The organism is Pseudomonas sp. Pse79 (assembly GCF_024519615.1).
GTDB classification, from domain to species: Bacteria; Pseudomonadota; Gammaproteobacteria; order Pseudomonadales; family Pseudomonadaceae; genus Aquipseudomonas; species Aquipseudomonas veronii.
The window spans coordinates 1-225,321 of record NZ_JALJRR010000003.1; the positions used below are offsets into that span (position 1 = coordinate 1).

Genomic DNA, 225,321 nt, shown 5'->3' on the forward strand with positions numbered 1-225,321 from the left:
CTCCGGTTTCAAACGTAAAGGATGTCTCCGGTCTGTACCGGGGCAAGCCCCCTCCTACAGGGGATTCCGGTGATCTTCAGTGGTCACTCCCATTCAACCACTCTTGGTTCATCGTCTCGCTATCCCCCAGGTAGTCCAGCAACCAACTCATCGCCGGGGACAGTTTGTTCTGTGCCCAGGCCACGCATGACGGGCTGGCCGGGAACGGCCGGCGCAGTTGCAGCGCGACCAGCTCACCGCGTTCGATCCACGGCAACACCTGATGCGCCGGCGCCATGCCGACGCACAGGCCGTCGCGCAGGCAGTCAATGGCCGAGGCCCAGTTCGGTACCACCAGCCGGCGCTGGTTATCCAGGGTCCAAGTATCGCGCTTGGGCAGGTTGCGCGAGGTATCGGTCATGCACAGGGACGCGAACGGGCGCAGTTGATCGTCACTGAGCAAACCATCCTGCGCCGCCAGCGGATGTTTCGCGCTGACCACGCACAACCAGTTCAACAGGCCCATATCGCGAAATGTGAAGTGACTCGTCACCGGCACCGCGCTGGTGGCGCCGATCACGATGTCGGTGCGCTCATCGGCGAGGGCGTCCCACACGCCGTTGTACACCTCGTACTCCAGCAGCAATTCCACGTCAGGGAACTGCCGATAGAAATCCAGCACCAACTGCCGGCAGCGCTGGGGTTTGACGATGGAGTCCACCGCGACCTTCAACTGGCCGCTCCAGCCATTGGCCACTTGCTGGCACAGGCGCCGTGTACCGAGCATGGTTTTCATCACGCCGCGGGCTTCGTCTATAAATAGACGGCCGGCCGCGGTGAGCTCGACGTCGCGATGGCGCCGCACGAACAAGGGCACGGCCAGCCACTCTTCCAACTGACGCACCGTGTAGCTGATGGCCGACGGCACGCGGTGCAATTCCTGGGCGGCGGCGCTGAAGCTGCCATGGCGTGCGACGGCATCGACCACATCCAGGGAGTATTCGGACCACATGGCGGTTGCCTTCAAATTAATTGATAGAAGTGTCCAATTATTATCGCTTCACAGAGAGGCTGCCAGCTTCATAATGGGCAGCAGTCAGCAAATAGTTTGATGGCAGGTTCAACAAGGCTTCAATGAAAAATTCTTTTGGTTTCACCTGGTACCTGGCGGGGCTGAGCATGCTCGGTTATCTCGCCATGGACATGTACTTGCCGGCGTTCGGCGCCATGGGCGAGCAATTACACATCGGCGCGGGCGCGGTGGGCGCCAGCTTGAGTATTTTCCTCGCGGGCTTTGCCGTGGGGCAGTTGTTGTGGGGGCCGTTGTCTGACCGACTGGGGCGCAAACCGATCCTGCTCACGGGCCTGAGCCTGTTCGTGCTGGGTTGCGTCGGCATGTTCTGGGTCGAGACCGCCACGCAACTGCTGGCACTGCGTTTTATCCAGGCGATTGGCGTGTGTTCCGCCGCCGTGAGCTGGCAGGCACTGGTGATTGACCGCTACCCGGCCGACAAGGCTCACCGCGTGTTCGCCAGCATCATGCCGCTGATGTCGTTGTCGCCGGCCCTGGCGCCGCTGTTGGGGGCCATGGTGCTGAATCACTTTGGCTGGCAGGCGATTTTCGCGGTGTTGCTGGGCGTGTCGCTGCTGTTGCTGCTGCCGACTCTGTTCCTGCGCACGGCGCCGAAACGGCTGGCGGAGGAAGGCGAACCGACGCGCCTCGGTTATGGACAACTGCTCGGCTCGCGCGTGTTCACCGGCAACGTCATGATCTTTGCTGCCTGCTCCGCCAGTTTCTTCGCCTGGTTGACCGCCTCGCCGTTCATCCTCGGCGATATGGGCTACAGCCCGAATGACATCGGCCTGAGTTATGTGCTGCCGACCCTCGCGTTCCTGATCGGAGGCTACAGCTGCCGCAGCGCGTTGCAGCGATTCCAGGGCAAGACGCTGTTGCCCTGGCTGCTGGTGGCCTACTGCATCAGCATGCTGGCGTTGTACCTGGTCGCCACCTTGAGCGTGCCGACCCTGACCACCTTGCTGATCCCGTTCTGCCTGATGGCGCTGGTCAACGGCGCCAGTTATCCCATCGTGGTGGCGAATGCGCTGATGCCGTTTGCGGAAAATTCCGGCAAGGCAGCGGCGCTGCAAAACACCCTGCAACTGGGCCTGTGTTTTCTCAGCAGCCTGTTGGTGTCGTCGATGCTCGAGCAGCCGCTGCTGATCACCGTGATCGTGATGCTGGCGACCGCGCCGCTGGCGGTGCTGGGTTACTGGTTGGCGCGGCCGAAAACCGATGATTCGCAATTGGCGAATGCTTGATCTGACAGGTGGGTGCTGGATTGCCTGCGCTGCATCAGGTTTACCGAGCCGATGCGATCGCAGGCAAGCCAACCCCCACACTTGATTGCGGCTTTTTCAGTGTCTTGAGCGGTAGATCCTAGAACGTCACTTCCATATTCAGCGTGGGTGTCGACGTGCGACTGCCCCGACCGCCGTCCACGCCGAACTTGTTATGCCAGTACTCGTAGCCCACTCCGAGGTACAGGTTCGGCGTTACGCGCTTGCCGGGTCGCACCGCGACCATCAGCGCGCTACGCATCAGCGTTTCCGCTGCGGTATCGCGGCCGTGGAAGTCCTCGCCCTTGTTGCCGACATGGTTGATAAACCCCTGGAACTTGGCCGCGTGGCTGCCGATCTCGAACGGACGCATCCACGTCAGGTTGAGCATGTAGGTGTCGTCGAAGGTATGGTCCGACTCTTTCGCGCCGGGAATCCCGCTGTGATTGCGTTCTTTGTAATACATCAGGCTCAGGTCCAATACGCCGACGGTGTTGAACTTCAAGGTCGGGCCGAGCACCAGCGCGCGTTTTTTCGCCGAGGCAAAGTTGTTGTTGCGGTTGGCATCGAAGCCCAGGGTCAGGGCGTAGTCCTTGATCAACCCGGTGCCCAGCGGCGTATCGAAAACGCGAGAGGCATACAACTGGTGTCGGTATACCGCATACACCTCACTGCCGCCGTGGTCGGTGCCCTTGCGCGGGTCGCGGCTGTCGGACAAAAACACATCGAGGTTCAGAAAGTTGCTGCCGTACTGGTAGCCACTGGCGTGGGTGACGCTGTAGATGCGCTTGCTGAATGCGTCGGGGTTGTTCGGGTTGGTGAATTGCTGGCCGTAGCGAAATCCTACGCTGTTGTTCATCCATTCCAGCGCGACAGCCTCCCCGCCGCCGAGGAGGGTCAATGCAACGGTTGCGCCCTGTAATGCCTTTTTCATTGTTTTAGGTCCTATGGCGTTCTGGCTCATGACGGCCGGATTGTTTTTGTAACGCCGGTGGAGGGTATCTTGTTCGAATGATTGTATACAACTCTATGGACATCTAGTCTCGGTATTGCATACAGTGGCGCCACAACAAAAACAGAGAACCCCTCACCATGACTATCCCGAAGGCGTCATCGCAACGACCCGAAGATGAGAATCTCGGCGTCGCCGCCAACATGGCTTACGGCCTGCAGCATGTGCTCACCATGTACGGCGGCATCGTTGCCGTACCGTTGATCGTCGGCCAGGCGGCCGGGTTGTCGCCGGCGGATATCGGCCTGTTGATCGCCGCGTCGCTATTTGCCGGCGGCCTGGCCACGTTGTTGCAAACCCTTGGCCTGCCGTTCTTTGGTTGTCAGTTGCCGCTGGTGCAGGGCGTGTCGTTTGCCGGCGTGGCGACGATGGTGGCGATTGTCGGCAGTGATGGCGCCGGTGGGGTGCCGGCGATTCTCGGGGCGGTGATGGCTGCGTCGTTTATCGGGCTGCTGATCACGCCGGTGTTCTCGCGGATCACCCAGTTTTTCCCGCCGTTGGTGACCGGCATTGTGATCACCACCATCGGCCTGACGCTGATGCCGGTGGCCGCACGCTGGGCCATGGGCGGCAACAGCCGCGCGGCGGATTTCGGCAGCATGGCGAACGTCGGCCTGGCCGCGTTGACCCTGTTGCTGGTGTTGTTGCTGAGCAAGATCGGCAGCGCGACGATCTCGCGGTTATCGATCCTGCTGGCGATGGTGATCGGCACCGTGATTGCGGTGTTCCTGGGCATGGCGGACTTTTCCGGCGTGACCCAGGGGCCGATGTTCGGCTTCCCCACACCGTTCCATTTCGGCATGCCGACCTTCCATGTGGCCGCGATCATTTCCATGTGCATTGTGGTGATGGTGACGCTGGTGGAGACTTCGGCGGACATCCTGGCCGTGGGCGAGATCATCGACACCAAAGTCGACTCCAAACGCCTGGGCAATGGCTTGCGTGCCGACATGCTGTCGAGCCTGTTCGCGCCGATCTTTGGTTCGTTTACCCAGAGCGCGTTCGCCCAGAACGTCGGCCTGGTGGCGGTCACCGGGGTGAAAAGTCGTTTTGTGGTCGCGACGGGCGGGTTGTTCCTGGTCGTCCTCGGCCTGCTGCCGTTCATGGGGCGGGTGATTGCGGCAGTGCCGACCTCGGTGTTGGGCGGTGCCGGGATCGTGTTGTTCGGCACCGTGGCGGCCAGCGGTATTCGCACACTGTCCAAGGTGGATTACCGCAACAACATGAACCTGATCATCGTGGCCACGTCCATCGGTTTCGGCATGATCCCGATTGCCGCGCCGAGCTTCTACGATCATTTTCCCAGCTGGTTCGCGACCATTTTCCATTCGGGCATCAGTTCGTCGGCGATCATGGCGATCTTGCTGAACCTGGCGTTCAACCACTTCACCGCCGGCAATTCGGACCAGCAGTCGGTGTTTGTGGCCGGGACTGAGCGCAGCCTGTGTTTCCAGGATGTGGCCGTCTTGCGCGAAGGCGATTACTTCAGGGGCGGCAAGCTGTTCGATGCCGAAGGCAAGGAGATTCCACTGGTGGCCGAAGTGCCGAGAAAAACCGCGAAGGCCGAGACCAGCGAGGTTTAAAACGGTGGCAGCGGGTTTGCTCGCGATGGCGGTCAGGCGCTGACTGAACCACCGCCATCATGAGCAGGCCCGCTGCCACATTGCTCGTCAGCTTGCTTTGAGGGCCTTGTGCGGCACTGAACAGGCCTCATCCAAAAACTTCACCACTGTCCCCATGCACGCCTGGCGCTCTTCGACATGGGGCATGTGGCTGGAGTCTTCAAACAGCGCCCAGCGCACATCCGCGATTTCATCCAGGAACGGCTTGACCACCAGCGGCGTGGCTTCGTCATGCCGGCCGGAAATCACCAGGGTCGGCACCCTGATTGCCGACAGACGGCCAATCACGTTCCAGTCCTTCAAACTGCCGATCACATGGAACTCGGTCGGGCCGCTCATGGCGTGGTACACGGTCGGGTCTGCATCGACCTGGGCGAACGTGCGCGCAACCTCGTCCGGCCATGGGTTGACCCGGCAGACGTGCTGGTCGTAGAAAATCCGCGAGGCGGCGAGGTATTCCGGGTCCTGGTAGGTGCCGGCGGCTTCATGCTTGAGCAAGGTTTCATGCACGCCTTCGGGCAGCAACTGACGCAGGCGGTTGGCTTCGCTGACCCAGGTACGCATGCAGGTGGGCGAGTTGGCCGGGATAAACGCACGCAGGCCCTTGGGTTGCAGAATCGCGTGTTCGCTGCCGAGCATGCCGCCCCAGGATTGCCCGAGAATCGCGTAGTCCTGGCTGATTTGCAGGTGGTCCAGCAGGTTGTTCAGTTCGTCGAGGAACAGGCTGACAGTCCAGAAGGACGGGGCTTTGTCGGGCAAGTGCGTGGAGCGGCCGTTGCCCAGTTGGTCGTAGTGGATGACGGCGTGACCACTGGCGGCGACGTCCTTGAAGGCATCGACGTAATCATGGGTGCAGCCGGGACCGCCGTGGATGATCACCAGCGGTGTACGGCCCGAGGCCAGGTCGCCGGTGACGCGATACCAGGTCTGATAGGGGCCGAAGGGCGCAAACCCTTCGCGGACTTTTTCGATGAATTCCATTTCGTATCCTGCTTTGAAAAAAAAGTATCAGGGACACGATAATCGGCACGCGACGTTTAGGTAACTAGCAAAACAGCTAGGTTTTGCCGAAGGGTCAATCTTCCAGCAAGCGGTAATGAGTGGCGCGCACCACGGCCTGTACGCGATTTTTCGCCCCCAGTTTGTGCATTGCCGAGGCAAGATGCAGGGTGACGACCGCCAGCGAGCGGCTCAGCTGCGTGGCGATTTCGGCGGCGGTCAGGCCGTCGGCGGCCCATTTCAGGCACTCGCGCTCGCGTTTGGTCAGACGGATATGCGGGTAGGTGCGTAGTTCATTGCTGAACAGTGGGTAGGCCGCTTCCTGCAGGGCATGGGAAATCAGGCCGAAATCCGACAAGCTCTGTTGCGCGTCCTCCAGCACCGTATGCGCCTTGCCGGTGCGCAAGCCGGTCAACGATGCGAAGCCGCCCCGGGGCAGATGAATCGGCACGCTGACGCCGCAGGTCAGTTGCTGGTCATGCAGGTAAGACGAAACGGGGGCGTGGCACGGGTCGATGATCTTCTGCAGCGCCGTCTGCGCCTTGGCCTCGTAGGACCAGACAAACGGCGACACCGTATTCAAGGCCAGGTGCTGCACCGGATCGATCTGGTAGAACCCTTCGCCGCACCACAAGGCATGCCAATCGGAAGGCGTGTTGCGCAGTTGTAGCACCGAAGGTGTGATCAACGTGCCGTTGAGGTCGATGGGCACTGGCGAGTAGTCATACACCAGCGCATCGAAACCCAACTGTTGGGCTAGGATAAACGCGTTGTCCATCTGCTCGTCCAGGCTCCTGCCCGGCATGAGACGGTGATTGAAGGCAGTTAGCTTGGCCAGCATCCGTTCTGCTCCCGAATTCATATGAATCTCGACTTGCTGCAAGTAGAATGCCACGCCCCGGCGAAGGACTGCCAGGCCAAACCTATAAGAAATACTAGGTTATGGATGCACGGCATCCTCGGTAGCTTATGGCCTCATAAGCGGCCGCAACCCGCCAGGCCGATACCACACAAGGAACGTATGCATGTGGCGTGAAATAGCCCCCGACCAGCAGTACACCGTGCAAGTCGATGGCCATGACCTCGCGGTCTACAGCTTTGGCGAAGGCGATGAGGTGCTGTTGTGCCTCAACGGCGGGCCAGGGCTACCGTGTGACTATTTGCGCGACGCCCATGGCTGGCTCAAAGAGCATGACCTGCGAGTGGTTGCATTCGACCAGCTTGGCACCGGTGCTTCAGCCAGACCGACCGATGTTTCCCTGTGGGAAATCGGCCGTTATGTCGAAGAAGTCGAAACCGTGCGCCAAACCCTGGGCCTGGGCCGTGTGCATTTGCTCGGGCATTCCTGGGGCGGCTGGCTGGGCATCGAATACGCCATCCATTACCCCGATGCGCTGAAAAGCCTGATCCTGGAAAACACCGTCGGCGACATTCCGCACCTCTCCCAGGAACTCGAACGCCTGCGCGGCGCCCTCGGCAGCGAAACTGTGGCGATGATGCAGCGCCATGAAGCCATGGGGACGCTGGATCATCCGCAGTACCAGGCCGCGATCACCTTGCTCAATTATCGCCATGTGTGCCGCCTGGACGAATGGCCGGCGCCGCTCCGGCGCTCCCTCGACGACTGGAACATGGGCCCCTACGCAACCATGCAGGGCCCCAACGAATTTCTGTATATCGGCAACCTCAAGGACTGGAACCGCATCGCCGAGATGGCCGATTTCAACATGCCGATGCTGATCACCACCGGCCAGCACGACGAGCTCACCCCGGCCTGCGCCCTGCGCATGAAACTGGCCGCCCGGCACGCCGAATTGCATGTGTTCCGCAACAGCAGCCATATGCCATTTTACGAAGAGCCCCAGGCGTACTTCCCGGTACTGCTGGACTTCCTCGCTCGTCACCGAGGCTGACGGATGAACCTGGCGCGCTACCGCTTCGTGCTGACCCGGCCGCTGCAATTGCTGCCGGTGCTGTTCGGCATCAGCCTGATCACCTTCGTGCTGGTGCGCTCGATTCCCGGTGACCCGGCGCGCGCGCTGCTCGGCTCGCGCAGCACGCCGGATGCGTTGCTGAAGATCCGCGCACAGTTCGGGCTCGACCAGCCGCTGTGGCTGCAATATTTTTACTTCTTGAAAAACCTGCTCAAGGGCGACCTCGGCCAATCGCTGTTGTACAAGGTCGATGCGTTGAAGCTGATCGTCACCCGTATCGAGCCGACCCTGGTGCTGGTGCTCGGCAGTGTGCTGCTGGCGCTGCTGATCGCAGTGCCGCTGGCCACCGTCGCGGCGCGGCGCAAAGGCGGCTGGGCGGACAACCTGATCCGCGTGTTCACCACCGTCGGCCTGGGCATGCCGGCATTTTGGCTGGGGTTGATGCTGATCCTGCTGCTTAGCGTGCAATGGGGCCTGTTTCCGGTGTCCGGCTACGGTCGCACCTGGCTGGACAAGGCGCACCATATGGTCCTGCCGTGCCTGACCATCGCCCTGGCCCTGTCGGCGGTGCTGGTGCGCAACCTGCGGGCGAGCATGTTGATGGAGTTGCAGGCGGACCATGTCACCGCTGCCCGGGCGCGCGGGTTGTCGGAAGCGGCGGTGTTTCGCCGGCATGTACTGCCCAATTCCCTGGTGCCGACGGTCAACCTGCTGGCGGTGAATATCGGTTGGCTGATCAGCGGCACGGTGGTTATCGAAAGCCTGTTCGCCATTCCCGGCATCGGCCAGTTACTGGTGCGCGGCATCTTTACCCGCGACTACATGGTGGTGCAGGGCGTGGCCATGGTGCTGGCCTGTGCGACGGTGGTGGTCAACTTCGTCGCGGATGTGGTGACCGTCGCCCTCGACCCACGGGTGAAGATGCAATGAGCACTCGTCCACTGATCGCGCCATGGCGCCTGCGCCTGCGCTTTGGCTTGCGCGACGGGCGGCTGACCGCCGCGTGGGGCTTGCTGATTCTGTTGACGTGGCTGGGCCTGGCGTTGTTTGCGCCGTGGCTCGCGCCGTTCGACCCGATCGCGCAGAACACCGATCTCAGCTTGCTCGGGCCGAGCCTGGGCCATCCCTTCGGTACGGATAATTATGGCCGCGATATTCTCTCGCGGGTGATCTGGGGCGCACGCATCGACCTGCAATTGGCGATTGTCGGGGTGATCTTCCCGTTCATGATCGGTACCTTTATCGGCGCGGTCTCCGGCTATATCGGCGGACGTTTCGACAGCGTCTGCATGCGCGTCATCGACGTGATCCTGGCGTTCCCGTTCCTGGTGTTGATGCTGGCAATCATGGCCATCCTTGGTCCGGGCTTGAAGAGTTTCTATATCGCCATGGCGTTGGTGGGCTGGGTGTCGTATGCGCGGTTGATCCGCTCGCAGATCCTGGTGCTCAAGGAAAGTGACTTCGCCCTGGCGGCCAAAAGCCTCGGCTTTGGCCATGGGCGCATTCTGTTCCGGCACTTGCTGCCGAATGCGATGTTTGGCTCGATTGTGTTTTCCATGTCTGACGCGGTGCTGGTGCTGCTCAACGGCGCAGCGGTGAGTTACCTGGGCCTGGGCGTGCAACCGCCGACCGCCGAGTGGGGAACGATGGTCGCCGAAGGGCAGGCCTTCATTACCACCGCCTGGTGGATCTGTACTTTTCCGGGGCTGGCCATTGTGACCCTGGCCATGGGCTTCAGCCTGCTGGCCGATGGCGTGGCGCAAGTGTTGGGAGAGCGCCCATGAGCCTGCTGCAAGTGCGCGACCTGAGCGTGATCGCCAACAATGCCGGGCGCGACGTGACCCTGGTCGACCGCATCTCCTTCGACCTGGCCGAAGGCGAGATCCTCGGCCTGGTGGGCGAAAGCGGCTCGGGCAAGACCATGGCCTGTCGCGGGCTGATCCGCCTGTTGCCGTCGCCCAACCTGCGCGTGCAGGGCGGCGCGGTGCGCCTGGCCGGCCAGGACTTGCTGCCACTGGACGACGCAGGCATGCGCGCAATCCGTGGCGGGCAATTGGGCATGATCTTCCAGAACCCCAGCAGCCACCTCGACCCGCTGATGCGTATCGGCGAACAGATCGCCGAGGGCATCCGCCTGCATCAAGGCGCGTCGAAAAAAGACGCGCGCCGGCAAGCCATCGAGGTGTTGCGCCAAGTGGGCATTCCCGATCCCCAGGCGCGGGTCGACAACTACCCCCACGAGTTTTCCGGCGGCATGCGCCAGCGCGCCATGATCGCCGTGGCATTGGGCTGCAACCCGACAGTGCTGATTGCCGACGAACCCACCACGGCCCTCGATGTGACCGTGCAGGCGCAAATCCTGCGGCTGTTGCTGGAGCTGCGCGACCAGCGTGGCTTGTCGATCATCATGATCACCCACGACCTCGGCGTGGTGGCGCAAACCTGCGACTCCATCGCGGTGATGTACGCCGGGCGCCTGTGCGAGCACGCCAGTAAATACGAGTTGCTCGCCCATCCCCGACACCCTTACACCGCGGGGCTGATCGATTGCCAGCCGGCCCACAGCAGCGGCCACGCCTTGCTGCGCACCATTGCTGGCCAGCCGCCGTTGCTCGATGCGTTGCCCGTCGGGTGCCGCTTCCACCCGCGTTGCCCGCAAGTCGGCAGCCTGTGTCGCGAACGCTTGCCGGAAGGTGCGCGGGTGGCCTGTCACTATCCGTTGGGAGATCGCCCATGAGCCTGTTGCAGATCAAGGACCTGGAGGTGCGGTTTGCCGCGTCCGGCAGCGGGATGTTCGGCCTGCACAAACAGTGGGTGAGGGCGGTCAACGGTGTGTCGCTGAACCTGGCGGCGGGCGAGACCCTGGGGCTGGTGGGCGAATCCGGCAGCGGCAAAAGTACCCTCGGCCGGGCGATTCTGCACCTCAACCCGATCAGCGCCGGGCAGGTGCTGTTTGACGGCATCGACATGGCCCACGGCAGCGCCGTCGACATCGCCCGCCTGCGCCATGAAACCGCGATGATCTTCCAAGACCCGTATGCCGCGCTGAACCCACGCCACACCATCGGCGAAACCCTTGCCGAAGTGTTGCGGGTGCAGCACAAAGTCGCGCCGCAGCAGATCGCGCGGCGTGTCGACGAATTACTCGAGCTGGTCGGCCTGCGCCCTGAATTGGCCGCTCGCAAGCCCGGCTCCCTCAGCGGCGGCCAGTGCCAGCGAGTCGGCATCGCCCGGGCGCTGGCGGTGGAGCCGCGCTTGATCGTTGCCGATGAATGCGTGGCGGCACTGGATGTCTCGATCCAGGGGCAAATCATCAACCTGTTGCTGGAGCTGCAACAGCGCATGAACCTGGCGATCCTGTTCATCGCCCATGATCTGGCCATCGTGCGCCGCCTGTGCGACCGCGTGGCGGTGATGTACCTGGGCCAGATCGTCGAGGAGGGGCCGGTGGAAGCGGTCTTCACTTCACCGCGTCACCCGTATACGGCGGCGTTGATCCAGGCGATTCCCGAGATCGATCCGCATCGGCCGTTGCCCACAGAGCCCTTGCCCGGCGAGCCGCCGAGCCCGCTGAATTTGCCTACAGGCTGTGCTTTTCACCCGCGTTGCCGGTATGCCCAGGCCATGTGTTCCGTGGTGTTGCCGCCGACCCATTTCCTGCACGAGCATCGGTACAGTTGCGTGCTTGAAGAACCTTTGCTTTGACCCCTGCCATTCTTGAACAACCGCCGTTATAAACAAGGAGTTATGACATGCAATCGCGCCACTTGAAGTTGCTCGCCGCCGCCACATTGACCGCCTGGTCGCTGACCGCCGGTCTTGCCCAGGCTGCCGGTGTTCTCACCATCGGTTGCCGGGAAGACAGCACCACGTTCGATCCGATCAAAAGCGCGCAAAACCGCGACACCTGGGTCTTTGCCAACGTCTACGACACCCTGGTGCGCGTGGACAACCTGGGCACCAAGATGGAGCCGGGGCTGGCTGAAAGCTGGGAGATTTCCAAGGACGGCCTGACGTACACCTTCAAGCTGCGTGCGGCGAAGTTCTCGGATGGCTCGCCGATCACCGCAGAAGATGCGGCGTTCAGCCTGTTGCGCATCCGCGACAACAAGGCCTCGCTGTGGAGCGACCCGTTCAGCCTGATCGACACGGCCAAGGCCGCCGACCCGCAAACCCTGGTGGTAACGCTGAAGACCCCGGCGGTTGCCTTCCTCTCGCAACTGGCGTCGCCGACGGTGTCGATCCTGTCGGAAAAGGCCATGAGCAAAATGGGCGAAGACGCCTACGCGGAAAACCCGGTGACCTCCGGCGCGTTTACCGTGGGCGAATGGCGCAAGGGCGATCGGGTGATCCTGAAGAAAAACCCGAACTTCTGGCAGGCCGGGAACGTCAGCCTGGATGGCGTGGAGTGGGTCTCGGTGACCGACGACAACACGCGCATGCGTATGGTGCAGAACAACGAGCTGGACACGGCGATCTTCGTACCGTTCTCCCGGGTTGAAGAACTGAAGAAAGACAAAAACGTGGTGATCCATTCCGACCCGTCCACCCGCGAAGATCACCTGCTGATCAACCACGAGCATGGCCTGCTGGCCAAGCCGGAAGTACGCCAGGCGCTGGACATGGCCATCGACAAACAATCGCTGGTGAAGACGGCCACTTACGGTCAAGGCACCGTGGCTTATTCCTACATCCCCAAAGGTTCGTTGTACCACTACGCCAACAACCCGCAGCGCCCGTATGACCCGACCGCGGCGAAGAAACTGCTGGCCGACGCCGGCGCCAAGGACTTGAAGCTGAACTATGTGGTCAACGCCGGCAACGAAGCCGACGAGCAGATCGCGGTGATCATCAAGGACCAGTTGGCCAAGGTCGGCGTGACGGCCAACCTGCAGAAAGTCGACCCGACCCAAAGCTGGCAGATGCTGGTGGACGGTGAGTACGATATTTCGGTGATGTACTGGACCAACGACATCCTCGATCCGGACCAGAAGACCACCTTCGTGCTGGGCCACGACACCAACCAGAACTACATGACCCGTTACAGGAACGACAAGGTCAAGGAACTGGTCGCCGCCGCACGCATCGAGGCCGACCCGGCCAAGCGTGAGCAGATGTATGTCGACCTGCAGAAACTGGCGAAACAGGATGTGAACTGGATCGACCTGTATTACAGCCCGTACATCAACATCTCACGCAAGAATGTGAGCAACTTCCTGCAAAACCCACTGGGTCGCTTCACCCTCGAGGAAGTCGTGAAAAACTAAAGAACACCGCTAAATAAATGTGGGAGGGGGCTTGCCCCCGATAGCAGGGTGTCAGTCACTGCATCTGTGACTGACCCACCGCTATCGGGGGCAAGCCCCCTCCCACAGGTGTCGGCCGTTACTGCGCGTCGAACGCCTGTCCATTGATCCCGGTACTGTCCGGCCCCATCAGGTACAGGTACACCGGCATGATGTCTTCCGGCGCCGGGTTGTCGGCCGGGTTTTCCCCCGGGTACGCCTGGGCCCGCATGCTGGTGCGCGTGGCGCCGGGGTTGATGCTGTTGGCCCGTACTGGCGCAACGGTGTCGAGCTCGTCGGCCAGGGTTTGCATCAGGCCTTCGGTGGCGAATTTCGATACGCCATAGGCGCCCCAATACGCCCGGCCCTTGCGCCCGACGCTGCTGGAGGTGAACACCACCGAGGCGTCCTGGGACAGCTTGAGCAGCGGCAACAGCGTGCTGGTCAGCATGAACATCGCGTTGACGTTGATGTGCATCACCCGCATGAAGTTCTCACCGGACAACTGCTCGATCGGCGTGCGTGGGCCGATGATCGAGGCGTTGTGCAACAGGCCGTCGAGGTGGCCGAATTCCTTTTCGATCATCGCCGCCAGCTCATCGTATTGATGGGGCAGGGCGGTCTCCAGGTTGAACGGGATCACCACCGGTTGCGGGTGGCCGGCGGCTTCGATCTCGTCGTACACCTGGGCCAGGTTGGCTTCGGTCTTGCCCAGCAACAGCACGGTCGCGCCATGGGCGGCATAGGTTTTCGCCGCCGCCGCGCCAATCCCGCGACCGGCACCGGTCACCAGGATGACGCGGCCTTTGAGCAGTTCGGGACGTGCAGAGTAATCAAACATAAATAGCCTCGACAAAATTCACTAGGTGACCAACACCGAGCTGGAAAACACTGAAGATCCAATGTGGGAGGGGGCTTGCCCCCGATTGCAGTGTGTCATTCAACACATTCATTGACTGAACCACCGCAATCGGGAGCAAGCTCCCTCCCACATTGGGGCTTCATAGGTCAGCAAGACCGGTCAAGCATCAGCAACTGCACAGCGCGTTATCCAGCACCTTGCGCAATTCCAGCGGGTGATCCACCACCACATCCGCGCCCCAGTGACGTGGGTTGTCGTCCGGGTGGATGTAGCCATAGGTGACCGCCGCCGTGCGGGTGCCGGCGTCGCGGCCGGACTCGATGTCGCGCAGGTCATCGCCGACGAACAGCACGCTGGCCGGGTCCAGGTTGAGCATCTGGCACGCCAGGATCAGCGGCTCCGGGTGCGGCTTGCTGTTCGTCACGTGGTCTGGGCAGATCAGCAGCGCCGAGCGCTCGGCCAGGCCCAGCTGCTGCATGATCGGCTCGGCAAACCGCAGCGGTTTGTTGGTGACCACGCCCCAGATCAGCTTGGATTTTTCGATGTCTGCCAGCAGCTCGGCCATCCCGTCGAATAACGCGCTGTGGATCGCGCAGCCCTTGAGGTAGCGTTCGAGGAACTCCAGGCGCAGTTCTTCAAAGCCCGGGGATTCCGGGTCCATCGAGAAGGTCACGGCGACCATCGCCCGCGCGCCGCCGGAGATTTCATCGCGGATATGCTGATCGTTGATCGGCGCCAGGTCACGGTCGGCGCGCATCGCCTGGCAGATGGCGATAAAGTCCGGCGCGGTGTCCAGCAGGGTACCGTCCATATCGAAGAGAACCGCTCGCAACTTCACAGGCTTACTCCTCGCGCAGGGTCTGGATCATGTAGTTGACGTCGACGTCGCTGGCCAGCTTGTAGTGCTTGGTCAGCGGGTTGTAGGTCAGGCCGATGATGTCCTTGACGCTCAGCCCGGCCTGACGGCTCCAGGCGCCCAGCTCGGAAGGGCGGATGAATTTCTTGAAGTCGTGGGTGCCGCGCGGCAGCAGCTTCATGATGTATTCGGCGCCGATGATCGCGAACAGGTAGGCCTTGGGGTTGCGGTTGATCGTGGAGAAGAACACCTGGCCGCCGGGCTTGACCATGCGGAAGCAGGCGCGGATCACCGAGGAGGGGTCCGGCACGTGTTCGAGCATTTCCAGGCAGGTGATCACGTCGAACTGCTCGGGCATTTCCTCGGCCAGGGCTTCGGCGGTGATCTGGCGGTATTCGACGTTCACCCCGGATTCCAGCTGATGCAACTGGGCCACGGCCAACGGCGCTTCGCCCATGTCGATCCCCAGCACGGTGGCGCCGCGCTGGGCCATGGCTTCGCTGAGGATGCCGCCGCCGCAACCGACGTCCAGCACCTTCTTGCCGGCCAGGTTGATGCGTTCGTCAATCCAGTTGACCCGCAGCGGGTTGATGTCGTGCAGGGGTTTGAACTCGCTTTCGCGGTCCCACCAGCGGTGGGCCAGGGCTTCGAATTTGGCGATTTCGGCGTGGTCGACGTTGCTCATGGTGGTTCCTCTAAATCGGATAAATCGGTTTGTCGGCCCTGAACACGGGTTCAGGGCCGGCGTTATTCGCGGTGCCCGCTGATGCGCTGGCCCCAGGCAATGGCCATGGCGGTCAACTGTGGTTCATCCATGCGGGTCAATTGCCGGTTGTCGAGCAACTGCTTGCCGGCGACCCAAAGGTGTTTCACGCTATCGCGTCCGGTGGCATATATAAGCTGTGAGACCGGATCGTAGATCGGTTGTTGCGCCAGCCCCGAAAGATCAAAGGCGACGATATCCGCCGCCTTGCCGACCTCCAACGAGCCAATCTCGCCCTCCAGGCCCATGGCGCGGGCGCCGTTGAGGGTCGCCATGCGCAAGGCGCGATGGGCATCCAGGGCGGTCACCGAACCGGAGACGGCCTTGGCCAGCATCGCGGCGGTACGGGTTTCGCCCAGCAGGTCGAGGTCATTGTTGCTGGCGGCGCCATCGGTACCGATGGCCACATTGACGCCAGCCTGCCACAGACGCTCCACCGGGCAGAAGCCGCTGGCCAGTTTCAGGTTCGATTCCGGGCAATGGATGACGCTGGTGTTGCTTTCTACCAGCAAAGCCAGGTCGTCCTCGCTGATTTGGGTCATGTGAACGGCCTGAAAGCGCGGGCCCAGCAGGCCAAGCCGGCCGAGGCGCGCCAATGGGCGTTCGCCGGTCTGCTCGACAGACTGTTGTACCTCGAACGCGCTCTCGTGCACATGCATATGGATCGCCGCGTCCAGCTCCTCGGCGATCACCCGGATCTTTTCCAGGTTGGCATCGCTCACGGTGTAGGGCGCGTGGGGGCCGAAGGTGATCTTGATGCGCGGGTGATGCTTGAGGTCGCCGAACAACTCGATGCCCTGGCGAATCGCCTCGTCGGCGCTGCTGGCGCCGGGAATCGGGAAGTCGAGGATCGGAATCGCGATCTGCGCGCGCATCCCGCTGTTGTGGACGCAATCACTGGCGACCTTGGGAAAGAAATACATGTCCGAGAAGCAAGTAATGCCACCCTTGAGCTGTTCGGCGATGGCCAGGTCGGTGCCGTCGCGCACGAAGGCTTCATCGACCCACTTGGTCTCGGCGGGCCAGATGTGTTTTTCCAGCCAGGTCATCAGCGGCAGGTCATCGGCCAGGCCGCGAAACAGGGTCATCGCCGCGTGGCCGTGGGCGTTGATCAGGCCGGGGCTGAGCAGCATGCCCGGCAGCTCGCGCACTTCACTGGCGGAAAGTTTCAGCGCCGCGGCCCGCGGGCCGATAAAGGCAATGCGCCCATCGCGGATGCCCAGGCCATGCTCCTTGAGCACCACGCCGGCGGGTTCGACAGGTACCAGCCACGTCGGCAGTAGCAATAAGTCGAGCGGGGCGGCAGTGGAGGTCATCGCAGGCTTCTTCCCGGGCAGCAATAAAAGAAGGGCGAAGTATACCCGAGCGTCCTGGCTGGCGGATCGCTATAATCGGCGGCTTTTGTTCATGAGTGCGGGGTGAGGGATGCGCGATCGACTGTTGGCTGCGGAGAAAGTGAAGGCCATCGATTGGCGCGATGGCGCACTGCACCTGCTCGACCAGCGTGTTTTGCCGTCCCGGGAAAGCTGGGTGACCTGCTCCACGGTCGATGAAGTGGCCGCGGCCATACGCTCAATGGTCGTGCGCGGCGCAGCGGCCATCGGCATCAGTGCCGCCTACGGCCTGGTACTCGCCGCCCGCGAACGGATCGCCGAGGGCGATGACTGGCAGGCTGGATGGGAAGAAGACTACGCACTTTTGGCCGATACCCGCCCGACCGGCGCAAACCTGCTCTGGGCCCTCAAACGCATGCGCGACCGCCTGGACCGTCTCAAACAGCACGCCGACCCGCTGGCGGTGCTGGAGGCCGAGGCCATCGCGATCCATGAGAGCGACCGCGAAGCCAACGTCGTCATGGCCCAGTTGGGCGTCGAGCGGATTCGCAAGCACCAGGGCAACGCCCAGGCGATCCTGACCCATGGCAACGCAGGCGCCCTGGCCACAGGAGGCGTCGGCACGGCCCTCGGCGTGATCCGCGCGGCCTTCCTGGAGGGGCTGGTCGAGCAGGTATATGTCAACGAAACCCGGCCATGGTTGCAAGGTTCGCGGCTGACGGCGTGGGAATTGGCTGGCGAGGGGCTGCCCGTCACGGTCAATGCCGACTCGGCGGGCGCGCATATCCTCAAGACCAAAGGCGTGACCTGGGTGATCGTCGGCGCCGACTGCATTGCGGCCAACGGTGATGTGATCGGCAAGATCGGCACTTATCAATTGGCGGTGTGCGCGATGCACCATGGCGTGCGTTTCATGGTGGTGGCGCCGAGTTCGACCCTGGACCTGATGATGGCCTCCGGCGATGACGTGGCCCTGGAAGAGCGCGCTGCGGGCGAGTTGCTGGACGTCGCCGGGCAGCGCTTCGCTGCGGATGTGAATGCCTTCAATCCGGTGTTTGATGTGACCCCGGCCGACTTGATCGACGTAATCGTGACCGAAAAGGGTATTGTCGAACGGCCCGACACGGCCAAGCTCGCCAAGTTGATGTGCCGTAAACGCCTGCATTGAGGGCTTTGGTGGTTGTTAGATTGCCATCGGGAGCAAGCTCCCTCCCACATTTGACGGTGTTCACAATTTGAGTGTGGCAGGGGGCTTGCTCCCGATTGGCCTTGAAAGGCTATGGTTTCTTCGGATCTGCCGCGCAAAAACAGCACCACCCCGGCTCTAAGCCCCTCTCGTCGTCCTCAAGCCTGTCATCCGTCAACTTACTATGCTCCATGCCCATCAGGGGGATAGGTGCGTGGCGGCGATTGTGATAACATCCGGCGGTTTCCAGGGTCGCCCCGAGGGGCTGCCTTTAACGTGCAGATCCGTGTCATAACTCGTTGATTTGTCGTAAGTCGTTGCCAGGCACCATGCCGGCAGCGGCGAGCTTCGTTCGTCCCATATGGATGTGACGAGGTTTCACCCGAAAAAGGAATCAGGCTTCTCATGGGCGAACTGGCCAAAGAAATCCTCCCGGTCAATATCGAAGACGAGCTGAAACAGTCCTACCTCGACTACGCGATGAGCGTAATTGTCGGTCGGGCACTGCCTGATGCGCGCGATGGCTTGAAGCCCGTGCACCGGCGTGTGCTGTTCGCGATGAGCGAGCTGGGTAACGACTGGAACAAGCCGTACAAGAAATCTGCCCGTGTTGTCGGTGACGTGATCGGTAAGTATCACCCTCACGGCGACACTGCGGTGTACGACACCATCGTTCGGATGGCCCAGCCGTTTTCCCTGCGCTACCTGCTGGTAGACGGCCAGGGCAACTTCGGTTCGGTCGACGGCGACAACGCCGCGGCCATGCGATACACCGAAGTCCGCATGACCAAGCTGGCGCACGAGCTGCTGGCCGACCTGCACAAAGAAACCGTGGACTGGGTGCCGAACTACGACGGCACCGAAATGATCCCGGCGGTCATGCCAACCCGTATTCCCAACCTGCTGGTCAACGGCTCCAGCGGTATCGCCGTGGGCATGGCCACCAACATCCCGCCGCACAACCTCGGTGAAGTCATCGACGGTTGCCTGGCCCTCATCGACAACCCCGAGCTGACCGTCGATGAGCTGATGCAATACATCCCGGGCCCGGACTTCCCGACCGCCGCGATCATCAACGGTCGCGCCGGCATCATCGAAGCCTATCGCACCGGCCGTGGCCGCATTTACATGCGCGCCCGCTCGATCATCGAAGACATCGACAAGGTCGGTGGCCGCCAGCAGATCGTCATCACCGAGCTGCCTTACCAGTTGAACAAGGCGCGTCTGATCGAGAAGATCGCCGAGCTGGTCAAGGAGAAGAAGCTCGAAGGCATCACCGAGCTGCGCGACGAGTCCGACAAGGACGGTATGCGCGTCGTGATCGAGCTGCGTCGTGGCGAAGTGCCTGAGGTGATCCTCAACAACCTCTACGCCCAGACCCAGCTGCAAAGCGTGTTCGGTATCAACGTCGTGGCCCTGATCGACGGTCGCCCGCGCATCCTGAACCTCAAGGATCTGCTGGAAGCCTTCGTCCGTCACCGTCGCGAAGTCGTGACCCGCCGCACCGTGTTCGAACTGCGCAAGGCCCGCGAGCGCGGCCACATCCTGGAAGGCCAGGCGGTTGCGCTGTCGAACATCGACCCGGTCATCGCCCTGATCAAGGCTTCGCCGACCCCGTCGGAAGCCAAGGAAGCGCTGATCAAGATGCCGTGGGAATCCAGCGCCGTGGTGGCGATGGTTGAACGCGCCGGCGCCGATTCCTGCCGTCCCGAGACCCTTGACCCGCAATACGGTCTGCGCGACGGCAAGTACTTCCTGTCGCCGGAACAGGCCCAGGCCATCCTCGAACTGCGCCTGCACCGCCTGACCGGTCTGGAGCACGAGAAGCTGCTGGCCGAGTACCAGGAGATCCTCAACCAGATCGGCGAGCTGATCCGCATCCTCAACAGCGCCGTGCGCCTGATGGAAGTGATCCGCGAAGAACTGGAAGTGATTCGCGCCGAATACGGCGACGTGCGCCGCACCGAAATCCTCGATGCGCGTCTCGACCTGACCCTGGGTGACATGATCCCGGAAGAAGAGCGCGTCGTGACCATCTCCCACGGTGGCTATGCCAAGACCCAGCCATTGGCTGCGTACCAGGCCCAGCGTCGTGGCGGTAAAGGCAAATCGGCTACCGGCGTCAAGGATGAGGACTACATCGCTCACCTGCTGGTCGCCAACAGCCACACCACGCTGCTGCTGTTCTCCAGCAAGGGCAAGGTGTACTGGCTGAAAACCTACGAAATCCCGGAAGCCTCCCGTGCCGCCCGTGGGCGTCCGCTGGTCAACCTGCTGCCGCTGGACAGTGATGAGTACATCACCACCATGCTGCCGGTCGATGAATACACCGAAGGTCACTTCATCTTCATGGCCACCGCCAAGGGCACCGTGAAGAAGACCCCGCTGGAATCCTTCAGCCGTCAACGCAGCGTGGGCCTGATCGCCCTGGAGCTGGATGAAGGCGACGTGTTGATCTCCGCAGCCATCACCGATGGCGAGCGTGAAGTCATGCTGTTCTCCGATGGCGGCAAAGTGACGCGCTTCAAAGAATCCGACGTGCGTGCCATGGGTCGTACCGCCCGCGGTGTGCGCGGGATGCGCCTGCCGGAAGGGCAGAAGCTGATTTCCATGTTGATCCCGGAAGAAGGCAGCCAGATCCTCACCGCTTCGGCGCGTGGTTATGGCAAGCGCACCGCCATCAGCGAGTTCCCGGAGTACAAGCGTGGCGGCCAGGGCGTTATCGCCATGGTCAGCAACGACCGCAACGGCCGTCTGGTTGGCGCGGTACAGGTACTCGATGGCGAGGAGATCATGTTGATTTCCGACCAGGGCACCCTGGTGCGTACCCGTGTCGCTGAGGTATCGAGCCTGGGCCGTAACACCCAGGGCGTGACGCTGATCAAGCTGGCCAACGACGAAACGCTGGTTGGCTTGGAACGCGTCCAGGAACCGTCGGAAGTCGAAGGCGAAGAGCTGGAAGGCGAGGCATTTGACGGCGAGGTGATCGCAACCGGCGATGACAGCGTCGACGAGCCGACCCTCGACGCTGCCGCAGACGAAGAAGAACCGCAGGAATAAGCGGACAAACAGGGGGGGCGGATGAAGATTCGCCCCTTGTTGTTTGTCACCTTTGAAATATCAATGCTCCCCCTGTAGGAGCGGGCTTGCCCGCGAAAAACGCAAGATCACCGCGTTTATCCAGGATGCACGCGTTATCGTTGACGTTTTTCGCGGGCAAGCCCGCTCCTACAGGCAGCGTTAGCAGTTAATATTCGATTTATTGCACCACCCCCACCAGATCAGAGTGAGATTGGATGTGAGCAAGAGAGCCTATAACTTCTGTGCCGGTCCCGCGGCGCTTCCTGAAGCAGTCCTGCAGCGCGCGCAGGGTGAACTCCTCGATTGGCATGGAAAAGGCCTCTCTGTGATGGAAATGAGCCATCGCAGTGATGAGTTCGTGTCCATCGCCACCAAGGCCGAGCAGGACCTGCGCGACTTGCTGGACATTCCCTCCGACTACAAGGTGCTGTTCCTGCAGGGCGGCGCGAGCCAGCAGTTCGCCCAGGTGCCGCTGAACCTGCTGCCCGAAGACGGCACGGCCGATTACATCGATACCGGTATCTGGTCGCAGAAAGCCATCGAAGAAGCTGCGCGCTACGGCAACGTCAACGTCGCCGGTACCTCCAAGCCTTACGATTACTTCGCGATTCCAGGTCAGAACGAGTGGAAGCTGTCGAAGGACGCGGCCTACGTACACTACGTGGCCAACGAAACCATCGGCGGTCTGGAATTCGACTGGGTGCCGCAAGTGGGTGACGTGCCGCTGGTGTGCGACATGTCTTCGGACATTCTCTCGCGGCCGATCGATGTGTCCAAGTACGGCATGATCTACGCCGGCGCGCAGAAGAACATCGGCCCGAGCGGCATCCTGGTCAACATCGTCCGTGAAGACCTGCTCGGTCGCGCCCGCTCGCTGTGCCCGACCATGCTCAACTACAAGGTCGCGGCCGACAACGGCTCGATGTACAACACGCCGCCGGCGTTTGCCTGGTACCTCTCGGGCCTGGTGTTCGAGTGGCTCAAAGAGCAGGGCGGTGTTGCCGCCATGGGCAAGCTCAACGAAGTGAAGAAGCGCACCCTGTACGACTTCATCGACGCCAGCGGTTTGTACAGCAACCCGATCAACCTGACCGACCGCTCGTGGATGAACGTTCCGTTCCGCCTGGCCGACGACCGTCTGGACAAGCCGTTCCTGGCCGGTGCCGAGGCGCGCGGCCTGCTGAACCTCAAGGGTCACCGTTCGGTGGGCGGCATGCGCGCCTCCATCTACAACGCTGTCGATATCAATGCCATCAACGCGTTGGTGGCCTACATGGCAGAGTTCGAAAAGGAACACGGCTAATGTCTGAGCAAGAACTCAAGGCCCTGCGTGTACGCATTGACAGCCTGGACGAGAAAGTCCTGGAGCTGATCAGCGAGCGCGCGCGCTGTGCCCAGGAAGTGGCGCGGGTGAAGATGGCGTCCCTGGCGGAAGGCGAAGTGCCGGTGTTCTACCGCCCGGAGCGTGAAGCCCAGGTGCTCAAGCGCGTGATGGAGCGCAACAAGGGGCCGTTGGGTAACGAAGAGATGGCGCGGTTGTTCCGTGAAATCATGTCTTCCTGCCTGGCGCTCGAGCAGCCGCTGAAAGTGGCTTACCTCGGCCCGGAAGGCACCTTCACCCAGGCGGCAGCGATGAAGCACTTCGGTCACGCGGTGATCAGCAAGCCTATGGCAGCGATCGACGAAGTGTTCCGTGAAGTGGCGGCCGGCGCGGTGAATTTTGGCGTGGTGCCGGTGGAAAACTCCACCGAAGGCGCGGTCAACCACACCCTGGACAGCTTCCTTGAGCACGACATGGTGATCTGCGGCGAAGTCGAGCTGCGCATCCACCACCATTTGCTGGTGGGTGAAAACACCAAGACCGACAGCATCAGCCGTATCTACTCCCACGCCCAGTCCCTGGCCCAGTGCCGCAAGTGGCTGGATGCCCATTACCCGAATGTCGAGCGCGTGGCGGTGTCCAGCAACGCCGAAGCGGCCAAGCGGGTCAAGGGCGAGTGGAACTCGGCGGCGATTGCCGGCGATATGGCGGCGGGCCTGTACGGCCTGACGCGCCTGGCCGAAAAAATCGAAGACCGCCCGGACAACTCCACGCGCTTCTTGATGATCGGCAGCCAGGAAGTGCCGCCGACTGGCGACGACAAGACCTCGATCATCGTCTCCATGAGCAACAAGCCCGGCGCGCTGCATGAACTGCTGGTGCCGTTCCATGACAACGGGATTGACCTGACGCGCATCGAGACTCGTCCTTCGCGCAGCGGTAAATGGACCTACGTGTTTTTTATCGACTTCATCGGCCATCACCGTGATCCGCTGGTCAAAAGCGTGCTCGAGAAAATCAGTCAGGAAGCCGTGGCACTCAAGGTGCTGGGCTCTTACCCGAAAGCGGTTTTGTGAGGCGTTAACATGAGTGGCAACTTCCTCGCCCTGGCGCAGCCGGGCGTGCAACAACTGTCGCCTTACGTTCCAGGCAAGCCTGTGGACGAGCTGGCGCGTGAGTTGAACCTGGACCCGGCGAAGATCGTCAAGCTGGCCAGTAACGAGAACCCTCTGGGTCCAAGCCCCAAGGTGCTGGCGGCGATTCGTGAAGAGCTGGCCGAGCTGACCCGTTATCCGGATGGCAACGGTTTTGCCCTCAAGTCCCTGCTGGCGCAGAAGTGCGGGGTCGAGCTGAATCAGGTGACCCTGGGCAACGGCTCCAACGACATTCTTGAACTGGTCGGTCGTGCCTATCTGGCGCCCGGCCTGAACGCCGTGTTCAGCGAGCATGCGTTTGCGGTCTACCCGATCGTCACCCAGGCCGTCGGTGCCGATGCGCGGGTGATTCCGGCCAAGGACTGGGGTCACGACCTGCCGGCCATGCTGGCGGCGATCGATGCACAGACCCGCGTCGTGTTTATCGCCAACCCGAACAACCCGACCGGCACCTGGTTCGATGCACAGGCACTGAACGACTTCCTACAGGATGTGCCGGAACATGTGCTGGTGGTGCTGGACGAGGCCTACATCGAGTACGCCGAAGGCAGCGACCTGCCCGACGGCCTGGATTTCCTCGCGGCCTACCCGAACCTGCTGGTCTCGCGCACGTTCTCCAAGGCTTATGGCCTGGCGTCGCTGCGCGTCGGCTACGGCCTGTCGACGGCGGTGGTGGCTGATGTGCTCAACCGTGTGCGTCAGCCGTTCAACGTCAACAGCCTTGCCCTGGCGGCGGCCTGCGCAGCGTTGCAGGATGCCGAGTACCTGGAAGAAGGGCGTCGCATCAACGAAAGCGGCATGCTGCAGTTGCAGGCAGGCTTTCGTGAGCTGGGCCTGGGCTGGATTCCGTCCAAGGGCAACTTCATCTGCGTCGATCTCGGCCAAGTGGCGGCCCCGGTGTTCCAGGGCTTGCTGCGCGAAGGCGTGATCGTGCGTCCGGTGGCCAACTACGGCATGCCGAACCACCTGCGCATCACCGTCGGTCTGCCGGCTGAGAACAGCCGCTTCCTGGAGGCGCTGGCCAAGGTTCTGGCCCGTGGTTGATGTCACTGCATTGCAACCTGCTGTGCCTATGATCGGTCGCCTGGTGGTGGTCGGTCTGGGGTTGATCGGTGGTTCCTTCGCCAAGGGCCTGCGCGAGAGCGGGTTGTGTGGCGAAGTGGTCGGCGTGGACCTGGACCCGCAATCGTGCAAGTTGGCGGTTGAGCTGGGTGTCGTCGATCGCTGTGAAACCGACCTGGCGCGCGCATGCCAGGGCGCCGATGTGATCCAGCTCGCCGTGCCGATCCTGGCCATGGAGAAGTTGCTGGCGGTGCTGGCCGGCATGGACCTCGGCCAGGCGATCCTCACCGACGTCGGCAGTGCCAAGGGCAATGTGGTGCGGGCGGCGCAGCAGGCGTTTGGCGAGATGCCCGCGCGTTTTGTGCCGGGCCATCCGATTGCCGGTTCCGAGCAGAGCGGGGTGGAAGCGTCCAATGCGCAGTTGTTCCGTCGGCATAAAGTGATTCTGACGCCGCTGGCACAAACCGACCCGGCGGCCTTGGCCGTGGTCGACCGTCTGTGGCGCGAGCTGGGCGCAGATGTCGAGCATATGCAGGTCGAGCGCCACGACGAAGTGCTGGCGGCGACCAGTCATCTGCCCCATCTGCTGGCGTTCGGATTGGTGGATTCGTTGGCCAAACGCAACGAAAACCTCGAGATTTTCCGCTATGCCGCCGGTGGCTTTCGCGATTTCACGCGGATCGCCGGCAGCGACCCGGTGATGTGGCACGACATCTTCCTCGCCAACCGCGAGGCCGTGTTGCGCACCCTGGACACCTTCCGCAGCGACCTTGACGCCTTGCGCGACGCGGTCGATGCCGGGGATGGCCACCAATTATTGGGCGTGTTTACCCGTGCGCGGGTGGCGCGTGAACATTTCAGCAAGATCCTGGCACGCCGGGCCTACATGGAAACCGCAGTGAACGCCGACGACCTGACTTTCCTCGCCAACCCGGGCGGCCGCTTGAGCGGGCGTATCCGGGTGCCGGGCGACAAGTCGATCTCCCATCGGTCGATCATGCTCGGTTCGTTGGCCGAGGGCGTGACCGAAGTCGAAGGTTTCCTTGAGGGTGAAGATGCCCTGGCGACCTTGCAGGCGTTTCGCGACATGGGCGTGGTGATCGAGGGGCCGCACCACGGGCGCGTGACCATTCATGGTGTCGGGCTTCATGGTTTGAAGCCGGCGCCGGGGCCGATTTATCTCGGTAACTCCGGCACCTCCATGCGCCTGTTGTCCGGCTTGCTCGCCGCGCAGGCCTTCGACAGCGTGCTGACCGGTGATGCTTCGTTGTCCAAGCGCCCGATGAACCGCGTGGCCGAGCCGCTGCGGAAGATGGGCGCGGTGATCGAAACCGGGCCGGAAGGGCGCCCACCGCTGACCATCCGTGGTGGCCAGAAGTTGAAAGGCCTGACGTATGTGCTGCCGATGGCCAGTGCGCAGGTCAAATCCTGTCTGCTGCTGGCGGGCCTGTATGCCGAGGGCAAGACGTCCGTCACCGAGCCGGCACCGACCCGCGACCATACCGAGCGCATGCTGCGCGGTTTCGGTTATCCGGTAGAGGTCGTGGGTGCAACGGCGACGGTCGAGTCGGGCCATGCGCTGGTCGCCACCCATATCGAAGTGCCGGGGGATATTTCCTCGTCGGCATTTTTCCTGGTGGCGGCGTCAATCGCGGAAGGTTCCGAGCTGTTGCTGGAACATGTCGGCATCAATCCGACGCGCACCGGGGTGATCGATATCCTGCGGCTGATGGGCGCGGATATCAGCCTGGAAAACCCGCGCGAAGTGGGCGGCGAACCGGTGGCCGACCTGCGGGTGCGGGCGGCCGCGTTGAAAGGGATCGAGATCCCCGAAGCGCTGGTGCCGTTGGCAATCGATGAATTTCCTGTGCTGTTTGTGGCTGCTGCCTGCGCTGAAGGGCGAACCGTCCTGCGTGGTGCTCAAGAATTGCGGGTCAAGGAGTCCGACCGTATCCAGGTCATGGCCGACGGTCTGCTCGCCCTTGGCGTGAAGTGTGAACCCACCCCCGATGGGATTATCATTGACGGTGGCCTGATGGGCGGTGGCGAAGTGCATGCCCATGGCGATCACCGGATCGCCATGGCGTTCAGCGTGGCTTCGCTGCGGGCAACGGCGCCGATTCGTATCCGTGACTGCGCCAATGTTGCTACGTCTTTTCCGAACTTTCTTACACTGTGTGCCCAAGTCGGCATCCGTGTTGCCCAAGAGGCTCAATTGTGAATATCAAAGCACCGGTGATTACCATCGACGGGCCAAGCGGCTCGGGCAAAGGCACGATCGCCGGCATCCTGGCCAAGCGCCTGGGCTGGTGCCTGCTGGATTCCGGCGCGCTGTACCGCCTGCTGGCATTTGCCGCCCGCAACCACGGCGTCGACCTCACCAACGAAGAATCCCTGAAGCTGCTGGCGGCGCACCTTGATGTGCAGTTCGTCGCTGCGACGGAAGGTCATCCCCAGCGCATCATCCTGGAAGGGGACGATGTGACCGATGACCTGCGTAACGAACAAGTCGGTTCCTGGGCCTCCCAGGTTGCCGCGTTGCCGGCCGTGCGTGATGCGCTGCTGCAGCGCCAGCGGGCGTTTCAGGAACCGCCGGGCCTGGTAGCCGATGGCCGCGACATGGGCACGGTGGTATTTCCCGAGGCGCCGCTGAAGATTTTCCTGACCGCCAGCGCCGAGGAGCGGGCGCGTCGCCGCTACTTGCAGTTGAAGGGCAAAGTGGATGGTGTTAGTCTGTCGAGTCTGCTAGATGAGATCCGTGCACGCGACGAGCGTGATACCCTGCGCGCAGTAGCCCCGCTCAAGCCGGCGGCTGATGCCATACAGCTGGATTCCACGGAGTTGTCCATCGAGCAGGTGTTGGAACGCATCTTGAGTGAAATCGCTATTCGCGATATCGCCGGGTGACCAAGAAGTCTGCAGGGGACCAGTCATAGTCCTGCGGTGCTTCTTTTAATTGAAACTAACCCACACCGTCTGGGGCGTGGAGATGGGCGTATTCTTCGCCCTTATCAACAGGAATTAAAATGAGCGAAAGCTTTGCGGAACTCTTTGAAGAAAGCCTAAAAACCCTGAACCTTCAGGCAGGCTCCATCATCACCGGTGTTATCGTTGATATCGATTACCAAGCTCGCTGGGTAACCGTTCACGCTGGTCTGAAGTCTGAAGCACTCATCCCGCTTGAGCAGTTCTACAACGACGCTGGCGATCTGACTATCAATGTCGGTGACGAAGTTCACGTTGCTCTGGACTCGGTTGAAGACGGTTTCGGTGAAACCAAGCTGTCCCGTGAAAAAGCCAAGCGCGCTGAATGCTGGATTGTTCTCGAAGCAGCCTTCGCAGCTGAAGAAGTGGTCAAGGGCGTTATCAACGGTAAGGTTAAAGGCGGCTTCACTGTCGACGTTAACGGCATCCGTGCGTTCCTGCCAGGTTCTTTGGTCGACGTCCGTCCAGTGCGCGACACCACGCACCTGGAAGGCAAGGAACTCGAATTCAAGGTCATCAAGCTCGATCAGAAACGCAACAACGTTGTCGTTTCCCGTCGCAGCGTCCTGGAAGCAGAGAACTCCGCCGAGCGTGAAGCTCTGCTGGAATCCCTGCAGGAAGGCCAACAAGTCAAAGGTATCGTCAAGAACCTCACCGATTACGGCGCATTCGTCGATCTGGGTGGCGTCGATGGCCTGCTGCACATTACCGACATGGCTTGGAAGCGTATCAAGCATCCTTCCGAAATCGTCAACGTTGGCGACGAGATCGATGTCAAGGTTCTGAAATACGATCGCGAACGCAACCGTGTTTCCCTGGGCCTGAAGCAACTGGGTGAAGATCCATGGGTCGCTATCAAAGCCCGTTACCCAGAAAGCACCCGCGTGACCGCGCGTGTTACCAACCTGACTGACTACGGCTGCTTCGCTGAGCTGGAAGAAGGCGTTGAAGGCCTGGTACACGTTTCCGAAATGGACTGGACCAACAAAAACATCCACCCTTCGAAAGTCGTACAAGTCGGCGACGAAGTGGAAGTTATGGTTCTGGACATCGACGAAGAGCGTCGTCGTATCTCCCTGGGCATCAAGCAGTGCAAATCTAACCCATGGGAAGATTTCTCTGGCCAGTTCAACAAGGGCGATAAAATCTCCGGCACCATCAAGTCGATCACCGATTTCGGTATCTTCATTGGTCTGGACGGCGGCATCGACGGCCTGGTTCACCTGTCCGACATCTCCTGGAACGAAGTGGGCGAAGAAGCTGTTCGTCGCTTCAAGAAGGGCGACGAGCTGGACACCGTTATCCTGTCGGTTGACCCAGAGCGCGAGCGCATCTCCCTGGGCATCAAGCAACTGGAAAGCGATCCGTTCTCCGAGTACGTTCAAGAGAACGACAAAGGCGCAATCGTTAAAGGCATCGTGAAAGAAGTTGACGCTAAAGGCGCCATCATCACCCTGGCCGACGATATCGAAGCGACTCTGAAAGCCTCCGAAATCAGCCGTGACCGCGTTGAAGACGCGCGCAACGTTCTGAAAGAAGGCGAAGAAGTAGAAGCCAAGATCATCAGCGTTGACCGCAAGAGCCGCGTAATCCAGCTCTCCATCAAGTCGAAAGACGATGCTGAAGAGAAAGAAGCCATCCAGAGCCTGCGCGACAAGCCAGCTACCTCTGAGCCTTCTGCTGGTCCTACCACTCTGGGCGACCTGCTGCGTGCACAAATGGAAAAACAGAACTGAGTTCTGTCAGACCATAGAAAAAGGGCGACTTCGGTCGCCCTTTTTTGTGCCTGAAATTTGTTGAATCAACAACTTAGAATCACGTAGAGCTGATCGGTGTCAGAACTGATTATAGTCTTTGGATAAGCTATTCCCGTGTTGCTGATTCAGTAAGGATTTTCAATGAACAGGCTCATCTTAGTGTTCGCAATGGCCATGCTTGCAGGTTGCGCCGCCACCAATGCCAAGACTCACGCACGGCATGGCGTCAGTGGCATCGAGATCGACTGCTCAGGCTTGGGCTCCAACTGGGAGAAGTGCGAGAAGCGCGCGGCTCGAGAGTGCAAGATGCAGGGGTACAAGGTCGTCACAAGGTCCAGTGACGCCAAGGACGAGGAAGGGGGTTACTTGTTCGGCTGGAACCCGGCAGGCGCCGTTACCCGCACGATGCTGGTGATCTGCAATTGAGCGCGTAAGCGCTTGATAGTGAAGTCGATCTGGCGTGTAGATAAGTTATTGGATGGGCTGTTCAAATTCATCAAGTCATGCTAAAACCTTTGAAGCGCTTTTCCTAGCTGCTTGAAAAAGAAGGGAAAAATATGACGAAGTCGGAGTTGATCGAACGAATTGTCACCCATCAAGGGCTGCTTTCATCCAAGGATGTAGAGCTGGCCATCAAGACCATGCTTGAACAAATGTCCCAATGCCTGGCTACGGGCGATCGTATTGAGATCCGAGGGTTTGGCAGCTTCTCGCTACACTACCGCGCCCCGCGCGTAGGCCGTAACCCTAAGACCGGGCAATCCGTCAGCCTGGACGGCAAGTTCGTGCCTCACTTCAAGCCGGGCAAGGAATTGCGTGATCGAGTGAACGAAGACGAAGAAGAAAACGTCTGAGTGTCTTTAGGGTAGGAGAAGATTATGCGTGGAATTAAGCGCGCCGTGGTGTTGCTGACAGTGCTGGTGGTCGCACTGGTGGTTATAGCGTTTGTGCTCGAAAACCAGCAGGGCGTGTCTCTCTCGTTCCTTGGCCTGGCGACCGGGCAGATGCCGGTGTCGGTGTTCGTGACCGTGGCGTTGATTGTCGGCATGCTGATAGGGCCGTTGTTAGGCATATTGGTGCGCAGTCGGCGTCATAAGTCGACCCCTGCAGGGCGTGCCTAGGGAGCTCTCTCCCGTTCCACAAAAATCGCATACATGCTGAGACAACCGCTCGTCAGAAAACTGCCCTAAAATAGCCCGTCAATTTCAGCGCCGCCTTGTAATGATGCGGCCGCCCTCAAGTAAAAAATCCGCGGATTCATTGGGTTTCAGCTCGTAGATTCGGAAAATCCTTTCTGTTTTCACTCTCCTTGGACGTGCTGCATCAGGGCTACCCCTATACCTGTAGGAAAAGCCTACCGCTCATGTCAAGACTTGTAATATGTCAGAGAGATGGCAAAATGAAATCTGTTCTCGATAACAGGCATTTTGTGCGCTCGAAATTTGGCAGAGACGCTGGGTTTTGACGGTCATCTAATTAGAATAAAAAAGACACAATTTTGTCTGCATAACGAGCCCGCAGTTTCTTTTTGAAGGCAGGTTTTTGTTGTGAGTAGTAGTTTTCGCGCGCCCCCCGTCCAATCATCCAATGAAATTGATTTTTTCGCGTTTGCTCAGGCGGTATGGGCTCAAAGAGCTTTTGTCGCACTGGTGGCGTTGTCGATAGGTGTGTTGGCGGCAATCTATGCCTTTACCGTTGTTCCTGAATATAGGGTGTCCAGTGTTCTGCGCCCTGCTGCCATCAACGAGCTTGATGCTCTAAACCGCTCCGAGATTTATGCGCTTCTGCCGACGAGTGCGCTGACTAAGGTGGGGGCTTCTTTGGAGTCCTACGAGACTCGTCTCGGGTTTTTTCGCGCCAATCAGAAATTATTTAAAGCGTTCGAGCGGCCTGGAAGAACACTTGAACAAAGTTTTGAAGATTTCAATCGAAACTCTTTCACGCTGACTTTGCCGGACTCAAAAAAAACCGATATTTTGAGTAATTATATAAAAGTAGAAATGAGCTATCCAAAGGGGATAGATGGCGTTGCGATTCTGAATGGGTTTGTAAATTATGCCATTTCAGTTGAGCGTCAACAAATTACCGCTGATCTACGCGTAATTGTCAGAAACCGTCTTGCAGAACTTGATGGGAAGTTGGCAGCGGCGCGCTCAAGTTACACGACAAAAAAAGAAGCCGAGATTGCTGTCTTGACCGAGAGGGACTCGGTGCGAAAGGCTCAGCTTGAAGATGAGCTTAAAGCACTCAGGGCTGAGCTCAAGACACGACGAAATGATCGGATAGCACAACTTGGCGAAGCCATTGGTATTGCACGCTCCTTGGGTATCATAAAGCCCGCGACTCCTTCTTCACTGAGTGAGCCCAGTCGTGTTGGGGCTTCCAGCGTCATGCGCACTGAAATCAATAACCAGCAGATTCCTTTGTATTTCATGGGGGTTGATGCCCTGGAAGCAGAGCGATCAGCATTAATGCGGCGTAAGTCTGATGACTTCAGCGAAGGGCGCATTGCCCAAATCGCTAAAGAGCTCCAGCTGCTTCAATCCAATCGTCAAGTTGAATTGCTGAATCGGCGTCAGAATGAAGATGTGTTTCTCGAGGGGGTGGAGCCCATCCGTGCGGAAGCAGTTCGTCTTCGGAACCTTGACGTCGATATGGGCCTTATCAAATTGGTTGTTGTAGATAAGGAGGCTCTGGAGCCCTTGAATCCAATCGCTCCCAGAAAGGGGCTCATTATTGCCTTGGGGCTGGGTCTTGGATTTACCTTGGGTTTGCTTGTCGCTTTTGTTGGGTCTTTTGTTCTGAAGCGTCGTGAGGGGAGTGCCGAGGATTTTTTGCGTGCCGCTCCTGCTCCGGTCATTGCTGTTCAGAATGCGCCTCGAAACCTCCAAAGAAACCATTGATTTTCAGCAATTCCCAATGTGCCCTGTCTCGGGAAGGTGTGCCTGCCATACCTTTTCGCAGGGGAATCGGGTGCGCTAGCATGATCAATACCATGTCAGAATTACGTTTCGTAAATATTTTCGTTGCCTGCTGCTTCTATGCAAGCAGCGAGGGCGGTCTTTGGCTTGATGGCTGTACGCTAGTACGGAAAGATCTGAGTGCAGAAGCTAGTGTTGTCAGGGCAAAGACTGTAAATTGCTGGAAGAAAATTCGATGGGGTTTGGCATTAAGCAACTGATGCGTATTCAGATATAGATACGGCTCGAAGCTGCTCTCTCGGTGCTGATGAATTGAATTAAGGTTGGATTCAAGGTTAAGGTGAAGTAATGAAAACAGTTTTGGTGACCGGGGCAGATGGATTTATTGGGTCGCACCTGACCGAGCTTTTGGTGCGCGAAGGGTACAGCGTAAAAGCACTGTCTCAATATAACTCTTTCAATTACTGGGGGTGGTTGGAAGATGTAAGTTGCCTCAAGGATATTGAGGTGTTGAATGGAGATGTCCGTGATCCGCACTATTGCAAACATATAACAAAAGGCGTCGATGCCGTATTTCATCTGGCGGCGTTGATTGCGATTCCGTACTCGTATGTCGCACCTGATAGTTATGTTGATACCAACGTCAAAGGCACCTTGAATATTTGTCAGGCGGCTATTGATAATGGCGTACAGCGTGTTATTCATACCTCTACCAGTGAGGTTTATGGCACTGCTCAATATGTTCCGATTGACGAAAACCACCCACTTCAGCCGCAGTCGCCCTACAGCGCTTCAAAAATGGGCGCGGACGCCATGGCGATGAGTTTCTTCAATGCCTTTGATCTTCCATTAACAATCGCTCGCCCATTCAATACTTACGGGCCTCGTCAATCAGCTCGAGCGGTGATTCCCACCATCATTACGCAAATTGCCAGTGGTAAAAAACAGATCAAGCTAGGCGATGTTTCGCCAACGCGGGACTTCAACTACGTTGCTGATACCTGCCGTGGTTTTCTGGATCTATTGCGTTGCGACAAGGCTGTTGGTGAAGTCGTCAATATCGGTTCCAATTTCGAAATTACCGTAGGTGATACACTCAATCTCATTCGCGAGTTGATGGGCAGCGATGTTGAGTTTCTGACGGATGATCAGCGTTTACGCCCAGAGAAGTCGGAAGTGTTCCGGTTGTGGTGTGACAACTCAAAAATTCGAGGCCTGAGTGGTTTTGAACCGCAATACTCAATCCGTCAAGGGCTTCAGGAAACCATCGACTGGTTCACCCGGCCCGAGAATTTGGCTAAATATAAAGCCGATCTCTACAACGTCTGAGGCGCCGTCATGCTCGACTCACTTGTGAAGTTTGTGCGAGAGCAATATCGCACCAATGAATTCATACCTTTGCATGCTCCTGTCTTTGGCGGGAACGAAAAGCGCTACGTAATTGAAACAGTGGAGTCTACGTTTGTTTCCAGTGTCGGCGCATTTGTTGATCGTTTTGAGCGTGATATGGAGGCCTACACCGGTAGCCCTCGTGCCGTTGCGACAGTTAATGGGACCGCCGCGCTGCATGTCGCCCTGATGCTGGCCGGCGTCAAGCCAGGTGACCTTGTCCTCACTCAACCGCTTACCTTTGTTGCGACGTGTAATGCGATTGCTTACTGCGGTGCTGAGCCAGTGTTTATCGATGTCGACAAACACACGTTAGGCCTTTCTCCTGTAGCGCTTGATCATTGGTTGCAGGTGCACGCGTACAGGCGGGACGACGGAGTTTGCATGTTAAAAGACGATAATCGCGTACTTAGGGCGTGTTTGCCGATGCATACATTTGGTCACCCGGTTGAGCTGGATAAGTTGATCGAAGTTTGTGGTCGGTGGGGGCTGGCACTGGTCGAGGATGCTGCTGAATCATTGGGCAGCCTTTATAAAGGGCGTCACACCGGGACGTTGGGCTGTGTGGGTACCCTGAGTTTCAACGGTAATAAAACCATTACCACGGGTGGTGGTGGCATGGTGCTGACTAATGAATCGTTGGGTGCGCGAGCGAAGCACTTGACCACGACTGCGAAAATACCTCACGCCTACGAATATGTTCATGATGAAGTGGGTTACAACTACCGGTTGCCGAATCTGAATGCGGCCCTGGGGTGCGCCCAGCTTGAACAGTTGGACTCCTTTGTTGCAGCCAAGCGTGTTTTAGCGGAGCGTTACCAGGCCTTCTTCGAAGGTAGTCAGTTCCAATTCGTTTTGGAACCCGCGGGTTGCCGTTCCAACTACTGGCTCAATGCCGTGATCTGTGAAAACCTCGCGCAGCGTGATGAGTTGCTCGCGTTCAGCAATCAGGCTGGCGTAATGACTCGACCAATCTGGAAGTTGATGAGTCACCTGCCTGCCTATTCCTCAAGCCTTAAAGGGGATCTGACCAACGCACTGTGGTTGGAAGAGCGGGTAGTCAATTTGCCGAGCAGCGTTGTTCCGGAGTTGCAGGTTTGAAACGTAACGTTGCAGTGTTCACTGGAACGCGCGCCGAGTACGGCTTGCTCTACTGGTTGATGAAAGATATCCAGGCAAGTGAGCATTTGGCACTGCAGACGATAGTGAGCGGCATGCATCTCTCACCTGAGTTTGGAGAGACCTGGAAAGGCATTGAGGCGGATGGTTTCGCCATTGATGCCAAGGTGGAAATGCTCCTGTCTTCAGATAGCGATGTGGGTGTCGTAAAGTCAATGGGGCTGGGTACGCTGGGTTTCGCCGATGTTTTGGACCGCTTGCGGCCAGACATGCTGGTGGTGCTCGGAGATCGTTTCGAGGCATTGGCAATCGTGCAGGCTGCTCTGATTATGAAAATTCCTGTGGCGCATTTGCATGGTGGCGAGATAACCGAGGGTGCTTACGACGACGCTATTCGCCACGCGATCACTAAAATGGCCTATTTTCATTTTGTCGCTACTCAACCCTATCGTCAGCGTGTTATCCAGATGGGGGAGTCACCCGATAGAGTGTTCAATGTCGGTGCCGTAGGTCTTGATCATTTGCTTCGCAGCCCGCGAATGACGCGAGAGGAGTTGTCTGAAAGCCTTGAGTTTGCTTTGGACGCGCCTTTTCTCCTCGTGACTTACCATCCGGTGACGATGCTCGAGGAAGATCCAAAGGAAAGTTTCCACGCGTTGTTGACCGCGCTAGACCAGTTTTCCCGGCACAAGATAATACTCACGTACCCCAATGCCGATAACGGCGGGCGTGCGATTATTCCGTTGCTGGAGGAATATGCCCAGGGTAACCCTGAGCGAGTCAAAGCTATTCCTTCCCTGGGTTTCAGGCGTTACTTGAGTGCGGTTGCGCTGGCTGATGCGGTAGTAGGTAATTCCTCCAGCGGTATCATTGAAGTGCCGGCTTTTCATGTTCCTACCATCAATATTGGAGCTCGACAGGCGGGTCGTCTCGCCGCCGGCTCAGTAATCAATTGTGCGCCCGATGCACGCTCGATCGAAGATGCAATTCGTCACGCGCTCTCTGTCGACTTTGCCAATGTTTGTAAAGTGGCTGTCAATCCTTACGGCGCTGGTAATGCATCACAAAGCATTGTGGATATTCTTGAGCGTCACGACGTGGTCCACAACAAGTCATTTCACGATTTGAGTTAAACCATGAAAGCACCTAACGAAGACTCGGTATACATCATTGCTGAAGCGGGCGTTAACCATAATGGGGAGCGCGATCTTGCGTTCGCACTGGTTGATGCTGCAGCGGCAGCCGGCGCTGATGCGGTGAAGTTCCAGACGTTTGATGCCAAGCGACTGGCTTCAAAGGCAGCCCCGAAAGCCTCGTATCAATTGCAGAGTACCGAAGCGTCGGAAAGCCAGCTGGCAATGCTTAAAAAGCTTGAGCTGCCCAAGGAATGGCATGCGGATTTGCAGGCCCACGCACGGCGCAGTGGTATCGAATTTTTGTCCACCGCATTTGATACCGACAGTCTTCGGTTTTTGTGTGAGATGAATTTGCCGTTCTTCAAGGTGCCCTCGGGCGAGCTGACGAATGGCCCATTGTTGTGGCAATTTGCGCGTATGGGTAAACCGCTGGTGCTTTCAACCGGCATGGCGACACTCAGCGAAGTTGAGCAGGGTCTGGCTATCGTGGCGCACGCGGTGGCCTTTGATCGAGAGCCTGCCAATATGGAAGAGGTTTGGCGTAACTGGAGCCGTCCTGAGGCTCGTAAGCAGCTGTATGGGCATGTTACGTTGCTGCATTGCACCTCCCAGTACCCGACGCCTTGGGCGGAGGTGAACTTACGGGCAATGGACACACTCACAGCATTCGGGCTCGCGGTGGGGTATTCGGATCACACCGAAGGCAGCTTGATTTCGATCGCTGCTGTTGCTCGTGGTGCCAAGGTCATCGAGAAACATTTTACGCTGGACCGCTCCATGTCAGGGCCTGATCACAAGGCATCACTGGAGCCCGATGAGTTGAAGTCCATGATCACCCAGATTCGCGAGCTTGAACTGGCGTTGGGTGATGCATGCAAGACACCTCAGCCCAGTGAATGGGACACTCGCAAGGCTGCGCGCCAGCAGGTGGTTGCAGCAAGGGATATAGAGGCAGGGTCGATCATTTCTCGTGAAGACCTGACAACCGCTCGCAGTGGGTTTGGTTTACCTCCCACCGCTTTGTGGGGGTTGGTGGGTACTCGTAGTCAACGTTCCGTCCAGATTGGTGAGATTATTGAGCGATGAACGCCGCGCCAAGTGGGCCCCAGACATTCATAATGCTGGGGGCGGGTGGTCACGCGAAGGTATTGCTATCGCTTGCCATCGCCTGTGGGCTGCAAGTTCAAGGTGTCTGCGATCCAGGGCTTAAGCGTTCGGGTGTTGTAACGTGGCGCGGAATCAGGGTTCTGGGTGGTGATGAGGCGCTGGAGCAACTCGATTGTACCGACGTTGGTTTGATCAACGGCGTTGGGCAGGTCGTTGGAGGTAGTCTTCGCCAAGCGATATATGAGCGAGCCGTCGGGATGGGTTTCCGATTTCCCGTGCTTGTGCATCCGGGGGCTATCGTTGATGCTTCTGCGGTGTTGGCTGACGGTGTCCAGGTGATGGCCGGTGTGATCATTCAGCCGGATGTGAGCGTGGGGGCCAATACGATAGTCAACACCAGTGCAAGCGTTGATCACGATTGCAGCGTGGGCGCTCATGTTCACATAGCACCAGGCGCGACGCTTTGCGGAAACATTCAGGTGGCTGACTGCTCATTTATCGGCGCAGGCGCAACAGTGATTCAGGGATTGGCGATCGGTGAGTATGCCGTTGTCGGTGCCGGGGCGGTGATGGTTCGTAACTTGCCAGCCCGGAGCATTTTATTAGGACAAGCGGCGCGTTCTAGAACTGTGTCGGACGAGTAAACATAGAGAAGGTATTCAATGATGCAGTGGGAGTTAACACTCGTCGGTCCAGAGTGCTCAATGGAGGAGGCCATCGCTACGCTTGATCGTGTTGCGGTTCGTATTGTCATGGTTGTTGATCTTGAGCGTCGCCTCTTGGGCACCCTTACCGATGGCGACGTTCGGCGGGCCCTGCTGAAGCAGCGGCCCTTGACGACGCCTATCAATCAGATCATGTGTGCTACTCCTCGCACTGCGGGGCTCGGGTGGAGCAGGGATCGTATCTTGGCGATAATGGAAACCTATCAGTTGCTGCAACTTCCGGTTGTGAGCCCTGAGGGGAAAGTCATAGGCCTGGAAACATTGCACGACCTGGTGCATAAGCCTCGTCGGGACAATCCGGTGTTTCTGATGGCGGGTGGGTTTGGAACTCGTTTGCGCCCGTTGACGCAAAACTGCCCAAAGCCGCTGCTCAAGGTTGGAGACAAACCTATTCTGGAATTGATCCTTGAGCGGTTTATCAGTTCGGGTTTCCGTCGCTTTTTCATCTCTACCCATTACATGCCAGAAATGATTCGTGACTATTTTGGTGACGGTAGTAAGTGGGGAGTCTCAATCCGTTACATTCACGAGGACGCCCCTCTGGGCACTGGAGGGGCTCTGGGGCTGTTACCTCATGACGAGATAGACCTGCCTCTATTCATGATGAATGGCGACTTGCTTACTACCCTTAGGTTCGAGAGCCTTCTGGGGTTCCATGAAGAGCATGTTGGCTCCGCTACCATGTGCGTGCGTGAATATGAGCATTGTGTACCTTATGGCGTTGTTCAAAACGATGGGCACCGTATTCAGTCGATGGTAGAAAAGCCAATCCAGCGCTTCTTTATCAATGCCGGTATATACCTGTTGTCTCCTGAGCTGGTGAAGAGTGTTGCGCCAGGAACGCGCGTGGACATGCCTACGCTATTGGAGCGCGAAATTGCCGAAGGCCGCGACGTCAATATGTTCCCGGTTCACGAGTATTGGCTTGATATCGGTAGGATGGAAGATTTTCAAAGGGCTCAGCAAGAGTTCGCCGGGTTATGAGTGTGCAACCCGCCTATTTGGTTATCGGCAGCGGCAGCATCGCCAAGCGTCATATCGGAAACCTCAAGAAGCTTTTCGCATCGGCGCGTGTCGGCTGTATTTCTGCGTCGGGCAGAACGTTGTCCGCCGAGGATGTGGGCGAGAATACGCAAATATATCGTTCCATGAACGAAGCACTGGCGGATAACCCGGTGCTTGCCATAGTTGCATCACCTGCGCCTTTGCACTTGGCCTATGCGGTGCAGTTGCTCGATCGGAAGGTGCCAGTTTTGATCGAAAAACCCCTCTGCGATTCGTTGGAGCGATTCTCCCCCCATCGCGATGTATTGTTCGAACACAAATCTCGAATCGAGATCGCTTACAACTTGCGCTTTATGTCGTCGGCGCTGAAGTTCAAGGCGTTACTGGAAGCGTGCAGCGTGGGCGCAATACGCAGCGTCAGTGTCGATGTTGGGCAGTACCTTCCCGATTGGCGCCCTGCCAGTGATTACCGCAAAAACGTGTCGGCCCGGCGGGATCTGGGCGGTGGCGTATTGCTTGAACTCAGCCATGAGCTTGATTATTTAAGATGGCTGTTTGGCGAGTTCGACACGGTTTATTGCGTTGCACGTAACACGGCTGCACTTGAAATTGATGTTGAAGACACGGTCGATGCGCTATTGGTTCGTTCAGACCGGCTGGCTGTCAATGTCCATATGGACTTTCTCCAACGGGCTGCAGTGCGTACCTGCAAAGTTATAGGGCAGGAAGGCACTCTGATTTGGGATATTCTCAACAACGGTATTACCTTGCACACGGGACGTGATCAGCAGCATGTGCTGTTTGAGGATCCTGGCTATGACCGTAACAACATGTACCTTGATCAATTGCGACACTTTGTCCAAGTGGCGCAAGGTACCGCGTCACCGGTAATTGATCTTGAAGATGGACTACAGACGCTTCGACTGATTGAGGCGATGAAAAAATCTTCTGCCACAGGCCAAGTCATCAACATTGGGGATCTTCAAGCGTGAGCGTGTACGCCTTCATTTTTGCACGAGGTAACTCTAAAGGGTTGCCGGGAAAGAACATCAAATTATTAGGTGATCATCCGTTGATTGCCCACTCAATAAGAGTGGCGCAGCAGGTGCCTGGCATAGACAAGATTTTTGTGTCGACCGATTCCGATGAGATCGCGGCTGTTGCCGAGGCCTATAAGGCTATCGTGATCAAAAGGCCCGATGAACTGGCAACCGATACGGCGCCTGAATGGCATGCGTGGCGGCATGCTATCTATCATCTGCAAGCCCAAGGGCATAAGTTCGACGTATTTATCAGTCTGCCGGCGACCAGTCCGCTGCGCGGGGTTGAGGATGTGGAGCAGTGCCTCGCCAGTCTGGACTCGGGCACGGATATCGTTGTCACTGTAACCCCCGCATCTCGCAGTCCTTACTTTAATATGGTCGTTCGTGACACACAGGGCGTCAGCCAGTTGGTATGTACGGGCGACAACGCACATCGTCGCCAGGATGCTCCGACCGTATATGATATGACGACGGTAGCTTACGTTGCACATCCCGACTTCATTTTGACCAATGAACGCATCTTTTCCGGGCGAGTGAAGTCGGTTGTAGTGCCCCGTGAGCGAGCAGTCGACATCGACGACATCTATGACTTTAAAATGGCCGAAATGCTTCTGGCTGACAAAGAGAAAGCTCATGCTGGCGAATAAGAAATTTTTGGTTGCAGGCGCGGGCGGGTTGCTCGGAAGTAAGTTAAGCGCTGCACTCCTGGCTGACGGTGCACATGTCATTGCCGCGGATATCGATCCCACGTTGATGGCCGAGCGCTTGGCGCAGCAGGGTGTAGACTTGGGCAGTCAATCATTAACCTGCACTGCGCTTGACTTGAATGATGCGACGTTGGTGGAGTCATTCTTCTCGACGCTCAGCGCTGTCGATGGTGCTGTCAATTGCTCGTACCCGCGAAACACGCGCTACGGCGCAAAATTCTTTGACGTCACGCTAGCGGATTTCAATGAGAACGTGTCCCTGCACCTGGGGTCGTCTTTTTTGTTCATGCAGCAGTGCGGCGCTTATTTTCAGCGTGAAAAAACTCCATTTTCCCTGGTTAACATCTCTTCGATCTATGGTGTGGTTGCGCCGAAATTTGACGTCTATGACGGCACACCCATGACGATGCCCGTTGAGTACGCAGCCATAAAGTCAGCGCTACTTCACCTAAGCAAGTACCTGACCACTTACATTGCTGACAGCGGCTTCCGGTCTAACAGTGTAAGCCCCGGCGGGATTTTTGATCATCAGCCAGAGCAGTTTCTTCAGCAGTACAAGAAGCAAACGCTGGGCAAAGGCATGCTTGATATTAGTGATGTGCTCGGTTCTATAAAATTTCTACTTTCCGATCACTCTCGTTACGTTAACGGCCAGAATATCATCGTCGATGACGGTTTTAGCCTGTAATTCACGCTCACGAAAGAACAGTTAAAATATGTTGAATTTTTTACTGATAGGCGCAGGGCAACTAGGCAGTCGTCATCTGCAGGCACTGGCACTTTCGGACTTTGCTGATATTTCCATTCAGGTAGTAGAACCATCATCAGAGGCTCGCCTGGTCGCTCAAGAGCGTTGGGAGCAGGTAGCTAAATCCGAAAAAATCAAAGCTATTGAGTTTCTGGAAGATATCTCCAGCGTTAACCGGAGTATCGATTTCTGTATTGTCGCCACCAATGCCAACTGTCGTTTACAGGTACTTAGAGAGCTGCTTGCCTCTGTCAGTGTCCGGCAACTAGTTCTTGAGAAGGTCCTTTTCCAATCAGTTGAGCAAGTTGAGGAAGCGGGCAGTCTGCTGTCGTCCCAGGGAACGCAGGTATGGGTGAACTGCCCGCGCCGTATGTTTTCCATCTATATAGAGCTAAAAAAACGACTTGCCCACGAGCACACCTTGAACCTGCAAGTGCATGGGAATAACTGGGGTTTGGCGTGCAATGCGATTCATTTTATCGATCTATGGGCGATGCTTGGGGGCGAACACTGCTATACGCTTGATACGTCGGGGCTTGATGCCGCCGTCGTTGAGAGCAAGCGTCTTGGCTACAAAGAGGTTTCGGGTACATTGTCGGGTGTTGCCGATAAGCATCGCTTTTCGTTGACGTCAGACGCTAGCACCGAAGTGGCACCACTGAGCATCAATATTGAAACTGAACAATTCAGCATCGAAGTAAACGAGTCGAAAGGGCAGTGCATTATTCAGACAAAGGAAACTGGGCATCAGGAAGTGCTCGAATTTTCGGTCCTTTACCAAAGTCAGTTATCTCATGAAGTCGCAAGGCAGTTACTCGCAAGCGCCGATGGTCAGTGCGAGTTAACCCCGTTCGACGAATCAGCTTCGTTGCATGTGCCCTTCCTTCAAGGATTGCTTGAGTTTTTCAACAGGCAAGGGGATTGCAACCACACCCTGTGCCCAATTACCTGACAGAGGCTCGTTATGATCTTATTAGTCGGTGCCGGCCCAATGGCCGTGCAATACGCAAAAGTACTGCAAGGCATGGAAAAGCAATTTGTTGTAGTTGGACGTAGCCAACAATCGGCAGACGCCTTCAACAGCAGCGTTGGCGTACAACCGCTTACCGGCGGGGTCGAGGCGTTTTTCCCCTCAACCCAATCCATTACTCATGCAATCGTTGCTGTCAGTGTCGAGCAATTGGAATATACCAGTAGTTTTCTCTTGCAAAATGGGGTGAATAACCTGTTGGTAGAAAAACCGGGTGGTATGACTCTGGAGGCCATCGGAAGACTTCAGGCGTTGGCTACAACTCACGGAGCTTCAGTTTATATCGCTTACAACCGCCGTTTCCTTGCATCTGTTTTATCTGCTCGGAAGTTAATTGATGAAGATGGTGGAGTGACCAGCTTCAATTTTGAAATCACAGAATGGTCTGATGCCATTCAAAAAATCCACAAGGCCGAGGGGGTCAAAGAGAACTGGTTTTTCGCTAATACAAGTCATGTCACCGATCTCGCGTTTTACCTGTGTGGCAAGCCGCGTCAAATAGCTACGTTCACCGCTGGTTCATTACCGTGGCATAGCAGGGCTGCTAGGTTTTCCGGGGCAGGCGAGACAGAAAGTGGTGCTTTATTCTCCTACACCGGGGATTGGCAGGCGCCAGGTCGTTGGGGCTTAGAAGTATCTACCCGCAAGCGGAGATTTATTTTCAAACCAATGGAAAAGTTGCAGGTCCAACTCATCAATAGCGTCGCCGTAGAAACCTTGGACATCGATATAACCTTGGATGTTGAGTACAAACCAGGGTTGTACCTGCAGCTTTTGAATTTTCTGATGTCTGATAATTCGAATTTATGTTCTCTGGAAGAGCATTTCGAAAATAGCAAGCTGTATGCACGTATTGCTGCTTATGTTTGACGTCAATGAATGGCCGCGCCGGGTATTGGGGTTATGAGGCAAAAGGCGCGCGCGGGCGCTATAAAATATGTGTTGGCGACCTATAGCGAGTTCTCGCTTGTCGCGTTGCTGACACTTTTCTTTACGAATATGGTGAGCCAGCAGGCGTTGGCGGATTCCAGTATCGCTTTTATTGCAATTTCCTATAGCACCTTTCTGGCGTTGGGATTTCACAATGGCGCGATCCGCGATGGGGCGATCAGTGCGAGTGTCGAGGAGCGCGAAGACATTCTGCGGCTGGAACTGTATTTTTCCGCTTTTGTTGCTTTTGTCCTGATGACCGCAGCGGTGGCAGCTCATGAAAGCTTCTATTTGATGGCAGGGCTTTTCATTGGGGGCGTGAATCATCTTAAGACAGCCTGTCAGACAGTATTCAGGCTGCAAGGCATGGACGCGCTGCTCAATACGTTGAATGTGGCATGGGCCTCGGTATTTTTTATATCGTTCTCGCTGCTGGCTTGGTTAAGTCAGCAGGTTGCTCTGGAGGTCAGGTTCTTCGGGGCTTGGGGGGCATCTGCTGCATTTGTCATATGTTCTTTTTTTGCTTTCTGCTTGATTTCTCTGCAAGCCTTTCGACCTTCCATGACGGCAAGCAGGGCGCTGTTTTTCAAGGTTCTGAGTTCTTCAAAGCATATGTTTTTGATGGCCAGTGGCTTGGTGGTGTTGTTGACGTCTGACCGGGTAGTGCTAAATGTACTGGGCGCCGCCGAGAAAGTGCGAGCTGATTTTCAGTACGTTGATGTACTGACTAATATCTATTTTCTCGGCATGACCTCAGTATTGTATTACTTTACTCCAGGGCTATTGAAGCGTTTTAGTGGTGTCGACTCTGCTCATCAAGGTGCGTTCGCTGCAATGATGACGAAATATGCAGCCTATTTGCTGGGTGTTGTCATATTTTTTGCATTCGCTATTTTTGTTTTTTTGCTAGTGATCGGCCGGTTCAGCTGGGAGTTGGTGGGTGTCTTTGTATCGATGTTAACCCTGAAGACTCAGCTGATATGCCTGGGATTTGTGTGTAACTTCTATTTGGCGCAGCGTTTGGAAAGAGTGTTGGCCATTGCCTACCTTGGTTTGATGGTTGCAGGGCTCTCGCTGTCGTTCGGTTATGGTTATTTGTTTGTTGGGACAACTTGGTTGGTGTTTTTGCCGTTACTTAATGCACTGCTCGTTAGTGTTCTCGTTATATACCTGATCAAAAGAATAAGCGCTCAAGACAAGCATGAAAAAAGTACTTGTATTAACTGATTCCCTGGGGTTGCCCAGGTTGAAGCCAGCGCTCATTAATGACGAGCAGTGCTGGACATACCGTGTTGCAGATCGTTACGCAGGAGCGTTTCGTTTTCGCGTAGTTAGTGTGCCGGGTATGGATACCACTCAACTGATGTCTTTGGTTGATGACTATTACCAGGCGATAGAAGCCGACGTAGTTGTGGTCCAGGTCGGGATTGTTGATTGCTATCCCCGAGCGATCAAGAAAATCGAATTGTCGCTATTGTTAAGAATGCCCGGTATTTTCAATCGTTATATCCATCGATGGGTAAAGCGTAACTATACCCAGCTCATTACCAAGCGAGGTATTCGCTACGTTCAACCCGGTGAGTTCAAAGCCAATCTACGGCGTCTCCGTGAGCGGTTTCCTAGCTCGAAAGTAGTGATTGTGCCTATTGCACCTCCGTCTGCAGCGTACGTCCTGAAAAATCCTTGTATCGAGGCGTCAGTCAGGGAGTACAACTCTATGCTGGCGGAGAGCTTCCCCGATGGTTTTTTGGCGGAGTGTTACCCTGACGAGGCTTGTGAAATTTTCTTGAGCGATAATCACCATTTGAATGCATTGGGAAATGAATATGTATTTGAGGCAGTGAGTGCGGCTTTATTTGTTCGTTGAGAGCCCTGAATATAGGAAGTGGTCTGGCTTATGATTTTCCTAGTTGTGGTGTTCATGCTCACAGTGTTCCTTATGTTCAGGAATAAAGAGGTTTTGTGTCCCTCCAATATCGTTTTTGGTAGCTATTTTCTTTATTTTGTATTTCCGAGCATTCTGTTCTATTTGTTGGAGTGGGTAGGATGGGTATACGTTCTGCCGTGGGGGAAGACGAACGACTGGTCTAAACTTTCTGATGAGGCTGTATTGTCGTTCGCCTATGTATTTACTTTGTTTTTTTTCTTTACACGTTTTTTTGAAGTGCTGATGACCCAGATATCTGCACAGAATTTGTTTCGGCGATATCGAGTAAGTCCATTCATGCTGTTTGTGATGAGTGCTTTTATATTACTAGGGGCTGTTTGCTTTTTTCAAGTGACGGGCGGCGTTGAGGCGTGGTTTGGTAATTATAGCGATACTTACCTTGGAAATAAGAAAGGTTATGGGTTGCTAAATTTTTTGTTGATCATGAGCTCTAACTTTCTTGCCTACGCGCTTGGTTATTACTGGCGAACGCAGCGTCGCGTGAGTTGGATGCTAGTCATATTTGTCCTGCTGGTTTTAACCTTATGTGCTTACATTCAAGGTGTGAAAAGTCGCATATTTTACTTTGCTATCTTCTTCAGCATTCCTTGGCTAAGTGTCATGAGACTAACGCTGGTGAAAGGCGCCGTGATTTTTCTCGGATTTACATTGGCATTCAGCTTTGCCATGTACTTCCGCTCCAATGGATTTTACAGCACGCCGGAAATGCTGCTTGAGTATTTTCTGAGTTATTTCAATACAATATTTTTACACGACATGATTCTACGGGATATGCCGCCGGACTTGTTTTTAACGATGAGTTATCCCATCAAGAAATGGTTGACTTTTGTTGGTGTGCCTTCAGAGGAGTATCTGCACGATATCAGCCGGTGGTTGACATCGATTTATTATCCTAAGCAGTGGTTTGAAGGATCCGCAACTCAACAGTGGCCTATTGAGACTGAGTTGTATCTGAACTACGGCTACTACGTTTTTTGGGTGGTTCCTATTTTTGTTCACTCACTGTTTATCTGCGGTTTATATGCGCTTCGTTATCGCTTTGGGCCGGTATTCTTATTTATTTTCGTTTGTGAGTTGCTGTTCTTCCTGAGTATGTTTCGCGGGAGTATGCTGCAATGGATTGCGTTATTTAACGCGGCTTTTTACGCGCTTCTGCTATTGAGCAGTCGGCTGCTATTTATTCGAGTAAATAATGATGAGTAGTAAAAGTGTTAGCGCGTTATCCATCCTGATTTTTCAGGCTTACGTGAATGAGGCGTGCCTGGACCGGTCATTGAAGGCGAAATTCCTGGCAGCGGAACCTCTGTCCGAAGCATTGCCTCTCTACAAGATCATGCCTCTCCTGTCGCTGCGTAAACGGTATGGAAAGCCGATGCTTTGGGCACTGACGGTGTTGAAATACTCGATACTGCCTGCATTGTTGCTGGCCGCATTGGGCAACCTGTTTTTGGCGCTGGTGTTTGCGCCAATGCTGTTGCGTCGGGATGCAGTGACATTGCCCGACACTGTCTGTCTGCCCGTTACTGCGCATTTGAAGCTGTTCCACTACTTGTATGATGATTTTGATCAACGTATTCGGTTTGAGTGCCGGCGACCTTGGGCTGTGTTGCGGTATCTGGACGCAAAGGACTATCTGCGCGCACTGCTTATCGTTTGGCGGGTGGTGTGGTTCATTCTGAGGCATGCGCCGAAGCAGGAGGTGCGGCGCCAGGATCTCATTTTCCACGCGCTGGATTTGCTGCCGCTGGTTTGGTTCTCATTATTCGTATGCAAATTGTCTAGCAATGGCAAGCACATGATTACTGACTGCAATTTGCAGCGCTGGGACTATATAGCGACGCACGTAACAGGTCATTGTTCAATTATTCAGCATGCCTACATACATCCGGATTTGGAGTTTTCCTACCCCTTTGGCCAGGTTGAGTGTTTGTATGTTTTTGATCCTGAGTTCGAGGAAATTTTCTCACGGTATTATCGGTTTGGAAGAACTGGTACTATCACTCCAAAGCTGCAACTCGATGACATGGGTAGCGACAAAGAGGTGCTTTTCCTGGCTTCTTCTGCGCCTTACCTGGATGCAGAGATCAGTTTTATTGAGCGTATCAAGCGTGAATTTGATTTTTTCGTAGTGGTCAAGCTGCATCCGCGCCACGTTTATGATGACTCGGTTTCACGCCTGATTTCGTTGGCTGACTACATCGCGGCGCCCACTGTATTTCCGGACTGTCACTATCAGGTCTCTTATGATTCGTTCCTGGGGTACGAGTACAGGGCGATAGGGAAAAAAGTTTTGTTTCTAAAGGATGAGTGTTCCATAGAGAAATTCATGGAACGCCGTAAAGCCAATGGCGAGTCTTGATTGGGGGGCATCATGATCTACCAGATATGCAACACATGCATCATGGACACATCCGACCCTCACATCAGCTTCGATGAGCAGGGTCGTTGCGAGTATTGCAGCAACTTCCGCACCAACATCCAACCCAATTGGCATGTGGATGCACGGGGCGAGGCTGAGTTGATGAAAATTGCCGAGCGGATCAAAGCCGACGGCAAAGGGCGCGATTTTGATTGCATCATCGGCTTGAGTGGTGGGCTGGACAGCTCCTACCTTGCGTACGTTGCAAAAGAAAAAATGGGGCTGCGGCCGCTGCTTTTCCATGTTGATGCAGGTTGGAATACCGATCAGGCGGTTGGCAACATTGAAAAGCTGGTTGACGGCCTTGGGCTGGATCTCTACACCGAAGTCATCAACTGGGAGGAGATGAAAAGCCTGCAATTGGCTTTTTTCAAAGCACAGGTAGCCGATCAGGATATTCCGCAAGACACGGCTTTTTTTTCGGGGCTATACAAGTTTGCGAAGGCGCACAAGATCAAATATGTGTTGACCGGCGGGAACTTCTCGACTGAATGCTGCCGTGAACCGGAGGAATGGGGGGCTTATCCTGGTATCGACAAGACGCTGATAAATGATATTCATGGTCAATTCGGCTCGCGTGAATTGAAAAGCTTCCCGATCGTCGATGTCTTGGTCTATAAGATCTATTACCGGTATGTCCTCGGTATGCAAGTGGTGCGTCCGTTGAACTTACTGCCTTATGTGAAGCACGATGCCGAGGCGACGCTTGAGCGGCTCTTTGGTTGGAAAAAGTTTCAGCATAAACATCATGAATCGCGGTTTACGCGTTTTTACGAAGATTATTGGATGCCCCGTAAGTTTGGCTATGAGAAGCGCCGGGCTCATTTTTCAAGTCTGATCATGACAGGCCAGATGACCCGAGAGGCTGCCCTGGATCGTATTTCCAGGCCAGAGCTGGATGAGCAATTTCTGAAGTCAGAATTCGAGTATGTCGCGAATAAGCTGGATTTGAGTGTCGAGGAGCTGCAGGCGCTGTTTGACGGCAAGAACAAAACATTCCACGACTACAAGAGCAAACGTTTCATAATTGGTCTGGGTGCTCGTGTACTCGGTGCACTCGGACTGGAAAGAAGATTGTTCAGATGATCACCATAATTGACTACGGCCTGGGTAATATTCAGGCCTTTGTGAACGTTTATAAGCGCCTGCATATACCAGTGGTTGTGGCCCGCTCTGCGCAGGAGCTACAAGGTGCATCCAAGTTGATCTTGCCTGGTGTCGGCGCGTTTGATCATGCCATGGAGCGTTTGAATGCTTCCGGGATGCGCGAAACACTTGATGAGCTCGTCTTGGTCAAAAAAGTACCGGTTGTCGGTATTTGTGTGGGGATGCAAATTCTCGCTGATGGCAGCGATGAGGGAGAGCTGCCGGGGCTAGGCTGGGTGTCGGGTCGTGTGCGACATTTCCGTTCGGTGCCAGGTTTGGAGCGCCTCTCGCTTCCTCATATGGGTTGGAATGACGTTGAACCGATGAGCTCGAATCCATTATTCAAGGGGTTCGAGGAAGAAGCGCGTTTCTACTTTCTCCATTCGTTTTATTTCGAGTGCGCTCAACCTTCACATGCGGCGGCCCGAGCCTCATACGGCCTTGACTTCAGTTGCGCGGTAGCTGTGGATAATGTCTATGGTGTCCAGTTCCATCCGGAGAAGAGCCACCATTTTGGGGTGGGACTTCTTAAAAACTTCGCGGAACTATGAGATGTTAAGACCTAGAATAATCCCATGCTTGTTGATCCAAGATAGCGGCTTGGTGAAAACCGTGCGCTTTAAGGATTCCAAGTATGTAGGGGATCCAATAAATGCTGTAAGGATTTTCAATGAAAAAGAAGCTGACGAGCTGATCGTACTTGATATCGATGCAACGGTTAATGGGAAAGAGCCCAATTATAAGCAGATTGCGAATCTGGCCGCCGAATGTCGGATGCCGTTATGTTATGGCGGTGGCATCAGCACTTCGGAACAGGCCCGTCGTATTATTGCGTTGGGCGTGGAGAAAGTCGCGATCAGCGCCGCAGCATTGGAAAACCCGCAACTGATCACTCGCATTGCTGACGAAATTGGTCGGCAGAGTGTCGTCGTTGTGCTTGATCACAAGAAGCGTCTGCTCAGCAAGCGGCAGGATGTCTGGACGCACAACGGCACTCGCAACACCAAGCGTAACGTGCTCGATGTTGCTGCCGAGATGGAAAAACTTGGGGCTGGCGAGATTGTCCTCAACGCTATCGACAATGATGGCCGTATGAAAGGATACGACGTCGATCTGGCCTCAGAGTTGCGTAAGGTCGTGAGCATCCCTGTTACCATTCTGGGAGGCGGCGGTTCGCTGGAGCACATGGGCGAGGTGATTTCTGCCTGTGGTGTGGTGGGCGTCGCAGCGGGCAGTTTTTTTGTATTCAAAGGCCCGTACCGCGCCGTTTTGATCAGCTATCCAAGTACCGCACAAAAGGATGCATTGATAGTTTCAGCGTTGAAATCGCGCTGATTTGTGAGCGCATTTCGGTTTTTGGAGCGCACTGCCGGATGAGATCCGCGTGAGGTTTGCATTCCACGTGCACTTGCTCAAAAGTGCAAGGGGTCAGGTGTTATGATCTGCGCCTGCGTTTCGCTTCGGCCTCTAAAGGCGGTAATTGGAAATGCGGCATGGAAAAACGGTAACGATTAAAACTTGAGCGGTTTTCAAGGGGCTTTAATCGCCGGTGGCGTATATTTTTTGTTGTGAGTTGTGTTCTGACTGATTTGGATTTCATATAAAGGTTTAGGTGAATTATGTTTAATGGAAAAAAACTTCTCATATCAGGCGGGACCGGCTCTTTCGGCAATGCAGTCCTGAAAAAATTCTTGGCTACGGACATTGCGGAAATCCGCATTTTCAGCCGTGATGAAAAAAAACAGGACGATATGCGCAAGCATTACAATAGTCCGAAGCTGAAGTTCTATATTGGTGATGTGCGTGATTACCAAAGTGTTTTGAATGCTACCCGTGGTGTTGATTATATTTTTCATGCGGCGGCACTCAAACAGGTTCCGTCCTGTGAGTTTCATCCGATGGAAGCTGTCAAAACCAACGTTATTGGTACTGACAATGTGCTGGAAGCGGCCATTCAGAACGAAATCAAGCGCGTTGTGTGCCTGAGTACCGACAAGGCGGTCTACCCGATTAATGCAATGGGTATTTCGAAAGCCATGATGGAAAAGGTCATGGTGGCCAAGTCTCGTAATGTCGACGATACCAAAACGGTCATTTGTGGGACTCGCTATGGCAATGTCATGGCATCCCGTGGTTCTGTCATCCCCCTGTTCATTGATCAGATTCGAGCAGGTAAGGCGCTGTCGATCACTGACCCCAATATGACTCGTTTTATGATGACATTGGCAGACGCCGTTGACTTGGTACTATACGCCTTTGAGCATGGAAAAAATGGCGACCTTTTTGTTCAGAAAGCACCTGCGGCAACTGTTGAAGTTTTGGCGCGTGCGCTGACCTCCATGATGGGACAGCCGGAGCATCCAATTAATATCATTGGTACCCGACACGGCGAGAAGCTTTACGAAGCGCTCCTGAGTCGTGAGGAAATGGCCTGTGCCGAGGACCGTGGAGAGTATTTCCGTGTGCCACCAGATTTGCGCGATCTGAACTACGGGAAATTCGTGGAGCAGGGCGAGGAAAGGATTTCCAGTATGGAGGACTACAACTCTCATAACACAGAGCGACTGGACGTCGAAGGAATGCAACAGTTGTTGTTGAAGCTTGAGTTCATGCGTGCAATCCAGCGTGGCGAGTCTGTCACTCCGGAGGAGTAAGTTATGAAGGTATTGATCACAGGCGCCCAGGGGTTCGTAGCCAAGAACCTCATCGTGCACCTGCGGGAGCGCCAGGATGTCGAGGTCTTGCAGTTTTCGCGTGAGGACAGCATTTCTACGTTGAAAGAAATGCTCTTGCAGGCCGATTTTGTATTTCATCTGGCAGGTGTCAATCGTCCGCAGAATCCTGAAGAATTCAAAACCGGCAATACGGATCTCACTCGTGCAGTGTGTGACGGTATCGTCGCAAGTGGTAGAAATATCCCGGTGCTTTATACGTCTACCAGTCAGGTAGCGCTGGATAATGTTTACGGCCTGAGTAAGCTGGGTGCTGAACAAGCGTTGAATAAGTTGGCAGGAGAGCGCGATATCCCCGTGCATATTTTTCGGTTGCCAAATGTGTTTGGTAAGTGGGCTCGTCCTAATTATAATTCAGCGGTAGCGACATTCTGTAATAATATCGCCCGCCGCCAGCCAATCCTGATTAATAATCCAGACGCTGCCATCACACTGGTTTACATCGATGATGTCATTGCCCATTTCATTGCGGTGATGGATGGCAAGCTGTCTGGAGATCCTTTCGTTGCGGTTGAACCTGCTTATGAAATAACTGTAGGTGCACTTGCCGCACAACTAACAGCATTTCGGGATAGCCGTGAGACGCTGATTACAGAAGCGGTTGGCACCGGGCTCGTTCGCGCTCTCTATTCTACTTATCTCAGTTATGTGCCGCCCGAGCTTTTCACCTATGAGGTTCCCAAGTATGGGGACCCGCGCGGCGTCTTTGTGGAAATGCTCAAGACCCCAGACGCTGGTCAGTTTTCCTATTTTACTGCACACCCGGGAATTACGCGGGGAGGTCATTATCATCACTCGAAAACCGAAAAGTTTTTGGTGATCAAGGGTAAAGCGTGTTTCCGATTCCGGCATATCGTATCGAGTGAGTTTTACGAGTTGTTCACTACGGGGGAAAAGCCTGAAGTCGTGGAAACCGTGCCGGGCTGGACTCACGATATTACCAACGTTGGGGATGACGAAATGATTGTCATGCTGTGGGCTAACGAGATTTTTGATCGTGAGCACCCTGACACCTACGCGCTGCCCGTGGGCACTGAAGCCTAAACACACGCTCTAGTCGAGACAGTCATGAAAAAAATGAAAGTTGTAACGGTAGTGGGCACTCGGCCCGAGATTATTCGTCTGTCGCGAGTCATTGATTCGCTCGACAGGCATTGTGATCATGTCTTGGTCCATACCGGGCAGAATTATGACTATGAGCTCAACGAAATTTTTTTTCAGGATTTGGGCATCCGTAAACCCGATTACTTTCTTAACGCTGCGGGGGCAAGCGGTGCGCAAACTATCGGCAATGTAATTATTGCTGTTGATGAAGTATTGGCAGAAGTCCAGCCGGAAGCGTTGCTTGTGCTGGGTGACACAAACAGTTGCATGGCAGTCATCCCGGCCAAGCGCCGCAAGATCCCTACGTTCCATATGGAAGCGGGTAATCGCTGCTTTGATATGCGAGTACCTGAAGAGATCAATCGTCGTATCGTTGACCATACTGCCGATATCAATCTCACCTACAGTACCATCGCGCGCGATTACCTGTTGCGGGAAGGATTATCTCCAGACATGGTGATCAAAACGGGGAGCCCGATGTTTGAGGTGCTTAATCACTACCGTTTAGGCATCGATGGTTCGGATGTCCTAGAGCGACTGAGTTTGCAACACGGCAAATTTTTTGTTTGCAGTGCACACCGCGAAGAAAATATTGATTCAGACAAGAATTTCCTCAAGCTTGTGGAGGTGCTCAACACTGTTTCTGCTCATTACGGCCTTCCCGTCATTGTATCGACCCACCCCAGAACGCAAAAACGTGTGGATGCGATGGGCGTTTTGTTCCATAAGAATGTACAACTGCTCAAGCCGCTCGGATTCAAGGATTACAACAAGTTGCAACTTTCGGCCAAGGCGGTGTTGTCGGACAGCGGGACTATCAATGAAGAGTCTTCTATCTTGAACTTCCCGGCCTTGAATATTCGTGAAGCGCATGAGCGGCCGGAGGGCATGGAAGAAGCAGCTGTCATGATGGTCGGGCTGGAGGTCGAGCGCGTCCTTCAGGGGCTCAATATCCTGGAAAATCAGGGGGCTGGAGACAATCGAACCTTACGCCTTGTGGGGGATTACAGCATGCCGAATGTGTCGGAGAAAGTTGCCAGGATTATCCATAGCTACACGGATTACGTGAACCGGATTGTCTGGAAACGCTACTGACAGGGTTATTTCAATGCCTGATAAAAAGCTGAACATTCTGGTAGTGACGCAGTATTTTTGGCCAGAAAACATGCGCATCAATGATCTTGTTAGAGACTTGTCCGAGAAAGGGCACGTTGTCACTGTCTTGACTGGATTACCCAATTATCCGGAAGGCAGTGTCTACGAGCGTTACCGCGCGCAGCCAGATAGCTTTATGGAGTATTCAGGTGCGAAAGTTGTTCGTGTCCCGTTGATCCCCCGTGGCAAACGGAGCATCAGCTTGATATTGAACTATCTGTCTTTTTTTACCGCAGCCTCAACCGTGGGTGCATGGAAGTTGCGGGGTAAAAACTTCGATGCAGTTTTTGTCTACGCGGTGTCTCCCATCATGGCGGCGATACCGGCCCTGGTGATTGGACGATTGAAAAAAGCGCCAGTGTTTATTTGGGTTCTGGATTTATGGCCTGAAACTCTTCGGGCTGTTGGTGTGTTGCGTCATCCTGGGCTGTTGGCAGTTGTAGGGAAAATGGTTTCCTGGATTTACAACCGCGCGGATTATCTTCTGCTGCAATCCCACGGTTTTGTCGAAAACGTGAAGGGTTATTGCACCAAGGCTATTGCTCCCGAGCGCCTGGTTTATTTCCCGAGTTGGGCCGAGGATGATTTTTCTGGAGTAGGGCCGCCGCCTTCATCTTTGCTTGCGCGTGATGACACGGTGTTCACCGTCTTGTTTGCCGGCAACCTGGGCGAGGCTCAGGACTTTCCGGCGGTTATCGAGGCGGCGCAAGCATTAGCCGGTAAAGTCGCTGTACGTTGGGTGATTGTGGGTGATGGTCGCATGAGCGATTGGCTTGCAGGCCAGGTGAAATCTCATCAATTGGACAATGTCCTGTTGCTCGGGCGCCACCCTCTGGAAGAAATGCCCGCCTTGTTCGCGTGTGCCGATGCATTGCTGGTTTCTCTGAAGACGAACGACGTATTCGAGAAAACCATTCCCGGGAAAGTCCAGGCCTATTTGGCTTCTGGTAAGCCGATACTGGGCATGATCAATGGTGAGGCTGCACGTGTTATTGACGAGTCCGGTGCCGGCTTTTCGTGCCCATCGGGCGACGCCACTGCACTCGCACGCATAACGCTTGAATTGTCGACCACGAGCGCCGAGCAACGCACGCGCATGGGCAATTCCGGCCGTGAGTACTATCTGGAAAACTATTCGAAGCCGACATTGTTGGCTCGTTTGGAACGGCTGTTTGGCGATGCAACGTTACGTAAAGGATGCTTGTAATGCCGCAAACTGTTTTTTTGACCGGCGCAACCGGTTTCGTCGGCAGCGCCGTGATGCGTCGTTTGGTCGCTGAGGGGGTCAGTGTAAAAGCGGCTGTTCGCAGTGAATCTGATCGAGTTGAGGACGGCGTGCACGTCGTTCGTTTTGACTCTTTTGAAGCGGCTGACTGGCGTGAGCATCTAGTGGGTGTCGATTCAGTGGTGCATTGCGCCGCTCGTGTGCACGTAATGAACGATACTGAAACCGATCCGTTGACGGCGTTTCGCAAGATCAATGTCGAGGGTACGCTGCACCTTGCCAGGCAAGCGGCGGAAGCAGGCGTTCGGCGTTTTGTTTTCATCAGTTCCATCAAGGTAAACGGTGAGGGCACCCAGCCAGGTAAGCCATACACGGCAGATGACCTCCCTGAACCACGCGACCCGTATGGTGTTTCCAAGATGGAGGCAGAGCAGGGGTTGAGAGAGCTGGCCAACCATACGCCAATGGAGGTCGTTATTATTCGTCCGGTATTGATTTACGGTCCGGGCGTGAAAGCCAACTTTCTGAATATGATGCGCTGGTTGGACAAAGGCATCCCTCTGCCCTTTGGCGCTATACACAACGGCCGCAGCCTGGTTGCGCTGGACAACCTGGTTGACTTGATCGTCACTTCGCGTGTTCATCCTAAGGCGGCTAACCAGACATTTTTGGTGAGCGACGGTGAAGATCTATCGACTACTCAACTGTTACGCCGTATGGCCAAGGCGCTGGATAAATCGGCGCGGCTTTTGCCAATCCCCAGTTGGATACTTAGCTCTGCTGCCAATGTGTTAGGTAAACGTTCATTGTCGCAGCGGCTGTGTGGTTCGCTGGCCGTGGATATTGGTAAAACCCGGTCCTTATTGCAATGGACTCCACCTGTATCCGTGGATAGCGCTCTGGAACTGGCTGCAAAACATTATATGGAACATAAAAAACAATGAGTTATTGGTGGTTGATCATTGTCGTGGCTCTGCTTTCTTTTGCATTGACTGCGGGATTACGACGTTATGCATTGGCGCGCAGCATTATCGATATTCCAAACGCCCGTAGCTCTCACTCGGTGCCCACTCCACGGGGGGGCGGCATTGCCATTGTGCTGGCGTTCTTGTTGACGTTACCGTTTCTGGGTTGGGTGCACGTTGTTTCTTCTGATGTGTTGATCGCAGTCGGCGGTGCTGGGGCGCTGATTGCGATCATCGGTTTCATGGACGATCACAGCCATATCGCCGCACGCTGGCGTTTGCTGGGGCATTTTGTAGCTTCCGCCTGGGCATTGTTCTGGTTGGGGGGGCTGCCGTCCATCTTGGTTTTCGGCATGACCGTTAATCTCGGTTTGGCGGGCGGTGTATTTGCCGCTTTTTATCTGGTATGGATGCTCAACCTATACAACTTCATGGACGGCATTGATGGCATTGCCAGTGTGGAGGCGATCTGCGTGAGCCTTGGTGCATGCCTGATTTATTGGTTGAGCGGCTTCGAGAACCTGGTCTGGCTACCGCTCATATTGACAATGGCGGCCGCAGGGTTTCTTTTCTGGAACTTCCCTCCTGCTCGCATCTTCATGGGCGATGCGGGCAGCGGCTTTCTGGGAATGGTACTGGGGGTGATCTCTATCCAGGCTGCTTGGGTATCTGCGCAGTTGTTGTGGGTTTGGTTGATCCTGCTCGGCGTATTCATCGTGGACGCGACGTTCACCTTGATTCGCAGGCTGGTGCGCGGTGATAAGGTGTATGAGGCGCATCGCAACCATGCTTATCAGTTTGCATCCCGACAGTTCGGCAAGCACTTGCCGGTGACGCTAGCGGTAGCGATGCTCAACCTGCTTTGGTTGCTTCCTGTGGCGTTATGCGTGATGTTGCTTGGATTGGACGGGCTCATGGGACTGATTGTTGCCTATGTACCGCTGGTCATCCTGGCGTTTAAGTTTCATGCGGGCGCTTTGGAAAGAGTAGACGCAGCGAATTCCGGCAAAAGCTGACGATCAGTAGTGCGGTGTGTGTTTCGAAGCATGTAGTGAAAAAATTGGAGTAGTCTGAGGTGGACGAAGGGGTTATGGAAAAGTTAAGGGCTTTCTTGGTGGGATTGCCTCGCCGCAAAAAACGACTGATTCAGGTTGCCACAGATGTATTATTAGTCTGGGCCGCGCTTTGGCTCGCATTCATCGTACGTCTTGGCATTGATGAAATGGTTAATCCGTTTTTGGATCATTTATGGTTGTTTTTGGCCGCTCCAATCGTCGCGATTCCTCTCTTTGTTCGTTTTGGCATGTACCGCGCTGTCATGCGATATTTTGGTAACGACGCACTTATTGCGATTATCAAGGCTGTCAGCCTTTCGTCCTTGATTCTTGGTGTCGTGGTTTACTGGTACAGTAATCACCAGAATGTCGTCCCGCGCTCAATCATCTTCAACTATTGGTGGCTCAGCCTGATAATGGTTGGCGGTCTACGCTTGGCCATGCGTCAGTACTTTTTGGGTGACTGGTTTTCTGCAGCGCAGCATGTGCCCTTCACCAGTCGAGAGGATGGCTTGCCCCGCGTAGCTATCTATGGCGCCGGTGCTGCCGGCAATCAGTTGGTTGCGGCACTGCGCATGGGCAGGCTTATGCGGCCGGTGGCGTTTATTGATGATGACGCGAGTATTACCGACCTCGTTATCTCAGGCTTGCAGGTCTACAAAGCCAAACATATTCAACGCATGATCGATGTCACTGGCGCCCAAGAGATTCTGCTGGCTATTCCTTCGTCCAATCGGGGTCGCCGCCGTGAAATCCTTGGTTTCCTTGAAGGATTTCCGCTACACGTACGCAGCGTTCCCGGCTTTATGGACCTTGCCAGTGGACGGGTCAAGGTAGACGATATTCAAGAAGTTGATATCGCCGACTTGTTGGGCCGTGATGCAGTGCCTGCTCAAGGTGAACTTCTTGAGCGCTGTATCATGGGGCAGAGCGTCTTGGTGACAGGGGCGGGTGGTTCCATTGGCTCTGAGCTTTGTCGACAAATTCTATCGTTGCGTCCAACGGCGATTTTGTTGTTTGAACACAGCGAATTTAATCTTTACAGCATTCTTTCGGAGCTGGAACAGCGCGTCACTCGAGAATCGCTGCCGGTGAAGTTGTTACCTATTTTGGGCTCGGTACGCAATCAGTCTAAGTTACTGGATGTGATGAAAACGTGGCGCGTAGATACCGTCTATCACGCTGCGGCTTATAAACATGTTCCAATGGTTGAACATAATATCGCCGAGGGCGTTTTAAATAATGTTATTGGAACATTGAACACTGCCCAGGCAGCGCTTCAGGCAGGTGTGTGCAATTTCGTGTTGATTTCCACCGACAAGGCTGTACGCCCCACTAATGTGATGGGCAGTACCAAGCGTCTAGCGGAGCTGACACTCCAGGCGCTCAGCCACGAATTGGCGCCTGTTTTGTTTGGCGATAAATCCAATGTGTCACACGTCAACAAGACCCGTTTCACCATGGTGCGTTTCGGGAATGTGCTTGGCTCTTCCGGCTCGGTGATTCCGCTGTTTCACAAGCAGATCAAATCGGGAGGACCGTTAACGGTTACTCATCCGAAGATCACTCGATACTTTATGACCATACCCGAAGCAGCGCAGTTGGTTATTCAGGCCGGGTCCATGGGGCAGGGCGGCGACGTATTAGTGCTGGACATGGGAGAACCTGTAAAAATCGTTGAACTGGCCGAGAAGATGATTCACCTGTCCGGCCTGAGCGTTCGATCAGAAAAGAATCCCCATGGCGATATCTCCATCGAATTCACCGGCCTACGTCCCGGCGAAAAACTTTACGAAGAGTTACTGATTGGCGATAACGTAGTTGCTACCCAACACCCAATGATCATGAGCGCAAACGAAGATCATCTGTCTTGGGATGCCCTGAAAATTAAGCTGACCGAGCTACTTGCAGCAGTGGATCAGGATAATTACACCCACGTCCGCCAGCTCTTGCGCGAAACCGTAAGCGGCTACGCTCCCGACGGCGAAATCGTCGACTGGATCTACCAGCAACGTCGCCTGGAACCATGAGTTAACACTCTGTAACCCACCCACTTTTGACACCCTCCAACCATCGCCTAAGTTAGAAAAGCAGCTTCGGAAAAGCTGCTTTTTCTACCTCACCGATGTCATGGAGCCTCACCAATGCAAAACACCTACCTTACCTCCCTAATCTTCGCCTTCCTCACCACACTCTCCGCCGCCACTACCGCCGCCCCATCGATCAAACCCGAGCCCCCAACCCCAACCCCGATCGCCGTCCAGATAGTGCAGGCTGAGCAATCCTCCAAGGTCAACCTCAACGCCGCCGACGCCGAAACCCTGCGTCGTGACCTTTTTGGCATCGGTGCCGCCAAGGCCAATGCAATCATCGCCTATCGCGAGAGCAACGGTCCGTTCATGGCGGTGGATGAGTTGTTGGAAGTAAAGGGCATCGGCAAGGCGTTGCTGGAGAAGAATCGTGGCAGGTTAGAGATCAAGTAAGCATCGAGGGGCCGGTCAGTGACCGGCCTTTTTTCATCCGGGATCTGCGCTTACAAACCGTCACGCACGATTTTGACGGTGCGTGTTTACCACGCTGAATCTTTTTACATCGCGCAGGCGTTGGCATGAAAAGTGATTACTCACACAGGGAGGATTGTTCAACAATCGTGAGGTAACGATGACACTCAGCTTGTCCTTAGCCGACCAGATCGCCCTGGAGCTGCGTGCCGACATCATCGGTGGCCGACTGTTGCCGGGAATGGCATTGGTCGAAGCCGAGCTGGTCCAGGCCTATAACGCGTCGCGCAATACTATTCGTGAGGCGTTGCACCGTTTGGAGCGGGAAGGGTTGACGCGCTATGTGCGCAACAAGGGCGTGGTGGTTCGTCGGTTGGAGCGCGAAGAGGTGCATGATTTATTTGTCGTCCGCCGCACGCTCGAATTGCAGGCCATTGCCCAGAGCGGTGCGTTCACCCAGGATCAATCCGAGCGTATGCAAAACGCCATCGAGGCCACCGCCCTTGCCCGGGAGCGTGAGGACTGGCGTGCGGTTGCGACCCACAGCCTGTTGGTGCATCAGCAGATTGTCGGGCTGATGCGCAGCCCGTTGTTCGACGAGTTTTTCGCCCAGGTGATTGCGCAGTTGCGTCTGGTGTTCTGCGCCGCGCCCGATGAGCAGCGTTTCCAGTCGCCCTGGCTGGAACGGGACCTTGAGATCCACACGTTATTAGCCAATAACAACAAGCTGGCGGCCGGGGAGGCGATGAGCGTGTACCTGGATGATTCAGAACGGCAGTCGTTGGCCCTGTTTACTTTCCCTTGATCGAGGAACCGCACCATGTACAAAGACTATCCAGCCGCTTACCAGGTCAGCAAAGGTTCGGCGTTGCAGGTCGACACCGCGTTTTACGAGCGTATCCGTGAGCGCAAGGATCAACGCACCTTGGTCGAACAGTTCGAGGTGCCGATTCGCACGGGCAGGGCGTGGAAGGTGCCGGCCGGGCATGTGTTCCGTGTGACTACGCCGGTGGGGCCGCAGGTGGGCGACTTCAATGTGTGGAACGCCAACGACCCGCGCGAACGCCTGTGGGCCGCGCGCACGCGTCAGTTGCAGGGCGCGCATGTCAGCACCCATGACCGGTTGTGGTCGAACCTGCCGTTCCTGCGGCCGCTGGTGACCATCACCGATGACAGCCTGGCCAGCTACGGCATTGATGAGCACGGCGGGCGCCTGCATGATTTGCTCGGTACGCGCTGCGATCCGTATGTGAACCGCATGCTCACTGGTGAAGATTTCCATCATCACTGTCACTCGAACCTGACCCGTGCGGTGTTGCCTCACGGTCTGACGGAATTCGACGTGCATGACGTGCTGAACATCTTCCAATGCACCGGCCTCAATCACGACGACATGTATTTCATGAAAGCCTGTCCGGCGCAGAAGGGCGATTACCTGGAGTTTTTTGCCGAGATTGATTTGTTGTGTGCGCTGTCGACCTGCCCGGGCGGGGATCTGTCGCTGCCGATGTGGGGCCCGGATGCACAGGACCCGCTGACGGTGTGTCGTCCGCTGGGGGTTGAGATTTATCGATTGGAAGCCGAGTTGCTGAACGGTTGGAGTCAGCCGGAGCGTGCTGCTTATAAAGGGCAGCACGGTTTGCAGATTGCCAAGGCGGAATGGGAGTAGGGCAGAAGAGGGGCTGCATTGCAGCCCGACGGGAGCACGCGCCCTCGCCACATGGGATCAGCGGTCCTGCCCATCCTTGGCATCCGCCTGCGCATTGCGCTCGGCCACGCGTTTGCGTTGTTCGTCGGTGAGTTCCACTTTGTTGGCGCTGTCACGCAGCATCAGCAGCCCGCCGACGATCGACCCGATCGCAACCACCATAATCAACCATGCATACCACGGCATAACGCTCTCCTTGAGGCAGATTGCCGTGAGAGGTTTTTCCCACGGTAATAACTGCTTTGAGTTACAGGCTTTCTGAGTAGTTCAGTGTAGGCCTGTTCTGCCTCAAAACCTTAGAGCCCGGTCAACATTGCATCTGCCGGTGCAGCGGCGCGGTCGTGCGCGGTCATCTGGAAGTAGATGAAGCCGACCACCATGAAGCCGAGGAAGATCATGCCGATCAGCGCGTTGAACCAGGCCATGGCCACCAGGCACACCACCGCCAGCACCAGCGCGATGCCCGGCACGATCGGGTAGCCCGGAGCGCGGAAGGTGCGTTCCAGCAGCGGTTCGGTCTTACGCAGTTTGAACAGGCTGAGCATGCTCATGATGTACATCACGATGGCGCCGAATACGGCCATGGTGATCATTGCTGCAGTCAGGGTCATGCCGCCCAGGTTGATCAAACCGTCGCTGTAGATGGCGGCAATACCGACCACGCCGCCAGCGATGATTGCCCGGTGCGGTGTATGAAAACGCGACAGCTTGGCCAGGAACGACGGCAGGTAGCCGGCCCGAGCCAGGGCGAAGAATTGGCGCGAGTAGCCAAGGATGATGCCGTGGAAGCTCGCCACCAAACCGAACAGGCCGATCCACACCAGCATGTGCAGCCAGCCGGAGCTTTCGCCTACTACGGTTTTCATCGCCTGGGGCAGCGGGTCGTTGATGTTCGACAGGGTGCGCCAGTCGCCCACGCCGCCGGCGAAGAACATCACGCCCATGGCCAGGATCACCAGGGTCAGGATGCCGCTGATGTAGGCTTTGGGAATGGTGCGCTTGGGATCTTTCGCTTCCTCGGCCGCCATGGCCGCGCCTTCGATGGCGAGGAAGAACCAGATCGCGAAGGGGATCGCCGCGAACATTCCGGCAATCGCCGGGGCCCCGAAGGTGTCGGAGCCGGCCCAGCCATTAAGGGCGAAGTTGCTGAAGCTGAACGCGGGGGCGACCACGCCCATGAACACCAGCAGTTCGGCGACGGCGAGTACGCACACCACCAGTTCGAAGGTGGCGGCGAGTTTCACGCCGAGGATGTTCAGGCCCATGAACACGATGTAGGCGCCGACGGCGGCGTGTTTCGGATCGAGTGCGGGAAACTGCACATTCAGATACGCACCGATGGCCAAGGCGATGGCGGGTGGGGCGAACACGAATTCGATCAGGGTCGCCAGGCCGGCAATCAGGCCGCCTTTTTCCCCAAACGCGCGGCGGCTGTAGGCAAAGGGCCCACCTGCGTGGGGAATGGCGGTGGTCAGTTCGGTGAAACTGAAGATAAAGCAGGTGTACATCGCGGCGACCATCAACGAGGTCACCAGGAAGCCCAAGGTCCCGGCCACGCCCCAGCCATAGCTCCAGCCGAAGTATTCCCCGGAAATCACCAGCCCGACCGCGATGCCCCACAAATGCAGGGTGCCCAAGGTGGGTTTGAGTTGTGTGTTCATCGTATTGCGCTCCCTGAACCGGTTGGAATGATTCAAGGTGTTGCAGCGGCCATGCCAGCCTGAGAATCATTGTCGTAAAGCTGCGCTACTGTCGTTTGGGGGATGGTTTGGCGTTTGAAATTTCCTGTTGCTGCACCAGATAAGTGCGGCGGTGACTGTGCCGGTGCTATCGGGAGCAAGCTCCCTCCCACACTTGACCGAGTTGTCACGCCGAGCGCCGATCAACCTGTGGGAGGGGGCTTGCTCCCGATAGCGCCCGCCCAGGCGCCGAAACCCCCGGTGTAAACCCCGCATAAACCCACTCTTTACGCCATCTTTACGCCTCACCCAGCCCCTCGCTCTCGTTCCTTTACACCACTCCTGCCGACAATTGCCCCACACGCGGCACTCGCCGCTAAACGGAGAGACTTCCATGAGCGTTCTGGACGGGGTGTCACTGCTATTGGCCGTGGCGCTGTTCATTTATCTGCTGGTTGCGCTGTTACGCGCGGATCGGAACTAGGAGCAGGCTATGCACAGTTATGACTATTGGCTGATCATCGCCTTCTTCGCCGTGGTATTGGTGCCGGCCCCGTTCCTGGGGCGGTTCTATTACAACGTGATGGAAGGCCGGCGCACTTGGCTCACGCCGCTGCTCGGGCCCGTGGAGCGCGCGTGCTATCGCCTCTCGGGCGTGGACGCGCAACAGGAACAGAGCTGGCAGAAATACATGTTGGCGTTGCTGGCGTTCAACCTCGCCGGGTTTGTGTTGCTGTTCTCGATCCTGTTGTTCCAGGACTACCTCCCACTGAACCCGCAGAAATTGCCGGGCCAGGAATGGACCCTGGCCTTCAACACCGCGGTCAGCTTCATGACCAACACCAACTGGCAGTCCTACAGCGGTGAAGCGTCCCTCAGCTACCTCAGCCAGATGGCCGGCCTCACCGTGCAGAACTTCGTCAGTGCGGCCACCGGTCTGGCAGTCCTGGTCGCGCTGTGCCGTGGGATCGGTCGCAAATCCACCCAGACCCTGGGCAACTTCTGGGTCGACATGACCCGCGCCACGCTCTACGGCCTGTTGCCGTTGTGCCTGGTGATGGCGTTGTTCCTGGTGTGGCAGGGCGTGCCGCAAACCTTCGCGCATTATGTTGATGCCGTGACCCTGCAGGGTGTCGACCAGGTGATCCCTTTGGGCCCGGCGGCCAGCCAGATTGCGATCAAGCAACTGGGCACCAACGGCGGTGGTTTCTTTGGCGTGAACTCGGCGCATCCGTTTGAAAACCCGACGGCCTGGGCCAACCTGTTCGAGTTGTCGGCGATCATCCTGATCCCGGTGGCGCTGGTGTTTACCTTCGGCCATTACGTGAAGGATCTGCGTCAGAGCCGGGCGATCCTCGCTTGCATGCTGGCCCTGTTCCTGATCGGCGGTGCAACCTCGCTGTGGGCCGAGTACCAGCCCAATCCGACCTTGAACAACCCGGCGGTTGAGCAGACCGCGCCGCTGGAAGGTAAAGAAGCGCGCTTCGGCACCACTGGCACCGTGTTGTGGTCGGTGACCACCACCGCGGCGTCCAACGGTTCGGTCAACGGCATGCACGACAGCCTCAGCCCCCTCAGCGGGATGGTGGCACTGGTCAACATGATGGTCGGCGAAGTGATCTTCGGCGGCGTCGGCGCCGGTATGTACGGCATGTTGCTCAACGTGTTGATCGCGGTGTTCCTCGCCGGCCTGATGATCGGCCGCACTCCGGAATACCTGGGCAAGAAGCTGCAGGCCAAGGAAGTGCAATTGCTGGTCGTGACCCTGATGGTGATGCCGATCGGCGTGCTGGTGCTCGGTGCCCTCGCTTCCAGCCTGCCCGGCCCGGCCGGTGCGATCAGCAACCCTGGCCCCCACGGGTTCAGCCAGTTGCTCTATGCCTACACCTCGGCCAGTGCCAACAACGGTTCGGCGTTCGGCGGCTTCAGTGCCAACACGCCGTTCCACAACTTGATGCTGGGCCTGGGCATGTTGATCGGTCGCTTCGGCTACATCCTCCCGGTACTGGCCCTGGCCGGCAGCCTGGCGATGAAGAAGACCGCACCGATTGGCCAGAACAGCTTCCCCACCCATGGTCCGCTGTTCGTGACCCTGTTGACCGTGACCATTTTGCTGGTGGGCGGCCTGACCTTCCTGCCGACACTGGCACTGGGCCCTATTGCTGAACACCTGAGCATGGCTGCTTTTAAATGAAGAGCCGAGGGATATGAAAATGAACATGCCAGCAAAAAACGCGAGCCCGGTCAAAACCCACGAGCCCGCCAAAACCGCGATCTCCGCGCTGTGGCGTCCGGCGCTGGTCCAGGCGTTCGTCAAGCTCGACCCACGGCAACTGCAACGCTCGCCGGTGATGCTGGTGGTCGAACTGACCGCCATCCTCACCACCGTGCTGTGCCTGGTGCCCGACACCGCCGTGCCGACCTTCGTCGCCGCGCAAATCGCCGTGTGGCTGTGGTTCACCGTGCTGTTCGCCAACTTCGCCGAAGCCTTGGCCGAAGGGCGTGGCAAGGCCCGCGCCGACAGCCTCAAGGCCGGCAGCGAAGGCCTCAGCGCTCGGCGCAAGGAGGCCGATGGCAGCTTCAAGGTCGTGCCCGCCACCAGCCTGCGCAAAGGTGATGTGGTGCGCGTCGCCGCCGGGGAAATGATCCCCGGCGACGGCGAGGTCATCGAAGGCATCGCCGCGGTCAACGAAGCGGCGATCACCGGCGAATCCGCGCCCGTGATTCGCGAATCCGGCGGCGATCGCTCGGCCGTCACCGGCAACACGCGCCTGGTCTCGGACTGGCTGCTGATCCGCATCACCGCCAACCCCGGCGAGTCCACGCTGGACCGCATGATCGCCCTGGTCGAGGGCGCCAAACGCCAGAAAACCCCCAACGAAGTGGCGCTGGATATCCTGCTGATCGGCCTGACCCTGATCTTCCTGCTGGTGGTCGTGACCCTGCAGCCGTTCGCCCACTTCGCCAATGGCAGCTTGCCCCTGGTGTTCCTGGTCGCCCTGCTGGTGACGCTGATTCCGACCACCATCGGCGGCTTGCTCTCGGCCATCGGTATCGCCGGCATGGACCGCCTGGTGCGCCTCAACGTGATCGCCAAGTCCGGTCGCGCCGTGGAAGCGGCGGGGGACGTGCATGTGTTGTTGCTGGACAAGACCGGCACCATCACCTTTGGCAACCGTCGCTGCGCGGCAGTGGTGGCGGCGCCGGGCGTGAGCGGCCGGGAACTGGCCGAGGGCGCGCTGCTGGCGTCCCTGGCGGATGACACGGCAGAAGGTAAATCCATCGTTGAATACCTGCGGGCCCTGCACCCACAGGCCGAGCCGTCCCTGGCGGAACTGACCGCCGTGCCGTTCACCGCCGAAACCCGTTTGTCCGGCGTCGACTATCAGGGCCGCGTATTCCGCAAAGGCGCCGTGGACTCGCTGCTGGCGTTTATCGGTCAGCCTCGCGGCGACCTGCAACCGGCCCTGTCGCGGGAAGTCGACAAGATCGCCCAGAGCGGCGGCACGCCGTTGCTGGTGTGCGCCGATGGCAAGTTGCTCGGTGCGATTCATCTGAAGGACGTGGTCAAGCCCGGCATCCGCGAACGGTTTGCCGAGCTGCGCAAGCTGGGGATCCGCACCGTGATGGTCACCGGCGACAACCCGCTGACAGCGGCCGCGATTGCTGCGGAAGCCGGCGTGGACGACGTGTTGGCCGAAGCCACCCCGGAGAAAAAACTCGCACGGATTCGCCACGAACAGAACGACGGTCGACTGGTGGCGATGTGCGGCGACGGCGCCAACGACGCCCCGGCGCTGGCCCAGGCGGACGTCGGCATGGCGATGAACGACGGGACCCAGGCTGCCCGCGAAGCGGCCAACATGGTCGACCTCGACAGCGACCCGACCAAGCTGCTGGACGTGGTGCAGATCGGCAAGGAATTGCTGGTGACCCGCGGCGCGCTGACCACCTTTTCCATCGCCAACGACGTGGCCAAGTACTTCGCGATCCTGCCGGCGCTGTTCGCCTCGATCTACCCGCAACTGGGCGTGCTCAACGTGATGCACCTGCAGAGCCCGCAGAGCGCGATCCTCTCGGCCATCGTGTTCAACGCGCTGATCATCGTCGTGCTGATTCCCCTGGCGCTGCGCGGTGTGCGGGTGCAGGCGGCGAGTGCGGCGGCGTTGCTGCGGCGCAACCTGTTGATCTACGGCCTGGGCGGGATTGTGGTGCCGTTCGTGGGCATCAAGGCGATCGACATGTTGCTGACCGCGCTGCACCTGGTTTGACCCGATGCCTGTGGGCACCGGCAAAGCGGTGGCCACAGGTTGCACTGACCGAATCGAGGAATTTGAAATGTCCAATATCATCCGCCCGGCCCTGAGCCTGCTGGTCCTCATGACCCTGATCACCGGCGTCGCCTACCCGTTGGTGGTGACCGGCGTCGCCCAGGTTGCCTTCCCGGACCAGGCCAACGGCAGCCTGGTGCGCGACGCCAGCGGCAAGGTGCGCGGCTCCAGCCTGATCGCTCAGGACTTTACCGGCGACAGCTGGTTCCACCCGCGTCCTTCGGCAGGCGCGTTCGCGACCGTGTCCAGCAGCGCGAGCAACCTGGGGCCAAGCAACCCGGCACTGGCCACGCGCGTGTTCGATGACGCGAATAAACAGTTCGTGCCCGCGCAAGGGCCGGTGCCGTTAGCCTCGCTGACTACCTCCGGCAGCGGTCTTGATCCACACTTGCCTCCGCAGGCGATTGCCTATCAACTGGCGCGGGTAGCCGCCGCGCGGAATGTGCCGGTGGCCACCCTGCAACGCTTGCTGGATGAACACATCGAAAGCCCACTGGTGGGCCCGCCGGTGGTGAATGTGCTGGCGCTGAACATGGCCCTGGAAAAATTGTAAACAGGAGCGCCGCTATCGCGGGCAATGCATTCCAAATGTGAGAGAGGGCTTGCCCGCGATAACGCCCTGAAAGACACCCTATAAACCCCTGAAGGAACCCCCGCGCATGAGCGACTCCGGCCGCGCCGATGCCCTGTTAGCCGATCTGCCCCGGGACGGCCGTGGCCGGCTCAAAGTCTTCCTTGGCGCCGCGCCGGGTGTGGGCAAGACCTACGCCATGCTCCAGGCCGCTCACACGCAGTTGCGCCAGGGCGTCAGGTTGCTTGCTGGCGTGGTCGAAACCCACGGCCGCGCCGAGACCGAAGCGTTGCTCAGCGGCCTGCCGCAGCAACCGTTGCTGCGCAGTGAATACCGGGGCGTGATGCTCGAGGAAATGGACCTGGACGGTCTGCTCGCCGCCAAGCCGCAACTGGTGCTGGTGGACGAACTGGCCCACAGCAACGCGCCCGGCAGCCGCCATGAAAAGCGCTGGCAGGATATTCAGGAACTGCTCGCCGCCGGCATCAACGTGTTCACCACGGTCAACGTCCAGCACCTGGAAAGCCTCAACGATCAGGTGCGTGGCATTACCGGCGTGCAGGTGCGCGAAACCCTGCCCGATTGGGTCTTGCAGGAGGCCGATGAGCTGCTGCTGATCGACCTGCCGTCCCGCGAGTTACTGGAGCGCCTGCGCGACGGCAAGGTGTATGTGCCAGAACAGGCCCGTGCGGCCATCGACGCGTTTTTCACCCAGACCAACCTGATGGCCCTGCGCGAGCTGGCGATGCAAACCGCCGCCGCTCACGTCGACGACGACCTGGCCCAGGGTTACCGCCAACTCGGCCAGGCCGCGCCGGCCGTGCGTGGGCGCTTGCTGGTCGGCGTCGACGGCGATGCGCAAGCCGAACGCCTGGTGCGCCATGCCAGCCGCGTGGCCCAGCGTCGCCATCTGCCTTGGACCCTGGTGCATATCGATAACGGCCGCGCACGCGATGAACAAGCACGCCTGCGTCTGCAAAATGCCCAGCAACTGGCCGAACGCCTCGGCGGTGACGTGGTGCTGCTGCGTGCGGGGGAGGTGACCAAGACGTTGATCCAGCATGCCGCCGAGCGCCGCGCCAGCCTGGTGCTGGTCGGGCAGTCGCGGATGAACTGGCGACGTCGGCTGTTCGGCGGTGGCGTGGCCGAGCGCCTGATGCGCAATGCACGCGGTCTGGAAATCAATATCCTCGACAGCGACGACGTACCTGCACCGCCGCGTCTGCCGGATGTGCGCGGGCTGGTGTGGTTCGACTATGCGCTGGCGGTGGTCGCGACGGTGATCGCGGCGGCCCTGGCCTGGGCGGTCGCCAGCGTGTTGCCGTTGCCGAATATCTCGCTGGTGTTTCTCGCGGCGGTATTGCTGGTGGCGGTGCGCAGCAGCCTGGGGCCGTCCCTGATGTGCGCGGCGCTGTCGTTCCTGACGTATGACTTCCTGTTTATTCCGCCAAAATTCTCCTTCGCCATCCAGCGTGAAGAAGACGTGCTGACTCTGTTGTTCTTCCTGCTGATGGCGGCGCTGACCGGCAACCTCGCGGCGCGCCAGCGCCGGCAGTTGCAGGCGTTGCGCGATACCCAGGAAGAAACCAGCGAGCTGCTCGACCTGTCGCGCAAACTCACCGCCGCCACCGACCGCCAGGCGGTGATCAGCGCGGCGGCGCATCACCTGGAAGGCTGGAGCGACCTGGATCTGTGCCTGGTCAACCGCGACGGCCAGGGCGCCTGGAAAGTCGAGACCGGCGGGCCGCTGACCTTCACCGAAGCCGAACGCGCCGCCGCCGACTGGGCCTGGCAGCATGATCAGCCGGCGGGCAAGGGCACCGGCACGTTGCCGTTCGGGGGCTGGTGGTGGTGGCCGCTGTCGAGCGAAGAGGGCCCGCTGGGGTTGCTCGGTGTCAGTGCAAAACCCGGTATGGAACTGAGCGGCCAGCGCCGTCGCTTGCTGATCGCCTTGAGCCAGCCGCTGGCCCAGGCGTTGGCCCGCGCGCAATTGGCGCAGGAGCTGGAATCCGCGCGCCTGCACGGCGAGACCGAGCAACTGCGCAGTGCCTTGCTCGCCTCGGTGTCCCACGATTTGCGCACGCCGTTGACGTCCATGCGTGGCAGTATCGACAGCCTGCTGGCACTCGGCGAAGCCATCCCGCTGGAGGATCGCCGCGAGTTGCTCGAAGGCACCCGCGATGAAGCCGAGCGCCTCGACCGCTATATCCAGAACCTGTTGGACATGACCCGCCTGGGCCACGGCGCGTTGAAGCTGGCGCGCGATTGGGTCTCGCCCGGTGATATCGTCGGCAGCGCCCTCGGCCGTTTGCGCGCGGTGCTGGCGCCGTTGCAGGTGAGGATCGATGTGCCGTCTGAACTGCCATTGCTGTATGTGCATGCCGCGTTGATCGAGCAGGCGCTGGTCAACGTGCTGGAAAACGCCGCTCGATTCTCGCCGGCCCAGGGCCATTTGCACGTCAGCGCCGGGGTGTCGGATAACCAGCTATTCTTCGCCGTGGCGGACGAGGGCCCCGGGATTCCCGAAGACGAGCGCGCGAAGATTTTCGATATGTTCTACACCGCTGCCCGTGGTGATCGCGGCGGCCAGGGCACCGGGCTGGGCCTGGCGATCTGCCAGGGCATGGTCGGCGCCCATGGCGGGCATATCAGCGTCGCCGATGGGATTGGCGGGCGGGGCACTTGCATCACGCTGTTCCTGCCTTTACCCGCACAGCCTGGCCTGGAACGCGAGGCGTGAGCTACTCTCTTTTTTCGATGGATTTTGATTGGACACCATGAGCCAGACCGCGACGATTTTGGTCATTGACGACGAACCGCAGATCCGCAAATTCCTGCGCATCAGCCTGGCCTCCCAGGGCTACAAAGTGATCGAGGCCGGCACTGGCAACGAAGGCCTGGCCCAGGCCGCCTTGAGCAAGCCGGATTTGCTGGTACTCGACCTCGGCTTGCCGGACATGGACGGCCAGCAGGTGCTGCGCGAGTTTCGTGAGTGGTCGACGGTGCCGGTGCTGGTGTTGTCGGTGCGCGCCAGCGAAGTGCAAAAGGTCGAGGCGCTGGATGGGGGCGCGAACGATTACGTCACCAAACCCTTTGGCATCCAGGAATTTCTGGCCCGCGTGCGCGCCTTGTTGCGCCAGGCCCCAGCGGGTGAAGCCCAGGAAGCGGCGTTGTGTTTTGGCCCGCTGACGGTGGATCTGGCCTTCCGCCGCGTATTGCTGGACGGTGCCGAAGTGGCGCTGACCCGCAAGGAATACGCGGTGCTGGCGCAACTGGCGCGGCATCCGGGGCGGGTGATTACCCAGCAACAACTGCTCAAGGACATCTGGGGGCCGACCCATACCGAGGACAGCCACTACCTGCGCATCGTGGTGGGCCACCTGCGCCAGAAGCTGGCGGATGATCCGACTCAGCCGCGGTTTATCGTGACCGAGGCGGGGGTGGGGTATCGGTTGTTGGGGGCTTAGATCTGGTGGATTTTCGTTGGCTGTCAGGGCCCTATCGGGGGCAAGCCCCCTCCCACATTTTGAAATGTGTTCACAAATCAAACTGTGGGAGGGGGCTTGCCCCCGATGAGGCCCCCAGCCACACCGCCAATCTCAGTGCTGCTCACTCTCATACCGATCCAACGTATCACTGGCGATCTCGCGCCCCAGGGCGATCAGTTCCGGCGCCTTGTAGAACTCGAAAAACCGGCACACCCGCTTCGGCACGTTGATCAGCACATCCGGCGGGTAGCCGGCGATCTTGTATTGCGCCAGCGATGTCTGCATCACCTCGAAGCTCTGGTTGATCAGGTCCAGCAATGATGCCGGGCCGACGTTATCGATGATGAACGAACCGGTCGCCGACTTCGGCGCCCCGGCTTTTTCCGGGGCGGCGGCGGGCTGCTGGGATTCCGGTTCGGCCGACTCCAGCCACGGGTTGATCTCGGCCGCTTGGGCCTGCAAGGCTTCCTGTTCGAGCTTCATCAACTGCTCGGCCTGCTTGCGGCGAAACGGCAAGTGCGAACCCAGCGACTTCGCCAGGCTGTTGAAGCGGCTCTTGAATGCCGGCGGCCGCTGGATCACCGGCAAGTGGTAGTGTTTCTGGTTGGTCGCGTTGAGGTTGACGGCAATGATCAAGTCGCAATGGCTCGACACCACCGGTACGATCGGCAGCGGGTTGAGCAGGCCGCCGTCCACCAGCATGCGGTTGCCCTGCATCACCGGGGTGAACAGGCTCGGAATCGCCGCCGATGCGCGCATGGCCTGATGCAGGCAGCCTTCCTGGAACCAGATTTCCTGCTGGTTGGTGAGGTCGGTGGCCACGGCGGTGTAGGGGATGCGCAGCTCTTCGATATTGATCTCGCCGACGATCTTGCGGATCTGCCCGAAGACCTTCTCGCCGCGAATCGCTCCCAGGCGGAAGCTCACATCGACCAGGCGCAGTACGTCGAGGTAATCCAGACTTTCGATCCAGTTGCGATACTCGTCGAGTTTGCCGGCAGCATAGATTCCGCCCACCACCGCGCCCATGGAGCAGCCGGCGATACAGGCGATGTCGTAGCCGCGCCGTTCGATTTCCTCGATCACACCGATATGGGCATAGCCCCTGGCCCCACCGGAGCCCAGCACCAAGGCAACACGCTTCTTCATGGTCGATGTCCTTCGTTAAGCAGGCGCCCACAATGCACCCAATACGGGGGCGGCTTCAATCTTCGCGCCACCGCGCAATATTTTTCCAGAATAGCGGCTAGGCTCGGGTATGCTCTGGCAATCGGCGCTTTTGATTTCGGGTGGCGGACAAGGCACTTTTCTTTGTAGGCAACGTCTACACGGTACGACCGTTTTTCTTTATTTTGAGGTGTCATCGATGAAAGCCTGGATGTGTGTGCCTGTGATCATGTTGGCCCTGGCCGGTTGCGCCGGGAAAACTGCCTATCGCGACAGCTGCGGCAGCCAATTGGACGCCGCGTGGAAAGAGCTGGACCTGGCCAAGGCCGAAGGCTTTGCCGGTACCGTGAGTTACTCCAAGGCCTTGTCCCTGTTGACCGGCGCCAAGACCCAGCAGCAATTCGAAGCGTTCGAAGGCTGCGCCAACAAGGCCGAGAAGGCGCGTTTCTATATTCGTGAGTCGCGCGCCGGCCGCTGATTCGTCGCAGCTGTCGAGTGCAACCAGGCTGCGTCAGCGGTTTGAGTGATGCAGGGATTATTCGTCGTCAGTGGAGGAAAACATGTCAGCCTTGGTAGATCAGTTAGTCGCTCAGGTCATCGGCCTGGAAGTAGGGTTACTGAGCTGCCAGGCTCGGCTCGCCGCCGTCACCGACGATGAAGCCCTGCATGATTTGCGCACCACCGTGCGGCGCCTGCGTAGCCTGTTGCGACCCTTGCGCGGCTTGCCGGGGGTCGAACAACTCGAACTGGCCGCCAGTACCGTCGGCCAATTGACCACCCCGTTGCGCGATCGTGAAGTGCTGGCCGCGCATCTGCACCAGCACGGTCACCATGCCGCCGCCGACCGTCGTCTGCGCCTGCAACCCGAGGCCTATCGCCACGTCGCCGAGGGCCCGGAGCTGGCGCACCTGCTGCAGATCCTCGATGCATTCCCGCGGTTTATCCGTGCCTCGCAACACCAGAAACTGCTCAGGGGCCTGCGCACGCGTATCGAGAAACGCCTGGCCAAGCAATGGCACAACCTCGATGACGCCCTGCAGGACCCCAGCCACGATCGCCACCGTCTGCGCTTGTTGATCAAGCGCGTGCGCTACGCCGCCGAAGCCTACCCCGAGCTGGACAAGCTGCCGGTCAAGGCAATGTCGCGCCTCAAGCAAGCCCAAGGCGCCCTGGGCGATTGGCATGATTGCTGGCAGTGGCTGCTCCAGGCTGAGCATCAAGCCGATCTGCAGCCCTGTGTGACGATTTGGCGTCGCACCATGGCCCAGGCCGAAGGCGAGGCGGATCGGGTGCTGGACAAACTCTGCGCGGATTGTTTCTGAGCCGGTCCGGTTTTTGGCCGGAATAGGCGCTGTACCTGGTGGGTGCGCTGGTTAAGATCGCTGCTCCGGTCTTTTTGATGTGAGGTCGCCATGCGCTTCAGTGATTTGCTCGACGCCGCCCGTAACCACCCGCTGGAGGTCACCATTCCTGCCGAATGGGCGCAGGGTCGCGCGACCTTTGGTGGCCTGGTGGCCGCTTTGCAATATGAAGCGCTACGCGCCCAGGTCCCTGCCGACCGGCCGTTACGCTCGTTGGCAATCACTTTTGTCGGCCCGGTCGCCGCGGATGTGCCCGCCAGTTATCACGTCGAAGTGCTGCGCGAAGGCAAGGCGGTCAGCCAATTGCTTGGCCGGGTGGTGCAGAATGGTGAAGTGGCGACGCTGGTCCAGGCCAGTTTCGGCGCGTCCCGTGAGTCGCAAGTCGTGGTGGCGAGCGAGCCGCCGCCGACCTTCAAGCATTGGGATGAATGCCAGGAGCTGCCGTATATCCAGGGCGTCACCCCGGAATTCATGCGGCACCTGGCGATGCGCTGGAGTGTCGGCGGCCTGCCGTTTACCGGCAATACCTCCCGCGACATGGGCGGTTGGGTGCGCTTGCGCGGCGATGTGAAAGAAGAGCCGCTGACCGAGTCGCACATCCTCGCCCTGGTGGATGCCTGGCCGCCGGCGTTGCTGCCGCACCTACGCAAGCCCGCGCCGGGCAGTACCCTGACCTGGACCATCGAGTTTATCCAGCCGCTGCAAGACCTCACCACACTTGACTGGTGCCAGTACTACGTCAACATCGAACACGCCCGTGACGGCTACGGCCATGCCGCTGCGGCGCTGTGGAGCCCGAGCGGCGAGTTGATCGCCATCAGCCGCCAGACCGTGGTGGTCTTCGCCTGACCTTCAGTGCCGGTGGCGCTGACGCCAGGCGCGCCACCAGCCACCGCTGAGCACAAAGCGCGGGAAGCTCACGAACTGCTCGACCAACAGGCGTTGGACCGCGTCTTTGCGGTCGCTGAACGGTTCACCGGCCTGGGCTTCCAGGCTGTGGCCATGCCGCTGCAAGGCAAGGCCGGCGAGGATGCCGACAACGCCCACAGCCAAACTGGCCAGGCTCAGGCTGAACACCCCGGAAACGACCAACAGAAACCCGATGATAAACAGCGGCACCGCGATCATGTGCAACGCCAGGTTGGTCGGGTGCTGGTGGTTTTGCGGGTACTGACGCCATTGCCAGGCGGGGAGATTGGGATGACGTTTGCCCATGATGATGAATCCTCTGTCCGTTGAAACAACTTGAACAGAGTTTAGGTCGGGTCGGCTGGCGCGGCGAATCAAGGCTGGCTATGGGGGCCATAGCCTCGCCTTGTATTGCTTATAGCTTCAACTGGCCAATCGCCTTGCTCAACTCCCCGGCCAATGTGGCGAGCTGATTGCTGGTGGTGGCCGAATCCACGGTCTGCTGTACGGTGTTCTCGGTCACATCACGAATACTCACCACGGCGCGGTTCATCTCTTCGGCGACATGGCTCTGCTGTTCGGCGGCGACGGCGATCTGGGTGTTGCTTTCGCGCATCTGCGCCACGGCGCCGGTGATTTCGGCCAGTGCTGCGCCGGCTTCCTGGGCCTGTTGCACGCAGTCATCGGCCTTGAACGAGCTTTCTTGCATGAAGTCCACCGCATCGCGGGTGCCGGCTTGCAGCGCCGAGACCATGAGCGTGATTTCGTCGGTGGAGGTTTGCACGCGTTTGGCCAGGTTGCGCACTTCGTCGGCGACCACGGCGAAACCGCGGCCCATCTCCCCGGCGCGGGCGGCTTCGATGGCGGCGTTGAGCGCGAGCAGGTTGGTCTGTTCGGCGATGCTGTGGATCACGCTGACCACGCCGTTGATTTTCTGGCTGTCTTCGGCGAGCTTCTGGATCATCTCGGCGGTCTGTTGCACGCCGCTGGACAGCCCGGCGATTGAGCGTTGTACCCGATCCACCACTTCGCGGCCGCTGCCGGCGAGGGTGTCGGCGGTCTGGGACAGGTCGCGGGTGGCGCCAGCGTGCTGGGCGATGTGGTGGACGGTGGCCGTCATCTCGTTGATGGCGGTGGCGGCCTGGTCGGTTTCGCTTTGCTGGCCGAGCATGCCGTGCTGCACCTCGTTCATGCTGCTGGCCAGGCGCGCCGCGCCCTCATCCAGTTGCTTGGCGGTGCTGGCCACGGTGTTGACCACTCGCTGGTAGCCGGCTTGCATGGCATTGAACGCGCTGGCCATCTGCCCGACTTCATCTTTGCAGGCCAGCGGGACACGCGCCGACAAGTCGCCGGTTTTCTCGACGTGCAGCATCACGTCCTTGAGGGTGTTGAGCTGGCTGAGCAGGAAGCGGATCAGCAACTGCGAGGCGCAGAGCATCGCCAGCATCAGGATCAGCACCGCCACCGCGTAGTTGGCGAAGCGCTCACTGAACACCTGGCTCAGGCTTGGCGCGTAAGCGAGCACGGCGACCTGTTGCCCGTCGGCGCGGGCGACCACTTCAGCGCCCATCAACGGGTTTTCGCCGAACAAGGGCAGGTGATTGAGTTCGACCCAGCCGCTGGCACTGCTCAAGTCTGACAGATCTTGATCAGTCAACTGTGGGACTTGGCCACGGGCAAACGTCAGCCACGCCTCGCCCTTGGGCAGCGCCTTGTCGGCCGGCCAGGCGCTGAGCACGCGCGCCTGGGCTTGTGCCGAGGCCTGGGACGCCTGGCTGCGCGACTGCTGTTCGAGATGCACAGCGTATAGCACCAACAGCAGCGTGGTGATAAAGGCGACCGCGTTGACGGCCCAGAATTTGTATTTCAGCGAGATATTGCTAAGCCAGGCACCCATAGAAGGTTTTTCTCTGATAGCGGAAACAGCATTGGCAAGGTGCCATTATTGTGCCGCTACTGAAAAAATACCACTTTGATATGGGTCAATACGCCACATCAAACCACAGCGGGTAGGCCAAAAAAAATACGCGCGCAGGCGGTGCTGTGCTGGGCCAGGTCTTCCGGGCTTTCGTTGCGGTGCAGGGCGACTTCGCGCAGCACCTCCGGCAGGTAGGCCGGTTCGTTACGGCCGTTTTTCGGTTTGGGCCGCAGGGTGCGCGGCAGCAGGTAAGGCGCATCGCTTTCCAGCATCAGGCGGCCCCGAGGAATTTCTCTGACCAGCGGATGCAGGTGCGTCCCACGGCGCTCGTCGCAGATCCAGCCGGTGATGCCGATGTGCAAGTCGAGATCGAGGTAGCTGAACAGCGCCTGCTGCTCGCCCGTGAAACAATGCACCACGGCGGCGGACAAGTGATCGCGGTAATCCTTGAGGATCTCCAGCAGGCGCTGGTTGGCGTCGCGTTCGTGGAGAAACACCGGCAATTTCAGCTCGACGGCCAGGGCCAGGTGTTCTTCGAGGACTTTTTCCTGCTGCGGGCGCGGTGAGAAGTCGCGGTTGAAATCCAGCCCGCATTCGCCCACCGCGCGCACGCGGCTGTCGTTGAGCAAACCACGTAGGCGTTGGGCGCTGTCGCCGTTCCAGTCGCTGGCGGAATGGGGGTGGATGCCGGCGGTGCAGAACAGTCGCTGGCCGCTTTCATCCAGCTTTTCGCACAATTGCAGGGCCTGTTCGCTGCCGTCGACACTGGTGCCGGTGAGCACCAATTGTTGCACGCCGGCAGCATACGCACGCTCGAGAACGGCCTGGTGCTTCTCGTCGAAACTTGGGTTTGTCAGGTTGACGCCGATATCAATGAGTTGCATGGTGCTATCTCCGCCTGCGGCCGGAAAGCATATCAGAGCTGTAGATTTATAAGAAAAACCTAGAACTACAACGAGTTATAGCTGTCTTTGAACGTCGCAAGTGACATTGTGGTGGGTCTATCGCCTACCCTGGTGCCGCCGTTGCGTGCCTTGTCAGCGCATAAAGCGCTCTGTTTCTGACCTCCAGCCCCTCGTTTTTCGCGAAGGTGCTGGCCAGTATTCTTTCCGGAGAGCGGATGATCCGACCCTCGGCGTTGCTTATGTTGTGCCTGACGTTATCGCTGCCCATGGCGGCGGTCGCGCGGCTGGACGGGCCGCTGGAAGTGACCAAACCGAGCAAGGTGCGCGACCTGGCCGAGATTCGCTCCAGTCGTACCCTGCGCGTACTGGTCAACCAGAGCCGCAACAGTTCCGGCGAAATCCAGGGCCAGGCCATTGGTGTCGAATACCATCGCCTGCGTGCGTTCGAGCAGTACCTCAACGACCAAGCCCGCGATGGCCAGGAAATCAATCTGAAGATCATCCCCAAGGCCAAGGACCAACTGCTTGGCGCGCTGGCGCGGGGTGAAGGCGATCTGGTAGCCCCCGGGGAATTGCTGGAAGTGAAGGCCACGCACAAGATCAGTGCGAGCGACCCGATTGCCAGCGGCGTGCCGTTATGGCTGGTGGGGGTCAAGGGCGAGCGCCGGTTCACCCGGCTGGAGCAGTTGTCCGGGCGCACATTGGCGCTGACCACCGGCAGCGCGGCGGCGGATGCGATCAACCAGGTCAACCAGAAACTGGCCCTGCACAAGCAGCCGCCGATCAAGGTGGAGTGGGTCGACCCGAGCCTGGCGGTGGAGGACGTGCTGGAGATGGTCCAGGCCGGCATCTTTCACCTGACCATCGTCGAGAAGCCCATCGCCGAACGCTGGTCGAAGATCCTGCCCAAGCTGCGCTTCGACAAGCAGGTGGTGATCAATGAGCCGGGCGAAGAGTATTGGTTCGTGCGGCAGGACGCCGCGATGCTGCGGGCGAGTATTGATCGCTTCCTCAAGACCTACCGCACGCCGTCCGACCAGGACGTGGCGTTTCAGCGCATTTATCGACGCCTTTACCAAGTGCGCAACCCGCTGGCCCGCATCGACCGCCAGCGCCTGGAGAAACTGCGTCCGATCCTGCAAAAACATGCGCGCGAGCAAGGCATGGATTGGTTGAACCTCGCCGCGCTGGCCTTCAAGGAGTCCGCCCTCGACCCAAGCGCGCGCAGCAGCGGTGGCCCCACCGGCCTGATGCAGATCACGCCTTCGGCGGCGCAGCGGGTGGGCGTGAACAATATCGAAAATCTCGACAGCAACGTGCAGGCGGGGGCACGTTATCTGTCGATGATCCGCCGCAAGTTTTTCGCCAGCCCCAAGCTCAACGAGCGTGAGCGCATGGCGTTCGTGCTGGCGGCCTACAACATGGGGCCGGAACGCGTGCAAGGCATGCGTACCGAAGCCAAGCGGCGTGGGTTGAACCCCAATCAGTGGTTCTTCCAGGTGGAGCGCATCGCCATGGAGCAGGTGGGGATGAGCGGCGTGAGCTATGTGAATAGCGTCAACAAGTACTACCTGGCGTTTGATCGGGAGCGGGACTCCCTGGAGCCGTCGGCGTTGGAGCCGAAAATCGCTTCGCGCAAGTGATCGATTTTATAGATATTAATCAGGCATTTTTTCGGCTTTTATCATTTCCTAAACTGATTAATATAGCGGCCAACCAACCCCTACTCTGAAAAGGATTATCCCCATGAGCCCACTGATCAAAAGCATCCTGTCCACCCGCGCCGGCTATGGCTTGACCATTCTGCGCATTGTCGTCGGCATCATCTTCGCTGCCCACGGTTCGCAAAAACTCTTTGGCTGGTTTGGCGGCTACGGCCTGGCGGGCACCGCGCAGTGGATGGAAAGCATCGGCCTGGCGCCGGGCACCCTGATGGCCTTGTTGTCGGGCGGTACCGAGTTCTTCGCCGGCCTGGCCTTGATCATCGGCCTGCTGGCACGCCCTGCGGCCTTGGGCCTGACGATCCTGTCGCTGGTGGCGATCTTCTCGGTGCATATCCATAACGGTCTGTTCATGGCGAACAATGGTTATGAGTTCGCCCTGGCCTTGCTCGGCGGCTCCCTGGCCGTCCTGTTCGAAGGTGCCGGCAAACTGTCCGCCGACCGCGCCATCACCCACTGATCGGTCTGTAACCGCTGGAGAAGGCCCGCCATGTGCGGGCCTTTTCGTTGCGCGGGATTCTTGACACCGCCCCATCGGCTTCTCTAGGATGTTGGTTATGCGCCGATTTAAACAGCTAATTGCGGGGCGCCACTGGGACTCGATGCAGCCCGACAGAAGCCAGTTCTCATTGCAGACGCCGGCTTCGAAATACCGCTAAAGCGCTGGTTCGGTGTTGCCTCTCACCTGCCCGCAGACTTTTGAGGCAGAGACACGACACGATGAATGCACCACGCCCCCTCATACGCCTGGCTCCGATCACTGCGGAGCTGACTCAACGCAATCCGAAAATTCTCCTGGGCGGCAAGCACCAGCCGACGCTGTTGCGTTACCTGGACGGCTGGCCGCGTCGGGGCGGGCGGCCCTCGGCGTTCCTGATCCAATTTGTCGAAGATGGCGATTCCCTGGCACGCTTTGCCAGCAACAGCTTTGACCTCGCGGTGATCCAGGCGCCCAGCGCCAGTGACGCGGCTGAGGTGATCCGCCAACTGACGCGTATTGCCCGGCAAGGCTTGATCGCGCGGCGCTGAGCCCTCAATAAAACGCCGACGGCGGCACCGGCCAGCGACGACGCTGCCGCCGAAACAGCCCCCAGGCAATCAGGCACAGCAGTGCCGGCAACGGCACAATCACCAGCAGTTTTACGTTGCGTTCCAGGCGCTGCACCGGCGCGTAAAGCGTGTTTTTCAGCGTATGCAGTTCCATCGGTAAACGCAGGCGTTCCTTGTTGAGCGCTTGCAACTGGGTACTGGTATCGACCGACTCCGTGCCCAGGGCCGTGACGTCGGGGTTAAGGCGCTGCCATTCCTTTTCCGTTCGTGCCAGGCGCCGTTCCAGCTCGGCAGCCTGATCCCGATAGGCGCGTTCGGCAGCCTCGCGCCGCTTCGCCAGCAGCTTCAATGAATGGCCGGCCACCGCGCGCGGGCGAATATCCGCCAGGGCCTGCGGCGCGGCCAGGTTATCCAGTGCGTTCATGACAAACAGTTTGTTGGCATTTCGCGCGGATTCGCCGGGAGGCTCGCTCAACATATCCGTATCTGCAACCACGACCACATGGATCTGCGCCGCCTTCTGCAACCCCGGCGGCCGCCCGCCAAATCCGTCGGCAAACGCCGAATAGGCTGGCCCTTCGAGGCGGGCAGCGATCACGTGAGGCTCGCCACGCGTGGGTAACGCACTGCCCACGGCGTCTGAATCGATCAGTAACGACTGTCTGGAACTGCGCAACAGCGGCGTGAAGATGGCGCGGCTTTTATCCAGGGAGAACAGGGCGCCGCTGTTCGACACGGTCACTGTGCCCAGCTTCCAGGTGCTGACATCGCGGGTATTCATTGCTTGGCGTGGCAGGGTGAATATGGCCGGTTGATGTTCCGACGGGGCATAGGTGGGGTCGACCAGCACTTTGTTGCTCGGCATGCTGACCCCCCAGCCGGCGAGCAACGCGTCTAGCCGGGTGGCGGAGGACGTTGTCTTTGAGCCGCCTTTGTCGAGGGGGTCGATAAACATCAGCAGTTTGCCGCCGCCCAGGACGAACTGGTCGATCGCATACAGTGTTTTTTCCGGCAGCCCGCGTGGATGTACCAGCATCAGGGTTTTAATCCGCGAGGGCACATGATCGGCCGTCGGCTCCAGCTCCAGGAGGTCGAAATGTCGGTGCAATTCCAGTACCAGCGGCTCGATGGATGCGCCGGCCGGTAACCCTGATAACAGCCCGACGATCGCAGGCTCGGGGTGCAGCAACTGGGTGATCAAGTGGCTGATTTCATACTCCAGCAGCGGCTCGTTCTCCGGGTTGAACGACTCGATGCGTTGGGCGGTTTGCCCCTCCCGAGCGCCGATAAGACCGAAGAACCCCGGTTGATCGCGCAGGCCATACAGTCCTGCTTTGTAGGCATCCTCTGAAAAGGGCGTGGGATCGATAATGTGCAGATTGATCTTGCCGTTTGCTGCGTGTTCGAACGCCCTGAGTTGTTCTTCAACGCGTTTGGCATAGTGTTTCAGGATGCTTTTTTTGGCCGGTATGCTTGAATTGAAATAATAGAAGTCCAGTGGACTTTCCAGTGTGGTGAGTAAGTGCAATGCCGCGGGTGACAATGTATTGGTCTGTTGTTGGGAAAAGTCCTGGCGTAAATCAGGAAGTTTGACTACCCATACCAGGTTGAATGCGAGGAACAGCAGCAGTATGACGCTAAGTGTCATGCCGGTGCGCAATGGATATCGCATCGAGAGTGTTCCTTCTCAGCTGTTCTTGTAGTTGAGGATAACGGTTGTCGCAGCAAGAAAAGCAATGATCATGCTGATGAAATACGCGCCGTCCTGAAAGGTAAGTGTCCCGTGATCAATCAGGCCAAAACGCAGGAGTGGGCTGAGAGATGTCAAACTGTCGATGATCCAGATGGGGGCTTGACGCTCCAGTGCATCCAATATCGAAGACACGCCGCTGGCCAATAACAACAGGCTCAGCGTCAATATGAAAATGGCCAGGCGCTGGCGGGTCAGTGCGCAAATAAAAACACCCACTGAGAGATAGCTCCCGCTCAATAACCAACTGGCCAGGAATTGGGATGCGATGACCCGGTTGTCCGCACTGCCCAACAAGTTGACCACCGTCACGATGGGGAATGTCAGTAATAATGCCAGGCCCGCCACGACCCAGGCGGCGAGGAACTTCCCAATAACCAGTTCGGCGGGCCGCACAGGCAGTGTTTTCATGAAATCGCCAAAGCCTGTCTCATTCTCGTCCGCCCAAAGTTGAGTCGACAGTGCAGGGATCAGTAACAGGTACAACCAAGGGTGCCATTGAAAAAAGCCCTGCAAATCGCTGCTGCTGCGCTCCAGCAATTGGCTGGTGTGCAACCCCAGCAAGGTCGACAGCAACAGGAACAGCGCAACGCTCAGGTAGGTGGCAGGTGCCGATAGATAGCTGGCAAGCTGGCGTTTGAAAACAGATGGCAGCAGGTTCAATGGGAGGCCTCCTGGCTCAGGTGGTGAACGACATCGTTCAGGCGGCCTGGCTCCAGATTCAGTGAGTGTATTTCCCAGCGTCGGTTGGCAATCAATGCGCAGATGGCGGGGTAGATGGAGTGTCCCGGCATGGCGAGAACGGTTACCGTGCCCGGGCCGTGCCGGTCTTCTTCGATACCTGCCACGCCGGGCAGTACGGCAAGTGCCAGTAAATCCAGGGCTGACTCCGCCGCCAGGGTGACCGCGCGAAAGTGCCGGGAACTGCGCTGCAGCTCGGGCATCGGGGTGTCCGCCAACAGGCGCCCGCCGCCAATGACCAGGGCGCGGGTGCAGACGCCGGCCAGTGCTTCGCAATCGCGTGAGGCAACGATGATCGTCATCTCGTCGGCCAACGACTGGATAAGCCTGCTGATCTTGCCTTGCTGATGGGGCGCCAACCCTTCGCTGGGTTCGTCCAGTAACAGCACGTCGGGGTCGTGCAGCAGGGCCTGGGCAAACGCGACTTTGCGTTTCAGGCCAGGGGGAAGGGTGTTGATCGGGTAATCGAGGACTGGCCAGAGTTCGAGTCGGCTGGCCGCGTGATCCACCCGCCTGCGTCGCTCCGCGCCTTGGAATCCCCGAACGGTGGCGATGAAACTGAGCAGGTTCTTGACCGACAGGGTCGGGTGACTGACACCGGATTCGGGTTGATAGCCTATTGCCTTGCGTGCGTGATAGCCGTGCGTGTGTGTATCCAGCCCCAGAATCCGCACTTGCCCCGAGGAGGGTTGGATGGCGCCGGCGATCATTTTTAAAAGTGTCGTTTTACCTGCCCCCTCCAATCCAAATACACCAAGGCACTCTTGGCGTTTGGCAGAAAATGAGACATCGCTGATTACACTCTTTTTGTTCAAGTATTTTGTGAGGTTGCTTATCTCGATCATTATGCTTTTCTGTTCGGTTGGTGAGGCAAGAAGAATGAAGAGGCAAGCGCCTTTGTTGAGTGATATAGGGCTCGGGTTTAAAAATGGTACGTTCAATGTACAGCGCTTGGAAATGCTGAAGTATCTTAATAAGAGAAGTCCTACGTTCAGTCTGTTACTTCGCTGAAACAATCGTTGAGTGATAAATGCATGTTGATGGTCGGATGTTTATCTGATGTTTATATACGCTTTGCTTGTTGTCATGAGGCCTGATTACTATGATGCTTCTACGTACCCTAGTTCTTGAACGCTCTGGTGAGGATGCGCCGGTCAACGGTGCTCTGCTCTGTGGTTTTGCTGTTCCCCAGATCGCGTCGAACTTTCTTGTGTACAGCCTGGATGAAGAAATAGAGCCGGGTAGTTCCCGGGTATATGTCGCAGCATTGCGTAGGAAAGTTGAACGCTACTTCTTGGGTGGGGTGGATGCCCAAGAGGATCTGCAAGTTGCGATGCGGGTGTTTAAACAAATACTGACCCTGGCCGCGTCCGGTACCAAGTCGGGTAGCGTCGGCGACGGCCAGATTCCCTATCACTTTGTCGACTTGAAAGGCTGCAAGTTGCCGCCCGCCAGGCCCGAAGATCATCATTCAATGAACATCAAGAAAGCCTTGGTGATGAAGGTGATTACCTTGGGCACATCGGCCCCTGCGTCAGAGGCGATTGAAAGTCCTACGCTGATTGTCCCGTCCATTCGTTTTTCTTCCAAATTGGTCTCGGCTCCCAAAGTCACCAAGGCGCCTGAAAAGGTCTTGCCCGTGGTGATCGAGGGGCTGGCTGAACCTCAGCGGCAGGTGCCCGCGGTCGTGGCGTCAAATGCTGCGCCGGTCGTCGCGGTTGCACCCAGTGCGCCGCCGGCATCCAACGAACAGGCAGAACACAATTCACTGTTCGAGGTGGACAGCACCTTGACCAACCTCGCGCGTGTCGCCCAGGAACTGACCCAGCAAAAACTTGCAATGCAAAAGCGCGAAGAAGCGCTCGAACAGCGCCAGGTTGAACTGCAGCGAGGGCTGGCGGAGCTTGAGCAAAAACGCCAGGAACTGACCCGTCGCATGGTGCAGGAGGAGGGCGCCGTGCAGTTGCAGGCGCAGGCGTTGGAGGGGCGTGAAGCGCAGTTGGCAAATGCCGTGGCCATGCAGCAGCAAGGGCAGCGTCAAATGGATGAGCGCACCCGCGTCCTCGAAGAGCGGGCCATTCAAGTCGAGGCGCAAGAGTTGCGGGCGCGTCAGAAAGGCGAGACGTTGGCGGCGCTGCTCGTGCAGTTACCAGGGTTGCGCCAGAATGTGCATGCCATCCTCTTTGAACTCGACCAGGCGTTGGACGGCCTGGCCAGGAATGAGCTGGTTCAAGCCAGCAGCGAGCCGGGCGCAATCCAGCTGTGATGCGAGGCGTCAGAGGGTCTGGCTACTTTCCCCGGTTCATTTATCATCACCCTCTGTTCGTCGACGCCGGGGCCTGCATGCCGCGGCGTATTGGAATCAATGGACATTGCCTGGGGATGCACACGTTTGAGTACCAAGCTGATTACCAAAGAAGGTCATGAGGCGCTGAAGAAGGAGTTGGATTACCTGTGGCGCGAAAAGCGTCCGGACACCACGCGCAAGGTGACTTGGGCTGCTTCCCTGGGGGATCGCAGCGAGAACGCGGACTACCAGTACAACAAGAAGCTGCTGCGTGAGATTGACCGACGGGTGCGCTACCTGCGCAAGCGTCTGGAAGACATGCGCGTGGTGGAGTACATGCCCGAACAGGAAGGGCGGGTATTTTTCGGTGCCTGGGTCGATATCGAAAACGAGCAGGGCGAAACCAAGCGTTTTCGCATCGTCGGCTATGACGAGATCTACGAGCGGATGGACTACATATCCATCGATTCGCCGATGGCGCGGGCGCTGCTGCGCAAGCAAGTCGACGATGAGGCCATCGTGCAGACGCCGAACGGCGAGGTGTGCTGGTGGATCACCGCTATCGAGTATGTGAAATAGACAATGGTGGCCGGTCTGTGACGCGCGGGCCATTGTCGTCTCAGCCTTCGCGCAATACCGCCAATGGCGTGGCATTCAGCGCGCGGCGCGTCCCGAACACCCCGGCAGCGCCGATCAGCACGCCACCGATCACCGGCAGCAACAGCAACCACGGGTGTGGGTGCCAGGCCAGGTCGAAGGCATAGCGGTACAGCACCCAGGTCACCAGCTCGGTGCCCAGCGCCGCGAGCAAACCGCTGACGGCGCCGAGCAAGCCGAACTCGATGCGTCGGGCCTTCACCAGCAGCTTGCGCTCGGCGCCCAACGCACGCAGCAGCGCACCTTGGCGAATGCGCTCGTCCAGGGTGGCCTGCAGGCCGGAGAACAGCACCGCCATCCCTGCCGCCAGCACGAACAGCAGCACATACTCCACGGCCAGCGTTACTTGGGCGAGGATGCTGCGCAGCTGTTCCAGCAGGGCCTCGACTTGCAGGATCGTGACCGCCGGGAAGGCCCGGGACAGGTCGACGATCTGCCGGTCATGGCCGGGGGCTAGATAGAAGCTGGTCAGGTAGGTGGCCGGCAGGTCTTTCAAGGTGCCAGGCTGGAAAATCATGAAGAAGTTGGGCTGGAAGTTATCCCAATTGATGGTGCGCAGGCTGGTGACCCGCGCTTCACGGGTTTCGCCCGCCACGGTGAACACCAGGTGGTCGTCGAGCTTGAGTTTCAGGCTTTCGGCAACCTTGGCTTCCACCGACACACCCGGTATTTCATCGCCCGGTTGCTGTGACCACCAGGTACCCGCAGTCAGGGCATTGCCCGGCGGCAGGTCGGCGGCCCAGGTCAGGCTCAGGTCGCGCTGGATCGCGCGGTCGCCGCTGGAGTCCTTGCTGACGATCGCCTGCACGGGCTCGCCGTTGACGCTGATCAGCCGGCCGGGCACCACCGGATACAGCGGCGCCGATTGTGCCTGCAGTTCGAGCAGGCGAGCGCCAAAGGCGTCTTTGTCGGCGGGCAGGATGTTCAGCGCGAAGTAGTTGGGGGCGTCCTTGGGCAGCTGGTTTTGCCAGGTGTCGAGCAATTCGCCGCGCAGCAGGGCGATCAAGCCCATGGACAGCAGGATCAAGCCGAACGCCAGCGACTGGCCTGCCGCCGCCAACGGATAGCGCAGCAACTGGCCCAGGCCCAGGCGCCACGGCAGGGACGCCCGGGCCAGCAGGCGGCGCAGGCTCTGCAACAGCAGCAGGAGCAGGCCACCGAGGATCAACGCCGCAACCACGCCCCCGCCGAGCAGGGCGAAGGTCAGCATCAGGTCGAGGCTCAGGCGCCACATGATCAGGCCCAGGGCAAGCAGCGCCGCGCCGTAGACCATCCAGGTGCTGGACGGGATGGGCAGCAGGTCGCGCCGCAACACGCGCAGCGGTGGGACGCGGCCCAGTGCCGCCAACGGCGGCAGGGCGAAACCGGCGAGGGCCACCAGCCCGGTGCCGATCCCGGCAATGGCCGGCAGCAGCCCGCCGGGCGGTACGTCCGCCGGCAGCAGGTCGTGGAGGAAATAGAACAGGCCAAATTGCGCCAGCCAGCCCAGCAGGGCGCCGGCCAGGCTCGCCAACAGGCCGAGTACGCTCAGTTGCAGGCTGAACAACAGCATGGTTTCACGCCGCGATAAACCCAGGCAGCGCAACAACGCGCTGGCATCAAAACGTCGGCTGGCGAAACGGTTGGCGGACAACGCCACGGCCACACCGGCCAGCAACACCGCCACCAGGCTGGCCATGTTCAGGTAGCGCTCGGCCTTGCCCAGGGCGCCGCCGATCTGCTGGTTGCCATCCCGCGAGTCCTGCAGGCGCTGGTTGGCCGCGAGGCCCGGCTTGATCAGGTCACGATAGGTTTGCAGTGCCGTACTTGAGGGGGCTGCGCGCCACAGCTCGCGGTAACTGACGCGGCTGCCGGGCTGGACGACGCCAGTGGCGCCCAGGTCGGCCAGGTTGATCATCACCCGTGGCGTGAGGCTGTAGAAATTGCCGGCGCGGTCCGGTTCATAGGTCAGCACACGCGCCAGGCGCAGGGACTTCATGCCCACGTCGATGCTGTCACCGACTTTCAGGTCGAGTGCGGTGAGCAGCCGTGCCTCCACCCAGGCTTCGCCGGGTTTCGGGCCGCCGCCCGCGGTTTCGTCAGCGAATGGCGCGGCTGCGCTCTTCAGTTCGCCGCGCAGCGGGTATTGTTCGTTGACCGCCTTGATGCTGGACAGCTGGATGCCGTTATCGGTGGCGATAACGCTGGAAAACTCGACGACGCGTGCGTGATCCAGGCCCAGTTCGATCCCGGACCTGATTTGCTCGGGGCGCGCGGGTGAGCTGCCCTCGAGCACCAGGTCGGCGCCGAGGAACTCGGTGGCGCGCAACAGCATGGCGCCATTAAGGCGTGCGCCGAAGTAGCCGATGGCGGTGCTGGAGGCCACGGCCACCAGCAGGGCGAAGAACAACACGCGCAATTCGCCGGCGCGGGCATCGCGCAGCAATTGGCGCAGGGCAAGGCTGAACAGGCGCAACAGCGGCAAGCGTGCCATCAAGGCTCCAGGGGCGCGACCAGCAGGCCGGCTTCAAGGCGGATCAGGCGTCGGCAACGGTGCGCCAGGCGCTCGTCGTGAGTGACCAGGACCAGGGTCGTGCCGCTTTCTTTATTCAGTTCGAACAGCAGGTCGCTGATGCGCTCGCCGGTATGGCTGTCGAGGTTGCCGGTGGGTTCGTCGGCAAACAGCACGTCCGGTTCGGCGGCAAAGGCGCGGGCGATCGCCACCCGTTGCTGCTCACCCCCGGAGAGTTGGCGTGGCGAGTGGGTCAGGCGTTGGCCCAGGCCGACCCGTTCGAGCAGGTACCTGGCGCGCTCGCGGGCGTCTTTGCGGCCGTCCAGCTCCAGCGGCAGCATGACGTTTTCCAGCGCGTTGAGGCTGTCGAGCAGTTGGAATGACTGGAAGACGAAGCCCACGTGCTCGGCGCGGATGCGCGCGCGCTGGTCTTCGTCGAGGCTGCTCAGGGCTTGGCCGGCGAGGATGACTTCGCCGCTGCTGGGCAGGTCGAGGCCGGCCAGCAGACCGAGGAGGGTGGACTTGCCGGAGCCGGAGGCACCGACGATAGCCAGGCTATCGCCCTTGTTCAGTTCCAGGCTCAGTTCGTGCAGGATAGTCAGTTCACCTTCCGCGCTGGGAACCACTTTGCTAAGGTTTCGCGCGATGAGAATGCTTGCGCCCATGGAGAATCCGATGCGAATGTGGTTTTTGAGTGCTGGCCTGGCCTTGATGTGCATGGCCCAGAACGCAGCGGCGGGTACAGTCCTGATCGTTGGCGATAGTATCAGTGCCGGTTTCGGACTGGATACCAGCAAAGGGTGGGTAGCCTTGTTGGGACAGCGGCTCAAACACGAAGGTTTCGACGATAAAGTGGTCAACGCGTCCATCAGCGGCGACACCAGCGCCGGAGGCCTCGCGCGGCTGCCGGCGGCGCTTGCGGAGCATAAGCCCAACCTGGTGATTATCGAGCTGGGCGGCAATGACGGCCTGCGTGGACAGCCGCCCGCGCAATTGAAACAAAATCTTGCGTCGATGATCGAGCAGTCCCAGGCGGTCGGCGCCAAGGTCCTGCTGCTGGGCATGCAGTTGCCGCCTAATTACGGTCCGAAATACACCACGGCATTTGCCGGGGTCTACGCGGCCCTGGCCAAGGAGAAGAGCGTGCCGTTGGTGCCGTTTTTCCTCGACGGCGTGGGCGGTCATCCCGAGCTGATGCAGGCCGATCAACTGCACCCGGCGGTCGGCGCCCAGGGTAAGTTGCTGGAAAATGTCTGGCCGACGCTAAAACCGCTGTTATGACGCTTTTCTACCGGCAGGCTTTCGGCTAAGGTGGCGCCCCCCCGATTTGGAGCCCTCGATGTCGCGTCCTGCCTGGTCCCTGTTTAATTACCAACTGATCGAGCCGGACGAGCAGCTGGATCTGTTCGCCTGCCAGGAAGTCCGGGTGCATCTGGTCACGCGTCAATTGGAGCTGGGCGGCACGATCGATCGCACGCTCTGCGGCACGTTGTTGCCGGCTCAGCCACGCTGGTCGGCGGTGGATCGCTCGATTTTCCAGGATCAGCGCCTGTGCCCCCTGTGCCGTGCCATCTTGGAGTCGCAAAAGCGTGGCACGCCGCCGATCTGGCCGGAGCTGCGCTTCGAGTGGTGAGGGGCGCTACGAGCTTGCAGCTTGAAGCCCGCATCGCGTATACAATCGCTTTTTACCTACACGTTGTTCTGCGAAGGATTTTCCGGATGTTGTCGCGCCTTTCCGCCGTCACCTGCTGCCTGTCTCTTGCCGCCCTGTGTGCGGCGGGTTCCGCGGCGGCCTTGCAGTTGCCCTTGCCACCCCCGGGCGAAGACATCGTCGGCCAGGTCCAAGTGATCAAGGCCAAGTACGAAGATACGTTTGCCGACCTGGGTACCACCTACGACCTGGGCTACTCGGAGATGGTCGCCGCCAACCCGGGCGTCGATGCCTGGTTGCCGGGGGCGGGCACCGAGATCGTCCTGCCGACGCGGTTCATCCTGCCGCCGGGCCCCCGCGAAGGCATCGTGATCAACCTTGCCGAATACCGGCTCTACTATTTCCCCAAGGGCCAGAACGTCGTCTACACCTTCCCGCTGGGGATTGGTCGTGAAGGCTGGGGCTCGCCGATCGCCCATACCAGCATTGTCGCGAAAACGCCGAACCCGACCTGGACGCCACCCGCTTCGATCAAGGCCGAGCACGCCGCCAACGGCGATCCGTTGCCCAACGTGGTACCGGCCGGCCCGGACAACCCGCTGGGGCCGTTCAAGTTCACCCTGGGCACGCCGGGCTACCTGATCCACGGCTCCAACATGAAGTTCGGTATCGGCACGCGTACCAGCCACGGCTGCTTCCGCATGTTCAACAATAACGTGCTGGAAATGGCCGGCATGGTACCGGTGGGTACTCCGGTGCGTATCATCAACGATGCCTACAAGTTCGGCAGCAGTGGCGGCAAGGTCTACCTCGAAGCGCATACGCCGCTGAACGACGATGGCACGCCGTCGGTGGTCGACAAGCACACCGCGGTGATCAACGCGCTGCTCAAGCGTGAAGACCTGGCCAATCACCTGCGGGTGAACTGGGATCAGGTGCGCGACGTGGTCGCGGCGGAAGATGGCCTGCCGACTGAAATCGGTGTGCCGGCTGCGGCGTCGATGGTCTCGAACGCGCCGCTCGATCCGTTGCAATAAGCCGGTTCGATCAATCGCCCGCCACGGCCTTGGGTTGCGGCGGGCTTTTTATTGCCCGTGATCCGGGACCGAATCGCAGGCAATAAAAAGCCGGTCCAAGAATGGACCGGCTTGGTAACAACCCCGAAGGACTATTACTTGCGGCTAGCTTTTTCAAGCATGCGCAGAGCGCGCTCGTTAGCTTCGTCAGCAGTCTGTTGTGCTTTTTGAGCAGCAGCCAGAGCTTCATCAGCTTTACGGTAGGCTTCGTCTGCACGAGCCTGGGAGCGAGCTGCTGCGTCTTCAGTTGCAGTCAGACGAGCTTCGGTTTCTTTGGAGACGCTGCTGCAACCGGTAGCCAGAACTGCGGCCAGAGCCAGAGCAGAGAATTTCAGAACGTTGTTCATCGTGTTCCCCTTCAAGGACTTTCTATAAGATAGCTACTATCTCAGAGTGAGCTAATAGCCGGCGTACATACTACTCATTACTTGTAGTAAGTAAACTGACGTAGCGCAAGAAGCAAAAAAAAATTTCTGTGCTGAATCTATTTTGGCTAATCTTTTGGGAAATTGTATAAAAAGCGTTCAATTTTTAGCAGTCTGCTGAAGAATGGATGCGCCCTGAAAGGGCCGGCCAGCATGTGTCAAGCCTTGTAAGTAGATGAAAATTTATATACTGAAGCTAACACTTTTGTACAGGTTGACTTTGCCAAACCCTGTATCTTTTGCGCATGTAGAGGTGACTTTAACAGCGCCTGTTCGTCTCAAGCTTCAACTGCCGGCAATGTTCAGGCTTTCGGTCACCGATTGATCGAGGCCCTTTCTATATCCGCCAGCCCCAGGGATGACGAGTGCGTCTTGAGCAATTTCAGGATTGCCGCCTACTATTCTCTACGTGCTGGTTGTGAGCGCTCACGGTTTTCTCGTTGTCGAAACCGGCACGGGGTGGCGTAGATGTTCCTTCGCCGGAAAAACATCGGTAAGGTAGGGGTCAGAATCCAAGACCCGCGAGGAGTAGTGATGAGCGAGGCGTTGTCCATCCACCATGACCAGGCTGGTCATCAGTTCGAGACCAATGTGGACGGTCATCGTGCCTACCTGACCTATATGGACCTCGGGAAGCAGACCTTGGACATCTATCGGACCTTCGTGCCCAACGCACTGCGAGGTCGCGGTATCGCGGCTGCATTGACCGAGGAAGCCTTGAAGTTCGCCGAAGAGGCCGGCTACACGGTGATCCCGTCGTGCTCTTACGTCGAGCGCTACATGGAGCGCCACCAGCGCCATGCGGCCAAGCTGTAAGGCATGAACTGCAACATGAAAAACGCCGGGCTTAGCCCGGCGTTTTTGTGTGCGCTGATCAGGATCAGACTCAGCTGCGCTTGCGCAGGGGCAACACGTCCTTGAGCTTGGCGTGCATGCTGCGCAGGGTATTCTCGGTGGTCGCCCAGTCGATGCAGGCATCGGTGATCGACACGCCGTACTGCAAGTCGGCCAGGTCTTTGGGGATCGCCTGGCAGCCCCAGTTCAGGTGGCTTTCGACCATCAGGCCGATGATCGACTGGTTGCCTTCCAGGATCTGGTTGGCGACGTTTTCCATCACCAGCGGTTGCAGGGCCGGGTCCTTGTTGGAGTTGGCGTGGCTGCAATCGACCATGATGTTCGGCTTGATCTTGGCCTTGTTCAGCGCCTGTTCGCACAGGGCAACGCTGACCGAATCATAGTTGGGCTTGCCGTTGCCGCCGCGCAATACCACGTGACCGTAGGCGTTGCCTTTGGTGGTGACGATGGAGACGCCGCCTTCCTGGTTGATACCCAGGAAGCGATGAGGGCTGGAGACCGACTGCAGCGCGTTGATCGCCACGGTCAGGCCGCCGTCGGTGCCGTTCTTGAAGCCCACGGCCGAAGACAGGCCGGACGCCATTTCGCGGTGGGTTTGCGATTCGGTGGTGCGCGCGCCGATGGCCGACCAGCTGATCAGGTCCTGCAGGTACTGCGGGGAGATCGGGTCGAGGGCTTCGGTGGCGGTGGGCAGGCCCATTTCGGCCAGGTCCAGCAGCAACTTGCGACCGATGTGCAAGCCGTCCTGGATCTTGAACGAGTCGTCCAGGTACGGGTCGTTGATCAGGCCCTTCCAGCCGACGGTGGTACGCGGTTTCTCGAAATAGACGCGCATGACCAGATACAAGGTGTCGGACACTTCTTCGGCCAGCGCCTTGAGGCGCTCGGCGTATTCGTGGGCAGCCTTGAGGTCGTGGATCGAGCATGGCCCGATTACCACGAAGAGGCGGTGGTCGGTGCCGTCGAGAATGTCACGAATGACTTCGCGACCCTTGGTGACGGTCTGCAGGGCAGCGTCGCTCAGGGGGATTTCGCGCTTGAGCTGATCGGGCGTGATCAGGGTCTCGTTGGATTCGACGTTCAGGTCGTTGATCGGTAAATCAGCCATCGTGTTACTCGTCAGGGTCACGGGTGCCGGCCGCCAGCCATCCCCGTGCGGCGGAGCACAGCATGATTTGAATGCAGGGGGGAGGAACCTTAGCGCGTAACACGGGCCCGCGACAATGGGCAAAGCCCGCTTTAATCCAGTGCCGGCGCTACAAACGCCTCATGGGAGAATTCACCGGCATGCCGCGCCACCCACTCGCGGGCCATGGTTTCGAACTGCTCGGGCGTCGACTCGGCGTCTTCGTGCTGGCGGCAGTAGCGCTCTATCCGGCATGCTTGCTCACCCATGCGTGCACCGAACAACGCATGTTCATCGGTAAACGAGATGCCGACGCGATAGCCGTCTTCTACCTTGCGGCACCATGCCACATAGCCCGGGTAGCGGGCCCCGGCGCCCAGGGACGGGATATGCAGGTCAACCGCTGTACCCTGGCGCCAGGCACGCGGGCAATTGCAGGCGATGCCGCCCAGGCCGATAGTGTGCAGGCGTTGGCGGGGAATGGGGGGAGAGGGACGTTGGATCAACAGGGCAGCGACATCATCAGGATGAGGTAAAAAACGACCCATGTACACGGACTCCGAGCACCGTCCAGTCGACGGCGGTGGCAGCAGTATAGTGAAGGAGCAGGCATTGACCGACCTGGATATTGACCAGCAACTGCTGGGATTACCAGGCATTTCGCTCGTGCTGTTTACCAGCGTGGGCTGTTCAGGTTGCCGTTGGGCGCATCAGCAGCTACCGGGCTGGCAGTTGCCGGTGGATCGGTTGTGCTGGGTGGATGCCGGGCACAACGGCGGCGCGGTGGAACGTTATCAGGTCTTTCATTTGCCGGCGCTGTTCGTGGTGTGCGAGGGTCAATTCTTCGGGCAGATACAGACACGTCTTACACCTTCCGAGCTTACCGACGCTATTCATCAAGCGCTTACCCGCACTCCAGAGGATTTGCCATGACCGCATTGTCGCCACGCATTGGCATTATCGGCACCGGCGCCATCGGTGGTTTCTACGGCCTGATGCTGGCGCGCGCCGGCTTCGATGTGCATTTCCTGCTGCGCAGCGAATACGCAGCGGTCAGTGAGCGTGGCCTGCGCCTCAACAGCAGCGTGCATGGCACCTTGCACCTGAACCCCGTGCAGGCCTACGCCCACGCCGCCGACATGCCACCGTGCGACTGGCTGCTGGTAGGCACCAAATCCACGGGCAATGTCGACCTGGCCCCGACCATCGCCCAGGTCGCGGCGCCCGACGCGAAGGTGGTGTTGCTGCAAAATGGCCTCGACGTCGAAGACAGCCTGCGCGAACACTTGCCGGCGTCCCTGCATCTGCTCGGTGGGCTGTGCTATATCGGCGTACACCGTTCCGCCCCCGGCGTTGTCGAGCATCAGGCGTTGGGCCGGGTCAACCTGGGTTATCACAGCGGTACCGCCGCCAACGACGAAGCGCGCCAGAAGGCGATTGTCGAAGCAGGCGCCGCGTTGTTTCATCAGGCCGGCATCGAGTCCCAGGCCATGGCCAACGTACACCTGGCGCGCTGGCACAAGCTGGTGTGGAACGTGCCTTATAACGGTCTCTCCGTGCTGTTGGGCTGTGGCACCACGGCGATGATGGCGGACGAGTCCAGCCGCGAACTGATCCAGGCGCTGATGGCCGAAGTGGTGAAGGGCGCTCACGCCTGCGGTCACGACATTCCGGCCAGCTATGCCGAGCAGATGTTTACCATGACCGAAAGCATGGACGACTACCTGCCTAGCATGTACCACGACCATATCCATAAACGCCCGCTGGAACTGGCGGCGATCTACGCTCGCCCACTCGCCGCCGCCAAGGCCGCCGGCTGCGAGCTGCCGCGCATGCAGGCGTTGTATCAGGCCTTGAGTTTTATTGATCGGCATAACCGCTGATTGGGGGGAACCACCATGGCAAACGGATTGGGCGACAAACTGGTGCTGGCGATTTCATCGCGGGCCCTGTTCGACTTGAGCGATAGCCACAAGGTCTACCTGGCCCAAGGCGTGGAGGCCTACCGCAAATACCAGATCGAGCACGAAGAAGAAACGCTCGAGCCGGGCGATGCCTTCCCGCTGGTCAAAAAACTGCTGAGCCTCAACGCCAGCCTGGGCCGGGCCCGGGTCGAGGTGGTGCTGGTGTCGCGCAACAGTGCCGACACCGGCCTGCGCGTGTTCAATTCGATCCAGCATTACGGGTTGGACATTTCCCGCGCCGCTTTCGTAGGAGGGCGTAGTCCATATCCTTATTTGGCGGCGTTTGGTTGCCATCTGTTTCTTTCGACCCATGCTGACGATGTGCGCAGTGCGCTCGATGCCGGGTTCGCCGCGGCGACGATTCTGTCGGGCGGCGCACGCCGTGCATCGAGCGAGGAGCTGCGGATCGCATTCGATGGCGATGCGGTGTTGTTTTCCGACGAGTCGGAGCGCGTTTACCAACAGGGCGGGCTGGAAGCGTTCCAGGCCAGCGAACGCGAATCGGCGCGCCAGCCGTTGCATGGCGGCCCCTTCAAGGGCTTCCTCGCGGCGCTGAACCTGTTGCAGCGTGAGTTTCCGGACGCGGCCTGCCCGATCCGCACTGCCCTGGTCACCGCCCGGTCGGCGCCGTCCCACGAGCGGGTGATCCGCACCCTGCGCGAGTGGGATATCCGCCTGGACGAGTCGTTGTTCCTCGGCGGCCTGGAGAAATCCGCGTTCCTGGAGGCGTTCGCCGCCGACGTTTTTTTCGACGACCAGGCCGGCCATTGCGAGAAAGCCAGGGAGGTGGTGGCCACCGGGCATGTGCCCCATGGCATCAGTAATGAGGTGAAGGTCCAGACGCCGAGCTAAGTCAGTCTAATTCCCCAAGGCGCTGCTAAGCTCATTCAATCTCCGCCATCCTGGCAGTCCAGGAGGTTTTATGATCCGTTCGATGCTGTATGCCACGGACCTTGGTCTGTATGCGCCTTATGTGATGCAACATGCGCTGGCGCTGGCGCGAACGTTCAAGGCTGAGCTGTCGGTGATTCATGTGGTCGAACCCATCGGGCTGTTCGCCGAATCGGTGTTGCAAAGCTACCTTGATGAAAAGGCCCTGAACGAATGGCAGAGCCAGGGCCTGAGCACAGTGATGGCGACGATCGAGCAGCGGGTCCTTGAGAGTTTTCGCGAGGAGCTGGGGGACGGCGCGCAAGACTTGCAACTGATCCACTCGGTGCGGGTGATCCAGGGTGACCCGTGCGAGGTGATTCTCGACCAGTTGCGTAAACTTTCCGTGGATTTGTTGATCGTAGGCAGTCATAGCCACGCAACGGCCGCGGCCACACCCCTTGGGCGCACTGCCGCGCGGGTGTTGCAGCTGTCTCCGGTGCCGGTTTACCTGGTGCCATCGTTACAACGTCGACGCAGTGATGACGTGTGAGGGGGAGTGATAGATAAAAAGTTCTAGATTTATCCATCTAACCTTTAATATAGTTATATACCGTCGCTGATACCCGTGGCGTCTATCTGCTTTGAGGGATACATATGAAGCTTCAACAACTGCGCTACATCTGGGAAGTGGCGCACCACGATCTCAACGTTTCCGCTACCGCTCAAAGCCTGTACACCTCGCAACCGGGTATCAGCAAACAGATCCGCCTGCTCGAAGACGAGCTGGGTGTCGAAGTGTTCGCCCGCAGCGGCAAGCACCTGACCCGCGTCACCCCGGCCGGTGAGCGCATCATCACCACCGCCGGCGAGATCCTGCGCAAAGTCGAAAGCATCAAGCAGATCGCCCAGGAATTCTCCAACGAGAAGAAGGGCACCCTGTCGATCGCGACCACCCACACCCAGGCGCGGTATGCGTTGCCGCCGGTGATCCGCGATTTCATCAAGCAATACCCGGACGTGGCCCTGCACATGCACCAGGGGTCGCCGATGCAGATCGCTGAAATGGCCGCCGACGGCACCGTCGATTTCGCGATTGCGACTGAGGCGCTGGAGTTGTTCGGCGACCTGGTGATGATGCCGTGCTATCGCTGGAACCGTTGTGTGGTGGTGCCGCAAGGCCACCCGCTGGCCAAGCTGCCGAAGCTGACCCTGGAAGCCCTGGCGGAATACCCGATCGTGACTTATGTGTTCGGCTTTACCGGCCGCTCCAAGCTCGACGAAGCCTTCAGCCACCGCGGCCTCACGCCGAAAGTGGTGTTCACCGCCGCCGACGCCGACGTGATCAAGACTTACGTTCGCCTGGGCCTGGGCGTGGGGATCGTCGCCAAGATGGCGGTCGACACCCAGCTCGATAAAGACCTGGTCGTGCTCGACGCCAGCGAGTTGTTCGAGTCCAGCGTGACCAAGATCGGTTTCCGTCGCGGCACGTTCCTGCGTGGTTTCATGTGCGACTTCATCGAGAAATTCGCCCCGCACCTGACGCGCGAAGTCATGGCCAAGGCGATCCAGTGCCACAACAAGCAGGAACTGGAAGAGTTGTTCGACGGCGTAGAACTGCCCGTCCACTGAGTGGTTTCAGCGGGCCTCGGTCACCGTAAAGTGTTGCCGGGCGCCCGCCACCAGGATTTCCACCTCATCGCCTTCGAACTTGCCCAGCAGGCTGTGGCCCAGGGGCGAGCGCGGGGTGATGACGGTGACCGGTTGCCCCACCACATCGACTTTCAAACCCGCAGCATCCGGCGCCAGGAACAACCATTGCTGGCGACCGTTTTCGTCCTCCAGGCCCACCAGTGCGCCGACTTCTATGCCCCGTTGCTCATCGTATGCACGCAGCTGCAGTTGCAGGTTCTGGCACAGCGCCAGCGACTGCTTGATTTCTTCCACCCGCTTGGCCTGCCCTGCCGCCAGGTAAGACGCTTCCAGGCCGAGGGTGTCGTATTTGTTTTCGGCGATGTTTTCTTCGTGGGTCGCGGTTTCGTAGGCGGTCTGCGCGGCGCGCTGGGCGATGTCGAGGTCGACGCTGAGTTTTTCCAGGATCAACTGGAGGACGGCGTGTTTATTCATGGTTGGGCTTGATCATTCGCAAAATTGCAGGACATTCGCCTTGCTCTTTTCATTGGGCGCGTTCTGGTCCTGTTGCAGCCAGAACTGGCATTTGGGGTTGGACAGGTTGCGCGCATTGTTGCGCGCCTGATCCAGGCTCTGCCGTTGTTCCTGCTTGCGCAGGTTCTCTTGATACTGCTCGAACAGGCGGTTCGGCGGTTCCACCGCGACCGGCGCGGGCTTGCCGAGTTGCTCGACGGCCTGGGCGACCGGCGCCAGGCTCTGCGGGAACAGATAGCGCGACGCCAGCCAGGTGGTCAGCGCAATCGCGATAAACCCCAGCCACACGCCCAGGGCGATAGCGAGACAAAGCTTGAACAACGACAGCGGACGGTCAGACATGGCGGCCTCCTGGCAGGCATTTACGGCGTGGCGGCGATTGTCGCACAGCTACCGTGCAGAATAATCGCGATCAAGCCTTCTGCATCGGGGCATTTATGCGGACAATCGAGCCTTTGAGCGTGGGAGCCCGGAATGAAAGCCCGCTGGGATATTTTTTGCAGCGTCGTCGACAACTACGGCGACATTGGCGTGACTTGGCGCCTGGCCCGGCAATTGGTGGTGGAGCACGCCTGTGATGTGCGCTTGTGGGTCGATGACCTGCGGGCCTTCGAACGCATGTGCCCGGAGATTGATGTGCAACGGGAGCAGCAATGGCAAGAGGGCGTCGACGTGCGCCATTGGCCGGCGCAATGGTCGGCCACGCCATCGGCAGATGTGGTGATCGCCGCGTTTGCCTGCCAGTTGCCGCCTGACTACATGGATGCGATGGCCGCGCGCGAGCACGCGCCGTTGTGGATGAACCTGGACTACCTGAGTGCCGAGGACTGGGTGGTGGGGTGCCATCGTCTGCCGTCGGTGAAGTTCAAGGGGGTGCAGAAGTACTTCTTCTTTCCCGGCTTCCGGCCCGGCACCGGTGGCCTGTTGCGTGAGGCGGGGTTGCTGCAACAGCGTCAGGCGTTTCAGCAGGATGCTGGCGCGCAGAAACATTTCCTGCAAAGCCTGGGCGTATTTCCCGCAACCGGTGCGCGGCTGATGTCGCTGTTTGCCTACGAAAATGCCGCGCTTGCCGGTTGGCTGGACGTGTTGGCGACGGACGGGCGCGCCACTCATCTGCTGGTGCCGGAAGGGCGCATCCTCGGCGATGTGCAGCGCTGGCTCGGCGTGGACCGGCTGGCGGCGGGCGATACTCATCAGCGCGACGCCCTGACCGTGCAGGTGCTGCCGTTCGTGCGCCAGGAGCAATATGACCGCCTGCTGTGGTGTTGCGAGTTCAACGCCGTGCGCGGCGAAGACTCGTTCGTGCGGGCCCAATGGGCCGGGCGCCCGTTGCTGTGGCACATCTATCGCCAGGACGAAGACATCCACCTGGACAAGCTCGACGCCTTTCTGGAGCTGTACACCGCAGCCCTTTCGCCGGCGGCAAAAGTCGCGGTGGTAGCGCTTTGGCAGGCCTGGAACACCGAGGGTGATATGGCCCTGCCGTGGAAAAAGCTGCTGGAACACTGGCCGGAAGTGGCTGCACACGCCGAAACATGGTGTCTGGAACAGGCCTTGCAGGCGGATCTTGCGACGGCGCTGGTACAGTTTTATGAAAGTTGGATATGATACGCCACCTTGATTTTTGTAAACCCCATCCAAATTTCGGATATACGCAATGAAAACTGGTAAAGAACTGAAACCCGGTATGGTAATCCGTATCGACAACGATCCTTGGTTGGTTCAGAAAGCTGAGTTCACCAAGTCGGGCCGTAACAGCGCGATCATGAAGACCAAGCTGAAAAACCTGCTGACTGGTTACAAGACCGAAACCGTTTACAGCGCTGATGACAAGCTGGACGACGTGATCCTCGACCGTAAAGAAGCGACCCTGTCTTTCATCAGCGGTGACTCTTACACGTTCATGGACACCACCGACTACACCATGTACGAGCTGAACGCTGAAGATATCGAAGCCGTTCTGCCGTTCGTGGAAGAAGGTATGGACGACGTCTGCGAAGCCATCTTCTTCGAAGACCGCCTGGTTTCCGTAGAGCTGCCGACCACTATCGTGCGTAAGGTTGCCTACACCGAAGGTTCCGCTCGCGGCGACACTTCGGGCAAAGTCATGAAGCCTGCCAAGCTGGCTAACGGTACCGAACTGCAAGTGGCCGATTTCATCGAAATCGACGACATGATCGAGATCGACACCCGTGAAGGCGGTTCGTACAAAGGTCGCGCCAAGAAGTAATTCTGGCCCCACCGGTACGAAAAAAGCCCGACCTTGAGTCGGGCTTTTTTGTGGGCGTTTACCTGTCACTTCAAGTATTGCCTCAGCATCATCCGATGCTTGCCGCAACGCCGGCACGTGGCTGGCGGCGTGTCGTTGGCGAGCCGCGCGGGTTAGACGGTGACGTGCAGACGCACATCGACGTTGCCGCGGGTGGCGTTGGAGTAGGGGCAGACTTGGTGGGCGGCGTCGACCAGGCTTTGCGCGTCGTCCTGGGCCAGGCCCGGCAGGCTGATGTGCAGGTCGATATCCAGACCGAAGCCACCCGGGATCTGACCGATGCCGACATGGGCAGTGATCGACGCATCATCCGGAATTTTGCGTTTGGTCTGGCTGGCGACGAATTTCAGTGCGCCGATAAAGCAGGCCGAGTAGCCGGCGGCGAACAGTTGTTCCGGGTTGGTGGCCTGACCGCCGGCACCGCCCAGTTCCTTGGGGGTGGAGAGTTTGACGTCGAGGATGTTGTCGTTGGACACGGCACGACCATCACGGCCGCCGGTGGCGGTGGCTACTGCGGTATAGAGCGTTTGCATGGTGTTGCCCTCTTGGTGTTTTGCGCTAAATGTTTGCGCGCTAAGTAGTTGGTGAGGTGAATGTATAGCGCTAATGTTTAGTGCGCAAGATAAATTTCAGGATTTTTTCGTAAGGGCACCTCAAAACCACCTGTGGGAGGGGATTGCCCCCTCCGCAGGTATTGGGCTTGGGTGTGTTTAGACCGCGCCTTGCAGATTGCCCCGCAACGCAATCAAATCAGCTTGCAGCTTGCGCAGTTGCTCCAGCTCCAGGCCGCTGGCGCCGAGGATGCACTGAGGAATCCCCTTGGCCTTGTCTTGCAAGGCACGGCCGGCGTCGGTCAGTTCCACCACCACCACTCGCTCGTCTTCGCGACTGCGCGTGCGGCTGAGCAGGCCCTCGGCTTCCAGGCGCTTGAGCAGGGGGGTCAGGGAGCCGGGATCGGTCAGCAGGCGGCTGCTGATTTCGCCGACAGTCAAGCCATCCTCTTCCCACAGCACCATCATGGCCAGGTACTGCGGATAGGTCAGGCCGAGGGCTTGCAGCAGCGGCTTGTAGACCTTGGTCATCAGCAATGAAGTGGAGTGCAGGGCGAAGCACAGCTGGTTATCCAGCAACAGGGATTGGCAAGGATCGGGATTTTTGCTCATGGTGCTGCCTCAAAAAAAAGCGTATCTGGGCTGGAATCTAGCGGGCAAATCTTTAATGCGCCAGGTAATTCTGTCCGGGGGTCAGACCAATCCGCTTTGCAGCGCCAGGTCCCAGGGCGGCACTGGGCTGAAGCGCGATTTCAGGTATTCGAGCAACAAGCGGCTACGTGCGTTCGGCTGTTGTTCCAGGCGCAGCGCATAGATGCCGGTGGTTTCCGGGCTGGGCAGGCCGTTTTCGCAAAACAGGGGCAAGAGTTCGCCGCGGACCAGGTATTCACTCGCCAGCCAGGTGGGCAGGTGCGCGATACCCAGGCCGGCCAGGGCGCCGGAGAGCAGGGCTTCGGCGTTGTTGGCGCTCATGCGGATGCGTTGCGGGCGATAGGTGGCGCGACGCCCGTCCAGTTCGAAGCGCCAGGCGAAGATCGGCGCCAGGCCATCCCAGTCCAGGCCGTCGTGTTCGCTGAGGTCTCGCGGATGGGTCGGCGTGCCACGGTTTTTCAGGTAGGCCGGGCTGGCACAGGCAATTCGCACGATGCTGGCCAGCGGCGTGGCGATCAGCCGGGTGTCGACGATATGCCCGGCACGCAGCACCAGATCGACCTTGCCCAGGTGCGCGCCCTGCATGTCCACGAAGCTGTCGATCAAATGCAGGTGTACATCCAGCCCCGGGTAGACGTTCAGGAAGTCGGCGATCACCGGCGCCAGATGCCGTCGACCGAACGCCGCCGGTGCGTCCACGCGAATCAAGCCTTCCGGCGCATGGCTCAAGGACACCGCTTCCGCCCGCGCCAATTGCAACTCGGTGACGATGCGCCGCGCGCGTTCGGCGAACGCCAGGCCGGCCGGTGTCGGCAGCACCGCGTGGGTGCTGCGCTGGAACAAGCGGCTGCCCACCGAGCTTTCCAGGCTGTCGATACGCCGGGCCACGGCGGAGGGCGTCAGCGGATGGCGACGCGCGGCGGCGGAAAAACTGCCGGTTTCCAGCACATCGAGAAACAGGCTGAGTTGGTCGGTGAGGATATGCGGGTTCATCGGTCGACGCTTATGCGGGATTGGCACAGCCATTGTGCGTTGCTGTGCGTATCCGCGCCAGAGCGGACTGCGTAGCATGCAAGGCTTGGGATTGTGGAGTAATGCGTGGTGTTGGATTTAGCGATGTACTTGGTTATGGGCGCGGCATTGGGCACGGTGGGCGGCCTGTTCGGCATTGGCGGCGGGTTGATTGCCATCCCGGTGCTCGGCGTGCTGTTCGGCCTCGATCAGCAGATCGCCCAAGGCACCGCGCTGGTGATGGTGGTGCCCAACGTGATGCTCGCGCTGTGGCGTTATCACCAGCGTAATCGCATTGAACTGCGCCACGCGCTGCCGCTGGGGGTGATGGGCTTCAGCTTTGCCTGGCTCGGCTCGATCTGGGCCGTGGGCCTGGACGCCGGCGCGATGCGTATCGGCTTTATCGCATTTCTGCTGGCGCTGTCGGCCTACAACCTGCTGCGCATGTTCACCCGCAATGCGCCGCCGACGGCACAGATGCGCCATGCCTGGCCGTGGCTCGGGGTGTTGGGCGCGGTCTCCGGCTCTATGGGCGGTTTGTTCGGTGTCGGTGGTGCGGTGGTCGCCACGCCGGTGCTGACCAGTGTGTTCGGCACCACCCAGGTGGTGGCCCAAGGCTTGTCCCTGGCCTTGGCGCTGCCCAGCACCGGGGTGACTCTTGTCACTTACGCCTGGCACCACGAAGTGGACTGGATGATCGGCATCCCCCTGGCGGTCGGTGGCCTGCTCAGCATCAGTTGGGGTGTAAAAGTCGCCCACGCTCTGCCGGAGCGCCTGTTGCGCGGTTTGTTCTGCGGTTTCCTGGTGGTGTGCGCCGTGATGCTGATGTTTAAGGTTTGAAGCCGTCGATGATGTACTCCGCCAGGCATTCGGTGATAGGTGACGTCATCAACGGGTTGCGTAACAAGCGCAGATTCATCGACGGCAAGGGTGGGAAACCCTCGTCACTGCCGAGCACGCGCAGGTCATCCGTCACCAGGCTTTCCATGCTGACCATCACTGCCAGGCCGGCGCTGACCACGGCCTGGATCGCCGCCCCGTTGGTGCTGTTGTAGGCCAGGCGATAATTGCGCCCGACGGTATCCAGTGAGGTACGCGCCCACTGGGTGTAAAGGCAATCGGCGCCGGACATCGCCAGTGGCAGGGCGTCGTGCTCGTCCACGCAGAAACACGGCGCCGCGGCCCACACCACGCGCTCGGTGCGCAACAGCTCGCCGATATCATTGCCGGGCTCGCGGCTGATCACCGTCAACGCCAGATCCCGCCGTTGCATCAGCACGGTGGATGCCTCGCAGTGCATCTCGATCTGGATCAACGGGTAGGCCTTGGAAAACTGTTTGAGAATCCCCGGCAGGAAGCGCATCACATAGTCGTCCGGGGTGCCGATGCGTACCAGCCCGACCATATGCGGTTCTCGCAGGGTGTTGAACACCTCGCTGTGCAGTTTCAGGATGCGCCGCGCATACCCCAGCAGCACCTGGCCCTCCGGCGTCAGTCGCACTTGGCGGCCGTCGCGCTCGAACAGTTTGCGCTGCAGCACGTCTTCTTCCAGGCGCTTCATCTGCATGCTGACCGCCGATTGGGTGCGGTTGACCTGCTCGCCGGCACGGGTAAACCCACCCTGGTCGGCGATGGCGACGAAGGTGCGCAGCACGTCGGTGTCGATGCTTGGGTAGGCGGCCAATTGATCAATTCCTGAGATGTATTTCATAAGAAACATTCGTTGGATTGATCATAGCTGCCGGCACACACTCGCGTCATCCCCAAGGGAGGGCGAGAAGATGAAAGGTCAAACAGGTTGTGCAGGATGGACGAAGCGGCCGCTTTCCGGGCTGTTCCAAGCGATTGCGCGGTGGCAGGTATTGCGGTACGAGCGTCGGTTAGTGGCCACGCTGAGCGATGCGGCGCTCAAGGATATCGGGCTGAGCCGCGCTGATGTGGAGCACGAAGCCCATCGGCATTTCTGGGAAGACCCACTGCGAAAATGACCGAGGATGCAGTAGGGTGGTCGGCACGTTCATACGGAGATGCCCATGCCCGCCGACCTGTCGTTTTCCCTCAAGCAAGCGCGCCGCATGGCACTGGCCGCCCAGGGCTTTTCCGGGCGCCAGGCGCCTGCATTGATCAAGGCCACACACCTCAACCGCTTGATCGACCGCCTGGGTGTGCTGCAGATCGATTCGGTCAATGCCGTGGTGCGCTCCCATTACCTGCCGTTGTTTTCCCGCCTGGGGCAGTACGCCCCGTCACTGCTTGAGCAGGCGGCCTGGAGCCAGGGCCGACAGCGTTCGTTGTTCGAGTATTGGGGGCATGAGGCCTCGTTGTTGCCGATGGCGCTGTACCCCTTGATGCGCTGGCGCATGGAGCGGGCAAAACAAGGGCAGGGGATCTACGCGCAGATGGCGCGTTTTGGTCGCGAGCAGCAGGCCATCATCCAGCGCGTGTTGAACACTGTCGAACAACAGGGCGCCTTGGGTGCAGGCAGTCTGTCGACCCGCGCCGAGCGCGCCGGCCCGTGGTGGGACTGGAGCGATGAAAAGCACGCACTGGAATGGCTGTTCGCCGCTGGCCTGGTCACGGTTGCCGGTCGGCGCGGGTTCGAGCGGCTCTACGATTTGCCCGAGCGCGTCATTCCCGGCGACCGGCTGCACCAGGCCCCGCTGAGCGAGGCCGAGGCTCAGCGCGGTTTGCTGCTGCACAGTGCGACTGCGCTGGGTGTGGGCAGCGAAAAAGATCTGCGCGATTACTTCCGTCTGGAGCCTGCCGACACTCGCAGCCGTTTGGCCGAGCTGGTCGAAGACGGCCAATTGCTGATGTGCCGCGTGCAGGGCTGGAAGCAGCCGGCCTACTGCCTGCCGGAGCCGAAAGTACCGCGCAAGGTGCCGGCCAGCGCACTGTTGTCGCCGTTCGATTCGCTGATCTGGGAGCGCAGCCGCACCGAGCGGCTGTTCGATTTCCGTTATCGGCTGGAGATTTACACGCCGCAGGACAAGCGGGTGTACGGCTACTACGTGCTGCCGTTTCTGCACAACGAGCGGATCGCCGCGCGCGTCGACCTGCGTGCCGAACGCGCCCACGGCCGCCTGGCCGTGCATGCGGTGCATGAAGAAACGCCGGGGCTGGACGAGGAGGGGATGTGCGCGCTGGCGCTGAGCTTGCGGCAAATGGCCGATTGGCTGGGGCTCGAACAGGTACAGCTCAATTGCCCACGGCCGAGTGCCGACCGATTAAGGGCGGCGATGCTCACATCACGGTAGGCCCGAGCTTGCTCGCGCCTACCGAATGGTGTCACCGTTTTACTTGCTTCAACGTCTCGGCGATCAGGAACGCCAGCTCCAGCGACTGATCGGCATTCATCCGTGGGTCGCAGTGGGTGTGGTAGCGGTCCGACAAGCCATCTTCGGTGATCGGCCGCGCGCCGCCGATGCATTCGGTGACGTTCTGCCCGGTCATCTCGATATGAATCCCGCCGGCATAGGTGCCTTCGGCCTCGTGTACCTGGAAGAATTCCTTCACCTCGCCGAGGATCTGCGCAAAGTCGCGGGTCTTGTAGCCGCTGCTGGCCTTGATCGTGTTGCCGTGCATCGGGTCGGAGCTCCACAGCACCTGTTTGCCCTCACGCTGCACGGCGCGAAGCAGCGCCGGCAGGTGGTCGCCGACCTTGTTGGCGCCCATGCGCGCGATCAGGTTCAAGCGGCCGGGGTCGTTGTCCGGGTTGAGGATGTCGATCAGGCGGATCAGGTCATCCGGGTTCATGCTCGGGCCGACCTTGACCCCGATCGGGTTGTGTACCCCGCGCAGGAACTCGACGTGGGCGCCGTCCAACTGACGGGTGCGATCGCCGATCCACAGCATGTGGGCCGAGCAGTCGTAGTAGTCGTTGGTCAGGCTGTCGCGGCGCACGAAGGCTTGTTCGTAGTTGAGCAGCAGCGCTTCGTGGGCGGTGAAGAAGCTGGTTTCGCGCAGTTGCGGCGAGCTGTCCATGCCGCAGGCGCGCATGAAAGCCAGGGTTTCGTCGATACGGTTCGCCAACTGGCTGTACTTCTCGGCCAGTGCGGAGTTGGCGATGAAGTCCAGGTTCCACTTGTGTACCTGGTGCAGGTCGGCAAACCCGCCCTGGGCGAACGCGCGCAGCAGGTTAAGGGTGGCGGTGGACTGGTGGTAGGACTGCAGCAGGCGGTCGGGGTCCGGCACGCGGCTTTTTTCGTCGAAGCCGATGCCGTTGACGATATCGCCACGGTAGGCCGGCAAGGTGACGCCATCGATGGTTTCATCGTTGGACGAGCGCGGCTTGGCGAACTGGCCGGCCATGCGCCCGACTTTCACCACCGGGCAGCCGGCGGCGAAGGTCATCACGATAGCCATCTGCAGCAGCACCTTGAAGGTGTCGCGGATTTTTGCGGCGGAGAACTCGGCAAAACTCTCGGCGCAGTCGCCGCCTTGCAGCAGGAAGGCGCGACCCTGGGTCACCTCGGCAAACTGGCGGCGCAACTCGCGGGCCTCCCCGGCAAATACCAGCGGCGGGTAGCTGGCCAGGCTCTGCTCCACCTGTAACAGGTGTGCAGCGTCCGGGTACTGGGGTTGTTGCTGGATCGGCAGGGCGCGCCAGCTGTCGGGGCTCCAGGGTTGGCTCATCGTGGACTCGATAGGGTGATTGACGGTCGGGCGCCAATGTTATCAGCAATTAGTGCGTGACCTGTTGCCGCCGGTTGGCCGACAATCGCGCCTTTGCCCTGGGGTGAACCCGTTAGGAGTTGTAGATGAGCGAGGAGCGTGTCGAGCGCCTGCTGGCCGAGGTCCATGATGACTTCGGCATGATCCGCGTGCTCGAAGTGGCCGATTACCGTTTTCTCGAGTTTGGCGACGCCATCGAGCAAAGCTGCGTGTTCACCGCCGACCCGAGCTGGCTGGAGTACGACTACACCCGTGCGATGCTGATCGGTGCGTTGTGCCACGAGCAGCCGGAAAGCGCGTTGTTCCTCGGCCTGGGCGCCGGCACGCTGACCCAGGCGTGCCTCAAGTTCCTGCCGCTGGAGGATGTCGAAGCCATCGAGCTGCGCCCCGAGGTGCCGCGCTTGGCCATTGAGTTCCTGGGGCTGGACGACGATCCGCGCCTGTACATCCGCATTGGCGACGCCCTGGAACTGCTCGAAACCGCCGAAACGGCCGACTTGATCTTCGTCGACCTGTACACCGATGTCGGCCCCGGCGTCGGGCACCTGGCCTGGACCTTCCTGGAAAACTGCCAGAAGAAACTCAACCCCGGCGGCTGGCTGGTGATCAACCAGTGGGCCACCGACGACGGCAAGCCGTTGGGTGCGGCCCTGCTGCGCGGGTTGTATCACCGGCATTATTGGGAGCTGCCGGTGAAGGAGGGCAATGTGATCCTGCTGGTGCCTTCGGAGTTGGATCAGGCGCTGGACGCTGCGGCGCTCTCGGCCCGCGCCGAAGCGCTGGCACCGCGATTGGGCTATTCGTTGCAGCCATTGATCAAGGCGATTCGGCCGGCAACCTAGTTGTCTGAACGGGCGTCATCGCGGGCAAGCCCACTCCCACATTTGACCGAGCACATCCTGAAGGAATGCGGTCGATGTGGGCGCGGGCTTGCTCGCGATGACTGCGGCACGGCCAACTCAAATTCCCCTGAATACCCCCGGGCGCTTCTCGAGCATGGCGCGCACGCCTTCCTTGGCGTCTTCGCTGTTGAACAATTGCGCGACCAGCGGCGGTAACGCGGCGGCCGCGACAGCTTCGCCCTCCAAGCGCGCCAGGCGGGCCGACATCAACGTGGCTTGCACGCCGAGGGGCGCCTGGCGCGCGATGCGGCTGGCCAGTTCGATGGCGCGCGGCAGCAGGTCTTCGCTGGCCATCACTTCCTGCACCAACCCCAGACGCAGGGCTTCGTGGGCATCGAACTCATCGCCGGTGAGCAGCCAGCGCATGGCGTTGCCCCAGCCTGCTATTTGATGAAAGCGCAACGTCGCACCGCCAAATGGAAAGATCCCACGTTGTACTTCCATCTGCGCGAAGCGGGTGTTGCTCGCACAGAGATTGATATCCGCCGCCAGCATCAGCTCGATGCCAAGGGTCAGGCAGTAGCCCTGAGCGGCGACGATCACCGGTTTGCCGACCCGAGGGCCGGCGAACACGCCCCAGGGATCGCAGCCCCCCGGTGGCGGTTGCCAGCCTCCGGCCATCACTGCGCTGACGTTGGCCAGGTCCAGCCCGGCGGTGAAGTGGTCGCCGTGGGCGAACACCACGGCCACCCGCGCATCGTCGTTTCGATCAAATTCGCCATAGGCCAGGCTCAGTGCGTTGAGCAGATCCAGGTCAAAGGCATTGCGCTTGGCGACCCGATCCAGGCCCAACAACAGGACATGACCCAGGAGTTCACGGCTGACGAGGCTGCTGCTGGCTTGATTCATCGGATGTGCCCTCGGGCGCAGTAAGGGGTTTCGGACCAAAGGGGCCGAGTGTGCGGGTGAACCGTTTAAGCGTTTCAGCCAACAGGGCCGGGCACTTGAAAAATAGACCCTGGAGCCCATCTGCGCAAAGGCGGTGACGCAGTGCGGTTTATCGGTGCTTTGCGATAAAAAAAGCTCCCTTTTTCAGCTATTTCCGGTATAGTGCGCGCCGGCCTTTAACCGGGCCGCGTTTAGGTAGCGCAATTCCCCGAAGTCAGCTTCGGCTGCACGTCCGCACAGCGGACTCTTCCTTGACGAATCTTTTTCATTCATTCGTTTTCGCAAATCCCCGCCGACAAAGCAGCCAGGGCGACTCTTGAGTCTCAACACGGCATGCGCAGCTTTGGAGCATGGGTCTTTGCGGATGCACTTAGAGGCAGACCCATGACCCAGGAAACCGGCGGCTTCGCCGCTTTTAATCTTAACCCGAACATTCTTGCTGCCGTCATTGCGACTGGCTACGAAGAACCTTCGGCGATTCAGCAGCAATCGATCCCGATCATCATGGCCGGCCACGACATGATTGGCCAGGCGCAAACCGGTACCGGTAAAACCGCCGCGTTCGCCCTGCCTATCCTGCACTGCATCGATCCTGCCAAGCGCGAACCGCAAGCCCTGATCCTGGCGCCAACTCGTGAGTTGGCGCTGCAAGTAGCAACCGCTTTTGAAACCTACGCCAAGCAAATGCCAGGCGTAACCGTTGTGGCCGTCTACGGCGGCGCGCCGATGGGCCCGCAACTCAAGGCTATCCGTAATGGCGCACAGATCGTTGTCGCCACTCCGGGTCGTCTGTGCGACCACCTGCGTCGTGACGAGAAAGTCCTGTCGACCGTGAACCACCTGGTTCTGGACGAAGCTGACGAAATGTTGAAGCTGGGCTTCATGGATGACCTGGAAGTCATCTTCAAGGCACTGCCACCGACCCGTCAGACCGTGCTGTTCTCGGCCACCCTGCCGCAGTCGATCCGTGCCATTGCCGAACGCCACCTGCGCGATCCGCAACACGTGAAGATCCAGACCAAGACTCAGACCGTTACCGCGATCGAACAGGCTCACCTGTTGGTTCACGCTGACCAGAAGACCTCGGCTGTATTGAGCCTGCTGGAAGTCGAAGACTTCGACGCGCTGATCATGTTCGTGCGTACCAAGCAAGCGACCCTGGACCTGGCCAGTGCCCTCGAAGCCAAAGGCTACAAAGCCGCTGCGCTGAACGGTGACATCGCCCAGAACCAACGTGAGCGCGTGATCGACTCCCTCAAGGATGGCCGTCTGGACATCGTTGTAGCGACCGACGTAGCTGCTCGTGGTCTCGACGTTCCACGTATCACCCACGTGTTCAACGTTGACATGCCTTACGATCCAGAGTCCTACGTTCACCGTATCGGCCGTACCGGCCGTGCGGGTCGCGAAGGTCGCGCACTGCTGCTGGTGACGCCGCGTGAGCGCCGCATGCTGCAAGTGATCGAGCGTGTGACCGGGCAGAAGGTTGCCGAAGTCCGCCTGCCGGATGCCCAGGCCGTTCTCGATGCACGCATCAAGAAACTGACCAACAGCCTGTCGCCACTGGTGGCTGACGCTGAATCGACCCACGGCGACCTGCTGGACCGCCTGACCGCCGATATCGGTTGCACCCCACGTGCCCTGGCTGCAGCCCTGCTGCGCAAAGCTACCAACGGTCAGGCCCTGACCCTGGCGGCCATCGAGAAAGAACGCCCACTGGTACCGAACAACGCGCCACGCGGTGATCGTCCAGAGCGTTCCGGCGACCGTCCTGAGCGTGGTGATCGTGAGCGTCGCGCTCCGGTGCCATTGGCTGAAGGTCGTGCTCGCTGCCGTACCGCGCTGGGCGCGCGTGACGGTATCGCGGCCAAGAACCTGCTGGGCGCTATCCTCAACGAGGGTGGCCTGGCACGTGAAGCCATCGGTCGCATCCAGGTCCGTGACAGCTTCTCCCTGGTGGAGCTGCCGGAAGACGGTCTGGAAAAACTGCTGACCAAGCTGAAAGACACACGCGTTGCCGGTAAGCAGCTCAAGCTGCGTCGCTACCGCGAAGATTGATCCGCCCCTGGGCTGATTGATCGCACCTAAAAAAATCCCCGACTGGTTCGGGGATTTTTTTTGCCCGGCAATTGGCGCGGATCGTCGTGGGTGGTCGGCCATAACGGTCAGCTACTGATCTTATCGGGTTTAGGAAAAGTCTGAGTTTCTGAGCGGCCTTTCTGGCAGCCGGCTTTGCGTAAAGTTTTTACTATCAAGTGACGGGGGCGGATAAACCTGAGTTGCATCGCTCAAGGGTAAAAAACGCTCTCAATCTGCTCTCGTCAGTTGTTCAAGTTGGAAAGGTTCGCTTGTGACCGTGTCGAGGGATAGGCGCCGGGCTTGACGGCTATTGATTGATTTTTCCAGAAAGGAGCTGTGGCTGTTATGCGTATTAATAATTCACAGTTGTTTCCACAAACAATGCCTGAGCCTGCGACTTATCCTCCCAGCCAACCGCCTGTTAATCAGGCGCGAGAGCCAACACGCGAGCACGGTTTGCCGTGGACCGAGCGCGCACTCGCTTCGGATGCCGCGGCCGCTCGTTCAAGAAGAAATACGCCATCCATGCCTGTAGCGTCTGCGACCACGACGTCAACGCTTAATAAAGTCAGCGATCCAAAACTGGAAATCAAGAAGGTAGCCACATCGCCCAATGGGTTGTATGGCCTGAGTTACTCGCTGTCCGCGCCTGGCGCTGGGTTGAGTAACATTACGTTTCCAATGAGTATCGACGAAGGCCTTCAACGAAAAGGAAGCAAGGACGCAGGGATTTATTATGCGATGCAGTTTGGCGTCAATGATGCGCAAGGTCGGCCTCTTGGCCGTGGCTATATTGGGATGCAGCCGCGCGGGGATGGCAAGGCGCTGATTGTGTTTTCTGGAAACGGTGAGCATTTCAAGGCGCCACAAGGCCGCCCCGAGTTTGATGGGGGAAAAGGCGCCAGTAACAGCACCTTGGTAGATTTTAAATTTGGGAATAAATATAACCTCACGGTAGAACGAGATCCTGAGGATGCCCATAAGTTGAGGGGGTTTATTCAGGATGTTACCGATTCCGACATGCCGGGCCCCAAGCAGCATGTCAAAGATATTTATGTCGATCAGAAGTTTGCCTTGGCTGGCAGAGACAGAGGCTTCGTCGAACATTACGGCGCGAAAATAGACCGAAGTTCGCAGATCGCACCTACTCGCGGTAGTTTCTCCGCCCCCTTTACTACAGACGATAAGGGCAATGTCAGGGTGGGTGAAATCAAGAGTGACGGGCTCTATGGCCGGTACAAGAACTCGATGGTGGGACTGCAGCGGGTGATCAGCGAAGCGGGTAAAGGTAAGGAAATACAATTCTCTTTTCAGGGCGCAGGTTATGAGAAGAAAGCCTGAAGGCGCTGATGATAGAGCCTGAGTAAGCGTTTCAACGCTACGCCTGTTGGAGTTGCGCCCCTTGAAAATGTTGGCGATGCAAAAACCCGGAAGGCCCACGCAGGTGAGGATTTCCGGGTTTTCTTCTTGGGCCGCGCTCGCTTTATGGGCGGCCCTCAATCTGGGTTTGCCCGCGCATCGGGATGTGCGTCAGCCGAAGCGGTAGATGTCCATGCCCAGCGCGCCCATGGTGAAGCCTTGGTGTGCCACGCTGAAGTCGCCGCCGGCACCCCGCGCAAAGTAGAGCGGCAGTAAATGTTCATCACTGGGATGGCTGCGCACGGCGTTGGGCGCCTGGCGGCGATAATCGTGCAGCGCGGCTTCGTCGTTGGCGGCAAGCTTGTCCACCATCCAGTCACGAAACGCCCGCGCCCACGGCTCGATGCTTTCGGACCCGGCGTGCCAATCCAGTTCACCGAGGTTGTGGGTGATGCTGCCGGAGCCGATCAGCAACACGCCTTGTTCGCGCAGGCTGGCGAGGGCGTGTCCGACCCGGGTCTGCAGGGCAGGGCCCATACGGCTGGGCAAGGACACCTGCACCACCGGGATATCCGCGGCCGGGTACATCAGCGACAGCGGCACCCAGGCGCCGTGGTCGAAGGGACGGCGCTCATCGATGCGCGCATTCAAGCCATCGGCGTGCAGCAACTCGACAATCTCGCGCGCCAATTGCGGGTCGCCCGGCGCCGGGTATTGCACGGCAAACAACTCGGCCGGAAAGCCGCCGAAGTCATGCCAGGTTTCCGGTGCGGCGTTGCCGCTGACCAGCAATTCCTGACTTTCCCAATGCGCCGACACCACCACAATCGCCTTCGGCCGTGGCAGTTCAGCTGCCAGGCGCTGCAGAGCCGGGCCGCTGGCGCCGGGTTGCAGGGCGAGCATGGGCGAACCATGGGAGATAAACAGAGTGGGGAGCATTAGAAGGGCCCTCAGGGTTAACATGCCCCATCTTCAACCAGATCAATGATCTAAATCTAATATAAGTTTTAGCGCCTTTTGATCGAATTTTTAGGGTGATGTATGGATTCTCAGTTTTGGCGGGAGCGCTGGGCACGTAATCAGATCGGTTTTCACTTGCCCGAGGTCAACCCGTATCTGCAACGGCACTGGCCGCAGTTGGCGGTCGCGCAGGGGGCAAAAGTGCTGGTGCCCTTGTGTGGCAAAAGCCTGGATCTGGTGTGGCTGGCCGGTCAAGGCTGTCGCGTGCTCGGGGTAGAGCTGTCGGAGCAGGCGGTTGAGGCATTCTTCAGTGAGCAGGGGCTGACACCGCATATCAGCCAACGCGGTGTGTTCAAGGTGTACCAGGCGGATGTGATCGAAGTGTGGTGCGGTGATTTCTTCGCGCTGGACGCGCAGGCGCTGCTCGATTGCACGGCGCTTTATGATCGCGCGGCGTTGATCGCCTTGCCGCCGCTGATGCGGGCGCGCTACACCGAGCACCTCAATACGCTTCTGGGGCCGGGTTGCAAGGGGTTGCTGATTACCCTCGACTACGACCAGACGCAAAAGGCCGGCCCACCGTTTGCGGTGACCGATGATGAGGTGAAGGCGCTGCTGGGGGCGCACTGGGCCCTCGAAGTGCTTGAGGAGCAGGACGTTTTGGGTGAGAGCTGGAAGTTCGTTCAGGACGGCGTAACCCGGCTGGAAGAGCGAGTCTACCGACTCACGAAGCGCTGAGTCCTGGGCTGGCAAGGCGCCCACAAAAAAGGGGCGATCAGATCGCCCCTTTCCGTGTCGCCGCCAAGCGGTCAGCCGCGACGACGCAGTGCGTCAATCCGCTCTTCCAGCGGCGGGTGGCTCATGAACATGCGCGCCAGGCCCTGCTTGATGCCGCCGTTGATGCCAAACGCGGTCAGGCTGTCCGGCATATGCACCGGCAGGCCCTGTTCGGAGCGCAGGTGCTGCAAGGCTGCAATCATCGCCCCGGTGCCGGCCAGGCGGGCACCGGCTTCGTCCGCGCGAAATTCCCGTTTGCGCGAGAACCACATCACGATCGCGCTGGCCAGGAAGCCCAGCACCAGTTCAGCGAAGATGGTTGCCACGTAGTAGGCAATGCCGCGGCCTTCTTCGTTCTTGAAGATCACCTTGTCGACGAAGTTGCCGATGATCCGCGCGAAGAACATCACGAAGGTGTTCACCACGCCCTGGACCAGCGCCAGGGTGACCATGTCACCGTTCGCCACGTGGCCGATCTCGTGGGCCAGCACCGCCTTGACTTCATCGTAGGAGAAGCGCTCCAGCATGCCCTGGCTCACCGCAACGAGCGCGTCGTTCTTGTTCCAGCCGGTGGCAAAGGCGTTGGCTTCATAGGCCGGGAAGATCCCGACCTCCGGCATCTTGATACCGGCCTCGCGGGACAACTGTTCGACGGTCTGCAGCAACCATTGCTCATGCCGGGTGCGTGGCTGAGTGATGACCTGGGTGCTGGTGCTCATCTTCGCCATCCACTTGGAGATGAACAGCGAGAACAGCGAGCCGGCAAAACCAAAGACCGCACAGAAGATCAGCAGCTGATTGAGGTTCAGATCAACCCCGTTGGCCGCCATGAACCCGTTGAAGCCGAAAAGGCTCAGGGTGATGCTGGCAATCAGCACGACCGCCAGGTTGGTGGCCAAGAACAGCAGGATGCGCATCATGGTTGTAGAGTTCTCCTCATGCTAAATATGTCGCGTACTGCGGGGTATATAAGGTGCGACATGGGGTGATTCAACCGAGCGACTATTTCAAACTGTGTCCTACAGCCTGAATGTAGAGTCTTGAAGGGAATTTCCCACCTGTATTGCCCCGCTTGATCAGCCTCCTGTTGCCTCGCGGCCCTTTGATTATAAGGGGCACGCGCTGGGAGAGGGGCAAACGCAGTGCGGAGCGGGGCAATGGGCAGAGAAGTGTTGCCAGATACTCGCTGTACGACCAGATCCCGGTCGTACAGCGTCATAGTCGTTACTGGCGATAGGACTTGAGGAAGTTGCCGATGCGACCGATGGCCATGTCCAGGTCATCCACACGCGGCAAGGTCACCACGCGGAAGTGATCCGGCCACGGCCAGTTGAACGCGGTGCCTTGCACCACCAGGAGCTTTTCCGACAGCAGCAGGTCGAGCACGAACTTCTCGTCGTTGAGGATCGGGCAGACTTTCGGGTCGATGCGTGGGAAGGCGTACAGCGCGCCCATCGGCTTCACGCAACTGACGCCGGGAATGTCGTTGAGCAATTCCCAGGTGCGGTTGCGTTGTTCCAACAGGCGGCCCTGAGGCAGCAGCAGATCGTTGATGCTCTGGTAACCGCCCAGCGCAGTCTGGATCGCGTGCTGGCTCGGTACGTTGGCACACAGGCGCATATTGGCCAGCATGTCGATGCCTTCAATGTAGCTCTGGGCGTTGTGCTTGGGCCCGGAGATGGCGACCCAGCCGGAGCGGAAACCCGCCACGCGGTAGGACTTGGACAAGCCGTTGAAGGTCAGGCAGAGCAGGTCTGGCGCGAGGGAGGCGGTGCAGATGTGGACGGCATCGTCGTAGAGGATCTTGTCGTAGATCTCGTCGGAGAACACCACCAGGTTGTGCTGGCGCGCCAGCTCGAGCATGCCCAGCAGCACTTCCCGCGAGTACACGGCGCCGGTCGGGTTGTTCGGGTTGATGATGACCAGCGCCTTGGTGTTCGGGGTGATCTTGGCCTTGATGTCGGCCAGGTCCGGGAACCAGTCGGCGCCTTCGTCGCACAGGTAGTGTACCGGGCGGCCACCGGCCAGGGTCACCGCGGCGGTCCACAGCGGGTAGTCCGGCGCCGGCACCAGCACTTCGTCGCTATTGTTGAGCAAGGCCTGCATCGACATCACGATCAGTTCGGACACGCCGTTGCCCAGGTAGATGTCCTCGATGCCGACACCTTCGACCTGCTTCTGCTGGTAATACTGCATCACCGCCTTGCGCGCACTGAACAGGCCTTTGGAATCGCTGTAGCCCTGGGCGGTGGGCAGGTTGCGGATCACGTCCTGGAGGATTTCGTCCGGCGCTTCGAAACCAAACGGCGCCGGGTTGCCAATGTTCAGCTTGAGGATGCGATGGCCTTCCTCTTCCAGGCGCTTGGCGTGCTTGAGCACCGGGCCGCGAATGTCGTAGCAGACGTTGGCGAGCTTGTTCGATTTGCTGACCTGCATGGCGATGTGATCCTGAAAATGAACGATCCAGACGGTACGGAGCCTACCGTGCTGAGAATCCTGCGTTGGTCGCACCCATAAATACGTTTGAATGCCGCTAACGCGGGTGCCAGACTGCCGGGTTGAAGAGGCGCAATCATACGTGCCGCCTGATCCCTGGAAAAGACACAGATCAGGGTTTTTCAGTTGCCGAGGTGTACTGATGGAAAAGCTGCAGAAAACCATTGAAGAATGGAAAGCGATGCTCGATCCGGAGCAATACAACGTGTGCCGCCTGAAGGGCACCGAACGGCCGTTTTCCGGCAAGTACAATGCCACCAAGACCGACGGCGTGTATCACTGCATCTGCTGCAATGAGCCACTGTTCGACTCTTCCACCAAGTTCGATTCCGGCTGCGGCTGGCCCAGCTTCTACGCACCGATCGCCGACAGCGCGATGATCGAGATCCGCGATGTCAGCCACGGCATGATCCGCACCGAAGTCACCTGCGCCAAGTGCGACGCGCACCTGGGGCATGTGTTCCCGGATGGCCCGCCGCCGACCGGCTTGCGCTATTGCATCAACTCGGTGTGCCTGGACCTCGTGCCGCGCTGAGCCTGAGTCGCCCCTGCGTCTTGCGCGGGGGCGATGTATACCGGGCTATCAGTTTGATCAATTCAATTGCACACAATTGAATTGCTCGCTATGTTTTGCCTTCTTTCTCCTGATCCGAGGCATTGCCATGAGCGACAACCTGCTGAGCATCCCTTGCACCACCATCAAGGGTGAGCAAAAGACCTTGGCCGATTTCGCCGGCAAGGCCATTCTCGTGGTCAACACTGCCAGCAAATGCGGCTTCACCCCGCAGTACAAGGGCCTGGAGCAACTCTGGCAGCAGTACAAGGACCAGGGCCTGGTGGTGCTGGGGTTTCCGTGCAACCAGTTCGGCAAGCAGGAACCGGGCAACGAAGGCGCGATTGCCGAGTTCTGCGAGCTGAATTTCGGCGTCAGCTTCCCGTTGTTCAAGAAGATCGACGTCAATGGCGGCGCTGCCCACCCGCTGTTCGTGCAGTTGAAAAAACGCGCGCCGGGCCTGCTGGGTTCCAAGGGCATCAAGTGGAATTTCACCAAGTTCCTCATCGGTCGCGACGGCCAGGTGGTCAAGCGCTTTGCGCCAACCACCAAGCCCCAGGAGTTGACCCAAGAGATCGAAGCCCTGCTCAAATGACCGACCTGCCCACCGTGTCCCTGGCGTTGGACAACCAGCTGTGTTTCAAGCTCTACGCCGCATCGCGCGCGGTGACCCGCGCCTATAAACCGATGCTTGACCAGTTGGGCCTGACCTACCCGCAATACGTGGTGATGCTGGTGTTGTGGGAATGGCACCACGCGACGCCGCCCCAGCCCACGGTCAAGGCCTTGGGCGAGCGCTTGATGCTCGATTCGGGCACGCTGACGCCGCTGCTCAAGCGCCTGGAGCAGCTTGGGTTGGTGAGACGCCAGCGCAGCGCGCAGGATGAACGCGAAGTGCATTTGAGCCTGAGCCACGCCGGGGTGCAGTTGCGCGGCCAGGCCCATCAGTTGAAAACCCGCTTGCTGTGCGACAGCGGTGTCGACCTCAACCAGGCCGATGCCTTGCGCGAGGGGTTGGACCAATTGCTCGCGCAGATCAGAGACTTGTCGTCTTAGGCACCCACAGGTCCAGCAGCGCATTGAGTTCTTCGCGGCGAAACGGCTTGGCCAGGTAGTCATTCATCCCCGCCGCCCGGCAACGCTCGCGTTCTTCCGACAGCGCGTTGGCGGTCAGGGCGACAATGGGCAGGTCCGGCCAGCGCCCGCTGCGACGAATCTGCCGACTGGCCTCGTAGCCATCCATCACCGGCATGTTGCAGTCCATCAGCACCATGTCGAAGTGCTGTTCTTCGAGGAACCTGAGCGCTTCGCCACCATGGGCGGCGACGATCACTTCGCAGCCCAACTTGCTGAGCATGCCCTTGGCCACCAGCTGATTGACCGGGTTGTCCTCCACCAGCAGGATGCGTGCCCGGTGGACCAGGGGCGTGGCATCGAGTGCGATCGGGTCGAGGATCAAGTGCGCGTCGCTGCGCAGATTACGTTGCAGGATCTGGTACAGCGCGTTGCGGCTCAAAGGGCGCGCCTGTTGCTGCAACGGCGCCAGGGCCGCGACTTCCTCACTGGGCATGAAATTGCCATAGGCGGTCACCAGCAGGATCGGCGCCGTGATGGCCGGGCGCAGGCGAAACAGGCACTCCGGGCAGTCCGTGATCAGCAAGTCGGGGTTTTTCCCGCTCAAGTCCTCATCGATAGAATAGCAATGCACTGTCAGCCCCCAGTGAGGTAGCAGGGTGCTGAGCAGCTCCGCCAGGCCGCTGTCGGCACTGGTGATTGCAATGACTTCGCCCGTCAGCGGCGCGAGCCGGGGCGCAGGTAAATGGGCGGGCAGCGGCAGGTCGGCGCAGAACTGGCTGCCGAAGCCGACTTCCGAACTGATGCTCAGCCGACCGTGCATCGCCTCGCACAGGTTATGGGTCAGCGCCAGGCCCAGGCCGGTGCCGCCAAACTGGCGGGTGATGCCCGCGCCAGCCTGGGTGAACGGCTGGAAGATCTTCACCTGCGCGTCCTGGGCAATGCCGATCCCGGTGTCGCACACTTCGATTTTTACTCGGCCATCCTGGGCGCTGAGGCGCACATCCACGCGGCCGAAGCGCGTGAACTTCAAGGCGTTGGACAGCAGGTTACTGACGATCTGCCGCACACGTGTCGGGTCGCCGAGCACCTGCGCCGGGAACTGCGGGTCGATCAGGCACGTCAGTTCGACACTCGGCGCGGCGTTCTGCGATAACAGGTTGGCGGTGTCTTCCACCAGCGCGCCGAGGTCGAACGGGATGCGCTCCAGCTCCAACTGGCCCGCGTCGAACTTGGACAGATCGAGGATATCGTTGAGCAGTTCCACCAGCACCTTGCCGGAGTCATGGGCGATCGACAGTTGCTGGCGCTGCTCGGCGTTGAGCGGGCTGTCCAGCGACAGCGCGATCATGCCCAGCAACCCATTGAGCGGCGTGCGGATTTCGTGACTCATATTGGCCAGGAACGCCGCCCGCGCCTGAGCCATGCCCAGCGCGTTCATTTTTGCTGCTTCCAACTCATCGTTGGACTGGCTCAAGCGCTGGTTGCTGGCCTTGAGCTCCAGCGTGCGCGCCGAGACGATGTTTTCCAGTTGCCCCAGGTACTCGGTGAGGCGGTCCTCGGCGTGACGGCGTTGCTGGATCTCGGTTTCCAGGGTGTCGAATTGCTGGTTGGCCATGTTGACCAGCACGCCGATTTCATCGTGCTCGTGCCCCGGCGGGCAATCCAGGCGTGTCTGCCTGCGCGTGCTCAGCTCGCGAATGATGCGTACCAGCGGTTGGGTCAGCATCACATAGAACAGGCCCAGCAGGATCCCGGTCAGCAGCAGGCTGCGTACAAACCCGTTGATCAGGGTGACCTCGGCACGGTGCAGGAAGCGGCTACCAAAGGCGTAGGTGTCTACGTCGAGGCGCAGCACGCCAAGGGATTCGTTGGGCATATGGCTGAGGAACAACCGGTCTTCAAACTGGCGGTTGGCGCCGAACAGGAAATCGCTGACGGGCCGGTAGGGGCTTTCCTTGCGCGGCCGTCCGACGTCGGCCAGTACCACGCCGTTGTTGTCGGTCAACCGCGCCTGAATGATGGCGGGGGAGTGCAACAGGCCGAGGGTCAGCTCCTGGGCCAGCTCGGCGTCGATGTTGTAGGCGATGCGCGACGCCGGGTTATGGCTGATTTCAATCAGCGAACGAATTTCACGGTTGATGGATGCGTCTTCGCTGGCATAATCAATGCCGATCTGGATCAGGCTGAGCAAGGTTCCCAAGACGAAACCGACCAGCACAGTCAATCTGGCTTGTTTATAAGACAAGCGGTGGGCGAACTTGATATCCATCGAGTGTTGAACCACTTCACGTTTCCCTTCGCCCGGCAAGCATAGCTGAACATCCACAGGTTCAGGCTTGCCCGGCACGAATCGTCAGTTTTAGAGGTGCAGCCCGGAGCGCTCGGCCGCAGGGTTGCCAATACGCCATCTTTTACAAGAACTTGCCAGAGGAATAGTCGTGGATTCTCGATTGAATGCCTTTCTTGAGCGCGCCGATGCCGTACTCGCGCGCCTGGAACCCCTGTTGCCAGCCCCGCGCCAAACCATCGACTGGCACCAATGCCTTGCGGCCCGTTGGCAGCGTGAGGGTCGCAGCGGCTTCCTGCTGCCGCTGGAGGTCAGCCTGGACATGCGCCTGTCCGACCTGATCGGTGTGGACAAGCAGCGTGAAACATTGGCGCGCAACACCCAACAGTTCCTCGACGGCCTGCCCGCCAACCATGCGTTGCTGTGGGGCTCGCGCGGCACGGGGAAATCGTCGATGGTGCGCGCCTTGCTCGCCCAGCACGCCAGCGCCGGTTTGCGCTTGATCGAAATCGAGCGCGATCACCTCGCCGACCTGCCGCGTGTGGTCGAACAACTGCTCAAGCTGCCGCAGCGTTTCATTCTGTTCTGCGATGACCTGTCGTTCGAGGCCGGAGAAGGCGATTACCGCGTGCTCAAGAGTGTGCTGGACGGTTCCCTGGAACAGGCGCCGGAAAACGTGCTGCTGTATGCCACGTCCAACCGTCGTCACCTGGTGCCGGAAAACCAGAGCGACAACGATAACTGGAAACGCGTGGATGGCGAGCTGCACCCGAGTGAGGCGGTGGAAGACAAGATCGCCTTGTCCGATCGTTTTGGCCTGTGGCTGTCGTTCTACCCATTCACTCAGGAACATTTCCTGAACGTGGTGGAACACTGGATCGGCGAGCTGGCGCGCAAGGCCGGCCTGCAGTGGCAGCGTGATGAAGACCTCGATATCCTCGCCGTGCGCTGGGCCACCGGGCGTGGCAACCGCAACGGCCGTTGCGCGTATCAATTCGCCCGTTACTGGGTGGGCCTCAAATTGCTGGAGCGTCAACCATGATCGATTTGCAGCAGGCCGGCAGCGGTCTGGATGGCTATGCCATGTTGTGTGCGCAGTTGGAGTCGCTGCTGGCCGATGAGCGCGATTTCATCGCCAACAGCGCGCAGTTCTCTGCGTTCCTGTTCAATCAGTTGGATGACTTGAACTGGGCCGGTTTCTACCTCAACCGTCACGACGAGTTGGTATTGGGGCCGTTCCAGGGGCAGATCGCGTGTGTACGCATTCCGTTCGGGCGTGGCGTGTGCGGTGCGGCGGCCGCGTCGCGCCAGACCCAGCGGGTGGAAGATGTGCATGCGTTCCCGGGGCATATCGCCTGTGACAGCGCATCGAACAGTGAACTGGTGGTGCCGCTGGTCAAGGATGGCCGACTGATTGGCGTCCTCGACCTCGACAGCCCGTCGCTGGCCCGGTTTACCGCGCAAGACCAGGTTGGTATCGAGCAGTTGGCGGCGATTTTCCTGCGCCTGACCGACTGCTGACCGACCGTTGCGGGGGCGGGCCGTGCGGCGCGCTCCTGCCTATCCTGGAGAGCCCAGGCCGTTGAGTTGCATGTGCAGCAGGCGCTCCAGTTCCAGCATGCACTTTTCCAGGGTCTTGATACCGGTTTCGATCACCGCCCGATCATCGCCGCGGGCGCAGGCCTGCTCCAGCGCTTCGCATTGCGCCGCCAGTACACTGGCCTGGACGATACGCGCAGCGCCCTTGATCTTGTGGGCCTGCTCGATGATGTCCTGCAGTGAAGCCTGCTGGGCCCACAACGTGACCAATATCTGGCGATCGTGACAGCTGCTGCTCAGCAGTTCCTCAAGCAGCCGCCGAGTCAGTTGCGGATCGCCGCCCGTCAGCGCATCCAGGTGGCTGAGGTCGAGTCGCGGGCCGGACGGCTGCGGCGCGATCTGCGCCAGTTGCCGTTCCAGCGCCGTGAGGCTGATCGGTTTGAACAGGCAGTCGTTCATCCCGGCTTCGGCGCAGCGCAGCTTCTCTTCGGGCTGGGCGTTGGCGGTAAACCCCAGGACCACGCAGGGTGTCAGTTGCTCCCGCTGCTCATACTCACGGATCGAGCGGCTTAACTCATAGCCATTCATGATGGGCATGTTGCAGTCGGCGATCACCAGGTCGAAGTGCGCCTGGCGCCAGGCCTGGAACCCGGCGGCGCCATGTTGGGCTGCGGTGAACTGGTGGCCCAGGTAACCCAGTTGCTGGCACATCAGCAGGCGATTCGCCGGATGATCATCCACCACCAGCACGTTGAGCACCGGCGCCGGTGCGGGCGCGGCCGGCAGGGGTTCATCCGCGGCCTGGATGGGCTGCAGGCAGTTCATCTTCAGGCTGACATGCACCTGGGTGCCGACCATGGGCACGCTGCTCAGGCTCAGTTGCCCGCCCATCATCGCGCACAGGCTGCGGCAGATCACCAGCCCCAGGCCCGCGCCGCTGCGGGCCAATTGCCCGGAATTGTCGGCCTGGGCAAAGGGTTCGAACAGGCGCAACTGGTCGTCGCGGCTGATGCCGATCCCCGTGTCTTCGACCACCAGCTTCATTTCGACCTGCTGTGCCAATTCGGTGGCTTGCACCTGCACCTTGATCTTTACCTGCCCGCGCTCGGTGAACTTGATCGCATTGCTCACCAGGTTGGACAGCACCTGCTTGAAGCGCAGCGGGTCGATCAGCACGTCGGTGTCATCGAGTTCGGGCTTGAACTCCAGCAGCAAACTCAGGGTTTTCTGGCGTGCCAGGCCGTCGAACACCCGCACCACCGACTCGATCACTTCCCGCAGGTTCACACGCTCCGGCGCCAGGCTCAGGCGGCCGGATTCGATCCGCGCGATGTCCAGAATATCGCCGATCAGCTCCAGCAGGTCCTTGGCCGAGTGGTAGGCCACTTCGATCGCCGGGCGGTCGAGATGCCCCTGGTCGGCGCGCTTGAGGGTCAGTTCGAGCATGCCGATCACCGCGTTCATCGGGGTGCGGATTTCGTGGCTCATGGTTGCCAGAAAGGTGCTCTTGGCACGGTTGGCTTCGTCGGCACGTTCCTTGGCGGCGCGCAGCTCATCGAACAGCTGGCGTCGTTCGCTGATGTCGATCCAGCCGCCGATGATGCCCTGGACTTCGCCGGTGGAGTCGCGGTAGGGCAGTATCCAGTGGTAGATCGTCAGCTTTTTGCCATTGATGAGCAGGGTGCGATCAAGGATCAGCGGGTTGCCCTCGGCGACCACGCGCAGATAGTCGGCGTGATACTGAGCCGCTTCGGTTGCCTGGGCCGTGCTCATCTGCATCACACTTTTGCCGATGACCTCTTCGCGCTTGACGTCGAACACCTGCAGGTAGCTGTCGTTGCAGGTCTGCAACAGGCCGTTGCGGTCGCGGACATAGATCGGGTGTGGCGTTTCGTTGACCAGTGCGCGCATGAATTCGAACTGGTCGTTGAGGGCGCGTTCGGCCATCTTGCGGTGCTTGATCTCCCGGCGCATGTAGGCGTTCCAGGTCAGGGAAATCAGCAGCAGCAGGCCGGTGACGAGGATGATCTGGGCAATCAGGTGGTGGTAGTTGCGCCAGTAGCTGTCGGAGGCGGCGGCGTAGCCTCGCCAACGGCTGTTGATCACCCCGAGCTCATCGGGGGCGATGCTCAGCAGCGCCTTGTCGAGGATCGCGCTCAACTCGGTGGCACCCCGTGACGTGGCCAGCGCAAAGACTGCGGGGAGGGTGCCGATGCTGCCGCTGATCTGCAGTTTGTCCTGAAACACTTGGGAGGACAGGAAATAGTTGGCGACCACCAACGAGTTCACCGCGCCTTCCACATGCCCCTGGGCCAGGAGTTCCGAGGCCTTGAAGGTATCACTGGTTTCCACCAGGCGAATGTGCGGGAAATCCTTGCGCAGAAGGCTTTCCAGAGGGTTGCCTTGGGTGATCGCCAGGCGCTTGCCTGCCATCTGTTCAAGATTCGATGGGGCGTTGGGTTCCTTGCGCGTGAGCAATACGTAGGAGTTTTCCAGATAGGGACGACTGAAGTTCAGTTGAGCTTCGCGTTCCGTGCTGGGAATGATGGCGCCGATGAGGTCGGCTTTGCCGGTATCGATTTGCTCGATCATCGCGTTGACATCGCGTGCGCGCAGGATCTCGAAGCGCAACCCGGTGCGCAGGCGGATCAGCTCCAGGAGGTCGGCGGTGATGCCGCGGAAGTTGCCGTCGGCATCGAAGAAGGTCAATGGCGCGAAGGTTTCGTTGGCGATTACCCGGACCACCGGGTGCGCCTTCAGCCAGCGTTCTTCGCGTTGCGTCAGTTGCAGTTTTTGCGCGGTGAGCAGGATGTCGCTGCCCGCACTCCAGCGTTTGGCAATGCTCTCCTGCTCATTGGTCGGCACCGCCGCCAGCACCGCGTTGAGGATGCTCAAGAGGGTGTGCTGGTCCTGGCGCACGGCAAAGCTGAAACCATAGGCTTCGTGCTTGCCGAAGTTGGCCATGCGGATATTTTTCAGGTAGCCCTTGTTGATCATGTAATGGGTGGAAATGGTGTCGCCGAGAAACACATCCGCCTGGTCGAATGCCACCGCATTCAGGGCGTTCTGATAAGAAGGGTAGGTGTGGATGATCGCCTCGGGATACAGCTTCTCGACTTCGCCCAGCGGCAGGTAGTGATAGACCAGGCTCAGGCGCAGCCCGGCCAGGCCCTCACTGAGGCTGCGGGTTTCGCCCTCGCGTGTCACCAGCACTGGCTGGTCCACGGCATACGGTGCTGAAAGGGTGAGCAGCGGGTTGGTGGCCTCAAAGCCATTGGACGAGCCCAGCAGGTCGATTTCACCGGCTTCAAGCGCCTGAATGGAGGCTTCCCGGTTGGGGTAGCGCAGCACTCTGACGGGGAGCGCCAGCGCCTTGGCCAACAGCCCGGCGTAATCGGCCGTGAGCCCCTCATAGTCGCGTCCGCTGGCCGTGAGGTCGAAGGGCGGGTAGTCGGGAGCTGCCGCGCCGAGCACCAGTTCGCGTTTGTTCTGCAGCCACTGGCGTTGCGTCTTGTCCAGTTGAGTGTCCAGTTGAACGGCGCCTGCGCGGCTCAGTAAGGTGAAGTGTTCCGGTTCCGTTTGAGCAGCGAGCACAGAGGTGCTCAAGCACACGCCTGCGCTCAATATGATCAGATAGTCCTTTATACGCCTGGGCATCCGCTTTCTCACACTAGCGCGTTTCGTTTTGCCAACTCGATAAGTTCTACCAAGGACTTGGCTTTGAGTTTTTGCATAAGCCTCTTTTTGTAGGTGCTGACGGTTTTGTTACTGAGAAACATACCTTTGGCAATTTCCTTGTTGGTGCGACCTTGTGCAAAAAGTTGCAAGACCATTAATTCGCGATCATTCACTGCCTTGAACAGTTCCAGTTCCTGGGAATTACTGTCCGGGCCGCAGGCGTTCAATGCCTGGCTGGGGAAGTAGTTGTAGCCGGATAATACAGCGCGGATGGCACTCAGCAGTTCACTCAGGTCGCCCTCTTTGCACACATAGCCATCGGCGCCCGAGCGCATGCAGCGGGTGGCGAACAGGGTTGGGCATTGGGCCGTCAGAATCAGGGTTTTCATCGAAGTATTCATTGCGTTAAATCGGCACAGCACTTCGAGGCCATCAAGTTTTGGAATACTGATATCCAGAATGATCAGGTCTGGAAGGCATTCGCGAACCATTTGTATTGCATCACAACCGTTATCCGTTTCGCCGACGACTTTATAGCCTTCGTGTTCCAACAACATACGAATCGCCAGCCTGATAACAGGATGGTCATCAATGATGAAAACTGTGTTCATAATCACATTCCATGCAAGTGCAAATAAAGCGGGCACATTAGCTCAGAAGGCGAGGCGGGAGCATGGAGGTGAGGGGGCGTAGATACAGAACAGGAATATTCCTACATTAAAAAAGGTATTTCCTTACGATCTATCAAGGCTTTGTGGACGTCTGTTTCAGAATTTGGTCGGCGATGCGGGTTCGGGCCTTGGCCCACCGGTTAAGCGGTTGTTGTGGTAAGTTTTTCCTATGTGGAGATGTTTAAATTCCTACATTTACAGCGGGCTTATCAGCGTCATTAGTTCGTCCCGGTTTAACGGTTTTGATAAATAACCAAGTAACGGCAAGTTACGTTGTAAGGCTTGAGTCTTCAGATTCGCCAGTTCGGGCAGGGGCAGGCCGCTCAGCAGGATCGCCCCTGCGATAAACCCCCGCCGACCGGCGATTTCGACTAACTCAAGCCCGGGCAGATCTGGCAGGCATTGGTCGCACAGCATGAGGTCGAAGGGCCGTTCGGACTGGGTCATCAAGCGGATCGCCTGTTCGGCGTTTTCCGCCAGGGTCAGGTGCTCGAAGCCGAAGCTGTTGAGCAGGCACTGGGTTGCCAGGAGCTGAAAGGGGTGATCCTCCACCAACAGGATGCGAAGGCAATTCTTGAACATAGGAAGGGCACACGGTGAGTCAAGCGGCGATTGGGCGGGGCGTAGGAAGGCGCCCTATGCCCTTTAAGAGCGTGCGTGATTATTCATCGGGTGTTTGTACTGATTCGATCAGGCCGCTCTGTTCCCTTCGTAGGTAGATTCTGTTCAGGCAACAGGCAGCTGGATCAGTCATCTATTGGGGGCTGGAACGCCCGGTCATTTCCCGCGCCATCTCGGTGGCGTAGCTGTCGGTCATGCCGGCGATGAAATCGATCATCCGCAGGAACGAGGCGTGCAGCGACCAGGCCGGGTCGGGGGCACTGTTGCCCAGCAAGTCGAGGATGCGCCGGTTCTTGAACGACGGCGTGCGCCCGCCGTGCTGTTCAAGCGCCGCCCCGCAGAAGGCGTTGAGGAGGATTTCCAGGGTGGTGTAGGCGCCGATTTCATGCAGGGTCTTGCGCTTGTCCTGGAAGATTTTCTTGCGCGCCATGTCCTTGGCATCCAGCACGCAGCGCTTGGCGGGGCCGTGCATATGCTCGACCAGATCACCGTGCAAGGTGCCGGCGAGCAAGGCGTCCTGTTGTTCGACGAAAGCGCGTGCGGCGGCGTTGGTCAGGTGTTCGATGGCTTTGCCACGCAGGATCGCCAGTTTGCGCCGCCGTGAATCCTGGGCGCCCAGTTGCCGGTAGGTTTGCGGCAGGTCGTCGCCGACCAGGTCGAGCAGCAGCGACTCGACTTCGGCATATTGCAGCAAGTCCATTTCCAAGCCGTCTTCCAGGTCGATCAGCGCGTAGCAGATGTCGTCCGCGGCCTCCATCAAGTACACCAGCGGATGGCGCGCCCAGCGTTGTTCTTCCAGCTGCGGCAGGCCGAGCTTGTGGGCGATCTGCTCAAGGATCGGCAATTCGCTCTGGTAGCAGCCGAACTTGTGTTTCTTGTAGCCCAGGGAGTCGGCATGGCGGGCGGTCCACGGGTATTTCAGGTAGGTGCCCAAGGTCGCGTAGGTCAGCCGCGTGCCGCCGTCGAACTGGTGGTATTCCAGCTGGGTCAGCACTCTGAAACCCTGGGCGTTGCCTTCGAAATTGAGGAAGTCATTGCGCTCGGCCACGCTCATGTCGTCCAGCCAGCCGCGCCCGGCGGCCTGCTGGAACCAATGGCGGATGGCGTCTTCGCCGGAGTGTCCGAAGGGCGGGTTGCCGATGTCGTGGGCCAGGCAGGCCGATTGCACCACCATGCCCAGGTCGCTCGGGTCGCACCACTCGGGCAGGGCGCTGCGCAGGGTTTCGCCCACGCGCATGCCGAGGGAGCGGCCGACGCAGCTGACTTCCAGGGAGTGGGTCAGACGGGTGTGGATATGGTCGTTGCTCGACACCGGGTGGACTTGAGTCTTGCGCCCCAGGCGGCGGAACGCGCCGGAGAAAATGATGCGGTCATGGTCTTTGTGAAACGGGCTACGGCCCAATTCTTCCGGGCTGTGCAGGGGCTTTCCAAGACGTTCGCGAGTCAGCAGGGTGGGCCAATCCAAGGCGGGTACTCTCCGTGCGGTGAATGACTCGCCCAGCTTCCCGGTTCCGGGTGGGCGGAGCAAGCGAAAATCTACAGGCCGACCGCGTCGATATCGATTAACAGCAAGCGCTGACCGTTATCGAAGAATTGTCCGGCGGTCAGGCAATACTGGTTGGTGGTGGCGTCGCGGTAGGTCGAAGACAGCGTCAAGCGGCGCTCGTCCCAGCCTTCGGCCAGCAGATGATAGAAATACGGGCGCCACGACCAATTGTGGCCGAGGTAGCGGCTGTCGGCTTGCCAGGCGTCCTGGCGCCATTCGAAATTGGGGGTCAGTTGGGTGCCATGCCGGTCGCACTGGTAGAACCGCAGCAGCCAGGGATAATCCGGCAATTGCGGCAAATGGCTCAGCGGCGCCTGGCCCTGGGCCCAGGTCTGGAGGATTTTCATCAGTTCGGCCAGTTGTTGGCGCAATTGCATGATGCGTCCGCGTTCGGCGAGTTTTTTCTGCACGTAGGCGCCACGCAGTTGGGCGAAGCGCGGCACGAAAGCATCGGCGGCGAACCAGTCCAGTTGCGCCTGGGCAAACAGATAACCCTGCACATACCGCGAGCCGCATTCCAGCGCAAAACTCAACTGCGCCTCGGTCTCCACCCCTTCGGCAATGATCCAGCAGCCGGTTTTTTCCGCCATTTGCGCCAGTGCCCGCACCACTTCACTGCTGGGGCCCCCTTTGGCGGCCTCCTGAAACAGGCGCATGTCCAGCTTGAGAATGTCCGGCTGCAACGCCAGCACGCGGTCGAGCTGCGAATAGCCGGCGCCGAAGTCATCGATGGCGATGCGCGCGCCGGCCTCGCGATAGCGCGCCACCACGTCGGCCAGGCGCTGAATATCGCCGCCCAGTTCAGTGATCTCGAACACGATGCGCTGTGGATCGACGCCGTGGGCCTGCACCTGTTGCAAGCTGGGCAGGGCCTGGCCGGCGCGCAGGCGATTGATCCAGCGCGGTGAGATATTCAGGCTCAGAAACCAGTCCTGCGGTGCCTCGTGCAGACGGCTCAAGGCGTTGTCGCGGATCTGCCGGTCCAGGCGCCGCAAGGCCACGCCTGAGGTGCGCGGGTCGGCGAACAACGGGCCGACCGACAGCAGGCGACCGTCAGCCTGGCGCAGGCGGCCGAGAGCCTCGACGCCGGCGATGCGCCCGGTGGCGGTGTCGATGAAGGGTTGGAAGCAGGCGAGCGGTTGCCCGTCGATCACGGGGCCTCCTTAAAAACGTTGGCAACAAAGTGCCCGGCCCTCGTTGACGAGGGCCGGGCCGATTCTGTTTGCAAGAATGCAGCCAGCAGGCCTCAACCTTTGCGTGAGGCGCCCTGCATGGCTAATTTGATCAGTGGGATCAAACCGGCGCCCAGCCGCACCAGGCGGGTCAGGCTGCTGAGACTGCCGCCCTTGGCGCCCTTGCCGGTAAAGAAGCCGATCAGCGTCACTGCGGCCACGCCCCACAGCGGCGCATGCTTGATGCCCAGGCTGTCCTGCCAGTGTTGGCCCATGTTGCGCACCTTATTCAGGGGCGCCATCAGTTGCTGGGACTCGTGGCGGATTTCCTGGCGGTGCATTTCCATGCGCAGGCGGATCAATGCCTTGCGCATTTCCCGGCGCGAGTTGGTGGGTGGGATTTCAGTCAGGCTCATGGCAGCAGGCGCTCCCGGTCATTGGCCAGCTCTTCGAGGGTGGCGTGGAACGGCGTGGACTCATCGAACACCGCCGCCTTCAAGCGCACACCGCAGAATGCAGCGGCCAGGGTATAGAACACGCAGAGGCAGATGATTCCGGTCAGGCGGTAGCCGGTGTCCCACACCAGAATCATCACCAATGTCGACAACCCCACCAGCAACAGCAGGGCAAACACCAGGGCCAGCCCGGCAAACAGCAGCAGGCTGACGGTGCGCGCTTTCTGCTCCTGCAGCTCGATGCCGAACAGTTCGACATGGCTGTGCAGCAAGCCCAGTACGGCTGCGCCCAGGCGTCGGGACGTTGAACTTGGGCCCGTGGACGAGCCGGATTCGCCGATAGACATAGGATTAGCGCCTTGTAGCCAACAGACCGATCAAGAAGCCCACGCCAGCGGCAATGCCCACTGATTGCCAAGGGTTGGCCTGCACATAATCTTCGGTCGCGGTGACGGCGGCCTTGCTGCGGTCGCGCAGGGAGTCTTCGGTCAGTTGCAGGGTTTCACGGGCCTTGAGCAGGCTGTCGTGGATCTTGGCGCGCAGCTCGTCGGCCTGGTCACCGGCCAGGATGGCGGTGTCGTCCAGCAACTTTTCAGTATCACTGACCAGCGTTTGAAAATCCGCCATCAGTATTTCTTGAGCCGTCTGTGCTGTTTTGCTGGCCATGGTTATCTCCGTGAGTGGCTGATCGGTACGTGTGGTTTCGAGTCACCGGTATCGGTGAAGGTTCATTGCAAATGACTGGTACAGCTTTTGCTTTGCCTTGGTGCGCAGGCCCCTGGGTCTGCGCTGAATCTGGGCGGTTGGGCCGCAAACCGGTGAAAACCTTACCCTATATAACTGAAACTCGCGGAAAAACCCTGTCGGGAATGGCCGATTGTGCTGATCGCTGCGCTAAAGCGGTTCACGCCCTCAGAAGAGGGGCGGAGCCGGTGGTGCCAATTTAGTGCGCGAAACGCTGGCTTGAACCGCTTTGGTGCTTTTTGCCTTTATCGCAGGCCTGCCAACCTCCATGGAAAATCTGCAAAGCGCAGTGGACACCCTCGTCCACAGCTCCAACACCCTGTTCATTCTGATCGGTGCGGTCATGGTTTTGGCCATGCACGCCGGTTTTGCCTTCCTCGAAGTCGGCACCGTGCGTCAGAAGAACCAAGTCAACGCCCTGTCGAAAATCCTCAGTGACTTCGCGATCTCCACCCTGGCCTATTTCTTTATAGGCTATTGGATCTCTTATGGCGTGAGCTTCATGCAACCGGCGGCGGTGATCAGTGCCGATCACGGCTATGGTCTGGTGAAGTTCTTCTTCCTGCTGACCTTTGCCGCGGCGATTCCGGCGATCATTTCCGGGGGCATTGCCGAGCGTGCACGATTTGTTCCGCAACTGTGCGCTACCGCGCTGATCGTGGCGTTTATCTACCCGTTTTTCGAAGGCATGGTGTGGAACGGCAATTTCGGCGTGCAGGCCTGGTTGTTGGCGACTTTCGGTGCCAGCTTCCATGACTTCGCCGGTTCCGTGGTGGTGCATGCCATGGGCGGCTGGCTGGCGTTGGCGGCGGTGCTGTTGCTCGGGCCGCGCAACGGGCGTTATCGCGAAGGGCGCCTGGTCGCGTTTGCGCCGTCGAGCATCCCGTTCCTGGCGCTGGGCTCGTGGATTCTGATTGTCGGCTGGTTCGGCTTTAACGTGATGAGCGCACAGACCCTGAACGGCGTCAGCGGCCTGGTGGCGGTCAACTCGCTGATGGCCATGGTCGGCGGTACGGTTGCGGCGCTGGTGATTGGCCGCAATGACCCCGGCTTCCTGCACAACGGCCCCCTGGCCGGGCTGGTGGCGATTTGTGCCGGTTCCGACCTGATGCATCCGGTGGGCGCATTGGTCACGGGGGTTGTCGCCGGTGGCTTGTTTGTGTGGTGCTTCATTGCCGCCCAGGATCGCTGGAAGATCGACGATGTGCTGGGTGTCTGGCCGTTGCATGGCCTGTGTGGCGTGTGGGGTGGCATTGCCTGCGGCATCTTCGGCCAGACCGCCCTTGGCGGGTTGGGCGGGGTCAGCCTGATCAGCCAATTGATCGGCACCGCGTTGGGTGTGCTGGTGGCGTTTGCCGGCGGCCTGCTGGTGTATGGCGTGATCAAGCGCGTACACGGGCTGCGCCTGAGCCAGGAAGAGGAGTACTACGGCGCGGACCTGTCGATCCACAAGATCGGTGCGATCAGTCAGGATTGATCGGCGCCTCTTCGTCAGGGGCCGCCCGCGGGTAGAAGCCGTGCAGCAGACGGTAGCGGTTATGCCGCACCTCATCGACCCGCGCTTGCACCTGCTGGTCCGGCAGGCCCAGCAGGATCAGGGCGTGGGAGGCGAGCATCAGGCTCGACTCCAGCAGCTCGGGCACCACTTCGCTGGCGCCCGCGGCTTTCAGTTCGGCTAATTGGCTGTCGTCGCGGGTGCGTACCAGGATCGGTACGTCGGCGTTGATCCGGCGGGCTTCCTTCAGCACCAGCAGGGCGACTTCGGTGTTATCCACGGCGATCACCACCAGCCGCGCCCGCTCCAGGCCGACCGCGCTGAGCAGGGCGCCACGGCGGCAGTCGCCGTAATGCACGCTGTTGTCTTCGGTGGCGGCTTCCTGCACCCGTTCCGGGTTGTCATCCAGGGCGATAAACGCCTGTTTTTCGTGGTGCAGAAAGCGCCCGATGGATTGCCCGACGCGGCCATAGCCGCAGATCACCGCATGGTCGCGTAACTCGGCGTTGAGCGCGGTGATGGCTTCGAGTTGCACCTGCTGGTTGGGTTTACGGTGCAGGCGCAGGGCAATGCCCGGTGCCGCGCGCAGCAAAAGCGGGGTCAGCAGCATCGAGCAGAAGGTGGCGGCCAGCAGCAAGCCGTTGAACTCATCCGGAATCAGCCGGCTCTGTTGCATCTGCGCCATCAGCGCAAAACAGAACTCGCCGCCCTGGGCCAGGGCCAGGCCGCTGCGCCAGGCGGTTTCGCGGTCGCTGCCGCGCAGTTTGACCAGCGCCGCGACCACGCAGCCTTTGGTAAGCATCAGCGTGAAGGTCAGGCCGAGGATCAGCAGGCTGTGGCTGATGAACAGTTGCAGGTCGATGAGCATGCCGATGCTGACGAAAAACAGCCCCAGCAGAATGTCGCGAAACGGCCGGATATCCGCCTCGATCTGATGCCGGTAATGGCTTTCCCCCAGCAGCATGCCGGCCAGGAACGCACCAAGCGCCGGGGAGAGGCCCAGCAAGTGCGTGAGCCAGGCGGTCAGCAACACGATCACCAGCGCCAGCAGCACAAACAGCTCGGCCGAATGGGAGGCGGCGACTTCATGGAACAGACGCGGCAATAACCAGCGGCTGGCGAGCAACAGGCCGACGAACAACAACAATGTCTTGGCCAGCGTCAACGGCAGTGCCCAGTACCAGGCCTGCTCACTGCCACCGGCGAACACCGGCACCAGGGTCAGCAGCAACACCGCCACTACATCCTGGAACAGCAGCACGCCAATCGCGTTCTGGCCGTGGCTGCTGAAGATTTCCCCGAGGCTGCTCAGCTCTTTGCTGACAATGGCCGTGGACGACAACGCCAGCCCCGCACCGAGCATCAGGGCGATGTTCGGCGACACGCCAAAGGCCATCAACAGGCCTCCCAGCAGCAACCCGCAGCCCAGCACTTGCAAGCTGCCCAGGCCAAATACCACGTGGCGCAGGGCGAACATCTTGCTCAGGGAGAACTCCAGGCCAAGGGAAAACAGCAGGAATACCACGCCCAGCTCGGCGAGGTCGGGCAGGTTTTCGCTGTCATTCACCCAGTCGAGGGCGGTCGGCCCCACAGCCAGGCCCACGCACAGGTAGCCCAGCACGGGCGGCAATTGCAGCCGGCGAAACAGCGCAATCACCACCAGGGATGAGGCCAGAATGATCAGCAGGTTGGCGAACACAAGCATCTCCGTTGCAGGGCGAGCGGACAAAAAGCCGCGAGAATCGCTGAATCAGTTATAGGGCATGATGATCTGGGTCAGGGTTTATCGGCTCGCCAGCGCTATAGAGTCGGCCTAAAATGGGCGCCTATTCCTGATCAGGTCCTGTCGTCATGCCTCCTGAATGCCAGTTGTTCACTACTTCGGGTTGCCATCTGTGTGAGCTCGCCGAAGCAGAAATCATGCCGTTGGTCGAACATGGGTTGCTGGTTGAGCTGGTGGATATCGCCGATTCCGAAGCCTTGTTTGAAGCTTATGGCCTAACGATTCCGGTGCTGCGCCGGGTGGATACCGGGGCTGAACTGGGGTGGCCGTTCGACACGGAGCAGGTGGTGGCCTTCCTATTCTAGCGCTTGGGCGATGGCAGCTTTCTCAATATTGGGTTACTGTATGTTTGTACAGCGATTGAATAGAGGGAACGCCCGTGGTGAATGTTGAACAACTGAAAAGCAGCGTTAATCGCATGTCCGCCGACGTCGTGCGCGATGCGGTGAACGAGCTGCGCCTCGACGGCCTGGTCACGGAAGGCAAGACGCCGTTTAACAAAGTGCATTTCAATACCTGCTTTGCCGAGATCGAAGCGCTGTTCCAACGCGCCGGTTATCACAAGCAGTTGGATGTGGTGGGTTACCAGGGCTTGCTGTACGCGCTATATGATCCGGGCCGTTGGGAAGCGGTGGACGTGCTGCGCTGGCTCAAGGAATTTACCGAGGCCGCCAGTGCTTCGCCGATCCTGCGGGCGCAATTGGCCAAGGCCTGAGATCCGCCCTAGGCTCAATCCCGCTCCATGCGGGATAATGCCGGCCTGTTTCCCAGGCTTCGAGCATCTGCATGTCCACTTCCGGTTTTTCCGCGTCCCAGCATCAAGCCAGCACCTTGTACTTGCCGCCTGGCCCTTGGGCGACGGTGCTCGACTGCCTGTGCGAGCATTTCCCGGCGATCGGCCGCACGCAGTGGCTGGACCGCATCGCCCGTGGCCGGGTGCTGGATCTGCAGGGTAGCCCGATCCGCCAGGACCTGGCCTACAAGGAAGGCCTGTGCATCTACTACTTCCGCGAAGTGCCGAACGAAAAAGTCATCCCGGTGCAGGAAACCATCCTGTACGCCGACGAACACCTGGTGGTGGCGGACAAACCACACTTTCTGCCCGTCACCCCGGCGGGTGAGTACGTCGAGCAAACCCTGTTGCGCCGCCTGATCCGCCGCCTGGACAACCCGTCCCTGGTGCCCCTGCACCGCATCGACCGGCATACGGCGGGGCTGGTGCTGTTCTCGGCCAACCCGCAAAGCCGCTCGGCCTATCAGCAGTTGTTTCCCACGCGTCAAATCGACAAGTTCTACGAGGCCATCGCCCCGGCCTTGCCGAACCTGACCTTCCCGCTGGTCCACAAAAGCCGTCTGGTGGATGGCGAGCCGTTCTTTCGCATGCAGGAAGGGCCGGGCGCCAGCAACACCGAAACGGCCGTGGAAGTGCGCGAAACCCACGGCGACTTATGGCGCTATGGGCTGTTCCCTGTGACCGGCAAGAAGCACCAGTTGCGTGTACACATGACGGCGCTCGGCGCGAGCATCTGCAATGACCCGTTCTACCCCGAGGTGATCAAGGATGCCGTGGACGACTACGCCAATCCCTTGAAGCTGCTCGCCCAGGGGGTGCGTTTTATCGATCCGGTCACGGGTGCAGAACGCAGTTTCCGCAGCCAGATCACGCTCGACTGGTAACCGCAGAAACGACAAGGCCCGCGCGAGGCGGGCCTTGTATGCAAGCGTTGCGGCTTACAGGTCTTTAACGGTACGCACTTGATCCTTGTTGATGCGGGTGCGCTTGCCGTCAAGCTGTTCGAATTCGTAGAAACCCGTATCTTCATTGTATTTCGGGGTATCGACAGCCTGGATTTCGCGACCGTCATTCAGGGTGATCACTGTCGGCGAGGCGCAACCGGCAAGGGTAGCGAGGCCCAGTGCAAGCATGAAAGCGGCGATGGTCCGTTGAGTCATGAGTGTGTCTCCAAGAAAATTCTTTTTGATTGCTGACTGTGTGACGCGTGGCGCGTCGACAAAGTTCCTTGTGCGGGGTTCATTCTGACACGTCGGGCCTGGTGTGTAACAGCGCAGGCGTGTTCAGGTTGGCCAGGCGCGGGTCATCTGCCGGGCATTCCAGCCCGATGCCCCCCAACTGCAGGAAGATCTTGCGCGGGCTGCGCTCACCGGCTTGCCAGGCCTGTTCTACCGCGCTTTGCAGGTGGGTGGGGATGATGCAGATCAACGGTTCCCAGAATTCGCCGTGGCGCACTATCACCGGCAGCCGCGGATTGCGCTGCGCCGTCTTGCGCAGGTCGGCGAGCAGTCGAGCGTCAAGATGCGGCACATCGCACGGCAAAATCAGTAAGTGCTCATGGCGGGCGGCGTTCAAGCCTGCGCGGATACCGGCCAGCGGCCCGGGGAAATCCGTACTGTCGTCACTCACCAACTGGTCGGCATACGGCGTGTAGCGGTCCGGGTTGCGGTTGCACGAGATGATCAGGTCGTCGGTCAGTGGGCGCACCAAGTGGTGCAAGTGCGCGATCAATGGCTGACCTTGCCATTCCAGCAAGCCTTTGTCTTGTCCGCCCATGCGTTGGCCGCGGCCACCGGCCAACAGCAGAATCGAACAGGGCAGAGGCGAAGAATCGTCGGGCATGGGGGTTCCGCAGCGGCAGGTAAATAGGGGCCTGTGATATAACATCGGGCTGTTCCTTCGACAACCGGACCGTGCCATGAAAGCCAAGGCAGATGCGCCCTTTGTACCCCTGAATATCGCTGTACTGACGGTCAGCGACACCCGCACCCTGGACACCGACACCTCGGGCCAGGTTTTCGTCGACCGCCTGATCGCCGCCGGCCACCTCCTGGCCGAGCGCGTGCTGCTCAAGGACGACCTCTACAAGATTCGCGCGCAGGTGGCCCACTGGATCGCCGAAGACGTGGTGCAGGTCGTGCTGATCACCGGTGGCACCGGCTTCACCGGCCGCGACAGCACGCCCGAAGCGGTGAGCTGCCTGCTGGACAAACAGGTCGACGGCTTTGGCGAGCTGTTCCGCCAGATCTCCGTGGCCGACATCGGCACCTCCACCGTGCAATCCCGCGCCCTGGCTGGCCTGGCGAACGGCACCCTGGTGTGCTGCCTGCCGGGTTCGACCAACGCCGTGCGTACCGGTTGGGACGGCATCCTCGCCGAGCAACTGGACAACCGTCACCGCCCCTGCAACTTCGTACCGCACCTGAAGCAGGCCGAACCCTGTGAATCCCGTGGATAAGCCGGGCAAGACCGGCGCCTTGATGCCGGTGGAAGAAGCCCTGCAACGCTTGCTCGAGATGGCCGAGGCCGCGCCGATTCGCGAGCAGCAGGTGTTGCCCCTGGCCGCGGGTGATGGCCGCGTACTGGCGCAGGATTTGATCTCCACCCTCGATCTGCCGCCGTGGCCCAACAGCGCCATGGACGGTTATGCCATGCGCCTGGCGGACTGGACGGGCGAACCGTTGGCGGTGAGCCAGCGCATCTTCGCCGGTCAGGCCCCCGCGCCATTGGCTGCCGGCACCTGCGCGCGCATCTTCACCGGGGCGCCCGTGCCGCAAGGCGCGGACTGCGTGGAAATGCAGGAAAACGCCGTGGTCCACGCCGACGCGCGTGTGAGCTTTACCGAGCCGTTGCATATCGGTCAGAACATTCGCCCGCAAGGGCAGGAAACCACCGTCGGCGAAGTGGTGCTGACCGCGGGCACGCGCCTGGGGCCGATCGAACTCGGCCTGGCTGCGTCCCTCGGTCTCGACCAGTTGGCCGTGGTGCGCCGCGTGCGGGTCGCGGTGCTGTCCACCGGCGATGAGTTGATCGAGCCCGGCCTGCCCCTCGGCCCAGGGCAGATCTACAACAGCAACCGTCGCGTGCTGTGCAGTTGGCTGGAGCACCTGGGATGCGAAGTGATCGATGCGGGCATTCTTCCCGATGACCTGGACCAGACGCGCACGTGTCTGGCGGGCCTGGGCGCGGTTGACTTGATTCTGTCGACCGGCGGTGTGTCGGTGGGCGAGGCGGATTTTCTCGGCATTGCCCTGCGTGAAGAAGGCGAGCTGGCCTTGTGGAAGCTCGCGATCAAACCGGGCAAACCGCTGACCTTCGGCCATTTTCGTGGCGTGCCGGTGATCGGCCTGCCGGGCAATCCGGCGTCGACGCTGGTGACGTTTGCTCTGTTGGCACGCCCCTATCTGCTGCGCCGCCAAGGTGTGGCGGAGGTCGAGCCGCTGCGGTTCGAGGTGCCGGCGGGGTTCGTCTGGCCCAAACCGGGCAACCGCCGCGAATATTTGCGCGGGCGCATCGAGCAGGGCAAGGCGGTCATCTATCGCAACCAGAGCTCCGGCGTGCTGCGCAGTGCGGCGTGGGCGCAAGGGTTGGTAGAGGTGTTGGAAGGGACGACGCTGGCGATGGGCGACCGGGTGAATTTCATTCCCCTGAGCGAAGTCCTGAACTGAAGCCGATCTGAATGTGGGAGGGGGCAAGTCCCCTCCCACATTTGGATTGTTGTTTGTCTGGGGCTACTCAGTAGTCGTCGCCACGCTCGGTGACATCGCGCTCGACCGGCGCGGCGTCCGGGTCGTACCCCGCCGGAAACTTGCCCTTCAGCGTCCAGGCAAACGCAATGATCTCGGCGATCGTGCGGTACAACTCTTCCGGGATACTGTCGCCCAGTTCCATGCGCGCCAGCAGCTTCACCAGCTCGGCGTTTTCATAGATGGGCACTTCGTTTTCCCGCGCCAGCTTGAGGATCGCTTCGGCCAGGGCATCGTCGCCCTTGGCGGTCAGGGTCGGCGCTTGTTGGCCGTCATACTTGAGGGCGATGGCCTGGCGCGGTGGGTTGGCGTTGTTCATGCGGTTTCGTCCACCCAGCGTTGCTCCAATCCGGTTTTCGGCCCGCGTGGCGGCGTGCCGAGGTGGCAGTCGAGGTCGCCGACATTGATGCCCGACGTCACCAGGCGCTCGCGCAAACTGCCCAAGTGACTTTCGATCAAACTGGCGGTGAACGGTCGCGTCGCCCACAACTGGCTCGACAGTTTGCCCTGCGACAACTGCGCCTGGACCTGCAAGGGCCCCAGCGGCTCCATGTCGAAAGCCAGTTCCACGCGCCAGAGCATCTGCTTGGGGTCTTTTTTGTCCTTGCGTTCGGGCTGGTCCTTGTCCTGCGCGGGCTCTTCGCGCTGGAACTTGACCTGCAGCGGCACGATGTCCTGCAGGGTCCGCATGGGGATTTCCAGCTGCCAGGTGGTTTGCAGGCGGCCGTCGGCGGTGGTGCCGGTCTGTTCCAGGCTCGACAGCTGATGGCTCTGTAACCGCGAGATGGCCCCGGCGGCCAGGCGCAGCAGGTTCTCCAGGTCGCCTTCGCCTTCCAGGCGTTGCATCAGCCGTTCCGGCAATGGAAAACCGGCGGGTGCCTGGCGGGCGCTGATCTGTCCGAGGGTGTTCAGCGGGCTGCGCACGAAGTTGGGCAGTATCTGGGCCAGGGTGTTGGCGGCGAGGATGGCATTGAGGTTGGTGCTGGCGGGCAGGGCGGGCAGCAGATCGGCGACCAGGCGCAGCAGCGCGCCTTTCATATCCAGCGGTGGAATTTGCGGGTTTTGCCCGGCCAGCAACTTGGCTTCAAGAAACGCGCCGCTGTTCTGGATGACTTGCGCCAGCACCTTGGGATTGCTGACTTGCGCCAGGTCGGGCAATGCCGCGAGCAGCCGCGTGGCGGCCGAGCGCAGTTCGACGGACGTACTGTCGTCCTGGGGCAGGCGTTGCAACGCGGTGAACACCGCATCCAACGAGCCCTGGCGACTTTGCTGGGTGGCGAGTTGCTGGGTCACGGCCAGTTGATCCTTGAGCCCGCTCAAGGGCACAAAGTTCAGGGTCTGCGTGTCCTGTACCACAGCGCTGAGCAGGCTGCCGACGCGTAGCGGTTGCGGGCTTTCCAGGGTCAGGGTCGTGCCGGCCAGGGTGCTGTTGAGCACCGTCACCAACGAACGGTAGATCGTCGGTTGCGTGGTGCCTTGGGGCAGCGCTTGGCTGGTCAGGACTTTGGCTTGCAGCAAGGTGCCCGCCGGCATTTGTGTGGTGTCGATGCGGGTGAGGGCGGCGACGTTGGCGCTCAAGGCCTGCTGCAGGCTGAGGGTCAGGTTGCCGGCGGGCGTCTGGCTCACCGCCACATTGCTGCCCAGCGGCAAGGGTTGCGGGCTGCTGGCCTGCACCAGCGTCTGGCGGCCACCGTCGAGGGTCAATTTGAGCAGCAACTGAAAGGCTTCGCCGCCTTGTTTAAGTGCGATGACTTCGGCGTTCGCGGTTTTTCCAGGGTCAATCAAGCCGATCTGCGGCTCCAGCAGTTTCAGCAACTCACCGGTTGCCGGCGCCGGCGCAGGGGCCGGCCCGGCTGTCGGGGCAGGAGAAAGCGTAGGAAGGTTGATCTCACCGGTCATCGTGCGTGTCGTCTCAGGGGAAATAGCCCTCTTTAGCGTAGGGCATCGCATGTATAATGCGGCCCGTCTGCCATGAGAGCGGTAAAAACCTCACAACTATTTGATCCAGCTCTCTAAAATCGGTCGCCAAAGCCGTTATTGTGCTCCTTTCTATAACGGCCGCAGCACCGCCGACTTGAACCGTAAAGGCCCGCGATCTTTTGACCAGCCCTCTTCTTGAAGCCGTAGCGCTTGCCTGTGAACGCGACCTGCGCCTGCTGTTCGAGCACCTCGACCTGCGCCTGGCGGGCGGTGACATGGTGCAGATCAGCGGTCCCAACGGCAGCGGCAAGACCAGCCTCCTGCGTTTGCTGGCCGGGTTGATGCAGCCCACGGCGGGCGAAGTGCGGCTCAACGGCAAGCCCCTGAACGAACAACGCACCGAGCTGGCCCGCAACCTCACCTGGATCGGCCACGCCGCCGGGATCAAAGACGTGCTCAGCGCCGAGGAAAACCTCAGTTGGCTCAGCGCCCTGCATCATCCGGCCAGCCGCGAGGCGATCTGGCAGGCACTCGCCGCCGTCGGCCTCAAGGGCTTCGAAGATGTGCCCTGCCACACCTTGTCGGCCGGCCAGCAGCGCCGTGTGGCCCTGGCGCGCCTGTATCTGCCCGGCCCGCCGCTGTGGATTCTCGACGAACCCTTCACCGCCCTCGACAAACAAGGCGTCGCCCAGTTGGAAGAACACCTGGCGCGGCATTGCGAGCAGGGCGGCCTCGTCGTGCTGACGACGCACCACAGCCTGACGCGCCTGCCCGCCGGTTACCGCGAGCTGGACCTGGGGCGGTGGTCGGTATGAGTGTGTTCGCGCTGTTGGTGGCCCGCGAGGCGCGGCTGTTGTGCCGGCGCCCGGCCGAACTGGCCAATCCGCTGGTGTTCTTTGCGATTGTCATTGCGTTGTTCCCGCTGGCGGTCGGCCCCGAGACTAAACTGTTGCAAACCTTGTCTCCGGGACTGGTGTGGGTGGCGGCCCTTTTGTCCGTGCTGCTCTCGCTGGACGGGCTGTTTCGCAGTGATTTCGAGGACGGTTCCCTGGAACAGTGGGTCCTTTCGTCGCACCCCCTGCCACTTCTGGTATTGGCCAAGGTACTGGCACACTGGGCGTTTTCCGGCCTGGCGCTGGTGTTGCTCTCGCCGTTGCTGGCAATGATGCTAGGGTTGCCCAGTGAATGCCTGCCGGTATTGCTCATGTCCTTGTTGCTCGGCACGCCGGCGCTCAGCCTGTTGGGAGCGGTGGGCGCGGCGCTGACGGTGGGTTTGAAACGCGGCGGCCTGCTGCTGGCCTTGTTGATTCTGCCTTTGTATATCCCGGTGTTGATCCTCGGCAGCGGCGCTTTGCAAGCCGCGCTCATGGGCATGCCGGCGACCGGTTACCTCCTGTGGCTTGGCAGCCTGACCGCCCTGGCGGTAACCCTGACACCCTTTGCCATAGCCGCCGGCCTGAAGATCAGCGTCGGCGAATAATGAAGTCGGGTTACGCGTAACCCGTTCTTCAACATAAGAAAGACCCTACGCTTCTTGCAAACACAAGACGCAACCGTGATGGAAACAGCAATGAACTGGACCTGGTTTCACAAGCTCGGCTCGCCCAAATGGTTTTACGGCATCAGCGGCAAGCTGCTGCCGTGGTTGAGCATCGCCGCCGTAGTGCTGATCGGCCTCGGCCTGGTCTGGGGCCTGGCCTTCGCGCCGCCGGATTACCAGCAGGGCAACAGCTTTCGCATCATCTATATCCACGTGCCTACCGCAATGCTGGCCCAGTCCTGCTACGTGATGCTGGCGGTGTGCGGCATCGTCGGCCTGGTGTGGAAGATGAAACTCGCGGACGTCGCCCTGCAATGCGCCGCGCCCATCGGTGCGTGGATGACCGCCGTGTCGCTGGTCACCGGCGCGATCTGGGGCAAACCCACCTGGGGCTCGTGGTGGGTGTGGGATGCGCGACTAACGTCCATGTTGATCCTGCTGTTTCTGTACTTCGGTCTGATTGCCCTGGGCAACGCGATCAGCAATCGTGACAGCGCCGCCAAGGCCTGTGCGGTGCTGGCGATTGTCGGTGTGATCAACATCCCGATCATCAAATACTCGGTGGAGTGGTGGAACACCCTGCACCAGGGCGCCACCTTCACCCTCACCGAAAAACCGGCGATGCCCGTGGAAATGTGGGCGCCGCTGTTGCTGATGGTGCTGGGGTTCTACTGCTTCTTCGGCGCTGTGCTGCTGATGCGGATGCGCCTTGAAGTGCTCAAGCGTGAAGCCCGCGCCAGTTGGGTCAAGGCCGAAGTGCAGAGCAGCCTGGGAGCGCGTGGATGAGTTTTGCTTCTTTCAGTGATTTTCTCGCCATGGGCCACCATGGCCTGTATGTCTGGACGGCCTACGGCATCTGCCTGGCGGTACTGGCCCTCAACGTTGCCGTGCCGATCCTGGCCCGCAAGCGTTACCTGCAACAAGAGGCGCGTCGTCTGCGCCGGGAGACCGAAAAGTGAATCCGCTGCGTAGAAAGCGTCTGTTGATCATCCTTGCCATTCTGGCCGGCGTCGGTATTGCCGTGGGCCTGGCGATGAGCGCCCTGCGGGAGAACATCAACCTGTTCTACACCCCAACCCAGATCGCCAACGGCGAAGCACCGCTGGACACGCGCATCCGCGCCGGCGGCATGGTGGAGAAGGGCTCGTTGAAACGCTCCGGCGATTCTCTCGACGTCACCTTCGTGGTCACCGACTTCAACAAGGCCGTGACCATTACGTATCGCGGCATCCTCCCGGACCTGTTCCGCGAAGGCCAGGGCATCGTCGCCCTGGGCAAACTGAATGCCGATGGCGTGGTGGTGGCCGATGAAGTACTGGCCAAGCACGATGAGAAATACATGCCGCCGGAAGTCACCAAAGCGTTGAAAGACAGCGGCCAAACCGCTCCAACTCCAGCCAAGGAGGGCTAAGTGATGACGTCCGCACTGTTTATTCCGGAGCTGGGCCATTTGGCGATGATCCTCGCCCTGTGCTTCGCCATCGTCCAGGCCGTGGTGCCGTTGCTCGGCGCGTGGCGCGGCGACCGCCTGTGGATGAGCCTGGCGCAGCCGGCCGCCTGGGGTCAGTTTGCCTTCCTGGTGTTCGCGTTCGGTTGCCTGACCTACGCCTTTATGACCGACGATTTTTCCGTCGCCTATGTGGCCAGCAACTCCAACAGCGCCTTGCCCTGGTATTACAAGTTCAGCGCCGTGTGGGGCGCCCACGAAGGTTCGCTGCTGTTGTGGGCCCTGATCCTCGGCGGTTGGACCTTCGCCGTGTCGATCTTCTCCCGGCAACTGCCGCAAGTCATGCTGGCCAGGGTGCTGGCAGTGATGGGCATGATCAGCGTCGGCTTCCTGCTGTTCCTGATCATGACGTCCAACCCGTTCAGCCGCATCTTGCCGCAGATCCCGGTGGACGGGCATGACCTCAACCCGCTGCTGCAGGACATCGGCCTGATCGTCCACCCGCCGATGCTCTACATGGGCTACGTGGGTTTCTCCGTGGCCTTCGCCTTCGCCATCGCCGCCTTGCTCGGCGGGCGCCTCGATGCGGCCTGGGCGCGCTGGTCGCGGCCATGGACCATCGTCGCCTGGGCCTTCCTCGGCATCGGTATCACCCTGGGTTCGTGGTGGGCCTATTACGAGCTCGGTTGGGGCGGCTGGTGGTTCTGGGACCCGGTGGAAAACGCGTCCTTCATGCCTTGGCTGGTGGGTACGGCGCTGATTCACTCGCTGGCCGTCACCGAAAAACGCGGTGTGTTCAAGAGTTGGACGGTGTTGCTGGCCATCGCGGCGTTTTCCCTCAGCCTGCTCGGCACTTTCCTCGTGCGTTCGGGCGTGCTGACTTCGGTTCACGCGTTTGCGTCCGACCCTGCCCGCGGTGTGTTCATCCTGATGTTCCTGCTGTGTGTGGTCGGCGGTTCCCTGACCCTGTTTGCCCTGCGCGCGCCGGTGGTCAAAAGCCAGGTCGGCTTCAACCTGTGGTCGCGGGAAACCCTGTTGCTGGGCAACAACCTCGTGCTGGTGGTGGCCGCGTCGATGATCCTGCTCGGCACCCTGTACCCGCTGGTGCTGGATGCGCTGACCGGCGCCAAGCTGTCGGTCGGCCCGCCGTATTTCAACGCCTTGTTCATTCCGTTGATGGGCTTGTTGATGGTGGTAATGGCCGTCGGCGTGCTGGTGCGCTGGAAAGACACCCCGGTAAAATGGCTGGTGGGCATGCTGACCCCGGTGCTGCTGGGCAGCGCCGCCTTGGCCGTGATCGCCGGTATCGCTTATGGCGATTTCAACTGGGCGGTCCTCGCCACGTTCATGCTCGCCGCCTGGGTATTGCTGGCCGGCATGCGCGACATCGTCGACAAGACCCGCCACAAAGGCCTGATCAAAGGCCTGCCCACCCTGACCCGCAGCTATTGGGGCATGCAGGTCGCGCATATCGGCATCGCCGTGTGTGCCCTCGGCGTGGTGCTCTCCAGCCAGAACAGCGCCGAGCGCGACCTGCGCCTGGCCCCCGGCGAGTCCATGGACCTGGCCGGTTACCACTTCATCTTCGAAGGCGCCAAGCACTTCGAAGGGCCGAACTTCACGTCCGACAAAGGCACTGTGCGCGTAGTCCGCAACGGTAAGGAAGTCGCCGTGCTGCACCCGGAAAAACGCTTGTACACCGTGCAGAGTTCGATGATGACCGAAGCCGGGATCGACGGCGGTTTCACCCGTGACCTTTACGTCGCCCTGGGTGAACCGCTGGGCGAAGGTGCCTGGGCGGTGCGCGTGCATGTCAAACCGTTCGTGCGCTGGATCTGGTTCGGCGGTTTGCTCACCGGTCTGGGTGGTGTGCTCGCGGCGCTGGACCGGCGCTATCGAGTCAAGGTCAAGAGCCGGGTGCGTGAAGCACTGGGCCTGCAAGGAGCGGCGGTATGAAGCGTTGGTTGATGGTCGTGCCGCTGGCATTGTTTCTGCTGGTGGCGGTGTTCCTGTATCGCGGGTTGTACCTGGACCCGGCCGAGTTGCCCTCGGCCATGATCGGCAAGCCGTTCCCGGCGTTTTCCCTGCCGACGGTGCAGGGCGACAAGACCCTGACCCAGGCCGATTTGCTGGGCAAGCCGGCGCTGGTCAACGTGTGGGGCACCTGGTGCATTTCCTGCCGCGTAGAACACCCGGTGCTGAACAAACTCGCCGAGAACGGCGTGGTGATCTACGGCATCAACTACAAGGACGACAATGCGGCGGCCTTGAAGTGGCTGGCGGAATTCCACAACCCGTACCAGCTGGATATCCGCGATGAAGACGGCAACCTGGGGTTGAATCTCGGCGTCTACGGCGCCCCGGAAACCTTCTTTATCGATGCCAAGGGCGTGATCCGCGACAAGTATGTCGGCGTCATCGATGAAGTGGTCTGGCGCGAACAACTGGCCGCCAAGTATCAGGCCCTGGTCGACGAGGCCAAGCCATGAAGCGCTGGTTAGCTGCTGCCGTATTGGCCCTGGGCCTGGCGGGCGTGGCCCACGCCGCCATCGACACCTACGAATTCGCCAACGACGCCGAGCGTGAGCGTTTTCGCGAACTGACCAAGGAACTGCGCTGCCCCAAGTGCCAGAACCAGGACATCGCTGACTCCAACGCGCCCATCGCCGCCGACCTGCGCAAAGAGATCTTCCGCATGTTGGGGGAGGGCAAGGACAACCAGCAGATCATCGACTTCATGGTCGACCGCTACGGCGATTTCGTGCGCTACAAACCGGCCCTCACCGGCAAGACCGCACTGCTCTGGTTCGGCCCCGCCGGGCTGCTGCTGGCGGGCATGGTGGTGATGGTGGTGATCGTCCGCCGTCGCCGCGCCGCGCCTACCGATGGTTCCGACGCGCTATCCCCCGACGAGCGCCAACGCCTCGACCAATTGCTGGACACCAAGACTGATGATTGATTTCTGGCTCGCAGCCGGTTTGCTGCTTCTGATTGCCCTGAGTTTCCTGTTGATCCCTGTGTTGCGCGGCCGTCGTGCCCAGCGCGAAGAGGATCGCACCGCGCTGAACGTGGCGCTGTATCAAGAACGCGTGGCCGAACTGCAAACCCAGCAGGACGAAGGCGTGCTCAACGCCACGCAACTCGACACCGGCCGCGCCGAAGCCGCGCGCGAATTGCTGGCCGACACCGAAGGCATGGAAAAGCCCCGCGAATCGCGCCTGGGCAAACCGCTGCCGTTGCTCGCAGCGGTTTTGGTGCCCGTGCTGGGCATTGGCTTGTACCTGCACTTCGGTGCCAGCGACAAGGTCGAACTGACCCGCGAATTCTCCCAGCCACCGGTGTCCATGGAAGACATGACCCACCGCCTGGAACGCGCCGCCGCCGCCCAGCCGGATTCGGCAGAAGGCTTGTACTTCCTCGGTCGCGCCTACATGGCCCAGGACCGCTCCGCCGATGCCGCCAAGGTCTTCGAGCGCACCGTGGCCCTGGCCGGGCGCCAGCCGGAGCTGTTGGGCCAGTGGGCCCAGGCCCAGTACTTCGCCGACAACAAGCAGTGGTCGCCCAAGGTCCAGGCCCTGACCGACGAAGCCCTCAAGCTCGACCCGCGAGAAGTCACCAGCCTCGGTCTGCTTGGCATCGCGGCCTTTGAAGGCCAGCGCTACCAAGAGGCGATCGATTACTGGAGCCGCCTGCTGGCGCAACTGCCGCCCGAAGACAACTCCCGCGTCGCCCTGCAAGGCGGGATCGACCGCGCGGCAGAGCGGCTGAAAGCGAGCGGTGGCACCGTCGCCCAAAAAGCCGTGATGAAAGTGCGCGTGGACCTCTCCGCCGACATCAAGGCCAAAGCCCTGCCAAGCGACAGCGTGTTCATCTTCGCCCGCGCGGTCTCCGGCCCGCCGGCACCGCTGGCGGCCAAGCGTGTGACCGTCGCCGACCTGCCGGTCACCGTCGAACTGGGCGATGCCGACGCAATGATGCCGCAGTTGAAACTGTCCAACTTCCCTGAAGTCCAACTGGTTGCGCGCATATCCCGGGCCGGTCAACCGACCACTGGCGAGTGGATCGGCCGCAGCCAACCCCTGGCCAGCACCACCACTGCGCTGCAGCAGCTGACCATCGACAGTCCGGACAAGTAATTCGAGGAAACGCCTATGACCGCCCTTGCACGCATCACCCTGCTCAGCCTGGTATTGGGCTTGAGCGCTTGTGCGGTCCACCGCCCACCTCCGGCACCCACCGGCCCGACCATTCCCCCATCGGGCCCCTCGACCAAGCCAGCCACCAGGCCCTCCAGCCCGGTCACCGCACCCGCGAAAGCGCCACCGAGCAAGTCGCCGACCTTCGCCCCGCCACCCGGCGCGGCCAGCCACTGGGACGGCAAGATGCAGGTGTATGTGCTGGAAGACCAGCCCGACACCTTCTACCGCCAGCGCACCTACTACCGCTGGAGCAACGGCTGGAGCCGCTCCATCAGCCCGGACGGGCCGTGGGAAGAGACCGACGTGCATGGCGTACCGCCGGGGTTGAGCAAGCAGTACGCGCAGTGACAGAAGGCGACCTTTGGGTCGCCTTTTTCATGCCTGCAGTGTGGTCCTTCAAACGCTGGAGATCCAATGCCGGGGCCGGACTTGTCCGAGATAGAGGTCTGTCAGATAAAAATGATTTCCGAACTCAGCGCCATGAGTCCGTCATAGGCTGATGGCGTCATTCGGCGGATCTTCATCCTTACTCTCAACAAGTGCCGTTCGATAAAAGATTGTGCTGTCTTCGCACTTTCCACACGGACTGCCGCCATTCGCCCCTAGACGGACAGTTTGGGTGAAAAAATCGGCTCGACACCTACAAGCTGCTGGCGCGGCGTTGCTGCTTTCTTCGCCTTGTAGGACGGACCCTGTAGCGAGCAGGTAGGTATGAATGCCACCTCTGCGGACACGTACTTGGTGACCAGGGAATTGAGTTTCAGACAAGGCGAAAACTACTGCGATGGCATGGCGGAAAACCGCGCCTGTACTGCTGAAGGGCTGGGTCACATTGATTTCGTGATACTCGCACTTGAACTCCGCAGGATGGCGATCTGCGACACGCCCGCAATATCCGTATTGATTGAGACGGCGTCTGGTCAGCGAGCCGAGGAGGCCTGCGCGCCACAGTACGCCTACCGTAAAGGTAGGGCGAGATGAGCGAGGGGTAACTGCAAACCTGTAATTATGCTGCCCGGTAGCTCATAAGTTGAAGTTTGAAATTGCCCGTCAGGGGATGGTTGATGCGGTGTTGGGGATGTAACTCCATTAAATGAGAGGTTTCACTCAATAAAAAAGGAAGTTTCTATGTGTTGCCTACTTTTGTTGGAGTAGGAAGGAGGTTTTTTTTAAACTTGGCGGTTGGCTCATAGTTGGTTCGTAGCGGATGGCAAGGCTCTAAGCCGCATGTTTCATAGGTTTGTTGGGAATAATTGATTTGTGGATTGACATGTGTGGCGTGATGCTAATAATTTTGTGTGCAATGCCTTTTTAAAGGCGGGTTGAAATTCATTTGTTATAAAAACAAGGATAATTATATGAGCGTTCAGAATCCGATCGGCGCGGGATCAAATGAAAGATCTACTCGTGGTGAAATATATAAAGTGTGCGAGGCTGGTTATAATGAAATCGCAAATGCGATAGTGCGGCACTCTGCCCTACGTGAGCTTGAGTCGTTTGGGAAAATTATTTCCGATAAGCCACTAAGTCATCCAGAAAGGGCTCTATTTTTTGCAACTATTTGGGCTTTCTTCAAGGATGTTCCGGCTGGAATCGTCGCATTGGCTGCGCGCGTTACGGATGAATGGATTAAAGAAGATATGTGGCACGGCACGGCTAAAGCCGCGCATATTCTTTACGCATCCGTGGATGAATACGGTCTACATCAACATAGCAAGCATATGTTGCCAACCCATCATCAAATGTTCAAACAACTGACCACTCACCTGGGACTTTCCGATGCTGAGCTGTTCAATCCTCACTACATTCTTCCTGAGGGCACCGCCATGGGTAATAATACCCATCGAATGTACCGTTCTGAGTTTTTAGGTGAGGCATTGGGTTTTCATTTGGCGTCAGAAATGACTTCCTCACGAGAGTTTCAGTTTTTCCTGAAAGGATTTCAAAAATATGCCGGCGAATATGGTCTGGTCGACGAAGATGACCCCGTTTTGGCATTCTTTGCGATTCATTGTGAGGTTGAACCTATGCATGTCGCGACCGGGCGCGAAATCATGATTTCGTACTTGGAGAAAAATCCAACTATTGCCCCGCATGCAATGCGCGGGGCGATGGCATTTATGGATGGGTTCGAGCAAATGTTTGCCGCTTTGAATCGGCGGCTGGCCTGAAAATCGAACTTCTGATAGTGAAGGACATTATTATGAGTCGGTCTTATGAGTGCCAGATTTGCCACTACGTTTATTCAGAGTCTTCAGGCGAGGCTCTAGTCGATATAGAACCCGGCACGACTTGGGATGAGATTGGGGAGGCGTTTCAATGCCCGCACTGCCAAGCGAAGAAAAAGCTGTTTATTGAGGTTCTGAGTTAGATGCAGGGTTTTCTGAGTTCGATGGTATTCGCCACAATGCTTTCCATAGGTTTTGGACCGATAGCCTTGATCATCCTGAGGCAGTCCATCGCCTGTGGCTTTCGCGGCGCACTACCTGGGGCTCTAGGTGCGGCAGTTGCAGATGCGGTTTTTGCGGCTGTCGCATTTTATGGTTTGCAGACAATCAAGGAATTTTGGCTAGCCAACAACCGTCTGTTGACCTGGGTGGCAATTGCTTACCTGTTTTATCTGGGGGGCATTACATTTGCAAAACATACAGCTGTGGCACAAGTAAAAACGACAGCAGGATTTATCCCGGTCTTTTTACTGACGCTAATGAACCCACTCACTATCGTAGCGATCTCCTCCTATGTGATTGCCAGCGGCACGCTGTTTGAGGGGCTCGGGCTCTACCTGAGTCTGGCGGGTTTTCTGGTGGGTTCATTTTTAGGCCAGATGTTATATGCGCTGGGTGGCAGCCTCATCAGGACTGCGCTGATCGATAATCCTGATCTTGATGTGATCAATCGTATCAGCGGTGGATTATTGATTGGCTTTGCGGTGTGGCAATGCGCGCGCGTTTTGTCTGGAGGCTGACCCTCTGCCTTCCGGGAAACCGTGCACAGTTCCTGCACCCGAACATGAAAGCGCCTACGCGCACGCCTGACCGAGTGCGTAGCGCGTCACAATCCGATACTGTGGCCGCCGCCGTGAAACGTAGTCGGTCATGCAACAAATCTGCAGACAAGCGAAGAGGGTGTATTGATGGCGGGCAGGTTGATCTATCTCATCGGGCCATCGGGTTCGGGCAAGGACAGCCTGTTGGACGCTGCACGACCACGTTTGGCCGAACGTGGCTGCCACATTGTGCGTCGGGTGATTACGCGCTCGGCGGAAGCGGTGGGCGAGGCGGCACAGGGGGTGAGCGCCGAGCAGTTTGTCGCGATGCAAGCCGAAGGCGCGTTTGCGTTGAGTTGGCAGGCCAATGGGTTGTCCTATGGCATACCCACGGACATCGACGCATGGCTGGCGGCGGGGGAGGATGTGCTGGTCAACGGCTCCCGTGCCCACCTGGCGCAGGCCCGCGAGCGTTACCCGGCGTTGCTGGTGGTGTTGCTGAGTGTCGATCAGGCGGCGCTGCGCCAGCGCTTGCTGGCGCGGGGGCGTGAGTCGGTGGCGGATATCGATGCGCGCCTGGCGCGTAATGCACGGTTTACGGCGCAGTTGCTGGCCGGCATGGGGGCGGGGTTGCTCGTGCTGGATAACTCCGGCCCGCTGGAGCATACGGTCGAGTGTTTGCTGCGCTACCTGGGCCCGTCAGCGCGTTGACAACCGTTCCACATACTCCACAAACGCCCGCGCCTTGGCACTCGCCATCCGCCCTGTCGGAAACACGGCCCATAAGTCCCGCGCCGGCAAATGCCAGTCGGTCAACACCGGCTTCACCGCGCCACTGGCCAGTTCCGGCGCGAACATCCAGGCCGATGCCAGGGTCAGGCCCAAGTGGTTCAGCACAGCCGCACGTACCCCTTCCGCCGCTGTGATGTGCAAGCGGCCATGGACGACGATCGGGTATTCGCGGGCGTCTCGGGTAAATGTCCAGCGCGCGCCCTCGCCCTGGGTGTAGATGACCGCCTGGTGTCGCAGCAGATCGGCTGGCGTGGCGGGTTCGCCGAAGCGTTCGAAGTAGGCCGGGGTACCCAGGATATGGCAGGGCGACGCCCCGATCTTGCGTGCGGTCAGCCCCGAATCGCTCAGGTTGCCCATGCGCAGGGCGACGTCGATGCCTTCTTCCACCAGGTTGAGGCTGTGGTCGTCGAGTACTACATCGATGTTCAACCCAGGGTACTGCTCCAGGAACGGCCCCAGGTGCGGAAGGATATGCAGGCTGGCGAAGGTCACGGCGGCGCTGATGCGCAAGTTACCCGACAGCCCGGCGCCCGCGCTGCGGGCAGCGTCGTCGGCCTCGTTGGCCTCATCGATGGCGCGCTTGGCTTTTTCGAAATACGCCAGGCCCGCTTCGGTCGGCGTCAGGCCCCTGGTTGAGCGCATTACCAAGCGCACCGCCAGGCGCGCTTCCAACTGCGCGACGCTCTTCGACACCGCGGGCTGGCCGATGCCCAGGCGTTTGGCGGCGGCGGAGAACGAGCCGGTTTCGACAACGTGGACGAAGGTTTCCATGGCGGTCAGGCGGTCCATCGGGTGTCCCTTGCTTGTGATTGAGCGCATCGCGATGCAGTACGGCGCACAAGCCTACGGGGAATGGCTATGGCTTGTCACCCGCTCCCAGGCGGGGTTTATCGCAGTGAAGAAGCTTAAGTGGATATGTCTTTGTCTGGCGGGAATTGAAGTAAGCCAGTGACGGGTATTTGTTTAGAATTTGTTTTTTTATTGTAAAAGCAACCCGGTATTGGTGAGTCGGTTGTGTGGTTGGATGTTTAAATTGCAAATAAAATCCTGGTTGTCTGACTGCATGTTACGCGGCGTGTGGTTGTTTCAGCTGAAACTAAAATAGTGTTGGTCCGCTATTTTTCACTGTGCGAGATTATCGGCGATAACGATGAGCCTGGTTTAACGCGGCTCGCGGTTATTGATACTTAATCTCCGGATCGATTCGATTCGGTGTTCTTGTGTATTCATTAATAATACGAGTGCCGCACAATGAATGGACCTGATCTGTTTTCTGTAACTTCCCGCATGGGGTTTCCGATATCGGACCCCGGCCCGTTTGGTGCCGGGGCCTCGAAGAAACCGTCGTTTACGACGGACCAGGCGGCCAAACAAATCACGCGGGAAAATCATCGTTTCCGTGACCGTAACGGCGATCAGAAGATCGACTTGCACTACACGGTCGACGCGAGTTTCACCGCCCAGCAGAAACAGCGCGTACACCAGGCAGTGCAAGCCTGGCAGGATGTGGCCAATATCAGTTTCCGCGAGCAGTCAAACGGTACGGACGGAGCGCTCAGTATCCACAACAACCCTCGCGGCGACCGGGGGGTTGCCGACTTGCCTCATGGTTCCACGAATCGGACAGCGGCCACGATCGGCACCCGGGGCGGGGCGGCTTCGCCTGCGCTGGGCAGTCACTTTTCGGTCACGGCTATTCATGAAATCGGTCACGCTATTGGCCTGCAACATCCGGGACGCTATAACGGCGACGGTGCCAACTACCAAAACGGCGCGGTCTACGCGCAGGACACCAAGGCACGCACCGTGATGAGTTACTGGTCGGAACGCCATCAATCCGGTCATGACTTCAGATCGCTCAATCCGTCTGCCCCGATGATGGACGATATCGCCGCGGCGCAACGCTTGTATGGCGCCAACCACCAGACCCGCAAGACCGACACCGTCTATGGTTTCAACTCCAATACCGAGCGCGAAGTGATGAGCCTTACCAGCGCCAGGGACAAACCGGTGTTCTGTGTGTGGGATGGTGGTGGTGTGGATACGCTGGATTTTTCCGGGTTTTCCCAGGATCAGAAGGTCGATCTGAATGCGGAGTCGTTCTCTGACGTGGGCGGCTTGAAGGGCAATGTGTCCGTCGCCAAGGGATGTGTTATTGAAAACGCGATCGGCGGTGCCGGTCGTGATGCCTTGATCGGCAATGATGCGGCCAACCGCCTCAAGGGCGGTGCCGGCGCCGACACGTTGAGGGGCGGCGGCGGCGCGGATACGTTTGTCTACGATAACGTCAGCGACTCCGCCGCACAGAGCCCAGACCTGATCGAGGACTTCACCAGCGGTACCGATAAGATCGACGTCTCGGGTGCGTTAAAAGCGGCAGGTGTGCGCGCCCTGGTGTTTACCGATCGGTTCAGCGGCCGCGCCGGTGAAGCGGTGCTCAAACACGATGCCAGTACGGGGGGGGCGAGCCTGGCCATTGATCTGAAGGGGACGGGCAACGCGGGCATGGTGATCAACAGCAAGGGGCAGATCAAGCCTGGCGATGTACGGTGGGATGGGTCGCAGCCTGAAGTTCAGTCTGTGCCGACGCCAGCCCCGACTCCGACTCCGGCTCCAACCCCGCCGCCGGGTGAAACCCCAAACGGGCCGTCCGCACTGATCGAAATGCTTGCCAAGACACTGTCAGCGTTCGTGTTACAACTGCTGCAGATTATCGCCCCATCGTCCAGTGGCAGGCCGCGCTCGTAACCCCACCCACGATCCCGAGGCATCATGCCGTCAGGCAGTGACCGCCGAAGTGTGGCGCGAAGCACTGAGAAAGCGCAGCAGCGCCACCAGCGGGAACGCACTGCCCACCAGCATCACGCCCAGCCAGCCGCCGTGTTCGTACACGCTGCTGGCAATCGCCGAGCCGAAGGCACCGCCGATGAAGATGCTGGTCATGTACAGCGCGTTCAGGCGGCTGCGGCTGTTGGCGTCGAGGGCGTAGATGGCGCGTTGGCCGAGGACCATGTTCATCTGCACGCAGAAGTCGAGGACCACGCCGGTCACCGCCAGGCCGATCACGCTGTACAGCGGGTGTACGAAGGCCGGCAGGAAGCTCAGCACCGCAAACACCATGGCCAGCAGTGACGCGCGGTGGGTGTGGCCGGCATCGGCCAGGCGCCCGGCGATGGGCGCGGCGATGGCGCCGATGGCACCGACCAGGGCGAAGATCGCGATCTGGGTCTGGCTCAGGCCATGGTTGCGCACCAACTCCAGCGGCGCGGCGGTCCAGAACAGGCTGAAGGTGGCAAACATGCAACCTTGATAAAAGGCGCGCTGGCGCAACAGCGGTTGTTCACGCAGCAGGGTGCCGAGGGAACGCAGCAACTGGCCATAGCTGGCGCTGTGGTCGGGCTGGCGCTTGGGGATGGTCATCAGCAAGACCACGCTGATAACGGCCATCAACGCGGCCGCGGCCATGAACATCGCGCGCCAGCCGAAATGGTCGGCGACCACACTGGACACCGGCCGCGCCAGCAGGATGCCCAGCAACAGGCCGCCCATGATGCTGCCGACCACGCGGCCACGGGACTCGGCAGGTGCCAGGTGCGCCGCCAGTGGGATCAGGATCTGCACCGACACCGAGCTGAAACCGATCAACAACGACACCAGCAGGAACAGGTTCGGTTGCTCGGTAAACGCCGCACCCAGCAGGCTGGCGATGGCGATCACGGTGGTGCTGATCATCAGCTTGCGGTTTTCCAGCAAGTCACCCAGGGGCACCAGGAAGAACAGGCCCAGGGCGTAGCCGATTTGCGTCAGCGATACGATCAGGCTGGCCATGGCGGGCGTCAGGCCGATGTCCGGCGCGATCAGCTCGATGATCGGTTGCGCGTAGTAGATGTTGGCGACGATGGCGCCGCAGCAAAACGCAAACAGCATCACCATCCCGCGGGTCATGGTGCTCGTAGCGTGGGGAGTAGCGTTCATGGTGTTCTCATAAAAGCGAAGGAAGATGGCGAGCGAGAGTAAAGACAAGACACTGCGACGAGTAGGCTGTTAGCGGTGATAACACTCATGCCGTGAAATGATGACTGAAGCCTTGGCGTTGGCTTCGAGCGCCCATGATACATGCAGACGCACCGGCCGAAACAGGCGACCCGGCGGCCTGACGATCACGCTTGGCATCAAACGAATGTGGGGGCGGGCTTGCCTGCAATGCGGACACCCCGGTGTATCGGACACACCCGGGCGACGCTATCGCAGGCAAGCCAGCCCCCACATTGGCTCGCGTTTCTTCAGTGCAAGCGGCTTACTGCCCGTTGTAGATCTGGTCGAACACCCCGCCATCGTTGAAGTGGGTTTTCTGCACGGTGCGCCAGTCGCCAAAGGTCTTCTCGACCGACAGGAAGTCGACTTTCGGGAAACGATCGGTGTACTTGGCCAGCACTTTCGGGTCACGCGGGCGCAGGTAGTTGTTGGCCGCGATTTCCTGGCCTTCCGGCGACCACAGGTACTTCAGGTAGTCTTCGGCGACTGCGCGCGTGCCTTTCTTCTCGACCACTTTGTCCACCACCGTGACCGGTGGCTCGGCTTCGGCGGAGACACTTGGGTAGACCACTTCGAACTGATCGCGGCCGAATTCGCGGGCGATCATTTCCGCTTCGTTTTCAAAGGTCACCAGCACATCGCCGATCTGGTTGGTCATGAACGTCGTGGTCGCGGCACGGCCACCGGTGTCCAGCACGGGCGCTTGCTTGAACAGCTTGCCGACAAAGGCCTTGGCCTTGTCTTCGTCACCGCCGTTCTTCAGCACGTAGCCCCAGGCCGACAGGTAGGTGTAGCGACCGTTACCCGAGGTCTTCGGGTTGGGCACGACCACTTGCACACCATCCTTGAGCAGGTCCGGCCAGTCTTTCAGGGCTTTCGGGTTGCCCTTGCGCACGATAAACACGGTGGCCGAAGTGAACGGCGCGCTGTTGTTCGGCAGGCGGGTAGCCCAGTTGTCCGGCACCAGTTTGCCGTTGTCGACCAGGGCGTTGATGTCGGTGGCCATGTTCATGGTGATTACATCAGCCGGCAGGCCGTCGATCACCGAGCGCGCTTGTTTGCTGGAGCCGCCGAAGGACATCTGCAAGGTCAGCTTGTCGTTCGGGTGCTCGGCTTCCCAGTGTTTCTGGAAGGCGGCGTTGTAGTCCTTGTAGAAATCGCGCATCACGTCGTAGGACACGTTGAGCAGGGTGGTCGGTGCGGCCTGGACGACACCGGCCAATGCAAGGCCGGCGGCCAGAAGAGAGGCGCTAACGAGTTTTTTCACTGCTCATTCCTTGTTGTACGAGAGTAGAGAGAGGCACTTTGCCAGCGACTATAGCCGGGGGGGCACATTCGCTTAAAGATCAAAAAGATCTTTGCTTATTTCAACTTATTAAACAGTGCATTGCCACACCGTGAACAAAACGCCGCGTTTGCGTCATGGGTGTTTTTCTTGCACACCGGGCAGTCCGTTTGCAACTGTTCACCGCGCATGGCGTTGGCCAGTTCGGCGGTGAAGATCCCGGTGGGCACGGCGATGATCGAATAACCGGTGATCATCACCAGGGACGAGATCACCTGGCCCAGCGGGGTCTTGGGCACGATATCGCCGAAGCCCACGGTGGTCAGGGTCACGATCGCCCAGTAGATGCCCTTGGGGATGCTGGTGAAGCCGTTCCCAGGCCCTTCGATCACATACATCAAGGTGCCGAACACCGTCACCAGGGTGCAGACGCTGAGCAGGAACACCACGATCTTCTGCTTGCTGCCGCGCAACGCCGACATCAGGTAGTTGGCCTGCTTGAGGTACGGCCCGAGCTTGAGCACCCGGAAGATGCGCAGCATGCGGATGATGCGGATGATCAACAGGTACTGGGCATCGCTGTAATACAGCGCGAGGATGCCGGGCACGATGGCGAGCAAATCCACCAGGCCATAGAAACTGAAGGCATAGCGCAACGGCTTGGGCGAGCAGTACAGGCGCAGGCCATACTCGATGGCGAAGATGACGGTGAAGCCCCACTCGATGTAGGCCAGCACGGCGGCGTAATTGTCGTGGACTTCCTGGATGCTGTCGAGGATCACCACCACCAGGCTGGCGAGAATGATCAGCAGCAGGGTGCTGTCGAAACGCCGCCCGGCCGGTGTGTCACTCTGGAAAACCATGACATAGAGACGCTGGCGCCAGTCGTTGTTGCTGTCCATCACGTTCGCCCCTATCGAATATCGGGCAAGCCTAGGGGGATTCGAACGGGCTGTCCACGCGGGCTTTGTGCCACATCCGGCGGCTGGCGCGCACCAACCAGCAGGCGAGGATAAAGGGCGCGGTCAACGCGGGCAGGTGCAGCGCGGCAAAACCGGGGGTGAGGATGATCGCCAGGGCGATGCCGGCCAGCGGCAACCCAGGTCGGCGGCGTGTGCCGCTCAGGGCCAGGGCGGCCAGCGCCGGGTTGTAGCTGTGCAGGCCGAGGAGGGCGCCGACGGGCTCGCCCAGCAGCAGGGCGAACAGCACGCCGAGGACGGCGCCGGTCAATGCCCATGCTGCGGCACGGCGGCTGGCCAGGCATAACCCGAGCGCAATCAATGCGCCGGCCAGGGGCTGGTCCAGCAGCAGGATTTGCGCGAGGCCGCTAAAAGGCGCGCTGACGATGCCGAGAGCGTCGGGTTCGCGCAAGGCCACGGCGCTTTCGGCGGCCGCGCCCAGCAGCAGCCAGCCGAGGCCGACAAACGGCGCGGTATAGGCGGGCAAGGCCTCGGGCTGGGTGGTGTGTCGCAGCCATTGTCGGGTCAGGATCGCACTCAGGCCGCCGCAGGCGAGGATCAGCGGCACCACCATGACCGACCAGGCAAAGTGCTGGCTGATCAACAGGCCCAGCAACACACCGTTGTAGCTGTACAGGCCGGCCTGGCGTTCCGCCTTGGGATAGTCGCGGCGCTGGGCCGTGAGCCAGCCGGCGAGACCACCCAGCAGTGCACCGCCGAGCAGGGCTGGAGCGCCGAGCAGGATCGCCAGCAGACATAGCAGACCACACAGCGGCTGGCGCTGCAGGACGATCTGGCTGAAGCCGTTGAGCAGCGCTTCGGCCCAGTCGGGGCAGGAGGGAGTGGGCATTGTTGTGTGATTCAGTGAGAGCGAGTTGTCCTCATCGCAGACTTGCCTGCGATGAGACCCTGACCGGCGCTAGATCAACGTCTGATCGACCCCGGTTGCGCAACCCGCAGTTTCGGCCCTTGCAGGTCCATCGGGATGCTGAAGGGGGCATTCAACAGGGTGGGCAGCCTCGAGAATCAGAATGGCGCGAAAGTCGTTGACGTTGGTGCGGGTCGGTTCGGTGATGATCAGATCGTCGAGGGCGGCGAAATAGCCGTAGCCATTGTTGTTGTCCAGCTCGTCGCAGGCCGACAGCCCCAGCGCTTCGGCGCGGGCGTAGCTGGTGGGGGTCATGAGCGCGCCGGCGTTGTCTTCCGAACCGTCGATGCCGTCGGTATCGCCGGCCAGGGCGTAGACGCCGGGCAGGCCCTTGAGGCTGTCGGTGAGGCTCAGCAGGAATTCGGCGTTGCGCCCGCCACGGCCAGTGCCGCGCACGGTCACGGTGGTTTCCCCGCCGGACAGGATCACGCATGGCGCCGCCAACGGCTGGCCGTGCTGCACGATCTGCCGGGTGATCCCGGCGTGGACCTTGGCCACGTCCCGCGCTTCGCCTTCGAGGTCGCCGAGGATCAGCGGGCTGAACCCGGCCTGGCGGACTTTCACCGCGACCGCTTCCAACGACTGTTGTGGGCGGGCGATCAATTGGAAGTGGCTGCGGGCGAGCAGCGGGTCGCCGGGTTTGACGGTTTCCGAGGCCGGGTTCTGCAACCAACTGCGCACGGACGCCGGCGCGTCGATGTCATAGCGCTTGAGAATGGCCAGGGCCTGTTGCGAAGTGCTTGGGTCGCCGACCGTGGGGCCGGAAGCGATCACCGTGGCCAGGTCGCCCGGCACATCGGAAATCGCGTAGGTATAGACCGTCGCCGGCCATGCCGCCCTGGCCAGTCGGCCGCCCTTGATCGCCGAGAGGTGCTTGCGCACGCAATTCATCTCGCCGATGGTGGCGCCGGATTTGAGCAGGGCTTTGTTGATGGCCTGTTTGTCGGCCAGGCTGATGCCTTCGGCGGGCAGGGCGAGCAACGCCGAACCACCGCCGGAGAGCAGGAAGATCACCCGGTCGTTTTCGCTCAGTTGGCTGATCAGCGCCAGCACACGCTGCGCCACTTTGATGCCGGCGGCATCCGGGACCGGGTGGGCGGCTTCGACCACTTCGATTTTCTGGCACGGCGCGCCATGGCCGTAGCGGGTGACCACCAGGCCCGTGACTTCACCGTGCCAGGCGTTTTCCACGACCAGCGCCATGGCGGCCGCGGCTTTGCCGGCGCCGATCACAATCACCCGGCCGCTGCGGTCGGCGGGCAGGTAGGCTTCGAGGACTTGCCGGGGATGGGCGGCGTCAATGGCTGTGGCAAACAGCTCGCGAAGCAGGTGTTGCGGATCGACCGACATAAGCGGGCTCCCGGGGATTTTTTTGTTATTAGAGATGCAGCAATTGCGGCTATTGAAATGCGATCAACCTGTGGGAGGGGGCGTGCTCCCTCCCACATTTGACGGCATTTCAAAAAGGGCAGTGGTGTGGGTTATTTGTCGCGAATCGAGAAGTTCGCCATATGCTCCAAGCCCTTGATCAACGCCGAGTGGTCCCAGTTGCCGCCCCCGATCGCGGTGCAGGTGCTGAACACCTGTTGGGTGCCAGCGGTGTTCGGCAGGTTGATCCCCAGCTCCTTGGCCCCGGCCAGCGCCAGGTTGAGGTCCTTCTGGTGCAGGTTGATGCGAAAGCCCGGATCGAAGGTGCCCTTGATCATGCGTTCGCCGTGTACTTCAAGGATCTTCGACGAGGCGAAGCCGCCCATCAGCGCTTCACGCACCTTGGCCGGGTCGGCGCCGTTTTTCGCGGCGAACAGCAGCGCTTCGGCCACCGCCTGGATGTTCAGCGCGACGATGATCTGATTCGCCACTTTGGCTGTCTGGCCGTCGCCGTTGCCGCCGACCAGAGTGATGTTCTTGCCCATGCTCTGGAACAGCGGCAAGGCACGCTCGAAGGTCTGCGGCTCACCGCCGACCATGATGCTCAAGGTGCCGGCCTTGGCCCCGACTTCACCGCCGGACACCGGCGCATCGAGGTACTGCGCGCCGGTCTGGTTGATCCTGGCGGCAAAGGCCTTGGTGGCGGTGGGGGAGATCGAGCTCATGTCGATCACCACCTTGTTCGGCGACAGGCCGGCGGCCACGCCATCGGCGCGGAACAGCACGTCATCGACCTGCGGGGTGTCGGGCACCATGACGATGATGAATTCGGCTTCCTGGGCGACGTGCTGCGGGGTGGCCAGCGCGATGGCGCCGGCGGCGATCAACTCGGCTGGCGCCTTGCCGTGATGCTCGGACAGGAACAGTTGGTGACCGGCTTTTTGCAGGTTGGCGGCCATGGGTTGGCCCATGATGCCGGTGCCGATGAATCCGATTTTAGCCATGAAGAAATCCTCTTTTTATTCGATAGAGCGCGGTCTGCCAAACACATGGGGTCCAAATGTGGGAGGGGGCAAGTCCCCTCCCACAGGTTGGTTGCGTGTTGTGCCTGTCAGAGGGCGTTATGGGTCTTGAGCCAACCCAAACCCGCTTCGGTGGTGGTCAACGGCTTGTATTCACAGCCGACCCAACCCTGATAACCGATACGGTCCAAATGCTCGAACAGGAACCGATAGTTGATCTCCCCGGTCCCGGGCTCGTTGCGACCCGGGTTATCCGCCAGTTGGATGTGGTTGATCTCACCCAGGTGCGCGGCCAGGGTGCGGGCCAGATCGCCTTCCATGATTTGCATGTGGTAGATGTCGTATTGCAGGAACAGATTGGCGCTGCCCACCTGTTCGCGAATCGCCAGAGCCTGCGCGGTGTTGTTCAGGTAGAACCCAGGGATGTCGCGGGTGTTGATCGCTTCCATCACCAGCTTGATACCCGCCGCTTGCAGGGTGTCGGCGGCGTATTTGAGGTTGGCGACAAAGGTCTTTTCTACGATGGCATCGTCCACGCCCTGCGGCCGGATGCCCGCCAGGCAGTTGACCTGGGTGTTGCCCAGCACCTGGGCGTAAGCGATGGCCAGGTCGACCCCGGCGCGGAACTCCTCGACCCGATCCGGATGGCACGCCAGGCCCCGTTCGCCCTTGGCCCAATCGCCGGCCGGCAGGTTGAACAGCACCTGGGTCAAGCCATTGGCATCCAACTGCGCCTTGATTTCGGCAGAGCTGAATTCGTAGGGGAACAGGTATTCGACGCCTGCAAAGCCCGCATCGGCGGCTGCTTTGAAGCGAGCGAGAAACGCCTGTTCGGTGAACAGCATGGACAGGTTGGCGGCAAAGCGCGGCATAAGGTTCTCCTTAATCGAGCAGGGAAATGGCGGTCGGCGCATCGTTGCCGACCAGGGCCAGATCTTCGAATTCGTTGACGGCGTTGATCTCGGTGCCCATGGAAATATTGGTCACGCGCTCCAGAATAATCTCTACGATCACCGGAACCTTGAATTCTTCGAGCATTTCCTGGGCGCGGCGCAGTGCCGGCTGGATCTGGCCGGGCTCGAACACGCGCAGGGCCTTGCACCCCAGGCCTTCGGCGACGGCGACGTGGTCGACGCCATAGCCGTTGAGTTCCGGGGCGTTGAGGTTGTCGAAAGACAACTGCACGCAGTAGTCCATTTCGAACCCGCGCTGGGCCTGGCGGATCAGCCCCAGGTAGGAGTTGTTCACCACTACGTGGATATACGGCAGCTTGAACTGCGCGCCCACGGCCAGTTCTTCGATCATGAACTGGAAGTCATAGTCGCCGGACAGCGCCACCACCTTGCGGCTCGGGTCGGCCTTGACCACACCGAGCGCCGCCGGGATGGTCCAGCCCAACGGGCCGGCCTGGCCGCAGTTGATCCAGTGACGCGGCTTGTAGACATGCAGGAATTGCGCGCCGGCAATTTGCGACAGGCCGATGGTGCTGACGTAGCAGGTGTCTTTGCCGAACACCTGGTTCATCTCTTCGTACACCCGTTGCGGCTTGACCGGCACGTTGTCGAAGTGGGTCTTGCGCTGCAGGGTGGCCTTGCGCTGCTGGCAGTCATGCAGCCAGGCGCTGCGGTCCTTGAGTTTGCCTGCGGCTTTCCACTCGCGGGCGACTTCGATGAACATCGTCAGTGCGGCCCCGGCGTCGGAAACGATGCCGAGGTCCGGGGTGAATACGCGGCCGATTTGCGTCGGTTCAATGTCGACGTGAATGAACGTGCGCCCCTCGGTGTACACCTCCACCGAACCGGTGTGGCGGTTGGCCCAGCGGTTGCCGATGCCGAGCACCACGTCGGCTTTCAGCAGCGTCGCGTTGCCATAACGGTGCGACGTTTGCAGGCCGACCATGCCTACCATCTGCGGGTGATCGTCGGGGATGGTGCCCCAGCCCATCAAGGTCGGGATCACCGGGATGCCGGTCAACTCGGCGAACTCCACCAGCAGGTCGCTGGCATCGGCATTGATCACGCCGCCACCGCTCACCAGCAGCGGGCGTTCGGCCTGGTCGAGCAGGGCCAGGGCTTTTTCCACCTGGATGCGCGTGGCCAGCGGTTTGGCCAGGGGCAGCGGCTGGTAGGCGTCGATGTCGAATTCGATCTCGGCCATCTGTACGTCGAACGGCAGGTCGATCAGCACCGGGCCAGGGCGGCCGGAGCGCATTTCATAAAAGGCCTTCTGGAACGCATACGGCACCTGGCCGGGTTCGAGGACCGTGGTCGCCCACTTGGTCACCGGCTTGACGATGCTGGTGATGTCCACGGCCTGGAAATCTTCCTTGTGCATCCGCGCCCGGGGGGCCTGGCCGGTGATGCACAGGATCGGAATCGAGTCGGCCGAGGCGCTGTACAGGCCGGTGACCATGTCGGTGCCCGCCGGGCCCGATGTGCCGATGCACACGCCGATATTGCCGGCCTTGGTGCGGGTGTAGCCCTCGGCCATGTGCGAGGCGCCTTCAACATGGCGAGCAAGGACGTGATCGATGCCACCGACCTTCTGCAAGGCCGAATACAGCGGGTTGATCGCGGCGCCTGGGATACCGAAGGCGGTGTCTACCCCTTCACGACGCATCACCAGAACGGCGGCTTCGATTGCTCTCATTTTGCTCATTGTTTTGGTGCCTCTTGCGTTTTGTAATTGTATACAAGTGGTGTTTGGTCGAAGTGTATTCACGGCAAGCGCCACAGGTCAATGCATTTTATTCAGTAGCCTTTGCGTTCGTCGGAAGGTCTTTTCAGGGCATTTTTTCGACATTCGGTAGGTTTGCGCGAAAATATTGTATACAAAGAATAACTATATTGTGTTCTATTTGTTGCATCCGGTATCTGTTCCAACAGAGCCCACGGCTTTCCCATAACAAGATAAGGACGGCACCCATGAGCGCTTTAACCTTGAAAGTCGCAGTCAACCTGGCCGGCCAGGCCCTCGCCGCAGGCCGCGCCATTGCCTCGGCACCGCTGACCATTGCGGTGCTGGACGGCGGCGGTCACCTGATCACCCTGCAACGGGACGACGGCGCCAGCCTGCTGCGCCCGCAGATCGCCATCGGCAAGGCCTGGGGCGCGATTGCCCTGGGCAAAGGCTCACGCTTGCTCGCGTTGGATGCGCAGCAACGCCCGGCGTTTATCGCCGCATTGAACAGCTTGGGGCAGGGCAGCGTGGTGCCGGCGCCGGGCGGGGTGTTGATTCGGGATCAGGAAGGGCTGGTGCTGGGGGCGATCGGGATCAGCGGGGACACGTCGGATATTGATGAGCAGTGTGCGATCACGGCGATTGAAACGCTGGGTTTGTGGGCGGATGCGGGGGTGTCAGCCTGATTATTGGATGACTGTCTGGGCCCTATCGGGAGCAAGCTCCCTCCCACCTTTGACGGTATTCACAAATAGACATGTGTAAACCCGATCAAATGTGGGAGGGCGCTTGCCCCCGATTGCCACAGGCGCCTCGGTGTCTCAGTCCGGCGCACAGCCCTTGAGCACCAACCGAATAATCGTCTGCGCCGCCGCCTCGTAATCCGCTTCATCCAATTTGGCCTTGCCGGTCACCGCCGAAATCTGCCAATCGAAATCCGCATACGTCTGGGTTGCGGCCCAGATGCTGAACATCAAGTGATTGGGATCGATCGGCGCAATCAACCCGCGGTCCACCCAGTGCTGGATGCACTGGATATTGTGCTTGGCCTGGGCGTTGAGTTGCTCGACCTGTTCGGCGCTCAGGTGCGGGGCGCCGTGCATGATTTCGCTGGCGAACACCTTGGAGGCGAAGGGCAGGTCGCGGGAGATGCGGATTTTCGAGCGGATGTAGTTGCTCAGTACCACCGCAGGCTCACCCTCCGGGTTGAACGGCGTCGAGGCTGCCAGGATCGGCTCGATGATGCTCTCGAGCACTTCGCGGTAGAGGTTGTCCTTGGACTTGAAGTAGTAGTAGACGTTGGGCTTGGGCAGCCCGGCCTTGGCGGCGATGTCGCTGGTTTTGGTCGCGGCGAAGCCCTTGTCGGCAAACTCCTCGCTCGCCGCCCGCAGGATCTTTTCTTTGTTGCGCTCGCGAATGCTGCTCATAAACCAGAGGGTTCCTTGCCATGACAGGCGGTTGCGCATGGTAGCACCGGCCATCCGCGAGCCTCAACAATGTGCCCGCGACACTCTTGGGGTCGATCGTGCATCCCGGTTTTGGCCTACAAAAAACTCGAAAATAGACTATCTGTAAAATATAGACGAATTGTTTAGGTTGGCGTAGTGTCCGCTGGGTCAGTGACTGAGCCTGCGTCAATCACCCGTGTTCCTTCGGGTTAACCAGGCCTCAGGCACTACCCAGAATAAAAATAATTCGGTAGGTGCCTTCATGAAACAGGTCAAACAGACGCTCTATGCCGTAACGATCACCCTCGGGCTGTTGTCGGTGGCCCATGCGCAGCCGCTGCGTTTCGCCACGGAGGGTGCTTATCCGCCTTTCAACTACGTGGACTCGAATAACCAACTACGTGGTTTTGACGTCGATATGGCGAACGCCCTGTGCGCCAGGCTCGGCGTCGAATGCACGATTGTTGCCCAGGACTGGGAGGGCATCATCCCGGGCCTGCTCGCGAAAAAGTACGACGCGATCATCGCCTCGATGGCCATCACCGAAGAGCGCCAGAAGACCGTCAGCTTCACCCAGCCCTACAACCGCACGCGCATGGTTCTGGCAGTGCCCAGGGGCAGCGACATTCAGGACGCCGCGCCGACCACGTTGTCCGGCAAGACGGTCGGCGCTCAGTCGTCGTCCACCCAGGGTATCTACAACCAGGATGTCTATGGCGCCAATGGGGCGCGGGTCAAGTTGTACGTCGGCCAGGACGAGGCCAACAGCGACCTGCTCAACGGCCGCCTGGATGCGGTGGTCAACGACAGCGCGCCGATGCAGGAGTGGTTGAAGAACACCGACCCGCAGTGTTGCCGGGTGCTGGCTATCCCCGGTACGCAAAGCGACGCCGGTATTGCCGTGCGCAAGGCCGATGAGGCGTTGCGCGCCAGGCTGAACCAGGCCATCGCGGACGTGATCGCCGACGGCACGTATCGACAGCTCAAGTTGGCCCATGGCCTTGAGGATGATTAAGCGCGGGGGCGTCTTCCATGTTCGAGTCATTAGGGTTGTTGTCGTTGGGCGCCGGTGGGTGGGGCGGCGCGCTGCTGGCGGGCGCAGGGGTCACGATGGCGCTGGCATTGGCGTGTGTGCCGCTAGGGTTGCCATTGGGGTTGTTGGTGGCGCTGTGCAGCAGATCGGCAAACACCACGGTGAGGGCGATGGCTGCGCTGTTCTCCACCTGTTTTCGTGGCCTGCCGGAGTTGCTGACGTTATTGATCGTGTATTACGGCATCCAGATCGCGCTGCAGAAGTTCCAGGCGTATTGGGGCGGTTCGGCCGAGTTTGGCATCAACGCCTTCGTGGCGGCGGTGATCGCGTTCAGCCTGGTGCTGGCGGCCTTTTCCAGCGAGGTGTGGCTGGGGGCGTTGAAGACCGTGGCGCGCGGCCAGTACGAAGGCGCCCAGGCACTGGGCTTGAGCCGCAGGCACACGTTTTTCAAGGTGGTGCTGCCGCAGGTGATGAGGATCGCCTTGCCGGGGCTTTCGAACAACTGGTTGAGCCTGCTCAAGGACACGGCGTTGGTGTCGACCATTTCCCTGGTGGACCTGATGCGTCAGACCAGCCTGGCGGTGAACGCCACCAAGGAACCGATGCTGTTTTATCTGGCGGCGTGTGGCCTGTACCTGCTGCTGTCGTCGATGTCGGGGTTTTGCATCGCGCAGCTTGAAAAGCACTACGGCCAGGGTCGGGAGCGTGCCTCATGATGGGGGGCGAGCGTTTTGCCGAGTGGCTCGGGCTTGAACTGCTTCAGCGCTACGGTGCGCAGTTGTTCGATGGCTTGTTGCTGACCCTGCAATTGGTGGCGATATCCAGCAGCGCCGGGATGGTGCTTGGCGTGCTGTTGGCGTTGGGCAGGACCTCACGCTGGCGTTTGTTGCAGTACGGGTGCAGGGCCTATCTCTACTTTTTCAGGGGCTCGCCGCTGTTGGCGCAGTTGTTCCTGATCTATTACGGCTTGGGTTCTTTCCACGGTTTCTGGCGCGACCTTGGCCTGTGGGGCTGGTTCGGCGACCCGTGGTTTTGCGCCGTGCTGGCGTTCACCTTGAATACGGCGGCCTATCAGGCCGAGATCTTTCGCGGCGGGTTGCTCTCCGTGCCCCGTGCCCACTATGAAGCCGCGACGGTGTTGGGGTTGAGCCGCACCACCACGTTTTTCAAGGTGACCTTGCCGCAGGTGCTCATCGTGACGGTGGGGCCACTGGGCAATGAACTGATTTTGATCATCAAGGCCAGCGCGATTGTGTCGCTGGTGACCTTGCTGGATTTGATGGGCGTGGCCAAGTTGGCGTTCTCACGCACTTTTGATTTCCAGGTGTATGTGTGGGTGGCGCTGGTCTACCTGCTGGTGGTCGAGTGTGTCCGGCGAGGGGTGAACCGGATCAATCGTCGACTCACCCGCCACATGCGGCCAACTGACGAATGATAAGGAAGGGTGGATACATGGGGTCATCAGGGGAGTTTGAGCGGTCGATCTGCGCGCCTGCGCCGGTGGTGATCGACGTCGAAGGGCTGAGTAAATGGTACGGCCCATACCAGGTGCTGCACGGTATCGACCTGCGCGTGGTGCAGGGCGAGCGGATTGTGCTGTGCGGCACCTCGGGCTCCGGCAAGTCCACATTGATCCGTTGCCTCAATCGTCTGGAACCGGCGCAGCAGGGCCGAATCCAGGTGCTGGGCGCCGACTTGAGCGCTTCGCCGACGCTCTGCCGCGCGGCCTTGCGTGAGGTCGGCATGGTGTTTCAGGGCTTCAACCTGTTTCCGCACCTGACCGTCTTGCAAAACTGCATGCTGGCGCCGATGTCCGTGCGCGGCATGCCCCGCGACAGCGCGCAGGACCAGGCGATGGCGCTGCTGAAAAAAGTCGGGATCGATCAACACTGGAAAAAATACCCGGCGCAACTGTCGGGCGGCCAACAGCAGCGGGTCGCGATAGCGAGGGCATTGTGCATGACCCCGAAAATCATGCTGTTCGATGAGCCGACGTCGGCACTGGACCCGGAGGCTGTCGGCGAGGTGCTGGACGTGATGGTCATGCTCGCCGAAAGTGGCATGACCTTGCTCTGCGTCACCCACGAAATGGGCTTTGCCCGGCAAGTCGCCGGGCGTGTGCTGTTTCTCGATGGCGGGCGGATCATCGAAGACCAGCCGCCGGAGGCGTTTTTCACTGCGCCACGCACACCTCGCGCGCAAGCGTTTCTGGCGCAGGTGCTGGGGTAGGCGGCTGGTATCGAGCAGGCAAAAAAAAGCCATTCGAGCGCGTCGAATGGCTTTTTTACCGCGCGCTGCGCTTATTCGGCAATCTGCAACTTGCGCGATTCCGTATAGATGTAGCGCACCTTTTCGTACTCGAACGGCGAGTTCAACTGACCGTAGCGGAAGCTGGTCTGGTAACGCTTGTCGACCACGCGCAGGGCCCAGATCTCCGGATGGTTGGAGCTGACTTCGGAGACGTTCAGGAAGTTGATCTGCGATTCGGCGCTGTAGTCGACCACCAGGCCGCTGGTATCGCGCAGGTTCGATGGGCCCAGGATCGGCAGCACCAGATAGGCGCCGCCAGGCACGCCGTAGAAACCCAGAGTCTGGCCGAAGTCTTCGCTCTGGCGCGGCAGGCCCATGGCGGTAGCCGGGTCCCACAGCCCGGCAACGCCGATGGTGGTGTTGAGCAGCAGGCGCCCGGTGGTTTCCAGGGAGCGGTGACCCTTGAGTTGCAACAGGCTGTTCAACAGGTTGGGCACATCGCCCAGGTTGTTGAAGAAATTGCTTACGCCGGTACGCAGGAAGCTCGGCGTGACGTAGCGGTAACCGTCGACCACCGGCAGGAACACCCATTGGTCGAAGCGGTAGTTGAAGTGGTAAACGCGACGGTTCCACGATTCCAGCGGGTCGTACACGTTGAGGGCGGTCAGTGACGAGCGTTCGAACTCGCGCTGGTCCAGGCCCGGGTTGAACTTGAGCTTGCTCAGCGGCTCCTTGAAGCCGTCGGCACCCACGACGGTGGGCGCGTGCGCCTTGCTGTTGTCGGCATTGGCCACGCTTGCGCACATCAGGGCGGCAAGCAGCAGAAGATATTTAGCCACGGAAAAACTCCAGCATGGCGTCGGCGTTGACGCGGTAATTGAGGTTGCCGCAATGGCCGCCCAGCGGGTAGACAGTCAAGCGATCGCCGAAGGTTTGACGCAGGAAGCCGAGGTCGCCCGGGCCGAGGATCACGTCGTCGGCGTTATGCATGACGGCGATTTTCGGGCTGGTGTGCAGGTAGTCCTTGAGGGCGTACAGGCTGACCTGATCGACCAATTGCAACAGGCTGCCGCCATCGGAACGGGCGCGCCACATCGGGATGACCTGTTCGGTGAGGTAGCAATCGAAGTCACATTGCAGCGCGCGCTTGAGGAACGGCGTGAGGCTGGTGCCTTCGGTGATCGGGTACTTCGGCGGGATGATCAGGCCGCGGCGGTTGATCAGGTCCGAGGTGAACGCGATGTCGGCCGCCGAAAAACGGAACGTGGTGCCGATCAGCATGGCCATCTGTTCGTTGGTCAGGTGCTGCTTGGAGTTCTGGAAGTCGTAGAGCAGGGCGTCGTTAAGGTCGATGTAGCCCTTTTGCTGGAAGTAGCGGGTCAGCTTGTTCAACACCAGTTCATAAAAGGTTGTGGTGTTGTTGATGCCCTTGACCTCGGTCTGCACCAGCTTGTCGAGGTTGGTGATCGAGGTGTACAGGTTGACCGGCGGGTTGAGCAGCAGCACTTTCTTGAAGTTGAAGCTGCGGCGGGGTTCGTCGAGCTTGCTGACAAAGGCCGCATCCAGCGCACCGAGGCTGTAGCCGCTGAGGTAAAAGTCGGTGACCGGCAGTGAGGCGTTCTGCGCACGCACTGCTTGCATCACGCGGTACATGTCTTCGGCGTCTTCCTGGGTGATACCCGGCGTGGCGAAGCGCGAGGCGGCGCTCATGAAGTCGAAGCTGGTCGGCGATGACAGTTGCACGACGTGGTAGCCGGCCTGGTAGTACAGTTTTTTCAGGTATTCGTTGATGCTGCTGTCAAACCGCGCACCGGTGCCCGAGATCAGGAAGATCAGCGGTGCGGCGCGGTCTTGCTTGGCGATGCGGTAGGTGAGCTTCTTCACTGCCCAGAAGTTGTCGGGCAGGCTGAACTCGCGCTCGGGACGCATGTTCAGGGTGTAGTCGGACTGGTTGATTTCGTCGTCGCTCGGCAAGCTGGGCCGAAGGTCAGGCGGGGTGGTGGCGATGGTCGCTTCGAACGGGTTGGTCAAAGGGAAGCCATAGCTGGCCTGGTCGATGTCGACGGCCAGTGCTGACGCACTCAAAAAAAGGCTGCCCAGCAAGGCAGCGCAGCGCAAGGAACGGAGCATGACTTAATCCCTAAGAGGAAACGTGCTGAATGAAGTTCGCAGGCTATGACCACCGCGTTGCCACCGAAGTGCCAGCCATCGGCACGAAAAGTCGGATAAAAAACGTCGGAGTCGGGGTAATAGTAGGCAGAAGATACACTTTGCCGCGTATTGATGGACACTTATCTGCGTACACATCTTGCTAACGGCCACCGGGGGATTAAGCTGAGCGCCGTTTTTGCCTATCGGAGTGCTCCATGTCCCGCCGCTTGCCGCTGACCCTACTGCTCATCGCCTTGCCATTATGGCTGGCCGCCAGTTATGCCGCGCGTTACGGCTTCATGGAGGATGGCCGGTGGGTCGGCATTTGCGCGGATGAAGCCAACCGCTGGGAATGCCAGGTGCGTTCGAACCTGGGCTTGATGATTCACTTCCAGGTGATGGGCTGGGCTGCGCTGATCGCGTCGGTGCTGGCGTTTTTCGTGCCGGGCCGTGCGGGGTGGGGGTTGGCGGTGCTGGGGCTGGTGTTCGGGTTGCCGGCGTTGGCGTTGTACAACACCACATTTGCGGTGTTTGCGGTGGTGATTGCCGGGTTGCGCTTGGTCCGCAAGCCACGGGCGGCCTGATAGAGCCAATCGGGGGCAAATCGAATCGTCGCACCGCCCCTTCCACATGGGGACGCGTTCCAAATGTGGGAGGGGCTTGCCCCCGATGGCACTCTTAAGCCTTGCGCATCCGCAAGCACCGCCACAAAGCCACAACCATCAACCCACTGACCAGCGCCCAACCCCACGCCTGCTGGTTCAACAGACCTTCGCGGAACAGCTGCGGCGCAATGCCTGCACCGATGATAAAGGCCAGTAGGGCAATTTCCCGACGTGGCCCGGTCACCGGGCGAATCAGATAGACCAGGGCAGGCAGCACCAGCGCCGCACTTGGGAAGCTGCGGTAGCGCGGGTCAAACACCAGCGCCAGCATCATCACCGCGCCAGCGAACCCGGCGATTGCCACCAGCCAGCCCGCGCGCGGCTCCAGCCAGTTGAACGCCCGCTCGCGCCAACCCTCGCGGCTGCTCAAGGCCAGGGCCGCATGTGCCAGTACCAGCAGGTTCAACGCGACCAGCAGCCCCGCCCACACCCATTCATCATTGAAGCGTGCGGTTACGCGGGTCAGTTCGGCCCAGGTGCCGATGGAACAGGCGGCGACGGCCCCGAGCAGCGGCAGCAGCCAGGCGGCGCGCACGCTGCGCACCCGCCCGCCGAGCGCCAGGGTGCCCAGCAGGATGAGTCCACCGACTCCCAGCCACAGTGGCCAGTACGGTACGTTGGTCACTGGGCCTGCGAGGATGCCTTTGTCCTGGCGATCGGCGTCGAACAAGCCCCAGTAGCCGCCGACAGCGCCTTCACTGGCACGCTTCCAAGGCTGGTCGAAGGCTTCTATCAGGTTGTAGTGCCAGCCATTGGCTTCGGCCATGGCCACGAAACCGCGCATGAACTTGGCCTCATTGACCCGGCTCGGCACCGCGGTTTCGCGCTGGCGGCCTTCGCTGGGCCAGCCGGTCTCGCCGATCATTACGTCCTTGGGCGCGAATTTATTGCCGAAGGTCTGGCGCACGTCACCGACATGCTTGAGCGCCTGGTCGATTCCCGAGGGGGCGTCTTCCCAGTACGGCAGCAAGTGGATGGTCAGGAAATCCACCGCCGGGGCAATTTCCGGGTGTTGCAGCCAGAATTCCCAGACGTCGGCATACGTGACCGGCTGCTTGATCTGGCTTTTGACCTTATGGATCAGCTTCACCAACTGTGCGGCCGTGACTTCCTTGCGCAGCAGGGTTTCGTTGCCGACGATCACCGAAGTCACCACGTCGGCGTTGGCGTTGGCCGAGGCGATCAAGGCGTCGACTTCTTTTTCGGTGTCGACCGGGTTGCCGTTGACCCAGGCGCCGATCATCAGTTTCAGCCCGTGCTTGCGCGCCAGGTCCGGCAAGGCTTCCAGGCCGGTCATGGAGTAGGTGCGGATGCATTCGAAGCGGGTGGCCAGCAGGGCCAGGTCGGCGTCCATGCGCTCGGGGCGCAGCTTGAACGGTTGGTCGAACGGTGATTGGTCCTTGTCGAACGGTGTGTAGGAGGCGCATTGCAGTTTGTGGCTGGCGCTGGCCACGTCCGGCAGCACCACTGGCCGGCCGAGGCCATACCAGTACCCGACCAGCGCAAGCAGGCCGAGGATCAAGGCGAATAAATAGGGCAGGGCAGGGAAGCGGGCAGTTGCAGGCATGGTCGGCTTATCTGGGGAGCAAAGGCGCGCATCTTACCCGGATTTGTCGCGTCCCAGTGGGGCTGCATGATTTAGATATGCAAAGTTCGGGCGGGGTATGAGGTGAGCGTCCCATAACAGCGCTAGCTGGCGATGTGATGTCGTTTCTTGCTTACCTGAGGTCGCTGACAGAGCAGGACAAAGGCCCCGGCAGGTTGATGATCGAAGTATCAGCACTCCACTGATGTCGTTGCCGCCGGATCGATGCGCGTGAAGGGGGCGTGGCGCACCACATAACAACAGGTTGACGTCGCTCGACATCCGTCGGGCGCAGCACTTTCGGGGAAGTACGATGAAGATGCGACGACTCTTGGGCGCAGTTGCCACTCTGGTAGTTGCGATGAGCTCCACACTGGCCAGCGCCGACAGCAAAACCCTGAGCATCGGCTACGTGGACGGTTGGTCCGACAGCGTTGCCACCACTCATGTGGCGGCAGAGGTGATCAAGGCAAAGCTCGGTTATGACGTCAAGTTGCAAGCGGTCGCCACCGGGATCATGTGGCAGGGTGTTGCCACCGGTAAGCTCGACGCCATGCTCTCTGCCTGGCTACCCGTGACCCACGGTGAATACTGGGCCAAGAACAAGGACAAGGTGGTCGACTACGGCCCCAACTTCAAGGATGCGAAGATCGGCCTGATCGTGCCGGAGTACGTCAAGGCCAAGTCCATCGAAGACCTCAAGACCGACACCACCTTCAAGAACAAGATCGTCGGTATCGACGCCGGTTCAGGCGTGATGCTCAAGACCGACGAAGCGATCAAGGCCTATGGCCTGGACTACAAGCTGCAAGCCAGCTCCGGTGCCGCGATGATCGCCGAACTGACCCGCGCCGAAGACAAGCAGGAATCCATCGCAGTCACCGGGTGGGTGCCGCACTGGATGTTCGCCAAGTGGAAACTGCGGTTCCTGGACGATCCAAAAGGGATCTATGGCGCTGCTGAAACCGTCAACAGCATTGGTAGCAAGGGCCTGGAGAAGAAAGCCCCGGAAGTCGTGGCGTTCCTGAAGAAATTCCAATGGGCTTCCAAGGACGAAATCGGTGAAGTCATGCTCGCCATCCAGGAGGGTGCCAAGCCCGATGCAGCCGCCAAGGACTGGGTTGCCAAGCACCCTGAGCGGGTTGCCGAGTGGCTCGCCAAGTAACCCCCCTTTGATGTAACCCCTTGTGGGAGGGGGCTTGCCCCCGATAGCGATGGATCAGTCAGATCATCAGCGACTGACACACCGCAATCGGGGGCAAGCCCCCTCCCACATTATTATTTTCGCCGCCCGCAAATGTTTCTGCGCCCTCGCAAACCCTCGCTACACTCCCTCTAATACTAAGGTCGTCTGGAACCTGCCCCGTAGCCGCATACAGTGGCTATTGTTTCAATAATAACAAAGCTGTGCTGCGAGGATAAAAACAATGAACGACAGCATTTACCTCTCGATTCAAAACAGCCCGCGCTTCAAGGAGCTGGTTAGAAAAAGGGAAAGGTTCGCCTGGATTCTCTCGGCGATCATGCTAGGGCTTTACTCCGGATTCATCCTGTTGATTGCCTACGGGCCACAATTGCTGGGGGCTAAGATCAGCTCCACTTCGTCCATCACCTGGGGAATCCCTATCGGTGTCGGGCTGATTCTATCGGCCTTTGTCCTCACTGCGATCTACGTGCGACGCGCCAACGGCGAATTCGACGATCTGAACAATGCGATTCTCAAGGAGGCTGCGCAATGATCCGTCGTCTATTGGCTGTACTGGGTGCTTCGGTCTTCGCGCCTGCTATATGGGCGGGGGAGGCGTTGACCGGTGAAGTGCAAAAACAACCGCTGAATATTCCAGCGATCCTGATGTTCGTGGTCTTTGTCGGCGCGACGTTGTGCATTACCTACTGGGCGTCCAAGCGCAACAACTCGGCGGCCGACTACTATGCGGCCGGCGGCAAGATCACCGGTTTCCAGAACGGCCTGGCGATTGCCGGCGACTATATGTCGGCCGCGTCCTTCCTGGGTATTTCCGCACTGGTATACACCTCCGGCTACGACGGCCTGATCTACTCAATCGGCTTCCTGGTGGGCTGGCCGATCATTCTGTTCCTGATCGCCGAGCGCCTGCGTAACCTGGGTAAATACACCTTTGCCGACGTGGCGTCCTACCGCCTCGGGCAAACCCAGATCCGTAGCCTGTCGGCTTGCGGTTCGCTGGTGGTGGTGGCGTTCTACCTGATCGCGCAGATGGTAGGCGCGGGCAAGTTGATCCAGCTGCTGTTCGGCCTTGATTACCACGTAGCGGTGATCATGGTGGGTGTCCTGATGTGCCTGTACGTGCTGTTCGGCGGCATGCTGGCGACCACCTGGGTGCAGATCATCAAGGCAGTGTTGCTGCTGTCCGGTGCTACGTTCATGGCAGTCATGGTGATGAAGCACGTCAACTTCGACTTCAGCACGCTGTTTTCCGAGGCGATCAAGGTTCACCCTAAAGGTGAAGCGATCATGAGCCCTGGCGGTCTGGTGAAAGATCCGGTCTCCGCGTTCTCCCTGGCCCTGGCACTGATGTTCGGTACGGCCGGCCTGCCGCACATCCTGATGCGCTTCTTCACCGTGAGCGACGCCAAGGAAGCGCGCAAGAGCGTGTTGTACGCCACTGGTTTCATTGGCTACTTCTACATCCTGACCTTCATCATCGGTTTCGGCGCGATCCTGCTGGTCAGCACCAACCCGGCGTTCAAGGATGCTGCAGGCGCCTTGCTCGGTGGTAACAACATGGCGGCGGTTCACCTGGCCAACGCGGTGGGTGGCAGTATCTTCCTGGGCTTCATCTCGGCTGTGGCGTTTGCCACCATCCTCGCGGTGGTTGCGGGCTTGACCCTGGCCGGTGCTTCGGCGGTGTCCCATGACCTGTATGCCAGCGTGATCAAGAAAGGCAAGGCCAACGACAAAGAGGAGATTCGCGTCTCGAAGATCACCACTATCGCCTTGGCGGTGCTGGCAATCGGTCTGGGTATCCTGTTTGAAAGCCAGAACATTGCGTTCATGGTCGGCCTGGCGTTCTCTATCGCTGCCAGCTGTAACTTCCCGGTGTTGCTGCTTTCCATGTACTGGAAGAACCTCACCACCCGTGGCGCAATGATTGGCGGCTGGCTCGGGTTGGTCAGTGCCGTGGGCCTGATGGTCCTGGGGCCGACCATCTGGGTGTCGATCCTGCATCACGAAAAAGCCATCTTCCCGTATGAGTACCCTGCGCTGTTCTCGATGTTCATCGCGTTCGTCAGCATCTGGTTCTTCTCCATCACCGACAAGTCGGCGGCGGCAGTCAAGGAACGGGCGCTGTACTTCCCGCAGTTTGTGCGTTCGCAGACTGGCCTGGGGGCGAGTGGGGCGGTTTCTCACTAAGGTTGTAGCTCAATAGGAAATGCCCCGGTCGATAGGCTGGGGCATTTTTTTTTGGCTGGAGTTTTGTGGTGGCTGGGCCATTGCTATCGGGGGCAAGCCCCCTCCCACAGCTGATTGCATTCCAAGGTGGGTAGTTGGTCAGGTTTGGGGGGCTTAATAGGAAATGCCCCGGTCGATAGGCTGGGGCATTTTTTTTGGCTGGAGTTTTGTGGTGGCTGGGCCATTGCTATCGGGGGCAAGCCCCCTCCCACAGTTGATTGCATTCCAAGGTGGGTAGTTGGTCAGGTTTGGGGGGGGCTTAATAGGACGTGTCCCGGTCGATAGGCTGGGGTTTTGTGTTGACTGGGCTAGTGTCATCGGGAGCAAGCTCCCGATAGCTGAATTTCAGACAAAACAGTTTCTTGGTTCCTGCACAAATAAAAACGGCCTCCATGAAGGAGGCCGCTTTTTTATTGCGCGTCGGTCAGATGCTTACTTGCGATCTTCCAACTTGGTAATGTCACGCGACTCGTAGCCGGTGTACAGCTGGCGCGGGCGGCCAATCTTGTACGGGCTGGAGAGCATTTCTTTCCAGTGGGAGATCCAGCCCACGGTCCGCGCCAGGGCGAAGATCACGGTGAACATGCTGGTTGGAATGCCGATCGCCTTGAGGATGATCCCCGAGTAGAAGTCGACGTTCGGGTACAGCGAGCGCTCGATGAAGTACGGGTCGGTCAGAGCGATCTCTTCCAGGCGCATGGCCAGTTCGAGTTGCGGATCGTTCTTGATGCCCAGTTCCCTCAACACTTCGTCGCAGGTCTTCTTCATGACGGTGGCGCGCGGGTCGCGGTTCTTGTAGACCCGGTGACCGAAGCCCATCAACTTGAACGGATCGTTCTTGTCCTTGGCCTTGGCGATGTATTTGTCGATGTTCGAGACATCGCCGATTTCATCGAGCATGGTCAATACGGCTTCGTTCGCACCGCCGTGGGCAGGGCCCCACAGCGCGGCGATACCGGCGGCGATACAGGCGAACGGGTTGGCACCCGAAGAGCCGGCCAGACGCACGGTAGAGGTGGAGGCGTTCTGCTCGTGGTCGGCATGGAGGATGAAGATCCGGTCCATTGCCTTGGCGAGCACCGGGCTGATCGGTTTGATCTCGCACGGGGTGTTGAACATCATGTGCAGGAAGTTTTCCGCGTAAGTCAGGTCGTTGCGCGGGTACATCATGGGTTGCCCCATGGAGTACTTGTAAACCATTGCGGCCAGGGTCGGCATCTTGGCAACCAGGCGGATCGCGGAGATTTCGCGATGCTGCGGGTTATTGATGTCGAGGGAGTCGTGATAGAAGGCCGACAGGGCGCCGACCACGCCGCACATGACGGCCATCGGGTGGGCGTCGCGACGGAAGCCGTTGAAGAACGTCTTCAACTGCTCGTGAACCATGGTGTGGTTCTTTACAGTACTGACAAACTGGGCTTTCTGCTCGGCGGTTGGCAACTCGCCATTTAGTAGCAGATAGCAGGTTTCCAGGTAGTCCGATTTCTCAGCCAGTTGCTCGATCGGGTAGCCCCGATGCAGCAAAATGCCATTATCGCCATCAATATAGGTAATCTTCGACTCGCATGAAGCGGTCGACATGAAACCTGGGTCGAAAGTGAAACGGCCCGTGGCCGTCAGGCCCCGTACGTCGATAACATCAGGACCAACGGTGCCGGTTAAAATGGGCAGCTCGACGGGGGCTGCGCCCTCGATGATCAACTGCGCTTTTTTGTCAGCCATGTGGCCTCCTATTTATGCTTCAAATCATCAGACAGACCCCCCACGCAGGGCCCGCACCACTATAGTGAGATAAATTCAGATGTCAATTTGCCTAAAGTCTTGCCCCAGAAGGCTTTAACCGGACTTTTTCCTCGAAATTTACCGCCATTTACGCCTTTTATCCTGCCAACGCAATGCGCTATTAGGGTGAGGTCAGCGCGTTGTCATTAGTAACCTAACTGTCTATACTCGGCCACCGACCGCCAAGGGCTTTTGGGCTTGCTTTCATTGGGGGTCGCACTCCCTGGGTGGTGTTACCTGACCAGTCCGCTCCCCAACAACTTTGCCCTGATTGTTAGGGGCTCTTCAGTGTGAAAAAAAGCCGTGAATAGCCAACGACCTGTAAACCTAGACCTAAGGACCATCAAACTCCCCATCACCGGCGTTACGTCGTTCCTGCACCGTGTTTCCGGCATCATCCTCTTCCTGGGCCTGGGCTTCATGCTTTATGCATTGAGCAAATCCCTGGGTTCCGAGGAAGGTTATGCCGAGGTGAAGGCATGCTTGACCAGTCCGCTGGCCAAGTTCGTAGCATGGGGCCTCTTGTCCGCTCTGCTGTATCACTTGGTAGCCGGCGTGCGCCACTTGATCATGGATATGGGCATCGGTGAGACGCTGGAAGGCGGCCGCCTGGGCTCGAAAATCGTCATCGCCGTTTCCGTGGCGCTGATCGTTCTGGCAGGAGTTTGGATATGGTAACCAGCGTAACGAATCTGTCGCGTTCGGGCCTCTATGACTGGATGGCACAGCGTGTGTCTGCGGTCGTTCTCGCGGCTTATTTCATTTTCCTGATCGGATACCTCGTCGCCAATCCGGGCATCGGCTATGAGCAATGGCATGGCCTGTTTTCCCACAATGCGATGCGAATCTTCAGTCTGCTGGCCCTTGTAGCCCTGGGCGCTCACGCCTGGGTCGGCATGTGGACCATTTCGACCGACTACCTGACGCCGATGGCGCTGGGCAAGTCTGCGACAGCAGTACGGTTTCTCTTCCAGGCAGTATGCGGCGTCGCGATGTTCGCTTACTTCGTCTGGGGTGTGCAGATTCTTTGGGGTATCTGATCCATGGCTAACATTCCAACTATTTCCTTCGACGCCATCATCATTGGTGGCGGCGGCGCCGGCATGCGCGCAGCGCTGCAACTGGCTCAGGGTGGTCACAAGACTGCCGTGATCACCAAGGTGTTCCCGACGCGTTCCCACACCGTATCGGCCCAGGGTGGCATCACCTGCGCCATCGCCTCCGCCGACCCGAACGATGACTGGCGCTGGCACATGTACGATACCGTCAAGGGTTCCGACTATATCGGTGACCAGGACGCTATCGAATACATGTGTCAGGAAGGCCCGGCTGCCGTGTTCGAGCTGGACCACATGGGTCTGCCGTTCTCGCGTACCGAGCAAGGTCGTATCTACCAGCGTCCATTCGGCGGTCAGTCGAAGGATTACGGTAAAGGCGGCCAGGCTGCCCGTACTTGCGCCGCGTCCGACCGTACCGGTCACGCGCTGCTGCATACCCTGTATCAGGGCAACCTGAAAGCCGGCACCACGTTCCTGAACGAGTACTACGCGGTTGACCTGGTAAAAAACCAGGACGGCGCATTCGTCGGCGTGATCGCCATCTGCATCGAAACCGGTGAAACCACCTACATCCGCGCCAAGGCTACCGTTCTGGCGACTGGCGGTGCAGGTCGTATCTACGCCTCGACCACCAACGCACTGATCAACACCGGCGACGGCGTTGGCATGGCGCTGCGTGCCGGCGTGCCGGTGCAAGACATTGAAATGTGGCAGTTCCACCCAACCGGCATCGCCGGCGCCGGTGTACTCGTCACCGAAGGTTGCCGTGGTGAAGGTGGCTACCTGATCAACAAGCACGGTGAGCGTTTCATGGAGCGTTATGCTCCGAACGCGAAAGACCTTGCCGGTCGTGACGTTGTAGCCCGTTCCATGGTCAAGGAAATCATTGCCGGCAACGGCTGTGGCCCGAACGGCGACCACGTGCTGCTCAAGCTCGATCACCTCGGCGAGGAAGTGCTGCACAGCCGCCTGCCAGGTATCTGCGAACTGTCCAAGACCTTTGCGCACGTTGACCCGGTGGTTGCTCCGGTTCCGGTTGTTCCGACTTGCCACTACATGATGGGCGGCGTGCCGACCAACATCCATGGCCAGGCAATCACCCAGAATGCCGACGGCGTGGACGAGATCATCCATGGTCTGTTCGCGGTGGGCGAAGTGGCTTGCGTATCGGTACACGGCGCCAACCGTCTGGGCGGCAACTCGCTGCTCGACCTGGTGGTCTTCGGTCGCGCTGCCGGCCTGCACCTGGAAAAGGCGCTGACCGACGGCATCGAATACGATGACGCTACCGACGCCAACATCGAAGCTGCCCTGGCGCGTCTGTCCGCTCTGAACGAGCGTACCGAAGGCGAAGACGTGGCTACCCTGCGTCGCGAGCTGCAAAGCTGCATGCAGAACTACTTCGGTGTATTCCGTACCGGCGAATACATGCAGAAGGGTATTGCCCTGCTGGCTGACCTGCGCAAGCGCATCGCCAACGTCAAGATCAACGATAAGAGCCAGGCGTTCAACACCGCTCGTATCGAAGCCCTTGAGCTGCAAAACCTGTTGGAAGTGGCTGAAGCGACTGCGATTGCCGCCGAGGTTCGTAAAGAGTCCCGCGGTGCTCACGCTCGTGAAGACTACGAAGACCGTGACGATGAAAACTGGCTGTGCCACACCCTCTACTTCCCGGGTGAAAAGCGCGTCACCAAGCGTGCCGTTAACTTCTCGCCGAAGACGGTTCCGATGTTTGAACCGAAAATTCGGACTTACTAAGGGTGGCTGCCATGTTGAAAGTCAGTGTGTATCGCTACAACCCTGATCGGGACGCTGCGCCGTTCATGCAGGAATTCCAGGTCAATACCGGTGGTAAAGACTTGATGGTGCTGGATGTGCTGGCCCTGATCAAAGAGCAGGACGAAGGGTTCTCCTATCGTCGCTCTTGCCGTGAAGGTGTTTGCGGCTCCGACGGTATGAACATCAACGGCAAGAACGGCCTGGCGTGCATCACGCCGCTGTCCGCCGTGGTCAAAGGCAACAAGCTGATCATTCGTCCTCTGCCAGGTTTGCCGGTTATCCGTGACCTGGTCGTCGATATGAGCATCTTCTACAAGCAATACGAGAAGGTTAAGCCATTCCTGCAGAACGATACGCCGGCTCCGGCCATCGAGCGTCTGCAGTCCCCGGAAGAGCGCGAGAAGCTCGACGGCCTGTACGAGTGCATCCTGTGCGCTTGCTGCTCGACGTCGTGCCCGTCCTTCTGGTGGAACCCGGACAAATTCCTGGGCCCGGCTGCTCTGCTGCAAGCATATCGCTTCCTGGCAGACAGTCGTGACACCCAGACCTCCGAGCGTCTGGCTTCACTGGATGACCCGTTCAGCGTATTCCGCTGCCGCGGGATCATGAACTGCGTCAACGTATGTCCTAAAGGCCTGAACCCGACTAAGGCCATTGGTCACATCCGTAACATGCTGCTGCAAAGCGGCGTGTAATTGACGTTGTAGCAAAGCAGGACCGTTGTGCCCGTAAATGCTACGGCGCAGGCTTCAACCGGCGCCGTAGTCTTAACTTGAGCAGCGACTTACAAAGCCGCGGCTCTTATTTTGAAGAAATGAGACAAGCAGGGGCATTCGGGTTGGTACCCGAACTATCAGCGTGATCCTAAGTGGCTTGTTTTGGTCGCTGCACTTGGCCTTTTGCAAGCAAACTCGGTGTCGCCGCCGGTGGTGTCCCCAAATCGAGGGTGACCAAGCATGCAAGAAAGCGTGATGCAGCGCATGTGGAACAGCGGCTATCTTTCAGGTGGTAACGCTGCCTATGTGGAAGAGCTTTATGAGCTCTACCTGCACGACCCTAACGCTGTGCCAGAAGAATGGCGCACCAAATTTCAGACGTTGTCTTCAGACGGCAACGCTGCCACCGATGTATCGCACGCAACAATTCGCGATCAGTTCGTGCTGCTGGCAAAGAACCAGCGCCGCGCCCAACCGGTTTCAGCCGGAAGCGTGAGCAGTGAGCATGAGAAGAAGCAAGTTGAAGTACTGCGACTGATCCAGGCCTACCGTATGCGCGGCCACCAGGCGGCCCAGCTCGACCCGCTGGGGCTCTGGAAGCGTCCTGCACCTGCAGACCTGTCGATCAATCATTACGGCTTGACCAATGCCGATCTTGATACGACCTTCCGTGCCGGAGACCTGTTCATCGGCAAAGAGGAAGCGAGCCTACGCGAAATTCACGAAGCGTTGCAGCAGACATATTGCCGCACCATTGGCGCTGAGTTCACGCACATCACCGACTCCGAACAGCGTCACTGGTTCCAGCATCGCCTGGAAGGCGTGCGTGGCCGTCCGGTGTTGTCTGCCGATGTGCGCAGCCACCTGCTTGAGCGCGTGACCGCAGCCGAAGGCCTCGAAAAATACCTGGGCACCAAATACCCGGGCACCAAGCGTTTCGGCCTGGAAGGCGGCGAGAGCCTGATTCCGATGCTCGACGAGCTGATCCAGCGTTCCGGCTCCTACGGCACCAAGGAAATCGTGATCGGCATGGCCCACCGTGGCCGTCTCAACGTGCTGGTCAACACCTTCGGCAAGAACCCGCGCGACTTGTTCGACGAGTTCGAAGGCAAGAAAAAGGTCGAGCTGGGTTCCGGTGACGTTAAATACCACCAGGGCTTCTCGTCCAACGTGATGACCACCGGCGGTGAAGTTCACCTGGCCATGGCCTTCAACCCGTCCCACCTGGAAATCGTTTCTCCAGTGGTCGAGGGTTCGGTGCGCGCTCGCCAGGATCGTCGTAACGACGCGACCGGTGAGAAGGTTCTGCCGATTTCCATCCACGGCGACGCGGCATTCGCCGGTCAAGGCGTGGTCCTGGAAACCTTCCAGATGTCGCAGACCCGCGGCTTCAAGACCGGCGGTACCGTTCACATCGTCATCAACAACCAGGTGGGCTTCACCATCAGCAACCCGTTGGACGCGCGTTCCACCGAGTACGCCACCGACGTTGCCAAGATGATCCAGGCGCCGATCCTCCATGTGAATGGTGATGATCCGGAAGCCGTGCTGTTCGTGACCCAACTGGCTGTCGACTACCGCATGCAGTTCAAGCGTGACGTGGTGATCGACCTGGTTTGCTACCGCCGTCGCGGTCACAACGAAGCGGACGAACCAAGCGGCACCCAGCCGTTGATGTACCAGCAGATCACCAAGCAGCGCACCACCCGTGAGCTGTACGCCGAAAGCCTGACCAAGGCCGGTGTGGTTGACGAAGCGCGTGTTCAGGCGAAAGTCGACGAATACCGCAACGCGTTGGACAACGGTCTGCATGTTGTAAAAAGCCTGGTCAAAGAGCCGAACAAAGAGCTGTTCGTCGACTGGCGTCCGTACCTGGGCCACGCCTGGACTGCGCGTCACGATACGTCGTTCGATCTGAAGACTCTGCAGGAACTGTCTGCCAAGCTGCTGGAAATTCCTGACGGCTTCGTCGTACAGCGCCAGGTCGCGAAGATCTACGAAGACCGTCAGAAGATGCAAGCCGGCGGCCTGCCGATCAACTGGGGTTACGCCGAAACCATGGCGTATGCGACCCTGGCGTTCGAAGGTCACCCGATCCGCATGACCGGCCAGGACATCGGCCGTGGTACGTTCTCGCACCGTCACGCGGTTCTGCACAACCAGAAAGACGCAGGCACCTACATCCCGCTGCAACACCTGTACGAAGGCCAGCCACGTTTCGACCTGTACGATTCGTTCCTGTCCGAAGAAGCCGTACTGGCGTTCGAATACGGTTACTCGACCACCACGCCTAACGCGCTGGTGATCTGGGAAGCCCAGTTCGGCGACTTCGCCAACGGTGCCCAGGTGGTTATCGACCAGTTCATCACCAGCGGCGAGCACAAGTGGGGCCGTCTGTGCGGTCTGACCATGCTGCTGCCACACGGTTATGAAGGTCAGGGTCCGGAGCACTCCTCGGCCCGTCTGGAGCGTTACCTGCAGCTGTGCGCCGAGCACAACATCCAGGTGTGCGTGCCGACTACCCCGGCCCAGATCTACCACTTGCTGCGTCGCCAGGTCATTCGCCCGCTGCGCAAGCCGCTGGTAGTGCTGACGCCGAAATCGCTGTTGCGTCATAAATTGGCCATCTCGACCCTGGAAGATCTGGCGGAAGGCTCGTTCCAGACCGTTATTCCAGAAATCGATACACTGGACGCGGCCAAGGTCACTCGCCTGATCCTGTGCAGCGGCAAGGTCTACTACGATTTGCTGGAAAAACGCCGTGCCGAAGGCCGCGAAGACATCGCCATCGTGCGTATCGAGCAGCTTTACCCGTTCCCGGAAGATGACCTCATGGAGATCATCGCGCCTTACACCAACCTCACTCATGTAGTGTGGTGTCAGGAAGAACCGATGAACCAGGGCGCCTGGTACAGCAGCCAGCATCATCTGCGTCGCAGCGTTGGTAACCACAACAAGGCCCTGGGCCTGGAATACGCCGGTCGCGATGCTTCTGCCGCGCCTGCCTGTGGTTATGCATCGATGCACGCCGAGCAGCAGGAAAAACTCCTGCAAGATGCTTTCACTGTTTAACGCCTTCGCGCTGACTGAAACCGAATTTTAAGGACCCACAGATAATGGCTATCGAAATCAAAGCCCCGACATTCCCGGAATCGGTTGCCGATGGCACCATTGCCACTTGGCACAAGAAACCAGGCGAGGCTGTAAAGCGTGACGAACTGATCGTCGACATCGAGACCGACAAAGTCGTTCTGGAAGTGTTGGCTGAAGCTGACGGCGTGTTGGGCGCGATCATTGCCAACGAAGGCGATACCGTCCTGTCCAACCAGGTACTGGGCTCGATCGAAGCGGGCAGCGCTGCTGCCGCTCCGGCTGCCGCTGCACCGGCTGTTGCTGCTTCTGCTCCAGCTGCCGCTCCGGCGGCGGGTGGCGAAGATCCAATCGCCGCACCGGCTGCTCGTCAGCTGGCCGAAGAGAACGGCATCAACCTGGCTTCCATCAAAGGCACCGGCAAAGACGGCCGTGTGACCAAGGAAGACGTGGTTGCTGCCGTTGAAGCCAAGAAAAACGCTCCAGCTGCCGCGCCTGCCAAGGCTGCAGCACCTGCTGCCGCTGCTCCTGTGTTCGCCGCTGGCGACCGCACCGAGAAGCGCGTGCCGATGACCCGCGTGCGTGCCACCGTGGCCAAGCGTCTGGTTGAAGCACAGTCGAACATGGCGATGCTGACCACCTTCAACGAAGTCGACATGACCGAAGTCATGGCCCTGCGTTCGAAGTACAAGGACCTGTTCGAGAAGAGCCACAACGGCGTGCGCCTGGGCTTCATGTCGTTCTTCGTGAAAGCGGCCACCGAAGCGCTGAAACGCTTCCCGGCAGTCAACGCTTCCATCGACGGCAGCGACATCGTTTACCATGGTTATGCAGACGTCGGCGTTGCCGTGTCCAGCGACCGCGGCCTGGTGGTTCCGGTTCTGCGTAACGCCGAGCTGATGAGCCTGGCTGAAATCGAAGGCGGCATCGCCGGCTTCGGCAAGAAAGCCCGTGACGGCAAGCTGACCATCGACGAGATGACCGGCGGCACCTTCACCATCACCAACGGTGGTACCTTCGGTTCGATGATGTCGACTCCGATCGTCAACCCGCCGCAAGCTGCGATCCTGGGCATGCACAACATCATCCAGCGTCCGATGGCCATCAACGGCCAAGTCGTGATCCGTCCGATGATGTACCTGGCGCTGTCTTACGATCACCGCCTGATCGATGGTAAAGAAGCCGTGACTTTCCTGGTGACCATCAAGAACCTGCTGGAAGACCCAGCTCGTCTGCTGCTGGATATCTGATAGAAGCAGCTGCGGGCCTCAAGTGACAGGCTGCCGGATACGGCAGTCGGGCTTGGGGCCTGCGGCTTGACAGCTTGCTGCTAAATAGAGGAACTATTTTCATGTCGCAGAAATTTGACGTTGTAGTGATTGGTGCAGGTCCTGGCGGCTATGTTGCCGCTATCAAGGCCGCACAACTGGGCCTCTCGACTGCTTGCATCGAAAAATACACCGACAAGGAAGGCAAACTGGCACTGGGCGGTACTTGCCTGAACGTTGGTTGCATTCCTTCCAAGGCGCTGCTGGACAGCTCCTGGAAATTCCACGAAGCGCAAAGCGGTTTTGCCATCCACGGCATCAGCCACGCTGGCGTGACCATGGACGTACCCGCGATGGTTGGCCGTAAAGCCAACATCGTCAAAGGCCTGACCTCCGGCGTTGCCACCCTGTTCAAGGCCAACGGCGTAACTTCCCTGCAAGGCCACGGCAAGCTGCTGGCTGGCAAGAAAGTTGAAATCACCAAGCCGGACGGTTCGGTCGAAATCATCGAAGCCGAAAACGTGATCCTGGCTCCAGGTTCGCGTCCGATCGACATTCCACCAGCACCTGTTGACCAGAAAGTCATCGTTGATTCGACCGGCGCCCTGGAATTCCAAGCAGTTCCCAAGCGTCTGGGCGTGATCGGCGCCGGCGTGATCGGCCTGGAACTGGGTTCGGTCTGGTCCCGCCTGGGTTCCCAGGTCACTGTGCTCGAAGCCCTGGACACGTTCCTGCTGGCTGCTGACACCGCAGTGTCCAAGGAAGCCCTGAAAACCCTGACCAAACAGGGTCTGGACATCAAGCTGGGCGCTCGCGTGACCGGCTCGAAGGTCAACGGCGAAGAAGTGGTCGTGACCTACACCGACAAGGATGGCGAACAGACCATCACCTTCGACAAGCTGATCGTAGCCGTTGGTCGCCGTCCAGTGACCACCGACCTGCTGGCAGCCGACAGCGGCGTGAACATCGACGAGCGTGGTTTCATCCACGTTGACGATCACTGCGCTACCACCGTTCCAGGCGTCTACGCCATTGGTGACGTGGTTCGCGGCATGATGCTGGCGCACAAGGCTTCCGAAGAAGGCATCATGGTTGTCGAGCGCATCAAGGGCCACAAAACCCAGATGAACTACGACCTGGTCCCATCGGTTATCTACACCCACCCGGAAATTGCATGGGTCGGCAAGAACGAACAGCAGTTGAAAGCTGAAGGCGTTGAAGTTAACGTCGGCACCTTCCCGTTCGCTGCTTCTGGTCGTGCCATGGCAGCCAACGACACCGGTGGTTTTGTCAAAGTCATCGCTGATGCCAAGACTGACCGCGTATTGGGCGTCCATGTGATTGGCCCAGGCGCAGCAGAACTGGTCCAGCAGGGCGCAATCGGTATGGAATTCGGCACCAGTGCCGAGGACATCGGCATGATGGTTTTCTCCCATCCGACCCTGTCCGAAGCATTGCACGAAGCCGCGCTGGCAGTGAATGGTCATGCCATTCACATCGCGAACAAGAAGAAGCGCTAAAACGAGATAATAAGAAACCACGGCGGTTGCCCCTCGTGAGCCTTGCGCGCAAGACTCACCGCGGAATATCCGCTGGACGCAGTCTTGCGCAGCTTGACCGGGCTTGAGTCCGGCAAGTTGCGTAAGCAGCAGTCACAGGTGGCGCGGCACTCATAATGAGCGCAGCGCCGAATGCGCAGTACCTAACGAAGACGGTAAAAAGCATGAATCTTCACGAGTATCAGGGTAAGCAGCTGTTCGCTGAATACGGCCTGCCAGTATCCCAGGGCTACGCAGTAGACACCCCGGAAGCAGCAGCAGAAGCTTGCGATAAAATCGGCGGGACCGAATGGGTTGTAAAAGCCCAGGTTCACGCAGGTGGTCGCGGTAAAGCGGGCGGCGTTAAGCTGGTTCGCAGCAAAGAAGACGCCAAGGCCTTCGCACAGCAGTGGCTGGGCAAGCGTCTGGTGACTTACCAGACTGATGCCAATGGCCAGCCAGTCACCAAGATCCTGGTTGAATCGTGCACTGATATCGCTAAAGAGCTGTACCTGGGCGCTGTCGTTGACCGTTCGAGCCGTCGCATCGTGTTCATGGCTTCCACCGAAGGTGGCGTGGACATCGAGAAGATCGCTCACGATACCCCTGAAAAAATTCTGAAAGCCACTATCGATCCACTGGTTGGCGCTCAGCCATTCCAGGGTCGCGAGCTGGCTTTCCAGCTGGGTCTGGAAGGCAAGCAAGTTGCCCAGTTCGCCAAGATCTTCGTAGGTCTGGCCAAACTGTTCCAGGATCACGATCTGGCCCTGCTGGAAGTGAACCCGCTGGTGATCAAGGCTGACGGCGATCTGCATTGCCTCGATGCCAAGATCAACATCGACGCCAACGCCATGTACCGTCAGCCTAAGCTGAAGACTTTCCACGATCCGTCGCAAGACGATCCGCGCGAAGCGCACGCTGCCAAGTTCGAACTGAACTACGTAGCCCTGGAAGGTAACATCGGCTGCATGGTCAACGGTGCCGGCCTGGCCATGGGTACCATGGACATCGTCAACCTGCATGGCGGCAAACCAGCCAACTTCCTCGACGTGGGCGGTGGTGCTACCAAAGAACGCGTAACCGAAGCCTTCAAGATCATCCTGTCCGACTCCAACGTCGCTGCAGTACTGGTCAACATCTTCGGCGGCATCGTTCGTTGCGACATGATTGCCGAAGGCATCATCGGTGCAGTGAAAGAAGTCGGCGTGAAAATCCCGGTTGTTGTTCGCCTTGAAGGTAACAACGCTGAACTGGGCGCTAAAGTACTGGCAGAAAGCGGTTTGAACATCATCGCGGCTACCAGCCTGACCGACGCTGCTCAACAAGTTGTCAAAGCTGCGGAGGGCAAATAATGAGCGTCCTGATCAATAAAGACACCAAAGTTATCTGCCAGGGTATTACCGGTTCGCAAGGTAGCTTCCACACCCAGCAAGCCATCGAATACGGCACCAAGATGGTTGGTGGTGTAACTCCGGGCAAAGGCGGCACCGAGCACCTGGGCCTGCCAGTGTTCAACACCGTTAAAGACGCAGTAGCTGCCACTGGCGCGACCGCCAGCGTGATCTACGTTCCGGCTCCTTTCTGCAAAGACTCGATCCTGGAAGCGGCGTTCGGCGGCATCAAGCTGATCGTGTGCATCACCGAAGGCATTCCTACCCTGGATATGCTGGATGCCAAGGTCAAGTGCGACGAGCTGGGCGTGGTCCTGATCGGTCCTAACTGCCCAGGCGTGATCACTCCAGGCGAATGCAAGATCGGCATCATGCCTGGTCACATTCACTTGCCAGGTAAAGTCGGTATCGTTTCCCGTTCCGGCACCCTGACCTACGAAGCTGTGAAGCAGACCACTGACGCCGGTTTCGGTCAGTCGACTTGCGTCGGCATCGGCGGTGACCCGATCCCAGGCTCGAACTTCATCGACATCCTGAAGCTGTTCCAGGAAGACCCGAAGACCGAAGCGATCGTCATGATCGGTGAGATCGGCGGTTCGGCTGAAGAAGAAGCGGCTGCCTACATCAAGGCCCACGTGACCAAGCCGGTTGTTTCCTACATCGCTGGTGTGACTGCCCCTGCTGGCAAGCGCATGGGCCATGCTGGCGCAATCATCTCTGGCGGCAAAGGCACTGCAGACGAAAAATTCGCTGCACTGCAAGACGCAGGCGTAAAAACCGTGCGTTCGCTGGCAGACATCGGCAAGGCCTTGGCCGAGCTGACCGGTTGGGCAGTCAAGTAAGCCTCGCGCTTAACTGACGCTTCACCAGCAAAGGCCACCTTCGGGTGGCCTTTGTGCATTCTGGGCGGCCCATTTATTGAAATGTACTTGGTCCCATGTGGGAGGGGGCTTGCTCCCGATAGCGGTGGCTCAGTCACTGATGATGTGATTGAACCTCCGCTATCGGGAGCAAGCTCCCTCCCACATTTTTTGTCTGTATTGCCACATTAAGTATGAAAACACGACATTCCAATGTCGCTTATCGGACAGTTCGCCCTGCAACAGTGCGTTTATCGGCCAAATTCTGTAACCTTGCCGCCTCTTTAAGCGCTCGCATCCCAAAAGGAAGCCGCGCGCTAGACCGGTCGGTGCCCACAAGGGCCGGCAGCATTTCCCTCATCCATAGGGAAGCCCTCTCTAAATTCCGATTCAGTAGTGTGGTATTTCCTCAAATGAAAGTGTTGAAAAGCCAGGACATCCTGGCGTTGGGCTTCATGACTTTTGCCCTGTTTGTGGGGGCCGGCAACATCATCTTCCCGCCTATCGTTGGTTTGCAGTCCGGGCCCCATGTCTGGATGGCGGCGTTGGGTTTCCTGATCACCGCAGTCGGGCTCCCGGTGGTCACCGTGATCGCCCTGGCCAAGGTCGGTGGTGGTATGGATGCGTTGAGCAGCCCGATCGGCAAGATCGCCGGTGGCCTGCTGGCGGCGGCAGCGTATCTGGCGGTAGGGCCGCTGTTCGCCACCCCGCGTACCGCGACCGTGTCCTTTGAAGTGGGCCTGGCGCCGTTGACCGGTGAAAGCCCGCTGGCGCTGTTCCTCTACAGCTCGGTGTACTTTCTGGTGGTGTTTTTCGTCTCCCTGTACCCGGGCCGTCTGTTGGACACCGTGGGCCGTTTCCTTGCGCCGCTGAAAATCATCGCGCTGTCCATCCTTGGTATCGCCGCGTTTGCCTTGCCGGCCGGTGATGTGGGCGTCGCCAACCCGGAATACGTGGCCGCGCCGTTCTCCCAAGGCTTTATCAATGGTTACCTGACCATGGATACCCTGGGCGCGCTGGTGTTCGGTATCGTGATCGTCAACGCGATCCGTTCCCGTGGTGTCGAATCGCCTAAATTGATCACCCGCTACGCGATCATTGCCGGGCTGATTGCCGGCGTCGGCCTGGCGTTGGTGTATGTCAGCCTGTTCCGCCTCGGGGCGGGCAGCCATGAGATCGCCGCCGGTGCCGCCAATGGCGCCGCTGTCCTGCATGCCTACGTGCAACACACCTTTGGTTCCCTGGGCAGTGGCTTCCTGGCCGTGCTGATCTCCCTGGCCTGCCTGGTCACCGCCGTCGGCCTGACCTGTGCCTGCGCCGAGTACTTCAGCCGGATCCTGCCGCTGTCCTACAAGACCCTGGTGGTGATCCTGGCGCTGTTCTCGCTGTTCGTGTCCAACCTGGGCCTGACCAAACTGATCGCGTTTTCGATCCCGGTGCTCACTGCGATCTACCCGCCATGCATCGTGCTGGTGGCTTTGAGCTTCTGCAAAGACTTCTGGCAGGAGCAGAGCCGCATCGTTGGCCCGGTGATGTTGGTGTCGTTCATCTTCGGCTGCATCGATGCGCTCAAGGGCGCCGGCCTGGCGGGCTGGATGCCGTCGCAATTGGCCAACCTGCCGTTGAGCGAGCAGGGCCTGGCGTGGCTGGTGCCATCGGTGATGATGCTGGTGGCCGCGGTGGTGGTTGACCGCATGCTGGGCAAGCGCAGCGAAGCGGTCGCGTAACCCCCGGCTTCAGGCTGTATTGAAATGCCCCGTATCGATTGATACGGGGCATTTTTTATGGGCGGCGGGCAGTGTCTTTTTCCGTGGGCTAACGTCGAAGGAGTAACGCAAAGCTCAAGCTGGAACCCGGCGCCCACACTTAACCGGGTTCATGAAATCTGTCGTGTATAAGGACCCGCATGCCGTTTATCGAAGCCAACCTGATCCACTTGCTTGCCGCCCTCTGGTTCGTCCTCTGTTGGGGCGGCTACACCCGTTATGCCACCTGGAAAGCCCGCGACACTGCATGCCTGGCCAGCGTGCTGCACCTGTATCGCGAAGACTGGATGCGTCGCATGCTGCTGCGTGACAACCGCATCGCCGACGCCAGTGTGATTGGCAATCTTGAGCGCAACGCCTCGTTCTTCGCCTCCAGCACCTTGATCATCCTTGCGGGCATTCTCACCGTGTTGGGCGCCTCGGAGCGGGCGGTTTCATTGCTGGCCGATATTCCCCTGGTGCAGCAGGCATCCCAGGGTATGTCGGAGATCAAGCTGCTGTGCCTGGCACTGGTGTTCGTCTACGCGTTCTTCACGTTCAGCTGGTGCATGCGCCAGTACAACTTTGCCGCGGTGCTGGTGGGGTCGGCGCCGATGATCGGTGAGCGGCACGTGTCGGAGCAGGAGCGCAAGGCGTTTGCCCTGCGGGCGGCGCGGGTGATTTCGATGGCGGCCAACCAGTTCAACTTTGGCCTGCGCGCTTATTACTTCGGGATGACCATGCTGGCATGGTTTGTCAGCCCCTGGCTGTTCATGTCGATGAGCGCCGGGGTGGTATTGGTGCTGTATCGCCGAGAGTTTCATTCCGACGTGCTGCAAGTGATGGTGTATACGCAGACCGATACGTCGCTGCCGGACGTGGCCAAAGACCCGGTGGCGTAAAGCGCTGCGGGCATAGCGCCGGTTTATCGCACTGCGCGCCAACAGCAGACAAAGTAAAGCCCGCTATCTAAGCGGGCTTTCTTTTTGCAGCCAAGCTATTTCAAGCCCCGGTATCAAGAACCGGTTGCTGGGGTAGCAGGTGCTGCTTCTTGTGCTGCGGCTTTGTTCGATTCGGCCTGAGCTTTGGCAGCATCGCCGTTTTCTTTCGCAGCTTCGTTCACTTTATCCTGTGCTGCAGCCATATCTTTCTGAGCTTGCTCAGAGTGCGCGGCGGCATCTTGGGCCTTGTTTTCGGATTTCTTGTCGCAGGCAGCGAGACCGAGGGCAGCGGCCAGCATCATGGAAATAGCTAAAGTCTTGCGCATTGGGTGTTTCTCCTTAGTGAAGATATCTACTGGCCTTTCGAGCACATGGGGCCAGCATTAGTTCCTTATATCCCACAGATATATAAAGCATTTTCCCAAGGAACTTTTTCCGACGGTCCATACTGCGCCGGACCCACATTCATCAGAGTCTGAACCGAATGACCGAAAATCCCTTGTTAGAGCGTGCCAAGCGCTTTATTTCAGCGTTGCGCCATTGCCAGGTGCTGGGTATTGCCGTTCATCAAGCCAGCGAGGAGGGGATTACCCTGGTTCTGCCCTACAGCCCGATGATCGTGGGTGATCCCCAGACGGGCGTGATCCATGGTGGCGCATTGACCTCGCTGATGGACACCGCCTGCGGCATGGCCACCCTGTGCGTGTTGCCGGAGTTCGAGGTGTGCCCGACCCTCGACCTGCGCATCGACTACATGCATCCCGCCGAACCGCACAAGCCGGTGTATGGTTTCGCTCAGTGCTACCGGGTGACCACCGACGTGATTTTCACCCGTGGTTTCGCTTATCAGGACGACCCGCAACAACCCGTCGCCCACACGGTGGGGACATTCATGCGTATGGGCAAGCGCCTCAAGGGCGCGCAGGGGCTGGGCAGTACAGTCACGGGAGAACAGGTATGACACATCACTTCAAGACACGTCTGGAGCAGGCCCATGAGCACGGCAACTACAAGGCGCTGCTCGATCTGATCCCCTACGCCAAGCTGATCGGCATCGAATGCACGCGGATAGGCGATGAGCTGCTGTTCCGCCTGCCGGCCAACAAGGACAACATTGGTAACCCAATATTGCCGGCGCTGCACGGCGGTGTGATTGCAGGCTTTATGGAACTCTGCGCCGCGTTGCACCTGCTGGTGTTCACCGGCGCACCGGGCCTGCCGAAAATCATCGACTTTTCCCTGGATTACCTGCGCGCCGGCCAGTTTCGCGACACTTACGCCAAGTGCCAGGTCTGGCGCCAAGGTCGACGGGTGGCGAACGTGTCGATCACCGCCTGGCAAAGCACCGCGGCCGAACCCATCGCCACCGCCCGCGCGCATTTCAAGATCGGAGAAGTGTCCCGCCCTTGAAATCCTGGTCTTAGCCCCCAACTTTGATGACAACCCGCCGCCAACCCTTCAGGGCGCGGCCACTGCCATCCAATTGGAGTTTGATGACCATGAGTGTGGAAACTCAAAAGGAAACCCTGGGCTTCCAGACCGAGGTGAAGCAACTGCTGCACCTCATGATCCATTCGCTGTATTCCAACAAGGAAATTTTCCTTCGCGAGTTGATCTCGAACGCCTCTGACGCTGTCGACAAATTACGTTTCGAAGCCCTGTCCAAGCCGGAGTTGCTGGAAGGCGGCGCCGAACTGAAAATCCGCGTGAGCTTCGACAAAGACGCCAAGACCGTCACCCTCGAAGATAACGGTATCGGCATGAGCCGTGAGGATGCGATCACCCACCTGGGGACCATCGCCAAATCCGGCACTGCCGATTTCATGAAGCACCTTTCGGGCGACCAGAAGAAAGATTCGCACCTGATTGGCCAGTTCGGCGTGGGCTTCTACTCGGCCTTCATCGTCGCCGACAAGGTTGAAGTGTTCAGCCGCCGCGCCGGCCTTGACGCCAGCGAAGGCGTGCATTGGTCTTCGAAAGGCGAGGGCGAGTTTGAAGTCGCTACCCTCGACAAGGCTGATCGCGGTACGCGCATCGTGCTGCACCTGAAACCCGGTGAAGACGAATTTGCCGATGGCTGGCGCCTGCGCAACATCATCAAGAAGTATTCCGACCACATCGCCCTGCCGATCGAATTGCCGAAAGAGCAGGCCGCCGCCGAAGGCGAAGAAGCACCGGCCGTTGAGTGGGAAACCGTCAACCGCGCCAGCGCTCTGTGGACCCGTCCGCGTACCGAGATCAAGGACGAGGAATACCAGGAGTTCTACAAGCACATCGGGCACGACTACGAAAACCCGCTGAGCTGGAGCCACAACAAGGTCGAAGGCAAGCTGGAATACAGCTCGCTGCTCTACGTACCGGCCCGCGCGCCGTTCGACCTGTACCAGCGCGAAGCGCCAAAGGGCCTGAAGCTCTACGTGCAGCGCGTGTTCGTGATGGACCAGGCGGAATCGTTCCTGCCGCTGTACCTGCGCTTTATCAAAGGCGTGGTCGACTCCAACGACCTGTCGCTGAACGTGTCGCGGGAAATCCTGCAGAAAGACCCGATCATCGACTCCATGAAGTCGGCGCTGACCAAGCGCGTCCTCGACATGCTGGAAAAACTGGCGAAGAACGAGCCTGAGCAATACAAAGGCTTCTGGAAGAACTTCGGCCAGGTCATGAAAGAAGGCCCGGCGGAAGATTTCGCCAACAAGGAAAAAATCGCCGGCCTGCTGCGTTTTGCCTCCACCCAGGGCGAAGACGGCGAGCAGGTGGTGTCCCTGGCCGAGTACCTGGCACGCGCCAAGGAAGGTCAGGACAAGATCTACTACCTGACGGGCGAGACCTACGCTCAGGTCAAGAACAGCCCGCACCTGGAAGTCTTCCGCAAGAAAGGCATCGAAGTGCTGCTGCTGACCGACCGTATCGATGAGTGGCTGATGAGCTACCTCAGCGAATTCGACGGTAAGACCTTCGTCGACGTGGCGCGTGGCGACCTGGACCTGGGCAACCTGGATTCCGAAGAAGACAAAAAAGCCGCTGAAGAAGTGGCCAAGTCCAAGGAAGGCCTGGTTGAGCGGATCAAGGCCTCCCTGGGCGACGCCGTCAGCGAAGTGCGGGTTTCCCACCGTCTGACCGACTCCCCGGCGATCCTGGCCATCGGCGAGCAGGACCTGGGCATGCAGATGCGTCAGATCCTCGAAGCCAGCGGTCAGAAGGTACCGGACTCCAAGCCGATCTTCGAATTCAACCCGGCTCACCCGCTGATCGAGAAACTCGACGGCGAACAGAGCGAAGAGCGTTTTGGCGACCTGTCGCACATCCTCTTCGACCAGGCAGCCCTGGCTGCCGGCGACAGCCTGAAAGACCCGGCCGCCTATGTGCGCCGACTGAACAAGCTGTTGGTTGAACTGTCGGTTTAACCCCGTTGTAGAAAAACCCGCTTCGGCGGGTTTTTTCGTTCTTGTGCAACCTCAACTGGAGTAAATGATGAGCCAAGTCACTGTGCGTTCCGTGGTCTATCAGATTGATGGCCAGTCTTATGAAAGCCGCCTGGCCTTCGATGCCAGCCAAACCGGCCCGCTGCCGGGCCTGTTGATGGCACCGAACTGGATGGGCGTGAGTGCAGGGGCCGAAGAGATTGCCAAGCGCGTCGCCAGCAAAGGCTACGTGGTGCTGATCGCCGACCTGTACGGGCAAACCGTGCGCCCGTCGAATAACGATGAAGCCGGTGCGGCGATGATGCCGTTGAAGAATGACCGCCCGTTGCTGAACAAGCGCATGCAGGCCGCGTTAGCGCAACTGCAAGGCCAGAGCGAAGCTGCGGTGGATACGTCCAGGTTGGCCACCTTCGGTTTCTGCTTCGGCGGTTGCTGTGCGCTGGAGCTGGCGCGCACCGGCGCAGCGTTGAAGGCTGCGGTGTCGTTCCACGGCACCCTCGACACGCCAAACCCGGCGGATGCGAAGAACATCAAGGGTTCCGTGCTGGTGTTGCATGGTGCTTCCGACCCGCTGGTGCCGAAAGCACAACTGCCAGCGTTCGAAGATGAGATGAACGCGGCCGGTGTGGATTGGCAACTGCTGAGCTATGGCGGTGCGGTGCATTCCTTCACCGACCCGCATGCCAACGTGCCGGGCATGATGATGTACGACGCGAAGACCGCTGCGCGGGCCTTCCAGTCGATGCATAACTTGTTGGATGAAGTGTTCAAGGGCTAAGTCTCTGGCGTCTGTCCTGGCCTCATCGTGAACAAGCCTGCTCCCACATTCGAGCGCATTCCTACAGGGTAAACGCGGTTAAATGTGGGAGCAGGCGGCTATCTCACCGGCAACTCAATTCTTTCGGTTTCACCGGGCACCGTTGGCCAATCCCCAGCCGCCCAACGCTGCCGGGCCTGCTCGATCACGGCCGGGTCGCTCGCGACAAAATTCCAGTTGATCCGGCGTGGCCCATCCAGCGGCGCGCCACCGAACACCACCAGGTGACAATCGCTGTCGGCAGACAGGGTCATCGCCTGTCCGCTCGGCAACACCACCAGGCTGTGTGCCTCAAGCGGCTCACCGTCCAATTGCACGTCACCCTCCAGCACATACACCGCGCGTTCTTCATGCTCGTCGGGGATCAGCAGGGTGGTGGCCGTCTGCATCTGCACATCGGCGTACAGCGTGGGCGACAGCACCGGCACCGGTGATTTGAGGCAGAAGCCATTGCCGGCGATCAGGCGGACCTGCACGCCCAGGTTGTCGCTGACCGGTAGGTCAGCCGCTGGATGGTGGCTGTAATGCCCCGGGCCGCTCTCGTGGTCCTTGGGGGAGGCGAGCCACACTTGCAGCCCATGCAGGCTGAACCCCTTGCTCTTGATTGCTTCGGGCGTGCGCTCGACGTGGGCAATCGCGCTGCCGGCGGTCATCCAGCTCACATCGCCGGCCTGCACCATTTGGTCCGAACCGAGGCTGTCCTTGTGCTGCAAGGTGCCTTCGAACAGGTAGGTGAGGGTCGACAGGCCGATGTGCGGATGCTGGCGGATATTCATGCCGCTGCCCGGTGCATAGCGGGTCGCCAGCATATGGTCGAAAAACACGAACGGCCCGACGCTACGGCATTCTCGCGATGGCAGCGGGCGCAGGATGGGCTGGCCTTCGACATCTTCGAGGCGAGGGCGGATCACGGTGAGGGTGGTCATGGTGCGTCCCTGTCGGAGCGGGTTGGATAGCCCTGAGCATAACCCGCTCGACCGGAGGTTGCCGCTATTGGCTGAAGGCACCTTCCGACAATTTCGTCTCGATACTCACCTCGGCGGTGGTCATCAGCTTGTGTATCGGGCAGCGGTCGGCGATGCGGTGCAGTTCGTCGCGTTGCTGATCGGTGAGCACGCCCTTGAGCGTCAGCTTGACGTTGAGGTGGTACTTGCCCTTTTGCTCTTCGCTGTCGTCGTGGGTGATTTCCACGGTTACGCCGGTCAGCGGGATGCCCTTTCTCTGCGCATACAGCTTCAGGGTCAGGGCCTTACACGACGCCAGGGCTGCGTCGAAATAGTCGTGGGGCGAGGGCGCGGTGTCGTCACCGCCCAGGCTTTTGGGCAGATCGGTGAACAACTCGTGGTTATCGATGTTGAGGCTGTGGCGGAAGTTGTCGGCATTCAGGGTGTTGACGGTAACAGGCATGGCGAACCTCTCAAGCGTGGCAGGAAGAAAGTCATGCAGTTATAGAACATGCTGGCACTCAAGTGTTCCAGGATTTTTTCCAGGTAGCGGCGGGCAGGATTCCCAGCATCAGTTCGAGGCAACGGAGCAACACCCGCGTACAAGCGAGGTGACCCCGAATTCAAGCGCAAAAAAAACGCCCCGAACCAGTCGGGGCGTTTTCATCTGATCAAGCTGCGGGGCTTACTTGCCCTGCCAGCGTTTCAGCACCAGGGTGGCGTTAGTGCCACCGAAGCCGAAGCTGTTGCTCATCACGGTGTCGACTTTTACGTTTTCGACGGTCTTGGTCAGGATCGGCATATCGGCCACGACCGGGTCCATCTCTTCGATGTTGGCCGAGCCAGCCATGAAGTTGCCTTCCATCATCAGCAGGCAGTAGATCGTTTCGTGAACGCCGGCGGCGCCCAGGGAGTGACCCGACAGGCTCTTGGTGGAGCTGATGGCCGGTGCCTTGTCGCCGAATACCGCGCGCACGCCTTCCATTTCCTTGGCGTCGCCGACCGGAGTCGAGGTGCCGTGGGTGTTCAGGTAGTCGATCGGGGTATCCACGGTGGACATGGCCATCTGCATGCAGCGGATGGCGCCTTCACCGCTTGGCGCAACCATGTCGTAGCCGTCGGAAGTGGCGCCGTAGCCGACGATTTCCGCGTAGATCTTCGCGCCACGGGCCAGAGCGTGTTCCAGCTCCTCAACCACCACCATGCCGCCGCCGCCGGCGATGACGAAACCGTCACGCTTGGCGTCGTAGGCGCGGGAGGCCTTTTCCGGGGTGTCGTTGTACTGGGTGGACAGCGCGCCCATGGCGTCGAACAGGAACGATTGGCTCCAATGTTCTTCTTCGCCGCCGCCGGCGAACACGATGTCCTGCTTGCCCAGCTGGATCTGCTCAACCGCGTTACCGATGCAGTGAGCACTGGTGGCGCAGGCGGAGGAGATCGAGTAGTTCACGCCCTTGATCTGGAACGGCGTGGCCAGGCAGGCGGAAACGGTGCTGCCCATGGTCCGCGTGACACGGTACGGGCCAACGCGCTTCACACCTTTCTCGCGCAGGATGTCCAGCGCTTCCATCTGGTTCAGGGTGGACGCGCCGCCGGAACCGGCGATCAGGCCGGTACGCACGTTCGAGACCTGATCGTGGCTCAGGCCGGAATCGGCGATGGCGTCCTTCATGGCCAGGTAGGCGTAGGCGGCAGCGTGGCCGACGAAGCGGTAGATCTTGCGATCGATCAACTCTTCGAGGGGCAGGTCGATGGAGCCGGAAACCTGGCTACGCAGACCCATTTCGGCATATTCCGGGTTGAAGCGGATGCCAGGGCGACTTGCACGCAGGTTAGCGGTGACGGTCTCTTTGTCATTGCCCAGGCAAGAAACGATGCCCAGACCAGTGATAACGACGCGGCGCATGCGGATAACCCTTAAAAGTTGTCAGTGGAAGTGAATACGCCGACCCGAAGGCCTTCGGCAGTATAGATCTCGCGACCGTCGACAGTCACCGAACCGTCGGCGATCGCCAGGTTCAGCTTGCCCTTGAGGACGCGCTTGATTTGAATGTTGTAGGTGACTTTCTTGGCACTCGGCAGAACCTGGCCAAAGAACTTCACTTCGCCCGAACCCAGGGCGCGACCGCGGCCCGGCAAGCCTTGCCAGCCGAGGTAGAAACCGACCAGTTGCCACATGGCGTCGAGGCCCAGGCAGCCCGGCATGACAGGGTCGCCTTCGAAATGACAGGCGAAGAACCACAGGTCCGGGGTGATATCCAGCTCGGCGACCAATTCACCTTTGCCGTACTTGCCACCCTCTTCACTGATATGGGTGATGCGATCCACCATCAGCATGTTCGGGGCGGGCAGTTGCGCGTTACCTGGGCCGAACAGCTCACCGCGACTGCAGCGCAGCAGGTCTTCCCGAGTAAAGGCGTTTTGTTTGGTCATGCGAGCTCCTCAATAATCCCATGCGGCAGGGTAGGGCAAATCTTCCCGAACCGACTGAAGCGTTCATGCCTCACATCGGCAGCCTACACATAGACTATTGCGTTGTAGTGAAAGTCACAGCGTCAAGGCACTGAATGTACACTTGTTCACTGAAATTTTAAACCGGGCCTGTTTATCGGTCCGTTCGGGTGCCTAAGACTGCCGCACTTTCGTCTTTCACGCCAGTCGCAGTTGGCTGATGGCGCGGCGCTATTGCACCCAACGCTGCAGGATTTGCTGCAAATCCGTGCGTTTGAACGGCTTGGCCAGGTAATCGTTCATTCCGGCGGCCAGGCAGAGTTCCCGATCGCCCTGCAAGGCGTTGGCGGTGAGGGCGATGATCGGCAGGTCGGCGCAGCCCGGCAGTTGGCGAATCTGGCGGGTGGCTTCGTAGCCGTCGATCAGCGGTAGCCGGCAATCCATCAGGATCGCGGTGAAAATCAGGCTCTCGGCGCTGCGGATCGCTTCGGCGCCGTCGGTGGCCAGGCTGACCTCAAAGCCCAGGCTGCGCAGCATGGCTTCGACCACGGTGCGGTTGACCGGGTTGTCTTCCACCAGCAGCACATGGCGGCCGTCGCCCGCACTGGCTTTGCCTTCGGCGTTGGCGGCGATGGCCGGCACGCTGTGCTGGTCGATGGCCAGCGGGATTTCCAGGGTGAATACCGAACCGCGACCTTCTTCGCTCTGCGCGCGCAGGGTGCCGCCCATGCGTTCGGCCAGGGTGCGGGCGATGGGCAGGCCCAGGCCGGTGCCGCCGTAACGTCTTGAAATGGAACTGTCGGCCTGCTGGAACGCATCGAACATCAGTTCCAGGCGCTCGGCGGAAATGCCAATGCCGCTGTCGCGCACGGTGCAGGTGAACCACACCAGTTCATGGTCGAGGGGTTGCCAATGGGGCTCGACGCTGACGCTGCCGTGCTCGGTGAACTTGAGCGCGTTGCCGATCAGGTTCACCAGAATCTGGCGGATACGCGTCGGGTCGCCCTGCACGCGCAATGTGTCCAAGCCCGGCGGGATCGGCAGTTCGAGGCTCAGCCCGCGTTGCTGGGCGCTGTGCTGGAAGGCCTGGGCGCAGCTGTTGATCAGGTCTGCGAGGTTGAACGGAATGTGTTCCAGCTCCAGGGCCGCGCGTTCGATGCGCGAGAAGTCGAGGATGTCATTGATGACCTTGAGCAAATGTTCCGTGGACTCGGAGGCCAGCGCCGCATATTCGGTCTGCTCTTCGGTCATCTCGGTGGTTTCCAGCAACTGCAGCATGCCCAGCACGCCGTTCATCGGCGTGCGCAGCTCGTGGCTCATCATCGCCAGGAAGTCCGACTTGGCGTTGTTCGCCCGTTCGGCTTCCTCGCGGGTCTGGATCAGTTGCGCCATGGCCTGCTGCTGTTCGCGGCTGGCCTGGTTGAGGCCTTCGGCAAGGTTGTTGATGTGCCGCGAGAGGTCGCCCAGTTCGGAGTCATCGACAATCGGCAGCGGGGTCTTGTAGTCGCCTTGCTGGATCGCCTTGACTGCATTGCCCATCGCGCTGATCGGCTGCGACAGGCTGGCGGCCAGGCGCCGCGCGAGCAAAAAGGTGAACAGCAGGGCGAACAGCGCGAGCACGCCGGCCTTGAACAGAATCTCCTGTTGGCGCTGGCTGAAGGCATCGTTGGACATGCCGACGATCACCCGGCCCAGGTAGTCGGCACGCGGCGCCTTGGGTTCGTTGAGGTTGTCCTGGAAAAAGTCATTGCCCAATTGGATATGTTGCAGGCGGATCGGGGCCTGGAACACTTTGACCGACAGCGAGCGGTCGTGGTTTTCCGACGGTTGCTCGACGTACACCAGGATGTTCTCGGCGCTGTCCTGGATCTCCAGGAAGCGCACATGGGGCGTGGCCAGCGTCGCGCGCAGCAGGCTGTCGAGCACGTCGTTGTTGCCGGAGATCACTCCGTATTCGGTGGCCGGGGCCAATTGGTTGGCGATCAACTGGCCGGTGTGGTCGAGTTCCTGGCGCAGGTCCTGGATCCGCACGAAGGTGAAGAAGCTGATCAACAGCAACGTCAGCAACAGCGCCGGCCCCAGGGTGATGAGCTGGGTGCGGGTGTTGATGTCCCAACGACGACGTAAGGTCATGGGCGTTGTTCTCCTTCGGCCAGGCGGGCGGCGACGTTGGCTTCGTCGACCTGTTCGATGCCCAGTGAGCGTGCGACTTGCGGGTTGCCCACGACTTTGAAGCGCTCCGGGTACATGGCGCGCGGCCAGCCGGCCGGCGGGTGATCGAGCAGGCGGTCGAGTACGGCCAGCCAGTCGGTCTGGTCGCTGTAAGTACTGGCCAGGCTGCCGGCCTTGACGAAGCCGGCATTGGGCCCCACCAGCGGCAGTTGCCGGGCATAACTGCTGAGCAGCAGGTTTTTCGCGGTTTTCGGGTTGTATAACTGCGGGTCGTCAAGGCCGAGCAGCACATCGCTGTTTCTGAACAAATGCTGCAGCGGGCGACTGTCGTTAATGTCGTCCCAGCGCTGGGGCACGATCTCCAGGCCCATCGGCGCGGCGTATTGGCGCAACTCGCGGAGCAGGAATTCACTGTCGGCGCCGTAAAGCACGCCGATGCGGCGGGCCTGGGGCAGGATTGTGGCGATCAGCCGCAGTTGGCGCTCCAGCGGCGGGTCACTCCACAGCAGGCTGATTTTGCCCGGCACGCCCTGGCCCATGCGCTGGTGGGCCTGCAGGCGGCTGATGCGCAACACCAGGGTCGACGGCCCCTGGGTATCCTGCAGGCGCCAGTCGAGGCTGGGCAGGTCCAACAGGATCAGGCGCGTATTGGCCGGTAGGCGGCTGGGCACGGGCAGGTTGGCGAGGGGGGTGAAGGTTACACGGTCGTCGGGGCGCTGCTGGGTGAGCGCCTGGACGAAGGCCTGCACCCCGGCGCCGTCTTCGGCGGCGGTCAGCAGGATATCGGCGCTCCAGGCCGGTACGCTGAGCAGCAGGCACAGCAGCAGCAGGCCGCGTTGCCAGCGTCTGGGGAGAGAGAGGAGGGTCATCCGTGACTGAGCGCCCATGTCAGAACTCTAACTCCGCGCTGAAGTAGAGCACTTGGCGATGGTCGTAGTTGTTGTCGGCCCAGGTGGTGGGCTGGTTGTCCAGGCGTTGTTGCAACATGCCGGCCAGTTCCACGTTGGCGTTGCCCAGGGCCATGCGCTTGGCGACCCGCAGGTCGACCCGTTCGAAGCGATAGCGGTTAAGGGCGTCGTCGCCATAGTAGAACAGGGCGCTGGACCAGCCTTGCCCCCATTCGCGCAACCAGCCGGCCGAACCGCTGTTGCGTGCGGTTTGCGCCTTGTCCAGCGGGTTGCTGGTGCTGGCGTCGACGTAAGCGTAGGTCAGCCGCAGGCGGTCGGCGTTGCTCATGCGCCAGTCGAATTGGGATTCTGCGCCGGTAAAGCGCGAGCTGTTGGCGTTGCTGGCAATGTACTGATTGTTGCGCAGCGGCGAACTGATCATGTCGGTGATTTCGTCGTAGAACAGTTTCACGTCCATGTTCAGCCCGATGTCGGCAAAAAAGCCGTTATAGCCCAATTCACGGGATTTCATCAGTTCTTTGTCGAGATTGCCCGGGCCGCGCGTGACCACGAAGTACTGCCCGGAATTCTGCCCGTAGGCCGGCGAGTCGAGGTTGGTGACGCGATAGCTCCAGTTGACGTTGTTCTCGAACATGTCCGGCGAACGGATCGCCTCGGAGTACACCGCGCGCAGGCCGTGGCGCGGGTTGATCAGGTAGTTGACTGCCACCCGCGGCGTCAGCGAGTTGCCGCTCAGGTGGGTGTCTTCGTACATGGCGCCGCCCTGCAGCAACCAGTGCTCGCTGGCGCGCCATTCGAGCTGGCCGAACAGGCGCCAGGTGGTGTCATCCAGAGTGCCGTTGAAATAGGTGTCGGAGTCGGCGCGGTCATAGCGATAGTTCATACCGCTGACCAGGCGCAGGCTGTCGGACAGGCTCAGGGTGTCCTGGATCTCCAGGTCGTAGCGGCTTTCGCGGGTGCTTTGGTCGATGTCGCCGCATACGCTCTGGCTGGCGCCGTTGCGCCATTGGTCCAATACTTGGTTGCCCAGTGCTTGTTCGTCGGCGCTGCCGGGAGGCGCAACACCTTGGCTGTAGGTGTCCATATGCCGGGCCAATCGCTCGGCATAATTGGGGTTGAGCTGCCACAGCCGGGTCAATTCCGGGCTGAACGACACCTTGGCGTCACAGGCTTTCCAGATCTGCCGGCGGTCCCATTGTTGGGCCGAGCCCTGGATATACAGGCTGTGTTCGGGATTGAAATCGAAATTCCAGCGCAGGGAGCCGGCATAGTCCTTGGCGGTAACGTCGGAATTGTTGCCGCCCTCGGTAATCCCGGCGAATACCGGCGTGTAGGTATAAGGACGCTGGTTGGTCCCTTCCTTGGCATTCAGTTGCCAGTCGATGCTCTGTTGCGTGTTCAGCGTCTGGCTCACCGCCAGGCTGAAGCGGTTGAGACGCCGGCCGTCACGACGGTCGGCGCCCACCGCGTTGCTGTCAAAGCCATCGTCCTGCTGCCCGGACATCGACAGGCGCAGGTCGCCGGTTTCCCAGCCTACGCCCTGGCTGGCATAGAAGTCGTTGATCCCGCGTTCGCCGCGTACCACTTTTACCCTTGAACCGTGGCTGTCGGCCGGTGAGCGCGTGAGGATATTCACCACAGCCATCAACGCATTGGCGCCGTAGCTGACGGTGTTGGGCCCGCGGAACACTTCGATGCGCTCGATGTCTTCCATGGCCACCGGAATATCGCTCCAGTCCACCGTGGCCAGGCCTGCGCGGTACACCGAGCGGCCGTCGATCAAGACCTGCATGCGTCGCGCATCGCTGGCATTGGTGCCGTGGTAGTTCACCGCCGCCTGGTTGCCGCTGGTGTAGCCGACCATCATGCCCGGCACCAGCCGCAGCAACTCAGCGATGTCCCGCGCGCCGCTGGCCTTGATCAGTTCGCTGTCGATCACGGTCATGCTGCCGGGCACGGCGGCGGCCGATTGTTTGAGGCGAGTGGCAGTCAGCACCTGTGGCAGCGGTTGGTTGTCGAGGAACAGGTCGTCGGCGAACACCGCGCCGCTGCACAACAGCATCAACCACAACGATGAACGGGGAGGAGGGCCCAAATACACGGCACGGCCTTGATAATTACGGATAGCCGACCATGTTAACCGAGGCCGGGCCATTTGCCAGTCGTCGCCTTTGCAATTACCCCGCGTCGCTATGGCATTTTCCGACAGGCGTGTGAATTGATACGGGGGCTGGCCGCAAGCGGGGGGCTCCGTATAATGCGGCCATCGCCACTGGTATGGATTAACGGATTGCATATGACTGAACAGCGCCCTATTGCGGTCCTGGGAGGCGGAAGTTTTGGTACCGCCGTGGCTAACCTGCTGGCTGAGAACGGTCATGCGGTGCGCCAGTGGATGCGCGATCCCGAACAGGCCGAGGCCATTCGCGTCCATCGAGAAAACCCTCGTTACCTTAAAGGCATCAAGATTCATCCGGCGGTCGAGCCGGTCACCGACTTGCAGGCGACCCTGGAGGCCTGCGAGCTGTGTTTCGTCGCGCTGCCTTCGAGTGCCTTGCGTTCGGTACTCGCGCCTCACGCCGAACGCCTGGCGGGCAAGCTGCTGGTCAGCTTGACCAAGGGCATCGAGGCGCACACCTTCAAGCTGATGAGCGAAATCCTTGAAGAGATCGCCCCGCAGGCGCGCATCGGCGTGCTGTCCGGGCCGAACCTGGCGCGGGAAGTGGCCGAACATGCACTGACCGCCACCGTGATCGCCAGTGAAGATGAAGCACTGTGTGAGCGGGTCCAGGCCGTGCTGCATGGGCGCACCTTCCGCGTGTACGCCAGTGGCGATCGTTTCGGCGTCGAGCTGGGCGGTGCGCTGAAAAACGTCTACGCGATCATTGCCGGGATGGCGGTGGCGCTGGGCATGGGCGAGAACACCAAGAGCATGCTGATCACCCGCGCGCTGGCGGAAATGACCCGCTTCGCGGTGAGCCAGGGCGCCAACCCGATGACGTTCCTGGGCCTGGCGGGCGTGGGCGACCTGATCGTCACCTGCTCGTCGCCGAAAAGCCGTAACTATCAGGTCGGTTTCGCCCTCGGCCAGGGCCTGAGCCTGGAGGACGCCGTGGCGCGCCTGGGCGAAGTGGCCGAAGGGGTCAATACCCTCAAGGTGCTCAAGGCCAAGGCCCAGGAGGCCGGCGTGTACATGCCGCTGGTCGCCGGGTTGCACGCGATCCTGTTTGAAGGGCGCACCCTGAATCAGGTCATCGAGTTGCTGATGCGCGCCGAGCCGAAAACCGATGTCGACTTTATTTCCACCAGTGGTTTCAACTGAGGAACGCGTCATGAACGATCCGAAAGCAGCTCCCAAGTACGAGTCCATCGCCCTGCGCATCTTGTGGATGCTGGTGTTTGCCCTGGTGTGGCAAGTGGCGCAATTCCTGCTCGGTGCGTTGGTGGTGGTGCAACTGATTTACCGGCTGGTCTACGGCGCGCCGAACCTGGGCCTGATGAACTTTGGCGACAGCCTGAGCCAGTTCCTCGCGCAGATCGGCCGCTTCGGCAGTTTCCACACCGAGCAAAAGCCCTGGCCATTCGCCGACTGGCCGACGCCGCGTGCGCCGGAAGGCGAAGCCGCCCACAGCGTGCCGCCAGCACCGCACCCGGTGCGCGATGAAGAGCCAAAACTGTGAAACTGTGGATTTTGCGGCACGGTGAGGCCCAAGCGCATGCCCGCACCGATGCCGAGCGCGAGCTGACCGAGCATGGCCGCGCCGAAGTCTTGCGCAGCGCGGCGCACCTGATCGGCCAGCCCATCAGCGCGATCATTGCCAGCCCGTATGTACGGGCGCAGCAGACCGCGCAGCTGGTGCGTGAAGCGCTGGGCTTCGTGCCGGACATCCGCACCGTGCCCTGGCTGACACCGGACGGCAATCCGCAGCAGGTGCTGGAAAAGCTCGACACGGATGAGAATGTGCTGCTGGTCAGCCATCAGCCGCTGGTCGGCAGCCTGATCAGCTTTTTGCAGCATGGCCATCAGCGTCAACCGCTGCCGATGTACACCGCCAGCCTGGCGGAGTTGGAGGGGGAATGCCCGCTGGCGGGGCTGATGAGCCTGGTCAGTGTGAAACACCCGTAGGCGCTTTCACTGCTTTGTGTGTGCTATATAGTCAGCCGAGCAAGTGCTTGGTTGGCTATCATCGGACCACAAAGGAGCGCGTCCCATGCCCGTCGCTTTTCGTTTGCCGTTGCAGGTCTTCTTCGAACGTGAAGCGCGGCATCCGCGCAAACCCTTCCTGGTGCAGCCCGTCGGCGGCGACGAGGTGCAGACCCTCACTTGGGCCGAGGTCGGCCACCAGGCCCGCTGCGCCGCGCATTGGCTGCGTGCGAGGGAACTGCCCCAGGGTTCGCACGTAGCCCTGATCTCGAAAAATTGCGCGCACTGGATCATCGCCGACCTGGCCATCTGGATGGCCGGGCATGTCTCGGTGCCGCTCTATCCCAACCTCACCGCCGATTCCGTCGCCCATGTGCTGAAGCACTCCGAGGCGGCGCTGGTGTTCATCGGCAAGCTCGATGACTGGCCCGCCATGGCGCCCGGGGTTCCGGCCGACGTGCCCACCATCGGCCTGCCGCTGTGTCCGGCGGGTGACTTGGATTTCAGCTGGACCGAGCTGCAAGCCTGTTCACCGATCCAGGATCAGCCGCTACCTGCCGCGTCGGATCTGGCCACCATCATCTACACCTCCGGCACCACCGGCCTGCCCAAGGGCGTGATGCACAGCTTCGGCGCCCTGGGCTTTGCCGCCACCGGTGGCACCGAATTGTTCGGCCTGGGGGAGGGTGACCGGCTGCTGTCGTACCTGCCCTTGTGCCATGTGGCGGAGCGGATGTTTGTGGAATTGGCGGCGATCTATACCGGGCAAACCGTGTATTTCGCCGAAAGCCTTGAGACTTTTCTGAGGGACCTGCGTCGGGCACGGCCGACGGCGCTGTTCGGGGTGCCGCGTATCTGGACCAAATTCCAGATGGGCGTCTACGGCAAGATCCCGGCGACGCGCCTGGAGCGCCTGTTGCGGCTGCCCTTTATCGGCAAACGCGTGGGCCGCAAGGTGCTGGCCGGCCTGGGCCTGGACGCGTTACGTATTGCGCTGTCCGGCGCGGCGCCGGTGCCCGAAGCCTTGTTGCGCTGGTATCAGCGCCTGGGCCTGGATGTGCTGGAGGTGTACGGCATGACCGAGAGTTGCGGCTATTCCCATGTGTGTCGCCCCGGCCAGCAGACAATCGGCTGGATCGGCCTGCCGTGCCCGGGCGTTGAAGTGCGTATCGACCCGCTCGGTGAAGTGCAGGTGCGCAGTGGCGCGACCATGCTCGGTTACTTCAAGGACCCGGAAAAAACCGCCGAAACCCTCACGCCGGACGGCTTCCTGCGCACCGGCGACAAGGGCGAGCAGGACGCCGAGGGCCGTCTGCGCCTGACCGGGCGTCTCAAGGAAATCTTCAAGACCAGCAAGGGCAAGTACGTGGCCCCGGCGCCGATCGAAAACCGTCTGGCCGAACATGCACGGATCGAACAGGTGTGTGTGGTCGGCGACGGCCTGCCTGCGCCGATGGGCCTGTGCGTGCTGTCGGCGGCGGGCCCGGCGGATGCGCGCCAGGCCTTGCACGGCAGCCTTGAACGCTGGCTGGAGCAGGTCAACGCGGCGTTGGACAAGCATGAGCGCCTGCGTCAATTGGTGGTGGTGAAAGACAGTTGGGCGGTGGAAAACGGCTTCCTGACACCGACCTTGAAGATCAGGCGCAATGTCATCGAATCGACCTACGGCCCACAGTTTCAGGTGTGGAGCGAGCGCACCGAAGTCATTCTGTGGCAGGATTAGGGCCATCATAAAATCAATAGGGACAACGGTATGAGCCTGTGGCGCACCCAACCCAATATCGAACAACTCAACGCTCTGCAGAAAAACACCATCGGTGAAGTGCTGGACATTCGCTTCGAAAGTTTCGACGAAGAATCCCTGACCGCCAGCATGGTGGTCGATCAGCGTACCCATCAGCCCTACGGCCTGCTGCACGGCGGCGCGTCGGTCGTGCTGGCCGAAAGCGTCGGCTCCATGGCGGCCTACCTGTGCATCGATGCGAGCAAGTTCTATTGCGTCGGCCTCGAGGTCAATGCCAACCACCTGCGCGGGGTGCGCAGCGGGCGGGTGACGGCGGTGGCGAGGGCGATTCATATCGGCCGCACCACCCAGGTGTGGGACATCCGCCTGACCAACGATGATGGCAAGTCCAGCTGCGTCTCGCGCCTGACCATGGCCGTAGTGCCCCTGGGCGAGAACCCGCCGGCGCGATAGGCGTGGCGTGAGTGTCATCATTCCTGGCGGTTACGGTCATTGCCGTAACGGTCGGGCGTGGTGACAATCAATGTCTGTTTTTATAGATGGAACCGGTATGTCGCAGCACGTGTTTTTTGCCCACGCCAATGGCTTCCCTTCGGCTACCTACGGCAAGTTGTTTGCCGGCCTGGCCCCGGAATATACCGTCGCGCACCTGCCGCAGCACGGCCACGATCCAAGGTTTCCGGTGGACGACAACTGGCAGAACCTGGTGGACGAACTGATCCACCATCTGCAACAGCAGCCCGAGCCGGTGTGGGGCGTGGGCCATTCCCTGGGCGGCGTGTTGCATTTGCACGCGGCCATGCGCTGCCCGCAGTTGTATCGCGGCGTGGTGATGCTCGACTCGCCGGTGCTGACCCGTGCCGACCGCTGGGTGATCCGCGCCGCCAAACGCTTTGGTTTTATCGACCGCCTCACCCCGGCCGGGCGCACCCTGGGCCGCCGTGAAGAATTCGCCGACCTGGACGCCGCGCGCAGTTACTTCGCTGGCAAGACCCTGTTTCGCGGCTTCGACCCGGAATGCTTCGACGCTTACCTGCAACATGGCCTGTATCAGGTCGGCGATCGCCTGCGCCTGCGTTTCGATCCGGCCACTGAAATCAGTATCTACCGGGGCGTGCCCCACACCAGCCCGGGTCAGGTGCGCCAGTTGAAAGTGCCGCTGGCGGTGGTGCGCGGGCGCCAGAGCCGGGTGGTGATGCGCCACCACGCCAGCGGCGTCGGGCGCCTGCCCATGGGAGAAATGCTCACCATGCCCGGCGGCCACATGTTCCCCCTCGAACGCCCCCAGGACACCGCGACCTTGCTCAAGCAGCTGTTCGCCCGTTGGGAAGCCCGCGAGCGCAGTTGCGCATGAGTACACCGGTCGAAGAAGTGCGCCTGAGCCTGCCGCATATCGAATTGGCCGCGCATCTGTTCGGTCCCGAAGACGGTCTGCCGGTGATCGCCTTGCATGGCTGGCTGGACAACGCCAACAGCTTCGCGCGGTTGGCGCCGAAACTGCAGGGCATGCGTATCGTCGCCCTCGACATGGCCGGCCACGGGCATTCGGCGCATCGTCCGACGGGGGCCGGTTATGCCTTGTGGGATTACGTCCACGATGTGCTGCAGGTCGCCGAACAACTGGGCTGGAAACGTTTTGCATTACTTGGCCATTCCCTCGGCGCCATCGTCTCTCTGGTATTGGCCGGTGCCTTGCCGGAGCGGGTGACGCACCTGGGTTTGATCGACGGTGTGATCCCGCCGACCGCCTCCGGCGAGAACGCCGCCGAGCGGCTGGGCATGGCGTTGCAGGCGCAATTGAACCTGCAGGGCAAGCGCAAGCCGGTCTACAGCAACCTTGATCGTGCCGTCGAAGCGCGGATGAAAGGGCTGGTGGCCGTCAGCCGCGAAGCCGCTGAACTGCTGGCCCAGCGCGGTTTGATGCCGGTGCCGGGCGGTTACACCTGGCGAACGGACAGCCGCTTGACCCTGGCATCGCCGATGCGTCTGACCGACGAGCAAGCCATGGCTTTCGTGCGCCGCGTAGGTTGCCCTACTCAACTGGTGGTGGCCGCTGACGGCATGCTGGCGAGACATCCCGAATTGCTTTCCCAGCTACCGTTTACCGTGACGACCCTGCCCGGTGGCCATCATTTGCACTTGAATGACGAGGCGGGCGCGGTCCTTGTTGCAGACTGTTTCAATCGGTTCTTCTCTGCACCTTGACTTGGCGCGGTCAACTGCCGAGGCTGGGCGGATTGAAAGGGAGTCAACCATGAACGATCTCAACACCGATCTTGAAACTGCTGCGACCTCCGATGGCCAGGGCTCAACTATCCGATGAGCGTGCGTAAAGGCTGTATCCGTGCCTTCGGGCTGTGTGTGTTCAGCCCGTTGGTGTTCGCCGCCGATGTGCCGGGTAGCCAGGACTTGCCCGCCGTGGCCCGTCAGGTCGACGCGCAAATCGTCGATTATCGCCCCGCCGAAGAAAAAGAGCGCATCTACCCCATGGGCGCGATCCGCAAGATCAGCGGCCAGTTGCGTTACGAAGCCCAGGCCACCGCGCGCGGCCAGGCCACCGCCATCACCTATGAACTGCCCGCCGAGCACACCTCCAGCGCTGCGTTCACCGCCACGCGCGAAGCGCTGCAGCAGCAGGGCGCGCAGCTGTTGTTCTGGTGCCAGGCCCGTGACTGCGGTGAAAGCAGCCTGTGGGCCAATGAAGTGTTCGGTAATGCCAAGTTGGTCGGCGCCGATGGCCAGCAGGAATACCTGCTGTTGCGTCTGGCCGCCCCGCAGGACAATTCCCTGGTGGCGTTGTACGGCATCACCCGCGGCAATCGCCGGGCTTACCTGCATGTCGAACAGATCGATGCCGACGCCCCGTTCGGGGAGCTGCTGCCGACCTCCGCCACGCTGTTGCGCGAACTCAAAAGCACCGGTGAGCTGGATTTCCCGGCTTTGGGAACGGACCCCGATGCCACCTGGTTGACCCTGATTTCCCGCGGTTTGAACCTCGACACCACCCTGCGTGTCAGTTTGACCGGCCCCCATGCCGAAGCGTGGCGCCAGGCCCTGATCGACAAGGGCGTGCGGGCCGCACGCCTGGAAACCGGTACCGAGCCAGCCAAAGGCCTGCACCTGCATCTGATACGCTGACCGAAACAGGGCGAACGGACCCGCGCCGTTCGCCTAAACTGACTGCCTTCAGCCTTTTCCTAGAGAAACTCCATGCTCAATAACGATCGCCTGCTGGTGCAAATCCTGCTGCTGGTGCTGTTCGGTGCCAGCTTCTGGGTGATGGCGCCGTTCTGGTCGGCGCTGTTCTGGGGGGCGGTGCTGGCGTTTGCCAGTTGGCCGCTGATGGTGTTGCTGACCCGCTGGCTGGGCGGCCGCGAATCCCTGGCCGCTGGCATCCTGACCTTGGGCTGGATGCTGCTGGTGGCGGTGCCGCTGGTATGGCTGGGGTTCAACCTTGCGGACCATGTGCGCGACGCGGTGACGTTGATCAAGGATATTCAGGTCGACGGTTTGCCGGCGGCGCCGGCCTGGTTGGGGTCGATTCCCTTTGTCGGAGAACGGCTGGTGGCGATGTGGGACAGCATCGACCAGCAGGGCGCGGCGCTGATGGTCAGCCTCAAGCCGTACCTGGGGCAGGTGGGCAACTGGTTGCTGGCGCGCAGCGCGCAGATCGGCGGCGGCATCCTGGAACTGACCCTCAGCCTGGTGTTCGTGTTCTTTTTCTACCGTGACGGGCCGCGCCTGGCGATGTTCGTCCACCGCCTGCTGGAGCGCTTGATCGGCGAACGTGCCGGTTACTACATCGAATTGGTGGCCGGCACCGTGCAACGCGTGGTCAATGGCGTGATCGGTACGGCCGCCGCCCAGGCCGTGCTCGCGCTGATCGGCTTCCTGATCGCCGGGGTGCCGGGCGCGCTGGTGCTGGGTATCGTCACGTTCCTGCTCAGCCTGATCCCCATGGGGCCGCCGCTGGTGTGGATTCCGGCCACGGCCTGGCTGGCGTGGAAGGGCGATTACACCTACGCAGTGTTCCTCGGCGTGTGGGGCACGTTCATCATCAGCGGCGTGGACAACGTGCTCAAGCCGTACCTGATCAGCCGTGGCGGCAACCTGCCGCTGGTGATCGTGTTGCTCGGGGTATTCGGCGGCCTGATCGCGTTTGGCTTCATCGGCCTGTTTATCGGCCCGACCTTGCTCGCCGTGGCGTACAGCCTGCTGATGGATTGGAGCGCGACCCAGGCCCAGAGCCGCCGCGAAGACGAACCGCTGTAGCTGAGTGGCCAAGATTTATGGGGGAGCTGGCCGGCGTTGGCCGTCAGGCGCGGGGCAACCACATCACGGCGGTCAACCCGCCGCCCGGGGTTTCCTCCAGGCTCAACCGTCCGCCCAGGCGTTCCACCGCGTCCTTGGCGATGGTCATGCCCAGGCCCACGCCGCCGGAGTTGCGGTTGCGCGAGCCTTCCAGTCGATAGAACGGTTCGAACACCGCCTCGCGCTTGTCGGCGGCAATCCCGGGGCCGTGGTCAATCACGCGGATGGTCAGGGCCTCGCGGCTGTCCTCCAGTTCCACGCGCGCGCTGCCGGCGTAGCGCAAGGCGTTGTCGATCAGGTTGTTGAGGCATGAACGCAACGCCATCGGCTGCACCTGCAAAGGCGCACAGGTGCCGGCACATTGCACGTTGGAACCTTGGTCCTGGGCGTTCTCACTGATCGACTCCACCAGCGCCTGCACATCCAGCCAGTGCCGGCTTTCGCTGGTGCGTTGTTCGTGCAGGTAGCTCAAGGTGGCGTCGAGCATGCCGATCATGTCGTTCAGGTCCTGGCGCATCTGGCCTTGCAGCTTGGCGTCTTCGATCTGCTCCAGGCGCAGCTTGAGGCGCGACAGCGGGGTGCGCAGGTCATGGGAGACCGCGCCGAGCATGCGCGCGCGCTGACCGACTTGTTCGCGAATACGTTTTTGCATCAGGTTGAAGGTTGACGCGGCCTGCTGGGCTTCCCGGGGGCCCGATTCGTCGAGAGGCGGGCTGTCGAGGTCCAGGCTCAAGCGCTCGGCGGCCTCACTCAGGCGCTGGATCGGCCGGCTCAACAATTTGGCGCCATACCAGGCGGCGATGATCAACGAGAAAAACTGAAACGTCAGCGGCACCACCGGGCCGCCAAACCATGGGCGAGGGCGTTTAGGCAGCGGCCTCATCGTGCCGTCCGGTTGCTCGACGAAGGTGTCCTTGCGCGGTGGCGGAGGCGGGTCATAGTGGTGGAACCAGAAAAATGCCAACGCATGGGCCAGTACAATCGCCAACAGCAACACACCGAACAACCGGCCGAACAGCGTGTTGAGGGCGTTGCGCATCAGCCGATATCCCGTGCGTCGAACAGATAGCCTTCACCGCGCACGGTCTTGATCAACTGCGGTGCTTTGGGGTCATCGCCCAGCTTCTGGCGCAGGCGCGAGACCAGCAGGTCAATGCTGCGATCGAAGGCCTCGATGGAACGACCGCGGGCGGCATCCAGCAACTGTTCGCGGCTCAACACCCGGCGCGGCCGCTCGATAAACACCCACAGCAGGCGGAACTCGGCGTTGGACAGCGGCACCACCAGGCCATCGTCGGCCACCAATTGGCGCAACACGCTGTTGAGCCGCCAGTTATCGAAGCGGATATTGGCGCGCTGCTCGGTGCGGTCGTCGCGCACCCGGCGCAGGATGGTCTGGATGCGCGCCACCAATTCACGCGGCTCGAACGGCTTGGACATGTAGTCGTCGGCGCCCAGTTCCAGGCCGATGATGCGGTCGGTGGGTTCGCAGCGGGCGGTGAGCATCAGGATCGGAATGTCCGACTCGGCGCGTAGCCAGCGGCACAGTGACAGGCCGTCTTCGCCCGGCAGCATCAGGTCGAGCACGACCACATCAAAGGTTTCGGCTTGCATCGCCACGCGCATCGCGGTGCCGTCGGTGACGCCGGTGGCGAGAATATTGAAGCGCGCCAGGTAGTCGATCAGCAGTTCGCGGATCGGCACATCGTCGTCGACAATCAGCGCGCGGGTGTTCCAGCGCTTTTCATCGGCGCTCACCGCGTTTTTTTGCTCGTCGTTCAGCGGGACGGAAGTATGCATAGTGCGATCATCTGCCTGGTGGTAGCGGTCAGCATAGGCGCCCAGCCCCATGGCTGGTAGTGCTGGTCGGTGGGTCGTGCGGGCGAGGCTAGCGGTAGGGCGTGTTGAGGGCATGTCGTGAATGTATCTGCTTTGATACAAATAGCCGAAAGGTCCGCCTGAGTGCGCTTGGTCAGTATTTACCGATCATCGGATCCCGCAACGGCGTCGCTTGCGCTACAATTCGCGCCGATTTCGACTTGCCTGAGAGCCCATTCCAATGTCCGTCTGCCAGACTCCTATCATCGTCGCCCTGGATTACCCCACCCGTGACGCCGCACTGAAGCTGGCTGACCAGTTGGACCCGAAGCTGTGTCGGGTCAAGGTCGGCAAGGAACTGTTCACCAGTTGCGCCGCGGACATCGTCGGCACGCTGCGTGACAAAGGTTTCGAGGTGTTCCTCGACCTGAAATTCCACGACATCCCCAACACCACCGCGATGGCGGTCAAGGCTGCCGCCGAAATGGGCGTGTGGATGGTCAATGTACACTGCTCCGGCGGCCTGCGCATGATGGCCGCCTGCCGTGAAGTGTTGGAACAGCGCAGCGGCCCTAAACCCTTGCTGATCGGTGTGACCGTGCTGACCAGCATGGAGCGCGAAGACCTGGCCGCGATCGGCCTGGATATCGAACCTCAGGAGCAAGTGCTGCGCCTGGCGGCCCTGGCGCAAAAAGCCGGCCTCGATGGCCTGGTCTGTTCGGCGCTGGAAGCCCGGGCGCTCAAGACCGCCCACCCGTCGCTGCAATTGGTCACCCCGGGGATTCGCCCGGCGGGCAGCGCCCAGGATGACCAGCGCCGTATCCTCACGCCGCGTCAGGCCCTGGACGCCGGCTCGGACTACCTGGTGATCGGCCGCCCGATCAGCCAGGCGGCGGACCCGGCCAAGGCATTGGCGGCAGTCGTCGCCGAGATCGCCTGATCGATCACCGATCAACCATGTGGGAGGGGGCAAGCCCTCTCCCACATTGACATCTGCTGTGTATCAGCTGACTTTGAGCACCAGCTTGCCGAAGTTCTCCCCGTTGAACAGCTTCATCAGCGTCTCCGGGAACGTCTCCAGTCCTTCCACAATGTCTTCCTTGCTCTTGAGCTTGCCCTGCGCCATCCAGCCGGCCATTTCCTGCCCGGCGGCGGCAAAGTTCGCCGCGTGATCCATCACCACGAAGCCTTCCATGCGTGCGCGATTGACCAGCAATGACAGGTAGTTGGCCGGGCCTTTTACCGCGTCCTTGTTGTTGTACTGGCTGATCGCACCGCAGATCACTACGCGGGCTTTGAATGCCAGGCGGCTGAGCACGGCGTCGAGAATGTCGCCGCCGACGTTATCGAAATACACATCCACGCCCTTGGGGCACTCGCGCTTGAGCGCGGCGGGCAGGTCTTCGTGTTTGTAATCGATGGCGGCGTCGAAGCCCAGTTCATCCACCAGGAACTTGCACTTGTCGGCGCCACCGGCAATGCCCACCACACGGCAGCCTTTGATCTTGGCGATCTGCCCGGCAATGCTGCCCACCGCACCGGCCGCGCCGGAGATCACCACGGTTTCGCCGGCCTTGGGTGCGCCGGTCTCGAGCAGGGCGAAGTAGGCGGTCATGCCGGTCATCCCCAGCGCCGACAGGTAGCGCGGCAGGGGCGCAAGCGTGGGGTCGACCTTGTAGAAACCACGCGGCTCGCCGAGGAAGTAATCCTGCACCCCCAGGGCGCCGTTCACGTAGTCCCCGACGGCGAATTTAGGGGTGTTCGAGGCGATTACCTTGCCTACGCCCAGCGCCCGCATCACTTCGCCGATGCCGACGGGCGGAATGTAGGATTTGCCCTCATTCATCCAGCCGCGCATGGCCGGGTCGAGGGACAGGTATTCGTTGCGCACCAGCACCTGCCCGTCCTGTGGCGTGCCCACCGGCACTTCCTGGTAGGTGAAGGTCTCCCGCGTGGCCGCGCCGACCGGGCGTTTGGCGAGCAGGAACTGGCGGTTGGTCTGGGCAGTCATGGCAAGGACTCTTGAGAAATGAAGCCTGATTGATAGACCCATACTGGCCTGCGGGCAAGGTCGGCCGAGGTCTGCGAATGCTTGGCGATAGGCTTCGATGATAGTCAGCCGGGCGGTCTTATCATTGTGATTCATGCAGCGCTAACCGGCCTTCTGATAGTGCTGACGCGCCCGTGTCGGGCTTGGCTAGACTCGGCCCACGGCTATTTCTCCCATAGGACATCCCCCATGAGCATGACGTTTTCCGGCCAGGTCGCCCTGGTCACCGGCGCCGCCGCCGGTATTGGCCGCGCCACCGCGCTGGCGTTTGCCGCCGAAGGTTTGAAGGTAGTGGTTGCCGACCTCGACGTAGCGGGCGGCGAAGGCACTGTCGCGCTGATCCGCGAGGCCGGTGGCGAGGCGCAGTTCGTGCGCTGCAACGTCACCCTGGAAGCCGATGTGCAGCAATTGATGGCGCAGACCATTGCCGCGTATGGCCGCCTGGACTACGCCTTTAACAACGCCGGGATCGAGATCGAGAAAGGCAAGCTGGCGGACGGCACCCTCGATGAGTTCGATGCGATCATGGGCGTCAACGTCAAGGGCGTGTGGTTGTGCATGAAGTACCAATTGCCGTTGCTGCTGGCCCAGGGCGCTGGTGCGATCGTCAACACCGCGTCGGTGGCGGGGCTGGGCGCTGCGCCGAAGATGAGCATCTATGCCGCGTCCAAGCACGCGGTGATCGGCCTGACCAAATCGGCGGCCATCGAGTACGCGAAAAAGAACATCCGCGTCAACGCGGTATGCCCGGCCGTGATCGACACCGACATGTTCCGCCGTGCCTATGAAGCTGACCCGCGCAAAGCCGAATTCGCCGCGGCCATGCACCCGGTCGGGCGCATCGGCAAGGTCGAGGAAATTGCCAGTGCGGTGTTGTACCTGTGCAGTGATGGTGCGGCGTTCACCACCGGCCACGCCCTGGCAGTGGACGGCGGCGCCACCGCGATCTAGGACTCCAAGCCGCACCTCATTCGAAAAAGTTTGAGATGCTGTGGGGCGTTTCCATAGCTGGCAAAACGCCGTGATCCAATGTGTATCAGGAGGTAAATAAGTCAATAAAATCAATACTTTAGTTACTGTTGGCGACCGGTTGGAGCGGGCTTCTGTGCTTAACTGTTTTGGGTTGAATAACAGATAGTTAAGTGAGTGGCTCATGGATTTAGGGATCGATCGACAAGCCCTTGTACCGGTGGTGCAGCAAATCGTCAGCGCGGTGGCGGAATGGATTCGCAAGAGCGGGGTCAGCCCCGGTACACGCTTGCCGTCCATCCGCCAACTGGCCCTCGACAACCTGCTCAGCCAGTCCAACGTGATCGAGGCATTCGAGCGCATGGAGGCCCAGGGCCTGCTGACCTCGAAGCAGGGCTCCGGGTTTGTGGTGGCGCAGCCGCCAGTGGCTCAGGAACGCCACTGGTATGAAGGCGCGGAGCGAGAGTGGGGCGCTTTCACCGACAGCCCGTTGGGCGAGTTGAAACTCGGCTGCGGTTGGCTGCCGGACGCCTGGCGCGAAAGCGATGACATCAGCTACGCGATCCGCGAAGTCAGCCGCATCGATACCGGCGGCCTGTTCAACTACAGCACGCCACTGGGGCTGCCGGCGCTGCGCGAGCAACTGCTCAAGCGCCTGACCCAGATTCACGTGGCCACCAGCCTCGACCGCATTCTCACCACCCATGGCGCCAGCCATGCCCAGGACCTGCTGATCCGCACCTTGCTCAAGGCCGGCGACACGGTGGTCGTGGAAACCCCCGGTTATGGCAACCTCTTTCGTCAGTTGGCCTTCCACGGCGTCACGCTGCTGGAAGTGCCGCGTACCCAGGGCGGCCCGGACGTCCCGGCGCTGGAAGCCCTGCTGCGTCGCCATCGTCCCAAGTGCCTGTTTATCAACAGCCTGTATCACAACCCCACCGGCACCAGCCTGTGCCGCAAGGTGGCCGAGCGTTTGCTGGCGCTGGCGCACAGCGAAGACTTTCTGATCATCGAAGAAGATGTCTACGCCGACCTGCAACACGCCAGTTGCACGCGGCTCTCGGCGCTGCCCCATGATGACCGGGTGATCTATGTCTCGAGTTTTTCCAAGACCCTCAGCAGTGCCCTGCGCGTCGGCTACCTCAGCGCCAGTTCGCCGATCATTGCGCAATTGGTACACCTCAAGACACTCACCGGCATCGGCACCTCGCGTTTTGCCGAAGCGGTGATGGCCACGTTGCTGGCCAACGGCACCTATCGCAAATGGGTGCAGCGCCTGCGCAAGCGCCTGAACGCGCAAATGGCCGCGACCTTGCAGGTGCTGGAGGATGAGGAATGGCAGGTGTTCGCCGTGCCCGCCGGCGGCATGTTTGTCTGGGCGCGGCCTCGCATGGCCGACCGTTCACGCTTGCAGGCGTGTGCGCGGCAACTCGGCGTGTTGATGTCGCCGGGGGCGCTGTTCAGCCCCACGGGTGAACACAGCGAGTGGCAGCGCATCAATGTGGCCTATGCTGCTGATCAGCGGGCCCTGGCGTTGTTCCGCGCCGCGGGGCCTGCCAGATCGACCTCGACCATTCTGAAAACGACGAGTGTGTAGCTTTTTGCCATTATTGTGGCGCCAACGACTTGTGTTCAGGGCCTTGGGGTTGCGAATCTCGCTGCTGGGAAACCGGACTTGATGGCATCCGCCATTGCAAGAGGATTCAAGTGCAATGATTTCGGCCGTGCAACGACGTTTCGCCAACCTCGGTATGGCGAAAAAACTGGGTTTGGGCTTCAGCCTGGTGCTGCTGTTGACTGCGTTGGTCGCAGCGATTGGCGTGTGGTCCCTGCAAACCGTTGGCCTGCGTTTCGAGGGCCTCAAGAGCATGTCTTCGCTCAACAGCGGGCTGCTCAAGGTGCGTTTGATCGAGCAGGACTATGCGCTGCACGCCGACCCCAAGTCCGTCGACGCCCTGCATGAGCAAGTCGACGCCTTGGCCGCCCTGGCCGCCAGCCTCAAGGCCGAGTCTGCGACCAACGTGCCGCTGATGACCGAGGTCGAACAGGCCCTGGCGGCTTACCGCAAGGCGTTCGATGAGTTCGTCGAACTGACCCAGACCAAGGACCTGGCACTGGAAATGGCCAGTTGGTCGGTGTCCAGCGTGGCCAATAACCTCGATGTGTTGCAGGCCGGCCTGGCCGACGATGGCGCCTATGGCCTCAAGGAAAGCCAGGGCAAGGAGGGCGCCGAGTTTATCGAGCAGGCGGGGCAGGTCAGCCAGGTTTCGCGGTTGATGCTGCAAGCCATGAACGAGGCCCATGTGCGCCTCGATCAGAGCCGCAAAGGGCAGGAAGACAACGCCGAACAAGGCAAGATCGAACAGGCCGAGCAGGCGCTGGCCCAGGTCGAGTTACTGAAGACCTCGGTCAAGGACGCCGGTTACCAGACGGTGCTCAATGAGGTCGGCGGGCATATCGCTGCGTTCAATGAAAAGCTCGGCGAATACACCGGCCTGCTGGCCCAGGAAAAAGTGGTCTACAAACAATTGCATGATCGCGCCGATCAAGTGGTCAGCCGCGTCGACCAGGCGTATGCCGCCGAAGATCAGTCGATGCAGGCGCAGTTGAAGAAAAGCGCGCTGCTGATCATCGGCTCTTCGGCCCTGGCGCTGTTGATGGGCTTGATTGCGGCCTGGGTGATTACCCGGTTGATCGTCGCGCCGCTGCGCCGGGTGATCGCGGTGGCCCAGCAGATCGCAGCCGGCGATTTGAGTGGGCGCATGGACGTCAGCCGCCGCGATGAAATCGGCCAGTTGATGCAGGCGATGCAACAGATGGGCAGCGGCTTGAGCGATATGGTCAGCAGGCTGCAAGCGGGCATCGAGCAATTGGCCAGTTCGGCGCATTCGCTGTCCAGCGTCACCGAGCAGACCAACATCGAGGTCAGCAGCCAGAAGGAAGAAACCGAGCAGGTCGCCACGGCGATGAACCAGATGACCGCCACGGTCCACGATGTGGCGCGCAACGCCGAAGAGGCCGCACAGGCTGCGCAGACCGCCGATGACAAAGTCGACAGCGGCCAGCAGGTGGTGCGCCAGAGTTTGCAGCGCATCGAACAGCTGGCCACGTCCAGCACCAGCGCGAGCGCCAGCATCGATAGCCTCAGCAGCGAAATCCAGAACATCGGCAGCGTGTTGAGCGTGATCAAAAGCGTGGCCGAACAGACCAACCTGCTGGCGCTCAACGCAGCCATCGAGGCCGCGCGCGCCGGTGAGCAAGGCCGTGGTTTTGCGGTGGTGGCCGATGAGGTGCGGGCGCTGGCCAAGCGCACCCAGCAATCGACCGAGGAGATCGAGCGCCTGGTCGGCACCTTGCGCAGCGCGGCGCAAGCGTCGGTGCAGCAGATCCAGCAGAGCGGCGAGTTGGTGAAGCTGGCCGTCAGCGATGCGCTGGAAACCGAAAGCGCGCTGGGCAGCATTGCGGTCGCGGTGTCATTGATCCAACAAATGAATCAGCAGATTGCGGCGGCGGCCGAGCAACAGAGCTCGGTGGCCGAAGAGATCAACCGCAGCGTCACCAGCATTCGCGCGAGTGCCGATCAATCGGCGTTGAGCATGCAGGGCAATGCCGCGTCGAGTATTGCGCTGGCGCGGTTGGGCGCGGAACTCAAGGGCATGGTGGGGCACTTCCGCCTTTGATCGCCGCCGCCGGGCCGCGATCAAAGGGCCGGGGCGCGATCAGGCGTGGTTGGCGAGGAAGGTCAGCAGCGCTTCATTGACGAAGTCCGGGTTCTCGCGGCTGGAGATATGCCCGGCGTCGGGAATCAGGCTCAGGCCGCAGCCGATCAGGCTGGCCATCTGCTCGGACTCGGCGGGTGGGCGAGGCGTGTCCTGTTCGCCGCACAGCACCAGGGTGGTGTCGGCGTCCAGGCGTGACAACTGCTCCAGCACATCTGCGCGGCTGAAGATCAGCCGACCCAGGGGCACGATGCTGTCCAGCAGGCGCGCCGTGGGGTAGCCCTGCAAGACTTTGCGGAAATCCTGGTACAGCGCCGATGCGCGGTCGATACCCGGGCGAAAAAAGATCGGCGCGACCACATCCAGCAGCGGCTCGGGGATGGCGCCGGCGTCTTCGATCATCTTGAACAGCGAAAAGTAGTGCTGGCGCGTGGCCTCGGGTTCGGCGCCGAGGTAGGTGTCCATCAGCACCAGGCTGTTGACCCGCTCGGGTGCCAGCAGGGCCAGGCGTGCGCCCCACATGCCGCCGACCGACAAACCCACCAGATTGACCTGGGCAATCTGCAACTGGTCGAGCAGTGCCAGGGCCTGGCGCGCCAGGTCGTCCAGGGAGCGCGTGTGCGCCGGCAGCGGCCCGGACTCGCCGTGGCCCCACAGTTCGGGGACGATCACGCGGTATTGCTGCGACAGCGCTTCGATCTGCGGTGCCCACATGTCGCGGTCCCACAGGTAACTCGAACCCAGCAGGACGACCGGGCCGCGGCCCTGGTCAACATAGTGCAGCGGTTGTCCATCAATCACGGCGACAGGCATAGCGGGCCTCTAACTTCACGGAGTGAGGGGGACTTTTGTACGCGAGTCGGCGGCGAGGGGATAGATGCTAAATGATGGCATGTGGCGAGGAGCGCTCGCCACATGGGGTGGGGGAGGTCAGTCGTAGATGACTTTTTTCTTCCATTCGGCATCGGTGTCGGCGACTTTCAGGCCTTCGGTCAGTTCGTTGACTTCATCTTCCGCCGGTTTGCTGTTGGTCAGCACCGTGGAGTTGGCGCGCGCCAATTGACTCTCCAGCAATTGCAGTTGCTCTCTGTAGATCGCCGGCTCAGGCTGTTTGCGCAGGTACTGCACGCCGCGCTCGAAGGCCAGGCGCGCCTGGCCCGGCTGGTTCTGTTGCAGGGCATGCTGGCCGAGGTTGTTGAAGAACTCGATGTGCAGCAGGACCAGGATGTGGCGAATCTCCCTGATCCAGTGCTTGGCTTCATTGGCCGGCAGGAAACCGTCCTGGGCGGCGCGGGTGACCTGGCCGTGCAGGGCTTCGAGCAGGAAGCGCACGTCCTTGGCCTTGGCTTCGGTCTGGATCGGGCCGGGCGGGTTGTTGACCGGGATCGATTCGCCCTGGGCCACCAGCGCATTCAGTTCGGCGATCCGCGCCTTGAGCGGTGCGCTGGACTTGTTGAGGTGCAACAAGCGCTGGTTGACGTTGAGTTCCAGGCGGGTCAGCAGCAGCTTGAGTGCCGGAGTCATCAACTGGCCGGGGAAGGTCTCGGTGATTTCACCACAGCGACGCAGCCGGTCATTAAGCTCGATCACGGTGCGTTGCTTTTCCAGTTTGTTGTTTTCCACCACATGGTTCATATAGCCAATGGCGATCAGTATTGCGATCCCGGCTATTACCAGCAGGGTGATCATGAGTGGTGTCACCGGTGCGACCTCTTTATAGGGTTTGCTGTTGAGTGTAGTGACTGAGACATCTGCCGGATAGGACTGTTCGACCAGTTGCCCAGGTAGTTTCTTCTATATACGTAAGCATTCCCTGCGTAGATGCACAATGCCATCAGTTGCTGAGTGAACTATAGCGTCTTGTCGGGCGCCAGAATATAGGCGTCAAGGCGCGGACGCGCAGAATGCCCGCACGGGCCTGGAAAGGGGGGCGAAGTCATTGATTTAAATAAATTTATCCTGGGGGGTTGACGACCTTTCAATCCATCCATAGAATGCGCGCCACTTGCAGCGTAAAGCACACAGCGAAACGCGGCAGGGAGTGAATGTTGTACGTGTGTCCCCTTCGTCTAGTGGCCTAGGACACCGCCCTTTCACGGCGGTAACAGGGGTTCGAGTCCCCTAGGGGACGCCAATGCGGGAATAGCTCAGTTGGTAGAGCACGACCTTGCCAAGGTCGGGGTCGCGAGTTCGAGTCTCGTTTCCCGCTCCATTTTTAAGCAGTGTTGCCTTCGTGCGGCATTGAGTGAAACCAGGACCAAGTCTTCGGACGAGGCCTCTGGGCACTGAAATACACACCATGTGTTTCAGTAGCGTGTCCCCTTCGTCTAGTGGCCTAGGACACCGCCCTTTCACGGCGGTAACAGGGGTTCGAGTCCCCTAGGGGACGCCATTTGCGGGAATAGCTCAGTTGGTAGAGCACGACCTTGCCAAGGTCGGGGTCGCGAGTTCGAGTCTCGTTTCCCGCTCCAATTTTTGATTCGCAGTGTCCATCGGACCTGGGAGTCAGCGAAAAAAAGACGCTTCGGCGTCTTTTTTCGTTTCCGGTGCGATCTGTCGAAAACCACCGGTATCCGGACTTTTTTAGTCCAGAAATCACGAGATCCCGGTGGCCTTGGTCAGTAACCAGATGCCCACCACCAGCAAGATAGCACCGACTGCGACGGTCAACCC

The 225,321-nt window shown here is 60.0% G+C and carries 217 protein-coding genes, 4 tRNA genes and 2 pseudogenes (1 of these 223 only partly in view); 148 read left to right on the plus strand and 75 right to left on the minus strand.

The features are described from left to right. Positions 1-76 precede the first annotated feature (76 nt). Positions 77-991, minus strand: coding sequence for a DNA-binding transcriptional activator PunR (punR, locus tag NR164_RS05550; protein ID WP_169863925.1), 915 nt, complete (start codon positions 989-991; stop codon positions 77-79). A gap of 122 nt (positions 992-1,113) precedes the next feature. Between punR and punC the strand changes: the two genes are divergently transcribed. Further along, on the plus strand, positions 1,114-2,298 hold the full coding sequence (punC, locus tag NR164_RS05555; protein ID WP_017848869.1) for a purine nucleoside transporter PunC: 1,185 nt from the start codon (positions 1,114-1,116) through the stop codon (positions 2,296-2,298). 118 nt (positions 2,299-2,416) lie between these two features. Here punC and NR164_RS05560 read toward each other — a convergent pair whose 3' ends face one another. Beyond that, positions 2,417-3,250 carry a hypothetical protein gene (locus NR164_RS05560; RefSeq protein WP_046384292.1) on the minus strand — a complete coding sequence of 278 codons (834 nt, stop codon included), beginning with the start codon at positions 3,248-3,250 and terminating at the stop codon, positions 2,417-2,419. Between the two features lie 158 nt (positions 3,251-3,408). Between NR164_RS05560 and NR164_RS05565 the strand changes: the two genes are divergently transcribed. Beyond that, a complete protein-coding gene (locus tag NR164_RS05565) occupies positions 3,409-4,911 on the plus strand; it encodes a nucleobase:cation symporter-2 family protein (RefSeq protein WP_108524372.1) in 1,503 nt (500 codons plus the stop codon). Between the two features lie 87 nt (positions 4,912-4,998). On the opposite strand, the gene NR164_RS05570 is transcribed toward NR164_RS05565, so the two are convergent. Then, positions 4,999-5,931, minus strand: a complete 933-nt coding sequence (locus NR164_RS05570; protein ID WP_256822435.1) for a proline iminopeptidase-family hydrolase — start codon at positions 5,929-5,931, stop codon at positions 4,999-5,001. Positions 5,932-6,025: 94 nt separating this feature from the next. Further along, entirely contained in the window at positions 6,026-6,790 is a 765-nt protein-coding gene (locus NR164_RS05575) for a LuxR family transcriptional regulator (RefSeq protein WP_046384289.1), read from the minus strand. 184 nt (positions 6,791-6,974) lie between these two features. Between NR164_RS05575 and NR164_RS05580 the strand changes: the two genes are divergently transcribed. The 6 genes from NR164_RS05580 to NR164_RS05605 are packed head-to-tail and all read left to right on the plus strand — an operon-like array spanning position 6,975 to position 13,150. Then, positions 6,975-7,862 (plus strand): proline iminopeptidase-family hydrolase, encoded by an 888-nt coding sequence (locus NR164_RS05580; RefSeq protein WP_017848864.1) that lies wholly within the window; start codon positions 6,975-6,977, stop codon positions 7,860-7,862. A gap of 3 nt (positions 7,863-7,865) precedes the next feature. Further along, the gene (locus tag NR164_RS05585) at positions 7,866-8,813 is read left to right on the plus strand and encodes an ABC transporter permease (RefSeq protein WP_046384288.1); all 948 of its coding nucleotides are present in this window, start codon (positions 7,866-7,868) and stop codon (positions 8,811-8,813) included. Beyond that, on the plus strand, positions 8,810-9,667 hold the full coding sequence (locus NR164_RS05590; protein WP_017848862.1) for an ABC transporter permease: 858 nt from the start codon (positions 8,810-8,812) through the stop codon (positions 9,665-9,667). Before NR164_RS05585 ends, NR164_RS05590 begins: the two co-directional genes overlap by 4 nt. Then, on the plus strand, positions 9,664-10,620 hold the full coding sequence (locus tag NR164_RS05595; RefSeq protein ID WP_256822438.1) for an ABC transporter ATP-binding protein: 957 nt from the start codon (positions 9,664-9,666) through the stop codon (positions 10,618-10,620). The genes NR164_RS05590 and NR164_RS05595 overlap by 4 nt, the downstream gene beginning before the upstream one ends. Next, complete coding sequence (locus NR164_RS05600; RefSeq protein ID WP_126587945.1) at positions 10,617-11,588, plus strand: ABC transporter ATP-binding protein; 972 nt, start codon at positions 10,617-10,619, stop codon at positions 11,586-11,588. The genes NR164_RS05595 and NR164_RS05600 overlap by 4 nt, the downstream gene beginning before the upstream one ends. A 47-nt stretch (positions 11,589-11,635) precedes the next feature. Next, positions 11,636-13,150, plus strand: coding sequence for an ABC transporter substrate-binding protein (locus NR164_RS05605; protein ID WP_256822440.1), 1,515 nt, complete (start codon positions 11,636-11,638; stop codon positions 13,148-13,150). 118 nt (positions 13,151-13,268) lie between these two features. On the opposite strand, the gene NR164_RS05610 is transcribed toward NR164_RS05605, so the two are convergent. The 4 genes from NR164_RS05610 to NR164_RS05625 all read right to left on the minus strand — a co-directional run bounded on the left by NR164_RS05610 (position 13,269) and on the right by NR164_RS05625 (position 16,965). Continuing rightward, positions 13,269-14,009 carry a YciK family oxidoreductase gene (locus tag NR164_RS05610; protein WP_128192170.1) on the minus strand — a complete coding sequence of 247 codons (741 nt, stop codon included), beginning with the start codon at positions 14,007-14,009 and terminating at the stop codon, positions 13,269-13,271. Between the two features lie 187 nt (positions 14,010-14,196). Continuing rightward, positions 14,197-14,868, minus strand: coding sequence for an N-acetylmuramic acid 6-phosphate phosphatase MupP (gene mupP, locus NR164_RS05615; protein WP_026140262.1), 672 nt, complete (start codon positions 14,866-14,868; stop codon positions 14,197-14,199). Between the two features lie 4 nt (positions 14,869-14,872). Continuing rightward, on the minus strand, positions 14,873-15,571 hold the full coding sequence (gene ubiG, locus NR164_RS05620; protein ID WP_017848856.1) for a bifunctional 2-polyprenyl-6-hydroxyphenol methylase/3-demethylubiquinol 3-O-methyltransferase UbiG: 699 nt from the start codon (positions 15,569-15,571) through the stop codon (positions 14,873-14,875). A gap of 62 nt (positions 15,572-15,633) precedes the next feature. Next, a complete protein-coding gene (locus NR164_RS05625; RefSeq protein ID WP_046384283.1) occupies positions 15,634-16,965 on the minus strand; it encodes a TRZ/ATZ family hydrolase in 1,332 nt (443 codons plus the stop codon). A gap of 109 nt (positions 16,966-17,074) precedes the next feature. On the opposite strand from NR164_RS05625, the gene mtnA reads away from it, so the two are divergent. The 40 genes from mtnA to NR164_RS05825 all read left to right on the plus strand — a co-directional run bounded on the left by mtnA (position 17,075) and on the right by NR164_RS05825 (position 61,308). Next, on the plus strand, positions 17,075-18,151 hold the full coding sequence (gene mtnA, locus NR164_RS05630) for an S-methyl-5-thioribose-1-phosphate isomerase (protein WP_104903669.1): 1,077 nt from the start codon (positions 17,075-17,077) through the stop codon (positions 18,149-18,151). 423 nt (positions 18,152-18,574) lie between these two features. Beyond that, positions 18,575-21,229, plus strand: coding sequence for a DNA gyrase subunit A (gene gyrA / locus NR164_RS05635; protein WP_017848853.1), 2,655 nt, complete (start codon positions 18,575-18,577; stop codon positions 21,227-21,229). Between the two features lie 238 nt (positions 21,230-21,467). Further along, complete coding sequence (gene serC / locus NR164_RS05640; protein WP_046384280.1) at positions 21,468-22,553, plus strand: 3-phosphoserine/phosphohydroxythreonine transaminase; 1,086 nt, start codon at positions 21,468-21,470, stop codon at positions 22,551-22,553. Then, complete coding sequence (gene pheA / locus NR164_RS05645) at positions 22,553-23,647, plus strand: prephenate dehydratase (protein WP_017848851.1); 1,095 nt, start codon at positions 22,553-22,555, stop codon at positions 23,645-23,647. The genes serC and pheA overlap by 1 nt, the downstream gene beginning before the upstream one ends. A gap of 9 nt (positions 23,648-23,656) precedes the next feature. After that, entirely contained in the window at positions 23,657-24,769 is a 1,113-nt protein-coding gene (gene hisC, locus NR164_RS05650) for a histidinol-phosphate transaminase (protein ID WP_017848850.1), read from the plus strand. 28 nt (positions 24,770-24,797) lie between these two features. Further along, on the plus strand, positions 24,798-27,008 hold the full coding sequence (locus NR164_RS05655) for a bifunctional prephenate dehydrogenase/3-phosphoshikimate 1-carboxyvinyltransferase (protein WP_256381467.1): 2,211 nt from the start codon (positions 24,798-24,800) through the stop codon (positions 27,006-27,008). Continuing rightward, positions 27,005-27,694: a (d)CMP kinase gene (gene cmk, locus NR164_RS05660; protein ID WP_256822443.1), complete on the plus strand. Its 690-nt coding sequence runs from the start codon at positions 27,005-27,007 to the stop codon at positions 27,692-27,694. Before NR164_RS05655 ends, cmk begins: the two co-directional genes overlap by 4 nt. Positions 27,695-27,813: 119 nt before the next feature. Continuing rightward, the gene (rpsA, locus tag NR164_RS05665; RefSeq protein WP_003218806.1) at positions 27,814-29,508 is read left to right on the plus strand and encodes a 30S ribosomal protein S1; all 1,695 of its coding nucleotides are present in this window, start codon (positions 27,814-27,816) and stop codon (positions 29,506-29,508) included. Between the two features lie 162 nt (positions 29,509-29,670). After that, a complete protein-coding gene (locus tag NR164_RS05670) occupies positions 29,671-29,955 on the plus strand; it encodes a hypothetical protein (protein WP_256822444.1) in 285 nt (94 codons plus the stop codon). A 131-nt stretch (positions 29,956-30,086) separates the two neighbouring features. Then, positions 30,087-30,383, plus strand: coding sequence for an integration host factor subunit beta (gene ihfB, locus NR164_RS05675; RefSeq protein WP_017848846.1), 297 nt, complete (start codon positions 30,087-30,089; stop codon positions 30,381-30,383). 24 nt (positions 30,384-30,407) lie between these two features. Continuing rightward, a complete protein-coding gene (locus NR164_RS05680; RefSeq protein ID WP_046384278.1) occupies positions 30,408-30,650 on the plus strand; it encodes a LapA family protein in 243 nt (80 codons plus the stop codon). Positions 30,651-31,076: 426 nt separating this feature from the next. Continuing rightward, complete coding sequence (locus tag NR164_RS05685) at positions 31,077-32,432, plus strand: Wzz/FepE/Etk N-terminal domain-containing protein (protein ID WP_256822445.1); 1,356 nt, start codon at positions 31,077-31,079, stop codon at positions 32,430-32,432. 366 nt (positions 32,433-32,798) lie between these two features. Next, positions 32,799-33,779, plus strand: a complete 981-nt coding sequence (locus NR164_RS05690) for an NAD-dependent 4,6-dehydratase LegB (protein ID WP_256822446.1) — start codon at positions 32,799-32,801, stop codon at positions 33,777-33,779. Between the two features lie 9 nt (positions 33,780-33,788). Further along, complete coding sequence (locus NR164_RS05695) at positions 33,789-34,940, plus strand: LegC family aminotransferase (RefSeq protein ID WP_256822447.1); 1,152 nt, start codon at positions 33,789-33,791, stop codon at positions 34,938-34,940. Beyond that, the gene (gene neuC / locus NR164_RS05700) at positions 34,937-36,091 is read left to right on the plus strand and encodes a UDP-N-acetylglucosamine 2-epimerase (RefSeq protein ID WP_256822448.1); all 1,155 of its coding nucleotides are present in this window, start codon (positions 34,937-34,939) and stop codon (positions 36,089-36,091) included. Before NR164_RS05695 ends, neuC begins: the two co-directional genes overlap by 4 nt. A gap of 3 nt (positions 36,092-36,094) precedes the next feature. Continuing rightward, a complete protein-coding gene (gene neuB, locus NR164_RS05705) occupies positions 36,095-37,180 on the plus strand; it encodes an N-acetylneuraminate synthase (RefSeq protein ID WP_256822449.1) in 1,086 nt (361 codons plus the stop codon). A gap of 32 nt (positions 37,181-37,212) precedes the next feature. After that, the gene (locus tag NR164_RS05710) at positions 37,213-37,845 is read left to right on the plus strand and encodes an acetyltransferase (RefSeq protein ID WP_256822450.1); all 633 of its coding nucleotides are present in this window, start codon (positions 37,213-37,215) and stop codon (positions 37,843-37,845) included. A 21-nt stretch (positions 37,846-37,866) separates the two neighbouring features. Then, complete coding sequence (locus NR164_RS05715; RefSeq protein ID WP_256822538.1) at positions 37,867-38,910, plus strand: nucleotidyltransferase family protein; 1,044 nt, start codon at positions 37,867-37,869, stop codon at positions 38,908-38,910. Beyond that, positions 38,907-39,923: a Gfo/Idh/MocA family protein gene (locus NR164_RS05720; protein WP_256822451.1), complete on the plus strand. Its 1,017-nt coding sequence runs from the start codon at positions 38,907-38,909 to the stop codon at positions 39,921-39,923. The genes NR164_RS05715 and NR164_RS05720 overlap by 4 nt, the downstream gene beginning before the upstream one ends. Beyond that, complete coding sequence (locus NR164_RS05725; protein ID WP_256822452.1) at positions 39,920-40,621, plus strand: acylneuraminate cytidylyltransferase family protein; 702 nt, start codon at positions 39,920-39,922, stop codon at positions 40,619-40,621. The genes NR164_RS05720 and NR164_RS05725 overlap by 4 nt, the downstream gene beginning before the upstream one ends. Continuing rightward, on the plus strand, positions 40,608-41,369 hold the full coding sequence (locus NR164_RS05730) for an oxidoreductase (protein ID WP_256822453.1): 762 nt from the start codon (positions 40,608-40,610) through the stop codon (positions 41,367-41,369). The genes NR164_RS05725 and NR164_RS05730 overlap by 14 nt, the downstream gene beginning before the upstream one ends. A 28-nt stretch (positions 41,370-41,397) precedes the next feature. Continuing rightward, positions 41,398-42,381, plus strand: coding sequence for a Gfo/Idh/MocA family oxidoreductase (locus NR164_RS05735; protein WP_256822454.1), 984 nt, complete (start codon positions 41,398-41,400; stop codon positions 42,379-42,381). A gap of 12 nt (positions 42,382-42,393) precedes the next feature. Beyond that, positions 42,394-43,329, plus strand: coding sequence for a Gfo/Idh/MocA family oxidoreductase (locus NR164_RS05740; RefSeq protein WP_256822455.1), 936 nt, complete (start codon positions 42,394-42,396; stop codon positions 43,327-43,329). Between the two features lie 9 nt (positions 43,330-43,338). Next, positions 43,339-44,616 (plus strand): hypothetical protein, encoded by a 1,278-nt coding sequence (locus tag NR164_RS05745; protein WP_256822456.1) that lies wholly within the window; start codon positions 43,339-43,341, stop codon positions 44,614-44,616. After that, positions 44,591-45,256 carry a hypothetical protein gene (locus NR164_RS05750; protein WP_256822457.1) on the plus strand — a complete coding sequence of 222 codons (666 nt, stop codon included), beginning with the start codon at positions 44,591-44,593 and terminating at the stop codon, positions 45,254-45,256. The genes NR164_RS05745 and NR164_RS05750 overlap by 26 nt, the downstream gene beginning before the upstream one ends. A 54-nt stretch (positions 45,257-45,310) precedes the next feature. Further along, positions 45,311-46,540, plus strand: a complete 1,230-nt coding sequence (locus NR164_RS05755) for a hypothetical protein (protein WP_256822458.1) — start codon at positions 45,311-45,313, stop codon at positions 46,538-46,540. Beyond that, on the plus strand, positions 46,530-47,696 hold the full coding sequence (locus NR164_RS05760) for a hypothetical protein (protein ID WP_256822459.1): 1,167 nt from the start codon (positions 46,530-46,532) through the stop codon (positions 47,694-47,696). The genes NR164_RS05755 and NR164_RS05760 overlap by 11 nt, the downstream gene beginning before the upstream one ends. Positions 47,697-47,708: 12 nt before the next feature. After that, positions 47,709-48,842, plus strand: a complete 1,134-nt coding sequence (locus NR164_RS05765; RefSeq protein WP_256822460.1) for an N-acetyl sugar amidotransferase — start codon at positions 47,709-47,711, stop codon at positions 48,840-48,842. After that, complete coding sequence (gene hisH / locus NR164_RS05770; protein WP_256822461.1) at positions 48,839-49,453, plus strand: imidazole glycerol phosphate synthase subunit HisH; 615 nt, start codon at positions 48,839-48,841, stop codon at positions 49,451-49,453. Before NR164_RS05765 ends, hisH begins: the two co-directional genes overlap by 4 nt. A gap of 1 nt (position 49,454) precedes the next feature. After that, entirely contained in the window at positions 49,455-50,237 is a 783-nt protein-coding gene (locus NR164_RS05775) for an AglZ/HisF2 family acetamidino modification protein (protein WP_256822462.1), read from the plus strand. A gap of 284 nt (positions 50,238-50,521) precedes the next feature. Next, on the plus strand, positions 50,522-51,556 hold the full coding sequence (locus NR164_RS05780; RefSeq protein WP_256822463.1) for a polysaccharide biosynthesis protein: 1,035 nt from the start codon (positions 50,522-50,524) through the stop codon (positions 51,554-51,556). Between the two features lie 3 nt (positions 51,557-51,559). Next, positions 51,560-52,678: an NAD-dependent epimerase/dehydratase family protein gene (locus tag NR164_RS05785; protein WP_256822464.1), complete on the plus strand. Its 1,119-nt coding sequence runs from the start codon at positions 51,560-51,562 to the stop codon at positions 52,676-52,678. A gap of 24 nt (positions 52,679-52,702) precedes the next feature. After that, positions 52,703-53,833 (plus strand): non-hydrolyzing UDP-N-acetylglucosamine 2-epimerase, encoded by a 1,131-nt coding sequence (wecB, locus tag NR164_RS05790; protein ID WP_256822466.1) that lies wholly within the window; start codon positions 52,703-52,705, stop codon positions 53,831-53,833. A gap of 13 nt (positions 53,834-53,846) precedes the next feature. Next, positions 53,847-55,100: a glycosyltransferase family 4 protein gene (locus NR164_RS05795; RefSeq protein ID WP_256822467.1), complete on the plus strand. Its 1,254-nt coding sequence runs from the start codon at positions 53,847-53,849 to the stop codon at positions 55,098-55,100. Then, positions 55,100-56,062 carry an SDR family oxidoreductase gene (locus NR164_RS05800; RefSeq protein ID WP_256822468.1) on the plus strand — a complete coding sequence of 321 codons (963 nt, stop codon included), beginning with the start codon at positions 55,100-55,102 and terminating at the stop codon, positions 56,060-56,062. Before NR164_RS05795 ends, NR164_RS05800 begins: the two co-directional genes overlap by 1 nt. After that, positions 56,059-57,099, plus strand: coding sequence for a glycosyltransferase family 4 protein (locus tag NR164_RS05805; protein WP_256822469.1), 1,041 nt, complete (start codon positions 56,059-56,061; stop codon positions 57,097-57,099). The genes NR164_RS05800 and NR164_RS05805 overlap by 4 nt, the downstream gene beginning before the upstream one ends. A gap of 74 nt (positions 57,100-57,173) precedes the next feature. Beyond that, entirely contained in the window at positions 57,174-59,168 is a 1,995-nt protein-coding gene (locus NR164_RS05810) for a nucleoside-diphosphate sugar epimerase/dehydratase (RefSeq protein WP_256822539.1), read from the plus strand. A gap of 114 nt (positions 59,169-59,282) precedes the next feature. Beyond that, positions 59,283-59,621, plus strand: coding sequence for a ComEA family DNA-binding protein (locus NR164_RS05815; RefSeq protein ID WP_256822471.1), 339 nt, complete (start codon positions 59,283-59,285; stop codon positions 59,619-59,621). 178 nt (positions 59,622-59,799) lie between these two features. Further along, entirely contained in the window at positions 59,800-60,444 is a 645-nt protein-coding gene (locus NR164_RS05820) for a GntR family transcriptional regulator (RefSeq protein ID WP_256822472.1), read from the plus strand. A gap of 15 nt (positions 60,445-60,459) precedes the next feature. Continuing rightward, positions 60,460-61,308, plus strand: coding sequence for a DUF1989 domain-containing protein (locus NR164_RS05825; RefSeq protein ID WP_046384258.1), 849 nt, complete (start codon positions 60,460-60,462; stop codon positions 61,306-61,308). A 57-nt stretch (positions 61,309-61,365) separates the two neighbouring features. On the opposite strand, the gene NR164_RS05830 is transcribed toward NR164_RS05825, so the two are convergent. Further along, positions 61,366-61,533 (minus strand): DUF2897 family protein, encoded by a 168-nt coding sequence (locus NR164_RS05830; protein ID WP_079443146.1) that lies wholly within the window; start codon positions 61,531-61,533, stop codon positions 61,366-61,368. Between the two features lie 110 nt (positions 61,534-61,643). Continuing rightward, positions 61,644-63,008, minus strand: a complete 1,365-nt coding sequence (gene eat / locus NR164_RS05835) for an ethanolamine permease (RefSeq protein WP_017848825.1) — start codon at positions 63,006-63,008, stop codon at positions 61,644-61,646. A gap of 412 nt (positions 63,009-63,420) precedes the next feature. Between eat and kdpF the strand changes: the two genes are divergently transcribed. The 6 genes from kdpF (at position 63,421) to NR164_RS05865 (ending at position 71,395) form a co-directional block, all read left to right on the plus strand. Beyond that, on the plus strand, positions 63,421-63,510 hold the full coding sequence (kdpF, locus tag NR164_RS05840; RefSeq protein WP_003218754.1) for a K(+)-transporting ATPase subunit F: 90 nt from the start codon (positions 63,421-63,423) through the stop codon (positions 63,508-63,510). 9 nt (positions 63,511-63,519) lie between these two features. Continuing rightward, complete coding sequence (gene kdpA, locus NR164_RS05845; protein WP_177030662.1) at positions 63,520-65,220, plus strand: potassium-transporting ATPase subunit KdpA; 1,701 nt, start codon at positions 63,520-63,522, stop codon at positions 65,218-65,220. Positions 65,221-65,239: 19 nt separating this feature from the next. Further along, positions 65,240-67,297 (plus strand): potassium-transporting ATPase subunit KdpB, encoded by a 2,058-nt coding sequence (gene kdpB, locus NR164_RS05850; RefSeq protein ID WP_026140253.1) that lies wholly within the window; start codon positions 65,240-65,242, stop codon positions 67,295-67,297. 67 nt (positions 67,298-67,364) lie between these two features. After that, positions 67,365-67,910 carry a potassium-transporting ATPase subunit KdpC gene (kdpC, locus tag NR164_RS05855; protein ID WP_026140252.1) on the plus strand — a complete coding sequence of 182 codons (546 nt, stop codon included), beginning with the start codon at positions 67,365-67,367 and terminating at the stop codon, positions 67,908-67,910. 106 nt (positions 67,911-68,016) lie between these two features. After that, a complete protein-coding gene (locus tag NR164_RS05860; protein ID WP_256822473.1) occupies positions 68,017-70,668 on the plus strand; it encodes a sensor histidine kinase KdpD in 2,652 nt (883 codons plus the stop codon). A gap of 37 nt (positions 70,669-70,705) precedes the next feature. Continuing rightward, positions 70,706-71,395, plus strand: coding sequence for a response regulator (locus NR164_RS05865; protein ID WP_026140251.1), 690 nt, complete (start codon positions 70,706-70,708; stop codon positions 71,393-71,395). A gap of 132 nt (positions 71,396-71,527) precedes the next feature. Here the strand turns inward: NR164_RS05865 and NR164_RS05870 are convergent, their stop codons facing one another. Continuing rightward, positions 71,528-72,565, minus strand: coding sequence for a patatin-like phospholipase family protein (locus NR164_RS05870; RefSeq protein ID WP_017848819.1), 1,038 nt, complete (start codon positions 72,563-72,565; stop codon positions 71,528-71,530). A gap of 217 nt (positions 72,566-72,782) precedes the next feature. Here NR164_RS05870 and NR164_RS05875 point away from each other — a divergent pair, with 217 nt between their 5' ends. The 3 genes from NR164_RS05875 (at position 72,783) to NR164_RS05885 (ending at position 74,793) form a co-directional block, all read left to right on the plus strand. Beyond that, positions 72,783-73,061, plus strand: a complete 279-nt coding sequence (locus NR164_RS05875) for a hypothetical protein (RefSeq protein WP_017848818.1) — start codon at positions 72,783-72,785, stop codon at positions 73,059-73,061. A gap of 82 nt (positions 73,062-73,143) precedes the next feature. Then, on the plus strand, positions 73,144-73,905 hold the full coding sequence (locus NR164_RS05880) for a CHAD domain-containing protein (protein ID WP_017848817.1): 762 nt from the start codon (positions 73,144-73,146) through the stop codon (positions 73,903-73,905). A gap of 90 nt (positions 73,906-73,995) precedes the next feature. Beyond that, the gene (locus NR164_RS05885; protein WP_017848816.1) at positions 73,996-74,793 is read left to right on the plus strand and encodes an acyl-CoA thioesterase II; all 798 of its coding nucleotides are present in this window, start codon (positions 73,996-73,998) and stop codon (positions 74,791-74,793) included. A gap of 3 nt (positions 74,794-74,796) precedes the next feature. Here the strand turns inward: NR164_RS05885 and NR164_RS05890 are convergent, their stop codons facing one another. From NR164_RS05890 to NR164_RS05900, 3 genes are all read right to left on the minus strand, one after another. Then, a complete protein-coding gene (locus NR164_RS05890) occupies positions 74,797-75,159 on the minus strand; it encodes an Mpo1-like protein (RefSeq protein WP_017848815.1) in 363 nt (120 codons plus the stop codon). Positions 75,160-75,268: 109 nt separating this feature from the next. Continuing rightward, complete coding sequence (locus NR164_RS05895) at positions 75,269-76,750, minus strand: methyl-accepting chemotaxis protein (RefSeq protein ID WP_256822474.1); 1,482 nt, start codon at positions 76,748-76,750, stop codon at positions 75,269-75,271. 98 nt (positions 76,751-76,848) lie between these two features. Next, a complete protein-coding gene (locus tag NR164_RS05900; protein ID WP_017848813.1) occupies positions 76,849-77,655 on the minus strand; it encodes a TatD family hydrolase in 807 nt (268 codons plus the stop codon). A gap of 236 nt (positions 77,656-77,891) precedes the next feature. Here NR164_RS05900 and NR164_RS05905 point away from each other — a divergent pair, with 236 nt between their 5' ends. From NR164_RS05905 to NR164_RS05915, 3 genes are all read left to right on the plus strand, one after another. Next, complete coding sequence (locus NR164_RS05905) at positions 77,892-79,319, plus strand: transglycosylase SLT domain-containing protein (RefSeq protein ID WP_057003735.1); 1,428 nt, start codon at positions 77,892-77,894, stop codon at positions 79,317-79,319. Between the two features lie 103 nt (positions 79,320-79,422). Further along, a complete protein-coding gene (locus tag NR164_RS05910; protein WP_017848811.1) occupies positions 79,423-79,857 on the plus strand; it encodes a DoxX family protein in 435 nt (144 codons plus the stop codon). Between the two features lie 260 nt (positions 79,858-80,117). Then, positions 80,118-80,426, plus strand: a complete 309-nt coding sequence (locus NR164_RS05915; RefSeq protein WP_256822475.1) for a class I SAM-dependent methyltransferase — start codon at positions 80,118-80,120, stop codon at positions 80,424-80,426. 4 nt (positions 80,427-80,430) lie between these two features. Here NR164_RS05915 and NR164_RS05920 read toward each other — a convergent pair whose 3' ends face one another. The 3 genes from NR164_RS05920 to NR164_RS05930 are packed head-to-tail and all read right to left on the minus strand — an operon-like array spanning position 80,431 to position 83,783. Next, positions 80,431-82,119: a Gldg family protein gene (locus NR164_RS05920; RefSeq protein WP_256822476.1), complete on the minus strand. Its 1,689-nt coding sequence runs from the start codon at positions 82,117-82,119 to the stop codon at positions 80,431-80,433. Positions 82,120-82,134: 15 nt separating this feature from the next. Further along, positions 82,135-82,860, minus strand: a complete 726-nt coding sequence (locus NR164_RS05925; protein WP_046384248.1) for an ABC-2 transporter permease — start codon at positions 82,858-82,860, stop codon at positions 82,135-82,137. Then, the gene (locus NR164_RS05930; RefSeq protein ID WP_256822478.1) at positions 82,857-83,783 is read right to left on the minus strand and encodes an ABC transporter ATP-binding protein; all 927 of its coding nucleotides are present in this window, start codon (positions 83,781-83,783) and stop codon (positions 82,857-82,859) included. Before NR164_RS05930 ends, NR164_RS05925 begins: the two co-directional genes overlap by 4 nt. 257 nt (positions 83,784-84,040) lie before the next feature. On the opposite strand from NR164_RS05930, the gene NR164_RS05935 reads away from it, so the two are divergent. Both NR164_RS05935 and greB read left to right on the plus strand, forming a co-directional pair. Then, positions 84,041-85,204 carry a hypothetical protein gene (locus NR164_RS05935; RefSeq protein ID WP_372340288.1) on the plus strand — a complete coding sequence of 388 codons (1,164 nt, stop codon included), beginning with the start codon at positions 84,041-84,043 and terminating at the stop codon, positions 85,202-85,204. 126 nt (positions 85,205-85,330) lie between these two features. Further along, entirely contained in the window at positions 85,331-85,804 is a 474-nt protein-coding gene (gene greB, locus NR164_RS05940) for a transcription elongation factor GreB (protein ID WP_026140354.1), read from the plus strand. Positions 85,805-85,844: 40 nt separating this feature from the next. Here the strand turns inward: greB and NR164_RS05945 are convergent, their stop codons facing one another. Together NR164_RS05945 and NR164_RS05950 are read right to left on the minus strand one after the other, a co-directional pair. Then, positions 85,845-88,355 (minus strand): ABC transporter permease, encoded by a 2,511-nt coding sequence (locus tag NR164_RS05945; RefSeq protein ID WP_256822480.1) that lies wholly within the window; start codon positions 88,353-88,355, stop codon positions 85,845-85,847. Continuing rightward, a complete protein-coding gene (locus tag NR164_RS05950; RefSeq protein ID WP_017849531.1) occupies positions 88,355-89,038 on the minus strand; it encodes an ABC transporter ATP-binding protein in 684 nt (227 codons plus the stop codon). The genes NR164_RS05945 and NR164_RS05950 overlap by 1 nt, the downstream gene beginning before the upstream one ends. Before the next feature lie 10 nt (positions 89,039-89,048). Here NR164_RS05950 and NR164_RS05955 point away from each other — a divergent pair, with 10 nt between their 5' ends. From NR164_RS05955 to NR164_RS05965, 3 genes are all read left to right on the plus strand, one after another. Beyond that, positions 89,049-89,654, plus strand: coding sequence for an arylesterase (locus NR164_RS05955; RefSeq protein WP_026140353.1), 606 nt, complete (start codon positions 89,049-89,051; stop codon positions 89,652-89,654). A 58-nt stretch (positions 89,655-89,712) separates the two neighbouring features. Further along, positions 89,713-90,006: a hypothetical protein gene (locus NR164_RS05960; protein ID WP_017849529.1), complete on the plus strand. Its 294-nt coding sequence runs from the start codon at positions 89,713-89,715 to the stop codon at positions 90,004-90,006. Between the two features lie 86 nt (positions 90,007-90,092). Continuing rightward, positions 90,093-91,061 (plus strand): L,D-transpeptidase family protein, encoded by a 969-nt coding sequence (locus NR164_RS05965; protein WP_017849528.1) that lies wholly within the window; start codon positions 90,093-90,095, stop codon positions 91,059-91,061. Between the two features lie 134 nt (positions 91,062-91,195). On the opposite strand, the gene oprI is transcribed toward NR164_RS05965, so the two are convergent. Then, entirely contained in the window at positions 91,196-91,447 is a 252-nt protein-coding gene (gene oprI, locus NR164_RS05970) for an outer membrane lipoprotei OprI (RefSeq protein WP_003172710.1), read from the minus strand. 612 nt (positions 91,448-92,059) lie between these two features. Here oprI and NR164_RS05975 point away from each other — a divergent pair. Further along, on the plus strand, positions 92,060-92,341 hold the full coding sequence (locus NR164_RS05975; RefSeq protein WP_003189869.1) for a GNAT family N-acetyltransferase: 282 nt from the start codon (positions 92,060-92,062) through the stop codon (positions 92,339-92,341). A gap of 70 nt (positions 92,342-92,411) precedes the next feature. On the opposite strand, the gene NR164_RS05980 is transcribed toward NR164_RS05975, so the two are convergent. Together NR164_RS05980 and NR164_RS05985 are read right to left on the minus strand one after the other, a co-directional pair. Beyond that, the gene (locus NR164_RS05980; protein ID WP_017849526.1) at positions 92,412-93,488 is read right to left on the minus strand and encodes a 3-deoxy-7-phosphoheptulonate synthase; all 1,077 of its coding nucleotides are present in this window, start codon (positions 93,486-93,488) and stop codon (positions 92,412-92,414) included. Positions 93,489-93,619: 131 nt separating this feature from the next. After that, positions 93,620-94,054, minus strand: coding sequence for a PilZ domain-containing protein (locus tag NR164_RS05985; RefSeq protein WP_017849525.1), 435 nt, complete (start codon positions 94,052-94,054; stop codon positions 93,620-93,622). On the opposite strand from NR164_RS05985, the gene NR164_RS05990 reads away from it, so the two are divergent. From NR164_RS05990 to cysB, 5 genes are all read left to right on the plus strand, one after another. Continuing rightward, the gene (locus tag NR164_RS05990; RefSeq protein ID WP_017849524.1) at positions 94,053-94,439 is read left to right on the plus strand and encodes a hypothetical protein; all 387 of its coding nucleotides are present in this window, start codon (positions 94,053-94,055) and stop codon (positions 94,437-94,439) included. The genes NR164_RS05985 and NR164_RS05990 overlap by 2 nt on opposite strands. Then, positions 94,436-95,389, plus strand: coding sequence for a putative 2-dehydropantoate 2-reductase (locus NR164_RS05995; RefSeq protein WP_057003730.1), 954 nt, complete (start codon positions 94,436-94,438; stop codon positions 95,387-95,389). Before NR164_RS05990 ends, NR164_RS05995 begins: the two co-directional genes overlap by 4 nt. Positions 95,390-95,404: 15 nt before the next feature. Beyond that, complete coding sequence (locus NR164_RS06000; RefSeq protein ID WP_046384243.1) at positions 95,405-96,322, plus strand: 5'-nucleotidase; 918 nt, start codon at positions 95,405-95,407, stop codon at positions 96,320-96,322. A 70-nt stretch (positions 96,323-96,392) separates the two neighbouring features. Further along, positions 96,393-96,893, plus strand: coding sequence for a universal stress protein (locus NR164_RS06005; protein ID WP_046384242.1), 501 nt, complete (start codon positions 96,393-96,395; stop codon positions 96,891-96,893). Between the two features lie 104 nt (positions 96,894-96,997). Beyond that, positions 96,998-97,972 (plus strand): HTH-type transcriptional regulator CysB, encoded by a 975-nt coding sequence (cysB, locus tag NR164_RS06010; RefSeq protein ID WP_017849520.1) that lies wholly within the window; start codon positions 96,998-97,000, stop codon positions 97,970-97,972. Between the two features lie 6 nt (positions 97,973-97,978). On the opposite strand, the gene NR164_RS06015 is transcribed toward cysB, so the two are convergent. Then, positions 97,979-98,467, minus strand: a complete 489-nt coding sequence (locus NR164_RS06015) for a GreA/GreB family elongation factor (RefSeq protein ID WP_046384241.1) — start codon at positions 98,465-98,467, stop codon at positions 97,979-97,981. A gap of 12 nt (positions 98,468-98,479) precedes the next feature. After that, a complete protein-coding gene (locus NR164_RS06020) occupies positions 98,480-98,848 on the minus strand; it encodes a hypothetical protein (RefSeq protein ID WP_017849518.1) in 369 nt (122 codons plus the stop codon). Positions 98,849-98,980: 132 nt separating this feature from the next. Here NR164_RS06020 and earP point away from each other — a divergent pair, with 132 nt between their 5' ends. Continuing rightward, on the plus strand, positions 98,981-100,114 hold the full coding sequence (gene earP, locus NR164_RS06025; protein ID WP_256822484.1) for an elongation factor P maturation arginine rhamnosyltransferase EarP: 1,134 nt from the start codon (positions 98,981-98,983) through the stop codon (positions 100,112-100,114). Positions 100,115-100,163: 49 nt separating this feature from the next. After that, complete coding sequence (locus tag NR164_RS06030; RefSeq protein ID WP_079443153.1) at positions 100,164-100,736, plus strand: elongation factor P; 573 nt, start codon at positions 100,164-100,166, stop codon at positions 100,734-100,736. 152 nt (positions 100,737-100,888) lie between these two features. On the opposite strand, the gene NR164_RS06035 is transcribed toward NR164_RS06030, so the two are convergent. From NR164_RS06035 to NR164_RS06045, 3 genes are all read right to left on the minus strand, one after another. Continuing rightward, the gene (locus tag NR164_RS06035) at positions 100,889-101,308 is read right to left on the minus strand and encodes an organic hydroperoxide resistance protein (protein ID WP_010211852.1); all 420 of its coding nucleotides are present in this window, start codon (positions 101,306-101,308) and stop codon (positions 100,889-100,891) included. 177 nt (positions 101,309-101,485) lie between these two features. Further along, positions 101,486-101,938 (minus strand): MarR family winged helix-turn-helix transcriptional regulator, encoded by a 453-nt coding sequence (locus NR164_RS06040; RefSeq protein WP_026140352.1) that lies wholly within the window; start codon positions 101,936-101,938, stop codon positions 101,486-101,488. Between the two features lie 81 nt (positions 101,939-102,019). After that, positions 102,020-102,970, minus strand: coding sequence for a LysR family transcriptional regulator (locus NR164_RS06045; protein WP_046384239.1), 951 nt, complete (start codon positions 102,968-102,970; stop codon positions 102,020-102,022). Positions 102,971-103,078: 108 nt separating this feature from the next. On the opposite strand from NR164_RS06045, the gene NR164_RS06050 reads away from it, so the two are divergent. Then, entirely contained in the window at positions 103,079-103,828 is a 750-nt protein-coding gene (locus NR164_RS06050) for a sulfite exporter TauE/SafE family protein (RefSeq protein ID WP_108524459.1), read from the plus strand. On the opposite strand, the gene NR164_RS06055 is transcribed toward NR164_RS06050, so the two are convergent. After that, on the minus strand, positions 103,818-104,699 hold the full coding sequence (locus tag NR164_RS06055) for a LysR family transcriptional regulator (protein ID WP_032805034.1): 882 nt from the start codon (positions 104,697-104,699) through the stop codon (positions 103,818-103,820). The two genes, NR164_RS06050 and NR164_RS06055, sit on opposite strands and share 11 nt — an antisense overlap. 70 nt (positions 104,700-104,769) lie before the next feature. On the opposite strand from NR164_RS06055, the gene NR164_RS06060 reads away from it, so the two are divergent. After that, a complete protein-coding gene (locus NR164_RS06060; RefSeq protein WP_164887030.1) occupies positions 104,770-104,976 on the plus strand; it encodes a DUF1127 domain-containing protein in 207 nt (68 codons plus the stop codon). Between the two features lie 45 nt (positions 104,977-105,021). Beyond that, a complete protein-coding gene (locus tag NR164_RS06065) occupies positions 105,022-106,245 on the plus strand; it encodes a winged helix-turn-helix domain-containing protein (protein WP_256822486.1) in 1,224 nt (407 codons plus the stop codon). A gap of 31 nt (positions 106,246-106,276) precedes the next feature. On the opposite strand, the gene NR164_RS06070 is transcribed toward NR164_RS06065, so the two are convergent. Continuing rightward, on the minus strand, positions 106,277-107,623 hold the full coding sequence (locus NR164_RS06070; protein WP_017849509.1) for a class II 3-deoxy-7-phosphoheptulonate synthase: 1,347 nt from the start codon (positions 107,621-107,623) through the stop codon (positions 106,277-106,279). A gap of 125 nt (positions 107,624-107,748) precedes the next feature. Between NR164_RS06070 and NR164_RS06075 the strand changes: the two genes are divergently transcribed. Beyond that, a complete protein-coding gene (locus tag NR164_RS06075) occupies positions 107,749-108,504 on the plus strand; it encodes a spermidine synthase (protein ID WP_017849508.1) in 756 nt (251 codons plus the stop codon). 117 nt (positions 108,505-108,621) lie between these two features. Here NR164_RS06075 and NR164_RS06080 read toward each other — a convergent pair whose 3' ends face one another. After that, the gene (locus NR164_RS06080; RefSeq protein ID WP_017849507.1) at positions 108,622-109,413 is read right to left on the minus strand and encodes a crotonase/enoyl-CoA hydratase family protein; all 792 of its coding nucleotides are present in this window, start codon (positions 109,411-109,413) and stop codon (positions 108,622-108,624) included. 423 nt (positions 109,414-109,836) lie between these two features. Here NR164_RS06080 and NR164_RS06085 point away from each other — a divergent pair, with 423 nt between their 5' ends. Then, the gene (locus tag NR164_RS06085) at positions 109,837-111,510 is read left to right on the plus strand and encodes a DEAD/DEAH box helicase (RefSeq protein WP_046486437.1); all 1,674 of its coding nucleotides are present in this window, start codon (positions 109,837-109,839) and stop codon (positions 111,508-111,510) included. 366 nt (positions 111,511-111,876) lie between these two features. Then, entirely contained in the window at positions 111,877-112,872 is a 996-nt protein-coding gene (locus NR164_RS06090; RefSeq protein ID WP_233098846.1) for a hypothetical protein, read from the plus strand. A 189-nt stretch (positions 112,873-113,061) separates the two neighbouring features. On the opposite strand, the gene NR164_RS06095 is transcribed toward NR164_RS06090, so the two are convergent. Further along, a complete protein-coding gene (locus tag NR164_RS06095; RefSeq protein ID WP_026140336.1) occupies positions 113,062-113,829 on the minus strand; it encodes a class III extradiol ring-cleavage dioxygenase in 768 nt (255 codons plus the stop codon). A gap of 102 nt (positions 113,830-113,931) precedes the next feature. On the opposite strand from NR164_RS06095, the gene NR164_RS06100 reads away from it, so the two are divergent. Next, positions 113,932-114,588 (plus strand): thiopurine S-methyltransferase, encoded by a 657-nt coding sequence (locus NR164_RS06100; protein WP_046384232.1) that lies wholly within the window; start codon positions 113,932-113,934, stop codon positions 114,586-114,588. A gap of 71 nt (positions 114,589-114,659) precedes the next feature. Here the strand turns inward: NR164_RS06100 and htpX are convergent, their stop codons facing one another. Then, a complete protein-coding gene (gene htpX / locus NR164_RS06105; protein WP_017849408.1) occupies positions 114,660-115,547 on the minus strand; it encodes a protease HtpX in 888 nt (295 codons plus the stop codon). A 304-nt stretch (positions 115,548-115,851) separates the two neighbouring features. Next, positions 115,852-117,063: a pyridoxal phosphate-dependent aminotransferase gene (locus NR164_RS06110; protein WP_017849409.1), complete on the minus strand. Its 1,212-nt coding sequence runs from the start codon at positions 117,061-117,063 to the stop codon at positions 115,852-115,854. 202 nt (positions 117,064-117,265) lie between these two features. On the opposite strand from NR164_RS06110, the gene msrB reads away from it, so the two are divergent. The 3 genes from msrB (at position 117,266) to NR164_RS06125 (ending at position 118,732) form a co-directional block, all read left to right on the plus strand. Next, positions 117,266-117,658: a peptide-methionine (R)-S-oxide reductase MsrB gene (gene msrB / locus NR164_RS06115; RefSeq protein WP_108524403.1), complete on the plus strand. Its 393-nt coding sequence runs from the start codon at positions 117,266-117,268 to the stop codon at positions 117,656-117,658. 127 nt (positions 117,659-117,785) lie between these two features. Then, positions 117,786-118,271 carry a glutathione peroxidase gene (locus NR164_RS06120; protein WP_017849411.1) on the plus strand — a complete coding sequence of 162 codons (486 nt, stop codon included), beginning with the start codon at positions 117,786-117,788 and terminating at the stop codon, positions 118,269-118,271. After that, the gene (locus NR164_RS06125; protein WP_046384229.1) at positions 118,268-118,732 is read left to right on the plus strand and encodes a MarR family winged helix-turn-helix transcriptional regulator; all 465 of its coding nucleotides are present in this window, start codon (positions 118,268-118,270) and stop codon (positions 118,730-118,732) included. Before NR164_RS06120 ends, NR164_RS06125 begins: the two co-directional genes overlap by 4 nt. Here NR164_RS06125 and NR164_RS06130 read toward each other — a convergent pair. Continuing rightward, the gene (locus NR164_RS06130) at positions 118,713-121,022 is read right to left on the minus strand and encodes a response regulator (RefSeq protein WP_079443158.1); all 2,310 of its coding nucleotides are present in this window, start codon (positions 121,020-121,022) and stop codon (positions 118,713-118,715) included. The genes NR164_RS06125 and NR164_RS06130 overlap by 20 nt on opposite strands. 169 nt (positions 121,023-121,191) lie before the next feature. Here NR164_RS06130 and NR164_RS06135 point away from each other — a divergent pair, with 169 nt between their 5' ends. Then, on the plus strand, positions 121,192-122,082 hold the full coding sequence (locus NR164_RS06135; protein WP_128192179.1) for an ATP-binding protein: 891 nt from the start codon (positions 121,192-121,194) through the stop codon (positions 122,080-122,082). Continuing rightward, positions 122,079-122,561 carry a GAF domain-containing protein gene (locus tag NR164_RS06140; RefSeq protein ID WP_046486427.1) on the plus strand — a complete coding sequence of 161 codons (483 nt, stop codon included), beginning with the start codon at positions 122,079-122,081 and terminating at the stop codon, positions 122,559-122,561. Before NR164_RS06135 ends, NR164_RS06140 begins: the two co-directional genes overlap by 4 nt. A gap of 39 nt (positions 122,562-122,600) precedes the next feature. Here NR164_RS06140 and NR164_RS06145 read toward each other — a convergent pair whose 3' ends face one another. The 8 genes from NR164_RS06145 to NR164_RS06180 all read right to left on the minus strand — a co-directional run bounded on the left by NR164_RS06145 (position 122,601) and on the right by NR164_RS06180 (position 131,388). Next, a complete protein-coding gene (locus tag NR164_RS06145) occupies positions 122,601-126,236 on the minus strand; it encodes a transporter substrate-binding domain-containing protein (protein ID WP_079443161.1) in 3,636 nt (1,211 codons plus the stop codon). Between the two features lie 8 nt (positions 126,237-126,244). After that, the gene (locus tag NR164_RS06150) at positions 126,245-126,868 is read right to left on the minus strand and encodes a response regulator transcription factor (protein WP_017849417.1); all 624 of its coding nucleotides are present in this window, start codon (positions 126,866-126,868) and stop codon (positions 126,245-126,247) included. Positions 126,869-127,123: 255 nt separating this feature from the next. Beyond that, a complete protein-coding gene (locus NR164_RS06155) occupies positions 127,124-127,510 on the minus strand; it encodes a response regulator (protein ID WP_017849418.1) in 387 nt (128 codons plus the stop codon). A 172-nt stretch (positions 127,511-127,682) separates the two neighbouring features. Further along, positions 127,683-129,014: a deoxyguanosinetriphosphate triphosphohydrolase gene (locus NR164_RS06160; RefSeq protein WP_017849419.1), complete on the minus strand. Its 1,332-nt coding sequence runs from the start codon at positions 129,012-129,014 to the stop codon at positions 127,683-127,685. Positions 129,015-129,085: 71 nt separating this feature from the next. Then, entirely contained in the window at positions 129,086-130,249 is a 1,164-nt protein-coding gene (locus NR164_RS06165; protein WP_017849420.1) for an EAL domain-containing protein, read from the minus strand. A 92-nt stretch (positions 130,250-130,341) separates the two neighbouring features. Beyond that, the gene (locus NR164_RS06170) at positions 130,342-130,683 is read right to left on the minus strand and encodes a hypothetical protein (RefSeq protein WP_017849421.1); all 342 of its coding nucleotides are present in this window, start codon (positions 130,681-130,683) and stop codon (positions 130,342-130,344) included. Further along, the gene (locus NR164_RS06175) at positions 130,680-131,069 is read right to left on the minus strand and encodes a phage holin family protein (RefSeq protein WP_017849422.1); all 390 of its coding nucleotides are present in this window, start codon (positions 131,067-131,069) and stop codon (positions 130,680-130,682) included. Before NR164_RS06175 ends, NR164_RS06170 begins: the two co-directional genes overlap by 4 nt. Positions 131,070-131,073: 4 nt before the next feature. Next, positions 131,074-131,388, minus strand: coding sequence for a YqjD family protein (locus NR164_RS06180; RefSeq protein ID WP_017849423.1), 315 nt, complete (start codon positions 131,386-131,388; stop codon positions 131,074-131,076). Positions 131,389-131,734: 346 nt separating this feature from the next. Between NR164_RS06180 and NR164_RS06185 the strand changes: the two genes are divergently transcribed. Continuing rightward, complete coding sequence (locus NR164_RS06185) at positions 131,735-132,943, plus strand: ammonium transporter (protein WP_026140339.1); 1,209 nt, start codon at positions 131,735-131,737, stop codon at positions 132,941-132,943. Here the strand turns inward: NR164_RS06185 and NR164_RS06190 are convergent. Then, positions 132,930-134,660, minus strand: a complete 1,731-nt coding sequence (locus tag NR164_RS06190) for a monovalent cation:proton antiporter-2 (CPA2) family protein (RefSeq protein WP_026140340.1) — start codon at positions 134,658-134,660, stop codon at positions 132,930-132,932. The two genes, NR164_RS06185 and NR164_RS06190, sit on opposite strands and share 14 nt — an antisense overlap. Before the next feature lie 152 nt (positions 134,661-134,812). Between NR164_RS06190 and NR164_RS06195 the strand changes: the two genes are divergently transcribed. From NR164_RS06195 to NR164_RS06205, 3 genes are all read left to right on the plus strand, one after another. Then, on the plus strand, positions 134,813-135,049 hold the full coding sequence (locus NR164_RS06195) for a glutaredoxin family protein (protein WP_046384225.1): 237 nt from the start codon (positions 134,813-134,815) through the stop codon (positions 135,047-135,049). Positions 135,050-135,123: 74 nt separating this feature from the next. Then, positions 135,124-135,459: a hypothetical protein gene (locus tag NR164_RS06200; protein ID WP_017529348.1), complete on the plus strand. Its 336-nt coding sequence runs from the start codon at positions 135,124-135,126 to the stop codon at positions 135,457-135,459. Between the two features lie 71 nt (positions 135,460-135,530). Then, positions 135,531-136,421 carry a pseudouridine synthase gene (locus tag NR164_RS06205; RefSeq protein ID WP_128192182.1) on the plus strand — a complete coding sequence of 297 codons (891 nt, stop codon included), beginning with the start codon at positions 135,531-135,533 and terminating at the stop codon, positions 136,419-136,421. 54 nt (positions 136,422-136,475) lie between these two features. Here the strand turns inward: NR164_RS06205 and NR164_RS06210 are convergent, their stop codons facing one another. Both NR164_RS06210 and mobA read right to left on the minus strand, forming a co-directional pair. Continuing rightward, positions 136,476-136,697 carry a YgdI/YgdR family lipoprotein gene (locus tag NR164_RS06210; protein WP_017849428.1) on the minus strand — a complete coding sequence of 74 codons (222 nt, stop codon included), beginning with the start codon at positions 136,695-136,697 and terminating at the stop codon, positions 136,476-136,478. Between the two features lie 79 nt (positions 136,698-136,776). Then, on the minus strand, positions 136,777-137,379 hold the full coding sequence (gene mobA, locus NR164_RS06215) for a molybdenum cofactor guanylyltransferase MobA (protein WP_256822488.1): 603 nt from the start codon (positions 137,377-137,379) through the stop codon (positions 136,777-136,779). Between the two features lie 76 nt (positions 137,380-137,455). On the opposite strand from mobA, the gene moaB reads away from it, so the two are divergent. Both moaB and glp read left to right on the plus strand, forming a co-directional pair. Then, entirely contained in the window at positions 137,456-137,995 is a 540-nt protein-coding gene (gene moaB / locus NR164_RS06220) for a molybdenum cofactor biosynthesis protein B (protein ID WP_017849430.1), read from the plus strand. Next, the gene (gene glp, locus NR164_RS06225; protein WP_256822489.1) at positions 137,979-139,205 is read left to right on the plus strand and encodes a gephyrin-like molybdotransferase Glp; all 1,227 of its coding nucleotides are present in this window, start codon (positions 137,979-137,981) and stop codon (positions 139,203-139,205) included. Before moaB ends, glp begins: the two co-directional genes overlap by 17 nt. A 67-nt stretch (positions 139,206-139,272) precedes the next feature. Here glp and NR164_RS06230 read toward each other — a convergent pair whose 3' ends face one another. Continuing rightward, positions 139,273-139,602: an EscU/YscU/HrcU family type III secretion system export apparatus switch protein gene (locus NR164_RS06230; protein ID WP_177033699.1), complete on the minus strand. Its 330-nt coding sequence runs from the start codon at positions 139,600-139,602 to the stop codon at positions 139,273-139,275. Then, positions 139,599-141,182: a flagellar hook-length control protein FliK gene (locus NR164_RS06235; protein WP_256822490.1), complete on the minus strand. Its 1,584-nt coding sequence runs from the start codon at positions 141,180-141,182 to the stop codon at positions 139,599-139,601. Before NR164_RS06235 ends, NR164_RS06230 begins: the two co-directional genes overlap by 4 nt. A gap of 200 nt (positions 141,183-141,382) precedes the next feature. Here NR164_RS06235 and ccmA point away from each other — a divergent pair, with 200 nt between their 5' ends. From ccmA to phnN, 14 genes are all read left to right on the plus strand, one after another. Further along, positions 141,383-142,018, plus strand: coding sequence for a cytochrome c biogenesis heme-transporting ATPase CcmA (gene ccmA / locus NR164_RS06240; RefSeq protein ID WP_017849434.1), 636 nt, complete (start codon positions 141,383-141,385; stop codon positions 142,016-142,018). Then, positions 142,015-142,683, plus strand: a complete 669-nt coding sequence (ccmB, locus tag NR164_RS06245; RefSeq protein ID WP_017849435.1) for a heme exporter protein CcmB — start codon at positions 142,015-142,017, stop codon at positions 142,681-142,683. The genes ccmA and ccmB overlap by 4 nt, the downstream gene beginning before the upstream one ends. A gap of 90 nt (positions 142,684-142,773) precedes the next feature. Continuing rightward, positions 142,774-143,529: a heme ABC transporter permease gene (locus NR164_RS06250; protein WP_017849436.1), complete on the plus strand. Its 756-nt coding sequence runs from the start codon at positions 142,774-142,776 to the stop codon at positions 143,527-143,529. Next, on the plus strand, positions 143,526-143,702 hold the full coding sequence (gene ccmD / locus NR164_RS06255) for a heme exporter protein CcmD (protein WP_017849437.1): 177 nt from the start codon (positions 143,526-143,528) through the stop codon (positions 143,700-143,702). Before NR164_RS06250 ends, ccmD begins: the two co-directional genes overlap by 4 nt. Beyond that, complete coding sequence (gene ccmE / locus NR164_RS06260) at positions 143,699-144,154, plus strand: cytochrome c maturation protein CcmE (protein ID WP_017849438.1); 456 nt, start codon at positions 143,699-143,701, stop codon at positions 144,152-144,154. The genes ccmD and ccmE overlap by 4 nt, the downstream gene beginning before the upstream one ends. Positions 144,155-144,157: 3 nt before the next feature. Further along, on the plus strand, positions 144,158-146,146 hold the full coding sequence (locus NR164_RS06265) for a heme lyase CcmF/NrfE family subunit (RefSeq protein WP_126587960.1): 1,989 nt from the start codon (positions 144,158-144,160) through the stop codon (positions 146,144-146,146). Beyond that, on the plus strand, positions 146,143-146,679 hold the full coding sequence (locus NR164_RS06270) for a DsbE family thiol:disulfide interchange protein (RefSeq protein ID WP_017849440.1): 537 nt from the start codon (positions 146,143-146,145) through the stop codon (positions 146,677-146,679). The genes NR164_RS06265 and NR164_RS06270 overlap by 4 nt, the downstream gene beginning before the upstream one ends. Beyond that, a complete protein-coding gene (locus tag NR164_RS06275; RefSeq protein WP_017849441.1) occupies positions 146,676-147,149 on the plus strand; it encodes a cytochrome c-type biogenesis protein in 474 nt (157 codons plus the stop codon). The genes NR164_RS06270 and NR164_RS06275 overlap by 4 nt, the downstream gene beginning before the upstream one ends. After that, positions 147,142-148,326, plus strand: a complete 1,185-nt coding sequence (ccmI, locus tag NR164_RS06280) for a c-type cytochrome biogenesis protein CcmI (RefSeq protein ID WP_057003715.1) — start codon at positions 147,142-147,144, stop codon at positions 148,324-148,326. Before NR164_RS06275 ends, ccmI begins: the two co-directional genes overlap by 8 nt. A gap of 15 nt (positions 148,327-148,341) precedes the next feature. Next, complete coding sequence (locus NR164_RS06285) at positions 148,342-148,737, plus strand: hypothetical protein (RefSeq protein ID WP_017849443.1); 396 nt, start codon at positions 148,342-148,344, stop codon at positions 148,735-148,737. 1,010 nt (positions 148,738-149,747) lie between these two features. Further along, positions 149,748-150,560, plus strand: a complete 813-nt coding sequence (locus NR164_RS06290) for an iron-containing redox enzyme family protein (protein WP_046384217.1) — start codon at positions 149,748-149,750, stop codon at positions 150,558-150,560. Positions 150,561-150,592: 32 nt separating this feature from the next. Beyond that, positions 150,593-150,760 (plus strand): rubredoxin, encoded by a 168-nt coding sequence (locus NR164_RS30455; RefSeq protein ID WP_017849446.1) that lies wholly within the window; start codon positions 150,593-150,595, stop codon positions 150,758-150,760. Further along, positions 150,761-151,357 (plus strand): LysE family translocator, encoded by a 597-nt coding sequence (locus NR164_RS06295; protein WP_256822494.1) that lies wholly within the window; start codon positions 150,761-150,763, stop codon positions 151,355-151,357. A gap of 168 nt (positions 151,358-151,525) precedes the next feature. Continuing rightward, positions 151,526-152,089, plus strand: a complete 564-nt coding sequence (gene phnN / locus NR164_RS06300) for a phosphonate metabolism protein/1,5-bisphosphokinase (PRPP-forming) PhnN (RefSeq protein WP_256822495.1) — start codon at positions 151,526-151,528, stop codon at positions 152,087-152,089. Here the strand turns inward: phnN and NR164_RS06305 are convergent. Further along, positions 152,078-152,959 (minus strand): LysR family transcriptional regulator, encoded by an 882-nt coding sequence (locus NR164_RS06305; protein ID WP_193039850.1) that lies wholly within the window; start codon positions 152,957-152,959, stop codon positions 152,078-152,080. The two genes, phnN and NR164_RS06305, sit on opposite strands and share 12 nt — an antisense overlap. Positions 152,960-153,421: 462 nt before the next feature. On the opposite strand from NR164_RS06305, the gene NR164_RS06310 reads away from it, so the two are divergent. After that, on the plus strand, positions 153,422-154,918 hold the full coding sequence (locus tag NR164_RS06310) for a M10 family metallopeptidase C-terminal domain-containing protein (RefSeq protein ID WP_256822496.1): 1,497 nt from the start codon (positions 153,422-153,424) through the stop codon (positions 154,916-154,918). Between the two features lie 30 nt (positions 154,919-154,948). On the opposite strand, the gene NR164_RS06315 is transcribed toward NR164_RS06310, so the two are convergent. From NR164_RS06315 to gcl, 8 genes are all read right to left on the minus strand, one after another. After that, complete coding sequence (locus tag NR164_RS06315; RefSeq protein WP_026140344.1) at positions 154,949-156,145, minus strand: MFS transporter; 1,197 nt, start codon at positions 156,143-156,145, stop codon at positions 154,949-154,951. A 322-nt stretch (positions 156,146-156,467) separates the two neighbouring features. Beyond that, positions 156,468-157,472 carry a sulfate ABC transporter substrate-binding protein gene (locus NR164_RS06320; RefSeq protein ID WP_046384213.1) on the minus strand — a complete coding sequence of 335 codons (1,005 nt, stop codon included), beginning with the start codon at positions 157,470-157,472 and terminating at the stop codon, positions 156,468-156,470. A gap of 95 nt (positions 157,473-157,567) precedes the next feature. After that, positions 157,568-158,392: an ion transporter gene (locus NR164_RS06325; protein ID WP_079443172.1), complete on the minus strand. Its 825-nt coding sequence runs from the start codon at positions 158,390-158,392 to the stop codon at positions 157,568-157,570. A gap of 31 nt (positions 158,393-158,423) precedes the next feature. Beyond that, complete coding sequence (locus tag NR164_RS06330; RefSeq protein ID WP_256822497.1) at positions 158,424-159,299, minus strand: urea transporter; 876 nt, start codon at positions 159,297-159,299, stop codon at positions 158,424-158,426. Positions 159,300-159,368: 69 nt separating this feature from the next. Next, positions 159,369-160,727: a glycerate kinase gene (locus NR164_RS06335; protein ID WP_256822498.1), complete on the minus strand. Its 1,359-nt coding sequence runs from the start codon at positions 160,725-160,727 to the stop codon at positions 159,369-159,371. A gap of 131 nt (positions 160,728-160,858) precedes the next feature. Then, positions 160,859-161,749 (minus strand): 2-hydroxy-3-oxopropionate reductase, encoded by an 891-nt coding sequence (locus NR164_RS06340; RefSeq protein WP_046486391.1) that lies wholly within the window; start codon positions 161,747-161,749, stop codon positions 160,859-160,861. Between the two features lie 107 nt (positions 161,750-161,856). After that, complete coding sequence (gene hyi / locus NR164_RS06345; protein WP_017849457.1) at positions 161,857-162,639, minus strand: hydroxypyruvate isomerase; 783 nt, start codon at positions 162,637-162,639, stop codon at positions 161,857-161,859. A 10-nt stretch (positions 162,640-162,649) separates the two neighbouring features. Beyond that, positions 162,650-164,425: a glyoxylate carboligase gene (gene gcl / locus NR164_RS06350; protein WP_017849458.1), complete on the minus strand. Its 1,776-nt coding sequence runs from the start codon at positions 164,423-164,425 to the stop codon at positions 162,650-162,652. 266 nt (positions 164,426-164,691) lie between these two features. On the opposite strand from gcl, the gene NR164_RS06355 reads away from it, so the two are divergent. After that, positions 164,692-165,132 (plus strand): heme-binding protein, encoded by a 441-nt coding sequence (locus NR164_RS06355; RefSeq protein WP_046384207.1) that lies wholly within the window; start codon positions 164,692-164,694, stop codon positions 165,130-165,132. A 135-nt stretch (positions 165,133-165,267) separates the two neighbouring features. On the opposite strand, the gene NR164_RS06360 is transcribed toward NR164_RS06355, so the two are convergent. Then, positions 165,268-165,873, minus strand: a complete 606-nt coding sequence (locus NR164_RS06360) for a TetR/AcrR family transcriptional regulator (protein ID WP_046384206.1) — start codon at positions 165,871-165,873, stop codon at positions 165,268-165,270. Positions 165,874-166,156: 283 nt separating this feature from the next. Between NR164_RS06360 and NR164_RS06365 the strand changes: the two genes are divergently transcribed. The 4 genes from NR164_RS06365 to NR164_RS06380 are packed head-to-tail and all read left to right on the plus strand — an operon-like array spanning position 166,157 to position 169,156. Further along, on the plus strand, positions 166,157-166,909 hold the full coding sequence (locus tag NR164_RS06365) for a transporter substrate-binding domain-containing protein (protein ID WP_256822500.1): 753 nt from the start codon (positions 166,157-166,159) through the stop codon (positions 166,907-166,909). A 17-nt stretch (positions 166,910-166,926) separates the two neighbouring features. Continuing rightward, positions 166,927-167,643, plus strand: coding sequence for an ABC transporter permease (locus NR164_RS06370; protein ID WP_057003708.1), 717 nt, complete (start codon positions 166,927-166,929; stop codon positions 167,641-167,643). Next, the gene (locus NR164_RS06375; RefSeq protein ID WP_046384203.1) at positions 167,640-168,362 is read left to right on the plus strand and encodes an ABC transporter permease; all 723 of its coding nucleotides are present in this window, start codon (positions 167,640-167,642) and stop codon (positions 168,360-168,362) included. Before NR164_RS06370 ends, NR164_RS06375 begins: the two co-directional genes overlap by 4 nt. Before the next feature lie 17 nt (positions 168,363-168,379). Continuing rightward, positions 168,380-169,156 carry an amino acid ABC transporter ATP-binding protein gene (locus tag NR164_RS06380; protein WP_046384202.1) on the plus strand — a complete coding sequence of 259 codons (777 nt, stop codon included), beginning with the start codon at positions 168,380-168,382 and terminating at the stop codon, positions 169,154-169,156. 71 nt (positions 169,157-169,227) lie between these two features. Here NR164_RS06380 and NR164_RS06385 read toward each other — a convergent pair whose 3' ends face one another. Next, positions 169,228-170,016 carry a VacJ family lipoprotein gene (locus tag NR164_RS06385; RefSeq protein WP_046384201.1) on the minus strand — a complete coding sequence of 263 codons (789 nt, stop codon included), beginning with the start codon at positions 170,014-170,016 and terminating at the stop codon, positions 169,228-169,230. Beyond that, positions 170,009-171,307, minus strand: a complete 1,299-nt coding sequence (locus tag NR164_RS06390; protein WP_256822502.1) for a serine/threonine protein kinase — start codon at positions 171,305-171,307, stop codon at positions 170,009-170,011. The genes NR164_RS06385 and NR164_RS06390 overlap by 8 nt, the downstream gene beginning before the upstream one ends. Before the next feature lie 236 nt (positions 171,308-171,543). On the opposite strand from NR164_RS06390, the gene NR164_RS06395 reads away from it, so the two are divergent. Continuing rightward, positions 171,544-171,912, plus strand: coding sequence for a hypothetical protein (locus NR164_RS06395; RefSeq protein ID WP_046384199.1), 369 nt, complete (start codon positions 171,544-171,546; stop codon positions 171,910-171,912). Between the two features lie 94 nt (positions 171,913-172,006). Here NR164_RS06395 and NR164_RS06400 read toward each other — a convergent pair whose 3' ends face one another. After that, the gene (locus tag NR164_RS06400; protein ID WP_102618158.1) at positions 172,007-173,560 is read right to left on the minus strand and encodes a glycosyl hydrolase family 17 protein; all 1,554 of its coding nucleotides are present in this window, start codon (positions 173,558-173,560) and stop codon (positions 172,007-172,009) included. Between the two features lie 331 nt (positions 173,561-173,891). Here NR164_RS06400 and NR164_RS06405 point away from each other — a divergent pair, with 331 nt between their 5' ends. The 3 genes from NR164_RS06405 to NR164_RS06415 all read left to right on the plus strand — a co-directional run bounded on the left by NR164_RS06405 (position 173,892) and on the right by NR164_RS06415 (position 176,972). Continuing rightward, positions 173,892-174,743: a glycine betaine ABC transporter substrate-binding protein gene (locus NR164_RS06405; RefSeq protein WP_134939770.1), complete on the plus strand. Its 852-nt coding sequence runs from the start codon at positions 173,892-173,894 to the stop codon at positions 174,741-174,743. Between the two features lie 262 nt (positions 174,744-175,005). Further along, positions 175,006-175,317, plus strand: a complete 312-nt coding sequence (locus tag NR164_RS06410; protein ID WP_017846760.1) for a DUF485 domain-containing protein — start codon at positions 175,006-175,008, stop codon at positions 175,315-175,317. Further along, positions 175,314-176,972: a cation acetate symporter gene (locus tag NR164_RS06415; RefSeq protein WP_017846761.1), complete on the plus strand. Its 1,659-nt coding sequence runs from the start codon at positions 175,314-175,316 to the stop codon at positions 176,970-176,972. Before NR164_RS06410 ends, NR164_RS06415 begins: the two co-directional genes overlap by 4 nt. Positions 176,973-177,443: 471 nt before the next feature. Here the strand turns inward: NR164_RS06415 and gltA are convergent, their stop codons facing one another. Further along, the gene (gene gltA / locus NR164_RS06420) at positions 177,444-178,733 is read right to left on the minus strand and encodes a citrate synthase (RefSeq protein ID WP_017846762.1); all 1,290 of its coding nucleotides are present in this window, start codon (positions 178,731-178,733) and stop codon (positions 177,444-177,446) included. A gap of 363 nt (positions 178,734-179,096) precedes the next feature. On the opposite strand from gltA, the gene sdhC reads away from it, so the two are divergent. The 11 genes from sdhC to NR164_RS06475 all read left to right on the plus strand — a co-directional run bounded on the left by sdhC (position 179,097) and on the right by NR164_RS06475 (position 193,140). Continuing rightward, the gene (sdhC, locus tag NR164_RS06425) at positions 179,097-179,471 is read left to right on the plus strand and encodes a succinate dehydrogenase, cytochrome b556 subunit (protein WP_017846763.1); all 375 of its coding nucleotides are present in this window, start codon (positions 179,097-179,099) and stop codon (positions 179,469-179,471) included. Next, complete coding sequence (gene sdhD, locus NR164_RS06430) at positions 179,465-179,833, plus strand: succinate dehydrogenase, hydrophobic membrane anchor protein (RefSeq protein WP_017846764.1); 369 nt, start codon at positions 179,465-179,467, stop codon at positions 179,831-179,833. The genes sdhC and sdhD overlap by 7 nt, the downstream gene beginning before the upstream one ends. A 3-nt stretch (positions 179,834-179,836) precedes the next feature. After that, on the plus strand, positions 179,837-181,609 hold the full coding sequence (gene sdhA / locus NR164_RS06435) for a succinate dehydrogenase flavoprotein subunit (protein WP_017846765.1): 1,773 nt from the start codon (positions 179,837-179,839) through the stop codon (positions 181,607-181,609). A gap of 11 nt (positions 181,610-181,620) precedes the next feature. Then, positions 181,621-182,325: a succinate dehydrogenase iron-sulfur subunit gene (locus NR164_RS06440; protein ID WP_017846766.1), complete on the plus strand. Its 705-nt coding sequence runs from the start codon at positions 181,621-181,623 to the stop codon at positions 182,323-182,325. A gap of 261 nt (positions 182,326-182,586) precedes the next feature. After that, entirely contained in the window at positions 182,587-185,418 is a 2,832-nt protein-coding gene (locus NR164_RS06445) for a 2-oxoglutarate dehydrogenase E1 component (RefSeq protein ID WP_169881509.1), read from the plus strand. A gap of 44 nt (positions 185,419-185,462) precedes the next feature. After that, positions 185,463-186,686 carry a 2-oxoglutarate dehydrogenase complex dihydrolipoyllysine-residue succinyltransferase gene (gene odhB / locus NR164_RS06450; RefSeq protein ID WP_017846768.1) on the plus strand — a complete coding sequence of 408 codons (1,224 nt, stop codon included), beginning with the start codon at positions 185,463-185,465 and terminating at the stop codon, positions 186,684-186,686. A gap of 101 nt (positions 186,687-186,787) precedes the next feature. After that, a complete protein-coding gene (gene lpdA / locus NR164_RS06455) occupies positions 186,788-188,224 on the plus strand; it encodes a dihydrolipoyl dehydrogenase (protein WP_046384196.1) in 1,437 nt (478 codons plus the stop codon). A 203-nt stretch (positions 188,225-188,427) separates the two neighbouring features. After that, on the plus strand, positions 188,428-189,594 hold the full coding sequence (sucC, locus tag NR164_RS06460) for an ADP-forming succinate--CoA ligase subunit beta (RefSeq protein WP_017846770.1): 1,167 nt from the start codon (positions 188,428-188,430) through the stop codon (positions 189,592-189,594). After that, positions 189,594-190,475, plus strand: a complete 882-nt coding sequence (sucD, locus tag NR164_RS06465) for a succinate--CoA ligase subunit alpha (RefSeq protein ID WP_003172813.1) — start codon at positions 189,594-189,596, stop codon at positions 190,473-190,475. Before sucC ends, sucD begins: the two co-directional genes overlap by 1 nt. Before the next feature lie 431 nt (positions 190,476-190,906). After that, the gene (gene brnQ, locus NR164_RS06470) at positions 190,907-192,220 is read left to right on the plus strand and encodes a branched-chain amino acid transport system II carrier protein (RefSeq protein WP_057003705.1); all 1,314 of its coding nucleotides are present in this window, start codon (positions 190,907-190,909) and stop codon (positions 192,218-192,220) included. Between the two features lie 179 nt (positions 192,221-192,399). Continuing rightward, a complete protein-coding gene (locus tag NR164_RS06475) occupies positions 192,400-193,140 on the plus strand; it encodes a DUF599 domain-containing protein (RefSeq protein WP_017846772.1) in 741 nt (246 codons plus the stop codon). 113 nt (positions 193,141-193,253) lie between these two features. Here NR164_RS06475 and NR164_RS06480 read toward each other — a convergent pair whose 3' ends face one another. Next, positions 193,254-193,505 (minus strand): hypothetical protein, encoded by a 252-nt coding sequence (locus tag NR164_RS06480; protein ID WP_017846773.1) that lies wholly within the window; start codon positions 193,503-193,505, stop codon positions 193,254-193,256. 158 nt (positions 193,506-193,663) lie between these two features. On the opposite strand from NR164_RS06480, the gene NR164_RS06485 reads away from it, so the two are divergent. From NR164_RS06485 to NR164_RS06500, 4 genes are all read left to right on the plus strand, one after another. After that, positions 193,664-194,140, plus strand: a complete 477-nt coding sequence (locus NR164_RS06485) for a PaaI family thioesterase (protein ID WP_256822503.1) — start codon at positions 193,664-193,666, stop codon at positions 194,138-194,140. Next, positions 194,137-194,589 (plus strand): PaaI family thioesterase, encoded by a 453-nt coding sequence (locus NR164_RS06490; protein WP_017846775.1) that lies wholly within the window; start codon positions 194,137-194,139, stop codon positions 194,587-194,589. The genes NR164_RS06485 and NR164_RS06490 overlap by 4 nt, the downstream gene beginning before the upstream one ends. A gap of 89 nt (positions 194,590-194,678) precedes the next feature. Further along, positions 194,679-196,583 (plus strand): molecular chaperone HtpG, encoded by a 1,905-nt coding sequence (htpG, locus tag NR164_RS06495; protein ID WP_017846776.1) that lies wholly within the window; start codon positions 194,679-194,681, stop codon positions 196,581-196,583. A gap of 67 nt (positions 196,584-196,650) precedes the next feature. After that, on the plus strand, positions 196,651-197,379 hold the full coding sequence (locus NR164_RS06500) for a dienelactone hydrolase family protein (RefSeq protein WP_046384193.1): 729 nt from the start codon (positions 196,651-196,653) through the stop codon (positions 197,377-197,379). A 98-nt stretch (positions 197,380-197,477) separates the two neighbouring features. On the opposite strand, the gene NR164_RS06505 is transcribed toward NR164_RS06500, so the two are convergent. The 7 genes from NR164_RS06505 to NR164_RS06535 all read right to left on the minus strand — a co-directional run bounded on the left by NR164_RS06505 (position 197,478) and on the right by NR164_RS06535 (position 205,994). Next, positions 197,478-198,344: a pirin family protein gene (locus NR164_RS06505; RefSeq protein ID WP_102618156.1), complete on the minus strand. Its 867-nt coding sequence runs from the start codon at positions 198,342-198,344 to the stop codon at positions 197,478-197,480. A 64-nt stretch (positions 198,345-198,408) separates the two neighbouring features. Continuing rightward, positions 198,409-198,825, minus strand: a complete 417-nt coding sequence (locus NR164_RS06510) for an OsmC family protein (RefSeq protein WP_046384191.1) — start codon at positions 198,823-198,825, stop codon at positions 198,409-198,411. Between the two features lie 222 nt (positions 198,826-199,047). Beyond that, positions 199,048-200,268 (minus strand): beta-ketoacyl-ACP synthase I, encoded by a 1,221-nt coding sequence (fabB, locus tag NR164_RS06515; protein ID WP_017846780.1) that lies wholly within the window; start codon positions 200,266-200,268, stop codon positions 199,048-199,050. An 11-nt stretch (positions 200,269-200,279) separates the two neighbouring features. Then, the gene (fabA, locus tag NR164_RS06520; protein ID WP_003190035.1) at positions 200,280-200,795 is read right to left on the minus strand and encodes a 3-hydroxyacyl-[acyl-carrier-protein] dehydratase FabA; all 516 of its coding nucleotides are present in this window, start codon (positions 200,793-200,795) and stop codon (positions 200,280-200,282) included. A 249-nt stretch (positions 200,796-201,044) separates the two neighbouring features. Continuing rightward, complete coding sequence (locus NR164_RS06525) at positions 201,045-202,946, minus strand: ATP-binding protein (RefSeq protein ID WP_046486372.1); 1,902 nt, start codon at positions 202,944-202,946, stop codon at positions 201,045-201,047. Then, entirely contained in the window at positions 202,943-203,872 is a 930-nt protein-coding gene (locus tag NR164_RS06530) for an ABC transporter substrate-binding protein (RefSeq protein ID WP_256822504.1), read from the minus strand. Before NR164_RS06530 ends, NR164_RS06525 begins: the two co-directional genes overlap by 4 nt. Position 203,873: 1 nt before the next feature. Beyond that, the gene (locus tag NR164_RS06535) at positions 203,874-205,994 is read right to left on the minus strand and encodes a TonB-dependent receptor domain-containing protein (protein WP_318533470.1); all 2,121 of its coding nucleotides are present in this window, start codon (positions 205,992-205,994) and stop codon (positions 203,874-203,876) included. A gap of 195 nt (positions 205,995-206,189) precedes the next feature. Here NR164_RS06535 and NR164_RS06540 point away from each other — a divergent pair, with 195 nt between their 5' ends. The 9 genes from NR164_RS06540 (at position 206,190) to NR164_RS06580 (ending at position 214,053) form a co-directional block, all read left to right on the plus strand. After that, a complete protein-coding gene (locus NR164_RS06540; RefSeq protein ID WP_017846784.1) occupies positions 206,190-207,215 on the plus strand; it encodes an NAD(P)H-dependent glycerol-3-phosphate dehydrogenase in 1,026 nt (341 codons plus the stop codon). A gap of 10 nt (positions 207,216-207,225) precedes the next feature. Next, positions 207,226-207,573 (plus strand): DUF4389 domain-containing protein, encoded by a 348-nt coding sequence (locus NR164_RS06545; RefSeq protein ID WP_017846785.1) that lies wholly within the window; start codon positions 207,226-207,228, stop codon positions 207,571-207,573. Beyond that, entirely contained in the window at positions 207,570-208,019 is a 450-nt protein-coding gene (gene sixA, locus NR164_RS06550; protein WP_057003702.1) for a phosphohistidine phosphatase SixA, read from the plus strand. The genes NR164_RS06545 and sixA overlap by 4 nt, the downstream gene beginning before the upstream one ends. Positions 208,020-208,104: 85 nt before the next feature. Beyond that, entirely contained in the window at positions 208,105-209,760 is a 1,656-nt protein-coding gene (locus NR164_RS06555) for an AMP-binding protein (protein WP_046384186.1), read from the plus strand. A gap of 30 nt (positions 209,761-209,790) precedes the next feature. Then, on the plus strand, positions 209,791-210,234 hold the full coding sequence (locus NR164_RS06560; RefSeq protein WP_017846788.1) for a hotdog fold thioesterase: 444 nt from the start codon (positions 209,791-209,793) through the stop codon (positions 210,232-210,234). Positions 210,235-210,331: 97 nt separating this feature from the next. Then, entirely contained in the window at positions 210,332-211,135 is an 804-nt protein-coding gene (locus tag NR164_RS06565; RefSeq protein ID WP_017846789.1) for an alpha/beta fold hydrolase, read from the plus strand. After that, complete coding sequence (locus NR164_RS06570; RefSeq protein ID WP_057003700.1) at positions 211,132-211,986, plus strand: alpha/beta hydrolase; 855 nt, start codon at positions 211,132-211,134, stop codon at positions 211,984-211,986. The genes NR164_RS06565 and NR164_RS06570 overlap by 4 nt, the downstream gene beginning before the upstream one ends. A 114-nt stretch (positions 211,987-212,100) precedes the next feature. Continuing rightward, entirely contained in the window at positions 212,101-212,919 is an 819-nt protein-coding gene (locus NR164_RS06575) for a DUF4892 domain-containing protein (RefSeq protein ID WP_256822506.1), read from the plus strand. A gap of 72 nt (positions 212,920-212,991) precedes the next feature. Beyond that, positions 212,992-214,053, plus strand: a complete 1,062-nt coding sequence (locus NR164_RS06580) for an AI-2E family transporter (RefSeq protein WP_046384183.1) — start codon at positions 212,992-212,994, stop codon at positions 214,051-214,053. Between the two features lie 43 nt (positions 214,054-214,096). On the opposite strand, the gene NR164_RS06585 is transcribed toward NR164_RS06580, so the two are convergent. Both NR164_RS06585 and NR164_RS06590 read right to left on the minus strand, forming a co-directional pair. Continuing rightward, positions 214,097-215,131, minus strand: coding sequence for a HAMP domain-containing sensor histidine kinase (locus NR164_RS06585; RefSeq protein ID WP_046384182.1), 1,035 nt, complete (start codon positions 215,129-215,131; stop codon positions 214,097-214,099). Beyond that, complete coding sequence (locus NR164_RS06590) at positions 215,131-215,892, minus strand: response regulator (RefSeq protein ID WP_046385333.1); 762 nt, start codon at positions 215,890-215,892, stop codon at positions 215,131-215,133. The genes NR164_RS06585 and NR164_RS06590 overlap by 1 nt, the downstream gene beginning before the upstream one ends. Before the next feature lie 259 nt (positions 215,893-216,151). Here NR164_RS06590 and pyrF point away from each other — a divergent pair, with 259 nt between their 5' ends. Continuing rightward, positions 216,152-216,850: an orotidine-5'-phosphate decarboxylase gene (gene pyrF / locus NR164_RS06595; protein ID WP_017846795.1), complete on the plus strand. Its 699-nt coding sequence runs from the start codon at positions 216,152-216,154 to the stop codon at positions 216,848-216,850. Between the two features lie 63 nt (positions 216,851-216,913). On the opposite strand, the gene NR164_RS06600 is transcribed toward pyrF, so the two are convergent. After that, entirely contained in the window at positions 216,914-217,921 is a 1,008-nt protein-coding gene (locus NR164_RS06600; RefSeq protein ID WP_046486359.1) for an NADP-dependent oxidoreductase, read from the minus strand. A 228-nt stretch (positions 217,922-218,149) separates the two neighbouring features. Between NR164_RS06600 and NR164_RS06605 the strand changes: the two genes are divergently transcribed. From NR164_RS06605 to NR164_RS30465, 4 genes and pseudogenes are all read left to right on the plus strand, one after another. Continuing rightward, positions 218,150-218,911 carry an SDR family oxidoreductase gene (locus NR164_RS06605; RefSeq protein ID WP_046384180.1) on the plus strand — a complete coding sequence of 254 codons (762 nt, stop codon included), beginning with the start codon at positions 218,150-218,152 and terminating at the stop codon, positions 218,909-218,911. A 202-nt stretch (positions 218,912-219,113) separates the two neighbouring features. Next, positions 219,114-220,526 carry a PLP-dependent aminotransferase family protein gene (locus NR164_RS06610; RefSeq protein ID WP_177030005.1) on the plus strand — a complete coding sequence of 471 codons (1,413 nt, stop codon included), beginning with the start codon at positions 219,114-219,116 and terminating at the stop codon, positions 220,524-220,526. A gap of 1,060 nt (positions 220,527-221,586) precedes the next feature. Further along, positions 221,587-221,748: pseudogene (locus tag NR164_RS30460) on the plus strand (HAMP domain-containing protein); the annotation flags it as partial. 18 nt (positions 221,749-221,766) lie between these two features. After that, on the plus strand, positions 221,767-222,609 hold the full coding sequence (locus tag NR164_RS30465; RefSeq protein WP_371928132.1) for a methyl-accepting chemotaxis protein: 843 nt from the start codon (positions 221,767-221,769) through the stop codon (positions 222,607-222,609). A gap of 39 nt (positions 222,610-222,648) precedes the next feature. Here NR164_RS30465 and NR164_RS06620 read toward each other — a convergent pair whose 3' ends face one another. Together NR164_RS06620 and NR164_RS06625 are read right to left on the minus strand one after the other, a co-directional pair. Continuing rightward, positions 222,649-223,461 carry an alpha/beta fold hydrolase gene (locus tag NR164_RS06620; protein ID WP_017846801.1) on the minus strand — a complete coding sequence of 271 codons (813 nt, stop codon included), beginning with the start codon at positions 223,459-223,461 and terminating at the stop codon, positions 222,649-222,651. A 117-nt stretch (positions 223,462-223,578) separates the two neighbouring features. Further along, on the minus strand, positions 223,579-224,349 hold the full coding sequence (locus NR164_RS06625) for a hypothetical protein (RefSeq protein ID WP_046384177.1): 771 nt from the start codon (positions 224,347-224,349) through the stop codon (positions 223,579-223,581). Positions 224,350-224,706: 357 nt separating this feature from the next. Between NR164_RS06625 and NR164_RS06630 the strand changes: the two genes are divergently transcribed. The 4 genes from NR164_RS06630 (at position 224,707) to NR164_RS06645 (ending at position 225,119) form a co-directional block, all read left to right on the plus strand. Further along, positions 224,707-224,782: transfer RNA gene (locus NR164_RS06630), tRNA-Glu, on the plus strand. Positions 224,783-224,784: 2 nt separating this feature from the next. After that, positions 224,785-224,860 (plus strand) — tRNA-Gly (locus NR164_RS06635). Between the two features lie 104 nt (positions 224,861-224,964). Then, positions 224,965-225,040: transfer RNA gene (locus NR164_RS06640), tRNA-Glu, on the plus strand. A 3-nt stretch (positions 225,041-225,043) separates the two neighbouring features. Then, positions 225,044-225,119, plus strand: a tRNA-Gly gene (locus tag NR164_RS06645). 124 nt (positions 225,120-225,243) lie between these two features. Here NR164_RS06645 and NR164_RS06650 read toward each other — a convergent pair. Continuing rightward, positions 225,244-225,321: pseudogene (locus NR164_RS06650) on the minus strand (TIGR03745 family integrating conjugative element membrane protein); its annotated part runs 216 nt beyond the window's last position; the annotation flags it as partial.

What these genes read in the sequence shown, in the direction of transcription:
- NR164_RS06035 (WP_010211852.1), bottom strand. Translation starts at nt 101,308, where the DNA reads ATGCAAACGCTCTATACCGCAGTAGCCACCGCCACCGGCGGCCGTGAT.
- NR164_RS05590 (WP_017848862.1), top strand. Translation starts at nt 8,810, where the DNA reads ATGAGCACTCGTCCACTGATCGCGCCATGGCGCCTGCGCCTGCGCTTT.
- NR164_RS06560 (WP_017846788.1), top strand. Translation starts at nt 209,791, where the DNA reads ATGAGCCTGTGGCGCACCCAACCCAATATCGAACAACTCAACGCTCTG.
- NR164_RS06490 (WP_017846775.1), top strand. Translation starts at nt 194,137, where the DNA reads ATGACACATCACTTCAAGACACGTCTGGAGCAGGCCCATGAGCACGGC.
- NR164_RS05775 (WP_256822462.1), top strand. Translation starts at nt 49,455, where the DNA reads ATGTTAAGACCTAGAATAATCCCATGCTTGTTGATCCAAGATAGCGGC.
- NR164_RS05935 (WP_372340288.1), top strand. Translation starts at nt 84,041, where the DNA reads ATGATGCTTCTACGTACCCTAGTTCTTGAACGCTCTGGTGAGGATGCG.
- NR164_RS05785 (WP_256822464.1), top strand. Translation starts at nt 51,560, where the DNA reads ATGAAGGTATTGATCACAGGCGCCCAGGGGTTCGTAGCCAAGAACCTC.
- NR164_RS05930 (WP_256822478.1), bottom strand. Translation starts at nt 83,783, where the DNA reads ATGATCGAGATAAGCAACCTCACAAAATACTTGAACAAAAAGAGTGTA.
- NR164_RS05580 (WP_017848864.1), top strand. Translation starts at nt 6,975, where the DNA reads ATGTGGCGTGAAATAGCCCCCGACCAGCAGTACACCGTGCAAGTCGAT.
- NR164_RS05715 (WP_256822538.1), top strand. Translation starts at nt 37,867, where the DNA reads ATGCAGTGGGAGTTAACACTCGTCGGTCCAGAGTGCTCAATGGAGGAG.
- NR164_RS05890 (WP_017848815.1), bottom strand. Translation starts at nt 75,159, where the DNA reads ATGGGCAAACGTCATCCCAATCTCCCCGCCTGGCAATGGCGTCAGTAC.
- NR164_RS06125 (WP_046384229.1), top strand. Translation starts at nt 118,268, where the DNA reads ATGACCGACCTGCCCACCGTGTCCCTGGCGTTGGACAACCAGCTGTGT.
- moaB (WP_017849430.1), top strand. Translation starts at nt 137,456, where the DNA reads ATGAAAGCCAAGGCAGATGCGCCCTTTGTACCCCTGAATATCGCTGTA.
- NR164_RS06170 (WP_017849421.1), bottom strand. Translation starts at nt 130,683, where the DNA reads ATGAGCCTGACTGAAATCCCACCCACCAACTCGCGCCGGGAAATGCGC.
- NR164_RS06155 (WP_017849418.1), bottom strand. Translation starts at nt 127,510, where the DNA reads ATGTTCAAGAATTGCCTTCGCATCCTGTTGGTGGAGGATCACCCCTTT.
- sucC (WP_017846770.1), top strand. Translation starts at nt 188,428, where the DNA reads ATGAATCTTCACGAGTATCAGGGTAAGCAGCTGTTCGCTGAATACGGC.
- eat (WP_017848825.1), bottom strand. Translation starts at nt 63,008, where the DNA reads ATGAACACACAACTCAAACCCACCTTGGGCACCCTGCATTTGTGGGGC.
- NR164_RS06620 (WP_017846801.1), bottom strand. Translation starts at nt 223,461, where the DNA reads ATGCCTGTCGCCGTGATTGATGGACAACCGCTGCACTATGTTGACCAG.
- NR164_RS05760 (WP_256822459.1), top strand. Translation starts at nt 46,530, where the DNA reads ATGATGAGTAGTAAAAGTGTTAGCGCGTTATCCATCCTGATTTTTCAG.
- pyrF (WP_017846795.1), top strand. Translation starts at nt 216,152, where the DNA reads ATGTCCGTCTGCCAGACTCCTATCATCGTCGCCCTGGATTACCCCACC.
- wecB (WP_256822466.1), top strand. Translation starts at nt 52,703, where the DNA reads ATGAAAAAAATGAAAGTTGTAACGGTAGTGGGCACTCGGCCCGAGATT.
- NR164_RS05655 (WP_256381467.1), top strand. Translation starts at nt 24,798, where the DNA reads ATGATCGGTCGCCTGGTGGTGGTCGGTCTGGGGTTGATCGGTGGTTCC.
- NR164_RS06130 (WP_079443158.1), bottom strand. Translation starts at nt 121,022, where the DNA reads ATGGATATCAAGTTCGCCCACCGCTTGTCTTATAAACAAGCCAGATTG.
- NR164_RS06370 (WP_057003708.1), top strand. Translation starts at nt 166,927, where the DNA reads ATGTTCGAGTCATTAGGGTTGTTGTCGTTGGGCGCCGGTGGGTGGGGC.
- NR164_RS06445 (WP_169881509.1), top strand. Translation starts at nt 182,587, where the DNA reads ATGCAAGAAAGCGTGATGCAGCGCATGTGGAACAGCGGCTATCTTTCA.
- NR164_RS06355 (WP_046384207.1), top strand. Translation starts at nt 164,692, where the DNA reads ATGAGCGCTTTAACCTTGAAAGTCGCAGTCAACCTGGCCGGCCAGGCC.
- odhB (WP_017846768.1), top strand. Translation starts at nt 185,463, where the DNA reads ATGGCTATCGAAATCAAAGCCCCGACATTCCCGGAATCGGTTGCCGAT.
- NR164_RS05585 (WP_046384288.1), top strand. Translation starts at nt 7,866, where the DNA reads ATGAACCTGGCGCGCTACCGCTTCGTGCTGACCCGGCCGCTGCAATTG.
- htpG (WP_017846776.1), top strand. Translation starts at nt 194,679, where the DNA reads ATGAGTGTGGAAACTCAAAAGGAAACCCTGGGCTTCCAGACCGAGGTG.
- NR164_RS06040 (WP_026140352.1), bottom strand. Translation starts at nt 101,938, where the DNA reads ATGAGCAAAAATCCCGATCCTTGCCAATCCCTGTTGCTGGATAACCAG.
- NR164_RS06545 (WP_017846785.1), top strand. Translation starts at nt 207,226, where the DNA reads ATGAACGATCCGAAAGCAGCTCCCAAGTACGAGTCCATCGCCCTGCGC.
- phnN (WP_256822495.1), top strand. Translation starts at nt 151,526, where the DNA reads ATGGCGGGCAGGTTGATCTATCTCATCGGGCCATCGGGTTCGGGCAAG.
- NR164_RS06335 (WP_256822498.1), bottom strand. Translation starts at nt 160,727, where the DNA reads ATGTCGGTCGATCCGCAACACCTGCTTCGCGAGCTGTTTGCCACAGCC.
- NR164_RS05730 (WP_256822453.1), top strand. Translation starts at nt 40,608, where the DNA reads ATGCTGGCGAATAAGAAATTTTTGGTTGCAGGCGCGGGCGGGTTGCTC.
- NR164_RS06295 (WP_256822494.1), top strand. Translation starts at nt 150,761, where the DNA reads ATGCAGGGTTTTCTGAGTTCGATGGTATTCGCCACAATGCTTTCCATA.
- NR164_RS06315 (WP_026140344.1), bottom strand. Translation starts at nt 156,145, where the DNA reads ATGAACGCTACTCCCCACGCTACGAGCACCATGACCCGCGGGATGGTG.
- NR164_RS05690 (WP_256822446.1), top strand. Translation starts at nt 32,799, where the DNA reads ATGAAAACAGTTTTGGTGACCGGGGCAGATGGATTTATTGGGTCGCAC.
- punC (WP_017848869.1), top strand. Translation starts at nt 1,114, where the DNA reads ATGAAAAATTCTTTTGGTTTCACCTGGTACCTGGCGGGGCTGAGCATG.
- NR164_RS05565 (WP_108524372.1), top strand. Translation starts at nt 3,409, where the DNA reads ATGACTATCCCGAAGGCGTCATCGCAACGACCCGAAGATGAGAATCTC.
- NR164_RS06500 (WP_046384193.1), top strand. Translation starts at nt 196,651, where the DNA reads ATGAGCCAAGTCACTGTGCGTTCCGTGGTCTATCAGATTGATGGCCAG.
- hisC (WP_017848850.1), top strand. Translation starts at nt 23,657, where the DNA reads ATGAGTGGCAACTTCCTCGCCCTGGCGCAGCCGGGCGTGCAACAACTG.
- ubiG (WP_017848856.1), bottom strand. Translation starts at nt 15,571, where the DNA reads ATGAGCAACGTCGACCACGCCGAAATCGCCAAATTCGAAGCCCTGGCC.
- NR164_RS06440 (WP_017846766.1), top strand. Translation starts at nt 181,621, where the DNA reads ATGTTGAAAGTCAGTGTGTATCGCTACAACCCTGATCGGGACGCTGCG.
- NR164_RS05750 (WP_256822457.1), top strand. Translation starts at nt 44,591, where the DNA reads ATGAAAAAAGTACTTGTATTAACTGATTCCCTGGGGTTGCCCAGGTTG.
- NR164_RS06310 (WP_256822496.1), top strand. Translation starts at nt 153,422, where the DNA reads ATGAATGGACCTGATCTGTTTTCTGTAACTTCCCGCATGGGGTTTCCG.
- NR164_RS06395 (WP_046384199.1), top strand. Translation starts at nt 171,544, where the DNA reads ATGTCCCGCCGCTTGCCGCTGACCCTACTGCTCATCGCCTTGCCATTA.
- NR164_RS06195 (WP_046384225.1), top strand. Translation starts at nt 134,813, where the DNA reads ATGCCTCCTGAATGCCAGTTGTTCACTACTTCGGGTTGCCATCTGTGT.
- gcl (WP_017849458.1), bottom strand. Translation starts at nt 164,425, where the DNA reads ATGAGCAAAATGAGAGCAATCGAAGCCGCCGTTCTGGTGATGCGTCGT.
- NR164_RS05800 (WP_256822468.1), top strand. Translation starts at nt 55,100, where the DNA reads ATGCCGCAAACTGTTTTTTTGACCGGCGCAACCGGTTTCGTCGGCAGC.
- kdpB (WP_026140253.1), top strand. Translation starts at nt 65,240, where the DNA reads ATGAACATGCCAGCAAAAAACGCGAGCCCGGTCAAAACCCACGAGCCC.
- kdpF (WP_003218754.1), top strand. Translation starts at nt 63,421, where the DNA reads ATGAGCGTTCTGGACGGGGTGTCACTGCTATTGGCCGTGGCGCTGTTC.
- brnQ (WP_057003705.1), top strand. Translation starts at nt 190,907, where the DNA reads ATGAAAGTGTTGAAAAGCCAGGACATCCTGGCGTTGGGCTTCATGACT.
- NR164_RS06600 (WP_046486359.1), bottom strand. Translation starts at nt 217,921, where the DNA reads ATGACTGCCCAGACCAACCGCCAGTTCCTGCTCGCCAAACGCCCGGTC.
- NR164_RS06485 (WP_256822503.1), top strand. Translation starts at nt 193,664, where the DNA reads ATGACCGAAAATCCCTTGTTAGAGCGTGCCAAGCGCTTTATTTCAGCG.
- NR164_RS06020 (WP_017849518.1), bottom strand. Translation starts at nt 98,848, where the DNA reads ATGTCTGACCGTCCGCTGTCGTTGTTCAAGCTTTGTCTCGCTATCGCC.
- NR164_RS06565 (WP_017846789.1), top strand. Translation starts at nt 210,332, where the DNA reads ATGTCGCAGCACGTGTTTTTTGCCCACGCCAATGGCTTCCCTTCGGCT.
- NR164_RS05720 (WP_256822451.1), top strand. Translation starts at nt 38,907, where the DNA reads ATGAGTGTGCAACCCGCCTATTTGGTTATCGGCAGCGGCAGCATCGCC.
- cysB (WP_017849520.1), top strand. Translation starts at nt 96,998, where the DNA reads ATGAAGCTTCAACAACTGCGCTACATCTGGGAAGTGGCGCACCACGAT.
- NR164_RS05860 (WP_256822473.1), top strand. Translation starts at nt 68,017, where the DNA reads ATGAGCGACTCCGGCCGCGCCGATGCCCTGTTAGCCGATCTGCCCCGG.
- NR164_RS06575 (WP_256822506.1), top strand. Translation starts at nt 212,101, where the DNA reads ATGAGCGTGCGTAAAGGCTGTATCCGTGCCTTCGGGCTGTGTGTGTTC.
- NR164_RS06380 (WP_046384202.1), top strand. Translation starts at nt 168,380, where the DNA reads ATGGGGTCATCAGGGGAGTTTGAGCGGTCGATCTGCGCGCCTGCGCCG.
- NR164_RS05900 (WP_017848813.1), bottom strand. Translation starts at nt 77,655, where the DNA reads ATGCAACTCATTGATATCGGCGTCAACCTGACAAACCCAAGTTTCGAC.
- NR164_RS06005 (WP_046384242.1), top strand. Translation starts at nt 96,393, where the DNA reads ATGATCCGTTCGATGCTGTATGCCACGGACCTTGGTCTGTATGCGCCT.
- NR164_RS06110 (WP_017849409.1), bottom strand. Translation starts at nt 117,063, where the DNA reads ATGCAGGTCAGCAAATCGAACAAGCTCGCCAACGTCTGCTACGACATT.
- NR164_RS06080 (WP_017849507.1), bottom strand. Translation starts at nt 109,413, where the DNA reads ATGAATCAAGCCAGCAGCAGCCTCGTCAGCCGTGAACTCCTGGGTCAT.
- NR164_RS06510 (WP_046384191.1), bottom strand. Translation starts at nt 198,825, where the DNA reads ATGCCTGTTACCGTCAACACCCTGAATGCCGACAACTTCCGCCACAGC.
- NR164_RS06555 (WP_046384186.1), top strand. Translation starts at nt 208,105, where the DNA reads ATGCCCGTCGCTTTTCGTTTGCCGTTGCAGGTCTTCTTCGAACGTGAA.
- NR164_RS06150 (WP_017849417.1), bottom strand. Translation starts at nt 126,868, where the DNA reads ATGAACACAGTTTTCATCATTGATGACCATCCTGTTATCAGGCTGGCG.
- NR164_RS06250 (WP_017849436.1), top strand. Translation starts at nt 142,774, where the DNA reads ATGAACTGGACCTGGTTTCACAAGCTCGGCTCGCCCAAATGGTTTTAC.
- NR164_RS06275 (WP_017849441.1), top strand. Translation starts at nt 146,676, where the DNA reads ATGAAGCGCTGGTTAGCTGCTGCCGTATTGGCCCTGGGCCTGGCGGGC.
- NR164_RS06340 (WP_046486391.1), bottom strand. Translation starts at nt 161,749, where the DNA reads ATGGCTAAAATCGGATTCATCGGCACCGGCATCATGGGCCAACCCATG.
- NR164_RS06070 (WP_017849509.1), bottom strand. Translation starts at nt 107,623, where the DNA reads ATGAGCCAACCCTGGAGCCCCGACAGCTGGCGCGCCCTGCCGATCCAG.
- NR164_RS06210 (WP_017849428.1), bottom strand. Translation starts at nt 136,697, where the DNA reads ATGACTCAACGGACCATCGCCGCTTTCATGCTTGCACTGGGCCTCGCT.
- NR164_RS05680 (WP_046384278.1), top strand. Translation starts at nt 30,408, where the DNA reads ATGCGTGGAATTAAGCGCGCCGTGGTGTTGCTGACAGTGCTGGTGGTC.
- NR164_RS06140 (WP_046486427.1), top strand. Translation starts at nt 122,079, where the DNA reads ATGATCGATTTGCAGCAGGCCGGCAGCGGTCTGGATGGCTATGCCATG.
- ihfB (WP_017848846.1), top strand. Translation starts at nt 30,087, where the DNA reads ATGACGAAGTCGGAGTTGATCGAACGAATTGTCACCCATCAAGGGCTG.
- rpsA (WP_003218806.1), top strand. Translation starts at nt 27,814, where the DNA reads ATGAGCGAAAGCTTTGCGGAACTCTTTGAAGAAAGCCTAAAAACCCTG.
- NR164_RS06180 (WP_017849423.1), bottom strand. Translation starts at nt 131,388, where the DNA reads ATGGCCAGCAAAACAGCACAGACGGCTCAAGAAATACTGATGGCGGAT.
- NR164_RS06075 (WP_017849508.1), top strand. Translation starts at nt 107,749, where the DNA reads ATGAGCGAGGAGCGTGTCGAGCGCCTGCTGGCCGAGGTCCATGATGAC.
- NR164_RS05950 (WP_017849531.1), bottom strand. Translation starts at nt 89,038, where the DNA reads ATGGGCGCAAGCATTCTCATCGCGCGAAACCTTAGCAAAGTGGTTCCC.
- NR164_RS06230 (WP_177033699.1), bottom strand. Translation starts at nt 139,602, where the DNA reads ATGAACAACGCCAACCCACCGCGCCAGGCCATCGCCCTCAAGTATGAC.
- NR164_RS05820 (WP_256822472.1), top strand. Translation starts at nt 59,800, where the DNA reads ATGACACTCAGCTTGTCCTTAGCCGACCAGATCGCCCTGGAGCTGCGT.
- NR164_RS05965 (WP_017849528.1), top strand. Translation starts at nt 90,093, where the DNA reads ATGTTGTCGCGCCTTTCCGCCGTCACCTGCTGCCTGTCTCTTGCCGCC.
- NR164_RS05745 (WP_256822456.1), top strand. Translation starts at nt 43,339, where the DNA reads ATGGCCGCGCCGGGTATTGGGGTTATGAGGCAAAAGGCGCGCGCGGGC.
- NR164_RS05910 (WP_017848811.1), top strand. Translation starts at nt 79,423, where the DNA reads ATGAGCCCACTGATCAAAAGCATCCTGTCCACCCGCGCCGGCTATGGC.
- NR164_RS05595 (WP_256822438.1), top strand. Translation starts at nt 9,664, where the DNA reads ATGAGCCTGCTGCAAGTGCGCGACCTGAGCGTGATCGCCAACAATGCC.
- NR164_RS06505 (WP_102618156.1), bottom strand. Translation starts at nt 198,344, where the DNA reads ATGACCACCCTCACCGTGATCCGCCCTCGCCTCGAAGATGTCGAAGGC.
- NR164_RS05610 (WP_128192170.1), bottom strand. Translation starts at nt 14,009, where the DNA reads ATGTTTGATTACTCTGCACGTCCCGAACTGCTCAAAGGCCGCGTCATC.
- sucD (WP_003172813.1), top strand. Translation starts at nt 189,594, where the DNA reads ATGAGCGTCCTGATCAATAAAGACACCAAAGTTATCTGCCAGGGTATT.
- NR164_RS06045 (WP_046384239.1), bottom strand. Translation starts at nt 102,970, where the DNA reads ATGAACCCGCATATCCTCACCGACCAACTCAGCCTGTTTCTCGATGTG.
- NR164_RS06330 (WP_256822497.1), bottom strand. Translation starts at nt 159,299, where the DNA reads ATGCCCACTCCCTCCTGCCCCGACTGGGCCGAAGCGCTGCTCAACGGC.
- NR164_RS06530 (WP_256822504.1), bottom strand. Translation starts at nt 203,872, where the DNA reads ATGGGCGCTCAGTCACGGATGACCCTCCTCTCTCTCCCCAGACGCTGG.
- NR164_RS05780 (WP_256822463.1), top strand. Translation starts at nt 50,522, where the DNA reads ATGTTTAATGGAAAAAAACTTCTCATATCAGGCGGGACCGGCTCTTTC.
- NR164_RS05575 (WP_046384289.1), bottom strand. Translation starts at nt 6,790, where the DNA reads ATGCTGGCCAAGCTAACTGCCTTCAATCACCGTCTCATGCCGGGCAGG.
- NR164_RS06605 (WP_046384180.1), top strand. Translation starts at nt 218,150, where the DNA reads ATGAGCATGACGTTTTCCGGCCAGGTCGCCCTGGTCACCGGCGCCGCC.
- NR164_RS06610 (WP_177030005.1), top strand. Translation starts at nt 219,114, where the DNA reads ATGGATTTAGGGATCGATCGACAAGCCCTTGTACCGGTGGTGCAGCAA.
- lpdA (WP_046384196.1), top strand. Translation starts at nt 186,788, where the DNA reads ATGTCGCAGAAATTTGACGTTGTAGTGATTGGTGCAGGTCCTGGCGGC.
- NR164_RS06065 (WP_256822486.1), top strand. Translation starts at nt 105,022, where the DNA reads ATGCCCGCCGACCTGTCGTTTTCCCTCAAGCAAGCGCGCCGCATGGCA.
- hyi (WP_017849457.1), bottom strand. Translation starts at nt 162,639, where the DNA reads ATGCCGCGCTTTGCCGCCAACCTGTCCATGCTGTTCACCGAACAGGCG.
- gltA (WP_017846762.1), bottom strand. Translation starts at nt 178,733, where the DNA reads ATGGCTGACAAAAAAGCGCAGTTGATCATCGAGGGCGCAGCCCCCGTC.
- NR164_RS05975 (WP_003189869.1), top strand. Translation starts at nt 92,060, where the DNA reads ATGAGCGAGGCGTTGTCCATCCACCATGACCAGGCTGGTCATCAGTTC.
- NR164_RS05875 (WP_017848818.1), top strand. Translation starts at nt 72,783, where the DNA reads ATGAAAGCCTGGATGTGTGTGCCTGTGATCATGTTGGCCCTGGCCGGT.
- NR164_RS06570 (WP_057003700.1), top strand. Translation starts at nt 211,132, where the DNA reads ATGAGTACACCGGTCGAAGAAGTGCGCCTGAGCCTGCCGCATATCGAA.
- NR164_RS30455 (WP_017849446.1), top strand. Translation starts at nt 150,593, where the DNA reads ATGAGTCGGTCTTATGAGTGCCAGATTTGCCACTACGTTTATTCAGAG.
- NR164_RS06305 (WP_193039850.1), bottom strand. Translation starts at nt 152,959, where the DNA reads ATGGACCGCCTGACCGCCATGGAAACCTTCGTCCACGTTGTCGAAACC.
- ccmB (WP_017849435.1), top strand. Translation starts at nt 142,015, where the DNA reads ATGAGTGTGTTCGCGCTGTTGGTGGCCCGCGAGGCGCGGCTGTTGTGC.
- NR164_RS06475 (WP_017846772.1), top strand. Translation starts at nt 192,400, where the DNA reads ATGCCGTTTATCGAAGCCAACCTGATCCACTTGCTTGCCGCCCTCTGG.
- NR164_RS05920 (WP_256822476.1), bottom strand. Translation starts at nt 82,119, where the DNA reads ATGCGATATCCATTGCGCACCGGCATGACACTTAGCGTCATACTGCTG.
- NR164_RS06585 (WP_046384182.1), bottom strand. Translation starts at nt 215,131, where the DNA reads ATGCGCAACGCCCTCAACACGCTGTTCGGCCGGTTGTTCGGTGTGTTG.
- NR164_RS06415 (WP_017846761.1), top strand. Translation starts at nt 175,314, where the DNA reads ATGATCCGTCGTCTATTGGCTGTACTGGGTGCTTCGGTCTTCGCGCCT.
- NR164_RS05885 (WP_017848816.1), top strand. Translation starts at nt 73,996, where the DNA reads ATGCGCTTCAGTGATTTGCTCGACGCCGCCCGTAACCACCCGCTGGAG.
- punR (WP_169863925.1), bottom strand. Translation starts at nt 991, where the DNA reads ATGTGGTCCGAATACTCCCTGGATGTGGTCGATGCCGTCGCACGCCAT.
- NR164_RS05870 (WP_017848819.1), bottom strand. Translation starts at nt 72,565, where the DNA reads ATGAAGAAGCGTGTTGCCTTGGTGCTGGGCTCCGGTGGGGCCAGGGGC.
- NR164_RS05995 (WP_057003730.1), top strand. Translation starts at nt 94,436, where the DNA reads ATGACCGCATTGTCGCCACGCATTGGCATTATCGGCACCGGCGCCATC.
- NR164_RS06185 (WP_026140339.1), top strand. Translation starts at nt 131,735, where the DNA reads ATGGAAAATCTGCAAAGCGCAGTGGACACCCTCGTCCACAGCTCCAAC.
- mobA (WP_256822488.1), bottom strand. Translation starts at nt 137,379, where the DNA reads ATGCCCGACGATTCTTCGCCTCTGCCCTGTTCGATTCTGCTGTTGGCC.
- hisH (WP_256822461.1), top strand. Translation starts at nt 48,839, where the DNA reads ATGATCACCATAATTGACTACGGCCTGGGTAATATTCAGGCCTTTGTG.
- NR164_RS05980 (WP_017849526.1), bottom strand. Translation starts at nt 93,488, where the DNA reads ATGGCTGATTTACCGATCAACGACCTGAACGTCGAATCCAACGAGACC.
- NR164_RS06090 (WP_233098846.1), top strand. Translation starts at nt 111,877, where the DNA reads ATGCGTATTAATAATTCACAGTTGTTTCCACAAACAATGCCTGAGCCT.
- NR164_RS05905 (WP_057003735.1), top strand. Translation starts at nt 77,892, where the DNA reads ATGATCCGACCCTCGGCGTTGCTTATGTTGTGCCTGACGTTATCGCTG.
- NR164_RS05805 (WP_256822469.1), top strand. Translation starts at nt 56,059, where the DNA reads ATGAGTTATTGGTGGTTGATCATTGTCGTGGCTCTGCTTTCTTTTGCA.
- NR164_RS05570 (WP_256822435.1), bottom strand. Translation starts at nt 5,931, where the DNA reads ATGGAATTCATCGAAAAAGTCCGCGAAGGGTTTGCGCCCTTCGGCCCC.
- NR164_RS06000 (WP_046384243.1), top strand. Translation starts at nt 95,405, where the DNA reads ATGGCAAACGGATTGGGCGACAAACTGGTGCTGGCGATTTCATCGCGG.
- NR164_RS05915 (WP_256822475.1), top strand. Translation starts at nt 80,118, where the DNA reads ATGAATGCACCACGCCCCCTCATACGCCTGGCTCCGATCACTGCGGAG.
- NR164_RS06290 (WP_046384217.1), top strand. Translation starts at nt 149,748, where the DNA reads ATGAGCGTTCAGAATCCGATCGGCGCGGGATCAAATGAAAGATCTACT.
- NR164_RS05945 (WP_256822480.1), bottom strand. Translation starts at nt 88,355, where the DNA reads ATGGCACGCTTGCCGCTGTTGCGCCTGTTCAGCCTTGCCCTGCGCCAA.
- NR164_RS05765 (WP_256822460.1), top strand. Translation starts at nt 47,709, where the DNA reads ATGATCTACCAGATATGCAACACATGCATCATGGACACATCCGACCCT.
- NR164_RS06325 (WP_079443172.1), bottom strand. Translation starts at nt 158,392, where the DNA reads ATGGACAGCAACAACGACTGGCGCCAGCGTCTCTATGTCATGGTTTTC.
- pheA (WP_017848851.1), top strand. Translation starts at nt 22,553, where the DNA reads ATGTCTGAGCAAGAACTCAAGGCCCTGCGTGTACGCATTGACAGCCTG.
- NR164_RS06145 (WP_079443161.1), bottom strand. Translation starts at nt 126,236, where the DNA reads ATGCCCAGGCGTATAAAGGACTATCTGATCATATTGAGCGCAGGCGTG.
- NR164_RS06405 (WP_134939770.1), top strand. Translation starts at nt 173,892, where the DNA reads ATGAAGATGCGACGACTCTTGGGCGCAGTTGCCACTCTGGTAGTTGCG.
- NR164_RS05795 (WP_256822467.1), top strand. Translation starts at nt 53,847, where the DNA reads ATGCCTGATAAAAAGCTGAACATTCTGGTAGTGACGCAGTATTTTTGG.
- NR164_RS06390 (WP_256822502.1), bottom strand. Translation starts at nt 171,307, where the DNA reads ATGCTCCGTTCCTTGCGCTGCGCTGCCTTGCTGGGCAGCCTTTTTTTG.
- NR164_RS05625 (WP_046384283.1), bottom strand. Translation starts at nt 16,965, where the DNA reads ATGACCTCCACTGCCGCCCCGCTCGACTTATTGCTACTGCCGACGTGG.
- ccmD (WP_017849437.1), top strand. Translation starts at nt 143,526, where the DNA reads ATGAGTTTTGCTTCTTTCAGTGATTTTCTCGCCATGGGCCACCATGGC.
- NR164_RS05755 (WP_256822458.1), top strand. Translation starts at nt 45,311, where the DNA reads ATGCTCACAGTGTTCCTTATGTTCAGGAATAAAGAGGTTTTGTGTCCC.
- NR164_RS06175 (WP_017849422.1), bottom strand. Translation starts at nt 131,069, where the DNA reads ATGTCTATCGGCGAATCCGGCTCGTCCACGGGCCCAAGTTCAACGTCC.
- sdhD (WP_017846764.1), top strand. Translation starts at nt 179,465, where the DNA reads ATGGTAACCAGCGTAACGAATCTGTCGCGTTCGGGCCTCTATGACTGG.
- htpX (WP_017849408.1), bottom strand. Translation starts at nt 115,547, where the DNA reads ATGATGCGCATCCTGCTGTTCTTGGCCACCAACCTGGCGGTCGTGCTG.
- NR164_RS05865 (WP_026140251.1), top strand. Translation starts at nt 70,706, where the DNA reads ATGAGCCAGACCGCGACGATTTTGGTCATTGACGACGAACCGCAGATC.
- ccmI (WP_057003715.1), top strand. Translation starts at nt 147,142, where the DNA reads ATGATTGATTTCTGGCTCGCAGCCGGTTTGCTGCTTCTGATTGCCCTG.
- NR164_RS05990 (WP_017849524.1), top strand. Translation starts at nt 94,053, where the DNA reads ATGTACACGGACTCCGAGCACCGTCCAGTCGACGGCGGTGGCAGCAGT.
- earP (WP_256822484.1), top strand. Translation starts at nt 98,981, where the DNA reads ATGAAAGCCCGCTGGGATATTTTTTGCAGCGTCGTCGACAACTACGGC.
- NR164_RS05560 (WP_046384292.1), bottom strand. Translation starts at nt 3,250, where the DNA reads ATGAAAAAGGCATTACAGGGCGCAACCGTTGCATTGACCCTCCTCGGC.
- NR164_RS06365 (WP_256822500.1), top strand. Translation starts at nt 166,157, where the DNA reads ATGAAACAGGTCAAACAGACGCTCTATGCCGTAACGATCACCCTCGGG.
- NR164_RS05735 (WP_256822454.1), top strand. Translation starts at nt 41,398, where the DNA reads ATGTTGAATTTTTTACTGATAGGCGCAGGGCAACTAGGCAGTCGTCAT.
- oprI (WP_003172710.1), bottom strand. Translation starts at nt 91,447, where the DNA reads ATGAACAACGTTCTGAAATTCTCTGCTCTGGCTCTGGCCGCAGTTCTG.
- neuB (WP_256822449.1), top strand. Translation starts at nt 36,095, where the DNA reads ATGAAAGCACCTAACGAAGACTCGGTATACATCATTGCTGAAGCGGGC.
- mtnA (WP_104903669.1), top strand. Translation starts at nt 17,075, where the DNA reads ATGCGCGATCGACTGTTGGCTGCGGAGAAAGTGAAGGCCATCGATTGG.
- NR164_RS05810 (WP_256822539.1), top strand. Translation starts at nt 57,174, where the DNA reads ATGGAAAAGTTAAGGGCTTTCTTGGTGGGATTGCCTCGCCGCAAAAAA.
- kdpA (WP_177030662.1), top strand. Translation starts at nt 63,520, where the DNA reads ATGCACAGTTATGACTATTGGCTGATCATCGCCTTCTTCGCCGTGGTA.
- NR164_RS06055 (WP_032805034.1), bottom strand. Translation starts at nt 104,699, where the DNA reads ATGAAATACATCTCAGGAATTGATCAATTGGCCGCCTACCCAAGCATC.
- NR164_RS30465 (WP_371928132.1), top strand. Translation starts at nt 221,767, where the DNA reads ATGGTCAGCAGGCTGCAAGCGGGCATCGAGCAATTGGCCAGTTCGGCG.
- msrB (WP_108524403.1), top strand. Translation starts at nt 117,266, where the DNA reads ATGGAAAAGCTGCAGAAAACCATTGAAGAATGGAAAGCGATGCTCGAT.
- NR164_RS06580 (WP_046384183.1), top strand. Translation starts at nt 212,992, where the DNA reads ATGCTCAATAACGATCGCCTGCTGGTGCAAATCCTGCTGCTGGTGCTG.
- NR164_RS05985 (WP_017849525.1), bottom strand. Translation starts at nt 94,054, where the DNA reads ATGGGTCGTTTTTTACCTCATCCTGATGATGTCGCTGCCCTGTTGATC.
- NR164_RS05670 (WP_256822444.1), top strand. Translation starts at nt 29,671, where the DNA reads ATGAACAGGCTCATCTTAGTGTTCGCAATGGCCATGCTTGCAGGTTGC.
- NR164_RS06590 (WP_046385333.1), bottom strand. Translation starts at nt 215,892, where the DNA reads ATGCATACTTCCGTCCCGCTGAACGACGAGCAAAAAAACGCGGTGAGC.
- NR164_RS06265 (WP_126587960.1), top strand. Translation starts at nt 144,158, where the DNA reads ATGACGTCCGCACTGTTTATTCCGGAGCTGGGCCATTTGGCGATGATC.
- NR164_RS06100 (WP_046384232.1), top strand. Translation starts at nt 113,932, where the DNA reads ATGGATTCTCAGTTTTGGCGGGAGCGCTGGGCACGTAATCAGATCGGT.
- NR164_RS06410 (WP_017846760.1), top strand. Translation starts at nt 175,006, where the DNA reads ATGAACGACAGCATTTACCTCTCGATTCAAAACAGCCCGCGCTTCAAG.
- kdpC (WP_026140252.1), top strand. Translation starts at nt 67,365, where the DNA reads ATGTCCAATATCATCCGCCCGGCCCTGAGCCTGCTGGTCCTCATGACC.
- NR164_RS05960 (WP_017849529.1), top strand. Translation starts at nt 89,713, where the DNA reads ATGTCGCGTCCTGCCTGGTCCCTGTTTAATTACCAACTGATCGAGCCG.
- sdhA (WP_017846765.1), top strand. Translation starts at nt 179,837, where the DNA reads ATGGCTAACATTCCAACTATTTCCTTCGACGCCATCATCATTGGTGGC.
- NR164_RS06205 (WP_128192182.1), top strand. Translation starts at nt 135,531, where the DNA reads ATGTCCACTTCCGGTTTTTCCGCGTCCCAGCATCAAGCCAGCACCTTG.
- NR164_RS06375 (WP_046384203.1), top strand. Translation starts at nt 167,640, where the DNA reads ATGATGGGGGGCGAGCGTTTTGCCGAGTGGCTCGGGCTTGAACTGCTT.
- NR164_RS06120 (WP_017849411.1), top strand. Translation starts at nt 117,786, where the DNA reads ATGAGCGACAACCTGCTGAGCATCCCTTGCACCACCATCAAGGGTGAG.
- NR164_RS06095 (WP_026140336.1), bottom strand. Translation starts at nt 113,829, where the DNA reads ATGCTCCCCACTCTGTTTATCTCCCATGGTTCGCCCATGCTCGCCCTG.
- NR164_RS05740 (WP_256822455.1), top strand. Translation starts at nt 42,394, where the DNA reads ATGATCTTATTAGTCGGTGCCGGCCCAATGGCCGTGCAATACGCAAAA.
- NR164_RS05600 (WP_126587945.1), top strand. Translation starts at nt 10,617, where the DNA reads ATGAGCCTGTTGCAGATCAAGGACCTGGAGGTGCGGTTTGCCGCGTCC.
- NR164_RS05605 (WP_256822440.1), top strand. Translation starts at nt 11,636, where the DNA reads ATGCAATCGCGCCACTTGAAGTTGCTCGCCGCCGCCACATTGACCGCC.
- NR164_RS06525 (WP_046486372.1), bottom strand. Translation starts at nt 202,946, where the DNA reads ATGACCTTACGTCGTCGTTGGGACATCAACACCCGCACCCAGCTCATC.
- NR164_RS06235 (WP_256822490.1), bottom strand. Translation starts at nt 141,182, where the DNA reads ATGACCGGTGAGATCAACCTTCCTACGCTTTCTCCTGCCCCGACAGCC.
- gyrA (WP_017848853.1), top strand. Translation starts at nt 18,575, where the DNA reads ATGGGCGAACTGGCCAAAGAAATCCTCCCGGTCAATATCGAAGACGAG.
- fabA (WP_003190035.1), bottom strand. Translation starts at nt 200,795, where the DNA reads ATGACCAAACAAAACGCCTTTACTCGGGAAGACCTGCTGCGCTGCAGT.
- NR164_RS05710 (WP_256822450.1), top strand. Translation starts at nt 37,213, where the DNA reads ATGCTGGGGGCGGGTGGTCACGCGAAGGTATTGCTATCGCTTGCCATC.
- NR164_RS06270 (WP_017849440.1), top strand. Translation starts at nt 146,143, where the DNA reads ATGAAGCGTTGGTTGATGGTCGTGCCGCTGGCATTGTTTCTGCTGGTG.
- NR164_RS06540 (WP_017846784.1), top strand. Translation starts at nt 206,190, where the DNA reads ATGACTGAACAGCGCCCTATTGCGGTCCTGGGAGGCGGAAGTTTTGGT.
- NR164_RS06480 (WP_017846773.1), bottom strand. Translation starts at nt 193,505, where the DNA reads ATGCGCAAGACTTTAGCTATTTCCATGATGCTGGCCGCTGCCCTCGGT.
- fabB (WP_017846780.1), bottom strand. Translation starts at nt 200,268, where the DNA reads ATGCGCCGCGTCGTTATCACTGGTCTGGGCATCGTTTCTTGCCTGGGC.
- NR164_RS06400 (WP_102618158.1), bottom strand. Translation starts at nt 173,560, where the DNA reads ATGCCTGCAACTGCCCGCTTCCCTGCCCTGCCCTATTTATTCGCCTTG.
- NR164_RS06015 (WP_046384241.1), bottom strand. Translation starts at nt 98,467, where the DNA reads ATGAATAAACACGCCGTCCTCCAGTTGATCCTGGAAAAACTCAGCGTC.
- NR164_RS05695 (WP_256822447.1), top strand. Translation starts at nt 33,789, where the DNA reads ATGCTCGACTCACTTGTGAAGTTTGTGCGAGAGCAATATCGCACCAAT.
- NR164_RS05880 (WP_017848817.1), top strand. Translation starts at nt 73,144, where the DNA reads ATGTCAGCCTTGGTAGATCAGTTAGTCGCTCAGGTCATCGGCCTGGAA.
- NR164_RS06060 (WP_164887030.1), top strand. Translation starts at nt 104,770, where the DNA reads ATGAAAGGTCAAACAGGTTGTGCAGGATGGACGAAGCGGCCGCTTTCC.
- NR164_RS05955 (WP_026140353.1), top strand. Translation starts at nt 89,049, where the DNA reads ATGCGAATGTGGTTTTTGAGTGCTGGCCTGGCCTTGATGTGCATGGCC.
- NR164_RS06085 (WP_046486437.1), top strand. Translation starts at nt 109,837, where the DNA reads ATGACCCAGGAAACCGGCGGCTTCGCCGCTTTTAATCTTAACCCGAAC.
- NR164_RS05895 (WP_256822474.1), bottom strand. Translation starts at nt 76,750, where the DNA reads ATGGGTGCCTGGCTTAGCAATATCTCGCTGAAATACAAATTCTGGGCC.
- NR164_RS05815 (WP_256822471.1), top strand. Translation starts at nt 59,283, where the DNA reads ATGCAAAACACCTACCTTACCTCCCTAATCTTCGCCTTCCTCACCACA.
- NR164_RS06285 (WP_017849443.1), top strand. Translation starts at nt 148,342, where the DNA reads ATGACCGCCCTTGCACGCATCACCCTGCTCAGCCTGGTATTGGGCTTG.
- NR164_RS06030 (WP_079443153.1), top strand. Translation starts at nt 100,164, where the DNA reads ATGAAAACTGGTAAAGAACTGAAACCCGGTATGGTAATCCGTATCGAC.
- NR164_RS06360 (WP_046384206.1), bottom strand. Translation starts at nt 165,873, where the DNA reads ATGAGCAGCATTCGCGAGCGCAACAAAGAAAAGATCCTGCGGGCGGCG.
- NR164_RS05825 (WP_046384258.1), top strand. Translation starts at nt 60,460, where the DNA reads ATGTACAAAGACTATCCAGCCGCTTACCAGGTCAGCAAAGGTTCGGCG.
- NR164_RS05830 (WP_079443146.1), bottom strand. Translation starts at nt 61,533, where the DNA reads ATGCCGTGGTATGCATGGTTGATTATGGTGGTTGCGATCGGGTCGATC.